This is a genomic window from Solwaraspora sp. WMMD937, from assembly GCF_029581175.1.
In the GTDB taxonomy this organism is placed as follows: domain Bacteria; phylum Actinomycetota; class Actinomycetes; order Mycobacteriales; family Micromonosporaceae; genus Micromonospora_E.
The window spans coordinates 692,060-922,745 of record NZ_CP120738.1 but is presented as its reverse complement, the minus strand read 5'-3'; the positions used below and the strand labels follow the sequence as shown (position 1 = coordinate 922,745).

Genomic DNA, 230,686 nt, shown 5'->3' with positions numbered 1-230,686 from the left:
GTCCGCCATCTACGCCCTGGTCACCATCACCGCGCGACTGACCGCCGACCGGCCGCTGGGCCAGCAGACCGCCACCATGAACGCCTCCCAGTCGGCCCGACCCTGGCTCGACCTGACGTACCAGCTGCTCGGGATCATCTTCGCCCTCGTGCCGGTCCTGCTGGCGGTCCACCTGCTCAGCCGGGACCGGGCCGACGCCCGCGCCCGGCTCGGGCTCGACGCCCGGTCACCGCTGCGCGATCTGGCCTGGGGCGCTGCCCTGGCCGCCGCGATCGGGCTGCCCGGACTCGGGCTGTTCTGGGTCGCCGCGCTGCTCGGGCTCAACGCCAGCCTGGTCCCGGCCGCGCTACCACAGCTGTGGTGGACGGTCCCGGTGCTGATCCTGGCCGCCGCGCAGAACGCCATCCTGGAAGAGGTGATCGTGGTCGGCTACCTGATGACCCGGCTGCGGCAACTCGGCTGGCGGATCGGCGCGGTCATCGCCACCAGCTGCCTGCTGCGCGGCACCTACCACCTCTACCAGGGCTTCGGAGCTTTCGTCGGCAACGTGATCATGGGTGTGGTGCTGTCGCTGTTCTTCCTGCGTACCCGCCGGGTGATGCCGTTGATCATCGCGCACACGCTGCTGGACGTCTTCGCGTTCGTCGGCTACGCGCTGCTGCCCCGTGACTGGTTCAGCTGGCTGTGACCGGCGCAGCCGGCGTGACCGGCCGGTAGTGCGCGCTGGCCCGCGCGGCCAGCCGCTCCAGCAGCAACGTGTCGCCCGACCAGGCGACCAGCGCCCGCCCGCCGGGCAGGAACCGGGCCGGCAACCGCAGCAGCGCCCACCCGCCGTCGGCCAACCGGCTCACCGCCTCGGTGAACCGCTGCGCGCCGCCGAGCAGCCGCAACGCCGGATCCTCGGCGTCGTCGGCCCTCGGCCGGCCCGCCGCGTCCAGCGCCGCGCGGGCCGCCGCGACGTCCGGCTGCATACCGGTCAGGGCCAGCAGCTCCGCCGCCCGGTCCCGGTCGGTCGGATCATGCCGGTACGCGGCCGCCACGTGCAGCGTGACAGCGGCCTGCGTCCAGCCGAGCGTCACCAGCTCCAGGGCCGGGCCGAGCAGCCCGCCGGCGGTGGCGACCGCCGCGCCGGCCCCGGCGAGCCGGGTGAACCGGCGAGCCGCCAGCCGGGCCAGGGCGTCGTCGCTGGCCGCCGGGTAGTCGTCGCGCAGCCGGGCCGCCCAGTCCCGCGCCGCCGGCCCGATCCGCTCCACCGCGGCCAGGGCGAGCAGTTCCGGCGCGTACGCCGGACGCGCCAACAGGTGTCGCAGCGTACCGCCGGGGACCGGATCCGGCGGGGGCGTGCCGGCCGGATCCGGCGCCGGCGCGGCTTTCGTCGCGGTGGTCTTCTTCGTCGGCGCGGTCTTCTTGGCGGCGGTCTTTCTTGGCGTGGTCTTCCTCGCCGCAGGCTTCTCCGCCGCCGTGGGCTCCGCTGCCGGAGTCGCCTTCTTCGCGGCGGCTTTCTTCGCGGCGGTCTTCTTCGCCGGCGTGGCCTTCTTTGCGGGGCTCTCGGCGCTGCCGGCTGCGCTCGACGGTGGCTGGAACAACACGGGAGCGATGGCGGCGGGCGGCGTGACGCCAACCTTCGGTGTCCTGGCCCGTGGGGCGCGGGACCGCCTCGGCTCAGCGTCAGGCGATTGCTCCTCCATGCTCAGGCAGCCTAGCCCGAACCCGCCCGCAACACCCGCCTCGCCGGTTCCGCAGGTCCCGGCTGACGGGGTTTGTGCCGGTAACGCCCGGGTACCCGGGCCCGGTGGCCAGATATGCCGCGGACATCACCGCGCTGGCGCGACCGTTGGTCGACGCCGACGACCTCGACCCGCTGATCGACCGGACCGCCGACGCGAGGGTCGTGATGCTCGGCGAGGCGAGCCACGGTACGCACGAGTTCTACGGTTGGCGGGCGGCCGTCACCCGCCGCCTGATCACCGAGCACGGCTTCTCCTTCGTCGCCGTCGAAGGGGACTGGCCGGACTGCGACCGGGTCGACCGCAGCGTCCGGGGTCGATTCGACGCCCCCCGCGACCCGCGCGACGCGCTGACCACCTTCGAACGCTGGCCGACCTGGATGTGGGCCAACGACGAGGTGGTCGACTTCTGCCGCTGGCTGCGCCGGCACAACGACTCGGTAAGCGAATCCGCCCGGGTCGGCTTCCACGGGCTCGACGTCTACTCGCTGTGGGAGTCGCTCCGCGAGATCCTCGTCTACCTGCGGGAACATCGACCGGACCAGGTGCCGGCGGCGCTCGACGCGTACCGCTGCTTCGAACCGTACGGCGAGGACCCGCAGGACTACGCGACCGCCCTGCGGCTGGTGCCCGCCGGCTGCGAGGCGGAGGTGATCGACCTGCTGGTCCGGCTGCGGCGCGACGCCGCCACCGACGGGGCCGGCAGCTTCGGTGCCTGGCAGAACGCCGAAGTGGTGGCCGGCGCCGAACGCTACTACCGGGCGCTGGTGTCCGGTGGCCGGCTGTCCTGGAACGTCCGGGACCGGCACATGGACGACACCCTCGCCCGGCTGCTCGACCGGGCCGGCCCGGACGCCCGCGCGGTGGTGTGGGCGCACAACACGCACGTCGGCGACGCCCGGGCCACCGACATGGCCGAACTCGGCGAGGTCAACATCGGGCAGCTGGCCCGCGAGCGGTACGGCCTGGACCAAGTGGTCCTGGTCGGCTTCGGCACCTACCGGGGAACGGTGGTGGCCGGTGACACCTGGGGAGCGCCGATGCGGCTGATGCCCGTACCGCCGGCCCGGCCGGGGTCGCTGGAAGCGATCCTTTCCGTCGCGGCCCCGACCGAGTCGTTGTTCGTCTTCCCCACCGACGGCAGACCGGATCTGCTCACCGACGAACTGGACCACCGGGCGATCGGGGTGGTCTACCAGCCGAACATGGAACGGCGCGGCAACTACGTGCCGACCGTGCTCGGCGACCGCTACGACGCGTTCCTCTGGTTCGACCACAGCCGCGGGGTGCGCCCGCTGCGGACCCCGCACGTCGAGCTGCGCGAACCGGAGACCTTCCCGTCCGGCGTCTGAGCGTCCCCCGGTCGACGCCACGCCGACGTCTGAGCATCACTCGGTACGCAGCCCGTCGGCGCGCATCAGCCGCCACAGCGCCGGCAGACCGGCGGCGGCGACCAGCAGCACGACACCGGCACCCGCCGCGCTGGCCCCGGCCACCGTCCACCAGCTGACCACGAGGTCGCGGCCGACCATGCCCAGCAGCACCGCACCGAGCCCGACCCCGGCGGCCACCGCCAGGACCAGCCCGAGCAGTACGGGCACCAGATGCTGCCAGACGACCGCCCAGCCGAGCGCCCGCCGGGGTGCACCGATCGCGTCCAACATGGCCAGCAGCCGGCGCCGCTCGCGCAGCTGCTCCAGCATGGTGACCAGCATACTGGCGGCGATCAGCAGCAGCGTGACGACGATGCCGACGGCGAGTCCACGGCGGACGCTGGCAAACTGCCAGGTCTCCGTCGTCGCAGACAAGGTGGACAGCAGGTCCATCGGCCCGGCGGTGGCGAGAATGTTGCGGACGTGCTCGACCGCATCCGGCTCGCCGGGATTGACTTGCAGGTTGGCCATGGTCGGCAGCCGGCCGAGCGCGTCGACGTCGATCGCGCCCGGCGTGGCGAAGATCCCGAACCGACCGATCCCGTACGGATCGACGCGCGACTGCGCCGGTCGGGCGTCGACGGGAATCGTCCACTCGTACCCACCAGGCGCGAGCTGCACCCGCTCGCCGGCCCGGATCGGTTCGACCGATGTCTCCACCAGCCGACCCTGCTCGTCGACGGTCACGGATCGCAGGTACTCGGGAGGCGGTGCGGCGTGTCCCGGTAGGTCACTTGACGGGAGCTATTCGCTCAGTGAATAGTTGGCCGGGTGTCCACCGTCCACGTTCTCCTCGGGCTGCTCTCCCGTGGTCCCCGGCACGGCTACGAGCTGAAGCGGGACCACGACCAGCGGCTGCCACGCGCAAAACCAATCGCTTTCGGCCAGGTCTACGCCACCCTCGGCCGGATGCACCGCGACGGCCTCGTCGAGCAGGCGCAGCGCGATCGCGCCGCCGGCCCCGACCGCACCTCGTACGCGCTCACCGACGCTGGCCGGACCGCCCTCGACGGTTGGCTCGACGCGATCGAGGCACCCGCCCCGTACATCACCAGCGCGCTGCTCGCCAAGGTCGTCGTCGCGCTGTTGATCGACGACCCCGGGCGGGCCCGGCGCTACCTGGCCGCCCAGCGTGCGGCACACGCCGCACGGATCCGGGAGCTCACCCGGACCAAGACCGCGCCGGACGTCACCCTCGGCGAGATCGTCGCCGCCGACTACGCGATCAACCACCTCGACGCCGACCTGCGCTGGCTGGACACCACCGTAGGCCGCGTCGCAGACCTGCACCGGGAGGTACGCCAGTGAACAGTCCTTTGCTCGCCGGCCGAGGAGTCGTCCGCTCGTACGGCGCCACCCCCGCGTTGCGCGGCGTCACCCTCGACGTCGCCGAAGGTGAAATCGTCGCGGTCACCGGGCCGAGCGGGTGCGGCAAGTCCACCCTGCTGCACTGCCTCGCCGGCATCCTGCGTCCGGACGCCGGTGAGATCCACTACCGCGACCAGCGCATCGACCTGCTCTCCGAGTCAGCCCGCGCGGTGCTGCGGCGTACCGAACTCGGGGTGCTGTTCCAGTTCGGTCAGCTCGTCCCCGAGTTGACCGCAACGGAGAACGCCGCGCTTCCGCTGCTACTCGCCGGCACGGGGCGGCGAGCGGCCCGGACTGCGGCGCTCACCTGGCTGGACCGGCTCGGCGTCGCCGACCAGGCCGACACCGTACCCGGCGAGATGTCCGGCGGACAGCAGCAGCGGTGTGCGCTGGCCCGCGCGATGATCACCGAGCCTCGGGTGCTGTTCGCCGACGAACCCACCGGCGCATTGGACAGCCTTACCGGCGAGCAGGTCCTCGGCCAGCTGGTCCGGGTCGCCCGCGAGCAGCGGACCTCCGTCCTGCTCGTCACCCACGACCCCCGGGTCGCCGGGTACGCCGACCGGGAGATCATGCTGCGCGACGGCGAGATCGACCCGGCCGGTCTCGGCCCGGTCGTCGCGCGGGCGGCCCGGTCATGATCCGCCCGACCACCCTGCTGCGGCTCGGCCTCGTCGGCACCCGCACCGACACGGTACGGATCGCTTTCACCGCCGCCGCCGCGCTGCTTGCCACCGTCACCTTCCTGGCCGCAGCCACGGTCATCGCCGTACCGACCGTCCCGGACGGCAGATCCGACCGGTCCCCGCAGTACGGCCCGGCGCTGATCGCCGAGGCCGGGCTGCGACCGGGGGTCGCCATTGCCCTGTTCCTACTGGCGATCCCGGTCCTCGCCCTCGCCGCGCAGTGCGCCCGACTCGGTGCGCCCGCCCGTGACCAGCGACTCGCCACCATCCGGCTGGCCGGCGGCACCCCCGGCCAGGTCCGGGCGCTGGCCGCCACCGAAACCGGGCTGGCCGGTGCGCTCGGCTCCCTCGCCGGGCTGGCCGTGTACCTGGCCGGCCGGCGACTGCTGCACCGCCCGGACGAGCACGGCCTGCTGCCACTGCCCACCGACGTGCTGCCCCCGGTCTGGTCGCTGAGCCTGATCGTGGCCGGCATCCCGCTGCTCGCAACCGCAGTCGCCGCCGTACTGCTGCGTACGGTCGTCGTGTCGCCGCTCGGCGTACAGCGCAGGCGCAGGCAAGGGCGGCCCGGGTGGTGGCCCGGCCTGCTCATCCTCGGCGGCCTGGTGGTGACCTTCCTGTTCCGGCCGCTCGTCGACTGGGCTGCCGGCCGGGAAGCCCCACTGTGGGGCGTCGCGGTCATCGCATTCACCGGGGCGCTGACCATCGCGATCGGCGTCGCCACCGGTACGGGCTGGATCTCGTACGCATGCGGGCGGATCCTGCGGCGAGTGGCCCGCCGCCCCGCGACCCTGCTCGCCGCCCGGCGGCTGACCGCCGACCCGTGGCACGGCGCACGGACCTTCGCCGGGCTGCTGGTCTGCGTCCTGTTCGGCGCCGGCACCGCCGGTTTCAGCGCCTACCTGACGGCCGAGTTCGGCAGCTGGGACCGGGTCCACCGGATCCTCGCCGAACAGAGCGGCCAGCCGTACGGCCCGAGTGACAACAGCTTCTACTTCAACGCGGTCACCCTGGTGCACATCGCGGTCCTGGTAGGCCTGGCGATCGCCGCCACCGGTCTGGCCGTCGCGGTCGTCGAAGGCATCGTGGAGCGCCGCCGCGCCAATGCGGCACTCGTCGCCACCGGCGTACCCCGCGCGGTGCTGGCCCGCTCCGTCCTGGTGCAGACCCTCGCCCCGCTGCTCCCGGCGACCCTGGTAGCGCTGACGGCCGGCGCGATGATGGCCCGGGCGCTCGGTACGGAGGTCTCCTCCGGCCCGCGTTCGACCACGTTCTGCGACCCGGTGGACGCCTGTCGCACCCCGCAAGACTGGACGGAACACGGCCGGACGATCGAGCATCCGGGCATCACCGTGCCGGTGCCGGTGCCGCTCGACGACCTGGCGCTGCTCGGCGCTGGCGCGATGCTGGCCGCCCTGGCCACGGTCGGCGTCGGACTGCTGTTCCTGCGTAGAGCCACCGACCTGACGGAACTCCGGCAGACCTGACGGATCTCTGGATCTGACCGGCTACGGCGCGGCCGGCCCGGTCAGCCTGATCAGGGTCGGCCGACCGGGCCGAGCAGCGCCGACTCCATCGACGTCGGATGCAGCATCACCCACTGCAGCCGGCCCTGACTGACCAGGCCGACCATCTCCGGATGGATCCGGGTCAACCAGCTCTGCGCCTCGGTGAATCCCAACGCCGACGCCACCAGCGCCGCCTCGGCGGCGGTCAACCGCTGCAGCACCACCAGGTCGCTGCGGACCAGCGGATCGAGATCCCAACTGCCCATGTCGTTGCGGACCACCATCGTCGTCCGCCACGGCACCCCCACCTCCGACGTACCGCCCATCGCCGGGCCGACGTCCACCGCCAGCAGCTGGGGATGCGCCGGTGACGGCGGCGGTGGCGGCTGGGCGCCGGGCGGCAGGAACGACGCCGACTCCTGACCCAGACCACACTGGTGCAGAAACCCCCGCCAGTCCGGCTCGCGGGCCGTCTGGATGAACAGGTACGCGCCGAGCGCCATCGCCCGCAGCGCCAACAGCTGCGCGCAGCGCAGCCCGCCGACCAGCAGCAACCGGGTCGGCTCCGGGCGGAACAGCCGTACCGCGACCGGCCCGCCCTGCCGGTTGCGCCCGACGACCATGCCGTCGCCGCCGGCCCGCAACCGTACGTCGCCGAGTGCCTCCGGACCCGCGGTGTGCAGGCCGGTCGGCGGGACGATCGACAACGGACCCGTCACGGCAGGAACCCCCCGAGCGGCAAGGTGGCGGCCAGCCCACGGACATGCTCACCGTCGATCCGCTCGGTGAGCCCGCCGCGTTCGCGTACCGCCTCGGTCAGGGCATGGTCGCCGACGGCCAGCGTCGTCACGTCGGCGGCGGTGAGCCGGACCGCGGCCGACACCGTCACGTCCCCGGCGGCGGTCTCGGTCGGATGCCCCGGCTCCCGGGCGACGGCGACCGACACCACCGTGTCGACCATCGGCAACTGCCGCAACACGTCGTCCAGCTGCCACGGCAGCTCCGGCCAGCGCAGCAGCCGGCGGCAGACCTGCGGCACCTCGCCGCTCCACCACGCCTGCCAGGTCTCCTCGCCGGCGACCCGGTTGCTGGCGGTGCCGTAGACGTTGCCGCCGTCCGGCCGGCTGGGCAGCTGCGCCAGATAGCCGACGGCGGTCAGCAGATCGTCGCCGCCCAGCAGCCGGGCCGGCACCCGGTCCTGCTTCAGCTGGCGCTGGACCCGCCGGACCGACGACACCAGCGCTGGTGCCAGCTCCCGATCGGTGTAACCGTCCGGTGTACGCATCACCTGGAGCACCAGCCAGGCCCGCCGGCGGGCCGGCACGTCACCGCCGGTCAGCTCCCGGTAGGAGCGCTCCACCAGCCCTCGGCCGGTGTGCGCGCGGGGGGCCGCCGCGACCTGGACGATCAGCTGCACCGAGGTCGGCGGGGCGGCCGGATCCGCCGCCGGCAGCAGCGCCGCCGGGGACGGCAGACTCAGCGCGGAGCCGACGAACAGCGAACCGTCGGCAGGGTCGAGCTCCAGGACGGCGCAGACGCCACCCCGGTGACTGATCGTCGCCATCGTCCGGCCGCTGACCGTGACATCGTCCACTATCGCGGTCGGCTCCACGAACCGCAGCAGGCCCGCCGCCCGGTTGCCGCCACCAGCCGGCAGCCGCCGGGGCCGCAGCCGGTACCGCAACCACACCGCCATCCACTGGTAGAGCCACCGCCCGCGCAGCCGGACCACCGTCGGTGCCAGCAGCAGCGCCAGCGCCGCCGCCGACACCAGCGCCACGACCGGCCCCCGCTGGTACGCGGCGAGCAAAACCGTCGCCGCCAGCTGCCAGTAGACCAGCTGCCCGATAGCGAACGGGCCGGTGCCGGGGCGGACCCGCCGGGGCCGGATCCGGCTGCCTGACGCCGCTGCCGGGGTCGACGCCGCAGCTGTCGACCCGGTGACTCCGGAGATCGTGTCCGCCGTCGGCCCACCCGACCCAGACGCGGCCGGTGGCACCGGCACGGCAGCCCGCGCCGCCGCAGCCGACCGGCCCGCGACCTGCCCGGTCGACAGTCCGGCAGCGCGGACGGTCGGCAGCTCCGAGGTGGGGGCCGAACCGGCCACGCCCACGGTCGGCGGTGCGGCTGCGGGTGGCGGTGCCGGCGCGGGCATCGGCGCGGCGTCACGTTGTCGGGGCGGTGCCCACTGCTGCCAGCCCGCCGGTGCGCCCGGCGACTGGTCGGCGGACGGGCCGGGGTCGGTCGTCATCGCTCAGCGTCCGGTCGCCGTACGGACGTCGGCCTCAGTCACCGTCCGTAGCTCGTCCAGGCTGGGCCGCTGGCCGGACTGGCGCAGCCGCTGCGCCTGCGCCTTGCGCACCCCCTCGAAGAGCTTGCGCGCCTCGCGGGCGTTGCCGAAGCTTTCGTCCTGCGGCACCGCCGAGAAGTGTCCGAGCAGGACCTCCGGCACTGCGGCGGCGAGCAGATACTCGTCGTTCGCCGCCATCCGCTCGACGATCACCACCAGCTGCTCCGGGGTGTAGTTGCCGAACTCGATCGTCCTGGCGAACCGGGACGCCAGGCCCGGGTTGGCGTCGAGGAACTGCCGCATCTCCCCGGTGTAGCCGGCGGCGATCACCGCGATCTCGTCCCGGTGATCCTCCATCAGCTTGACCAGGGTGTCGATCGCCTCCTGACCGAAGTCCCCGCCACTGCCGAACGACCGGGACAGGGTGTACGCCTCGTCGACGAAGAGCACCCCGCCTCTGGCCTGCTCGAACACGGCGGCCGTCTTCTCCGCCGTGTGGCCCAGGTACTGCCCGACCAGGTCGCGCCGGGACACCTCACGGAACGGCCCGCCGGACAGCACCCCCAGCGCGGCCAGCAGTTCACCGTAGATGCGGGCCACCGTCGTCTTACCGGTGCCCGGCGCGCCCGCGAAGATCAGATGGTGGCTGACCGCGCTGACCGGCAGGCCCGCGCCGCGCCGCCACTCGTTAACCTGGATCTCGTCGATCAGCCCACGCACCTCAGCCTTGACCGACTCCAGGCCGACCATCGCGTCGAGCTCGGCCAGCAACTCCTCGGTACGGGCGGTGTCCGGCCCGCCGGCCGACGCGGCGGCGGCCGCCCCGAACACCGCACGCCGGCTCGCCGTACCGGTGACGATGGTCGGCTCGGCACCGTCGGCGATGTCGAACGCCGGGGTCGCCGTGTTCTCGGTGCTGCACTGCTCTACACTACCCGCACAGCCACGACCGAAGGAGACCGCCGGCCCGCGGGTGTCGCGGATCCGGCAGCGCCGCAGCGTCGGCGCGCTCTGGTGGGCGACCGCGACCCCGGCCCCGCCGGTCCGGGAGATCTCACACGTCTCCAACACCGGACGGCCGTGCTGGTAGACGTAGACGCCCCGGTTACCGCAGCCGGTGATCGTCGACGCCCGGATGGTGGGCGCGGCCCCGATCCGCACGATCACGCCGTCCTCGGCGAGGTCGGTGAACTCGCAACCGTCGACGTCGCCGTCTGAATCCTCGACCACCAGGCCGTGCCGCGCCCCGGTGACCGTGCACCGGGTCAGCATGAAACTGGACCGGTTGCCGATCACGACGCCGGCCCCGAACCCGGCCCGCAGTTGGCAGCCGGTCATGGTCAGCTGGGCTCGGTCGGCCGCCACCGCTGGCGCGTCGCCGGCCAGCAGCACCAGGTCACGCAGTTCGAGGGTGCCGCCGTTGGCGGACACAGTCGGGTAATGGCCGGCTGAGGCGTCCACGGTCACCGACCCGGCACCCTGTGCGGCGACCACAGTGATCTGTCGATCGTTGATGAACAACGCCTCGTAGTAGGTGCCGGGGGCGACGGCCACCACCGACCCGTCGGACGCTGCCGCGAGCGCGTCACCGATCGACGGATAGGCGCCTGGCTGGTCCGGACTGACCGAGAGGGTGCGCGTCATCGCTCCGGGCTTCGTACACGGTGGGACAGGGGATTCCGACGATATCGCAGCACCACCAGACAGGGTGTCCGGTGAACGACCGCGTCGCCGCGCGGGCCTGTCGTTGGCAGCAGCGACCGGCACCGGTTGTCTACGCTCTACGGCGGGATCCCAGGGCCCCGACCGGCCCCGGCAGGCTTCGGACCGGACGGCGAGAAGGAGAGCGTGATGGCGGTACGCATGCTGCCGTTGACGGCAGCCGCTCTGCTGGTCGACGGCGAGGTCCACACCCACACCTCGGTGCGCGGCGACCATCTCCCACAGCTGCACCCGCTGGTCCGGCGGATCCTGGACGAACTTCCGGTCAGCCAGCGGGAACGCTCCGTCGGCCGGTGCGCCGAGCCGGTGCTGATCTCCGACCGGCTGTACGCCGTACAGCAGGGCCAGCCCGGCACCGAACTGTCGCCAGCTGCGGCCCGCGCGGCGCTGTGGGGTGCCCGGATCCGGGTCACCCTGATCCGCGAGCCGGACGATCCGGCCCACGGCGCGGCGGTAACCCCGTGCCGGTCCTGCCGCCAACTGCTCGACTGGTTCGGGATGGAGACGCTTTGATGCCCGGCGACGACCGGTTCCCGCCGGAGGTGCTCACCGCCCTGACCGTGGCCGGCTGGCAGCCGGGGCGACGTGACGAGCAGCTCGGCCGCGACTGGGCCCTGCGGGTCGCCGGGCACGTCGGCCCCGACGGGCGGCAGCACACCGTGGTCGGTCCCGCGATCGAGGCGTACGCCGAGTTCGGCGGCCTGTACGTCGAACCGGACGGCCCTGGCGAGGCGGTCGCGCCGAGCACGGTCCACCTTGATCCGTTGCGCGCCGTACACACCGTCGCCACCCTCGCCGTACTCGCCGACACGCTGGGCGTGCCGGTCAGCCCGCTCGGCGTCGAAGCGGACGGCACCGGCATCCTGGCCATCGACGCCCGGCAGCGGGTGTTCGTGCTGGACCATGGCGGCGACTGGTTCATCGGCCGGACGGTCGAGCAGGCCGTCACCGTGCTGATACTCGGTCAGCGGCCGCACCGGCTCGCCGAGGACGGCAGCTGGTGACCGCCGGCCCGGAGCCAGGGCCGCAGCCGCTGTCCGAGTTCGCCTCGGCGGGGTGGCGGCCGGCCACCGCAGCCGAGGCGGGCATGGCCGCCGCCGCCGACCTGGCGGGCTACCTGGCGGCGCTCGGCACCGGGCCGCTGCTGCTGCCGGTGTCGGCCGAGACCGCCGCCGGTCAGGCACCGTTCGCCTGGCCCACCGTCGAACACGACGGCGCTCCACACGTGCTGGCCTTCACCTCGCCGCAGGCCATCGCCGCCGGACTACCGGGCGAGTCGGTACGGTACGTGACGGTCACCCTGGCCGAGGTGGCCGCCACGATCCCCGATGACAGCTGGTGGCTGGCGGTCGACCCGGGACTGCCGATCGCCGACCGGATCACCGCCGGGCAGCTGCGGGAGCTGACTGCGGCACCCGATGCCGGCGACATCGCGCAGGCGCTGCGCGCCGCCGTCGCGGCCGAGGACCCGGACGCGGTGATGGCCGCCCTGCTACGGGTCGAGTTCACCGTACCGCTGCAGCCGGACGCCGACCCCGACGCCGCCGCGACCGACCTGGCCGACCCCCGGTTCCCCTGGTGGTGTCTGCCCGACGAGGCGGGACAACCGTCGGTGCCGGTCTTCACCTCCCCGGCGATGCTGGCTGTGGTGTTCGACGTGCCGCCGCCGTCGGTCGTCGCCTCCAGCGTGCGACTCTTTGCGAACTGGCCGGACCCGCGCTGGCAGCTCGCCGTCGACCCGGGCACAGCGTCAGCGGTGAGCCTGCCCGGGGAGGCGGTCCGGCAGGTCAGCCGGTGGCTCGACGAGCTGCGCCGGACCGTGACCGAGACGGACCAGGCCGACGTGGCCCAGACGGATCCGACCGAGGCGGACCAGGCCGAGGCTGTCGGGGCAGATCCGGACGTTCCGGTCCGGATGCAGCTGGTCGTCCCGCACCGCCACCTGCACGCGTACGTGGCGGACGGCTACGACCGGATGGCCGGCCCGGTGCACCGCTGGCACGGCCCCGGCCGGGACACCCCCGATCGGCTGTACGCCCGGTTGGGCCTGCTCGGGCCGGAGCCGCCGTTCACCGCCGCCGACGAGTGGGTTCCGGTCGTACGGTGGGAACCCGGCCCGGACACCCCGGTGACCTGGCTCGACGAGCGGCCGCGGCAGCGCGCACTGGCCGTGCCGGACGGAGCCGAGCTGCACGTGCTGCACCAGGACGGCAGGGACGAGCTGCTGGCCCGGTTCGACCGGGGCAGCCGACGTTGGCTGCCGGTGGATCCGCCACCGGCCGCGACCACCGGTTGACCGGCGACTACCGCTCGGCCAGCCAGCGCCGCGCGGGCGGGGTGGCCAGCAGGATCACCGCCAGACCGGCCAGCGCGCCGACGACCATCGGTATCAGCATCGTCGGGTGGTATTCGACCTTGCCGAACAGCAGCAGGTTGCCCAGCACGACGAGGAGCAGCCCGGCGGTGAACCCGGCCGGGGCCCGCAGCATGTTCGGTCCGCCGACCCAGACGATCCGCATGCCGGCCAGGGTCATGAAGACCAGCAGCAGGCAGAGGCCGAGGATTGCGAACGCGATGATCCACAGTAGGAACTTCGCATCACCTTCGGCCCGGTAGGTCACGACCAGGAATGCGAGACCCGCGACCAGCCAGAGGGCAGCGGTGGGGATGGTCAGCAGTACGGCGGCGACGACGACAGGTGGCCGCCGCCGGCCGGCGGCGGGGGTGGCGGTAGCCGGACCGGGCGCGTTCACCGGCTCGGCGGACGCCATACCGAATCGTCCTCGGCGGTCGGCGGCTCGCCCCCGGTCGGCTGATCGGGCCCGGCCTGGGCCACCGGTGCCGGCACCGGTGCACCGACGTCGGCCGCCGGTGGTGGGCCGTCCCGAACGCCCGCCGGACGTCTCGCCCGGCGCCGCAGCCACCGGATCAGCAGCACGACACCGGTGACCAGTGTGCCGAGGATGGTGAAGAAGATCAGCATGCCGATCAGTTCGTCGAGCCCGAACTCGTAGCCCGGCTCGGGCGGCAGGTAGGCGACCGGGTCGCTGGCGCTCGGCGACGGCCGTGGGCTGGCCCGGTCGTCCGGCTCGGTGGTGAGCGCGGCGTGGATGTCCAGGATGCCCCAGCCGAAGTCGAGGTCCTTGCCGGGCGGCCCGGCGTCGTACGCCGTACCGACCAGGCGTTGGAACAGTCTGCCCTGGTCTTCGTCCGGATACCGTGCCTTGAGCAGCGCGAACGCCCCCGACACCAACGCGGTGGCTCCACTAGAGCCACTACCAACCGAGTACTGCCCGTCTGGTCCAGCCTGCATCAGGTCGACACCCGGCGCAGCTAGATGTGTCTGCTCCGCTTGGATGGAAAAGTCGCTCGTCGAGTTGTTGGGCCCACTTCCGGTGACGGCGATGGTCCACTCACTGCGGGCCGGCTGGCCGATCAGCACGTCGAGGCGGTTGCCGATCCCGGCGACGACGATGACCCCGCGCCGGTACGCGTTCTCGACGGCCTGCTCCAGCGCCGGGTCGGAGGATCCGGCGAGCGACACGTTGATGATGTCGGCACCGCTGTTGACCGCCCAGTTGATCCCGGTCGCGAGGTTTCGGGGTGGGATGATGTCGGTGGTCGGGCTGCTGATTGCGACCGGCAGGATCTTGGCCTTCGGCGCCACCCCGAGCACCCCGTCACGGCCGCCGGGCCCGTGCCCGTGCCCGGCGATCAGCGACGCCACCCCGGTGCCGTGGTTGCGTCGGTCGACGTGGCCCTTGCTGTCGCGGTCGTACATGTCCGCGCCGGCGAGGACGTTGTCCCGCAGGTCGGGGTGGGAGGCGTCGACGCCGGTGTCGACGACCGCGACGGTCACCCCCTCGCCCTGGGTGATCCGGTGCACCTCGGCCAGCCGCATCGCCTCGACGTGCCAGGACTGGTCCCGGATCTCGTCGGCCTGCGCCGGCCCGGCGGGCAGCGGGACCGTGCCGAGCAGCCCGATCAGCCCGGCTGCCACCAGGCCGATCGACCGCCGGGAAGCACGCATGGGCGGAGCACACCTCTCCGTTGGGTAGTCGCCGGGCGACCCGGCGCTGTGCCCGGATGATACTGCGTCGGGTGCTTCGTCCGGCTCAGCTCGGCCGTCTGCCGGCCTCATCGCTGGCCCAGGCTCCGGCCCTGCTGCTGCGGCGGCTTCTCGTCGGGGGTGTCGATGGTGCCGGGAGCCGCCGGGTCGGTCTGCCACAGCTCGTCGTCACCGTCGCCGTACTCCCAGGTCTGCTGCCGGTCGTCGGTCCTGCGGCTGGTGCGACCGGTGCCACCGGCTGGGCCGGCACCCCGTTGCCCGCCCAGCACCGGACCCGGGCCCTTGGCAGCACCGCCGGGCTTCGTCGGCCCGGCCCGGCCGGACAGCCGTGGAGCAGCCGGGGCCGGCCGACCGGCGGAGCCGGGTGCGGCCGGCTGCGGTAGCCGGGCAGCGCCGGCAGTCGGGGCGGCGGGGCGGCTGCGTGGGCCCCCCAGGCTGGGCGGTGGGGCGGCCGGCCGGCCAGTGCCGCCGCCGGCCGGGCGGCCGCCAGCGCTGCCCGGCAACTGTGGCGCCGCCGGTGGGGTGGGTCGGACCGGGGGGCGGCCGGTCGGCCCCGGCGGCCGGGAGCCACCCGGCGTCGGTCCGGTGCTGCCGGGCAGCGACGGGCGCTGCGGTGCCGGACGTCGGCCGGCCGGGTTGTTCGGCGGCGGACCACCGGCCCCGGGCAGCGCCGGCCGGGGCGGACCGGGCGGCCGGAGCGGAGGATTCGGGCGGCTCGCACCTGGCGGCAGTGCTCCGGGTCGGCTGACCCCCGGTGCCCCCGGTCGTGGCCCGGGGGTGACGCCGGGTGGCACTACCGCCGGTGGCGGGCTCGGCGCCGGGCCGGCACCGGTCTGCGGGAGGTTGGGCACCGGGGGAGGCGCGGTCGGCGGGGCGACGGTGCCCCCGGCCAGGTGCAGCCCGTCCGGCACCGCCAGCGGTGGCGTGGGTGACGGCGTGCTCCGGTCCAGCCCGGGAGCGGTGGGCGGCTCGCTACGCCCCGCGAACTCCGGCCGGGGCGGTGCGCCCGGCGCACCACCCGGCGGGCCAGCAATAGGGCCAGAGGGTATACCCGTAGGCGTAACGGACTGGTAGACCACCGCTGCGTCGGTCGGGCCCCGGAAGGTGCTGCCCCGGGTGATGTGGCTCAGGTACACGTCGATGTACATGTCGGCCAACGGCTTGATGATGTCCCGGGCGCGCTCGAAGTAGTCGTTCATCACGTCTTTGCGGGTCCGGCCGGTGGTGCCCGGAATCCAGTCGTACGTGTCGGACCACTGCAGGCCGTTGTCCGGGTCGGCCGCCTCCACGGTGTACTGCTCCCAGAGGACGCGGAACTCCTGCTGGGTCGACTCGATCTTGCCGGCCAGCTGCTCCAGGCCACGGCGGTTACTGTCGGCGGCCTCCTTCCACTCGTCGAGCGAGTAGAGGGTGGCGCCCACCCGTTGCATGAAGTACTCACCGGCCGGTGACTGCCACTTGGCAGCCAGCGCCGTCGCGTACCGCTGCAGGTTGGTGCGGGTGCTGTCGAGCAGCACGCCGATCCGGTGCCACATGTCGGCGACGGCGATCACCCGCTCGTCGCTCTCATTCTGGATCCAACCCCACATCGTCTCGATGTTGGTCGTCTCCTTGTCCCAGACGGTGGGTTCGTAGCGCTGATTCGGATCCGAGTAGTCGTGGACGACGTAGTCGTTCACGGCGTTCACGTACGGGATCGACACCGGCTGCCAGCCGAAGTACTCGTCGGACATCCCCGCTCCTCGACGTCGCTATGCGCGCTGCTCAGTGCTCGGCCGACGGGCTGTCGAGCTCATCGTCGTGCATGTCCTCGTCGTCGGCGCGGATGTCGTAGGCACCGTCGCCCTCACCGATCGTCTCGGCCTCGTACAGCGACAGGTCCCGGTCGGCCGCCTCGGGGGCGTAGGAGGAAGTTTCCTCGTCCGGATCGACCACCAGACTCGGATCCTCGACGCCGCTCTCCGGATCCTGCCAGTGGCCTTCCAGGGTCTCCTGCCCGTCGAGCGCCGCGAAGGCGTTGAAGATGGTCATCTGGTCGGCCGCGACCAGGGCGTCGCCGTCGAGGTACTCGGCGGAGATCGACTTGGCGGCGGTCGCCAGTGCGGCGAGGCCCTTGGCCACCTCGCCGAGCAGCAGGGTGGCCGCCTCACGGTTCTCGTCGTGTCGGCCCTGGAAGAACCGGCCCTCGGACATCCCCGACCCGCCGAACGGTACCGGGATGGTGAGCATGTGGTTGATGCCGCTCGCCAGGCTCGGCTGGAAGTTGAGCCGCAGCTCGTCCATCACGCACTGGGCGAAGTCGTCGAGCTGCTCGATGTCGACGTCGATCGTCTCGTTGACCAGCCAGCTGTCGTCCGCCATGATCCCTCCCCCGGGGCCCTCACGCGTATATCGGTATCCACAAAACTATCGCGTCACCGCAATTGTCGTGGACCGAGAGTCACGATGTGGACGGTAGATGTAGCAACTGGACGAGCCGGGTGCCTTCCCGCCTGGTGACCAGCCAGCCCCGCCCCGGCGGCAGCGGACCGGGCCGGACGTTGCCGAGCAGCACCCCCTCGTCGCGGCTGCCGGACATCACCAGGCCCGGCGAGCTGAGCTCGCGCAGTCGCATCAGGATCGGCTCGTACAGTGCCCGGCTGGCGCCGCCACTGCGCCGGGCGATCACCAGGTGCAGCCCGATGTCGCGGGCCTGCGGCAGGAACTCCAGCAGCGGCAGCAGCGGGTTGCCGCCGCCACCGGCGATGAGGTCGTAGTCGTCGACCAGGATGTACAGGTCGGGGCCGCGCCACCAGCTGCGGGCACGTAGCTGCTCCGGGGTCACGTCCGCCGGGGGCAGCCGGTCACGCATCACGTTGACCACCTCGGTCAGCATGCCGGCGGTGACGTCCGCCGAGGTGCCGTACCCGATCTGGTGTTTCTCGCTGATGTCGCCGAGCAGGCTGCGCCGGTAGTCGACGACGATGAGCCGGGCCTGGGTCAGGTCGTTGCGGTCGGTGACGCCCCGGGCCAGCGCCCGCAGGAAGCTGCTCTTGCCGGACTCGCCGTCGCCGAACACGATGAAGTGCGGATCGGTGCTCAGGTCCAGGTGCACCGGCTGCAGGTCGACCTCGGCGATGCCGATCGGCACGCCGGGGCGTCCGGTGTCCGGCACCGAGTCGTACGGCACCACGGCCGGCAGCAGCCGCACCGGTGGCGCACCCGGGCCCTGCCAGGCGGCGGCGACGTCGGCGACGAACCGCCGGGCACCGTCGGTGAGGGTGCCGGCGTCGGCGTCGCCGTCGGTGCGTGGCAGGGCGGCGAGGAACTGCATGCCGTCCGGGTTGATGCCCCGGCCGGGCGACTTGTCCGGCACGTTCATCGCCGCCCGCCGGTCCAGGTTGGAGTCGCTGGCGTCGGCGAGGCGCAGCTCCAGCCGGGTGCCGAAGACGTCGCGGACCGCCGGTCGCAGGTCCATCCACCGGCCGGCGCTGACCACCAGGTGTACGCCGAACGACAGCCCCCGGTTGGCGATGTCGTTGATCGCCGGCTCCAGGTCCTCGAACTCGGCGCGTACCGCCGCCCAGCCGTCGATCACCAGGAACACATCGCCGAACGGGTCGTCGGTGTGCCCGCCGTGCCGCCGCTCCCGCCGGTAGGTGGCCATCGAGTCGATCCGGTTCTCGGCGAACCGGCGTTCCCGTTGGGCCATCAGCAGCCGCAGCTCGGCGATGGTCCGGCGGACCTGCCCGGCGTCCAGCCGGGTGGCGACCCCGCCGACCTGCGGCAGGTCACGCAGCGCGGTGAGCGCGCCGCTGCCCAGGTCGAGGCAGTAGATCTGCACCTCGCGGGGGGTGTGAGTGAGGGCGAGCGATGACACGACCGTACGCAGCAGGGTGCTCTTGCCGCTCTGCGGGCCGCCGACGATGACGGTGTGCCCGGCGGAGCCGCCGAGCTCCAGCCAGAGCACGTCGCGGCGCTGCTCGAACGGCTTGTCGATCAGGCCGACGGCGGCCCGCAGCTCGCCCTGCAGGGTCGGGCTGGCGGCGGTGATGCCGCGTTCGGGGTCGGCGACCAGCGGCGAGAGTAGCTGGTCGAGGGTCATCGGGTCGCCGAGCGGCGGCAGCCACACCTGGTGGGCCGGTCTACCTCGGCCGGTGAGTCGGCTGACGAGGATGTCGAGCAGGCTCTCGCCGGTAGCGGTGTCGGCCGGTCCGGGCTCGGGCTGGCGGGCGTCGGCCGGCAGCCGGGGTGCGACGTACTGGGTGGTGTATTCCTGGACCCGGTCGTCGCCGTCGCCGGCGGCGACCGCCTCGGCGGTCTTGCTGCGGTACGTGCCGGAGACGTACGCGGCCCGGAACCGTACCAGCGGTTCGGTGCCGAACCGCAGGTAGCCGTGGCCGGGGGAGCGGGGCAGTTCGTACGCGTCGGTGGCGCCGAGCACCACCCGGCTCTCCATCGCGGAGAAGGTCCGCAGGCCGATCCGGTACGACAGGTGGGTGTCCAGCCCGCGCAGCCGCCCCTCCTCCAGCCGCTGCGAGGCGAGCAGCAGATGCACACTCAACGACCGGCCGACCCGACCGATCTGGACGAACATGTCGATGAAGTCCGGTTTGGCGGTCAGCAGTTCGGAGAATTCGTCACAGATGATCAGCAGCGCCGGCATCGGCTCCAGCGGCGCCCCGGCCGCCCTGACCTTCTCGTAGTCGCGCTGCGATGCGTAGTTGCCGGCCGAGCGGAGCAGCTCCTGCCGGCGGACCAGCTCGCCGTTGATCGCGTCGGTCATCCGGTCGACCAGCGGCAGCTCGTCGGAGAGGTTGGTGATCACCGCGCTGGTGTGCGGCAGCTTGTCCAGCCGGGTGAACGTTGCCCCGCCCTTGAAGTCGATCAGCACGAAGTTGAGCGTCTCCGACGAGTGGGTGGCGGCGAGCGCCAGCACCAGGGTGCGTAGCAGCTCCGACTTGCCGGAGCCGGTGGCGCCGATCAGCAGGCCGTGCGGGCCCATGCCGTCCTGCGCGGACTCCTTGAGGTCCAGCTCGACGGGGGTGCCGTCCGGGGTCAGCCCGAGCGGCACCCGCAGCCGGTCCCGGTTCGGCCGGGGCGTCCACGCCCGGTCCACGTCGAACTCGTACGGGTCACCCAGGTCGAGCAGGTCGGCCAGGTCCTGCTCCAGGTGCAGCGGCTGCTCGCCACGGGACGCGGCGGACAGTCGCAGCGGCGCCAGCTCCATCGCCAACGCCTCCGCCTCGGCGATCGTGCAGGTGTCGGCGGTGCCGATCTGCGCCCGGCCGTCCAGGGTGACACTGGCCATCGACCCGTCGGCGGCGACATCGAGCACCAGCCGGGCCCGGTCGAGCACCCGGGGCGGTGGCTCGGACAGGTCGACGATGGTCACCCCCTCCACACCGCCGTCGGTCATCAGGTGATCGGAGCCGGCCGGGTCACCGCCGTCGAGCACCACCAGCAGGTGCGGGCCGGAGGTGGTGGCGGAGCCGCCGCCGGCCAGGTTGAACCGGGGGCGGTTGGCGAGCACGTCGTCGAGCATCGCTTCCAACCCGGTCACCGTCGACGACACCAGCCGCAGCGCGCCGGTCGCATCGGTGCGGGTCGGGTGCAGCGCGTGCGGCAGCCACTTGACCCACTCCCAGTGCTCCCGCCGGGTCGGGGCCGGGCAGATCGCCACCAGCATGTCGTCCGGCGCGTGGAACGCGGTGGCCTGGGCGATCACCGCCCTGACCAGGGCGCGGGCCGCGTCGGGGTCGCCACGCAGGTGCACCCGGGTGAAGCCGCGCAGCGCCATGTCCACCGGCAACTGGGGAACAGTGGCGTAGCTGGTCAGGAACCGGCGCAGCGCCAACGCGCACATCGGCTCCAGTTTCTCCAGCGCGGTCGGCGGCGGTGGGACCAGCGGCGTCGCCAGCTCCTGCGGCCCGAGACCCACCCGTACGGTGGCGAAGTCGGGATCGCCACGGCGACGTTCCCACAGCCGGGGACCGACCGGCACCGACCACAGCGTCTGCGGGTCCGGGTGCCGGTAGAACGCGGCCTCCCGCTGCTGGCGTACGGTCCGCAGCACCCGGCGACGCTGCCGCGACAGATGCGCCAGGTACTCGCGCCGCCGCTGCGCCATCTCCTGCCGGCTCGGCCCACCCGCCTGATTGGACAGCTGGGTGGCGAGCATGCCGAGCGCGGAGAGGCCGAACAGGCCACCGGCGACGTAGCTGAGCGTCGAACCGCCCCGGCCCGCGTACATCAACGCCATCGCGACCGAGCCGGCCAGCATCGGCAGCAGCATCATCAGCTGCCCCCAGGACCGGCCCGTCGGCGCCGGCAGCTCGGGTGGCGCGTCGAGCAGGACCTCGCCGGACGGGTACTCCGGCCCGGGCCGGCGGGCCGGGCGCTGTATCACCACCGTACCCACGGATCGATCCTCCCCGTCGTCGTCACATCCGGAAGCCGGGTCGCTACCGGCACCGGTGGCACCGGCACATGGTAGGTAGCCTTCTCGAGTCAGGACAGCCCGTGCGGCTTGATGAGGAGTCAGCAGTGGTCACCCAGGCCGGAACCGGACTCGCCCGGATCGCTGTCGTGGCACCGACCCGGCGCATCGACCTCGCCCTGCCCGAACACCTGCCGCTGGTCGGGCTGCTCCCGGCGGTGCTGCGGCAGGCCGACGAGAACCCCTCCGACGGTACGGCCGACGGCGGCTGGGCGCTGCGGCGTACCAACGGATCCACCCTGGACCTCAACCGTACGCTCGCCGCGCAGCAGGTCCGCGACGGTGAGACGCTGCATCTGCTGCCCCGCCGCACCGAGTGGCCGGAGCTGGCCTATGACGACCTGATGGAGGCGATCGCCGCCGGTGCCCGTCGGCGCGGGCTGCCCTGGACGCCGGCCGCCACCCGGCTGACCGGGCTGCTGACCGGGGCCGTTCTGCTGCTGCTCGCCCTGGTCGCGGTGGTGACCGCCGGTGGCACCGGGGTGGGCACCGGGGCGGCCCTGCTCGGCACCGCAGCCGTCCTCGTCGCGGTCGGCGTGCTGCTGTCCCGGGCGATGGCCGACTCGCTGGCCGGCGCGGCGCTCGCCGCCCTGGCCCTGCCGTACGCGTTCGTCGGCGGCGCGGTGTCGCTGGCCGGCGGCGAACCGGTCACCGAGCTGGGGGCACCGCATCTGCTGGTCGGTTCGGCGGTGCTGACCCTGACCGGGGTGCTCGGTGTGCTGGGCGTCGGGGACGCCGGCCGGGTCTTCGTGGCGGCGATCTTCGCCGGGGTCAGCGGGACGACCGGGGCGGTGCTGGCCGTCGGGCCACTGGACGGGCCGCGCGCCGCGGCGGTGCTGGTGGCTGCGGTGACCCTGCTGCTGCCGGCGCTGCCGCTGATCTCGGTACGGGCCGGCAAACTGCCGATGCCGGCGCTGCCGCGTACCGCCGAGGACCTGGTTCGCGACGACCCGCAGCCGGACCGGGCGGAGATCTACCGGGCGACGGCCCGCGCCGACGAGGTGCTGACCGGCCTGATGTTCGGTACGGCCGTGGTCGCTGCCGCCGGGTCGGCGGTGCTGACCTTGTCGGCGACGGTCGGCGCGGTACTGCTGGTCGCGGTGGTGACGGCCGGTCAGCTGCTGCGGGCCCGGCTGGTCTCGACCATCCGGCACCGGGTGCCGCTGCTGGCCGGCGGCCTGGCCGGCGTCGGTCTGCTGACCCTGATCGGTACGGGTGGGATGGCGGCCGGTACCCGGCTGGCCCTGCTGCCGGTGGTGCTGCTGGTGGTGGCGCTGGTGCTGGCGGCCGGGATGGTCTACAGCCGGCGCCCGCCGACGCCCCGGCTGGCCCGGCTCGGCGACGGGCTGGACGTGGTGCTGCAGTTGGCGGTGGTGCCGGTGGCCTGCGCCGTACTCGGCCTGTACGGCTTCATGCGGGCGATCAACGGCTGACGGTTCCGGCTGGTCAGCCGGCTGTAGTGCCAGATGTTCCGGCTGGTCAGTCGGCCGGCCCGGCGAGCTGCTCCGGGCGCAGCGGTGGGAACGGGCCGCCCCGGACCAGCCGGCTCAGCGCCGTGTCGACGTCGTCGGCGACGTACTGGTAGCCGGCCCAGTGCAGCAGCATGACCCGGCCGGCGGCGTCGACGACCAGCTCGGCGGGGCCGTCCGAGTTGCCGCCGAGCGGGAACACCGGATGGCCGTACTCGTCGGCGAAGACCCGGGCCTCCTCGGTGACCAGGCCGCTGCGTACCGGGTGGACGAAGGTCGGGAAGCCGGCGTCGGCGGTGCCGTCCGAGCCGAACTGGGCGATGGTCAGCCCGCCGAACTCGGTCAGCGCCGCGCGGGCGGCCGGCGTCATGACCAGCCCGTCGAGTTCACCCGCCCATCGGGCGGCCCACTGGTCGACCATCGCGGAGACGTTCCGGCCGGGGAACCAGCCGGCGGTCTCCAGCACCGGCCGGACGTCCGGCGGGAACCGGCGGTCGGCGGCCCGGGCGGCGGCGTACCGCTCGGCGACGACCGTCACCGGGACCGGCGGCCACTGGCTGACCTCGCCGGACTCCCGGTCGATGACGACCCGCGGCGACCCGGAGCCGGCCGGCGGCCCGGCCGTCCGACTTCCCGCGTCGTCGGTGGGGATCAGCCAGGCGACGTATCCGTGCTCGAACTCGTGCAGGCCGATCCGTTCGTCGGCGCCGGCGCCGTGCTCGGTCGCCCATTGGCGGGCCAGGTCCAGCGCCTCGTCGCGACCGAGCATCGATGCTTCCTTCCGGGCTGCAGGCGAGACCCCAAAGTACGCCGTCGTCACCGGACCCTATGGTAGGCAGCACGCCGAGTGGTGGTGCAGCCGCGCGGCGCTGACGGGTGGAAGGAAGCCAGGCATGCCGTCGCGGCGCGACCAGGTCCAGTCGTACCAGTTCTTCGTGCAGCGGATGACGTCCGCGCTGGTGGCCAGGGACCCGGATCCGGCGGTCGCACCGTTCCAGCGGCTCGGCGGCGCGGGCCTCGGTGGGATCATGTTGGCGGTGCTGTGCCTCGGCGCGGTCGGGGTGTTCGGCTTCATCATCCCCGGTGGAGCAACCAGCTGGCAGGACGGCGCCTCGGTGATCCTGGAGAAGGAAACCGGCACCAGGTACCTCTACCGCGAGGGTCACCTGCACCCGGTGGTCAACTACGCCTCGGCGCTGCTGGCGCTGGAGTCCTTCGCCCCGGTGACCGACGTGTCACGCAACTCCCTGGCCGGTACGCCGCGTGGCGCTCGGATCGGCATCCCGGACGCACCGGACGCGCTGCCCGACGCGAAGCGGATCCTGACCGGCGGGTGGACACTGTGCTCCCAGGCCGTCCGGGACGAGTCCGGTGAGCTGGTGACCACCACGGTGCTGACCGTCGGCCGGCCGCCGGTCGGTGGCCGGCCCACCGGCGACGGGGCGCTGCTGGTCCGCGACGCCGACACCGGGCACCTGCAGTTGATCTGGCGGGACCAGCGACACGAAGTGGTCGACGAGGACATCGTCCTGGAAGGTCTGGCGCTGCGGTCCGAGCCCGTTGTGCTGGTCGGCGGGGCCTGGCTGAACGCGTTGCCGGCCGGGGAGCCGATCGGCAGCCGGCCGGTGCCCGGCCGCGGCGAGCCGTCGACCGCACTGCCGGACGCGGTCACCGGCTCGATCTACGTGGTCGAGAACCAGACCGGCGACCGGCAGTACTACCTTGCCGAACGGGACCGGCTGGCACCGCTGACCGAGTTGCAGGCCGAGGTGCTGCTCGCCGATCCGGGCACCCGGGACGCGTACGATGGCGAGCCGCCGACCGCGCGGCCGGTCGCCGCCGCTACCGTGGTCGGCGCGCCCCGGGCGGCCGAGTCCGGGGAGACCGGCGCCCGGTCGCCGCAGCGCCGGCCGGACATCCTGCGGCTGACCGATGGCCGGCAGAGCGTTTGCGCCGGCTATCCGCCCGGCAGCCACCAGCCGCAGGTGCTGGTCGACGCGCAGGTCGAGCCGCCGACGCAGGCGATCGTCACCCCGGCGCGTACCGCCGACGGCGTACCGCTGGCGGACCGGGTGGTGATCGAGCCCGGTCACGGCGCGTTGGTCGAGTCGATGCCCGCCCCGGACGCCCCGGCCGGCACCCTGACCCTGGTGACCGACCTTGGCATCCGCTATCCGCTGGCGGACCGGGCGGTCGCCGCGATGCTCGGCTACCCCGAGGTGGAGCCGGTGCGGCTACCCGCCAGCCTGGTGGTACGGCTGCCGGGCGGGCCGGCGCTGGACCCGGCGGCAGCCCGACGGCCAGCTTGAACGACTACTGTGGATCAGTGAAAGTCGGCCAGGTGGCGTCGGTCGATCGGTATCGGTCTGGCGCCACTGGACACAAGGAACTACCGTTTCCGATGACAGATGGTGCGTCGGCGCACCATGCGGCACCGCCCCTCGGATTGCGGGGCATCCCACCAGAGGACGGGGTGAAGATCACCATGACCGGGATGAACACCAATACCGGGCTGATGGTTCAGACCGAGAAGGACGTCGATGACGTCGCGAACCGGCTGACCGGCAACCTGAACCAGTTGATGGACCAGCTCATGCCGCTCTACGACCAGTGGAAGGGTATCGGTGCCGGCTCGTTCCAGCAGGTGCGTCAGGCGTTCGACGAGGACATGGCGCGGCTGAACCTGGCGTTGCGGTCGATCGCCGAGGCGGTCGGTTCGGCCGGTAAGGACTACGAAGTCAGCGACGAAGAGATCAAATCCGAGATGGATTCGGCGGGGGCGACCGCCGGCCAGATCACTGCGGCGCTGAAGCTCTGACCGGAGGGATCGAGATGGACATCCGCTACGATTTCGCCGCGCTGAACAACGCCGCCGACAATTGCGGCACCGCGGCCAAGAACATGATTCAAGAGCTCGACGGCCTCAAGACCGGCATCCAGCCGCTGGTGGCAACCTGGGAGGGTGACGCGCAGACCGCGTACCTGACCCGGCAGGCGGAGTGGGAGTCTGCCGCCAACGACCTCAAGGACCTGCTCAACCGGATCGAAAAGGCGCTGCGCGAAGCGGCCGTACGGATGCAGGCACGCGAGGCAGCCAACCGGGCCAAGTTCGAGTAGACCGACTCGGTCACCGACCGGCCGGTCCGGGCACCACGAAGTACGCCTCCTGCGGATCGGTGCGCGTACCGCCTTGTGACGCCGCGCCGCTGCGGTCGACCATCCGCCGGGTCGGCTGCCAGCGGCGGCGTCGGCCACCCGGCAGCGCCGCCACGGCCACCGCGACCAGCAGGATCAGCAACGCCGTACCGGCGGCCACCGCCACGGCAATCTCGGTCAGCCGCTGCCAGCGAGCCGCCCGCTGCGCCGCTGCGGCATCCGGCACGACCGTCGGCAGCGCTGGCGCGGCGACCGGCTCGCCCGCCGTCAACCGCTCGGTCACCGCCCGGTACGGGTTCACCACCCCGTGGCCGTAGCCCGCCGACCGGCCGCCGGGTGCCGGATCCGCCGTCGCCGTCAGCCGCCGGGCCACGTCGGCCGCCGACAGCTCCGGCTCGGCGGCCCGCAGCAGCGCCGCCGTCGCGCTCACCACCGGGACGGCGTAGCTGGTGCCGGCGACCACCGCGTGTCCAGACACCCGGCTCGCCGCCACCACCGCCCCACCCGGCGCCACCAGGTCCACGTAGTCACCTACCTGGGAGTCCGCCAGCCGTACGCCGTTCTCGTCAATGGCCCCGACACCGATCACCCCGTCGAACGCCGCCGGGTACGGCGTCGGATCCGGCGACGCGCCCTGCTGGTGGCTGTTGCCGGCTGCGGCCACCAGCACCACGTCGGCCCGGACGGCGCGCTCGACCGCGGCCCGTACCGCCGGGTCCGCGCGGTACATGATCAGCGACATGTTGATCACCTTCGCACCGCTGGCCACAGCGAGGTCGATCGCCTCGGCCAACCGGTCCGCCGGTGAGGCAGAGCCGTCCTGCCGCGCCTGGATCCGCTCGGTGACCCGGATCGGCACGATCGTCACCCCCGGGGCGATGCCGTGGAAGCCGACGCCGTCCACCCTGGTGGCGGCGATCAGGCTGGCCACGGCGGTGCCGTGTGAGGCGCAGTCCACCGTGCCGTCGGCCTCGACACCGGTCAGGTCGGCGCCGGCAGCCACCTGACCGGACAGTTGCGGGTGGTCGTCGTCGACCCCGGAGTCGATCACCGCGACCCGTACCCCCGACCCGTCGGTCACCGGCCAGCTGCGCTCGGGCGCCAACCAGCGCTGATGCCAGGAGATCTGAGGGATCACCGGGCCGGGGTCGGCCGGGTTGCGGCAACTGCCCGGGGCGGCGGAGGCCGGCGCCGCCGCGACAACCGGCAGGACGATCGGCGTGACGGCCAGCAGTACGCCCAGCGTGACGGCCAGCAGCAGGGTCGGTGACCGCATCAGCTGACCTCCAGACCTCCCGTACCGTCCGGCATCTTAACGAGCGGCGGCGACCAGCGGGCTCGTGTGGCTGGCACACATTCAGTATCGTCGTCATGACGCCTCACCGTCGGTGCCCGGCAGCGCCCGGTGTGACGCGGCGACGGGGAGGGACACGATGGACGTGCACGGCCTGCGTGCCCGTGCCGACGAGTTGATGGCACAGTTCGACCGGATGCGGTCCGGCGTCGGTGACCTGCAACAGCAACTGCGGGCGGTCTCGGCCACCGTCACCTCCGACGACGGGCTCGTCACCGTTACGGTCGGGCCGAGAGGGCAGGTCACCAAGGTGGAGTTCGACCCGCGGATCTACCGCCGGCCGAACGCCGCGCAGCTGTCCACCACGGTCACCGAGACCATCCGGGCCGCCACCGCCCAGGCGATGGCCGAAGTGGAGCGGATCTGCCGGCCGCTGGTGCCCGACGAGCAGTTCCAGGCACACATGGACTTCGACCTCGAAGGCATCTTCCGCCAGCTCGACACCGACCTGCCCGGGGGTGACCGGAAATGACCGAGCCGCAGCAGACCTTCCTCAACCCGGATCTGGCCCGCCCGGCCGGCAACACGCTCGGCGCGGCGGCCGAGACACTGGCCGCCGAGTGGTCCCGCGTCACCGGCACCATCCGGGCGCTCAACGAGGCCCGACCGTGGGGCGACGACGAGGCCGGCCGGACGTTCAACGAGCACTACCTGGACGGCGGTGACGAGGCCCCGGCGAAGGTGACCCTGGACGCCGGTGACGATCTCATCGCCGCGTTCGCCGACACCGGGCTCCGGATCGTCTCCTCGGTCGACGGCACGGTCGACGACGACGGCGCGGTCGGCGACAGCTTCGGCGGCGGCAGGTAGCCCGGTCGCTGTCGGAGGGCCAACGACGTGGCGATCATCAATCCCCGGGAGTGGTTCGGCGAGTACGGGTGGGTCTGGGACGCCATCACCTGGGTGAGCGCCGGCGAGGCGTGGCCGACCGGTGACGAGGACCAGATGCGCGAGCTCGCCGCCGCCTGGCGTGAGCTCGCTGAGGTGGTACGGGTCGCACTGGCCGACGCCGACCCGGCCGCGCTGCGGGTCATCGAGAGCTGGGGGGGCGACGCGGGTGCCGAGTTCGCCAACTTCTGGCAGCAGGTCGGGGTCGGCCCCAACACCGGGCTGCCGGTCCTGCAGAAGGCCGCCGCCGCCTTCGCGAACGGCTGTGACACCGCGGCCAGCGAGATCGAGTACGCCAAGCTGACGATCCTCATCGCGGTGGCCATCACGGTGATCGCGGTGTTCGTGGCGTTGCTGATGGCCTGGCTGGGCGGCGTCTCCGCGGGTGCCATCCCCGGCATCCTCGCCGCCGGCCGGCAGGCGGTCACCGTCGCGTTCCGTCGATTGCTGGCCCAGCTCGGCCGGCAGATGCTCACCCAGGCCGGGATGCGGGCCGCGTTGCAGAGCTCGGCCCGGATCGCCACCACGCACGTCACCCGCGCCGGTGCCCAGCGGCTCGGCACCCAGTTGGGCATCGAGCTGGCTCAGGAGATCGGCGAAGAGCTAATCATCGACATCGGTGCCCAGGCGTTCCAGGTCGCCCAGGGCAACCGCGACAACTGGGACGGCCGGCGGACCCTCACCGCCGGGGTCGGCGGCGCGTTCGGCGGCATGCTCGGTTTCGGCGGCAACCGGCTGCTGCGTAACACGGTCGCACCCCGGGTGCCGGTGTCGTTCCGGCCGCCGGCAATGAACTTCCGGGGCGCTGGCGTCGTCCGCTGGGGCGGCCGGTCGGTCACCGCCGGCATGCAGAACGCGGTGATCTCCCCGGCGGCCAGCGTTGCCGCGAACCTCGCCGTCAACCAGCAGTGGACCAACCCCGGCTGGCAGGGGGCGCTCGGTGGATTCACCAGCGGTGCCGGTCGGGGCGGTGCCACCATGGCGGCGTCGTCCGCCGGCGGCGCGGCCGCCGGCTGGGCCAACCGGCTGGGTGGTGTCGCGCCGCCGACCGGCGTGCCCGGCACCGTCGACCTGGCCGGCATTGCTCAGTTGACGAGCGTGGACGCCGCCGGGCTCGACCTTGGCGCGCTCGGGTCCGACCCGGCCAGCGGTACGGGTACCGCCGTCCCGGCTCCGGTCACGGCTGACCCGACACCGCAGACCGTACCGGATTCCGGGGCCGGCTCCATCTCGCTGGCCCCGACCACGCAGGACGCCCCGACGACCCAGGCGGCCCCGACGGTCGTCGACCAACCCGGCATCCAGCCGACTGTTGGTGCCGAGCCTCCACCGGTGGTCACCTCGGGTCAGCCGTCGGTGGTCGGCGTGGGCGACACCGCCGCCCCGGCGAACGCGCCGTCGACCGACGCGCCGTCGACCGACGCGCCGTCGGGCAGCACCGCCTCGCCGGACATCACGTCGCCGGACATCACCTCGCCGGACGTCACGGCGTCGGACGGCGTAGGGCCGACTCGGGCGGACGACGGGCCGCCGGTACAGGTCGCCGCCGGTGCTCCGGCCGGGGTCGGTACGTCGGCGCAGGCGGCGGCTCCGGCCGTGACCGCCGCCGGCCCGCAGAGCTCCCCGTCCACACCGGGTTCGACGTCCACACCGGCTGCGTCTTCCATAGCGGCTGCGACGTCGACACCCGGGCCGGTCCAGACCGGAGCCCAGACGACTGCCCAGGCAACAGCGGCGTCGACCGCCGGTGGCAACACCACGGCTGCTCCCCAGAGCTCGTCAACCGGCACCACCTCGGCACCGGTCCGGCCACCGGCACCGGTTGCCGGACCTGCCGCCGGACCCTCCGCCGGGTCGGTCAGCTTCGGGCCGGCTGTCGCCGCACCGGCCGCACCGGCCGTACCGGCTCAGCCCGGCCAGGCGGTCGGCATCCCGCCCGGGACCACCACCACGGCGCCGCCGCCGGCCGCGACCACCGGCGGGCCGGACCAGCCGTCCGGCCCGGCGCCCCGGCAACCATCCTCCGGCACCAGCGTCGACCCGCAGACCCTGCAGCGGTCGGCCGGCCCTACCGGCACCGGTACGCACAGTTGGCAGCTGGACCCGGTCCAGTTCGACGGCGATCCGAACAGCACGGACGCCGACCAGGCGCTCATCGACGCGTCCCGGGCCCTGGTCGACGCCGTTACGGGTGCGGTGACCCGGCACCAGCAGCAGGCCACTCCCGGCGAACAGATCTCGATGGGTAAACGGCCGGGCCTGGTCGGCGCGTTGATGACCCGCAGCGGGCAGCTCACCACACACAGCAGCATGACCGCCGACCAGAGCACCGACCCGGCCACCCAGCCGACGCCGCACCCGCTGGTCGAGACAGTGCTCGCCGAGGTCGCTCAGCAGGTCAGCCGGGTCGGCAGCGGGCACGGTCGGTGCGCCGAGGTCGCCCTGGTGTCCGATGCGGTCCACCAGCTGGAACGGCAGTGGCGGGATGCCGGCCGGATCGGCGATTTCGACGCGTACGCCCGATCGGAGCTGGCCGGGGCGCGGATCGTCACCCACCAGTTCCGCCGCGCCCAGGACGTCGACGTGGTGTACGAACGCGGCGACTACCGACCACCCTGCCGGTCGTGCGGGCCGATGTTGGAAATACTCGGCGTCACCCCGGTGGTGGACACCGAACGGATGCCCGGCCCGGCCGTACCGCCGGATTCCGGGGCGCTGGGTGACGGCCGGGCGCTGCCGGAAACCAGACCGACCGGCGACGGGCAGGGTCTGGTGCCGCCGGACCCCGCCGACCAGCAGGCGTTGGCCGACGAGGTGCCGGTCGGGCCGGACGGCCACCCGGCCCGACACCCCGACCCGCGCGGTGGTCGCTGGCCGGAGCTGGTCAACGACGGCGGCCCGGCCAACCCCGGTCGCGGCACCAACTGCGCCGACGTCGGCCTGTCCGTGCTCGCCACCTGGTACGGCGACCCACAGGTCGCGGCGGCGACCGGTGCGTCGGTGACCGCCGAGCCGGACAGCACCCGACGTCAGGAACAGTGGCTGGGTGCGTCCTTCGCGCCTGCCGGCGGCGGGCCGGCCGGCTTGGACGCGGTCGCCGACCAGCTGCGGCGTGCCGGCCCCGGATCCGCCGCACTGATCATCACCAGCTGGACCGCCGCGGCCGGCGGCGGCGCACACACCTGGAACGCCGTCAACCACGACGGACAGATCATCTGGATCGATGCGCAGAGCCGGCAGGTCTCCGACACCGCGCCGATCTACGGCAGCGAGGTCGACGGGGTCTGGTCGATCGTCCTCGACGCCGACGGCAATCCGGTGCCGGCCGACGGCCCGCAGACGACTGCGGTGTCGACGACCGGGGCGACCAGTGAAGCGGCGTACCTGGATGCGATGACCGAACCCGACCGGGCCACGCTGCTCGCCGAGCTGGCCGCCGCCCAGGTCGACGCCGACACGATCCTTGCCGAACTGGGGGCGATCGGCGACCGGCTCAACACCGACCTTGGCCTGGCCGGCACCGACGCGCTGACCCCGCTGGGCAGCGAGTACCGGGTCAAAGGGGCCGAGTCGCTGGCCCGCAAGTTCAGCACCGACTTCGAGCCGAAGGGCTACTCCCTCCCGGAGGCGCTCGCCGAGATCAACGACGTGGTGCGGTTCTCCGTACGGGCACCGGAGACCGACGCGTACGGGCCGGCGGTCGCGGGAGTGCTCGACGCGTTGACCGCCGGCGGCCACCAGGTGACCGACGTCAAGAGCTTCTGGCACCCCGGCAACCGGTTCTTCGGGCTGAACTGCACTCTCGTGTCGCCTACCGGGCGGACGTACGAGGTGCAGTTCCCCACCGCCACCAGCTGGGCGATCGGCAAGCAGACCCACGGCCCGTACGAAGTGATGCGCGACCCGGCGCGGACCCCGGCCGACCGGATGCACGCCTTCCTCGACATCCTCGCCGTCAACAAGGCGCACGACATCGCCGGCCGGATGCCGGGTGGCATGCCAGTGCTGACCGAGCGGTACGGCCCCCCGAAGGACACCAGCTTCGCCAAGTGGATCGGCAAACAGGACCAGGCCGGCCTGCGGCAGGACTACGTCGACTGGCTGGCCGCCGACCCGAGTCGCAGCTTCCGGCAGGAGTTGGCTGCGCGAGGATTGGACCCATCCGACCTGCCCGGATTCGATCCCGATGCGATAGGAAGCACAGATGCCGACCCTGACCTTCCGCTACCACCTGCTGTATCGGACGGACGACCAGACCCAGCCGCCGGTCAACGTGATAGCGGTGGCGGCCGGCACCGGGCCGACGCAGGCGGTGATCTGGGACCGTCCGACGTCGAGGTGGGGCTTCCGACCGGACGTGGCGGCGTCGATCCTGTACGCCGACCCGGAGCGCCACAGCGTCCGGGCAGTGGACCGGGCGACGGCGGAGTCGGCGACCCATCACTTCACGACGGTCCCGTTGCCGAGCGAGCCGGAGTTGACCCGGATTTGCCAGGAGGCCAGCCGATAACTAGCGGCCCTGCTGCGGATACGACGAGCTATCTCGATCGGCTGTCCGACGCCGAGCGGCAGGAGCTGGAGCATGGCGTGGCGGCTGCGGGGGAGAGCGCGCAGGCGATCCAGGCAACGCTGGACGACGTCCTCGTCGGGCTACGAATGATGGGTGACCTGACCGGTGTGCAGGAACTCAGGCTGCTCGGGACCGAGTATCGGGTCAAGGGTCCGGAGTCGCTGGCCAGAAAATTCGTGACAGAGCACCGCCCTGTTGGCGATGACATACCAGCCGCGCTCGCCGTGATCAACGACGTCGTCCGCTTCTCCGTGCAGAGCCCCGCTGGGCCCGCCTACGGTACCGCGGTCGACCGTGTCCTCAGCGGCCTTGAGTCGGCTCATCATCAAGTGGTGACCGGCAAGGTCTTCTGGCATCTCGGCAACAGATTCTACGGCCTCAACGTCACTCTTCGATCATCTGAGGGTCAGCTGTACGAGATTCAGTTTCCGACCGAGGCGAGCTGGCGAGTCGGAAAAGCGACTCACGGATCGTATGAGGTGCTGCGGGACAGGGACTCTCATTCGACTGATCGCGTCAACGCTTTTCTCGACATTCTCGCGCTGAACAAGGCGGCCGGACTGGCCGACGGGCTACCCGGTGGCCTCGATGTTCTGGCAGACCGGTTCGGGCCGGCGCAGTTCAATGGACTTGCGGCGTGGCTAGGCAAGCTCGACTCAGGTACGGCTCCGGACAACACTGCTCGGCAGGGCTATGGCGAGTGGCTCACTACAACTCAACAGACTCTCGTCGACGTGCTTACGGCTCGGGGACTTGATTACACTGACGTGCCCGGATTCGGGCTGGACCGGAGAGGTGATGTGGGTGGCGGACTTGGAGTTCCAGTACTTCCTGCTGTACCACCCGACACGTCCGTCGGACCACCCGGCGAACGTGATCGCCCTAGCGAACCATCCGGGCCCGACGATGGCGGTGACCTGGGATCGACAGACCGCCAAGTGGAGTTGCCAGCCGGACGTCGCGATAGCAGTGCTGTTCGTGAACCAGGAGCGCAACAACTTTCGAGGAGTGGACCGGGCGACGGCGGAGTCGGTGACGCATCACTTCGCGACGGTCCCGTTGCCGAGCGAAACGGAGTTGACCCGGATCTGCCAGGAGGCCAGCGGGACCTGACGGCTTTTCTCGTCGCAAGCGACCCTTCGTCCGATTCAGTCGGGAATTTAGAGCCGATCCCCTACCTGGACAGCCTTTCGGCTAGCGACCGGGAGCTCCTGGCCACGGCTCTGCTTGCTGCTCACCAAGACGCCGATATCGTACTCGCAGACCTTGTAGAGGCGGCTGCCGAGGCCGGCGCGGAGATTGGACTCGTCGGGCCGGAGATGCTTACGCCAGTAGGTCTCGAGCATCGGGTGAAGCATGCTGAGTCATTGGCGCGGAAGTTCAAGGTAGAATTTGAGCCTATCGGGCTTGATCTGCAAGGGGCGCTCGGCAAGGTCGGTGATCTAGTTCGATTTTCGCTCCTGGCGCCAGAGCGACATTATGGCTCGGCGGTCAATGAGACGTTGGATGGCCTGGTTGGCCGGGGATACGAGGTTCAACAGGTCAAGTCCTACTGGAATCCGGGGAACAGGTTCTATGGGCTGAACAGCGTTCTTGTATCTCCCAGTGGTCGCGTATTCGAGATCCAGTTTCCGACAAAGCGAAGCTGGCTAGTTGGTAAGCAGACCCACGGTTGGTACGAGGTCGTCCGAGATCCTGTTCGGTCGTCCGAGAGCAGGGTTGAAGCGTTTCTGAATATTTTAATAATGAACAAATCGACTGGGCTGTCGTCGCAACTTCCGGTCGGCCTGAAACTGATTTATGAAACTTACGGAAATTCGATCCAAAATGGATTTGCAAAATGGATAAGTGATTCTAGGCGGCGCAACGTTGCCAGTGATTTCGCGATATGGTTGAATGAGCAAGGAATCACCTTTTCGGAGTTTGCTGGCCGTCTCGGTCTCGATCAGGTGGACTTCGTGGGACTTGCCGATCAGATAGCGCAAGGGAGGGTTTCGGCTGACTATGACATTCATCTACTATCTGATGTACCCGCCAGGGGAGCTGGATGGGACTCCGGCGAACGTGCTCGCGCTGGCTCAGGAGCGCGGACCGGTGCAGGCCGTGATCTGGGATCGCCCGACGCAGAGGTGGAACTTCCGTCCGGACGTAGCAGCGGCGTTTCTCTATTCGACGCCGGACCTGGAGCAGACCAGGCTCGTCGATCGGGTGATGGCGGAGTCGGTGACGCATCACTTCACGGCGGTGCCGTTGCCGAGCGAGGCGGAGTTGACCCGGATCTGCCGGGAGGCCAACCCGACCTGACCGGCACCCGGCCGGTGTCCGGTGAGGGCCGCGATACCGGGTCAACGAGCCTGGCGTCGGCGAATGCCGCAGGTGAGTCGATGACGTTGCCGGAGCAGGGAGGGGTGGTCGATGACCGCGGACGAGGCCAGAGCACTGATCAGCAGACTGCTGGGCAGCAGGAACCCGATCGAGATGTATCCGTTCGAGTTCGGCTGGCTGGTCCGGGAGGAGTTGTCGACCCAGGAACGGCAAGCCGGGATGCACATCGGTCAGGGGAGCTTCATCGTGGACCTGACGGGCGTGGTGACCGCCCAGCCGAGCCTGCCGGCGACGGTGGTGGTCGAGGAGTACGCGGCGGAGCGTCGGCAGGGCCCGATCTCGGGTCGGCAGGTGTGGCCGGAGCCGGGCCCGCCACCGGAGTAGCCGACCGGGCCGTACCCGTGGCGGGCGGCGATGCGCCGCTGGCCGGCTCGCGGCCGGTTGGTCCGTTGAATTTGGCGCCGTTGGAGGATGTGGGTTTTCAGGCTGATCTTGAGGCGGTGTTGTGGTCGGGTGGTGGGTTTGTGGTGGGTGCGGATCCGTCGTCGCATCCGTTTGGTGGGTTGGTGAATGATGGTGGTCCGGGGCGGTCGGGTCGTGGCAACAATTGTATGGATTGTTCGTTGGCGGGGTTGTCGACGTTTCTGGGTCGGCCGATGGTGTCGCTACCACGCTGGCCGGACATCCTGCCGGACGGCGCCGTCGACCGGCAGACCGGCGAGGCGGCCGGTGTCGACCGCGCCGAGGAGTGGTTGGGCGGGGAGTGGGTCGGTCCGCCGGCTGATCTGCCCGGTGTGCCGCAGAAGCGGGCGGTGGCGGTCGCCCGTCAGTACGCGCAGTTGCAGGATCGGGTGGCGGCGGCCGGGCCGGGCAGTGCCGCCCTGGTCGTCGCCGACTGGCTCAGTGTGGACGAGCGTACCGGGCAGGTGCAGGTCGACGCCGACGGCAACGCCCTGGCTGACGGCTCGCACGCGTTCCTGATCGTCTACCCGTACGGTGCCGACAGGCCGGTGTGGTGGGATCCGCAGGACGGCCGGACGTGGCCGGTGCCGCCGACACACATCGTCGCCGCCACCCACGCGTTGTGGTCGATGGACGCGCCGGCAGCAGGTGGAGGGACCAACAGTGACTCGGGACGACGCGCAGGAGCTGATCCAGCGGCTGGTCGGGACGCCGAACCGGATGGCTCTGCACGAGTTCGAGTTCGGCTGGCTGGCGCAGGAGATCCTGAGTCCGCAGGAACGTGGCACGGGGATGCGGGTCGGCCTGGGGAGCTACATCATCGACCGGGACGGGACGGTGACGGTGCACGGCAGTCTGCCGGTACCGGTGACGATCGGCCGGTACGCGGCGGAGCGTCGGCAGGGGCGGATCTCGGGTCGGCAGGTGTGGCCGGAGCCGGACTCGCCGGAAACGGAGTAGCTGACGGAGGCTCCGGTGTAGTCGCCGACACCGATGAATTGTCGGGTCCGCGGCCGGTTGGTCCGTTGAATTTGGCGCCGTTGGAGGATGTGGGTTTTCAGGCTGATCTTGAGGCGGTGTTGTGGTCGGGTGGTGGGTTTGTGGTGGGTGCGGATCCGTCGTCGCATCCGTTTGGTGGGTTGGTGAATGATGGTGGTCCGGGGCGGTCGGGTCGTGGCAACAATTGTATGGATTGTTCGTTGGCGGGGTTGTCGACGTTTCTGGGTCGGCCGATGGTGTCGTTGCCGCGCTGGCCGGACCGGGCAGGCGACGGGACGATCGACCGGGTCACGGGTGAGGCCGACGGGATCAGCCGGGCCGAGGAGTGGTTGGGCGGGGAGTGGGTCGGTCCGCCGGCGGACCTTCCGGGGACACCGGCGGACCGGGTGGCGGCGGTCGCCGAGCAGTACGCGCAGCTGCAGCAGCGGGTAGCGGCGGCCGGCCCAGGTAGTGCAGCCCTGGTCGTCGCCGATTGGCTGAGCTTCGACCAGGACACCGGACGGCTGCACCTGGACGCCGACGGAAACGCGCAGGCGGCGGGCTCGCACGCGTTCCTGATCGTCTACCCGCACGGTGCCGACGGGCCGGTGTGGTGGGATCCGCAGTACGGCGGAACCGCGACGCAGCCGCCCGCCGAGTACCTGGCGGCGACGCACACGTTGTGGTCGATGGACGCGCCGACGGCACGGGGAGGGACCAACAGTGACTCGGGACGACGCGCAGGAGCTGATTCAGCGGCTGGTCGGGACGCCGAACCGGATGGCTCTCCACGAGTTCGAGTTCGGCTGGGTGGCGAGGGAGATCCTCTCGGAGACGGAACGCACCCAGGGGCTGGGTCTGGGCCAGGGGAACTGGGTGATAGACCACGACGGGACGGTGACGGCCCACCGGAGCATGCCGCCTTCGATCATCATGCAGGAGTACGCGGCGGCCCGCCGGGCGGGCCGGACGACCGGCCGCCAGGTGTGGCCGCTGACGGACGAGCCGGAGCCGAACCACTAGCCACTGCCGTGCCGGACGGGTCGCTCAGCGCCGCGCCGGACGGACTGGTCAGCGCCGCCGCCGGGACGACCTTCGGCGGTGCGCTGCACGACGCCGACCCGGTCGCGGTCGCGGCGGCGGTACGCGACGCGCTCGACACTGGACTGCTGCCGGCCGGTGCGGTCGCCGACCCGGACGCCGGCACGGTCACCCTCGACACCTCGGCCGGGCCGGTGACCGTCACGCTCGCCGTGACCTCGCTGCCGCCCGACACGACGGTGGCCCCCGTCGCCACCATCGCGACGCACGCCGACGGGGCGACCGTACGGGTGTCCGACCGGGCCTCCACCGACCATGTCCGGCGGGCCGTCGCCGCCGCTCTGGCCGAAGTGGACGCCATCGCCCAGGAGCGGGCCGACGGGTTGCGTACCGATGCGACGACGGCGCTCGCCGAAGGGTCCCGGCCCGAGGGTGACGGGCAGCGGCACCTGACCGCGCGGGACATCGGGCGGCTGGCCGAGCTGCGTACCGTCGCCGACCAGTTGGCGCAGGCCGGCACCGGCCGGCACGCCGACCCGGCCCAGGTGGCCCAGTTGCATGCCGAAGCGGTCGGCCTGCTGATCAGCAGCGGGCTGCTGGAGCCGTACCCGGGGCACCGGGTGCACAGCCTGGTGCCGAACGTGCCGGTGGTCGGGACGGCCGCCACCGACGCCCGGTTCGCTGCCGTCCGTACCCAGTTGGGGCCGGCCTTCGCGGACCTCGCCGGGCTGCTCACGGTCGCCCGCGACCGACCCGGCCTGGCCGACGAGATCCGGATCGTCCAGGCCGACGTACGGGCGGCGGCCCACCAGTGGGCCGCGCAGGCGACCGCCGCCCGCGACCGGGCGGACCTGGCGTTGACCGACCGGGTCGACGCCGCACTCGACGCCGACCCGCAGCACGTCTTCGACCGGCTGGTCATCGGCGGCGGCTGGGCCGCCACGGCCGACTTCGCCACCCTCGACGCGCCGCCGGACACCGGCGACGGCCTGCCGCCGGTGCTGGCCGTGTCGCAGGGCCACGACCCGTGGGCCGACCGCCAGCAGCTGCTGATGGGGCAGGTCCCCACCGAGTTGGAGATCCCCGGTTTGCCGTTCCAGCCGGTGGACTTCGCCGACGAAGGCACCCAGTTCGCCCTCGCCAGCGACTTCGCGGCAGCGGTCGGCGCGGCCCGCGCGTACACCGGGATGCCCAGCTACCAGGGCACCGCGACCGCGATCACCCCCCGCCCGGCCGCCGCCGGTACCGACGCCGCCGCCGGTACCGACGCTGCGGGCGGTTGGCCGGATGGCGCGAACTACCGGGTGACGATCGGCGGGCGCAGTTTCTACGCCGCCACCGTGGACATCGCCGCCGGTCCGGGCCCGGCGCGGGTGCCGGCCGCGCCGGCGTCGACAACCGGCCGGTACGTCGACCCGGCGACCGGCTACCAGGTCGACCGGTCCGGTCCGGTACCGGTGTTCCGGGACCCGACCGGGGTGGCCGTCGACCCGGCGACGCTGCCCGCCCCGGTCCGTACGGTGCTCGGCGGCACCGACACCGACATCCTGACCGGCACGGGTACCAGCCAGGACGACCCGCCGCTGCTGGCTGACACCGCCGGCCGACTCACCGATCCGCTGGTGGTCGATCCGGACAGCGGGTACGCGGTCGACCGGACGTCCGGCACGCCGTACGGGCCGGACGGCTCCCCGGTCCACTCGACGGCGCTGCCGGCCGGCGTCGCGCAGCGGCTCGGCTTCGACGCCGATGGCCGGTTCACCGGCCCTCGGCCAGCTCGTCCCCGGGTCGACTTCGGTGGGCAGAACCTGGCCGACGCGTACCAGCCGGGTGACCGGGTGCTGGTGTTCGGTGCAGGTGCCTCTGGGGCCTGGGACATCGAGCAGGCCGCCGCGTCACCGGCGGCCGCCATCGACTGGTCGGCCCGCGCGGTCGGACTGCCGCCGGCGTCCCGCACCGGTGACCCGGCCCGGGACGCCGAGCTGCAATTTCAGCGCAGCTTTTCCGGCGGCTACAACCGCCGCAACACGTTGCCCGACATCGGCGCGTACGACATGGCCGCCATCGACAGCCGGATCAGCCAGTCGCTGCGCGAGATCGTCGCCGTCCGGCACACCGTGGACGGTACGTTCCTGGTCGAGTTCACTGACGGCACCCGCCAGGAGTACGACCGGGTGGTCCTCTCCATCGGCCAGGCCCCAGAGTACCCGGGCGGGGTCGCCGCCCTCGCCAGCACACTGGAGTTGCGACCGCTGCACGGGCCGGCAACCACCCGTGGCGGCAGCCACGACCTTCTCGGCCTGTCCGACGCCTCCGGCCAGCTGCGGATCCTTGGTGCCGCCGCAGTGGCCCGCCCGCTCATTCTGTCGCTCGGCGAGTTCCGGCAATCGGTGGAGTCCGAGCTGGGCAAACTGGCCGCAGCGCTGCCCGACGACTCACGTGACATTCCGCCAAGCATCCGGTTCCATGCCCAGCGGATCGCCGAGGCCAACCGGAGCTCGCCACCACCCCGGTCACACCTGCCCGAAGTCGACGTACCCACCCCGCCAGGCGATGTCGGGGTCGAGCCAGGGCAGCGGTCCGTGCTCGGCGGTGATCCGCTCGGCGATTTCCGGAACGTAGACGTCGATCGGGTCCTGCCCACCGACGGCGTCGGAGCCGGCACCGTAGGGAACGAGCTTGGCGCGGTTGCGCGCGAAGTAGACGAACCGCAGGTAGGGCAGGACCCGGGGGGCGAGTTCGGCGAACAGTTCGGCACCCACCGGGGTGATGCCGCAGTTGACCAGCCCCAACCAGCGGAGTTGGTGCAGGTACGGGGAGGCCAGCAGGGTGCGCAGTCCGTCGTCGCCGACCGGGTTGTTGTTCAGTCCGAGGCTGGTGAGTCGGGCCAGCAGCGGGCTCGCGGCGATCGGGCCGATCAGGTCCGGACCGACGTCGGTGAGCCAGACGTGGCGGACCGGAACCCGGCGGTAGATCTCCGCGCCGCGGTCGAGGAAGTCGGCCCCCGGCAGCTTGACGAACTCGGCGAATCCGCGCCGGACGAGCCAGTTGGTGACCAGGCCGGCGACGGGCGCGCCGAGTCGGGGAGTCAGCCGGTGGCTGAGTACGGCGGCCCGATCGGACAACTCGTCCCTGACCGGGGTGCCGGCGATGACGGCCAGGTCGCAGGCGATCTCGGCGCGGATCAGCTCGGCGTGGTCGGGGTCGGTGGGTTCGATGGCGTCGGCGTAGCGCAGCCGCAGGTCCATGTCGTCGGGGTCGGCGAGGATGGCGGCGTACAGGGTGTCGCTGACGGCGGGCCGGGCGTCGCTGGCGTCGGACATGACCGCAGCGTATCGACGCCACCCACGACAGCAAGTGGAGTGCCGGGCGATGACGGAGGACGACGCGCAGCAACTGATCGAGCGGCTGGTCGGGACGGCGAATCCGATCGAGCTGCATCCGTTCGAGTTCGGGTGGCTGGCGAAGGAGACACTGTCGACCGAACAGCGGGCGACGGGGGCGCACGTCGGAATGGGCTGCTACATCATCGACCAGTCGGGGACGGTGACGGTGCACAGCAGCCTGCCGATACCGGTGGTCATGAGGCAGTACGCGGCGGCGAGGCGGCAGGGCCGGATCAGCGGGCACCAGATCTGGCCGCGAGTCGCGACGGTGGACCAGCCGATCCCCGGCTGACCCGGATCCGGGCGCTGACGGCCCGCTACACCGCCGCCGACCCACCGACCCGGGTGGCGCTGCGCGCCGAGATCGGCGTACTCGTCGACCAGCTCGGCCTGACCGGCGGCACCCCGCAGGCGTACGCGCGGTGGGCGCAGCTGCCGCCGGACCTGGCGAACCTGCTGCTGCGGCTCACCTCGCCGGCGCTCGCCCCGGAGACCGTCCTGGCTGTGCTCGGCGCGGACCCGGCGACGCTGACCGAGCCGCAACGCGCCCAGCAGCGCGACTACCGGGCCCGGCTGGTCCACAACGGGTACGTTCCGTACGCGCCGCAGCTCACCGAGCAGCTGCACCGGCTCGCCGTCGACGCCGAGCAGGGCCAACGGAGCCTGCCGACGCTGCCGGCCTCCGCCGGTCAGGTGATCGGGCTGCGCGCCGATCAGCTCGCCCAACTGCAGGCCGTCGATCCGGAGCTGGCCGCGCGGATCGCCCGCGACGGGGTGTACGTCGACCTGACCGGCCAGGTCGACATCGGCCCGTACGTGTTGGCGAACGCGCCGCATGTCGACGTTGGCGGCGTACACCCGGGTTTCGACCTGGCGACCGACGCCGGCCGGCGGGCGCTGCTGGCCGAGGACGTCCGCCGGGCGTACGCGACGATCACCGCGACGTACGGGTCGAGCCCGGCGATCACCCAGCTGCTCGGCAGCCACAGCTTCCACTACCTGGCGCAGACCCGCACCATGGTGCTGGTCTCGGACGCTCTGACCCGGGCGATCCTCAACCTGGCGCCGAGCGCGCCGGTCGAGCAAGCGCCGGAAGCAGCACCGCTCGCCGATGGTCCGACCGAGATCCACGTGTACGCCGACCACCCCACCCTGCCGTCCGAGTCGACGCGCAGGTATTCGGTCGGGTACGGGCGACCAGTCGACCCCTACTCGGGTGCTTCAGTGCCACTCTGGCGTGGGATGCCCCGGCGGGAGCAGGTGCAGCAGGGCATTCTTGGTGACTGCGGCATGCTCGCCTCGATCGGCGCGGTCGCCGGGCACAGCCCGCAGACGATCGGTAATTTGTTCCGTCCCAACCCGGACGGCACGGTCGACGTCCTGCTGCACGAAAGCAGCCTCCCTGGCGACCGCACCACCCCGACCGGCCGACGGCTGCGGATCACCGTCACCCCGGATGTGCCGGTCCTCGCCGATCCGCCGCCGAGGGCCGCATACGCCTCGCAACCAGAGGTTGGGGCGGCGTGGGCGAGCATCCTGGAGAAGGCGCTGGCGGCGGTCGACCGGACCTGGACCGAGTCCCGGCAGGTCGCCTGGCAGCAGCAGTGGCAGGGCTGGCAGGGCTGGTCAGACCCGAACCAGGCCGCGCCGCGCGGCTACGCCCGGATGGATCCCGGCAGCACTCCCGATCTGTGGGCGGAGGTGCTGACCCAACTGACCGGCCTGCCGGCCCGGATGGGACGGTTCGACGTATCGCCGGGCAACGAACCCACAGTCGAGGCGATGCTCAGCCGGCTGCTGTCCGACGGCAGTCCGGTCATCGTCAGCACCAAGGGGATCGACGAGTACGGGCTGGGTCCGGACGATGAACTTCCGTTCGACTTGCGAGACGGGCATGCGTACGAGTTGGTGGGTGTGAGCAACGGGCATGTCCAGCTCCGTAATCCGTGGAACAAGTGGCATCCCCAGCCCATGCCGACCCGGGCCTTCTTGGACTGGATGAGTAGGGACTTCGCGCATCTCGACCGGGTCGCACCGACTCAGCCCGGACCGCTGTCTCTCGGGCCACCGAGCAGCATCGAGCACAAGCCGGCCGTCGGGTTGACCGAACCCGTGCCGGTGGCAGCGTCGGCTGGCGGGGTAGCTGCCTCGGTGACGTCAGGGTTCGGCCGGACCGCTGTCGACCGAGACGAGCCGATGATCGTCTACTACGCGATCCGGACGTCGAGCGGGCGATCCGGGGGGATCGTCGTGGTCGTGACCGAAGCAGCCGACCAGCGGATCCTTGTTTACGGTCCGGGTGGCGACGTCTCCGCAGCGTCAGATCTCGGCGTAGTCGCCGGGACAGGCGGCCAGTTGCGGCCTGTGGCCCGGACCGAAGCAGAGCGGATCGCCTCCGCCGAGTTGGGCTTCGTTCTGCCGGACGAAGCATCGCTGAGTGATTCAATAGTCGGCTGACGGACCCGGACAGGAGGAAGCATGGCTGCTTACCGGTCGTCGCTCGATTTGGTAACCATCCCGAACAATGCTGTCGCACCGGTAGGACCGGCAGATGTCGGGGTCCGTCGGCTGGAGCGGCGCGGAACGGTCTGGGTGAGGCTGGACGTGATGGAGCGCGGCCCCGACAGCGCAGAGCATAGCCACCGGTGCGAGTTGGGTGACACCTTCCCCGTTGGCGATGAGACCTGGTACTTCGCTGGGGCGCATTTCGAGAACGCTGGTCGGTGGCGGGTCACGGTGCGGCGGCTGGCGCCGGGTGAGGCACCGCCGGTGGTGGACGAGTCGACGGCGGTGACGGGGTGGCGGCCGGCGCAGCGGCAGCCGTTCGGCCCGCTCGGTGAGGGTCAGTTGCAGGCACTGGAGCAGGCGTTGGGGCGCCCGCTGCCCTGGGCTTACCGGGACTGGCTGTCTCAGACGAACGGTATGCAGCCGGTGGAGCCGCAGTGGGTGCCGGGTGCGCCGTTCACGCTGTTCCCGGGGCGTCCGCTGCTGGGTGTGCACCCGGAGTATCCGTCGTTCGACCTGTTGACCGCCGAGCGGGAGTGGCGGGTCGGGAAGTTGTCGACGGACTTCGTTGTCATCGCGGTCCCGATGGAGGGTCTGCTGCTGCTTCGGCTGAAGGAACCCCGCCCGGGCAGCGTCGGCTTCCTGCCGAAGGACCTGCTGGCCGGCCCGGGTACGGCGGATGCGATCGCCTGGCGGGAGCGACAGGTGATCACTACCAGCATGGGCTGGTCGTTCGGCGACTTCCTTGGCCGGCTCACCCCGCTCGACGCGCCGGGCGTAGCGTGAAGATCACTTGACGAGAATTCGGGCTGGCGTCGGCGTGTCGTCCGAATTTTCGTCAAGTGATCTTGAGGACTCCCGTCCTAGGTGGCGGTGATTGGTCGGTTTTGGGTGACTCCCAGCTTTTATCCGGCATTCACTAGTTTGGTGCTGATCGATTCCCTATCCCTGGCTGGCGATTGAGATCTGTGCATTGACTGCGTGTGGCGAGATCCGTACGATCAGCTGAATACGCCACCACTTTTCCTAGCAAGGGGATGAAGTGAAGAATTCCACTAGCGTCAGGAAAGACACGGCTGTCGCGCCCACGCTGCTCACTCCGAGCCGGGTCGAGAAGATGCTCGCGCGTCGCCAGGCGGTCCAGGTGGTCAAGTTCCGCACGACCTGCACGGACTGCCTGCCCAACTACTAGCGCACCGCCGTCGGGCGCTCGGCGTCGCCGTGCGGTGCGAACGCCGGCGTCGCCGAGCCCGCGAGGAGCACCGTGCCGTGACCTTCCAATTGTCGGCGGACGATGTCCTTAGTGCGTTGAGCGTCTGTTGCGGTGAGCCGCTCGAGGATCCGGCCGAGGCGGTCGCGGCACTGCGCCAAGGACAGCCGTCCCTGACCGCCACCCTGTACTCCGCGTGGGCTGCGGACGGCGTCACCCTCGACCCGGGGATTGCCAACGATCTCGAGTTGGCCACCTCGCGGGTCACGTTCTACCGCACCGTGGCGGCCGAGCTCGCCGCACGCGTCAGCGACCTGACCCCGATCAAAGGGCTGGAGGTAGCCGACCGCTACCCCTCTGGTCGCGGTCGCACCATGAACGATCTCGACTACGTCGCCGGCACCGAGTCCGCTCTGTGGCGAGCAGCAGGTCTGCTCATCGACGATGGCTGGGACCTGCACACCGGCACGTTCGCCTGTTTCAACGACCGTCTGCACATGATGGTGAGTCTGCGGCGCCCGCACGAATCCCGCTTCGTCCTGCCGTACGGGGTGGAGATCGCCACCTGGTGGTCGCTGGGTGACCTGGCCGGTGTGCCACCGCTGACCGCCATGCCGCAACCGTGGCGGGCACCGGCGGTGAAGAACACCCTGATGCTCCTGTTCGAGCGCTTCGAGCAACGCTTCCGGGCCCGGGATCTGATCGACGCCAGCCTGCTGGTGGCCTCGGCCTCCGAGGAAGAGCTGATCACACTCACCCGCGCGCTGACCGCACTCGGGTTGTGGCCGGAGTACGCCGAACTCGTCGCGCTCGTTGCGCGGACGAGCCTGCCACCACTGCCACCGCCGCCCCGGCGCAACCAACTGGACACCCGCGCCCGCCGGGCGATCCGCAGTGCAGCCGTGCTGCGCCGTCCCCTCACTGGCATGGCCCGCCACCTGCAGCGTCGCAACATCAAAGGTGCCTCCGCCCGGATCGAGCAGCGGTCCTGGGCGGCGGCCGCCGAGCGGCTCTCCGCCGGTGCGTCCGTCCGGGCCGGGGTGCTGGCCTTCGGCCTGCCACTGGACGACGCCCCGCGAGGTGACGCCCCCACCGCCACACTGCACGAGCGCGGTCGACTAGCCTGGGTGGACAGCCCGGTCGGCAGGTTCCTGTTGACGATCGGCGACGAGGTCGACGAAGACACCGTGGCGGAGCTGTCCGGCCCGGTGCCCAGTCCGGCGACCACCGGAGCGAACCCGTGACCGCCGCCGCCGAGATCGTCGGGCGGGCGTTGGATGACGACATCCGGGTGCTGACCCGTCACCGGCCGGGTGCCGAGATCACCACCGTGTCGGTGTGGATCCTCGCCGGCTCCCGCGACGAAACCTCACCTGGCACCGCCCACCTGTTCGAACACCTGGTCATGCAGGCGGTGCCGCCCGGCCGGAAGATGCGGGTCATCGACGAGATCGAGTCGTACGGTGGCGAGGGCAACGCGACCACCGCCCGCGACTACGTCGTCCTGTACGCGCGGGTACCGACAGTGGACGCGCTGGCCGTACTGGACCTGCTCGCCGAGGCCGCGACGGCCACCGAGTTCGACCCGGTCCTCGTCGAGGCCGAACGTCGGGTGGTCATCGAGGAGCTGCGCCTGGCTGAAGCCGACCCCACCGACATCGTCCACGACGTGTTCTTCGCCGCCGTGTACGGCGACCACCCGATGGGCCGGCCGGTCGGCGGCAGCCCCGCCGACGCGCTCCGGCTCACCGCCGCCGAGGTCACCGCCTGGTCCCGCCGCCACGTCCGGGCCGGACGAGTCGCCGTCGTGGTCACCGGCGGTGTCACCCCCGCCGCCGTGACCGCTGCGACGGCGCGAAGCGCCCTCGCCGGCCTGTCCGTTACACACCAGAGCGCCCGCGCCGACCGGCCCGCGCTCCCCATCCCGTTGCCGGCAATGGCTCCCGGCGTACGGTCCCGGCGGCTGGATCATCCGCTGCCCGGCGACACCGCGGCCGTGGTGCTCGGCGGACCCGCGTTCTCCTTGGCCGACCCGCGGCTCGCCGCCGCCGAGGTGGTGATGGAACTGTTCGCCGGGGGCAACACGTCCGTCCTCGTCGAGCAACTGCGTACCGATCTGGGGCTGTCCTACGACATCTGGGGCGACCTCAGCGGTTACCACGACACCGGCGTCTGGCGGATCGCGATCACCACCGCTGTCGAGCACCGTGACGAGGTGGCCCGGCTCGCCGTCGACCTCGCACGGTCGGCGGTGGCGGACGGCTGGAGCGACGCCCGCGTGGCGGTGGCCCGCCGACGTGCTGCCGGTCTGGTCCGGCTCGATGCCGAGACTTCCCTCGACGAGACTCTCCTGCTGGGCCGGCACGCTCTGCTGGGCGGCAGCGTCGACTGGTCGGTGGCCGAATACGCCGACCGGATCGCGGCGGCCTCCCCACAGCAGGTCCACGACGCCGCCGTGTCCATGGCGGACCAACTGGTGGTGGCCACCGCTGGCGGGTGAAAGCCCGCAGCGGCCCACCCGGCAGACCAACTACCAATGGAGGGAGGGAAGGGTGAACCGGAACATGAAGTTCGGCCGCAGGCCGCGGGTGAAGAAGAAGACGACAACGACCCGCAAGTGACCATTCCTTGCCGGCCGCGCAACCGCTCGCTGATCCACCGACCGACGGATTGTCCGCGCTCGACCCGGGAAGGAGGCCAGGATGAACCGCCACGCTGTCCACACACGGCGCCCGGTCGTGAAAAAGAAGAAGCGGTGACCTGAAACAGACGACGGGTGCGGCAGCCGGCGGGTCCGGGGCCGCACCCGGCACCATGCCCGGAGCACATCCGGACCAGGCCAGGACCACACCCGACGCCATACCGCCGCGAAGGAGCCTCCGCGTGAGTGAAGCAGTCGACTGGGAGCGTACGGTCTTCATGCTGCTCGCCCCCGATGCCCTCGCCCGCCACCTCGGCGGGCAGATCGTGGACCGGGTGGTCGACCAGGGATTCCAGCCAATGGCGTGGCGGGTGCTGTGGCACCGGCCGGCCAACCTGGACGCGTTCCACGAACGCAACATCACCCAGGTGTGGAAGGCGTACCTCTACCGTCTCGTCGACCAGCTCTTCGACTTCGGCCCGACGGTGGCGCTGCTGGTCCGCGACGTCCGGCCCGATCCGCGACACCCCAGCCACGCCCGGCTGCGCCTGGCCAAAGGGGCGAGCGATCCTGCTGACGCGAGCCCTGGCACGATCCGTGCCGACCTCGGCTCCATAAACGTCATGCTGGCCCTGATGCACAGCTCCGACACCCCTGCCGACTCCCAACGGGAGAGCGCGGTCTTCACCGACGGCCAGTTCGGCGTCGGGTCCGGCGTCGGCGGGCGCGGCGGGTACGACGGCGGCGACCCGGCCGACCTGCGTACCCTGCTCGACCTGCTCAGCCGGAGCGCTCCCGCCGAGCGCCGGGGATATCCGCAGGTCCTGGCCGGTCTGCGCGCCCGGGTCCTCGCCCTGGCCTGGCCAGGGCTGTCCGACTCCGCCCGCCGCGGCGCGGCCGACCTGCTGGCCGGCGACCTCAGCGGTCTCGCCGCCGCTGGGGCCGGCGAGAAGGCCGCCGGGCTGCTGGCCGGCGGGCATCCCCTCGCGCCGATACTGACCGCCGAGTTCACCCCCGACCAGCCCGGCCCCGACCCGGCCCGGGTGCAGGAGCTCCTCGCTGTCCACGGCGCCCGGCTCGACCCGTGGGAACGCCTGGTGCTCGCCACCTCACGCCGGTTTGCGCCGCGCCGGTGACGCCGACGCCGGGATCAGGACGTTTCGCTGTCCAGGGATGAGGACGGTCGTCGACGCGGCGGCCCGCGCCGTGGCCATCAGCTCAGGATCGGTCGAGTGCAGCCAGGCCGTCAGCGGCGTACCGACGCATCCCCGGTCCTGTTTGGCCCGCGCCGCGCCCTGTCCGTAGCCGATCCGGCGGACACCCTGCGCCGAGGCGATCGGGACCGCCCCGTAGAACGCCGTGCCGAAGTACGCGAACCTCGACCGGCGATCGGTGTAGTCGTAGCCGAGGGCCAGGCACTGCCACTCGTCACCGAACGGTGCGAACAGCGCGAACCCGACGACGGCGTCCCCGGCATCGGCGAGGACCACCTGGGCGCGGCCGCCGGCGACATCGTGCAACAGCGATTCCAGCCGGCCGCGCTCGGCCGCCTCGTCGCAGCGGCCCCGGTACTTGCTGACCAACTGGCCGCGTAGTCGGGCCAGCACCGGTACCACCGGGGTGATCGCATCGCCGTGCAGATGACGCAGCCGTACGCCGTTGGCGGTGAGCCGGGCCAGCTCGCGCCCTGCTTCCGCCGCCCGTTTGCGGGGCAGCGACGCCAGGTAGGCGTCGAGACCGCCGTCGCGCACCGGAAGCTCCCAGGTCAGTGACAGTGGCATCGCCACGAACCCGGCTGCGGACAGGGCACCGGTCAACGCCGTCGCCTCCGGTCTGGTGTAGAGGAACGCCACCGTCGAGATGCCGGCGTCCGCGGCCCAACTCAGAATGCCATCGACGGCGACAGCGAGCGCGGCCGGGCTGGTCGCCGCCGGTCCGACGGGGAGGCATTCGTAGCCGGGCAGCATCACCAGCAGGTTCGGCGTCCAGCGGGACGGCTCGGGCGCGGCCCGCCTCGACAACTCGGCCCGCGCGGCCCGTGACGCCTCGGTCAGCGGCAGCGCGGGAGCCGCACTGACCAGTACGTGGTGCAGGTCGAACACTTCACCGGGCCGGGGGACGGGCTGCACGGTGGCGTGCAGGGCCAGGCACGCCCCGTCGCCCTGTTCGACAACGAAGGTGAGCGTACGCCCGCCGAGCCGGCCCGCCATCGCCCGTAGCCAGCCCGGTGTGGTCAGCATCGGCCCGCCGGCGGCCAACCGCTCCCACTGCGGGGCGATGCCCGGATGGACGCGTAGCCGGTAGCTCACAGCCGCATCACGTGGGCGTCGAGCCGGCGGGCGGTCAGCCCGTGCCGACGTTTGAAGATGTCGTTGCTGCGCCCGCCCTCCAGGATCGGGCGGCCCAGCCGCAGCGCCAGCCGGACCGACTCGGCGAACAGCGCCGCGTACGGGCTGGCGTTGCCGTCGACACGGTATTCGACACCGCAGGTCCAGGTGTGGAAACGGCGCTGGTCGGTCAGGCACACCCCGGCCGCGACGAGCGTGCCCCGTTGACGGATGCGGAGCACGTGCGCGGCCGGGCCGAGGGCGGTGACGAACCGGGTGAACGTCTCGGTTGGGTAGAAACCGGCGTTGCCGAAGCGGGCGGCGGTCCGGTCGCACAGCTCGGCGATCTCGACCAGGTCCGCGCCGTCCGGTGTGGTCACATCGCAGACGAAACCGGCGTCCGCCGCTCGGCGTTCGTTGCGGCGCAGGTTGGCCCGGGGCCGGGGAGCCAGTCGGGCAAGGTAGTCCTCGTACGAGGTGAGGCCGGTCAGGTCGGTTGAGTAGCGGTCCACCAGGTGCCGCCCGGTCAGCCCGGCGGCGGTGAGCGCGGCCGCCGTCGGGCCTGACGAGTCCACATTGACCAACCCGTACCAGCGGGCCCCCCAGTCGTCGGCGAGCCGGCGCAGGGTGTCCAGCAGTTCGGTGACCACGTCGGTCCGGGCGACCGCGCCGAGCAGTCGGGTGTCGTAGCAGTGCCAGACGTGGCTGAGCAGCGCGCTGTCCCGCTCGATACCGGGATGCAGGCGGCGGAGCCCGCCGATCGGGTCGGCGAACCGGTGCAGCGCGACCGGTAGGACGGCCACGGGCCGCCCCGATGGCTCCCGTGCCACCAGGTATCCGAGCCGCTCCAGCGGCGCGAGCGGCGCATCGTGGTACGCCGACAGGTAACCGTCCTGATAGAAGACCGGTGTGTCACCGTTGCCGGCGACCGCATCCCACCCGGCCCGCGACGCCGCCCGTGGGTCGTCGTAGTGCTCGACGACGATGGAGCGGATCATCATCGCACTGTACCGGACACCGGCGGGCATCTATGGTTGCACAATGGCGTCAGTCTATTACCACACGAAGGTCGGCACGACCGAGGAATTGGCTGCGACGGCGGGGCAGCCTCTGGTCGACGTGCTACGCCGCAACGGCATCCCGGTCAACTCTGTGTTGAGCTGGCGCGATGGGCAGGTGGTGTCGGAGGACACCACGGTTGTCGGCGCCGACGACATCATCGAAGTCCGGCAGGTCCGGCATTACGATCTGAATGTGATGCGCCGCCCGAAACGGCAGGTCTACGGTGTACCCAACCCGGTCTACACCAAGAGCATCGTTTTCGACGACAAGGGCGCCATCGAGGTCCGGGGGGAGCAGTTCGACGCTCCCGCCTTCATCCAGTACGTCGAGGAAGCCTTCGTCGACAGTGTCCTGTCACGGGAGGTGATGCGCGACGGCGACCACGTGATCGTCGGGCTGTCCGGCGGGCGGGACAGCGTCGCCTATCTGACCCTGCTGGAGCGGACCAGGGACCGGCTGCCGCCACTGAACATGACGGCCGTGACCATCACCGGCCTGCCCGACTGGGAGGAGCCGGCGACGTTCGCCGCCGCCCGTGCCTCCGGCGAACGGCTCGGGATCGAGCAGGTCATCGTGACCGCGGCGGACGTGGAGCGGGTGTTCCGGCTACGCGGCACGTTCGTCGACTCGATGAACGAGATCGTCAGCGACGAGGGCAGCCACCTGACGATGGTCATCGGCCACCAGGTGCTGCGGCGGATGCTGGAGGAGGAGGCACACGCGCGCGGCGCCGGGGTGGTGGCGTTCGGCTTCAACGCCGACGACCTGCTGGCCAGCATGGTGACCTGGATGACCAGCGGATTCCGGATGGGTGGCATCCCGACCCGGCAGATCGGCGGCCTGCGGTACATCTTTCCGCTGTACCGGATCACCAAGAAGGAACTGACGCTCTACCTGGAGCTGGTCGCGCCGGAACTGAACCGGCAGGGCACCCCGGGGCGGTTCACCACCGGGCCCGACGAGCGGTCCCTGGCGTACGGAATGACCGACCATCTGCTCGATTTGTGGCCGGGCATCGACTACTACATGTTCTCCGCGTTCGAGAACATGCAGCGCTACATGTTCCCCTTCATGGAGGCGGCCTGCCGCGTCTGCGGCGGGGTCTACCTGCAGCAGGAAGGTGTCGCCAACGCACCGGACCTCTGCGACGTCTGCGACTTCTTCGCCCGTCGCGAGCTCACCACCGTGTCCTGACCGGCATGCCGCCGACCCCGTGGTACGAGCGCTACTTCACGGCCGACTACTGGACGTTCGCCGACGACGAGTACACGGCCGAACGCACCGCCGCCGAGGTCGCCTACCTGGCGGACGTCCTGGCCACCCACGCCCCCGGCCGGCGGGTGGTCGACCTGGGCTGCGGGGTCGGCCGGCACGCCGTCGGTCTGGCCCGCAAGGGCTTCGACGTCATCGGGGTGGACGTGTCCGGGTACGCGCTGCGGCGGGCCGCGAGCGCCGCCGACGCCGCCGGTGTCACCCTCGACCTGCGCCGGGTGGACCTGCTCGGTGCGCAGCCACCCGGATGGGGGCTGCCCGACGTCGACGCGGTCATCTGCGTGCAGGCGTTCGGCTGGGGAACCGATGCCGACCAGCTCCGACTGCTGCGCGCGGTTCGCCGCCTGCTGCCCGCCGACGGCCTGCTCGTCCTCGACCATTCCAATGTGCTCGCCATCGCCCGGCACTACCGGGACGAGGCCCGCGCGGACATCGGCGGCACCAGGTTCCACTTTCAGCGCCGCTACGACCCGGTCACCGGACGCAGCAGCGGCCGGGTCGACGTCCGCCGGCCGGACGGCACCACCGCCGTCCTGCCTGACGACGTCCGCCTCTACCACCCGACCGAGGTGGCCACCATGCTGACCCGTGCCGGGTTCGCCGTGGCCCGGACCGACGCGGACTTCACCGCAGGTGCCACGCTGACCATGGACACCCGCTACGTCCAGTTCATCGCCAGACCGGCACCGGTGGTGACCTCGGCGCTCGACGGCCACCGCGCGCCGACGCCACCAGGCCCGTCATCGGACCCGCCGCCGACCCCGTCACCTGCCGATGGCTCTACCCGATCTGCCGACGGCCCCGCTCCGGTGCCGCTCGACCTGCGCGCCGCCCCCGACGAGGCCGGGCCGGTCGAACCCGCGCTGGCCGCCGCGTGGGCGTCGCTGCCCGCCGGGCCGGCCGCGATCCAGCGGGCACGCCGCTACGACCTCGCCGACCCGTACGCCGGGCAGCGGCTCGCGCCGATCGTCGCCGCGTACCTGCGCTGGCCGCCGGGCCGGCAGCTGCCGCCGGACCGGGTCACCGCTGGCGCCGGTGCCACCGGCCTGCTGCACGCGCTGGCCCGGCTGGGCGACGGCGGCACCGTCCTGGTCGACCTGGCCGGCCATCCGGAACTGCCCGGCGCCACCGGTGGTCAGGTCCGGGCCACTTCGCTGCGCGACCCGGCGGACGCGGTGGCCGCCGTGACCCACCACCGGCCGGTGCTGACCGTCGTCGACCGGCCCGGCCTGCTCGGCCCGATGTGGACCGGGGACCAGCTGCGCCGGGTCGCGCAGGCCTGCGCAACGGTCGGCAGCGTGCTGGTCGTCGACGAGACGCTCGGTGCCTACCTGCCGCCCGACCGGAGCGCCGCCCCGCTCACCGACGAACTGCCCGGCACCGTCGTCATCCGCAGCATGTCCAAGGGGTTCTGTGCCGGCGGGCTGCGGGTCGGGTACGCCGTCGCCGCCTCGGACCTGGCCGATGTGGTCCGGCAGGTGGCGCCACCGCTGGCGGTCAGCGCACTCGCTCTGGACCTGGCGGCCGCGCTGCTCACCCAGCAAGATCCGCTGGCCGCACTGCGGGACCGGATCGCACAGGTGAAGCCGTACGTCGAGGAGCAGTTGATCGCCGCCGGTCTCACCCCGCTGCCGACCGACCCCCGGCTGCCGTGGCTGGTCCTGCCCGGCGACGATGAGGTACGCCGGATCCTGGCCGCCCGAGGAGTGCTCGCCAAGCAGGTGCCGTCGCTGGCACCCGGTGGCCCACCGGGCGCGCTGCTGCGGCTGTCGGTCCCGCTGTCCGAGGCCCGCCTGGCAGCCTTCACCACCGCGTTCGCAGCCACTTCCACCGCCGCCCCGACGGACCGCCGATGAGACTGCCCCAGCTGGTCGCGGCGGTGCACGACGGCATCGACGTCGACGCTGCCATGGTCGACGTCGCCGAGGTCGCCCGGCACGACCGCTACCAGGCCTCGGCCGGGATCCACGCCGCGGCCGGGTACGTCGCACAGCGGGCGGCGGACGCCGGCCTGCGCGACGTCACCGTGCACACCTTCCCGGCAGACGGGGCCCGGCGGTGGTGGACCTACCAGGCCCCGATGTCGTGGACCCCGGTGCGGGCCAGCCTCCGGCACGGCGGCGAGACGCTGATCGACTACCCGGCACAGCCGTACACCCTCGCGGCGTACTCGGCACCGATCCCCGCCGGCGGCGTCGCCGCACCACTGCTGCGCTGGTCGGCGATGTGCGCCGGCACCGACCCGACCGGCGCGCTCGTGCTGCTGGACGACGTCCGCGTACCGTTTCCGGAATGCGCCCGGCGGGCGGCGGCCGGCGGCGCCGTCGCGGTCGCCGCAGACCCGCTCAGCGCCCGGACCGACCGGCTCGCCGACCAGGTCGGCCGGCTGGAACTGCTGCCCGGCACGGCGTTGGCCGGCTTCAGCCTCACCGCCGCGCAGCTCGCCAGGCTCAGCGCGGCCGCCGACCGGGGCGAGGCGGTCACCGTCGAGGTGGCGGTGGCCGGGTCGACGGCCACCATGCCGGTGGTGACCGGCGTGCTGCCGGGCGACGGCAGCGGCGACGAGTTCCTGCTCTCGGCGCACCTGTGCCACCCCCGGCCCAGCGCCAACGACAACGCCTCCGGCGTCGCCGCGCTGCTCGCGACCGCCCGGCTGCTCGGTGCCCGGCCAGTCGGCGGACCGGATCTGCGTTTCCTGTGGGCACCGGAGTTCGTCGGTGTCGCCGCGTACCTGCACGATCTCGTGGGCGGCGGTGCCGTGGCGCGGCCCAGCCTGGCGGTCAACGTGGACATGGCCGGGCAGGACCCGTACCGCTGCGGCAGCTCGCTGGTGATCGAGCGGGGGCCGGACGACGTACCGTCGTTTCTGCCGGCTCTGGCCGGACGCTGCGCCGAACTGGTGCCGGCACGGGCCCGGTCCTACAGCGGCGCGGTGCCGTGCGATCCGGGGCAGGCGGTCACCGCGCCGTTCTCCGGGGGTTCCGACCACGCGCTCGTCTCGGACGCGCCGACCGGGTGCCCGACGGTGTCCTTCGGGCACTGGCCGGACCGGACCAACCACACCTCCGCCGACACACTCGACATGGTCGACCCGGCTGAGCTGCGTCGCACCGTCACGGTGGCGGCGTCGACCGTGGCGGCGGTACGCGGACGGGCGGACCCGGCGTTGGCCGCCGACGTCGCCGACGCGTGTGCCGGCTGGGCCGCTGGGCACATCCTGGCGGCGCTGCCCGGCCGGCAGCGTCCACCGGCACCGTACCCGTACCGTGACGACGGCAGCCCGGTGCTGGACCCGGCCGGCGACGCCGCGTCGGTCCGGCGGGTGGCCCACCGCAGCGAGATCGTCGGCAGATGTGTCAGCACGCTGACGTACGCCGGGGTGCCGGCCGGGGAGATCGTCCGTACGGCGCGCTGGCTGGCCGACGTGTCCGCCACCGCTGCCGACCGCGCGCTGTGCGCCGAGCCGTCGGCCGACGACGAGGCAGCGGGTACGGTGCTGGCCCGCGCCGCGCTCGGCCCGGTCAATCCCCGGGCGCTCGCCGCCACCGACGCTGACCGCGCCTGGCTCGCCGAACGCCTGGCTGAGGATCGGGGCGGCAGCCACGCCCGCGTACTCACGCTGTTGCGAGCCGTCGACGGTCGGCGTGGCCGCCGCAGCGCGGCCTGGTGGGCGGCGCTGGCCGGCGAACTCCCCATCTCGGTGGCGTTCGCCGACCGGGTCTTCGACATGCTGCACCGGGCCGGCTGGGTCGTCCCGGTGCCCGATCCTGAGGATCTCGACGCGGCTGAGGAGATCGATGCGACCCGTCATCCTGCGTGACCGCAACATGCGGCTGCTCCTTGCCGGTCAGGCGTTCAACATGTTCGGCAGCACGATGATGGTCATCGTGTTGGCGATCTGGATGAAGGACCTCACCGGATCCACCAGCGCCGCCGGCCTGGTATTCCTGCTCATGGCGATCGCCGTGCTGCTGTCGCCGTTGACCGGTCTGCTGGTGGACCGGCTGCCGCGCCGGTGGCTGATGACGGTCAACGACGGGACGATGGCGGTCCTGATCCTGGCACTGCTGACAGTGGATGGCACGGCCGACCTGTGGCTGGTGTACGTCGTCACTTTCCTGTACGGCTGCTCCGGGCAGATCTACCGGGCCTCCCGTGGCGGACTGCTGCACTCGATGCTGCCCGACGACAGCCTCGGCAACGCCAACGGCGTACTCAGCAGCCTCAGTCAGGGGATGCGGGTGATCGGGCCGGTCGTCGGCGCCGCGCTCTACACCACCAGCGGCATCGAGGCGGTCATCCTGGCGGACGCCGCGACGTTCGCTCTGTCCGTCGCGTCGCTGGTGCTGCTGCGCCGGCCCCGGGATCTGGTCCGGCCGGCCGACGCCACGGAGCGCGGCTCGCTGGCGACCGAGGTCGTCGCCGGGGCCCGGCACGTGGCCCGTCATCAGATCATCCGGCGGATCGTCATCGCCAGCGCGGTCGCGTTCGGCGGTGCCGGCATGATCAACGTGGCTCTGTTCTCGCTCGTCAGCGACGGGCTGCAGCGTCCGACCGCCATCATCGGGTTCCTCGGCGGCGTCCAGGGAGCCGGCAGCGTCGTCGCCGGTCTCCTGGTCGGTCCCGCGATGCGCCGCTACGGCGAGTACACCGTCGCCTGCGCCGGCTTCCTGCTCAACGGGGTCGGCCTGGCGGCGGCCAGCACCGCCACCCTGACCGGAGTCGCAGCCGGGGCGGTCCTGGTCGGGTTGGGGTTGCCGCTGATCCTCGTCGCCGAGGTGACCCTGGTGCAGCGGCGCACCTCCGCCGAGCTGCAGGGCCGCGCGATCGTCGCGTCTGAGGCGATCATCAATACGCCGTACGCCGTATGCATCGGCGTCGGCACCCTGGTCGTCGGCACGATCGGCTACCGGCCGATCTACTTCGCGGTCGCCGCAGTCTTCATCCTGGTGGGGGCCGCGCTGCTGCCGTTCCGGGCCCAGACACGGCCGGAGCGGCCGGCTGACGTCTCGCCCGTCGGCACCGCCTCCTAGCGGCACGGCAGTCTTAGCGGCCCCGCCAGATCGCCAGCGGCACCACCGTCTCGTCGGCCGAGTCGGCGCCGTGCTCCCAGCTCAGACTGGGGTCCGGCACGGGGAAGCGCCCGTCCGTGGCGACTGCGATCACCGGGCCTACCCGGTCCCGCAGTGCTTCGTCCGTGGCCACGATCCGGGCCGAGGAGCCGAGCGCCGCAGCGAGTCGGCCGCCAAACTCGCCTTCGTCGCCGGGGGCCGGGTACAGCCACCGGACCCGGCCCGCCCCGCCGGCCGGGAGCAGCCGCCGTGCCGGATCGTCCAGAGCGGCCCAGGCCCGCACCAGGTCCTCGTCCGGGGTGCACCGGACCTGGCCGTGGTCCGAGTGGCCGATGACCGTCCAGCCGGCCTGCGCCCACCGGGCTGCCCGGCTGCCCAGCTCGGCCATGGCCGCCACGGCTCGTTCGTCGTAGCCGTGGCGGTGCAGGTAGTCGTCCAGGTTGACGTAGGTCCACAGGAGCATCGGTTGCCGCCGCCGTACGTCGCCGGCCTGCCCGCCGATCTGCTCGTCGACTTCTTTCATCGCGGCGTCGACCAGCAACGCAGGGTCGCGGGCATGCCGGGCGAGCGTCTCCGACGGTGCAGCCGGGACGACGGTCGCGCCCCGGAGCAGCGCCTGCGCCCATGGGCCGGGCAGGTGGGCGATCTCCCGGGCCACCGCGCGGCACTGCACGCCGTCGCCTGCAGCCCGGTCGAAGATGGTCGGGTGCTCGATCACGAGTCTGGGGTCGCGGCCCGGGTCGGCCGGCCCTTGCGCCAACACCTGGCCGGTGACGGCGTACACCAGAGTGCCACGGCCGGGCACGCGATAGACCATCCCCGGTACGCCGTGCTGCGCCGGCCCGACTCCGGTCATGGCGGTCAGCCACGCAGTCGTCGACGTGCTCGGAAACGTGCTGGCCAACTTGGTCAACTCGGCGGGTTGCCAGCCTGCCGCCAGCGCCGCGTCATATGACAACCCGTCAACGGCAAGCATGATCACCCCACGGCGCGCCCGGGACAGTTCGTCGCAGACGACGTCGGGAATGTCCGCCAAGGAGGTGTACGTGGCCGACGGCACAGACCTTTTCCTCCTCCCCGGCATTGTGGATCACCGACGCCACCGCCACCGCCAGGGTCGACCGGCACTGGGGCGACGAGTTGAAGGTGAGGTACCTTTCCCGCCGGCTGAAAGGTACCTCACCTTCAACTGATCATGGTGATCCCGGCCGGGCGGGCGTGTGACCCCGGCTTGGTGGGTGTCGGGGGCGAGGGCCGGTCAGGGTGAGCCGTGCAGGACGACCCGGTAGCCGAGTTGCTGACCGTAGGTCATCAACGGGCGCAGGGTCGGGACCAGTTCGGTCGCCTCGGTAGACCAGTGGTGTCCCCGGTTGCCGTCGAGTCGGCGGTGACGGGCCGATGTCGTCTGCCGTTGTTGGTGCAGCTCGCGTCGCAGGTGGTGCAGCCGGTGGGAGGCTGTGGACCGGCCGGAGCGCCAGTCGAGCCAGCGTAGCCACCAGTCACGTAGCATTTCGGTGATCATTTCTCTCCCTTGATCAATTGGTCGATGGTCGGGTTTCTGCGCGCCGGGGCAGTCGGTAGAGTCCGTGGCGCTGGACGAATATCTCCCGCCGTTCGGCGGCGTTGCCGTGGCGGTCGATGACGTATCCGGTGAGCCAGATCCAGCCGTCGTAGGTCCATTTGCGGTCGACGGCGATGACCCGGAGTCGGATGGCGCGGTCGTCGGCGAACTGGACACTGGCTTCCCGGCCGATGATCAGCACGTCGCCGGGCTTCGGCTCCGGCGTGGCGAGTAGCCGGCTATTCACCAGGCCGATCCGCTATCGGGTAGGTCGTACGCCCGCAGTCTGGGCACCACCTGGATTTGATCTTGAATGACCACAGCCCGGCGCAGAAGCCGAGCAGTGCCGCGCTGAACAACGCTCCCACTTCCATCATCGACATCCCCCTCAGACTGGGCCGTCGCCGCAATTTTGATCATGAAAAGTCCGTCGTACGAATTCGTTCTCCACCCTGGACTTCCGGGCGCTATCGGAGCAAGATGCCGTGAGGGCCACGGAAAGCAGGCGGCAGCGGCCCGGTAGCCAGTGGACAAAGTCGAGCGAACTGGGGGATGTGAAGACCTATGTCTGCGAGCGAGTATCTGGTATTAGAGCTACGCCGGGTCCGGGAGTCGCTGGGGCTCACTCAGGAGTCGTGGGCGGAGCGCGTCCACTTCTCGGCGAAGCACGTGGGCTCCATCGAGCGCGGTGAGCGGCCGGCGCTGCCGGACTATCTGGCCTCGGTCGACAAGGCGTTCGGCACCGCGTTGATGAAGTTCTACCGGGAGTTCGTCGTCGGCGAGCACACGCCGGTCTGGTTCCGGCCGTTCAGCGACCACGAAGGCAACGCCACGCTGATTCGGGCGTTCCAGCCGCTGCTGATCCCCGGCCTGCTGCAGACCGAGGCGTACGCGGAGGCGGTGCTCTCGGCGTACCGGGTGCCCGACGACGCGGCGGCGATCGCGTTGACCACCCGGATGGGCCGGCAGGCCATCCTGCGGCGGGAGAAGCCCTGCCAGCTCGCCGCCGTCATCGACGAGAGCGTGTTGACCCGGCGGGCGGGCAGCGTCGAGATCATGCGCGAGCAGCTGACCGCCCTGATCGAAGCCTGCCAGCGGCCGAACATTCAGGTGCAGGTCGTGCCGTCGGAAGTGGGCGTCTACCCGGGGATGGAAGGTCCGCTCGTGCTGGCCAACGTCGATGGCCGCACGGTTGGCTTCCTGGACGACCATCTGGACGGCCGGGTGGTGGAGGCCCCGGACCACACGGCGGCCTTGGAGGGGACCTGGGAGACAATCCGGGGGTACGCTCTGCCGCACCACCAGAGCCTTGACCTGATCACGAGGACGGCTGAGAAATGGACCTGAGCACCGCCCCTTGTTGGCGCACCAGCACCTACTCCGAATCCGGCTCCTGCGTTGAGGTGGCCGACAACCTGCCCGGTCAGGTCCTGGTCCGGGACACCAAGGACCGCAGCGGCCCGATGCTGACCTTCGGCCCGTCCGCCTGGCGTTCCTTCGTCGAGCTCGCCAAGCAGCGCTGACGGCCTGACGCCTACCCCGGCGCGACAGCCGGAGAGCGCCGGCCCTGCCTCGGTAGGGTCGGCGCTCCCGCATCGCTCGCCGGGCGCAGCGAGGCTTCCGGGCGACAGTTTCAATTTTGAAATCGCGGTTGACGCAGCAGCTTCTCGGGGCTGTCCTACCTTGAGAGCCTTGGCCTGGCAGGTGGTCGAGAACATCCTGCGGCGCTGGCTCGGTGGGTGGGACTGCGGGGAGGCGGTTGGGTCACCACGAATTACGATGCCGTCATGAACTTCGAGCGGATCACCGTCAATCCCGCTCAGATGGGTGGGGCACCCTGTATCCGTGGGCTGCGCATCCCGGCCTCGACGGTGGTGGCTATGGTCGCGGACGGCATGAGCCCGGACGAGATCGTTTCGGAGCTGCCGGACCTGGCCGTTGATGACGTCTGGGAGGCGCTGCGCTTCGCGGCCGAGGCTGTCCGGGAGCGGGAGCTGCCGTTGCACCGCGCGGCATGAGGTTCCTGTCAGCGGTTGGCGGATTGGACGTTGGGAGCCCACTCGTCGGCGAAGGTCTCCATCTGGCGGATCACCAGGTCGACGGCGGCGCGCTCGTGGTCCGGCGGGTAGTCGTAGCGGGCCAGTAGACGGCGGATGTGGCTGCGCAGCTTGGCGCGCACCGGCTCGCGGGAGAACCAGTCGACGGTGATCGACGACTGGATCGACTTGACCAGCTCACGGGCGATTTCGGCGAGGGTGCCGATCCCCATCAGCTCGGTAGCTGCTTCGTTTTGCGCGACGGCGTCGTAGAAGGCCAGCTCGGCGTGGTTGAGCGGCGGGTCGAACCGCTGGCCGCGCCGGGCGTCCGCAGAGACTTCCTTTGCCAGCTCGACCAGCTCGACGATCAACTGTGCGCTGGTCAGCTGCTGGCGCATGTAGCGGTTCATCAGGTCTTCGAGCATGGCGGAGAAGCGCTCCTGGCGTACCACGTTGTGTTTGGTGACCTCGCGCATCTTCTGCTCGATCAGCCGGCGCAGCGCGGAGACCGCCAGGTGTGGGGTTTCGGAGTCTTGCAGGCGTTGCAGCGCGACCCCGTTGAGGTCGGTGATGTCGAGCTTGCCGAGCCCGGCTTCCTCGTAGATGTCGGTGATGTTGGCGGCGTCGACCACCTGGGCCGCGAGCTGCGCGAGGTAGCGTTCCACCTCGGCCGTGTTGGGCAGCCCTTTCGCTTCCCGGTCGGCAGCCTCCTCCTTGACGATCCAGACCCGGACGTCCCGGAAGAACTTGATGTCATCGCGCAGCCGGTGGATGTCGCCGGCCCGCTCGACAAAGTCACGGCTGGTGGCACAGAGCGTGTAGAAGCGCTCCAGCCGGCCCGCCGAGTCGCGGAACCGCTGGTGCAGCGGCTTGGTGCCGGGCTCGACTGCGTTGCCGGGGGTGCTCGGGTCACGCAGGAAGTTGGCGACCTTGCGCACCGCCCGCACCCAGCGGGTCCGGTCCTTGTCGTTATCGCGGATCTCCCGCCACTTCACCGGGGCCGGGGCCAGCATCGCTTCGATGACGGCAAGCTCGTTGTGCACCTCGCCGATGGCCCGGTCGATTTCCCGGCCGAGGGTCTGGTCTTCCTGGTCGCGCCGGCTGTACTCGGTGAGTGCCTTCCGCAGGTTCTCGGTCAGCGGGGCGTAGCCGACCAGCAGGCCGTCCTGCTTGCCCCGGAAGCGGCGGTTGACCCGGGCCAGGGCCTGCATCAGGTTGGCGCCCCGCATCGGCCGGTCCATGTAGATGGTGTGGATCGGCGGCGCGTCGTAGCCGGTGAGCAGCATCGAATGCACGATGAGCAGCTCCAGCTCATCGTCCGGGTCCTTCGCCCGAGCCTGTACGGTCTTGAGCTGCGACGGGCGCAGGTGATGGGGGCGCAGCAGCTCCTTGTCACTCGGCACCCCATGAAAGACGATCTTCATCTTGCCTTTGTCGACGGCCGGGTCGACCCAGTCGGGCCGTAGCTCCTTGATGGCGTCGAAGACCCGGACGCAGATTTCCCGGGTCGCGCAGACCAGCATCGCCTTGCCCGGCCCGCCGAGCTGCGGCCGCATCAGCTCGCGGCGCTCCTCCCAGTGGTCGACCAGGTCCTTCGCGAGGGTTTCGACCCGGTCCGGGGCGCCGTAGACGGTGTTGAGCGTCGCCACCTTGGCTTCGGCTTTGCGCCGCTCGGCGTCGTCGAGGCTGGCGGTGAGTTTCTCCACCTCTTCGTCGATGCTGTCGGGGTCGATGCCCGGTGGCAGCGACACCGGGATGATCCGCGGCTCGTGGTAGACCCGCACGGTCGCCTCGTCGTCGACGGCACGCTTCAGGTCGTACACGTCGATGTAGTCGCCGAAGATGGCGCGGGTGTTGACCTCGGCGGTGGAGATCGGGGTGCCGGTGAAGGCGATGAACGTCGCGTGCGGCAGCGCGTCGCGCAGGTGCCGGGCGTAGCCGTCGAGGGTGTCGTAGTGGCTGCGGTGCGCCTCGTCGACGATCACCAGGATGTTGCGGCGGTCGGACAGGAGCGGATGTGACCTCCCGGCCTCCCGTTCTTCCTTCGTACGCCCGAACTTCTGCAACGTCGTGAAGATGATGCCGCCGGCGTTGCGGTTGGACAGTTCGTCCCGCAGCGCGGCGCGGGTGCCGGCCTGGATCGGCTCCTGGCCGAGCAGCATCTGGCTCTCCTGGAACGTGCCGAAGAGCTGATCGTCGAGGTCGGTACGGTCGGTGAGCACCACGATCGTCGGGTTCTTCAGGGCCGGGTGCCGGGCGGTCATCGCCGCCGTGCAGACCATCTCCTCCGACTTGCCGGAGCCCTGGGTGTGCCAGACGACGCCCGCCTTCCCATCGCTCTGCGCCGCATGCACGATGCACTCGACGGCGCGGATCACCGCGAAGTGCTGATGCGCCTTGGCGATCCGCTTCGTGTCGGAGGTGAAGTTGACGAACCCGGCAGCCAGCTCCAGGAAGCGCCGCTGGTTGAACAGGCCGTGCAGGGCGACAGACAACGCCTCCGGGCCGTCGTACTCCGGAGAGCTGGTGTCGACCCGCTGGCCCTCGTCGTCGATGTTCCATGGCGCGAAGTGCTCGTAGGCCGTGAACGGTGTGCCGTACTTCGCGGTGATCCCGTCAGAGATCAGGCAGAGCACGGCGTGCCGGAACGCCAGCGGGAACTCCGCGAGGTACGTCTGAAGCTGGGCGTACGCGCCGGGCAGGGTAGCGTCCTCGTCGACGGCGTTCTTCAACTCCACCATGGCGACCGGCAGGCCGTTGACGTAGAGCACGATGTCGAAGCGCCGCCGGTGATCGCCGTCGATGACCAGGACCTGGTTGATCGCCCGGAAGATGTTGCGGCCGGGGTCATGCAGATCAACCAGCCGTACGGTCGGATTGTGCTCGGCACCGAACGAGTCGGTGTAGACGATCGACCGGATGCCGTTGACCAGCCGCTCGTGCGCCGACCGATTCTCGGCGAACGCCTCCCGGGAGGCCACGTCGGTGGCGGCCCGCACCGCGTCGGCGACCGCCCCCTGCGGCAGCGCGGGGTTGAGCAGCTCGATCGCTGCCCGCAGGTCCTCGACCAGCACCAGATCGGCCCAGGACTGCCGCTGCCCCGACCCTGGCGCGAAGTCCTTGCCCGCACCGGCTTCCCAGCCGAGCTCCCCGAGCTGCTCCAGCGCGTGCGACTCCCAGTCCGCCTCGCCCATCCGCCCGTCCCACCCCATTACGCGACCCCTCCCCAGAGTCTCGTTTTGCCTAAACCGCTTCTTCGACGACCTTTTCGGCGTCCTTGACCCGCAACCGCCCCGACATCAACTCTGGCAACAACGTGTCTCTCAACGCCAGCAGTGTTGCGTTTTCCGCTGAGACGGCAGCAGCCTTCTGATGCAGCGGGATAGCTATTTCGGCAAACTTGGCTACCTTGGCGGGACCTGGCATTCGGATGCTCATGGCCTTGAAGTTTTTCCGACTGAGTTCGAGGAACGTTGACCCGTTCGCCAAGCTGCGCATCTCGTCAACGCGGTCTCGCATCTCATGAAACAGCCACATTGCGATAGGTTTGTCGGGTGCTACTACCACAATGAATCCCTGGTTTACGGCCGCAGGGACCTGTGGGATTGCAAACGCTCCGATTGTTGCCCGTGACGTCATGAAAATAGAGCCGGCTGGATAGAGGGGCGATGCGCAGTTGTCAAGGCCCTCGGTCGTGATCTTTCGATTCGTATCAAAAAGATATGGTGACCTGAGTGCAGTCACGTCCGACGGTGTCGTCCAGGCAATGTTTCCGTCCCAGTACTCCGGCGCTTTGGTGCTTGGCGTCCCGCCCCCGCCTACCTGGGCAACAGAGTTGAAGGTTTCCGGCCCAACGGCGACTCCGGCGACTGCCTCGCTGAAGTGAGCGTCGGCGAGCGCCAACGAGCATGTGGCGATGCGGTCGTTGACCGCAATCTTGTCATCCAGTGCGCTTAGCGTATCTGCGATTGATCGCTGAACTGTGAGTGGAGGGACGGCTAAGGACAACTTCTTCGCCGAAGATACGTTGAAGTGCTGCTGAACCGCGCCAACTGTGTGAGCGTCGATGAAGCGCTGCGCTGTTGCATTTATTGCATAACAAAGAAATTGACCGTCAACGTCACTTCCTGGACGTGCGATGACGATATCGGAGCAGTTCATTTCACCAATGCCGTCGGGGATGAGTGCAGTTGCCCCCGGTTCGCCGGTGCGTACGATCGCCAAGTCGCCAGCGAGTAACGCCGACTTGGTCAGTCGTTGATGGAATTCCTTGCTGATGTACTTAACGGACGAGAGGTCTAAAGACCCTCTCCGGATGTTCTGGGAGCGAAGGAAAGGAACTCCGTTCGGTATATACTCGTGAGCCATCGAGCCAACGTGGCCCACGGTAATTCGAGTGCACAACTCTTCCAGCGTCCGTACTGGCCAGTCAGACATCGAGCCTCCCGAGTTGGGTGCGGACGACGGCTTCGAGGCGGGTGGACTCGTCGAAGTGGGCGTACAACTCTTTGGTCAGGCGTTCGATGCGGTCGGCGAGTGGTTCGGCGTCCGGGTCCTCTTCGACCTCGGCCGCCCCGACGTAACGCCCTGGGGTCAGGATGTAGTCGTGGGCGGCTACCTCGTCGACGGTTGCCGAGTAGCAGAAGCCGGGCACGTCCTCGTACTTCTGGTCCTTGGTCTTGGCCGACCTGGTGCCGCGCCAGGCGTGGTAGGTGTCGGCGATCTTGGCGATGTCGTCGTCGGTGAGGACACGCTCGGTGCGGTCGACCATGGTGCCGAGCGCGCGGGCGTCGATGAAAAGGATCTCGCCGCGCCGGTCGGCCAGCGCCTTCGCCCCCTGCGGGGTCTTGTCCTTGGTGAGGAACCACAGGCAGGCGGGGATCGCGGTGGTGCGGAACAGGTTCGGCGGCAGGGCGACCATGCAGGCCACCAGGCCAGCGTCGACCATCGCGCGGCGGATCTCGCCCTCGCCGGACTGCTTCGACGACATCGAGCCGTTCGCCAGGACGATGCCGGCGCTGCCCCGGTCGCCGAGCTTGTAGGCGATGTGCTGCAGCCAGGCGTAGTTGGCGTTGCTCTGCGGCGGCACCCCGTAACGCCACCGCGGGTCGGATTCGCGGCGGGCCCAGTCGCTCATGTTGAACGGCGGGTTGGCCATGATGAAATCGGCCCGCATGTCCGGGTGCTTGTCGTCGGCGAACGTGTCGGCCCACCGGTCACCGGTGCCGACCGGGTCCATGCCGTGGATGGCGAGGTTCATCTTCGACAGCCGCCAGGTGCGCTCGTTCGCCTCCTGGCCGTAGATGGCGATGTCGTGGGTGTGGTCGCGGCCGGCGCGGGCCTCGACGAACTTCTTCGACTGCACGAACATGCCGCCCGAGCCGCAGCACGGGTCGTAGACCCGGCCCTCATAGGGCTCCAACACCTCGACGAGGACCCGGACCACACTCGACGGGGTGTAGAACTCGCCGGCCCGCTTACCTTCGGCTCGGGCGAACCGCTCCAGGAAATACTCGTAGACCTCGCCGAGCACGTCCTGCGCCTTGCGCTCGCCGTGGCCGGTGAAGCGGGCGTCGCTGATCAGGTCGACCAGCTCCTTCAACCGCTTCTGGTCGACGTTGTCCCGGTTGAAGATCTTCGGCAGTACGCCGGTCAACGCCCGGTTCTCCCGCATGATCGCATCCATGGCGTCGTCGAGCAGCTTGCCGACCCCAGACGGCGCGTTTTCCACCAGGTAGTCCCAGCGGGCGTTCTCCGGCACCCAGAAGACGTTTGCGCTGGTGTACTCGTCACGGTCGTCGAGGAAAGCTGCGCGCCGGCTCTCCGGGATGTCGGCCAGGCTCTCCGCGATCTGGTCACGACGCTCGGCGAACGCATCCGACACGTACTTGAGGAAGACCAGGCCGAGGACGAACTCCTTGTACTGCGCGGCGTCCATCGATCCGCGCAGCTTGTCGGCTGCCTTCCACAGAATGTCCTGGATTTGCTTGGTGCTGGACATGCCGGGCAGTTCGCCCTGCCCGGTGGCACGCTTGCGTGGGGGCACTGTGTGTTCCGTTCTCTCGGTCAGAAGTTCGTACCGTACAGAGTCGTCAGGGTGCCGTCGGCGAAGCCGGTCACGGCGAGTTCGCGTACCTCGGCCAAAAGACTTGCCTGCCGCCGCAGGAGGCGTTCACGCTCGGCCAATCGGCGCAGCACGTCATCCAAGCGGGCGATCTCGTCGGCGGCCAGGTCGGGGATCGTGGCGTCGCCCAGCCGTGGGCCGCGCACCGCCCCCGGGCTGCGGGTGGTGTTGCGGGCCGTGCCCAGCAGCGCCGCCAGGACGCGCGGGGTGAGCGGATCGCCGGCGGCGACCCGCAGGCCGGCGGCCGGGTGCTCGATCACCGAGAAGCCGTCGTCGTCCACCATGACCCCGAACCGGGGGGTGGTGGTTACCACCAGATCACCCGGCTCGGTGAGCGCCACCTGCGGATACTCCGCAGCGAGGGTGAGCCGGTCCAGCCACCGGGTCGACGACCCGGCGAGCACCTCCGCCGGGCCGAGCACCCGGTGGTGGCCCCGCCGTCCGATGTGCTCCGGCGACAGCCGGTGCCCGGCGAGCTGACGGACCCGGCGAGCCCTCCGTAGCGCGTCGAGGGACAGCTCCTTCGGCCGGCTGCCGTCACGTTGGGCCGCGCCGGTGACCAGCGGGCCGTGCTCCTCCGCGTACTGGATGAAGGTCTGCTCCTCGTCGGAGAGACGGCGCTCGACCTCGCCGATCAGCGCCGGCCGGTCGGCGGCCAGCCGGGCCCGCAGGGTGACCGACGCCGGACCCGGCAGCCGCAGCGCCGCACCCCGACGCAGGTCGAGGCTCTCCAGCGCGACGATCCGGCCGGTCCGTGGGTCGTGGCCGTCGCTGCGGTAACCCTCGGTACGCCACAGGGTGATGTCCTCGGCGGCGGCGTCGACAGTGCGTTGGTCGAACGTGACACCGCTGAGGTCGGCTAGCAGCAGCCGCCCCTTGACGGTGGGGACCGGATCGCGGGTCAGCACCCACATCGCGGCCGGATAGCCGGGCCGGGCCGGGTAGACGCCGCCGGGCAGCCGTACGACCGCCTCGACCATGCCACTGCTCAACAACGCCGTGCGGCGCATCACCGCCGCCCCGGCCCGCAGCTCGTCGACGAGACTGCTGGCGGGGCCGACGACGATCGCTGTGCGGCCCGGACCGAGCAGATCGGCGATCGCCTCGACGGAGTCGAGGTCGGCGAGCGCGTCGCGGGTCTCGGCGGGCCGGTAGGGGAGCCGGGTGACGATGAGATCCGGGTCGGCGAACTCCTCGCGCAACCCGTCGGCGGTCACGTCGAACTGGAACTCGTCCAGCCGCGCCAGCAGCAACTGCCGGCGCACCAGGCGGACGAGCTCCTCGTCGGCAACGGACGCGACGAGCCGCAGGTGATCGCGGTCCTCGTCGTCGTCGCTCAGGAACGCCGTCAGCAGGTCACCGGTGCCGGCGTTGCCGTCGGCGATGGTGACGGCGCCGTTGCCGCTGCTGCGCGACCTGCCCGGCATGTCGGCGACCTGACGGATCAGCGAGATCAGCTGCGGAGTGAGCGCGTCCGTCGTCAGCTCCGGCCAGCCGAAACGGTTGGCGGAGCCGATCAGGAGCCGGCAGGCGTGCCCGGCGTCGTACGCGCCCTCGATCAGCTGCTCGACCAGCTGGGGCAACTCGGCAGGCTCGGCCGCGTCGGCCAGCTCACGCAGCAGAAACTCGTCGTCGGGGTCGAGGCGGCGGGCCAGCGGCAGCGGGTCGGCGGGCAACTCCCGGCCGGCGAGGTGGCGCAGGCACAGCGCGGCGCTGAGGACAGCAACCATGCGTCGGCCGCCGTGTTGTCGGGCGTACGCCGTCAGCGTGTGCAGCGTCTGCTCGGCGCGCAGCGTCTCCGGGTCGGCGTTGCCGAGCCCGGTGTGCAGCAGCCAGGCGAGGACCGCGTCGGCGGGGAAGAGCGGCTGCTCGTCGCTGCCGGAGACGGGTGCCGGGAAGCCCGGGTGCCGGCGGCGCCAGTTCATGATCGCGGGCTTGCTGACCCGCGCCAGCTGCGCGATTTCGCGCTGCGACATCACCGCCGTCTGCTCCATGGCTTCACCTCCTCGGCTGCGGTGCCAACTGTATGAGTCTCTCATGTTTTGACACGGTGCAATGCTTGTTATCCCGGGATAACAGCCACTTGCACATGCTAAGGCCTCCGGGTGCGGTCTCCTTGATGGACCAACGACATCAGGGGGTCTGATGAACGACACGCTCACGCTCTACCAGGAGCTCGCCGACCGGCTTCAGCAGCGCGAGGTGCCAGACAAGGTGAACGGCCTGGTCCTCGCCGCGTTCCAGGGCGACGAGCCACTCGACGCCGTCGTGCGGGGCGACGCCCTGCCCGTACAGCCCGAAGCGGGGGAGGTCGACGGCGGCCGCCCGCAGGCCTTCCTGGAAGAGATCCGGATCGCCGGCTTCCGCGGCGTCGGCCAGCCCGCCACGGTCGGGCTCGTGCCCAAGACCGGGCTGACCGTGTTCATCGGCCGCAACGGCTCCGGCAAGTCCAGCTTCGCCGAAGCAGTCGAGTTCACGCTCACCGAGGACTCCCTACGCTGGGCGCAGCGACCGCAGGCCTTCCGCGACGGCTGGCGCAACCTGCACCACCACGGCGCACCCGAGATCCGCCTCACGATGCGGCTGGACACCGGCGAACCAGTGACAATCAACCGCACCTGGCCGGCAGGCACCACCGACCTGGCCTCCGCCACCGTCACGACGACCCAGGGCGACGCCGCGATGTCCCCCGGTCAGCTGCCGGAGTGGATCAGCCAGGCCGACCGGTACCGGCCGTTCCTCTCCGCGCGGGACCTCGAACGCGTCATCACCGCCAGGCCCACCGAGCTGTACGACGCCATCGCACCGATCCTCGGCCTCGCCCCGCTGGCCGCCGCCGACGCCCGCCTGCAGCGCGAACGGAAGCTCTACGATGACCGCGCCAAAGCGCTCAAGGCCGACTTCGCCCAGCTCCGTGCCCAGCTCGCACAGGTCGACGACGAACGCGCCCGGGACGCCCTGCTCGCCCTCGGAACGCGGGCCGGGCGGGCCGACCTGACCGGGCTGGGCGCGCTGGCCAGCGACGAGGTCGCCGCCTCGGAAGCGGTAGCCGCCGCCGCAGCCCGGCGGCTCACCGAAGAGAAGCTGCCCGACGGTCGACACATCCTCGTCACCCTGGTCGAGGAGCACTGGGCCGCGAAGGAAGCAGCCGCCACCGACAGCGGCATGGCCCACCGGGCCGCCGAACTGCTGCGCGGCGCCCTGGAGATGCACCGCGACGGCGGCGACCGGCCCTGCCCGGTCTGCCGGCAAGGGACCCTCGACCACGGCTGGCGGCAGGAGGCAGAGTCGGAGGTGGCGCGGCTGGCGGCCGTCGCCGCAGCCGCCAGCGTAGCCCAGGACGAGTACGCGAAGGCTCGCCGTACGGCCGATACGCTGCTCGGCGACGTCCACAAGTGGCTCGACCCGGTCGCCGACGAGCTCGCCGCCCACCTGCCGGCACAGTGCGCCGCGATGCGCGACGCACTGGCCGGGCTCGGCCACGACCCGGCCACCTGGGACGCCCTCGACGCCGCCCATGCCAGCCTCGCGGCGGCCGCGACCGACTGGCTCACCCAGCGGCACGACGCCTGGCGTGAGCCCGGTGCCGCGATCCGCCGCTGGGTCGACGCCGCCACGCTGGTCCGGGCCGAGGCGGCAACCCTCGGGCTGCTCAACAAGGCCCGCGACGAACTCGGCGTGGCCGCCAAGGCGATCCGCGCCGAACGGCTGGGCAGCTACGCCGCGCAGTCGGACCGGGTGTGGCGGCAGCTGCGCCACGAAAGCAACGTCGAGCTGCACCAGCTGCGGATGGACGGCAACAACACCAGCCGCAAGGTCCGTTTCCCGGTCGCCGTCGACGGGGTCGAGACCGACGCGCTGGGGGTGATGAGCCAGGGCGAGTTGCACGCCCTCGGACTGGCGGTGTTTCTGCCCCGGGCCTGCGCCGACGCCAGCCCGTACCGGTTCGTGATCATCGACGACCCAGTGCAGAGCATGGACCCCGCCAAGATCGACGGTCTCGCCGAGGTGCTCCGCGAGGTCGCCCTGACCCGACAGGTCGTCGTGTTCACCCACGACGACCGGCTACCGGAAGCGCTGCGGCGGCTCGACGTCGAGGCCGACATCCGCGAAGTCACCCGCCGCGAAGGCTCCATTGTCGAGGTACGGCGGGCATGCGACCCCGCCGACCGGTACCTCGACGACGCACGCGCAATCGTCAAAGCGGACATCCCGAATGAGGTGAAGGACATCATGGTGGCTGGGTACTGCCGGTCAGCGATCGAGGCGGTCAGCATGGACCGCTACCGGCTCGCACAGCACCGGGCCGGTACGCCGTATCAGCGGATCCAGGAGCGGCTCGGCGACGCGCACGGCGTCAAGGACGTGCTCAGCCTCGGGCTCTTCGGCGGTGTCGTGCCCCGGCAGGACCTGTTCGCGCGCCTCGACCGGGAGTACGGGCGGAAGTCGACCCGGACAGTCAAAGCAGTCGCGGCCGCCGTCCACGGGGCACCGAGCGAGATGTCCATCGGGACGATGGTTGACAACACCACGGCGCTGGTGAGGCGGTTGCGATGAACCAGTCCGTCTACCTCGCCACCGCCGACCGGATGCTGACCAGCGTGATCCGCGGCGCCCGAGGTGCCTGGCCCCGGGCATGTGCCTGGCTGCTGCGGCACGAGCTTGAGGCGGCCATGGACCGTTACTGGGCCCGGGTCTGTCCGACGATCGGCCAGACCCGGGTGCAGCGGCCGAAGCTGCTCCTGCTCGCCCACTACGCCGGGCCACAGCTGGCGGGCCGGGCCAGCTACCTGTGGTGGGCCCTGTCCCGAGCCGGACACCACCACCACTACGAACTCGGCGTCACCGCCGCCGAGCTGACGCGACACCGGGCCGAGCTGCTCGAAATCGTCGCGCTCCTGGACCACTCGGAGCCATCGAAACACGGGAAGCGCAAGTAGGCCAGCGCTCCCGCGTCGGCGTCAGTCCAGCTGGGTCACGACGTTGCCGTCGGCGTCGTAGCCGACGACGGCGGTGATGTCGGAGAGGTCCATCCCGTCGCGCTCACCCCCGTTGCGAGGAAGCCAGACCGCGTAAGCGCCGATCTGGCGATTTCGAGTGGCGGGGAGTTGGTGTACGGCGGCCGTGGCGGTCTGGCCGAACATGGTCACGGATACGCTGGTCACGGCACCGCGTACAGGCCCGACCAGGATAATCTCCCGCTGCTGCGGGTCAAGTGGGGCGACGTACGGCATCGGCTTGGTGGGCAGCAGTGGTGGACCCACAGTGTCAAGAGCCTCCGGTGCCGGATCACAGAAGGCGAACTCGTTTTCCTTGCCCTCCCTGCGCTTACCGTCGACGCGGGCGACGCGCACGCAGAACGCGTCTTCGGCGAGCCAGGCGGCGGTCTCCCAACCCGGTACGCGGGCATCCAACACCACGGGCTGTCCGACGGTCGGGGCCGGCGGGGGCGTCTCAGGGGCGGGAGTAGCGTCAGCGCAGCCTTGCACAGCGAGTAGCCCGGCTACGACGGTCAGGATGATGCGGGCGCGCATGCCGACAGTATTGCGCATGTCTGAGAGATCTCCGGCTCGATGTCCCCGTGGCGGCCGATGACCGCCACGGGGACGTGGTGGGCGATCAGCAGAAGCAGGCGTATGTCCAGCCGATCCGATAGTTCATGTACACGATGGGTGTGCTCCATGGGAGTCGGACAGTGCTGGCGCCCGACGCGCTGCGGCTGTCGTTCTGGCCACCTGTGCTTGCGCCATGCCACTCCACCTTATGGAGTGTTTGGTTCCACGTCACATCCCAGCCGTCGTCGCAGAGCGGCACCTGGTATGAGAGCGAGATGATATGGGACAGGCCGATGGCGAAGCTGGCACAGTTGTTCCCGGATTGGTTGGCCGACGGGGATGCCTCGATGATCTCGGCGCCGCTACCTGACCAGGTAACCTGGCTGTACCCTTTCTGGAGTTCCTTACCACCGCCAAGCACACCGGTACCCCAGCCGTGCGCCGAACCGGAGCCTGCGCCGTACCAAGCATTGAGATCCGACGCGTCCACGTCGTACAGCTTGTAGCAGCCGGACCATTCAAAGTCGGGGTCAGGGTAGGAAGTCTCGCTGTAGACGCAACCGGAACTCACGATCGGCGGCTCGTTCATCGCGATGGAGCTGTTGCCCCGATGCGCCTGCCGCCGGGCTTCGGTCGGGCTGAAGCCGGCGGCAATCGCGTCAGCATAGACGCTGCGACCGGCAGCTGAGTAGGCGGCGGCGTCTGCAGTCGATGATCTGCCAAGGCCATGCGGGTCGATAACCTGCACGGCACGGTCATAGACGTGCCGGCCGTCGGCCGTGGTGATCGAGGCCCCAGGGCCATCGAAGATCACCTTCGCGCCAGCGGACGATACGATAGTGATGCCCTCCGTGTAGCGCAGGCGAACGGCCGAGCCGTCGTACAACGGCTCAGCGGAGATCAGGATCGGGCTCCAGACCTTCTCTCCGACGGCAGGTACAGCCTGTGCTGTTCCCGTCATCAGCATCGGAGCCGCCAAGACGACTGCAGCGACGGCGACGGCCTTGCATTGCATCCTCATCGACAGGTTCCTCCCCTGTAGTGCCTTGAGGGTGTTGCTGAGTACACGTGGCCGCAGGCGGTGCATGCTGCATGGGGCGGAGGCCGATTCTGCAGATGGTGACGCAGCGTCTCGAGGGCTCGCACCGTCTGGCTGGTGACGGTTCCCGGCGCGCACCCCAACGCTCGCGCAGTCTGTTCTACGCTGAGGTCGCGAAAGAAGCGCAGCGTCACGACGGTGCGCTGACGGGAGCCCAGGCGTCGTAACGCGGGCAGCAGTATCGAGCGGTCGTCAACTGAGGTGTGTGAATCCATAGCCTGGACGGCATCCGCCGCCACGGATAAGGGGACCTCGCGCTGCCAGCGCGACCGACGACGTTCGGTCAGGAAACTACGGACCATGGCGCGCCGGGCGTACGCCCCGAGCTCTGCGCGCCGCTCCAGTCGGTCCCAGCGTTGGTACACGTTCCAGAGCGCCACTTGGACGAGATCGTCGGCTTCGTGCCAGTCGCCGCAGATGTCGTAGGCCTCCCGGCGCAGCCAGCGCCGTATCACCCGGACGAATGCCTCAAACTCCACCACGCTCGCATCACTCGTCATCAGCAATCCCCCGTTCCCGTTGCCGTGATCATTTCGGGTGCAGCATCAGGAGGTCATCAAGGCGTGTATGCCTGTAGACCAAAATTTACCCAGGCAAGGCCAAGTGTACATCAATCAACATAAATGTGGCATCACGCGATCCCCTCGGTTCGGGTGTGCTGTTGCGGCTGGCCTGGAAAGTCGATCAAGTACGCGGACTCAAACTGGTGATCTTCCTGCCCTAGTAGGGCAGCCGTACTTCGTGACTTGATCATGTGAGTCTGGATCGGTAGTGGTACCAGCGGGCGCGGGCTTGATGGCGGCGGCGCCACCAGGACCAGCGGAGATGGTGTTCGAGGCTGTGCCAGGCTCTGGTCGCGAGGTTGTACAACCGTTTGATCTCGACCACGGTCAGCCGGGCGAGTCCGAGGTCGGCCGGTGGTGGTTCGCTGGGGTGGGTGGGTCGGGGTGGTGGCGTGGTCCCGGCCGCGGCGTCGGCGGCGGTGACCGCGCAGACGGCGAGCGCGGCCATGACCAGCACGATGTGCCGCATGATCGGGGTGTGGAGGCGGTTGGAGGAACTGGTCGAACCCGAAGTGGTCCTTGCCGAAGCCGTGGTCCTCCTCGATCGTCCACCGCCGGCCGGTCACCCTCACCAACGCGGTCAGGGTCGCCGGAAGACGCTCCGGTATCCAGCAGTAGAAGTACGCGAGGTCGTCGGGGTCAGCCAGGCTCCGGCGCACGAGCAGGTAGTGGCGGGGGCCGGCGGTGGCGATCCACGCCCACGCGTACCAGCGGTCGCCTTTGGAACCCGGCCCGCAGGACATGGTCTGCCAGGCGGTGTCGGTGGTCAGGGTCGCGGCCGCCGTGTCGGCGCGGATCTTCGTCTTCCAGCCGGGCAGGGTGATCCGGAACGGACACGGCACGCCGAGGCTGTAGCCGATTCCCCGGGTCTCGCAGGTGTCGCGTAGCCGCCGGTCCCGGCCGTAGACGGCGTCGGCGGTGCACCACCGCACGGGTACGCCGGCGTCGAGTGTCTCGGTGAGCAGGTCGGTGGCGAGTCGGGGTTTGGTCGCGAACTCGGTGTCGGCGGGGACGCCGGTGGCGGCGCGGCGGGCGTCGTCGTCGAGGTCGGCGGCGGGGATCCACAGGCGGGAGCCGACCAGGGCGTGGCCGGCGCGGGTGGCGTAGGTGGCGTTGACCAGGTTGACGGCGTTGGTGACCTTTCCCGCGCAGCCCACGTACTGGCGGGTCACGCCGCACGTGCCGGTGCCGGTCTTCTCCACCCCGCTCTCGTCGAAGATCAGCGTGTTGTCGCCGTCCGGGTCGGCCAGGCGTGCCACGGCGAAGTCACGGACCACGCCCATCGCCTTGTCGGTGTCCCAGACCGCGCGTTCGAGTAGCCGTTGCGTCCGGTCGGGGGTGGGGTCCCCGGCGTGTTCGGCGAGGGTCCAGCAGTTCTTGCGGGGCAGGTCGGCGATCAGGCCACGGACGTACTTGCCGGCCTGCCGTCGTGGTTCGACCCGGGCGAAACACGTACCGAGGTCTCCCATCAGCGTGGCGAGGTTCTCCTCGACCCGACCGGCCTCTACCATGGCCGCTGCGGCCACCTCGTGATCCTTCGTTGTCCACACAACACCGGACGATCATGCGGTGGCCGTCTCCGTCGCCGCACATCCTGTCCGTCCACACCCCACCGCACCGGTCAGGTCACGAAGTACGGCTGCCCTACTAGCCTGTGCCGACTTCGGCACAGGCCGGTCCGATGATCGACGACCTGGCGATTCGAAGACTTCGGCGTGCTGATCAGGAACTATGCGTTCCGGACTTCGGCTGCGCAGCAACCGTGCTGGCCTCGCAGGGACAGAGCCGGAGTCGGTTCCGGCCGGCCGGATCACGAGTTGAGGTGTGACGAAGAAGTGCGTAGGTCCTGTTCACGCGTTCTCGCGGCGCGCTGGACGTGGGTGGAGTGGATGTCGGGCCAGCATGCGTAGCTGTTGTAACCCACTGGCGGTCCTACCGGCCGCCACCGTGCAGTTCCTCAACAGCCTCGTTCAGCCGGCGGGCGTTGGCGGGGCTGGCCACCAGGTATGCCGTCTCGTCCAGCGACTCGTCTCTATGCCCCGATCTGGTCACGGTGGCCTCTCGATCGGGCCAGTTTACTGCGGCGGCCAGTTCCTGTTTGCCGGCCTCGACGGCCTGTTCGCCCCGGCTCGCTCGACATGGGCCGCGCGGATGTCGCACCAGCGTCGGTAATTGATCATTGCTACCCCTGGCTGGCGTCGTTTCCCGGTAGGAGGGCGGTGTAGGTGTCGCGGAGGGCGGTGAGACGGTCGCGGCGGAACCGGCCCGGTTCGCGGCGTCGCATCCGCTGCCCGACCTCGCTGGTGACGGTGTCGGGCGGCACCTCGTCGGCGTCGGCCGGGATGAACTTGAGCACCTCGTCGAGCGCGGCGACGGCCCGAGACAGGGCGGCCGCCGCACGCCGCCGCAACGGGTCGGCAGCATCCGGATCAACAGCGCCCGAATCGGCAGCGGCACCCGGGCCGGCGGCAGCAGCGTCGACCGGGGCAGGGGCGGCGGTGGCGAAGTCGGCGGGGACCAGGGCGGCGTACCGGTCGGCGACGGCAAGCCACTCGCCGGGGTCGATGAGTCGCGACGGCTCCGGGCCGCCGTACGAGAAGGTAGCGCCGGCCGGCGGGTGCACCGGCTCGGCGGGCAGCCGGAACAGGAACTCGCGTGCGGTGCCACAGCCGGCGCAGCTGCCCTGGTAGCGGGTGGCCAGGTCGCCATCGGCGAGCGCGACCACCTCGACTTGCGGCTCGAACTGCGTTTCAGCGCAGCCGCACGGATGCAGCTCGACGTAGAGGCGTGCTTCGGCGCTGCTGCGTGCCGCAGGCAGGACGGCGCTCACAACACACCACCGACCGCCGCCGGCACCCCGCCACCAGCACCAGCACCAGCGGCGACACCGACACCAGCATCGGTGGACGGCGTACCGGTCGGAGCGGTGTCGGGCCGGATGCCCGGGTGGACGTGGTACCGCAGCCAGTTGGCCATCAGCCGCCGCGAGGTCGCGACGATCTGCGCCTCACGGGCGTACAGGGTGGCGGTGAAGGCGTCGAGGTCGGCGTCGTCCGGGCCGATCCGGCCTTCGCGTACCAAAGCTCCGCGTCGGCTGCGGGCCAGCGCCGAAATGATGCTCGCGGTGATCTCGGGGTGGGCCTGGATCGTCCGTACGGTCGGGCCGATGGCCAGCGCCTCGTTGCGGTAGACCCGGCTGTACGCCAACTCGACGACCGCCCCCTCGGCGGCGCGCACCGGCACCTGCTCGACCACGTCGACGTGCGAGGTGAACAGGTCGAACTCGTCGGGCAGCCCGGCGAACAACGGGTCGCGCCGGCCGGCCGGGGTGAGCCGTACCGTGTCGATGCCGAACCGGCGGCCGTGCCCGCCGATCGCCGCCCGCCCGCCGACCGACTCGGCGCGGGCCTGATGCGACCAGCAGATGTGCAGCTCGGGTACGCCGGCCGCAGCGGCGGCGCGGAAGAACTCCTTGGTCCGGGTGATCCACGGCAGCTTCTCGTATGCGGAGTGTCCGGATCCGCCGCCGATGACCGCGTCGGCCTCGATGGTGTCGGGCAGTGGCTGACCGTCGGCGACGTCGATGGTGATGATCTGCGCCCGATCCAGTCCGGTGGCGGCGGCGATCCACTGCGGATAGCCGGTGAGGCCGAGGGCGGTCAGTGCGGCGCGTTCCTGGGTGTTGACGAAGAGCAGCCGGATCCGGTCCCGGATTTGGTGGGGCGCGCGCGTGTGGTGGGGCACCTGCCGGAGACTACCGCCCAGGTGGAGATCATCGGCCGATCGGTCGAGGGAAAGCGCTTGCTCGACCCTGTCGGGCGACAGCACATTCACTGATACTGGTCGACGTGGTGACCGAACTGTCGACCGTGGGCCGGCGTACGGTGTCGTTCGTCGCGCCGGATCCGGCGCGCACCGCCCCGATCACCTGGGGCCAGCGGGCACTGTGGATGGCACTCCGGCGGCACGGCACCAGCCAGACCATGTTCGCCCTGAAACGGCACGTCGCCGTGCCCCGCCGGGCACGCTCCGACCCGGAGCGGGTGTACGCGGCGATCGCCGCCCTGATGGTGCGGCACACCGCCTTACGTACCCGGTTGGAGCTGGCCGGCGACGAGCCTCGTCAACTGGTCGCCGACCGCGGCGAGCTGCCGGTGCTGGTGGTGCCGGCCGGATCGGCGGATCCGGTGGCGGTCGCACAGCGGGTCGCCGACGAGCTGGCGGCGGAGCCGTTCGCGCACGCCGACGACTGGCCGCAGCGCGTCGCGGTGGTGACCCGCGACGGCGTACCGCATCAGGTGGTGGTGGTGTTCAGCCACACCACGGTCGACTTCCGGTCGGCCGAGCTGGTGCTGCGCGACCTGCGGCTGCTGCTGGCCCGGGGCCGGATCGACAACGCACCCGGTCTGCAGTCGGCGGACGTCGCCGACCTGGAGCAGCGGGAGAGCCACCGGCGGCGGTCGGCGCGGGCGGCGGCGTACTGGGTGGAGGTGACCCGCCGGCTGTCGCGCGACACCCGGATGCCGCAGCGGGAGCCGGCCATCCCGCGTTTCCGGCGGGGTGTCCTGACCTCGGCGGCGGCGGACACCGCGACCAGGATGCTCGCCGTACGGCATCGGACGACCACCTCGACGGTGCTGCTCGCGGCGGCGGCGCTGGTGGTCGGCGAATGCTCCGGCAACGACCTGGTCGGCATGCACACGATGGTCAACAACCGGATGCTGGACGGCTACCCGGAGGCGATCGCCAAGCTGAACCAGTTGGCCCTGGTGCCGGTCGACCTGAGCGGTGACCGTCGGATGGCGTACCTGCTGCCCCGGGTGTGGCGGGCGGCGCTCGACGGGTACCGGCACGCCTACTACGACCCGCAGACGCTCAGCGACGCGTTCGGCGCGGCCGGCCTGCCGTACGCGACCGGGGTGAACCCGCACTGCTACCTCAACGACATCCGGCTGTCGGCGGACAGCGACCTGTTCGGCCGCGACGTCGACGAGGCGGCGGTACGCGGCGCGTCGGCCGGCACCACGTTCCGGCTCGCCGAGCGGATCGAGCGCTTCACCTGGCGTACCCGGATCGAGATCGTCGACCGCCCGGACGGGTTGGGGCTGGCACTCACCGCCGACACCACCTACTTCTCGACCGACGACATCGAGCGGTTCCTACGGGCGCTGGAGGCCCACCTCATCGACGGCGCGTTCGCGGAATAGTTGACGCAGCAACTATGTTTGGCCGGGTAGTCCGAGGGAATTCCAACCGGCCCTCGCCGCGAGGAGGAGCAGACCATGCAGTTCGGCGTCTTCAGCGTCGGTGACGTCACCGTCGACCCGACCAACGGTCGGGAGCCGACCGAGCGTGAGCGGATCAAGGCCATGGTCGCCATCGCGCTCAAGGCCGAAGAGGTCGGCCTGGACGTCTTCGCCACCGGCGAGCACCACAACCCGCCGTTCGTGCCGTCGTCGCCGACCACCATGCTCGGCTACGTCGCGGCGAAGACCGAGCGGCTGCTGCTGTCCACCGCGACCACGCTGATCACCACCAACGACCCGGTGAAGATCGCCGAGGACTACGCGATGCTGCAGCACCTCGCCGACGGCCGGGTCGACCTGATGATGGGGCGCGGCAACACCGGCCCCGTCTACCCGTGGTTCGGCCAGGACATCCGCAACGGTATCCCGCTGACCATCGAGAACTACGACCTGCTGCGCCGGCTGTGGCGCGAGGACGTCGTCAACTGGCAGGGCAAGTTCCGTACCCCGCTGCAGAGTTTCACCTCGACGCCGCGCCCGCTCGACGGCGTACCGCCGTTCGTCTGGCACGGCTCGATCCGCAGCCCGGAGGTCGCCGAGCAGGCCGCCTACTACGGCGACGGCTTCTTCGCCAACCACATCTTCTGGCCGAAGGAGCACACCCAGCGGATGGTCGGGCTCTACCGGGAGCGCTTCGCCCACTACGGCCACGGCTCCGCCGACCAGGCGATCGTCGGCCTCGGCGGGCAGGTGTTCATGCGCCGCAACTCGCAGGACGCGGTGCGCGAGTTCCGGCCGTACTTCGACAACGCCCCAGTCTACGGGCACGGTCCGTCGTTGGAGGACTTCAGCTCGCAGACGCCGCTGACCGTCGGCAGCCCGCAGCAGGTCATCGACCGTACGCTGACCTTCCGCGAGTACGTCGGCGACTACCAGCGGCAGCTGTTCCTGGTCGATCACGCCGGTCTGCCGTTGAAGACGGTGCTGGAGCAGTTGGACATGCTCGGCGAGGAGGTCGTGCCGGTGCTGCGGCGCGAGTTCGCGGTGGGCCGGCCGGTACACGTGCCGGACGCACCCACCCACGCCTCCCTGGTCGCCGCCGCGGACGGCAGCACAGCAGACAGTACGGCTGACGCGGACTCGGCCGCGCCGGCTTCGGTGTGACGGCGATGACCACGAGCACCGGCCGCCGTCGGCTGGCGGTCGTCACCGCCGGCGTACGGCAGCCGTCGACCAGCCGGCTGCTCGCCGACCAGCTCGCCGCGGCGGTCCGCGACGAGCTGGCCGGCCTCGGCGGGCAGCTGGAGACGACGGTGATCGAGGTACGCGACCACGCCCACGAGGTGGTCGACAACGCGCTGACCGGTTTCCCGGCACCGGCGTTGAAGCAGGCGTTGGACGCGGTGGCGGCCGCCGACGGACTGGTCGCGGTCAGCCCGGTGTTCAACGCCGCGTACAGCGGGCTGTTCAAGGCCTTCTTCGACGTACTGCCGGAGGGTGCGTTGCTCGACAAGCCGGTCCTGGTCGGTGCCACCGGCGGCACCGCCCGGCATTCGCTCACCTTGGAGCACGCCCTGCGGCCGATGTTCGCCTACCTGCGTGCGGTGGTGCTGCCGACCGCCGTCTTCGCCGGCCCCGAGGACTGGGCCGGGGAGAAGGTCGGCGACCAGGCCGCAGACAGCGGTGGCCAGGCCGGGGCGCTACGCGGGCGAATCTCCCGGGCCGGTCGGGAGCTGGCCGCCGAGATGCACCGCCGGGAGCCGGTACGGGTGGCCGACCCGTTCGCGTTGACCACCGACTTCGAGCAGCTGCGGAGTAGTTCGAAGCGCGGGTGAAATCTCGGACGCAATCTGGTCCCGGTGGCGGAATCGGGGTGGCAGACCTCGTGGACTGTCGATAGAGTCCGGCTCCTGTCCCGTCCACAGGAGAATCATGATGCTGAACGCAGCCGGCTGGCGCCGGTTCGGAGCCGGCACCCTGCTCGCCGGTGCCCTCGTCGTTGCCGCGGCCGCTCCGGCCGCCGCCCAGAACCCGGGGCCGGACCTGTTCGTCTCGTTCGACCGGGAGCCGGTCGCCGAGGTGGACAACTCCGGCGTCACCCTCGGCATGTACGTCTACAACTACGGCGATGCGCCGGCGAGCGACGTGACCATCGTCGTCGACGCCACCGGCGTCGACGACGCGGTGCAGCTGGCCGCGGGCTACCACCCCGGCTGCGAAATCGCCGACCGGGTCGTCAGCTGCGCGTACGGTGCCCTCGCCGCCGGATTGACCGATCACATCTACCCGGTGCGGCTGGTCAGCCGGGCCGGTGCCACGCCGGGTGACGCCGGCACCATGACCGTCACCATCAGCTCGGCCGAGCAGGACGCCAACCCGGCCAACAACACCGAGACCATCCCGGTGACCGTACTGGCCTCCGGCCCCGACCTGGTCGCCATGGTCGACGACATCAACAGCGCAGCGGATCCGGTCGGGCCGGGCGACACCGCCCCGCTGTACGCCGCAGTGCTCAACGAGGGTGACAGCACCGCCGACAGCTACACGATCGGGCTGGACCTGCCGACCGGAGTCGGCTTCGTCGACCAGTACACCGACTGTGACTACGTCTCCTACTGGCCGAACGACCCGAAGACGGAGGGGTACGCGTACGGCCCGAGTCGGGTCAGCTGCGCACTGACCATCCCGCTGGCGCCGGGGGAGACCCTGTTCCTCGTCGACGAGCAGGGCGAGTCGCTGTTCGACCTGTACTTCGGCAACAACCTGGCCGGTCCGGGTGAGACGAGTGGGTCGTTCGAGGTGCGGCTCGGCGGTGGCGGCGGGTCGCCGATGCGGGCGTCGACGGCAAGCGGGAAGTCGATCAACGAGGCGCTGGCGAAGGCCCAGTTGTCGGCCGGCCGTTCGGCGGCGGCGCTGCTCGAGGAGATTGACACTGAGGACAACGTCGACTACTTCGCCGTCCACACCAAGCCGAACACGTTCGACATCGCGGTGACGGCCGAGCCGGTGACCGGTGCGCCGGGCGAGACCGTCGACCTGACCTTCACCGTCGTCAACAACGGGCCGTCCGACGGCGGCGGTCCGGGTGTGACCGTCACCGCGCCGTCGGGCACCGTCCTGCTGCCGTCCGACTGGTGCCACACCGAGGGCGAGCCGGGCACCCGGCTGCCCGAGTCGCCGGCGCTGCGGTGCAACTTCGAGAGCCTCTTCCCGGCCACCGCGTCCGGCGGCGGGCGGATCACCCACACCCTCCAACTCAAGATCAAATCAACGCCGGGTACGGACGGGACGATCGTCGCCGAGAGCGTCGGGCCGTCGACCGAGTCCGACCCGTCGAACAACACCGTCGCCATCGTCTTCACCGGCGCGGGCGACGACCCGGACGGTGAACCGGGTGGCGGCGGGGCCGGGGACGGCGACGAACTGCCGATCACCGGCGCGTCGGTCGGAACGGTCGTCGGCGTCGGTGCGGTCGCGGTGGCGCTCGGCGTCGCGCTGCTGCTGACCGTACGGCGGCGGGCAACGGTGACCGTCTGCGCTCCAGAGTGAACACCGCCGGCTTCGGCTGGCGGGTTCCGGGTAGGACGGTCAGCCGACCGACGGCGGGCAGGAGGCCGGATCGTCCGCCAGCGGGAGCCGGCTCTCGCACCTGAGCACGATGCGTCACACCGGTTAGGCCGTCAACCTGTAAGTATGTCTAGCCTTTTCAGGACACTCCGGGTCGCCGCCACCAGCGTGACGTTGGTGGCGGCGATCGCCGTCGTGCCGGCTTCTGCCGCAGCACGACCCAGCCCGTCCGCCGGTCCGTCCGCCGGTGGATCCACGTCGGGCGGCTCGTCCGGCGGCGCTATCGACCGCGCCGAGCTGCAGTCCGTACTCGAGGACGTGCCGGAAGCCGGCGTACCCGGCGTCCTGGCCGCCGTCCGCGACGGCCGGCACGAGTGGCAGGCCGCCGCCGGCCACGCGTACGCCACCAAACCCCGCCCGATGCAGCCGTGGATGCGGCACCGGATCGGCAGCATCACCAAGACGTTCGTCGCCACCACGGTGCTCCTGCTGGTTGACGAAGGCCGGCTCGGGCTCGACGACCCGATCGGGCAGTGGCTGCCCGAGACGGTGCCCGGCGAGGTCGGCGAGCAGGTCACGGTACGGATGCTGCTCAACCACACCAGTGGCATCGGCAACTACACCAACGCCATGATCACCTCGAACGCCGCCATCAGCCAGATGCAGGTCACCACGTACCCGCCGGCGGATCTGGTTGCGACGGGCCTGGCGATGCCGCCGACCAACGCGCCCGGCGCGGCGTTCAGCTACTCCAACACCAACTACATCCTCGCCGGACTGCTGATCGAGGCGGTCACCGGCAACGATCCCGTTGCCGAGGTGCAGCGGCGTGTCCTGCGGCCGCTGCGGCTGACCGGCACCTACTTCCCCGGCGTCGACCCGACGATCCGCGGCCCGCACGGTGGCGCCTACTTCGCGTCGTACGGTGTGCGGGACCTCGGCGAGTTCAACATGAGCTGGGCGTGGACCGCCGGCGAGATGATCGCCACCACCGCCGACCTGAACACGTTCTACCGGGCGCTGCTCGGCGGTGAACTGCTCGACGCGGACACCCTCGACGAGATGCTCACCACGGTCCCGTTCGACCCGTCCGCACCGCAATTCGGCGGCTACGGGCTCGGTATCTACTCGGCGCCGCTGCCGTGCGGCGAGTTCTGGGGGCACGACGGCGCGGTGCTCGGCCACCTGACGATCTCGCTGCACAGCCGGGACGGCGCACGCCAGCTCTCCACCGGCATCAACCTCAGCCACTACGAGGTCGGGTTCCCGGACGCGCACCCGGTCGACATCGCCTGGCAGACACTGCTGCTGACCGCGCTCTGCCCGACCGACGCGTCGGCGAGCCGGTCCACCGGTGCGGCCCAGCTGCCACCCAGCGTCACCCGGCTGCCCGGCAACGCGGGGCCGGTACCGGTCGGATAGCCGTACGGCGACCGCTGGCCGTGGTCCCGGTTGCGCCGTCCGGCGCGCCGGGACCACGCGGCGGCCCTGCACCGCTTCCGCGCTCACTTGCTGACTTCAAGTCAGCGATGCGGCAGGAGGGTCAGTACCTGGGTACGGTCGAGCAACGAGTCCTCGGCAGCGCCTGCGTTCAGCTGGTGGTAGCTGACGACCGGTTCGAGCCGGTCGAAGGTGCAGTGGCCCCTGCCCGGGTCACCCACCAACACCTGCACGCCCCGGTCGGCGAGCCGGCTGAGGAACGGCAGCACCCGGGTGGCGAGTTCGGCGTTGTACAACGCGTCGCCGGCCAGCACCAGGTCCACCTCGGTCACGGTGCCGTCGAGCAGGTCGTCAACGGTGGTGGTGAGCCGGGCGTCGTTGACCACGGCGTTGAGCGCTATCGCCGTCGCGGCGTACGGATCGATGTCGTTGGCGGTGACCGTCGCGCCACCGGCCATCGCCGCCGCGATCGCGACCAGCCCGGAGCCGGAGGCGACATCGAGCACCCGCCGCCCGGCGACCAGGCCGGGGTTGTCGAGCAGGTAGCGGGCCAGTGCCTGGCCGCCGGCCCACGCCGAAGCCCAGTACGGCGGCGGTAGCCGCCGGCCGGCGGCGGCTTCCAACCGGGCCCAGAGCAGGGTCGGATCGTCGGCGAGGAACAGCTGGATCTCCGCCGCGAGCGGCACCCTGGTCAGTCGGAGCTGGTCCGCTCCGCCGCTGTCGGCGCCGGCGGCGTCGTCGAAGAGTTGCCGTTGCAGGGGATCCGGTGCCAGCCCGCCCTGGGACGACGCCGTCGACGGTCGCGTCCCGAGGGACGGGGACAACCTCAGATCACCCGGATGTTGGCCGCCTGCAGGCCCTTCTGGCCCTGCTCGACGTCGAACTCCACCCGCTGGTTCTCTTCGAGGGTACGGAAACCGCTGGACGCGATCGCGGTGAAGTGGGCAAAGACGTCAGCTTCTCCGCTGTCCTGGGTGATGAAGCCGAAACCCTTGTCAGCGTTGAACCACTTCACGGTGCCGATTGCCATGTCTGCTCCTAGCCGGTGACGGGTCCGCGACGTGCGGACCTCTGCTGCCGCACTCATCAATCTCCGTCCGGAGAGACCGGCAGAATCTGCCAATGCCCGGCTGCTGCCGGCTGCGATCAGGCAGACGGCATGAAGAAATCAACTGCAACGCGGCAAACCTAGCATGTCGAGGGGTACGAGTGGCCCGCCTCGCCGGTGCCGGCGGTACACCGCCGGCACCGGCGCCCCCGGACCACCGTCAGCCGGCGGCGGGGACCAGTCCGACGTGGGCGGCGATCCCGGAGGCGCTGGCCGGGAACCGCACCAGCAGGTCGGCCACCGCCGGATCCCCGGCGGCCGGTGGCGCGGCGACTGCGCCACCGACCGGATCGGCGGCGCAGTCCAGCAGGTCCGCCACCGCCACGGCGGCCAACGGGAACTCGGCCAGCAGCTCCGGTGCCGGCCCGGACATCGCGTACCGGGCAGCCTCCGCCGCAGGCGCCGTCCCGCCGCCGGGCATCCCGGTCTGCGTGGCGGTTGGGGCGGCCGCGGCCCAGGGCGGGGTCCAGGAGTCCAGCGCCGGCAGCGAGGCCGGGAAGGTTCGGCCGGCCTCTCGGACCAGGATCGGCACCAACTCGCCGGCCTGCTCGCGCAGCGTGGTGATCAGCATCGGCAGCCAGGGCAGCAGCACCGGGTCGGGCAGCTGACCGAACGCCGCCGACAGCACCTCCACCACGAACGGTGTCAACGTCGGCACCGGCTCCAACGCCTGCACGAACCCGCTCAGGTAGTGCGGGAACGTCCCGACGGTGAGCGGGCTGGCCAGCAGATCGGCGCACCGCTCGCGCAGCTCGGCCAGCGGCAGCTGACCGAGCTGGGACTGCGCCGCCCAGTGCAACGCGATCTTCGCCGGTGCCTCCGGATGAGACTGGCGGACCGCCAGCTCCAGCTGGGTCCGGTCGCAACCCAACGCCATGGCGACGCTCTCCATGGTCATCAGGAAGCCCAGCATCGCCGCCACCTGCCGCAGCCCGGTCTCGTCGTCGACGAACGCGGTCGGCAGCAGGGTGCAGTAATGGGCGTACCCGGTGCTGACGAAGTCCTGGCACCAGGCCGGCAGCTCCGGCTCACCGCTAGTGCGGTAGTACGCCAGCAGCTGCCGGATCCGCTGCAACACCTCCGGTGCCCCGTCGGCGGTGCGTTCGGCGGCGAGTAACTGCACGGCACGGGCGCCAAGCTCGTCGGTGAGCCGCCGGTTCTGCAGGAACAGCAGCGACTCCTCCACCGCGCCGAGGGCGTGCGCCGCCGTGGCCTGGGGATCCCAGGCCGCCCGGCGCAGCCGCTGCTCGAGCACCTGCTCGATGGTCACGCCCTCGTAGCCGAGCTCGATGATCGACCGCTGGTGGCGACCGATCGCGACGTCCCAGCTCTCCTGGACCGACTTTTCGCCGAGCCGCCGCTCGCCCATGATCGGCCGGACCACCTCCGGTGGCAGCAGCCGTCGCAGCATCCACAGCAGATCGGAGCAAGGTCGCAGCTCCGGCTGGCCGTGCAGGTCCAGCAGCGCCCGCTGGACGGTACGCCGCTTCGGGTCCAACCCGATGGGTGCCAGCCGGTCGTAGACGTCCCGGGCCAGCGGCGGCATCGCGTCGTAGCCGACCCGACCGATCCGGTCACCGCCGAACATGATCTCGCAGAGCCGGCGTACGTCGCGCCGGCCCGGCACCACGTCCTTCTCGATGCAGGTGACCGCGGCGTCGGCGAAGTCGTACGGGGTGGGCCGGCGCCGGTTGCGCATCCCGGCCAGCAGCACCGCCGTCTCGAAGATGGCGATCGCGTCGGCGGTGCTGGCCAGGTAGCCGTTGCGCCGGGCCAGCCGGACGATGTCGACCGACCAGCCGCGCAACTCGGCCTCGTCGAGCTCACCGGGCCGGCCCGGGGCGGCCAGGAAGCCGCTGAGTCGGTCGTCACCCGTAGCGTCGGCCGCCGTACCGTCGGTCGCTGGCGGCGCCGCCTTCTTCGGCTTGCGGGCCGAACTCTTGCGCCCACCCTGCTGCCCGGCCAGCCGGTACGGGGTGACCTTGCTGCCGGTCAGCGCCTTGCGCCAGGTGCTGGCGGCGATCGACACCGTGCCGCCGGCCAGCCCGAACTGTGCCTCGATCGCCGAGTGGCTGGACGGGATCAGCCCGTACCGCCACTTGGTGCCGGTCGGCGCGGTGATCTCGAACGGCGCGGTCGACCGGACGCCGAACTGCTCGACCCGGCTGGCGGCGTGGAACGCGCCGCAGACGTACAGGCAGTCGGCCGGGTCGGCACCGTAGGCGGCGAGGTGGTCGCGTATCCGGGTCCACATGTAGCGTTCCCGGTCCTCGTCGCGGTCGAGTCGCGCCGCGTCGCTCGGCCGCAGCCGCCGGAACAGGCTGCCGATCATGACCATGACCTGCCGGTACGTGTCGTGGTCGGCGCCGATCAGCGGCTGCTCGACGTACTGGTCCCACCACTCCGACCAGTGCCGCACCTTGCCGTGGTGCAGCAGGTACGCCTCCAACTCGGCGAACCCGGGGCGCAGGTCGCCGATGCCGACACCGACGGCGTCGCCGTGCAGCGCCTTCTCGTCGTCCTCGCCGGTTGCCTGGCCCTGCTGCTGACTCTGGCCCTGCTGCTGGTCCTGCCGTGCCGGTTCGTCGTCGCCGTCCGCCGGGGCGGCCGGGTCCGTCCGGTCGTCGGACTGCCACTGGAAGACGTGGTCGGTGGAGCGGTCCACCAGCAGCAGCTCCACCCCCGGCGTCTCCAGCGCGTACGCGATCGCCTGGTACTCGGCGGACGCCTCGGTGATCGGCGCGATCACGCTCAACGGACCGGCCCCGGCGGGGAAGCCGTCCAGGTCGCTGGCGAAGGCCTGCAACGCCACCGGCAGCTCGCAGTTGCGGAGCTCGATCAGCAGCGGCTGCAGGTCCTCGCACAGCTCCACATAGATCACCTTGGGCTGTTTGTCGCGCAGCCGGCGGACCATCGCCAGCGCCGACGACGGGGAGTGATGGCAGACCGGAAAGATTTCCAGCTCCTCGCCGAGCGCGTGGTCGACGTCGTCGACCAGGCCGGCGAGGATGTCGGTCAGCGCGTCGGGCGAGTCGGCGAACGCCGTCGCGGCGTCCGCCAACTGCTCCCGCAGCGCCCCGAACCGGCTGTCCGACGGCGCACCCGTGACGGGCTCGCTCATGACGGGCTCGCTCATGACAGGGTCGCGATGCTCTGCCGGCCGCCTTCGAGGAAGGCCGGCCACTCGCCACCGTCGGCCTTGCTGCGCGGCTCGATCACCCCGTGCCAGAACTTGTTCAGGATCGCCAGGTCCTCCGGGCTGCGCCGGGCCAGCGAACCGACCATGGAGCTGGCCAGGGTCTCGGCGCGCAGCGTCCGGTCACCGAAGAACTGGCTGTGCAGGATCGCGTCCTCCAGCACACCGATCTGCTCGGCGGTGGACAGCGCCGACTCCAGCTTCTCGTCGTCGCTGGTCGCCGACGCGGCGGCCTTACGCAGGTCGGCGAAGCTCTGCAGCAACACGTCCAGCAGGGTCGGTGGCACCTCCAGCTCGATCTGGTGGCGACGCAGCAGCTCGGTGGTGCGGAACCGGACGATCTCCGCTTCGCTGCGCCGGTTGGTGATCACCGGGATCCGGACGAAGTTGAACCGTCGCTTGAGCGCCGACGACAGATCGTTGACGCCCCGGTCCCGGCTGTTCGCGGTGGCGATGATGGAGAAACCGGGCTGCGCGAAGACGATGTTGTCCGAGTCCAGTTCGGGAATGGAGACGTACTTCTCGGACAGGATCGAGATCAGCGCGTCCTGCACGTCGCTGGTGGAGCGGGTCAGCTCCTCGAACCGGCCGATGACGCCCTGCTCCATCGCGGTCATGATCGGCGACGGGATCATCGACTGCCGGGACTGGCCCTTGGCGATGACCATCGACACGTTCCACGAGTACTTGATGTGGTCCTCGGTGGTGCCGGCGGTGCCCTGCACCACCAGGGTCGAGTTGCGGCAGATCGCGGCCGCGAGCAGTTCGGCCAGCCAGCTCTTGCCGGTGCCCGGGTCACCGATCAGCAGCAGCCCCCGGTCGGAGGCCAGGGTGACGATGCTGCGTTCGACGAAGCTGCGGTCACCGAACCACTTCTGCGGGACCTCCCGGTCGAGGCCGTCGGCGCGCTCGGAACCGAGGATGAACAGGCGCACCATCTTCGGGCTCAACCGCCACGAGTACGGCTTCGGGCTGTCGTCGATCGATTCGAGCCAGTCGAGCTCCTCGGCGTACTTGATCTCGGCGGGGGCGCGCAGCATCTCTGCGGTCATGGTGCGGTTTCTCCTAGTCGACGGTGCTCGTGTGGGGGAGTGGAAAAGGGGTCAGGTGAGGAAGTTCTTGAGCTCGACGACGAGCTTGCGGACGTGCCCGGACAGCACCGGGGTGCCCTGGTCCTTGAGCCGTTTCCGGAACCACGGGTTGACGCTCTGCTGGCCGCCGCTGGAGACCGAGCCGACCGGGATCAGCCTGGCTCCGCTGCGGTGCACCGCCTGCAGCCCGTCGAAGACCTCCTGCGACTTCCACTCGTAGAAGTCGGAGATCCACACCAGTACCGTGTTGCGCGGGTCGGCGATCTTCGGCCGGGCCAGCTCCAACGCGGCCGTGCCGTCGGTGCCGCCACCGAGCTGGGTGCGCAGCAGCACCTCGAACGGGTCGTGCACCCACGGCGTCAGGTCCAGCGCCCGGGTGTCGTACGCGACCAGATGCACGTCCACCTTGGGCAGCCCGGCGAAGATCGAGGCCAGGATGGTGCAGTTGACCATCGCGTCGACCATCGAGCCGGACTGGTCGACCACGACGATCATGCGGGCCGGGGTGGTCCGCTTCGCGGTCTGCTTGTAGTACAGCCGGTCGACGTAGAGCCGCTCGTCGGCCGGACTCCAGTTCGGCAGGTTCTTCCAGATGGTGCGGTTCAGGTCGAGGTTGCGGAACACCCGCTTCGGCGGGACCGACCGGTCGATGGTGCCGACGCTGGTCTGCTGCACCTGGGTCTTGAGCACCTCGGCGACCTCGTCGACGAACCGGCGGATCAGCGCCTTGGCGTTGGCCAGCGCCACCCCGGACAGGTTCGACTTGTCCCGCAGCAGCTGCTCGATCAGCGACATGCTCGGGGTGAGCTGGCGGGCCAGCGCCGGATCGGCCAGCACTTCGCGCAGCCGCATCCGGCGTACCAGGTCGGCTTCGATGGTGCCGAGCACCCCGTCGCGGCGCCCCGGCGTGGCACCGCAGGCCTGCTGGTACCAGCCGGCGTCGGCCTGCCAGCCGGCCAGCTGACCGGCCGACACGTCACCGCTGCCGGTGGCGAAGACGTTGAGCAGCAGCTTCGACGCCAGCGCCGCCCGGCGTACCTCGTCGGCCCCGACCTGCACCGACGCCTCGCCGGCGCTCTCGTCCTCAGCCGGCGGCACGAGCAGGCCGGGCAGCTCGTCGGCCAGTTCCGGGAACCGCTGCACGACGGTGTCGATGGAGACCGCCGGGTCGAGCAGCGCGGCCGGCAGCCCCAGCTCGTCGACCACCGCCATGCTGGTGCGTTCCAGCGCGGCCTGCTCCTGCCCGTCGAACAGCCGGGCCAGCAGCCGCCAGTAGAGCACCTGGCGCCGGTTCTCGTGATAGTTGATCATCGAATCGGTCATTTGCGCAGCAACCGTCCCGCCCGCTCCCGGAGCATCGCGACGCTGTCGCCGGAGCGGGCCACCGCCTTGGCGACCTTGGGGTCGGTCGGCCCCTGCGCCCAGTCGCCGGTGTGCAGGTCGACCTGCTTGCGCTTCACCGTCGCCTGCATGCCGATCGGCTGCACCGACCAGCCGGGGCCGGCCGCCGCGTCACCGTCCCAGCGCAGCAGTCCGATGCAGGCCGACGACTTGGCCAGCAGCTCGGCGGTGACCGGCCCGCAACCGGGCAGCCGGTCGACGTCGACGGTCACCCGGGTGCCGTCGACCTCGAAGCCGATCCCGGCGTCGTCGGTGACCACGGAGTAGCCCTCCAGCAGCACCGGCTCGGCGATGGCGACCGGGTGCCGGTCCAGCGGCGGTATGGCCGGGGCGAGCGCCTCACCGAGCTGCACCCGGGCGACGGCGAACGGGTCGGTCGGCTCGCCGGGTCGGGCCTGGTCGTCGCGCCAGAGCAGGTCGCCGCCGGGCAGCAGCGGCAGGTCGGTGACGTCCAGGCTGAGCCGGCCGGCCAGGGCGGCGAGCAGCACCGGATGGTCGGCGAGCAGCTGCCACACCACCGGGCCGACGATCGTGTCGACCTTGGCGGCGGACACGTTGACCCGGACCAGCCGGGACCGGTCGGCGTCGCCGGCACCGCCGGCGGCCTCCAGCACCGCGTGCACCTGCAGCTGTACGGCGGTGGCGTGCTCCTGCACGTCGGCGCCGACGATCAGCAGTCGGCCGGATACCGTCTCCGGCGCTGCCGGCCCGCCCTGCGGGCTGGTCAACAGCATGGCGCGGGTCCACAGGTCGGCCCAGCGGCGCGCCGGAATCCGCTCCATGGTGGCCACCGGGCTGGTGTAGCGCAGCTCGTTGGCGAGCCCGTCGAGCAGCACCGCGATCCGGCGTCGGGCCGGGTCGGCGAGCAGCGCGGTCAGTGCCTGCTGGCTGGCCGACACCAGATCGTGGTCGACGTTGCGCCAGCCGGCGAGGGCCAGCTCGGCCAGCCAGGAACGGGCCGCCAACAGTCGTCCGTCGGCCGGGGCGGCGGCCGTGGCCGGTGCCGACCACTGCGCCCGGTCGCGGCCGAGCGTGCCGTCGAGCCGGTCCCGCAGCGCGTCGTGCACCGCGCCCACCACCGCCGTACGGGCGGCGGCCAGCAGCAGCAACTGCTCCTCGCCGACCGAGCCGGCGGTCACCTTGTCGACGGCTTCGGCCGCCGCCGCGCCGAGCGGGGTGGCCGAGACCGCGCCGGCCAGCTCGGCCAGGGCCGCCGTACCCTTCGGGTCGAGTCGGCCGAAGCCGCCGGTCATCGCCTGGTCGAACCGGTCGACCACGGCGAGTGCCTCGGCGACCCCGGCCGGTACGCCGTCGCGCAGGTCGTCGAGCTGTGCCCCGCGCATCAGCGGGCCCCCGCCCCGGCCGGGAACCAGCTCAACTCGGGCAGCGGCTCGACCGCCCCCGGCAGGTCCAGATAGGACAGGTGGTGCAGGAACCGGCTGAACACGGCCGCCGCCGGCGACGCGCCGGCGAGGGTGGTCCGGCCGATCGCCCAGAAGATCTCGCTGCCGTTGGTCACCTCGTCGTTGGTCTCCAGCCGCAGGAAGCGGGCGACCCGGTCGCCGCCGTACTGCACGATGGCCTCGTCGGCGAGCGCGGTCAGGTGGTTGCACGCGTAGTCGCCGCCGCGCAGCCCGCCGCACGGCCGGTTGTTGTTGGTGCTGCAGCTGACCTCGTAGCTGCCGGCGGCGACCGACGACACGTACACCCGCCCGATGTCCGAGCCGCTGGACACGACGCCCTGCAGGCGTCCGTCGGCCATCTCGACGAAGGGGACCTTCGCCAGCTTGCGGGGTCGTGCGGTGGGCACCACCCGTACCATGCTTCGCCGCTGCCAGGCGGCGTCGTCCGCGTCCACTGGGTTGCCCTCCAGGGGTGTCGACCGCAGCCGTCGTCAGCCGTCATCTCAGACGGCGGGCTGCGGACCGGTGATCCGTACCCGAGAAGTTGTATCGCCCCGGTGCGACAAACCGGGGTGGCGGGCGGTGACCGGTCCGGATCGTGGTCGGTGGCCGACCGATGCGCTAAACTTCCCTGTCGTACATCAAATAGATGCTGATGGGGAAGAATGGCGAAGTCTTGGCTGTCGGTGGAGGAAGTCGCAGCGCAGCTTGACCTGCACGTGCGTACGGTGCGTAGTTACATCCGGGACGGACGGCTGCCGGCCGTACGGATCGGCAAGCAGTACCGGATCGCACCGGCCGACTTGGACGCGTTCACCGGCCGCCCGGCCGGGGCCGCCGGCTCCGCCGAGCCGGCCGACCCGGTGGTCGAGGTCTCCGCGGTGGTCGACATCGACGGCTTGACGTCCGCCGACGCCGACCGGCTGAGCACCCTGCTGGTCGCCGGGGCGCAGGGCGGCAGCCGGGCATCGGCCGCGCCGCCGCTGCGGCTGCAGACCGGGTACGACCCGGCGCGAGACCGGCTGAAGATCGTCGTCTTCGGTGGCCCGGACGCGGTCGCGGAGATCCTGTCCACGATCGACGCGGTGACGCGCGCGGGCAGCGGAATGTTCCGGACGGACAACAGAGACGGGGTACGCGGTGATGGCTGACGAGATCGTCGAACTGGCCGGCGTACCGGTGCTGGTCTGCGCCGCCGACGGGCCGACAATCGCCAGTGAGCAGGATGCGCTGGATGTGATCGGCCAGACGTTCGCCGGTGCCGAGATCGTCGCGATCCCGGTCACGCGGCTGGATGAACGCTTCTTCGCGCTGCGCAGCGGGCTGGCCGGCGGCATCATGCAGAAGTTCGTCAACTACCGGCTGCGGCTGGTCGTGGTCGGCGACATCACCGGCCACACCGCCGGCAGTACGGCACTGCGTGACCTGGTCGTCGAGTCGAACCGGGGCAACCAGGTCTGGTTCGTCGACGACCTCGACACCCTCGCCGCCCGCCTCACCTGAGCCGGGCGATCGGATGCGCCTGGTCTGACGCATCCTCAGCGTGTCAAGTCGAACAGCCGCTGTGGATCATCAGCAGGCGAGGGTGGCGACTACATGTACTGAGCGGCGGTCTCCTCGACTTCGCGGATGAACTCCTCCAGCTCAACCTCGGTCCACTGTCGGTCTTGCAGCAGTGTGCCGAGCACGGCGATCTGCATCGAGAAGGCGGTCTCCGCATCGATGTCGTCGATCAGGTCCGGCTCGCCGAGGGCTGCCCGGATCATGCCTTCCATCGCCAGGGCAGAGAACTGCTCGCCTTCCTGGTAGCGCTTCCTCGTATCAGCCACGAAGGAGGCAACCCCCCGAAGATCGTCTGACGAGCCGAACCTGCGGTTGACGGCGAGCGCGAACGCCGCTCCGATGGTCTGGCTGCCCCCGGCCCAGCCGATCCGGTTGAGCTCGGTGAGGTGTCGATCAACTGAGCCCCAGTCCTGTCTGGCCATCGCCCGGATGAGGTCACTCAGCTCTTGTCTTGCGACCATTTCTTTCGCAACCTCGCTATCTGCCTGCTGGCTATCTGGCCTGTCCTGTGGATTGCGATACCCGCTACGAGACCGACGACGACCAGATTGCCAACGGCGTCGGCGGCGTCGATGCGGGTCGGTGTGGCGGGGACGATCGATGGAGACGAGGTGCCCGCCGACTGCGTGCCGCCACTACCGGCTGGCGTACGGATCACCTGCGCGACCTTCTCCGCCATCTCGCCCATGGTCTTGGCGCTGTCCTGGACGTCGTCTGACTTGCGGGCAAGCTTACCGAGGAAGCCACCAACGTTGCGCTGTGCCTCGGAGCGCTTGGTGGTGTCGGCGAGGAGTTCATCGCCGGTCGGGCCGGTGAGCGTTGGTTCGGTGGGTGCCGAGCCGGGGGCGATACGGTTGGCGTAGGCGTTGAGGTGGCCGACGGCCTCCATGAGCAGGCGGGCGACCTTTCCGGCCTTGTCTGCGGCGGTCTCCCACTCGGTGGTCGCGTTGGTGACAGCGTGCGCCGATGCGCCAGCGCTCGCGGCGGAGAGGACCTGGTGCGCGTCGGTCATTTCCTGCTGGGCGCGCAGGGCTGTCACTGCGGCCGAGCTGAGGCCGGTGGATGCCCGAGTGAGCTGGGCGATGACCTCGGCGACCGTCCCGGACATTACAAACCCGTGCGGTACGTCTCGACCAGTTCGGTGCCGGCGTCCAGTCGGGCGATCGTCAACTTGATCTCGCGGAGCGCGGACGTGGCCTTGTTCAGGGCGTCGGTCGCCCGTTCGTGGTTGCTGCCCTGGCAGGTGTAGGTCGCCAACTCCAGGGCCTCGCCCGCTGCCGCAGCCGCCTGTTGCAAGGTGTTCCTGCTGCTGCGGGCGCTCTCCAGGCCCCTGCCCAGCTGAGCCTTGACCTCGTCGACGCTCACCGAGCCGGCCTCCCCGGTCGCGGAGCAGCCTCGCCTGAAGGTCGCTCACGTTCGTCAGGTACGTCCGACCATAGTTGACAAGCTACGGACCTGCGACCCTGAGTGACGGGTATCCGTCACCTGCGCCAACAGCCGCTGCGATTCCCGACGCTCGTTGTCAATGTACCGGCCCTGCCGAGGTGGATCCGGCCAAGCGCACCCCGCCGAGTTCGGGCCACGTCCGGCGGCGGGAGTGTCTCGCAAGTGTCAAGATCACGTATGCTCTCATGCCGCGATCCGAGCGTTACAATGCGTAACGAGTGCACAGCGACGATCGCGGGTGGTCGCGCCGATGAGCGGATACTGACCTTTCCCTGCATCGACGGGACCGGGTGGCTAACCGAGTCAGGTGGTGTACTGATCTGCCGCTCCGGTTGGACTAGCGTTCATCACCGGCGGTGACGCACGGTGACATATGGCTACTTCTCCTGTCTCCGCCTCCCGCGTGGTACCGACCGATCAACTGGCATTGCTGCCATCAGTCATATTTCGCGCGTTGGGTGGTGGCCGTCGTAGCGGGCCGGACCGAAGCGCTTCTTAGCCTTGAGGCGGCGACTTTCGAGGCGGATGTCGCGTCGTTGATCGTCGCGCGTCATCTCCAGTCCTTGGATGCTAATCCCGTCGTCGTAGTCCTCGCCGCTGTAGTAGCGAGAGGTGATCTCGTGCTCAGTCTCGCCCAATCTCTCCTCCCATACTGCCAGCCGGGCATGGTCGCTGTCGTACTCGTCGCCGTCAGGTGGGGCGGGCAACCGGGACAGGATGTAGTCGAGCACCTCGGCGTCGCTCTCGGCCTTCACGGCGAGCTGAGTGTCGGTTTCCCTCAAGTCCTTAAGCGCCTTCTCCAGCAAGTCGAGACGCTCGTAGAGTTTCGGGTCGGGCCAGAGGATGGTGCCCTCGCGCCAGTTGAGGTTGGGCATGGAACCGATGGCAGCCACGGTGACCATCAGCAGGCCGAAGACCAGCACGATCATGGGGGTACCCAAGGGCCACTCGGAGAGCAAACCGACGACGCCCACTGCGGCCACGCCGAGGCCGAGCAGGATCAGCAGGACACGGGTGCTGACTGGCAGACGCATCAGCCCAGAGTAGAGGCCATCGGCGCGCTGGTGTTGGCACCTCCATCACCTTCGGTAGCCGCCGACCTTGGCGCGGACAGCCGCGAGGACGCTCGGACGTGCCGATGTCTGGATGTTCGCTCGTCGATTTCGTGGTGTGATGACAGGGCCAGTACCGTGAGGAGGCGTCGTCAGTGTCCGACTATCCGGTTCTCATGCACACCGCCCTGGACGCCACCGACGCCCGGGCCCTCGCTGAGTTCTACCGGGAGTTCCTCGGACTGCAGTACCGCCCTGGTGACGAACCTCCGGCTGACGGGACCACCGATGACGAAGACTGGCTCGTCCTGGTCGACGGCAACGGCAACCGCAAGCTTGCCTTTCAACAGGTGCCTACATTGGCGCGGCCGACGTGGCCGTCACACGACGTTCCGAAGCAGATGCACCTGGATCTCCGCGTACCAACCGTCAACGAGTTGGAGCGACACCGTCGACGAGCCGAGCAGCTCGGAGCCAGCTTGCTTTACGACCGCACCCGGGATTCAGAGGAGCCCCTCTACGTTCTCGCCGACCCGGAGGGACATCCGTTCTGTATCCTCGTCGGCTCGGGGTAGGCCAACGTACGGATCTGCCGCAGTCCGGCTTGGGTGTTATTGAGCCTGACATTACGGAGTGTAGTTGGCGAGGGCGGTGTTCAGTGCGACATGGAGGCTCGTACGGCAGGCGTGGCTGGCATCCTTGGTATGTGACCCGCGCGGTCGGTTCAGTTACGCGACGCTCGGCCTGCTGTCGACCACTGTGGCGTTGTAGCCAGGCGTTCGGCAGCGGGCTGGTGCATCTCGACGTCGCGGAGGGATGCAGCTACCCGTGGCAGCGGGACTTCGCCAACTCGACGAACGCCGACCAGGCTGTCGGCTCGAAGGCCAGGGTCCCGCCGGCGGGGTCTTTGCTGTCGCGTACGAGGACTGTGGCGGGAACGTTGGTGGCGACCTCGACGCATGAACCTGTGCTGTCCGAACGCGTTGACTTGCGGTACTGCGCTGTGGCCAGGACCTCTGGGGAGAGCGCGTCACGTCTACTGGGCACTGGATAGCTCCTTCGCTCTCTGGCTGATCAGGTTCCTGGACGCGGTCTCGTTCAGGGCGCTGCGGTCGATGGCTGCCGCAGCGGCCTCGAATCGGGCGATGTCGGACGGTTTGTGGGTCAGGAGGTGGCCGGTGAAGTTGTCCATGTAGGCCGTCGCCGGCCCGCCTTGCTCTGGGAACGTTATGACCGCGAACGGCCCCGTGTCGATGCCGTAGTGCGCGCCGACGCTGAACGGCACGACCCGGACGGAGACGTTCGGCAGAGCGCCCCGCTCGTTGATCTGCTGCAGTTGGCGGACCATCACGGCTGGTCCACCGATGGTGCGGTGCAGCACGGCCTCGCCGAGTACGACGGTGAAGTCGACGGGATTGTCTGATCTTGTCAGGATTTCCTGTCGGCGTAGCCTGACAGCAACGCGGCGCTCGAACTCGGCATCTGCGGCTTTCGGGCTGTCAGAAGCTGAGATCCGGAGGATCTCCCGCGCGTACTCCTCAGTCTGTAGGAGTCCGTGGACGCGCTCGCCCTCGTAGGCCCAAACCGATTGCGCTGCGGCCTCCAGGCCGATGTACATGTCGAAGCCGGGTGGGAGCACGTCGCGGAACCGTGAGAACCAGCCCTTGACCCTGGTGGCTGCTGCCAGCGCCAGCATCGTTGCCGTGGTCTCATCGTCCGCGCCGAACAACTCGGCCAGGGACTTCACGTCGTGGTCCTTGACCCGCACGCCGGGCAGGCCATTGATGATCCGGTGGGCGGTGGGACGGGCGCGCTCCATGTGCTGCGCGGCCTGCTCGATCGTGATCGGGGTCCCGTCCTTGTTCCGTGCCTGTTTGCGCAGGTTCTGCAGCATCAGCGCCAGGCGCTGACGGGCCACGGCCGCGCCGGCGTCGTCTCCGTCGACTGCCACTGTGGAGCCTCCCCTCGGGTGCATGTCGCCCCCCTGCCAACCGCGTCCGGCAAAAATTTAACACTGCAATCAAACGATCTTGATCGAGCGTAGCCGCCCGCTGCGGCTACCTCTCCGGTCCACCTGGCAAAACTATGAAGTCAAAAATTGAATGTTGCGGTTTTGCGTGATCGATGGTTGACTCTGTGGCGGAACGACCTTCGTGGACGGTTTATCAACTGACCGACTACTGGTTAGCGGGGAGCGGCGAGTTCATGATCGTTTTCCCGCTGCGTATCGCTGAAATCCAAGGTGATCGGGCAGGCTGCGGTAACGGCCCGTCCGGTCGTCCCCAGCCCAATCAGAAGGGTTGATCATGGTGGCGCTTGGTGCCCTGGTTTCCGGAATCCTGCTCGGGTTCTTCGTCGGGTTGTTCAGTTTCAAGGTCAAGTCGCGGTGGTGTCCCGACTGTGGTCGGACGACGGTGCCGGCGGCTGATCGGTAGCGTGCCGGCCGACCGGTCCCCGGCCGATCCCCGGCCCGGTGACGAGTTGATCGTCGATGGTCGGGCGAGTGTGCAGTTCGCGGCCGGGCGGGGTTTCCGGTTCCGGGTGACGACAGTAGACAAGCGCTGGACGTACGACGGCTGGGTCTGGCTCACCGGCTATGTGTTGGCAGCCGACGGTGAAGCCCGTGAACGGCGGGAGATCTTCGTCGAGCGTGACGGTCTCCGCTGGGCGCCCCGCCCGCGCCGGCACCGCTGACCCCGGCGGCGGCACCGCTGCGACGCGAACCGCGCGCCCTCCATCCGTACCTCTGAAGGTTTTCGACTGTGTGAAAGGTGGTTCCTGCTGTGCGTGGATTTCTTGACTTGTTCCGCCGGCCGGTGCGGAGTCGGCGTAACCGGCGGTTGCTCGCCGAGATCGCCCGCCACGACCGGCGGCCGACCGGCGCCGCTGCCGGGCCGCGTCCTCCGGTGCGGCCCGCCCCGAACGCTGCCGGTCACTTGTACGGGCGGCCGGTGCGGCCGTCGATCAGCCCTGGCCTGGTCCGCGAACGCGCGTTCGGCGACCGGACCCGGCGTGGCTGCGACCCGGTCGAGGTGCGGGCGTTTCTGCACCTGGTGGCCGACGAGTTGACCGCGCTGCGCGCCGAGTTGCACTCGACCCGGGAGGAGAACGTGCGGGTCAAGCAGGCGTTGCGGGACTGGCAGTCGGAGCAGTTCGAGCAGTCGCACCGGTTCGGGGCGGGGGTGGCGGCGTGAACGGCGTCGACAAGGTGCCGGCCGGCTCTCTGCACGTGGTCGGGGTCGGCGTGGACCGGCGGCGGGCGCAACGGGTGTTCACCGTGGCGAACCTTGACACCGGGCAGGTGGCGTCGACCAGCCTCGTTCCGGGCTCGTTCACGCCTTTGCCGACGCCGGGTGGGACGTGGTGGTTGCCGTACGCGCCGATCGTCACCGACCTCGCCCAGCGTGCCGGGGTGGCCGCCGCGACGTTGCGTGACCCGGATTTCCCCGACGAGCCGGGTCGGCTGCCGTCGTCGGGGTTGACGCTGCCCCGGCAGTGGCAGCGCGGCATACCCGAGCGGGATCGGCTGCGGTGGGAGGCGGTAGCGCTGGCCGAGCGGCCCGCCGTGCCGTGGCTGGTGCTGATCGGTCGCAGCGTCGAGCCGCCGCCACCGGGCGACCCGGGCCGGCTGCTCGGTCGGCTGTGTGCGCTCGCCGACCAGTTGCACGTCGACCTGGTCCTCGAAGTCCGGCCCAGCTCCATCGGGCGTGGGCTGAGCTGGGACGTCCGGTTCGAGCACGCCGGCGGTGCGGTGCCCGACTACCAGCACCGGTGGATCGCCGACCTGCCGACCGCGCTCGCCGCCATCCCCGCCGAACGGGCGGTGACCGGCCTGACCGTCGCCAACCCGCTGCTGCCCGCCCACTACCTCACCGAGGCTGCCCTCACCGGGCGTGCGGTGCCGGTCGGGTTGGACGGGCACCCCGGCGGCCACGACCTCGACCAGGTCGAACGACGCATGATCGCCGACGCTGAACAGCACGGTGGGGCGCAGGCCATCTGGCGCAACCGGCACTGGTGGCACACCAGCCTGCGACCCGCCGACACCGCCGGCACGTTCGTCCGCGGCTGGGAACCGCCGGCACCGAAACACTGGGGCGAGCCGATCCCCGCCCACCCCTGCACGCGGTGCGCCGACCGGCCCGACCCGCCGTACTGCCTGGACTGCTACGGCACCCGCCAGGTGCGACGCGGCGCGGTGCTCACCGTCACCGACCTGCGTGGCCGGACCGTGCACCGCAACTGGCGACCCGACAGCGACCCGACCGGCGACCCGGAAGCCGCCGTCGGCCCGCAACCGCCCACCCTGGTGCTCACCGACCGGCCGTCCGGCACCACCGTGTGGCAGCTCGACGAGCACTACCAGATCGGCTCGCTCGCGGCGCAGTTCGGCGTGCAGCCGACCGACCTGACCGACATCGACGGCGAACACGTCACCGACCAGCACCTGCGCAACGGTGTCAGCCAGGTCCCCCACACCGGCGGCGACCCGCTCGACGCGTACCTCGGTGAAGTCGGCGCCACCCACGACGGCGCCCGCATCATGGTCCTCGCCACCGGCTGGCCCGGCCCCACCCTCGACGAACTCGCCGCCCTGGTTCGCGGCCTCGGCCTCGCCCTCGACGTCACCGTCATCGACCACCGCAACACCATCGGCCGACCCGAACTGTCCCAGGGCCACTCCTGGTCGGTCCGGGTCGTCGACCCGGCCACACCCCTGGCCGTCGACCCCGTCCCCACCAGCGCCGCCCTGCCCGAAGCCGTCGCGCTGTGCTACCGCTACCTGCACGGCGCACTGCGCGCCACCATCCCCACCGACCCGGAAACGCCGATCCCCGTGCCGCAACAGCCCGCAGCGGCCGGCACCCTCCCCGACACCACAACCTGCATCACCCAGGTACGCCGCCACGCCGCCACCCAACCCGGCCGGCCCGTCACCGTCCGCCTCCACCCCGACGGCACCCACACACGCACCACAGACCACCCGAGGAAAGGTTGATCGCAGCAATAGTTCGTCGGCGGCGTGGTCGAAGGTCGGCTCAGAGCACCGTCGCGCCGACGAACTGCCCGATGGCGAAGGTGACGGCCATGGCCAGGGCACCACCGGCAACGAGTCTGACCACCGCCCGCCCCGCGTTGGCAGAGCCCAGTCTCGCGCTCACCGCACCCGTCACCGCGAGTGTGAGCAGCACGACGGCGAACGTCACGGCCACCCGCGCGTCGGGTGGTGGCAGCAGGATCGCGATCAGCGGCAGCAGTGACCCGAGGGTGAAAGCGACCGCCGAGGCGGCGGCTGCGTGCCAGGGGTTGGTCAGCGAATCCGGGTCGATCCGCAACTCGATGTCGGCGTGCGCGGCGAAGGCGTCCTTCGCGGTCAGTTCCTCCGCTACCAGCCGGGCGGTTCCGACGGTCAGACCCTTCGCGACGTAGAGCGCGGTCAGCTCGTCCAACTCCTGCTCGGGGAACCGTTCGAGCTCGGTGCGCTCCTTCGCCAGCAGCGCCCGTTCGCTGTCACGCTGGCTGCTCACCGACACGTACTCACCCAGGGCCATGGAGACGGCGCCCGCCGCCACCCCCGCGACGCCCGCTGTCAGGACGGGGCCGGTGGCGATGGTCGCGCCGGCCACCCCCACGACGAGACCGGCCGTCGACACGATGCCGTCGTTGGCGCCGAGCACCCCGGCCCGCAGCCAGTTCAACCGGGTGGAGATCCCGTTGCCGTGCGGTTCACCCACGTGAATCGCGCTGGGCCGGCCGGCTCCCGTACCTTCGGCTTTCATTCAGATCACCTGCCTCCGCCACCGTACGGCGGGGCGCTCTGCGACGGCAACGAAGCCAAGCCTGCGCTACCCGTGGAGGCACGGTGCAGAGGATCCTGCTGTCACCACAGTGACTGGGCCGACCGCCTGGGATACCGGCACCGAGTTAGCTCGCCCGAGCATTGGGTACGCCGACGAAATGCGGCGAATCTGGAGTGGGCTGCTGGCCGGTGCCGCCGGCACCAGCGCCCTCAACATGGTCACCTACCTCGACATGGCCGGCCGGGCCCGGCCGGCGAGCAGCACCCCGCAGCGCAGCGTCGGTCGGCTCGCCGAGACACTGCACGTCGACCTCGGCGACGACGAGACCGCCAGCAACCGCCGGGACGGGCTCGGGCCGCTGCTCGGCTACGCGACCGGCCTCGGCGCCGGCGCGCTGTACGCCGTGGCCGGCCCCCGCCGGGCACCGGTCTGGGCGGCAACCGGGCTGCTCGCCATGCTGGCGATGGCCGGCTCGGACGCGCCGATGACCCTGCTCAAGGTCACCGACCCGCGGCAGTGGAGCGCTGCCGACTGGGCGTCGGACATCGTGCCGCACCTGGCGTACGGCCTGGTCGCCGCCGCCGTGCTGCACCGCCTCCGGGCCCGCGACTGACCTGCCCGGCCACCCCTGAACTTCCCGGTCAGAACGTCAGCCCGTGGCCGTACCGGAACAACGGGTCCGGGTCGTCGAACGGGGCGTCCGGCTGCCCGGTGAGTACGGCCCGCTGGCTGGCCGGCAGATCGACCGGCAGCCGGCCGGTCGGTGCCGGCTCCCCGGCGAGTACGTCGACCAGCGCGGTGTCCTCGACGCCGAAGCTGACCAGCAGCGTGCCGACCCGGTCGGCGAGCGGGGTGAGCACCGCCGGCCGGTCCAGGTAGACGTCCACGACGGTCGGCACCGCCGCCGCGACCGCCAGCACCCGGTCCAACGCGCCCGGCGGGAACTCCAGCGGCCCGGCGTGGAAGTACGCCTCCACCGGGCCGGGCCGCCGCTCGTACGGTGCGGCCAGCCGCAGCACCGCCACGTCCGCCTGACCCGGCTCCGACACCACCGTCCACCTGCCCCGCAGCGCGGCACGCAGCGGGCCCTCGGCGTACACCCGCAGGCCGGGGGCGAGCGGCAACCGGGCCGGGCTGTCCGGCGGGGCCTGACGCAGCAGCGTCACGCAGGCCCGTTGGGCGGCCAGCCCGGCGGCGCGGGCCGGCGGTCCACCGACCAGCTGCGCGGCGCGCTCCGGGTCGACGTAGCGGTGCTCGAACAGACCGAGCCGCAGCTTGTCGTGCAGGACGCGGCGGGCCGACTCGTCGATCCGGTCCTCGGTGACCTGGCCGCTGCGGACCAGGTCGACCACCAGGTCGGGGCGGGCCTCGCCGCCGAACTGGTCCACCCCGGCGTGCAGCGCGGCACGCAGCCGCTGCGCCGGTTCCAGGTGTTCGACGCCCCAGGCGCGGGCCGGTCGGCGTTCGCCCCGGAAACAGGCATCGGTCAGTACGCCCCAGTCGGCGCAGATCACCCCGTCGAAGCCGAGCTGCTGGCGCAGCAGGCCGGTCACCACCTCGTGGTTGAAGGCGAACGCCACCGGCGGCAGTTCGGTGCCGACCGGCAGCCCGTAGCCGAGCATCACCTGCGCGGCACCGGCCCGGACGGCCGCCACGAACGGCGCCAGGTGGGCGGCGAGACGACCACCCGGGTAGGCCTGCTCGGCGCCGTACCGGAAATGGGGGTCCTCGCCGGTGCGCACCGGGCCGCCGCCGGGGAAGTGCTTGACCAGCGCGGCGACGCTGTCCGGTCCGAGCGTCGGACCCTGCAACCCGGACAGGTACGCCACCGTCAGCCGGCTGACCAGCTCCGGGTCCTCGCCGAAGGTGCCCAGCACCCGTGGCCAGCGCGGGTCGGTCGCCACGTCGGCCTGCGGGTGCAGCGCGGCCCGGATGCCGACCGCCAGGTACTCCCGCCGTACCGTGTCGGCGTGGCGGCGGACCAGTTCGGGGTCGCCGATGGCGGCCAGGCCCGCCGGCTCCGGCCAGGTCGAGAAGGCACCGGCCAGGGCGGCGGTGTTGGGGTTGGCCGACCGGGCGTGCCGGGGATCGGTGGAGACCGTCACCGGTACGCCGAGCCGGGTCGACGCGGCCAGATCCTGCAGGTGGTTGTGCCAGCGGGCGAGCTCCTCGGCCGACGCGGTACCGACCAGGTTGACGTGGTTGATCCGGCGGCACAGGACGAGGTCCTCGGCGGCGAGCAGGCCGGCGTCCGGGTCGGCCGGCGCGAGGGTGCCGCCCGGACCGATGCCGATCATCGGGTGGAACAGCAGGCCGGCTTTTTCCGCCAGGGTCATCCGGCCCAACAGGTCGTCCGCCTGCTGCTGCGATGGCCGTGATCGGGTGACGGTCGGCTGCTGGGTGGTCACCGGGCCGACGGTAACCGGGTGCGCGCCGTCTGGTAGGCGGTTCGGCCGGTATCCGGGGTGGTTTGTCGGGCCGGCCGGCGGGAAAGGTGCGGGATGCCGCGACGACGGGTGCTCGTGTTCAGCATCCCCAACGAGGGACACCTCAACATTCTCAAACGGCTGATCCGCCGGCACCGGGCCGAGGACAGCTTCCGCCTGGTGCTCGTCGACCGGCAGACCACCGTGCCCCGGCTGGGTGACCTGGCCGGGTCGACCGTCGCTCTGCCGGGTTGCCGCGAGTTCCGCAACACCCCGGCGGACCGGGTGTTCGACCGGGCGTACCGGTTGTTCGGCGAGTGCCTTGCGGTGGCCCGCGCCTACCGCCCCGACCTGGTGCTGTACGACTTCTGCGCGATCGAGGGCGCACTGGTCGCCCGCCGGCTGGGCGTGCCGGCGTGGTGCTCGGTGCCGGGGCTGGTCGGACCGATGACGGACGCCGGATATCTGCGGCACTGCCTGACGGCGTCGGCGAACACGGCGGCACTGGACGCTCTGGACCGGCGGTACGGCGTCACGCTCGACCCGGCCACGGTGGAACTCGTCTCGAACTGTCTGCACCTGCCGGCCGAGCAGAACATCCTCTGGTCGTACCGTGCGGTCACGCCGCCCGACTTCCGGGACAACCGCGCGGCGGTCGGCTACCGCTTCGCCGGCTACCTCTCCGACGGCTGGCCGTCCCGGAACCGGCCGGCCAGCCAGGACGGCCGGGGCACAGGCCGGCAGCGCCGGGGCACCGGACCGGCCCGGTCGGTCGTCTACCTGTCCTTCGGCACCGAGGTGCTGGACAACCTCTGGTACGCCGAGCCGGAACTGGTCGGCGCGCTGCGTCGGTGCGTCGCGGGTCTGGCCCGGCACTGGTCCTCGCCGGAGGTGACGGTGGTGTTCCCGACCCGGGGCCGCCGGATACTCGACCGGTACCCGGCGAACTGGGCGATCCGGCACGCCGTCGACCAGCAGCGGGTGCTCAGCCGGGCCGACGTGTTCGTCACCCACGGCGGCAGCAACAGCTTCCACGAGGCGATCATCGCCGGGGTGCCGATGGTCGTCGTGCCGTTCTTCGGCGATCAACCGCTGGTCGCCCGGCAGGCGGCCCGGCTCGGCATCGGGATCAACCTCGACGCGGGTGCCCGCACCGGGCGGGACGCCGCGTACCGGCTGTTGGATGTCGGCTGCGCCGACCGGATCGCCGCCGCGGTGTGGCGGGTTCTCGACGACCGGCGGTACCGGGCGAGCCTCGCCGGCCTGGACCTGACGGCAGTTGCCGCGTTGCCGCCGACGGACGACGACCGCCCGGTCACCCGCCGGGTGGGTCCGGTGGTCGCGACGCCTCCCCGGTCTGGGACAGCGTCCACGCCGCGTTGATCAGGCCGATGTGCGACAGCCCTTGCGGAAAGTTGCCGATCAGGCCACCGTCGCGGCGGTCCACCTCCTCGGCGAGCAGACCGAGATCGTTCGCGCACGCGGTGGCCGCGTCGAAGACCTGGCGGGCCCGGTCGTGCCGGCCGGCCAGTGCGAGGGCCTCGGCCAGCCAGTAGGAGCAGATCAGAAAGGCTCCTTCGTCGCCGCCGGTCCACCGCTGGACCAGGCCGTCGTGGGTCAGGTCCGCCTCGATGGCGTCGATCGTGGCGACCACCCTGTGGTCGGTGCCGGGCAGGAAACCCATGATCGGCATGATCAGGACGCCGGCGTCGAGATGGTCGGAGCCGAACGCACCGGTGAACGCCTGGCGCCGGTCGCTCCATCCCTGGTCGAGGATCGCCCCGCGGATCTGTTCCCGGGTCCGGCGCCAACGGTCGACGTCACGCTCGGCGTGCAGCGCCGTCGCCAGCCCGACGGCCCGGTCCAGCGCCACCCAGCACATCAGCTTCGAGGTGAGGTAGTGGCGTTCGCCCTCCCGACCCTCCCAGATCCCGGAATCTGGCTGTGACCAGGTGCGGCAGGCCCGTTCGGCAAGGCCACGGAGCAGATGTACGGTGTCCGCCGTTAGTTCGCCGAGCCGGTCGCGCAGGATCCAGGCACCGTGCATCACCTCGCCGAGCACGTCGAGCTGCCGCTGCCGCCAGGCGTCGTTGCCGACCCGTGCCGGCGCCGAACCCCGGTAGCCGCGCAGGTGCTCCAGATCGTGCTCGGTCAGGTCCCGCTCGCCGCCGACCCCGAACATGATCGGCACTGGCTGGTCGGACGGTAGCTCGCCGACCGAGTCGGCGATCCAGTCAAAGAAGCGGTGTGCCTCGTCGGGGCAGGCGGCCACCCACAGTGCCTGCATGGTGAACGCCCCGTCGCGCAGCCAGGCGTACCGGTAGTCCCAGTTCGCGCCGCCGCCGACCTCCTCGGGCAGCGAGGTGGTCGGCGCGGCCACCACCGCACCGGTCGGCTGATAGGTCAGCGCCTGCAGCACCAGCGCGCTGCGCCGTACCTGTTCCTGGTAGAGCCCTTGGTAGCTGTGGTGCTCGTCGGCCCAGGACCGCCAGCCGGCGACCGTGTCGTCGACGCCGCACCGCCGGTCGTCGGCCGGTGGCGCGGTGTCGTCGGCGCGCAGGTGCCGCAGCGCGAACTGTACGGTCTGCCCGGCGGTGCGGGTGAGCCGGCCGCCGATCCGGTCCACCCCGGCGGACAACTCGGCCGGCAGCGGGTCGCCGGTCAGGATCAGCCGGTCACTGCCGCCGACCAGCTCGATCCGCCCGTCGCCGCCGGTCACCACCGGGACGACCCGGCCGTACTCGGGCCGTACCACCAGGTCGACATCGACCTGCACCGTGCCGGAGAGGACGTCGACCCGGCGCAGCAGCACGTGTGGCGAGGCGCTGCCGATGTGGTGGCCGCGTTCGCCGGGGCCGAGGGCCAGCGTGTCGGTCAGCCGCAGCTCGCCGTTGGCAGTCCGGAAGTCGGTCTGCAGCACCATGGTGTCCGCCAGGTAGCGACGGGCGGTGCGGTGCCCGTCGACCGGGGTGATCGACCAGTGCCCGGCGTCGGGGTCGAGCAGCCGGGCGAAGACGCTTGGCGCGTCGAACCGGGCCGGGCACCACCAGTCGACGGAGCCGTCCGCGGACAGCAACGCCGCTCCCTGGCAGTCACTCAGGAGCCCGTAGCTGGCAATGTCGGGCATCGTCACCGGGTACCCGCCCGCCGCAGGTTCATGCCGGCCGTCCGGGGCGGGTACCCGGTGACGGTTCAGTCGGCCGGTTCGGCGCCGAGTCGATCGACCCGGCCGGAGCGCAGGAACACCAGGTAGTGGGTGACCGTGCCGGCCGCCGCGCGGTCGTCGGCGGGTAGGGCCACCCGCTCGTAGCTGAGCAGCCGACCAGTGGCGGTGTCGATCACGGCGGTGTCCCGCACCGGTCGGCCGTCCATCTCGCCGGTCGCGCTGACCGCGACCCCGGACCGGCCGGCGCGGTCCAGCACCGGACCGTGGGTGACCAGCTCGGTGTCGGCGAGGACAGCCAGGGCGGCCGCCCGCTGGGCCGGGGACAGGTCGTGGAACCGGTAGAGGCCGATCACCGCCCGGAGCGCGGCCTGGGGGCCTTCGTGCATCGGCTGCTCCTCGGCGAGCTGGCCGGCCAGCACCGTCCGGTCGGCGGCGGGATCGGGTACGGCGACACCGAGCGCGCCGGGCGGGTACTCGACCACCTCGGCGGGCCGGTCCGGGTTCGCCGGGTCGACCCGGGTCTCCTGCCCGGACCGGTCGGCGGCCCACCACAGTCGCCGGTCGTACGCTCCGCCGTCCTGCCCGGTGGTGGGATCGTCGCGCCACCAGGCCCGTAGCTGTACGTAGGTGTAGCGGCCAGTGGTAGCCGGCTGGTCCGGCACCGGTTGACTCGACGCTGGTTGGTCGAGTGAGTAAACGTGCCGGGCGATCGCCGCCAGCTGGTGGCGGGCCGGGGCGGTGCCCGGGCCGGCGGTCAGTGGCAGTGGCTGTTGCGGGTCGACGAGGACCGGGTCGGTGGCGTCCGGCTTGACCGGGTCCGGTCCGGTCGGGCCGGACGCGTCGTACGAGCGGACTACTTCGACCCCGACGATCAGCAGCGCCACCAGAACAACCGCAGGGACCGCGGCCCGCCACAGCCTGGGCCGCCACGGCTGCTGATGCCACAGCGTGGGCCGCCACAGCCGCCACCGCCAGCGGGTCGATTCCTGCACCGACCGGCGCTGATGCGCAAGGGCTATCAGGTCGGTGACGTCGATATCGGGTGGCGGCGGAATCCGTCCCTGCCTGGGCAGCAGTGCCCGGACAGCCAGCTGCACCAGTTCGTCGCGGCGGAACCCGTCCTCGGCCGGCTCCTGATCCATGGTCAGTCCTTCCCACGTCTGGCCGGGATGCGCCAGGTACGCCGGGTACGCCGGCCCTGCACATCGTCCCGTAGCTTGTGCAACGCGCGGCGGGTCCGGTGCAGCGATCGCCGTACCGCTGCCGGGCTCATCCGCAACATGACGGCGATGTCGGCCGTGCTGACGCCGTAGCTGGTCAGCAGCAGGCACTCCCGGTCCTTGACGCTGAGCCGTCGACCGAGCCGGGCCACGTCCTGCCGCAGGATCCCGGCGCCCAGGTCACCGTCGTTGCTGACCACCAGGGTCAGCGTGGTGGTACGCCGGGTCCGCTGGCTGCGACAGTTCTTGCCCAGGCGTTTCTCGGCCAGTCGTCGGGCCACCCGGTAGAGCCATGCCCTCGGATGCCGGATCTGGTGCCCGTCCGCACGGTGCAGCCATGCCCTGACGAATGTCTCCTGCAGAAGATCTTCGGCGACTCCGGTGTCCTCGAGGCGCTGAAACAGTACCGTCCACAGCAGCGCATGATGCTGACTCAGCTGCTCCCCGAGCCAGGCATCGAGCTCTGCCGCATCTTCTGCATCCACAATGCTCCTCGGTGCTCGTTACGGTGACGTCGTCGCAATCGGAGCTGCCGGGTCCGGCATCCGTCTATAAGAGGCGTCAGCGTGTCAGATCGTGCCCAATGATTTTTGTTGATCATGGTCAATTGTTCCAGCATGTGGAACATGAGAAAGTCGCGCTTTGCGTGGTGGCATTTGCTGGCCGAAAGTTGCAGCTCACTCCGGGTCGGAGAGACGTGACTGCTGTTCATTTATCTACCGAGGTGGATATGGTGATCTCGTTGGTCGATTGGCTATCGTCGGCAGTGTCGTGTTGAGAAGTTCCTGACTGAGCACTGAGGGTGACGGAGGCGTGGTCGGTACGCCCAACCCGCTTCTGGACCGCCACCCGGACCAACTGGAGCCCGCCATGCCGCAACGCATCCGGATCCGTCAGCTAAGCCGGCGGTTGGCACCCGCTCTACTGGCCGTCGCCGTGCTGGCCACCGGACTGCAGCCCGCCGTTGCCGGCCCCACCAACCTCCAGTCACGGGTGGACGCCTACCTGGCAGCCCACCCCGGCGGCACCCGGCTCAATCAGACCGACATCGCCTACTCCGGCGGGGTGTTCATCGTCAGCGTTGCCCGCCCCGCCGAAGCCGGGCCGCTCGCCGGACCGGACTGCCCCGGTGGCTGGTTCTGCTTCTACGACGGCACCAACTACACCTACCCTCGGGGCCGGCTCAGCGACTGCGGATGGCAGGACCTCGGCCGCTGGGGGTGGCGCAACCGGACCGAGTCCGTGCACTACAACCTCAACTACGGCAGCACCACCTTCCTCGACGAGACCGGCCCGACCGACACCAAACTCTTCGTGGTCGACACGGCCCGCCGGACCATGCCCGACGTCTCACCGCACCGCAACCGGGCCGACTACGTCTACCGCACGTGCACCTGACGACACCATTCCGTCACGACCGGACAGTGAACCGGTATCGCCGTAGCGGCGTGCCGGACAGATGTAGGGAAATGTCCATGTCCGATGGTCAGCGGGCCGACCTAGCGTCGAGACGTCCAACGTCCGCTGCCCGCCGGCACCGGCACCGCCCAGCCTGCGACCCGGTCATCCGGTGCGGCCATCCGACAAGGAACCACTGTGTCCCGTACCCTCGCCTCCCGCCTGGCCACGGCGGCGCTCACGCTGGCCGTGACGGCCGGCCTCGGCCTGGCCGCCGCCGGGCCGGCCAGCGCCGTCGCCAACGGCAAGGTCGTCCCCGACGGCAGGTACCAGTTCTCGGTGAAGTTGACGATGACCGGGATCCCGACGGCCGACGGCGGCCGCCGCAACAGCGCCTGCTCCGGAGCCCTCATCGATCCGCAGTGGGTGGTCACCGCCGGGCACTGCTTCCGGACCTTCGACGGCGTACGGGTCGACCGCCCGGTCGCCGACCTGACCACCGCGACGGTCGGCCGGGCGGACCTCACCGGCGACGGCGGCCAGGTCGCCACCGTGATCGCGGTACGCCAGTCGCCCACCAACGACCTGGCGCTGGCAAAGCTGGACCAGCCGGTACGCGGCATAAAGCCGATCGCCTTGGCCCACCGGCCGCCGCGGGTCGGTGCTTTCGTCCGGCTAACCGGATACGGCGCCGACACGTCGGTCGACCCGGTGCCGTCGACCGTGCTGCGCACCGGGCTGTTCGCCGTCACCGAGGTCGCCGACTCGACCATCGGCGTGACCGGTCGGTACCCGCACCCGGACACCAGCGCCTGCGCGTACGACTCCGGTGCTCCGTACTTCGTCGAGCGGGGTCGCCGCGGTCCGGCGCTGGTGTCGGTGGAGAGCTTCGGCCCGGACTGCCCGCACTCCGACGTCGAGACGACGTCGCGGGTCGACAACATCGCCGACTGGATTCGCCAGGCGATCCGGGGCTGATCCCCGTCCCGGTGGTCGACCACCCGACCCGGTGGTCGACCACCGGGACGGCACCGGCTACCGGCCGGGCAGAGTGATGGTCACCCGGGTGCCCGCACCGGAGAGGTCGAGCACCAGCCGGCGGGCCATCCGGTTGATCAGATCGAGCCCGCGTCCCCGATCGGACCCGTCGTGCGAGTGACCCCGCCAATGTCCCCGGTCGGTGACCTCGATCCGGACCTGCTGCCGGTCGAGCAGCATCACCTGCAGTGCGACCGGGCCGCCCGGACGCCCGTGGTAGGCGTGCTCCAACGAGTTGATCAAAGCTTCGTTGCAGGTGGCCAGCAGTGCGTCGGCCTGATCCGGAGTGAGGTCGTTGCCTGCGGACCAGTCCCGCAGTGCCCGGCGCGCGGCGGACAGATCGGCGGGGGAGGTCAGGGTCAGCCGCAGCACCGGGGAGCCGTCCGTGCCGGTGGGCAGCCCGTCCAGATGCACGCAGGCCACCACCGTGTCGTCGGTGATCACCTGGCCGTCGGTCATCGCGTCCAACAGCCGGTCGCACCAGACCTGTGGCTCCGTGCCGGACAACCCCGCGGCGGCCCGGCCGAGCCGGTTCAACCCAGCGTCGATCACCTGACCGCGCCGCTCGACCAGCCCGTCGGAGTACCAGACCAGCATCGCCGAGTCGGGGACCGCGATCTGGGCCTGGGTCCGGGGCTGCGCGGTCAGCCGCAGCGGCAGCGACCGGGCGTCGGTCAGGTACCGGCCGACCCCGCCGGCCACCAGCAGCGGAGGTAGGTGGCCGGCGCAGGCGTAGGTGAGCAGCCGGTCGGTGGGGCTGTACTCGGCGTACCCGACGGTTGCGAAGTCGGCCCCGTCGATCGCCTGGCAGGCGGTGTCCAGCGCCTCCAGCACCTCGACCGGCGACGCACCGGTCTGCGCTACCGAGCGCAGCGACTGCTGCAGCCGGCCCATGGTGATCGCCGACGACAACCCGTGGCCGACGACGTCTCCGACCGCGATACCCACCCGGTTGCCAGGCAGCTCGAACACGTCGTACCAGTCGCCGCCCACGTCGCGGCCGTGCTCCGCCGGCCGGTAGCACACGGCGGCCGTGACGCCCGGCAGGTCCGGCGAGATCTGCGGCAGCAACGCCCGTTGCAACTGGTGCGCGGCGGCGTGCTCGGACTCGTACATGGCTGCCCGGTCGACGGCCTGGCCAGCGAGTTCGGCGAGGGTACGGGCGATCGAAACCACCTCCGGGGTGATCGCGTCGTCCCGACGGAACGCGAACGCCAGCGCACCGAGGCACCGGTCGCCGACCTTGACCGGCACCGCCAGCAGACTGCGGGTGCCGGTCCGAGCGTGGGCGTCGGCGAGTGCGGGGTAACGAGCGTCCAGCGCCGCCCGGGTCGGCAGTTGGACCGGCCGGCCGGTCCGGATCACGTCGACGACCGGCAACCGGTCCGACCCGTCGAGCGGGAACGTGGCGAAGCCTCCGGCGACCTGGTCCGCGAGTGCCGCCGTCGGCCAGCTTCGGACCGAGCCGCCGGCCAGATCGGTGAGCGCGACCGCGCCGTGGTCGGCGACCAGGCCGACGCCCCGGTCGACCAGCACCCGGATCACCTGGTCGGACGTCGCGGAGGTGGCCAGCCCGGCGGTGACGTCCTGCAGCGCCTGCAACCGGCGGCGGGCAGCCACCTCACGACGCGACTCGGCCTGCGCCCGGTCCCGTTGCGCCACCGCGATCGCCAGCGCCCAGGCGCCGAGCACCACCACCGCCAGGTAGATCTGCAGCGACGCCGCCTCCAGCCGGGGCTGCCCGGCCAGCACCGACCACGGCCCGTGCCCGGCGGCGCTGAGCAGGTTCGCGGCGAACGCCATCACGAATCCGGCGGCCCCGACGGTCGCCACCCGGCCCAGGAAGCCGACCGCGAGCAGCACCGGCACCGGCAGATAGGACAGCGGCACCTCCCGGGGCCAGAAACCGATGACGGTCAACGCCCCGGTGCCGGCCAACGCCGTACCGCCCCGGACCAGCTGCCAGGGTCGGACCCGGCCGCGGATCGCGTCTAGGCCGACCAGGGCGGCGCCGAGGGTGAGCACCGCGAGCCCGTCGCCGGCCCAGAACCGGCCCAACGCCGGCCACCAGGCGCCACCGGTGCCGACCGCGCTGGTCGTGGCCCCGATCACCGCGCCGACCAACGGGCCGATGCCCACCGGGTAGAGCAGGAACGCCGCCGCGTCGCGGTACCGGGTCAGGTCGATCCGGCCCGGCCGCAGCCATCGCAGCCCGGCGGCACCGACCAGCGGTTCGGCGACGTTGGTGAGGGCGAAGCCGAGTGCGACCGGCGGGCCGATCCCCTGCCACAGGTCGATGCCGAACTCGGTGAGACCGACGGCACCGAGGATCCACGGCCAGTGTCGGCGGCGGGCCAGCACCAGCGCGCCGAGGGTCACCCCGGCCGGCGGAAAGAACACCGCACCGACAGCCGAAGCGTGGAACAGCAGCCAGGCGCAGCCGGAGCCGAGTGCGTACGCGGCGGCGACGCAGAGCGCGATCAGCGCCGACCGGCCCAGCCGCCCGGTTCGGTGTCGCCAGCGTGCCGGCTCGCCGGCGACCTGTGTCAAAGCTGTCATCCTCCCCGGCCACGCACCAGGAGGACTACCTGGTTGCGCATCAGACGATAATGACAGCGTCGGGTGCCGTACGGCTCACAGGTGCCGTCGGCGCCAGTTGGTCTCCTCGCTCTCCAACGCTTGCTGCTCGGCGAGCTGGCCGCCGCGAAGCGACCGGCGGTGGCTGCCGCCGCGCAGGTTCTCCATCACACTCGCGGCGACGGTGATCAGGCTGAGCAGGGCGAGCGCGGCGAGCGGCGGCATGAACGGGGCCATCGGCAGCAGCGCGGTGATGACCAGGACGGGCAACACGCCGAGCGGGTCCACGGATCGGACCGTCCGCACCTGGAACGCGAGCAGGGCCAGCAGGTAGAGCGCGACGCCGCCGTACAACACCCACAGGTGGACCGGGTCGAGCACCGCCCGGTCCTGGTCGCCGGTGTCACTGGCCAGATGGGCGAGGACCTGCTTGATGCCCAGGGACAGCAGAATGATCCCGAGGACCATCGGGAAGTGCAGCAGGGTGTACGCGTCGCGGGCCAGTCGGAGCCGGGCGGTGCCCCGGGTGCGGTGCAGCACATGGTCGGCCGCGATCGAGCGGGAGTCGAAGTACGACCACCAGAGGGCGCAGATCAGCGCGATGCCGAGGACCACGGCGGTGACCAGGGGAAGCGTCAATGGGGTGCCGGCCAGCAGTTCGGCGCCGAGCCCGATCGAGATGACCGACTCACCGAGTGCGATCAGCACGATCTGGGCGTGTCGTTCCGCCCAGTGGCCGGCCGAGACGACAGCGAGCGCTCCGGTACGGACCACCCCTACGTAGGCGATGGCAACAGCAACGCCCCACAGTGTGACGAACAGGGCTGTCCGGGCACTGCCCGCGTACTGTCGCGGCAGGAGCGCGGCCAGCACCAACAGCCCGCAACTGAGGAACAGGGTCGGTGCGCTGCGCCACCAGATCTCACGCAGCCAGGGATGGTTCCGCGCGGCGTGCCGCAGCGCCACCATCTCCAAGGTCCAGATGATGAAGTAGCAGGCCGGGAACACGAGTTGCCCGGGGATCGACAGTGGCGCGGACGGCGGCGGCACCGCGACGTCGTCTTCGGTGCCGGGCAAGGTCGCGACGGAGACGAAGACCGCCGTCATGATCGCGAAACCGATGATCGGCATGATGCCCTGGTCGGCCCGCAGGTTGTTGCCGAGTACGGCGAACCGCGACCAGGCCAGCCAGAGCGCGGCGAGCAGCAGGATGACGCCCAACAGGATCAGGGCGTCGAGGTCCTCGACGGCCAGCGTGTTCAGGTGGATGAAGGCGAAGACGAAGACCAGGTCGAAGAAGAGCTCCAACCGGGTCACCTTGGCACCGGGCGCCGCCGGCTGGACCCGGGACCGCCCTGCGTCACTCACCCCACCATGATGCTGAGCTGACCGGATCTCATAGCATTTTTCGACCTATTTCATGACGATCGGCGTTCACCTTTCGGGCCGAGACCCCGTTCGGTGCGCAGCACGCCCTGGCGGTCGGCCTGCTCCTGCAGGATCTCGTTGGCGAGCTCGTCGGCACCCGCGTCGTTGGCCGTACCCGAGTTCTCCAGATCCTTACGCAGCCGGGCGCGCTGGTTGTCGTAGCCCTTGCTGCCTGGTCGTTTCCCGGACATCGTGCCTCCTCGTGGTGACCTGTCCGATTCGGGTGACCGGTCGATTCGTGTGACGGTCCGACCGGGCGGGTACCCGGGATCGCCACGGCTATCCGTCGGCCGGTCCCGGGTACCCGACCCGTCACGGCTCCGGGAACTCGACCAGATAGACCGGCGCGCCGACCCGGGTCGTGTCGGCCGCCTCACCGATCCCGTTGACCACGTGGTCGATGGCGCCCGCGCTCAGGTTGACGGTCATGATGTGCCGCAGCCGTACGCCGGGACGGTGCGGCACCTCGAAGCCGTTGCGGGTGCGGATCGACGGGTCGTTCTGGTTGAACACGTACACCCCGCCGCCGTCCAGCTGGTGGTGCCGCACGTGGTCGGCGACCTTGTAGCCGGCCCAGCCGGGGGTGTCGCCGTTCATCCAGTCGGCCTGGCTTGGCGGGTCGTACGGCAGCTCGTTCTGGTACAGGACCGTGGTGCCGTATTCGCCGTTCCAGACCGTGTTGTACCGCTGGAAGTGCTCGACGAACAGTCCGGTCGCGGTCACGTGGTCGCCGTTGACCACGACGCCGTACCGTCCGGTGTTGGTGTGCCAGCGGTCGGTGTCGCCGTTGACGCCTTCGGTGAACCCTTCGACTCCGTGATCGGCCCGCCACACCCAGGTGTGGTCGATCAGCACGTGGTCGCTGTTGATCTGCAGCGCGGTGTCGGTCCGGCCGATGTGCGGGCCGCCGACCCGGAAGTACACGTCCGACAGGGTGACCGGGTTGCGCGGCGTACTCAGGTTGCGGCCGTGTTCGCGGCCGACCCGCAGCAGGACCGGCGACTCGGTTTCCCCGGCGTCGATCGTCACCCCGGCGACCACGACGCCGGGTACGCCGGCGACCTCGAGCGGTACGGCGCCGTCGTGGGCGGTCAGCGTGGCGTGCCCGATGCCCAGCACGACCGTGTCCGGTCGGCGGACCTTGATGCTGCGGGCCACGTCATAGACGCCGGGGGTGAGCAGCAGGTGGCGGCCCCGGGCGAGCTGGCTGTTGATCACGTGCACCGGGTCGGCCGGGGTGGCGACGAAGAAGTCGCGGATCGGCAGCGTACGGCCCGGCGTCAGGCCGGCACCCCAGGAGATGCCGGTGCTGTCACGCTGCACGGCCGGCACCCGGACCTGGTACGCCCCGCGCCGGTCGACGAACAGGTACGGCTTCTCCCGACGCAACGGCGTCGTGTCCAGGGTGGTGTACGGCGGGTCGGGGAACGCTGCGTCGTCCGGTGCTCCGACGACACCGGCGAAGACCTGGTTCCAGACGCCGTTCGACCAGCTGCCGATCTCGCTGTTGCGGGTCAGCCACTGCTGCTGGGAGCCGTTGGTGACGTCGGGCAGCCGGGAGTCGGCGATGAACCCGCCGCTGGCGTACTGTGGCCCGGCGGTGCAGTAGTCCATCAACGACAGGCCGCCGCCGCTGACGTCCACCCGCCGCATCGACACCGCCTGGGACACCGCCCAGAAGTTCGCCGTCGACCGGCACTCGTCCTGCCCGGCCGGGTCGATACGCAGGGACAGGTTGGACAACGTCCGCCAGAAGTTGACCAGGGCGATGCAGTTGCCGGTGCCGCCGTCGGTCAGGCAGCGGTTGTACGCCTCGATCTTGCCGTTGATCACCACGTCGGTGGGGCTGGCGCCGAGGCCGGAGATCTCGGTGTAGTACCCGGCCCTGATCTGCAGCGGTTGGTCGGCGGTGCCGTAGCTGCCGGGTCGGAAGAGGAACGCGTACCGCTGCCGGCCCATCTCGTTGTCGACCTGCCGGGTGTACGCGGCGTCCAGCCGGGCCTGGATCTCGTCGACCGGCGTGCCCGGATGGAAGACCGTGACGTGTGGGCCGAGGTCGGTCCGGTCGGGCCGGTGCGGTGGGCCGGCGGCGGCCGTGGCGCTGGTCAGGCCGGCGGCGGTCGTCACGATCAGGCCGAGCGCGAGGCTGCCGGCGGCCCGTCGGAGCCGGCCGGGGTGTCGTCGGATCATCGGATTCCTTCCGGCCGCGCCGGTGGCGGCTGCCCCCGGGCGCGGCGTGGGGTGGGTCGGTCAGAGGGGCGTGAGAGCGCTCTCTCGATATTGCTCGACGGCACCGACCGGTGCCGTCGGGGAATGATCTGTTTCTACCCGCTGGATCGGTCTTTGGCTATGGGGTGCTGGCCGGTCGCCGGCCGACGACGGTGCCGGATCCGCCACCATACGCATTCCCGGTAGGGGTAAGCTCAGCGGTCGAGTCGGATCGCAACGCGTCGCGAGGGAGAGACAGATGGCGGTCAGCACCTACACCGTGCAGGGGATGACCTGCAGCCACTGCGTCGGTTCGGTTTCCACCGAGATCGGCGGGATCGCCGGGGTCACCGAGGTGGACGTCGACCTGGCCACCGGCCGGGTCACCGTCACCAGCGAACAGCCGGTCAGCGACCAGGCGGTGGCCGCCGCCGTCGAGGAGGCCGGCTACGAGCTGGTCACCGGCTGAGCACCACCGGCCGGAACCGGCGCAGCCGCAGACTGTTGGCGACCACGAACGCCGACGACATCGCCATCGCCGCACCCGCGATCATCGGGTTGAGCAGGCCCGCCGCCGCCAACGGCAGCGCCGCGACGTTGTAGGCGAACGCCCAGAACAGGTTGCCCTGGATCGTCCGTAGGGTGCGGCGGGACAGCCGGACGGCGTCGACGGCGGCGGTCAGGTCGCCCCGTACCAGGGTGAGATCGGCGGCCTCGATGGCGGCGTCGGTGCCGGTCCCCATCGCCAGGCCGAGATCGGCCTGGGCCAGGGCGGCGGCGTCGTTCACTCCGTCACCGACCATCGCGACCACCCGACCGTCAGCCTGCAGCCGCTTGACCGCGTCCACCTTCTCGGCGGGCAACACCCCGGCGATCACCTCGTCGACCCCGACCTCGGCGGCGACCGCCCGGGCGACGGTGGCGTTGTCCCCGGTGAGCAGGACCGGGGTGAGTCCGAGCCGACGCAGCGCGTCGATCGCCGGCCGGCTGGTCGGCTTGACCCGGTCAGCGACGGCCAGCACGCCCCGGGCCTGACCGTCCCAGCCGACCATGACCGCGGTCCGGCCGGCGGCCTCGGCGGCGGTCATTCTGCCGGCCAGGGCCGCGTCCACGGTCAGGCCCTCGTCGGTCAGCAGCGCCGGCCGACCGACCAGCACGGTACGCCCGCCGACGGTGCCGCGTACACCCAGTCCGTGCCGGCCGGCGAAGTCGGTCACCGGCGGTAGCGGCCCGACCCGCTCTGCGGCGGCCCCGGCGACCGCCCGGCCGATCGGGTGCTCCGATCCGGCCTCGACCGCACCGGCCAGCCGGAGCAGTTCGTCGGACTCCGGGTCGGCGCCGTCGACCAGCACGTCGACCAGCGTCATGGTGCCGGTGGTGACCGTGCCGGTCTTGTCCAGCAGCACGGTGTCCACCCGGCGGGTGGACTCCAGCACCTCCGGGCCTCTGATCAGCACGCCGAGCTGGGCGCCGCGTCCGGTGCCGACCAGCAGCGCCGTCGGGGTGGCCAGGCCGAGCGCGCACGGGCAGGCGATGATCAGTACGGCGACCGCGGCGGTGAACGCCACAGTGGCCCCGCCCCCGGTGGCGAGCCAGTAGCCGAGGGTGCCGACGGCGAGCGCGATGACGACCGGCACGAAGACGCCGGAGATTCGGTCGGCCAGCCGTTGCGCCGCCGCCTTGCCGGCCTGCGCCTGCTCCACCAGCCGGGCCATCTGGGCGAGCTGGGTCTCGGCGCCGACCCGGGTGGCCGTCACCACCAGTCGGCCGCCGGCGTTGACGGTGGCGCCGACCACCGGGTCGCCGGGAGCGACCTCGACCGGCACGGACTCGCCGGTGACCATGCTGGCGTCCACCGCCGAGGAGCCCTCGGTCACCACACCGTCGGTGGCGATCTTCTCGCCGGGCCGGACGACGAACCGGTCACCCACCGCGAGCTGGTCGACCGGAATCCGGCTCTCCACGCCGTCGCGCAGCACGGCGGCATCCCGGGCACCCAGCTCGAGCAGGGCCCGCAGCGCCGCGCCGGCCCGGCGCTTGGCCCGGCTCTCGAAGTAGCGGCCGAGCAGGATGAAAACGGTCACCCCGGCGGCGACCTCAAGATAGATGTTGGCGGCGGCCATGCCCCGGTCGACGGACAGGCTGAACGAATGGGTCATGCCGGGGGTGCCGGCGGCGCCGAAGAACAGCGCCCACAGCGACCAGCCGAGGGCGGCGAGGGTCCCCATCGAGACCAGGGTGTCCATGGTCGCCGCGCCGTGCCGCAGATTCGTCCAGGCGGCCCGGTGCAACGGCAGGCCGCCGTAGAGCACCACCGGGACGGTCAGCGCCAGGCTGGCCCACTGCCAGTAGGTGAACTGCCAGGCGGGCACCATCGCCAGGGCCACCACCGGCACGCTCAGCGCCAGTGCGACCCAGAGCCGGGTACGCAGCGAACGGAGGTCGTCGGAGACGCCCGGCCGGGCGTCTTCCGCAGAACTGTCGGAATCCGCTGCGCCGTCGGGGTCCGGCGGGGGAGCGGGCAGCTGGGCGGTGTAGCCGGTACGGCGTACGACGTCGACCAGCTCGTCGGCGGTCACGGTCGGACTCTCGACGGTGACGCTGGCCTTCTCGGTAGCGAAGTTCACCGTCGCGGTCACCCCGTCGATCCGGTTGAGCTTCTTCTCGATCCTTGCCGCACAGGACGAGCAGGTCATTCCACCGATGCTCAGCTCGATCCGGGTCGCCGTCGTGGCTCGGCCCGCTCTGGTGCTGCTCATGCCGTCCTCCTCGCCTGCGGTGATGGCGGGACCCACCATACCCCTAGGGGGTAGATCGTGACGGGTCGGGCAGCGGGTGTGACGAGGTCAACCTCGCTTCATCAGCCGACCGACCGCCGCCATCATCTCGGCAGCCATCTCGTCCGCCCGGCCCTCGGCGGAACCCTCCTGCATACAGTGCCGGGCGTGCCCGTCCAACAGGCCGAGGGCGACCTTGTCCAGAGCTGCCTGGATGGCGGAGATCTGGGTCAGCACGTCGATGCAGTACCGGTCGTCGTCGACCATCCGCTCGATGCCGCGTACCTGTCCCTCGATGCGGCGCAGCCGGGCCTGGAGCTGGTCCTTGGAGGCGGTGTAGCCGCGGGTGGTCTGGCTGGTCATCTCCGTAGGCTAGCAACCCCCAGGGGGTATCTGCGAGAAACGAGCCGGCGGGCAGGTACGGTTACCGGAACATCGTCGGACGTCGGATGTCGGGACGGAGCGGACATTATGCGGGTGCGGTCGATGATCATCAGCCTCGTCGTCGCTGGCTCGGTGGCGTTGGCCGGCTGCGGCACTTCGGCTGACGGGGACGGCACGCCGCCGTCCGGCGGGACCGGTACCAGCACGCCAGCCGGGGACACCGACTCCCAAACCGGTGCAGACACCGACAATGGTGCCGGCACCGACGGTGGCGGTGTCAGCGCCAGCTATGCCTTCACCGCAGACACCCTGGCCGGTGACACCTTCGACGGGCGCAGCCTGGCCGGCAAACCGGCGGTGTTGTGGTTCTGGGCACCGTGGTGTCCCACCTGCCTCGGCCAGGCGGCCCGAGTCAACTCGTTGGCCGCCGACTACGCCGACACCGCGAGCGTGGTCGGCGTGGCCGGGCTCGACGGGGTGCCGGCCATGCACGACTTCGTCGAGCTGGCCGAGCTGTCCGGCTTTCCGCAACTGGCCGACGAACAGGGCGCGGTGTGGCGGCACTTCGAGATCACCGCGCAGAGCACCTTCGTCGTCCTCGACGCCGATGGTGAAGTCGTCGACAAGGGGCATGTCGATGTCGACGCGCTGCCCGGCATGCTCGACCGGCTGATCGCCGGCTAGCCGACCCGCCACCCGATCCGATGACCGACGCACCCCTCGCACTCGCCCTGGCGGCAGGCACCCTCGCCGCGGTCAACCCGTGCGGGTTCGCGCTGCTGCCCGCGTACCTGTCCTTCCTGGTGAGTGGCGACGACGCGGCCGCCACCGGTCGGGGGGCCGCCGTCGGTCGGGCGCTGACCACGACGGCGGCGATGACCGCCGGGTTCGTCGTCGTCTTCGGGGTTTTCGGCCTGGTCGTGGCGCCTGCCGCTGGAGCGGTGCAGCGCCACCTGCCGTGGCTGACCATCGGCATCGGGCTGTTGCTGATCGGGCTCGGCGGGGTGCTGCTGGCCGGCCGGCAGCTGCCCGGCATCGGCATGGTGCCGTCCCGCGCCCCGGCCACCAGCCGGTCACTACTGTCCATGGTGGTGTTCGGGATGGCCTACGCCGCCGCGTCGCTGTCCTGCACGATCGCTCCGTTCCTGGCGATCGTGGCGGCCAGCTTCCGCGCCGGTTCGGTCGCGTCCGGAGTGGCCCTGTTCGTGGCGTACGCCGCCGGCATGGGGCTGACCGTCGCGGTCGCGGCCGTCACCGTCGCGCTGGCCCGCGACGGGCTGCTGCGCCGGGTCCGCCGCGCGGCCCCGCTGCTGTCCCGCGTCGGCGGCGCTTTGCTGGTGGCCGCCGGCGGCTACGTCGCCTGGTACGGCTGGTACGAGATCCGGCTGCTGCGCGGCGGGTCGGGCGGGGACCCGCTGATCGACGGTGCCGGCCTGGTCCAGCGGTGGCTGGCCGCCACGCTCGACCAGGCGGGGGCGGCCGTCCTGGCCACGGTCCTGGTCGTGCTACTGGCCGGTGCCGGCCTGCTCCGGCTGGCCCGGTCCCGTCGTCGGGGCCGCAGGTAGGAGAACACCACGGTCCGGGCGTTGGCCGGCAGCTGCCCGGTCGCTGAACGCACCGCGACCGACAGCAGGTCGACCGTGGTCGGTGCCGGCGACGACAGTTGATCGTCAGGGGCAGCGGACGACCTGGCCTCCGTAGGACAGGCCGCCGCCGAAGCCGAACAGCAGGATCGGCGCGCCGGACGGTATGTCGCCGCGCATCACCAGCTTCGACAACGCGATCGGAATGCTGCCGGCGGAGGTGTTGCCGGACTCGACGACGTCCTCGGCCACGATCGCGTTCGGCGCGCCGATCCGTTCGGCGAGCGACCTGATGATGCGCAGGTTAGCCTGGTGCGGCACGATCGCGGCAAGGTCTGCCGGGGCCACCCCGGCCCGTTCGCAGACCTGCCGGGCGATGGTCGGTAGCACTGTGGTCGCCCACCGGTAGACCGCCTGGCCAGCCTGCTGGAACGTGCCGGCACGACCCTCGATGCGTACCGCGTCGGACATCTCCGGCACCGAGCCCCAGACGACCGGACCGATCCCGGGCTCGTCGGCGCCAGTCAGCACCACGGCTCCCGCGCCGTCGCCGACCAGCACACACGTCGTACGGTCGGTCCAGTCGGCGAAGTCGGACAGCTTCTCCACCCCGACGACGATGGCGTTGCACGCCGCGCCGGCGCGTACTGCGTGGTCGGTCGCGGCCAGCGCGTAGGTGAACCCGGTGCAGGCGACGTTGACGTCGATGACCGCCGGGTGGCTGAGCCCGAGGCGGGCGGCGACCCGGGCGGCCATGTTCGGCGACCGGTCGATGGCGGTGCAGGTGGCAACCGAGACGTAGTCGATGTCGGCGGGGGACAGGCCGCTCTGGGCGAGTGCCTTGCGGGCGGCGTGCGCCGCCATCTCGTCGACGGTCTCGTCCGGCTCGGCGATGTGCCGGGTCTGGATCCCGACCCGGGACTGGATCCATTCGTCGCTGGTGTCGACCATCTTCGACAGGTCGGCGTTGGTGAGGATCCGGCTGGGCTGGTAGTGCCCAACGGAGAGAATGCGTGAGCCAGTCATCGATCTATCTCCCTTGGGCTGCCACGAGTGATGCCAGCGACTGGGCTCGACTATAGTGCCTTTTCGCAGTCCAGCCGGGGTACCGTCAAGAGCTGACTGCTCGCATTGGTTGAGGTGGCCGCTGCTGCGATCTCGATCGAGCGGGCCTGCTCGTCTGGTCCGGACGGAGCTCGGCTACCGACGCGGCGGTGCACGACGGGGTAGATTCCATTGTGGTTAAAGACGGTCGGCTGGTCGCGTAGCCGATCCACCACCCCACCACTCCCGATCGGGGAGCACCTGCGGTCCTGACCGTCCCCCGGGCGCTCCCCGACGTCGCTGCCTGGCGAGGATCTGCCGGACCTACCGTTACCTTTCAGTGTGCTCTAGTGAGCACATGGTCGGTAGTCCCGCCTTGCGGTGGGACGGTCCCGGTCTGACCGGCGGGTGCCGTGCCGGGTTCACGCTTCACGGCCACCTGCCCGCGTACGCGGGTCTTCTGGTCGGCTCCACGTGCTGCCACCGGGCCACTCCCGGCGGTCTCGTACTCAGCGGCCAGGGCGGCCAGGTTACGGGCGGCGTTGTGGTCGCGGTCGATGACCAGGCCGCATGCCGCGCAGTGGTACTCACGCTCGGAGAGGGCCAGCTTGGTTTTCACCGCGCCGCAGCCCGAGCAGGTTTTCGAGGAGGGGTACCAGCGGTCGGCCACGAGCAGCCTGCCGCCGTTCCATCCGGTCTTGTACGCCAGTTGCCGTCGTAGTTCGGCGAATCCGGCGTCGGTGATGTGCCGGGCCAGCCGGCGGTTGGCGAGCATCCCGGCCACGTTGAGGTCTTCGGCCACGACCGTGCCGTGTTCGCGGGTCAGTCGGGTGGTGAGCTTGTGCAGGCCGTCGCGGCGCAGGCGGGCGACCCGGGCGTGTGCCCGTCCGAGACGGGCGGAGGCGCGCTGCCACCGGTTCGACGGACGTCGGCCGGTGCGCCGGTCCGGGCCTTGCCGGCGCGACAGGGTCCGGCCGAGTGTCCGTAGCCGGGACCGCGCGGCGTCGAGGTGTCGGGGGTTCGGTACCAGTTCGCCGGTGGACAGCACCGCGAGATGCCGGATGCCGACGTCCACACCCACCACCGAGTCTGGTCGGGTCGGCCGCCGGACGGCGCGCTCGACTTCGACGGTGAACGCGACGTGCCAGCGTCCGCCGTCGCGGCGCACGGTGGCGGACATGATCCGGGCGGTGCCGGCTTCCACACGGCGGGCGAGTTTGCGTGTGGACTCGTGCACCTTCAGTCGACCCAGTCGGGGCAGCACCACATGTTTGCGGTCCGGCTCGACGCGGATCGCGCCGGTGGTGAACCGCACGCTGGGTGTGGTGCGGTGGCGGGATTTGAACCGGGGAAACCCCACCAGCCGTCCCGCGCGCTTCCCGCCGCGGGAGTCGGCCCAGTTGGTCAACGCGCGGGCCAGGGCGTCCAAGCCGGTGTTGAACGCCTCCTTGGACACCTCCGGCCACCACGGCGCCACATCCCGTTTGGCCGCGTTCCACGCCTTACGCAGCGCGGGCAACGACCACGACCCTGCCGGGGTGAGCCGATCCTCGGGAATGCCGTACGAACGCTCGGCGGCCCGCTGGTCCATGACCGCCTTGACCCGCGCGAGGGCCCAGTTGTGCGCCACCCGCGCCGCTCCGGCGTGCGCGAGCACGTCACGTTCCTGGATCGGGGTGAGATCGAGGGCGAAACGGTACGCCTGGATCGTCTTCACGCCGGGCCGCCCGCCGCGGTGACAGCTTCGACAGCCCGGCGGGCCCGGTCCGCCGCCGCCCGCCGCCCGAGCCGGTACGTGGGAACGGGCAGCGTCCCGGCCGCGTACTGCCGACGAGCGGTGATGTAGGCGATGCCCTGCGACGCCGCCCACTCCTTCAAGTTCACATCGAACACCATAGCAGTCTCAAGAGCACCAAAGATGCCCAGGACGGCAACAGACAACTACCCCTCCGGGTCCTTGCGGACGATCAGCATCGGGTAGCGGGCGAGCCGTGCGCTCCAGCGGGGCAGCCGGTCTTCGACCGCCGCGACTCCGGCCACCATCGCTCGGCCGATCCGCCCGCCGGGCACCACCGTACGGGTGATCTCCGGCGCGAGAACCGACCAGCTCCGAACCTCGATCCGCGCCCGATCCCGCAGCCCGGCCTGCAGCCGGCGATGGTCGACCGGGTGGTAGGGCAACGGTGGGAGGTCCGCCACCGGCCGGGAGTCCAGCCGTAGCTGGCGGGCCAGGTTCTGGAGGCGGGCGAACGTCTGGATGTACACGAGCACGGCGACGCCGCCCGGCCGCAGGACCCGGCAGATCTCTGTGAGCGCCAGCGTCTGTCGCTCCGGAGTAAGGTGGTAGAGCACGTGGGCGCACAGCACCCGGCCGAAGGTGTCCGCCGGAAAGGGCAGCTGGCAGATGTCGGCCTGCAGGTAGCTGGCGGTGTCGCCGAGGGTCTGCCGAGCGCCGCGCAACGCCGCCGCCGCGAAGTCGAGATTGACCCGTGGGCCGCCGCCGTCGACCGGCACCGGCGCTCCACCGCACCCCAGGTCCAGCAGCGGACCGTCGCCTGCCAGCAGCCGGGCGACCCGCTGGTCACGGCGTCGATGATAGCCGTCCATCACCGGCCTGAGATCGACGAACGCCTCCGCGTCCTGATACTGACCGGATGAGCCGCGCTGCCAGCCGTAGGTTTCGTAGAACTGCCGTACCGCCATGTGGTCTTCACGGGTTTGCTCCATCGATCGATGTTGGCGTACCTCCACAGCAGAATCAATCCGCTGTCGGTGTGCGACGGGCCGGGTGAGCGCCGGCGTTTTACGGTCAGGTCGCGGTGCAGGTCAGGCTCGGTGTGGCGTTGCTGCCGTTCCAGGTACCGATGAATCCGAAGGTGGTGCTGGCCCCAGCGCCGAGCAAGCCGTTGAAGGAGACGTTGGCCGCCGTCACCGCCGAGCCACTGGCGTTGATGGTCGCGTTCCAGGACTGGCTGATCGTCTGGCCGTTGGCGAAGGACCAGCTCACCCGCCAACCCCTGATCGCGGACGAGCCGGCGGTGACCCGGACGTCGCCCTGAAAACCGCCTTGCCACTGGCCGACGACCGAGTAGGTCGCCGTACAACCACCGGTGCCCGGCGGCGGGGTGGTCGGGTTCGGCGGCGGCGGCCAGCCGGGGCCGCCGGGTGGCCAGCCGACAAGACCACCGCAGTACTGCCCGGCGGTGACGGTCATCAGCCGGGTGGCGCCGGCAGCGGCTAGGGCGCCGCAGTGGCGCAGTGGCGGCTGCGGCTCGGGTGGCTGCGGCACCACGCGGAGGTGGTGACGATTGCCACCTCCGCACCATCCCTACCCGTCCGCGACGGTAGATTGCCCCCTGCCGTCCGTGCTGTTCGACCTGCACGGCGGGGGATGGTTTCCGAGGCGACGACGCCAGGAAACAACCAGGTCATCTTCTCGGGCCACCGTAATCGTGACGGATCGTGCCGCCGCGACCACCGGGATCGGTGCTGGTCCGCGAATCCCGACCCGAGACCCTGCGCGCTGCCGCGCGCCCTGATCGGAAAAGGCTGTATGTCTGCGTTCTCTCCTGCGGCGCTCCGGCCGCGTCTGTCCCGCCCGTCGTGGTCGTCCCCGAAGGTGTTCCGTACCGAGGTCCTCGCCGGCCTGGTGGTCGCGCTCGCGTTGATCCCGGAGGCGATCTCGTTCTCCATCCTCGCCGGGGTCGACCCACGGGTCGGGCTGTTCGCGTCGTTCACCATGGCGGTGACCATCGCGTTCTGCGGTGGCCGGCCGGCGATGATCTCCGCGGCGACCGGCGCGATCGCGTTGATCGTCGCCCCGTTGGCCCGCGACCACGGGCTCGGCTATCTGCTGGCGGCGGTGATCCTCGGCGGGGTGCTGCAGGTGCTGCTCGCCGTGCTCGGCGTCGCCCGACTGATGCGGTTCGTCCCGCGCAGCGTAATGGTCGGCTTCGTCAACGCCCTGGCGATCCTGATCTTCGCAGCGCAGATGCCCTACCTGATCGGGGTGCCGTGGCTGGTCTACCCGATGGTCGCCGTCGCGCTGGTGATCATTGTCGGGCTGCCCCGGCTGACGAAGGCGGTGCCGGCGCCGCTGGTCGCGATCGTCGTGCTGACCGTCGTCACGGTCGTCGCCGGCTTCGCCGTGCCGACCGTCGGTGACCAGGGCGCCCTGCCGGACAGCCTGCCGATGTTCGTCCTGCCGCAGATCCCGTACACCTGGGCGACCCTGCAGGTGATCGCCCCGTACGCGGTCGGGATCGCGCTGGTCGGGTTGATGGAGTCGTTGATGACCGCCAAGCTGGTCGACGACATCACCGACACCCACTCGAACAAGACCCGCGAATCGTGGGGTCAGGGCGTGGCCAACATCGTCACCGGCTTCTTCGGCGGCATGGGTGGCTGCGCGATGATCGGCCAGACGATGATCAACGTCAAGGTGGCCGGTGCCCGGACCCGGCTGTCGACCTTCCTGGCCGGGGTGTTCCTGCTGATCCTGGTCGTCTCCCTGGGCGACATCGTCGCCCGGATCCCGATGGCCGCCCTGGTCGCCGTAATGATCATCGTCGCGGTGTCGACGTTCGACTGGCACAGCGTCGCCCCCGCCACCCTGAAGCGGATGCCGTGGGGGGAACTCGCGGTGATGATCTCCACCGTCGCCGCAGTGCTGATCACCCACAACCTCGCGATCGGCGTGATCATCGGTGTCCTGGCCGCCATGGTGATCTTCGCCCGCCGGGTCGCACACATGGTGGAGGTCACCAGTGTGCTCGATCCCGACGGCACCACCCGGATCTACTCGGTGCACGGCGAACTCTTCTTCGCCTCCAGCAACGACCTCGTCTACCAGTTCGACTACGCCGGCGACCCGGACCGGGTGATCATTGACATGACGCACGCGCACATCTGGGACGCCTCGTCGGTGGCCGCGCTCGACGCCATCACCACCAAGTACGCCAGCCGTGGCAAGAGCGTCGAGATCATCGAGCTGAACCAGCCCAGCGCCCGGATCCACGGCACCCTCGCCGGGCAGCTCAGGGTCGGCCACTGACACCGGTCAGGCCGGCGGTGGCCCGCCGGCCGCACCGGTGGACGGCCGGCCCGTCGACCAGTCGACCGGCAGCGCGAGCGGGCCGCGCACGATGGTCCCGGCGCGCCACCGTACCCCGTCCGGGTCGGCCAGCCGCAGACCCGGCGCCGCCGCGACCAGCGCGCCGACCACCTCCTGGATCTCCATCGTCGCCAGCCAGGCCCCGAGACAGCGGTGCGGACCGTAGCCGAAGGTGACATGCCGGGCCGTCGGGCGCCGGTCCGGGTCGAAGGTGTCCGCGTCCGGGAACACCCCGTCGTCACGGTTGGCGGAGATGGTCGAGGCGAAAACCGCCTCCCCGGCCCGGACCGTCACCCCACCCAGCTCGACGTCCTCGGTCGCCACCCGGGGCAGCCCGCTGCCGCCGTTGAGCGGCACGAACCGGAGCAGCTCGTCGACCACCGCCGGCACCCGGTCCGGCTCCCGGCCCAGCAACTCCCAGAGATGCCGGTGGCGCAGCAGCAGGTACGCCGAACTGGCCAGCTGGCTGGCCGTGGTCTCGAACCCGGCGGCGAGCAGGGTCACGCCGAACGACACCAGCTCCTGCTCAGTCATCCGGTCGCCGTCGTCGGTCGCCCGGACCAGCATGCTCAGCAGGTCGTCGGTGGCCGACTCACGGCGGTGCGCGATCAGCTCCCGTAGGTAGTCCTCCAGCGCGGCGGCGACCGACCTGAACTCGTCGGCCGGCATCGGCCCGGGCATCAGCAGCGCGTGCGTCCAGGCGCGGAACCGGTCGCGGTCGGCCAGCGGTACGCCGAGCACGTGGCACAGCACGGTCAGCGGCACCGGCAACGCGACCGCCGCGTACAGGTCGCCCGGTGCCGGGCCGGCCAGCAGCGCGTCGATCCGTTCGGCGGCGACCTGCCGGACGTACGGGCGCAGTCGCTCGATGCGCCACTGGGCGAATGCGCTGGCGGCGATGCGTCTCAGCCGGCCGTGCTCGGGTCGGTCCAGGTCCAGGATGGTGGTGGCCACCGGTGGGGCCTCGGTCTGCCGGGGCACGTCGGGACCGCAGGCGGCGGCCCGGCTGAATCTGGGGTCGGCGAGCACCGTGGTCACGTCGGCGTACCGGGTGGCGAGCCAGGCGTCGCCGCCGTACGGCAGCCGGATCCGTGACACCGGGCACTCGGCGCGCAGCCGGGCCAACCGGGGGTCCAGCCCCAGCTCGTCGTAGTCACGGAACGGGTACAGCGGCGGGTCGTGCGGCTGCGGGTCGTGCGGCGCGGAGGCGGTCACGGTCGAACCGCCTCAGACCGCGACGTGCGGCACCGGCCAGTGCCGCATCCGGTAGGGCAGGATCAGCACCGCGTCGCCGGCGGCGCAGGCCAGCCCGGCTTCGACGGCGGCGGCCGCCGCGTCGACGTCGCCCGGCGCCGGCACCCCGGACGGGTCCTCGGCCAGCCGCAGGAACGCGTCGGCACCGTCGGTGATCACCATCCGGCTTGCCTCGACCCCGGGCCGGACATCCTTGACCACCACCATGGCCGGCCCGCGACGGTAGTAGCAGCTGCCGTACCGGTAGGCCAGCCCCCATTCGCCGGCGTAGGCCCGGCTGGCCTGGTCGGTGCCGGCCGACGGCGCGACCAGGTGCACGTGGGTTTCCAGCGGGAACGACGGCCGCCCGCGCAGGGTCCAGCGCAGCCGTACCGCGTGGCTGGTCACCGCGCGCAGGAAACGCAGCTGGGCCAAATCCTGTTCGGGGGAGTCGCCGAAGTCCAGTGGCTCCGGCAGGGTCACCGTCCGCAGCGACCAGGCAGCCAGATCGGTACGGTCGGTGAGCAGCGTCGCCGTACCCATCTCAAGCCACCTTGACCGGTTCGACGGTGGTCGCCAGGGTTATCCAGCGACCGTTCTCCTCGAAGACCAGCCCGGCGTCGTCGAGTTCGGCCAGCCACCGCGCCAGCCGATCGGTCTCCACCGGCAGCCCGGCGGCGGCGAGCCGCCCGGCCAGGGCCCCGACGGTACGGCCGTGTTCCAGCTCGGCGTAGGCGCGGCGCAGCCGGGGGTCGGCGATGCGGTGTTCGCGGTCCGGCCAGCCGACCCGCCGGTCGGCAATCACGATCTCCTCGGCGTCCAGGCCGGTGAGCAGCTGCAGCGCGCTGGCCGGATAGCCGTCGGTCCAGCGTTTGAGTAGCTCGTTCAACGGCTCGGCGTCCTGCTCGGACAGGCCGGCGGGTTCGGTGTCGAACAGGTAGACCAGGTCGGCCAGCTCGTTCTCGGGCAGGTTGTAGACGTGCTGGTAGAGCCGGGCGGCCCGGCGGGTCGGGAAGCCGAGCACCGGATTCTCGAAGTACGGGCTGAAGCGTTCGAGCAGGATTCGCGACGAACCGGCCGGCGGCTGCAGGTGCATCAGCCGGGGGAGCTGACGCAGCACCGAGTCGTAGTCGACGCGGCGTTCGCCGGGGAATCCGTACAGCCAGTTCCACGACACGGTGAGGCCGGCGGACTCGCAGTCGCGCAGAGTCCTTACGTTGTGGACGCCGGAGACGCCCTTGTCCATCAGCTTGAGCACCGGGCTGACCAGCGATTCGATGCCGGGCTGTACGTGGGCCACGCCGGCCGCGCGCAGCGCGTCGATCTCGGTCGGCCGTAGGTTGGACTTGACCTCGTAGTGCAGCCGCAGGTCCCAGCCGAGCGCGGCGACGCGGGGCAGGAACTCGGCGTAGTAGTGGTTGTCGATGATGTTGTCGACCATGATCACGTCGAGGGTCTGGTGCCGGCCGACCAGCTCGGTCATCTCGGCGATCATGCGTTCGGCGGGCTTGGCCCGGAACGTCATCGCGGTGCCGTTGAGCCCGCAGAAGGTGCAGTGGTGCTTCTCGCCCCACCAGCAGCCCCGGGCGCCCTCGAGGACCAGCTTGGGTTCGATGTACTCGCCGACCGGCGATGCGGCGAGCTGGTCGAACCAGTCGTCGAAGTCCGGGGTGGGGATACGTGCCGGGGGCAGCAGCGCGCCCTGCGGGTTGTGCCGTGCGGTGCCGTCGGCCCGGCGCCAGGACAGCCCGGGTACCCGGGTGAGCCGGGCGTCAAGGTTGTCACCAGCGTCGAGCGCGTCGAGCAGCATCGGGAACGCCACCTCGCCTTCCCCGCGTACCACGAAGTCGACGAACGGGAAGTTGCGGTGCAGGGCGATCCCCATCGCGCCGTCGCAGTTGCCACCTCCGAACGCGATCCGTACGCCGGGGTCGAGCTGGCGGATCCGCCGGGCGACCGCGAGGCTCGGCACGTTCTGCATGAACGTGGTGGTGAAGCCGACCAGCCGGGGATCGTTGGCGAGGATCTCGGCGGCGGCCAGCTCGACGAAGTCGGCGGCGTACTGGCGCATCGCGGTCGGGCCGGCGATGCCGGTGCCGTACTCGGCCGCGTAGCGGCGCAGCGTCTCCACGCCGAACTCGGGGTCGTCGTGCAGCACCCCGGCGAAGACCCAGTCACCGAGGCCGTCGAACAGGCCCACCTCGGCGACCTCGGTGTAGTCGGCCGGGCTCAGCTCGCCGTCGCTGCGTTCCATCAGGAACTCGGCCCAGCGCAGGCTCCCGTGGTACGCCGTCGGGGCAGGCCGCCCACTGGCGACGGTCACCGCCTTGAGCAACCCGATCGGCAGTGATGGTGATTCGATGGCCTGCCAGGGCATGGCGACCAGACATACGGACATCGGCCGGGCCTCCAGTTGGTGAGCGCGTCGTACCGAGGTGCGCCGGATGGGGCGGGACCGCCCCATCCGGCCGATCACGTCTTCGGCCCTCCACGCGGTCCTACCCGCGCTTCGCCGGCCGCGGTCACTTCTCGGCCTTCCGAGTCGGGACCAGGTACTTGCAGGTGCCGTGAGCCGGCGTCTTGATGGTGACCTTCTTGATGGTCAAGATCTTCACCTCCCTCCGTCCATGTCGACTCCACCGGCGCTCAGGCGGGCCCGGTGCCGGCGGAGAAACCAGTGCCGCAGCCGGTCGGGCTCGCGGCCGGTCAGATCGGCGAGGGACACCGAGATCTTGTCCAGGTAGGTCAGTCGCATGCCGATCTCATGCCACTGAGACCCGTACTCGCGCCACAGCTCGCGCCCCTCGCCCGTGGCGGACTCGCGGGCCAGGTAGTTCAGGCCGATCGCGACGTGCTGGATCTCGTCGCGGCGTACGTGGTGGTAGAGCAGGCCGAGCGGGTCACCAGCGAACACCTCGCGCAGCAGGATGAACTCGTCGGCGGCGAACCCCTCCAGCATGGTGTGCACCAGCGCCCGGCCCATGTACGGCAACCGGGTCAGCGCCGTGTCCAGCGGCTCCATCAGCTCGGGCGCCTCCGGCTCCGGCTCACCGCCGCCGACCAGCTTCGCGTACTGGTAGAAGGCGTCCGCGTGTCGGGCCTCGTCGGCGGTGGCCAGGGCCAGGCTGAACCGCAGCGGCGCGTCCTCGGTCTGCGCGGCCAGCGTCGCGGCGGCGACCAGCCCGGCCTGCTCGGCGTAGTAGCCGCGCGAGGACATCCGCCAGGCCAGCTCGGCCCGCTCCCAGCCGGGGTCCGCCGGCCCGTCGGCGATGATGTCCGCGGCGCGCCACGGCGTCTTGTCGCGGGTCACGCCGAAGACGCGGTACGCCAACTCGTTGCAATCAAGATCATCGGCATCGATGAGTGCCATTGGCAACTCCCCGGCAGGCTTGCCGCCCAGTGTCGGTCACGGGATTACGACAAGCAGGAGATTCTCGGTGCGCTGATTCGTATGCGGCGGCGAGGATGCGCGCCGTCTGCGGCGCACGATGTGATGAGCATAAATGACATCGCGTCGGAACGGCAAGCATTACCGGGCCGGCCGGTGGTCGGTCCGCGACCAGCGAAACGGGCGAAAGGTATTTACCTCGATCACCGTTACTTCCGATGTCGACCGCAGCTGTGGGAAGGTGACTCGACCGACCGAGCCGAGGAGTGGTGCCCATGCCCGGCCGTCTCGCCACGTCGATCGCGGTGGATCGACCGCTGCGCCCGGCCGTCGCCGCTCAGGCCGCCAGCGTCGTCGGCACCCACGTCGCCGCGCTGGCCCTGCCGACCGTCGCCGTGGTGGCGCTGCACGCCTCGCCGGTGGCAGCGGCCACCCTGTTCGCCCTCGAGTACGGCGCCCAGGCGCTCGCCGCACCGCTGCTCGGGGTGGTCGTCGACCGGGTCGTCGACCGGCGCCGGCTGCTCATGGCCGCCAGCGCCGGAACCGCCGCCGTGGTGCTGGCCGTACCGGTCGCCGCGCTGGCCGGAGTGCTCTCGCTGCCGCTGCTGTACGCCGTGGCCGGCCTGTCCGGCATCCTCGGTGGGCTGGTCACCATCGGCCTGCAGGCCACCGTGCCGCAACTGGTCGAACCGGGCCGGCTGGTGCCGGCGAACGCCGCGCTGGCCGGTGCCCAGTCGGCCGGCCAGATCGCCGGGCCGGCGCTGGCCGGCTGGCTGGTGCAGACCCTCGGCGGGGCGCTGGCGATGTCGGCGAACGCTGCGGCGCAGGCGCTGGCCGCCGCCGGTTTCGCCGCGCTGCGGCCCCGGGCGGGCGGGGCGCCGCCGGTGCCGGAACATCCACTACGGGCGTTGCGCGACGGGGTGGCGGCGCTACGCGGCCGTCCGGAGTTGGTCCGGATCGCGGTCACCGCCGCCGCGCTGAACCTCGGCGGGTCCGCGATCGGCGGTCTCTACGTGCTGTACGCCTACCGGGTCCTCGACCTGTCGCCGTGGGTGCTCGGGTTGACCTTCGCGGTCAACAGCGTCGCCGCCGTCGTCGGCGTGGCCACCGCGCGACGGGTGATCGCCCGGCTCGGCCATCCCCGGGTGGTCCCGGTGTTCGCCCCGCTCGCCGGGGCCGCTCTGATGCTGATCCCGCTGGCCGCCGTCACGCCGTCGGTGCTGACCCTGATCGTCTACGAAATGATCTTCGGGTTCTGCGCCACGGTCTGGCTGATCGCCTCGGTGTCGCTGCAACAGTCCGTGGTCCCCGGCCCGCTGCTGGGCCGGGTGCTCGCGTTGAGCCGGGCGCTTGCGGTGCTGGCGGTGCCGGTCGGATCGCTGCTCGCCGGTGTCGCGGCGCAACTCTGGGGGGTGCTGCCCACCCTGATCTGCTTCGCTGCCGTAGCTTTTCTGGGCACCGTCACCGTCGTTTCCCGGCGGGTGGCCACCCACAACCTGACCACATCCTGACCGGACCCCGACCAATTCCAGTATTGCGACCAGCGTCGATCAGTCACCTATAATTAGCGACATTCAGCAGGTGATCATGATTGCTTCCGATGCGGCCGGTGAATGGTTCTCCGCCGGCGCAGGGACGGGGAACGCCCAGACGATGGACCTGTCGGACGCGTACCGCGAGATGGTTCGGATCAGGGTCTTCGAGGAGCAGGTTCTGCGGTGCGCCGCCGCCGGCCAGGTACCCGGCTCGGTCCACCCGTACACCGGGCAGGAGGCTGTCGCGGTCGGGGTGCTGGCCGCCCGGCAGCCCGACGAGTGGGTGGTGAGCTTCTACCGGTGTCACGGGCACGCGTTGGCCGCCGGGGTGGCGGCCGCCGGGCTGGCCCGGGAGATCCTCGGCCGGGTCGGCGGGGTCTGCGGCGGCAAGGCCGGGTCGATGCACATCGCCGACCGGTCCCGCTACCTGCTCGGTGCCAGCTCCATTGTGGCCGCACAGCTGCCGATCGCGGCCGGAGCAGCGTTGGCGGAGAAGACCGCCGGCAGCGGCCGGGCGGTCGTCGCGTTCTGCGGTGACGGCGCGTTCGGCGCCGGCGCCGCCTACGAGACGCTCACCGTCGCCGCCGTGCTCGGGTTACCGCTGCTGCTGGTCTGCGAGGAGAACGGCTGGCAGGACCACACCCCGAGCGACCTGGTGCGGCACCGTACCCCCGGTGAGATCGCCCGCGGCCTGGGGCTGGACTGCGACGAGGTCGACGGCAACGACGTGGCCGCGGTGCACCGGGCTGCGGCGGCGGCCCTGGCACACTGCCGGGCCGGCCGCCCGCAGGTCCTCGTCGCCCACACCTACCTGCGGCACTTCCATGCCCAGCTCGGCCCGCAGCCGCCGGGTGAGTACCGTCCGGCCGCCGAACGGGAGCGCTGGCTGGCCCAGGATCCGCTGTCCCGCGTCGAGGCGGCCCTCGCCGGACCCTCCGCCGGGATCCATGAGCAGGCTGCTGCGATCCGCGATCAGGTCACCGAGGAGCTGGCCGAGGTTTTCGCCGACGCGCTGGCCGCCGACCGACCGGATCCGGCGAGCGCGGTCACCGCGGTCACTGCCGCGGCCTGGCCGCCCGGTGCCACCTGGCCGGAGGCCGTCACGGTGCGGGAGCCGGTGGCATGACCCGCCGGCACCCGTCCGTCGGGGCGGTCCGCGGCGCCCTGGCCGACCAGCCCACGATGAGTATGTTCTGCACGTACCAGCAGCCCGACCTCATCGAGCTGTTCGGTGCCGAGCGGATGGTACGGCTGCCGATCGCCGAGAACACCATGCTCGGCATGGCGGTCGGGATGGCGCTGCTCGGCCGCCGGGTGCTGGTCAGCATCGCCCGCGCCGCCTTCCTGTTCACCGCCTTCGACCAGCTGGTCAACGAGGCCACCAAGTGGCGGTACATGTCCGACGGGCAGTTCACCGTACCGGTGGTGGTGCGCGGGCTGACCCAGGGCAGCGAGCAGCTCGGTGCCCAGCACGAACACGCTGCGCACGGCCTGCTCAGCCAGATTCCCGGGCTGGTCGTCGCGGTTCCCGGGTCACCGAACGCCGCCGCCGGGCTGCTGCGCACCGCGCTGGTGCACCCGGATCCGGTGGTGGTGCTGGAATCGCCCCGGCTGTACGCCGCCGACTGGAGTTCGCTGCCCGAGCCGGAGCCGACCGACGCCGCACTGCCGTTCGGCGTCGCCGGCCGCGCCCGCCCCGGCCGCGACCTCACCCTCGTCGGCATCGGCAACACCGTCGCCACCTGCCTGCGAGCCGCCGCCGTCCTTGACCGGGACGGGCTGCACGCCCAGGTGGTCGACCTGCGTACCGCCGCACCGCTGGACCTCGACGGCGTCACCGCCATGGTCCGTGACGCCGGTGGTCAGGTGATCCTGGTCGACGAGGCCCCGGCCGGCGTCAGCGTGATGTCCGCGCTCGGCCTGCATCTGGTGCGGGCCGGTGCGGTCGCGCCGCACCGGCTCGATCTGCTCGCCGGTGCGCCGGTCCCGGCGCCGGTGAGCCCGCCACTGAGCGCCGCCCTGCTGCCGGACCAGGAGCACGTGGTGTCCGCCGCCCGCCGAGGAGCTGCCCGATGATCGACCGGTCCACCTACCACGCCTGGCACGGCATCACCCCGATGGGCGAGTTCCTCGCCGAGTCCGACCCGGACATGTTCCTCGTCGGCGGCGACGGCAGCTACGCCGTCGACCAGGCCGGCCGACGTTACCTCGACGCCCGCTCGTCGATGTGGAACGTCACCCTCGGTTACTCGTGCGAGCCGGTCAAGGCGGCGATGCGCCGCCAGCTCGACGAGTTGCCGTCCGGCACGGTCATGCGCTACGAGCATCCGCCCCGGGTCACCGTGCGGTACGCCGCCGCCCTCGCCGCGACGCTGCCGCCGACCCTGCGGCACATCCGGTTCGGCAACACCGGCAGCCAGATGACCGAGGCGGCCGGCATGCTGTCCCGCTTCCACCGGAGGATGACCGGCGAGACCGGCCGTGATCGGATCATCGCGGTGCACGGCAGCTACCACGGCACCGGGCCGTTGGCCACCGCGCTCACCGGTGAGCAGATCCTGCACGAGTGGTCGGCGCCGCTGGACGACCGCGTGGTGCACGTCGCCGGGGGCGACGGACTGCTCGACGCCGTCGCCGGTGTCGTCGACCGGCTCGACGCGTCGCAGGTGACCGCCGTCATCGTCGAACCGGTGATGGGCAACTATCTGCACGCCGCCAGCGTGGACCAGTTGGCGGCGCTGATCGACTACTGCCGGGCCCGGGACATCCATGTCGTCGCCGACGAGGTGACCACCGGCGCCGGCCGGGCCGCGGCGATGACGGTCAGCGAGCGGCTGCCCAGCCCGCCCGACATGATCGTGCTCGGCAAGGGTCTCAGCGCCGGCTACTTCCCGCTCGCCGCGCTCGCGGTCGCCGATCCGATCTTCGACGCACTCGCCGAGCCGCCGTTCCGGCTCGGCTTCCCGAACGGCAGCACCACCGACGGGCACCCGCTCGGTGCCGCCGCCGGACTCGCCGTCCTGGACATCCTCACCGCCGACGGGTTTCTCGACGGCGTCCGCGACCGTGGCCGGCAGCTGTGCGACATCCTGCGTGACACGCTGGCCGACGATCCACACGTCGGCGACGTACGCGGTGAGGGGCTGCTGCTCGGCCTGGAGCTGCGCTACCGCGACGACGGTACGCCGTGGACGGTGCGCGACGTCTACCGGCTCCGGCTGGCCTGCCGGGACAATAGGCTGCTGACCAGCTACTCCGACGGCGTGATGCCGCTGCTGCCGCCGTTGACCATCAGCACCGACGAGTGCGCAGAACTCGCCGGGATCCTCGGCAAGACGATCACCGCGTACGCCGCCGAGCACCTCGGCGCGCGCTAACCGGCACGGCCCACCATCGCCGCCGTCGCAGTTACCCGGACGGAGTGGCCAACCTGGCTGGGAACGACCATTCGGCCGATGTCCGGGGATCGTCCGGAGAACCGTAGCGCGGTACCGCCGACAAGGTCGCATTATTCGGGGTACGACTGGCAGACGGTGCTGTCGTGCAGTCCTCCACCAGCCTGCCACTGTCCACGTAGGTAATGGTGGCGGTGGCAGGTCCGCCAGCACAACGCCGTGATCCTGGTGGTGCGGCTGACCGTACACCTTCAGGAAAGCGCGTTCATATGACGTATTCCTACAGTGCTCTCATGCGGGGCATTCCCGTCATTGGCAACGGTGTCCCGTGGTCTCGGTAAGATTTGATCGGCATCGATGTATAGTTCACTGGCATGTAGTTGCGGGTCGCTGGTGACCTGCCGGGGCAACGCCGCCTCACCGGAACCGACGATGTCTGGGAGAACAGGACATGAACGAACACCAGGAGAGTTGGCTGCGGATGCGATGGCGGCAGGCAGCCCGAACCGCTGTCGCGATGACGGCCTCCGTCGGGATCACCGTGTTGGCCATCGGGTTCGCGGCGGGCGCAGCAACAGCAGGTGTTGGCTCCGCCGACCGGAACGCGCGGGAGGTGGCGATCGCCGCCGCGCCGGTATCCCAGGTCGCCGCCGGCAATCTGCACACCTGTGTGACCCAGACCGATGGAACCCTGTGGTGCTGGGGCAACAACTTCTACGGTCAACTCGGCGACGGGACCACCACGAACCGGACCGGTCCGGTTCAGATCGGCAGCGCCACCACGTGGGCGGGTATCGACGCCGGTAGCGGCAACACCTGCGGGGTACGCACGGATGGAACGCTCTGGTGCTGGGGCAACAACTCCAGCGGGCAGGTCGGCGACGGCTCGACCACCAAACGGACCAGCCCGGTGCAGGTGGGCACCGCCACCACCTGGGCGAGCGTCAGCATCGGCAGCAACCACACCTGCGCCGTTCGGACCGACGGCACCCTGTGGTGCTGGGGCCTGAACCGTCACGCTCAACTCGGCGTCGGCTTGTCTCCCTACAAGGCGACGACCCCGCTGCAGGTGGGTACGGCGACCACCTGGGCGAGCGTCACGACCGGCTACGCCCACACCTGCGCCGTGCGGACCGACGGGACCCTGTGGTGCTGGGGCAGTAGCTCGGACGGCCAGCTCGGTCTCGGCATCCTGAGCTACCGGGCGACACCGACGCAGGTGGGCACCGCGACGACGTGGGCCGAGGTGACGGCCGGCTACGTACACACCTGCGCGGTCCGCGTCGACGGGACGCTGTGGTGCTGGGGTGAGGACGGGTACGGCCAGCTCGGCGGGGGCGTCGGCTCCCAGACCACCCCGCTGCGGATCGGCACAGCCAGCAACTGGGCAAGCGTGGACGCGAGCCTCGACTCGTCGTGCGCGACCCGTACCGATGGCAGCCTGTGGTGCTGGGGCAAGAATTCGTCCGGGCAGCTCGGCGATGGCACCACTACCCACCGGTCGACCCCGGCACAGGTAGGCACCGCAACCACCTGGACGGACGGCTTCTCCGTCACCTACCACGCCTGCGCCGCACGCACCGACGGCAGCCTGTGGTGCTGGGGTGACAACACGTTCGGGCAGCTCGGTGACGGCACCACCACCCACCGGTCGACCCCGGCACAGGTGGCAATGCCGGGCTGAGCACCGCCGGTTCCGCGCCGAGCCGCAGTCAGAAACCGCCGTACGGGCCGCGCCGCTCAACCTGAGCAGCGCGGCCCGTACCGCCGTAACGGCCTTGCTCGGATTGCCTTACTCATTAAGATAACTGGATGAGCGTATCGACTGACTTCACGGTGGCGATCGCCGGCGCCGGGCTCGCCGGGCTCTGCCTCGCCCAGTACCTGGCGCGCGCCGGCATCGACGTGCACGTCTACGAGCAGGATTCGGGCCCCTTCGTCCGGCGGCAGGGCTACCGAATCATCCTCGACCGGTACGGACTTGAGGCACTGCGCGAGAGCCTGCCCCGCCACCTGTACCGCCTGGCGCTGGCCACCGGCGACGAGCCCGGTGGCCAGTTGCGCTTCACCGACCGCCGGCTGCGGGACGCGTTCACCATCACCTTCAAGGACGAGCCGCACGCGACCCGCCAGGTCGACCGGCTGACCCTGCGGTCAATCCTGCAATCCGGGCTGGACGGGCGCATCCACTACAGCAAGGCCGCCGTCGCGGTGGACAACGGCGACCCGGCAAGGCCAGAGCTGCGGTTCGCCGACGGCGCAACCGCTGCGGCCACCGTCGTCGTGGGCGCCGACGGCGTCGGCTCTGCGCTGCGCAAACAGCTCATCCCGTACGCGGACCCGGCGACCACCCCGATGGTGGGCATCTACGGCCGGTCGCCACTGTGGCAGGGCGACGAGAGCGTCATCCCCGACGCGCTGCGTACCAGCGGGGTTCTGGCCATCGCCGACCGGCCGGGCCGCGCGTTCTTCTTCACCTCCATGCGGTTCGGCGAACGCCCGCCGGAGGCATTCGCCCGCCTGGCACCCGGCAGTTACGCCCCCACCGGCGACGACTACGTCATGTGGGGAGTGCTGCTGCGGCAGGAGGAGGTGCCCGCCGTCGTCCGCGGGGACCTGCGGGCGCTGCGGGATCTGGCCGCCCGGACGAGTGCGGACTTCCACCCGCTCGTCCGGCGGCTGGTCGACACGTCCGAGGTGGATGCCACCGTGCTCAACGTCTTCGCCGCCGGCCGACGCCCGCGCCGGTGGGCGGTGCCCCGGGCGACGATGATGGGCGACGCCGTGCACGTCATGCCGCCGTTCGGCGCTCAGGGTGGCAACACCGCGCTGCGCGACGCCGCCCTGCTCGGCCGCAGACTCGTCCAGGCCCGGGCGAGCGGTACGCCAGTGGAGGAGGCGATCGCCGCCTACCAGGACGAGATGGTGCCGTACGCCTTCCGTGCCGTCGACACGGCCGCCGGGCTGATGCGCCGCCTCACCGGGGGCGCAGCCGCACCGCACTGGGTGCTGACCCGGGTGCTACCTCGGCTGCACCGGGTCACCGTGCCGGAGGCATGATTGCCGGCATGTCTCACGAGCCGGCCCGTGCGGCCGCGATCGCCGACCTGATGCGCGCCGGGCGGGAGACGTCGCGGCTGTCCATGGTGTTCCGGTACGCCATTGCCGAGCGGCTGGGACTTACCGTGAGCGACCTGGAGTGCCTGGACTACCTGGCGGACGTCGGATCCGCCACCGCTGGGCAGGTCGCCGAGCGTACCAACCTCACCACCGGGGCGGTGACCAGCATGCTGCGCCGGCTCCAGCAGGCCGGCTATGTCAGCGCCGAGCGCGATCCGGCCGACCGGCGGCGGGTCATCGTCGCCCTGCGGCCGGAGCGGACGGCCGACCTGGAACGACCGTACGCGCGGTTCGCCGAGCAGACGGGGCGGCTCGTCGACGGCTACAGCGTCGAGGAAATCGGGCTGCTGGTCCGGCACTACGACCGCATCCAGGCGATGTACCACGACGAGCTGGACCGCCTCCGCGACAGCGACACCACGCAGCGGCCCGTCTGAGGCACCGTCGCATCCGGGCAGCGTCGAGCCTGCTTCACACCGCGCCCCGATACCCTTGTGGGGAGGCACCGCAGCGAGGTGGTGATTTCCATGGGAAGGTCCGGTGAGAGCGGTCACCTGTTGGTGGCCACCAACAAGAGGGCGCGGCATGACTACCAGATCCTGCGTACCTACGAGGCGGGGATAGCCCTGGTCGGCACCGAGGTGAAGTCGCTGCGCGCAGGTCGGGTGTCGTTGGTGGACGCCTTCGCGCAGCAAAGGGACGGCGAGATCATGCTGCACGGGCTGCACATCGCCGAGTACGGCTTCGGGAGCTGGACGAACCACCAGCCCCGGCGTACCCGAAAGCTGCTCCTGCGTCGGGTGGAGATCGATCGGATCCTGGACCGCCTCCGGGAGGGCGGCCTGACGCTCGTACCGCTGTCGCTGTACTTCGAGAACGGTTGGGCGAAGGTCGAACTCGGCCTCGCGAAGGGCCTGCGCAGTTTCGACAAGCGGCAGGCCATCGCCGAACGGGAGGCGGACCGGGAGATCGCCCGGGAGTTCAGCCGTCGACTCAAGGGCAGGCCCCGGCACCAGGGCTGACCAACCACGCCGACCGCAGCCAGTGAACATGTCGGTAATCGCCCCGAGCCTCTCGACCTCGGCCCGCCGGCCCGCCGGCCACGTGTCATGGCTGGTGCCTGCAACGACCGCCTTCCGGTAGCGCCTCACCACCTCAGGCCCGGACTGCAGCTAGCTCGGCCCGGTCCAGCTTCCAGGCTGCGGGACTCGTCGGCTGCGGCGTCGCGGCAGCTGCCGGCGACTGAGGCTCCCCGTGCCCGGGGAAACTGGACGGCGGCCTGCTCGTCTCTTTGCGCTCCCAGGCCCACGCCGCCGCGCTCAAAGGATATCGACGTGTCCGTTAGTTATCTTTGAATTTACGTATGTTGTCGGTTATGCGGGCTTGGTCGTACCGTGGTGGACGGCGCATGGACCCCGAGCTTCGGCCCGGGCCCCGCCAGCGGGAAATCTGCAGACACCGATCAATATCGGAGTGTGACAAGGCGCTACTAGGGACATCCCTCGAAGTACATGATCTACCGAGGGGTCCTCGTAGACTGGCCAGGTACGGCGTCGACGGCAGCCGTCGGAGAGAGGTCGTCCGAGCGGAGCCGCAGCATCCTCGCCATCGTTGGAGGAGTGACCCATACGGCCGTCGATTTACGCAAAGTTCATCGATGGTTCGGTATGATCGCCTGTGTTCCACATTGTGTGCATCTAGCTTGCAGCAGGTCCACTCCGACTTACCGGTACCGCCGTCTCGGGCGGGCACGGTGAGTCGGCTTGAGGTAAGGCTGAGAAGGTTGGTGGCCAGAATGGGCATGTCGACCAGGTTCCGCAACCGGGCGTTCATCGGGTTGGCCCTGGGCATGGTCGCGATGGTCACCCTGACGGCCTCTCTGGCACCAAGCCCGGCCGATGCGCGAGAACCACTACCCGGTACGCCGATCACCGACGCGGACGTCCGGCTGCTTACCGACGCGGCAGCCTCATGCCCCACCCTGACCCCGGCTCGGCTGGCCGGTCAGGTGATGGCCGCGTCCCGGTTCTCGGCGACCCCGGTCGAGGCTGTGCAGGCCGTCGGCGGGCAGGGCACTGCTGGGCTGGTGCCGACCGTGTGGCAGAAGTGGGCACCGTGGGACGGGGCCCGGCCGGCTGATCGGCCGGCCAGCATCACCGCGCTCGCCCACCACATGTGCCAGCTGGTCGGCCAGTTGCGGGTGCTCGAACTCGACGGCGACAAGTGGCGGTTGGCGCTGGCGGCGCACCGGCTCGGTGTCGAGCCCGTCGTCGAGGCCGGCGACGTGCCGGTCGGGGCCGTGGAGTACGTCGACACCGTGGAACGGTACGCCACGTGGTACGCCTTGCAGTCGGCCTTCGGCGGAAGCGGGGAAGCAGCGCCCGTGGCGACCGAGCCGGTGGCCGCGCAGCGAGTCACCCAGGCCGCACCGCTGCCGGTGCCGGACGCGTACCTCGAGCTGATCCGGTCCGCCGGCTCCATCTGTCCACAGATGCCCCCCGCACGGGTCGCCGCGCAGCTCATGGCCACTTCCGCATTCGACCCGCAGCGACTCGGCCCGGCCGGCGAACAGGGCATCGCGCAGTTCCTTCCCGAGGTGTGGGTGACCTACGCGCGGCCATCGGCGGAGGCCTCGCCGTGGACCCCTGCCTCGGCGGTGCCGGCCCTCGGGGAGACCATGTGTGCCCTGCTGGAGGCCCTACCCGGCACCGGCCCAGACGACTACCCGCTCGCGTTGGCGTCGTTCCTGCGCGGTGACTCGACGATCCGTTCCCTGGCCGACGTGCCGGGTGGTGAACGGATCCTCGCCCTGACCGATCAGGTGGGCCGCTTCGAGACCGAGTACGCAGAGGACCCACGGCTGGCTCTGCCGGCCAATCCGGCGCCGTCCACCTCCGCGGCGACCAGCCCGACCGTCGTGCCCGAGCGGTCGTCGGAGGCGACCCCTGGCGTGACGGACACTCCGCCGACGGCCCCCCGACCCTCGCCGACGACGAAGCAGCCGAGTACCCCAGGGCTGCCCGACTCCGACCAGCCGCCGGTCATGGCCAGGGACGCTGATGGAACGAACCGCTCGTACGGGCCGTTCTTCATCCGCAACTTCGGCACCGACAAGTGCGTGGACGTTCCGGGGACCGGCCCGGGACCCCGCGACGGGCCCGTGAACCAGGACTTCTGCTACCCGCACACCCCAGACAACCAGGAGTACGCCTTCGTTCCGCGTCGAGTCGACAGCGCCGGTAACCAGCTGTACTGGATTCGTAGCGTCACCTCCCAGTACTGTCTGGACCTGCCTGGCCTGGGCTCGGTCCCGTCGGGGACGCCACTCAACGAAACCGGCTGTTTCGACGACGAGAACCAGTACTGGCGGCTGCAGCCCTCGGTGAAGTCCGGCAACGTCCAGTACTACCGGGTCATCAACACCGCCTCAAATTTGTGCCTGGACGTTCCCGGTGACGCGGTCAGTACGATCGGCCTTCGCCTCGAGGTGTCCATCTGCAGGTCGAACGACGACCATGACTGGGCGCTGATCCGGAAGGTCAACTGGTGACCGGGATCCTGGCCCGAGGCGTGCTGGCCGGGCTGGCGACGCTCGTGGCGGTGACAGCGGCTGCCACGGACGCGGTCACCGACGTCCGAGCCGGGTATGCCGCGCCTACCGATCCACAGGTGGAGCCGTACGTTCTCTACTACACGGTGCCCGCGTTGTACCGGGGCAAGCCGGAGACGCTGTGGACGATCGCTGAGCGGTTCCTCGGCGACGCCGAGCGTGCTGGCGAAATCCTGGCACTCAACGCCGGTCGGCAGCAGCCGGACGGCGGCCGGCTGAGCGATCCCGGGCAACTGAACGAGGGCTGGCACCTCGTGCTGCCCTGGGACGCGATCGGCACCGGACTGCGACACGGGGCACTGCCGACGACAGCGGCTGCGGAACCTGGCGCGACGGCGTCGCCGAAACCGGCTGATTCGCCCAAACCGGCTGATTCGCCCAGGCCGTCCGGATCGCTCAACCGCCCGGCAGGACCGGCCAGCGCTCCGGTGCGGAGCACGGCGCCCCTCGCCGGCCAACCAACGGGTTCCGGCTCCACGGTGTCCGACCACACCGGCTGCCGGCCGGCTGCGGTAGCGGACCCACCGGCCGACTCGAACTGGGGACAGCGGTTGGTCGCGCCGCAGCGGGTGTGGCGGACCGCCACCGGTGCCGGCGTTTCGGTGGCTGTCGTCGATTCGGGTGTCGCAGCGGGTCGGCCGGAACTCGGTGACCGGCTCGGCCGAGGCGTCGACATCGTGTCCGGCAGAGGTCTGGGCGACACCGACTGCGTCGGCTCAGGCACGGCGCTGGCAGGTATCGTCGCAGCCGACGACGGGAGAGCCGGCGACCTGGTCGGGATGGCGCCCAGAGCCGTCGTCATCCCGGTGCGGCTGGTGGACCGGGGCGTCGCGGCGAGCCCACCGGCAGCCGTGACCGCCATCGAGGTCGCGGTGGCCACCGGGGCGAAGGTGATCCTGCTCGGTGTGTCCGTCGATGTCGCTGACCCTTCGGTCCGTTCCGCGATCGACGAAGCGATCGGCTGGGGCGCAGTAGTGGTGGCACCGGCCACAGCCGCCGAACCGGCGATCACCTCCGGGGACGGCCTGCTCCGTGTTGGCGGCCTCGGCCCCGACCAGCGACCGATCGCCGACTACCCGGCCGGCTCGGTGGACCTGCTCGCGCCGGCGGCCGGCATCCGTAGCATCAGCGCGACCGGTACCGGGGCCTACGTCGGCACCGGTCCGGAGTACGCCGCCGCGTTCGTCGCCGGTGCGGCGGCGCTGGTGCGTTCGGCCCATCCCGGACTGTCCGGGGAACAGACTGGCCGGCAGCTTGTCGTGTCCGCCGACCGGCCCGCCGACGACGGCCCGGACAGCGTCGGGCGGCTCGATCCGTACGCGGCGGTCACCGGCCGGCTGGTCGATGAAAGGCTGCCCGTAACTGTCCTCGAGCAGGACGAACGGTCTCAACCGGTTCCCTGGTCGGTGGTGTCGGCGGTCCTCGCCGTGCTCGGGGCGCTGTTTGCCGGCGGTCGGCTCTGGGTCCGCTACCAGGCGGCGCGCAGGCGGCGTCGGCTGGCGCTGGAGCGGGCCGACGACCCGTTCGGCAGCCGTGCCGAGGACGCGGATCAACTGGTGCACGCGCACGGTGGAAAGACGTGAGTACCGGCACCGACGGTGTGCGGCTGGGGTGGAGATGGTGCGACTGAAGGGCCGCCGGGCGGGTGCCGATCCGGACGTCGTCCGGGTGGCGCCCGGCGAACGGGGGGCTGCGCAGAACATCGCGGCCGGCCTGCGGGCAGCCTCGGCTGGGCAGACCGTGCTGGTGGCACCCGGCCGGTACCACGAGGATCTGTTCGTCGACACTGCGGCACGGGTCCGTGCGGAGCAGGGGCCGGGCAGCGTGTCGTTGGCGCCGCGCACCCCGGTGCGCATCACCGCTGCGGCGACGTTGATCGATCTGACGGTGGTCGGTGCCGACCCCGGTGAACCGCTGCTGCGGATCGAGGACGGCAGCGTGGAACTCGTCGGCTGCGACCTGCGTGGCGGCAGGATCGAGGTCATCGGGAACGCCCGCTCGGTGCTGCGCGAATGCCGGCTGACCGGTGCCCGGCTGGCCGGGCTGTATGCCACCGGAAACGCCGCAGTCCTACTCGAACGGTGCGTCGTCACGGACGTCGACGGCATAGGTGTGGTGGCCGGCGAATCGGCGCAGACGACTCTGCGTGACATGTGGATCGACTCCGTCACCGGATCGGGCGTTCGGGCACGTGGCACCGCCCGGATCGAGTTGCTCCGTTGTACGGTCGTCGCGGCTGGACGCAACGGAATCCGGGCCGAAGAGTCGGCGTCGGTCACCGGGTTGGACGTCACCGTGAGTCGCAGCAGTGGAGACTCGGTGTTCACCTTCGGGTCGTCGCGGACGGAGCTGACCGGGTGTCGGTTGATTGACCCCGCCGCCGCAGGCGCGGTCGCCGCCGACCGGTCGCAACTGGTCCTGAACCGCTGCGACGTGGACCGGGCCGGCGCGACCGGAGTGGTGTGCCGGGACGATGCCGAGGTCAGCATCTCCGCCGGATCGGTGCGCGGCTGCGCCGGCAACGGGGTCTTCGTCACCGATCGCGGCACGGTGACACTCACCGACACCCTGCTGGGCGACTCGACGTACAGCGTGCTGCACGTCGGCGGCACCGGCCGACTGACCGCCACAGGTGCCCTGGTGGGGCCATCCGCAGAGCATGGGCTGCACGCCATCGGGGCAGGTAGCGTCGAGTTGACCGGCGGCTGGGTGCGTGGCTGCGGGCTCGCCGGACTGAGCACCGCCGACAGCGCCGGGGTGACGGCCACGGGCACCGTGCTGGCCGGCAACCGCAACGGGGTGGTCGTCGGCTCGGACCGGCCTGTGCGACTGACCGGCTGTGTGGTCGACACCAGCAGCCGGTCCGGCGTTCAGGTCGGCGTCGGTGCCGCCGTGGAGCTGGACGACTGCCGTATCGACCGGGCCGGCACCGCCGGGATCGTCTTCGAGCAGGACAGCGGGGGCACCGTGGAGCGGTGCGCGGTGCGTGACGCCGAAGGCTCCGGCATCGTGGTGTGGACCGGGGCCAGCCCACAGGTAACAGCCACGTCGTGCACGGCGGGCGCGAAGAACGCGTTGTTCGTCGCCGAGGGCGGCGGCGGTCGGTACGTCGACTGCGTCTTCACCGACAGCGCGTATCCGGCGATCCATATCGGGGCCGGGGCGACACCGGCCATCGTGCGCGCCCGGATCCGCGACACCGAGCTCGACGTCGATGTGGACCCACAGGCCCAGCCGGTCTTCGAGGAGATCCGGCTGACCGAAGTGGCCAAATCCTTGTTGCCGCCGACCGCACTGGCCGCCAGCGGTGATCCCGCCGTCCCGGCGGTGGCCGGGGCTCCGGCTGCCGGTGCCGTGCTGGCCGAGGCAGCTCCGACTGAGGCGGCCCGACCTACCGAGGCAGACCTGCCGGATCTGCTGGCCGAGCTGGACGCGTTGGTCGGACTGGACCGGGTCAAGCAGGATGTGCAGGCACAGATCAAACTCATGCAGACGGTACGTCGACGCCGGGAGGCCGGGCTCGCCGCGCCGCCATTGAGCCGGCACCTGGTCTTCGCCGGCAACCCCGGCACCGGCAAGACCACTGTGGCCCGACTCTACGGCCGGCTGCTTGCCGCGTTGGGCATGCTGGAGCGCGGCCACCTCGTCGAGGCCGACCGGACCACGATGGTCGGCGAGTACGTCGGGCACACCGGCCCCCGTACCCAGGCGGTCTTCCGCCGGGCACTCGGCGGAGTCCTCTTCATCGACGAGGCCTACTCGCTGGTTCCACCCGGTCACACCAACGACTTCGGGCAGGAAGCCATCGCCACGCTGGTCAAGCTGATGGAGGATTACCGCGACGACGTGGTGGTGATCGTAGCCGGCTACCCCCTCGAGATGAGCCGCTTCATTGCCTCGAACCCGGGCCTGGCCTCCCGGTTCTCCCGAACTCTGACGTTCGAGGACTACGGGTCCACCGAACTGACCGACATCGTCGAGGCCCAGTGCCGGCAGCACGAGTACCAGCTCGCCGACGACGCGCGGGCCGCCGTCCACGACCTGTTCGCTGCGATAAACCACGGCCACGGGTTCGGCAACGGCCGCGCCGCGCGCCAGATCTTCCAGCGGATGACCGAACACCAGGCGCAGCGGGTGGCCGATCTCACCGACCCGTCGACCGATGACCTGCTGCGACTCACCGCGTCCGACGTGCCGGCCGCCGGTTCGGTGGCCTGATCGGTTTCACGGCCAGAGATGAGGTATCCGATGGAGATCATCGAGGGTGAGCGGCCGACCCACGCCGACCTGGTCACCTGGTACGAGCGGGTACTGGTGCCGCAGAGCCGGCCAGCGCTGCAGCGGTACGCCCGGCGTCTGATGCCAGGCGATCCGCATCGCGCCGAGGATCTGGTCCAGGAAACGCTGCTGCGGGCCTGGCGCAACCTGGCCTCGGTGGCCAGCGCCCGGTCGCCGCAGGCCTGGCTGTCGCGGGTCGCCCACAACCTCAGCGTCGACCAGGCCCGGCGGGTGACGGCTCGCCCTGCCGAGGTCAGCGAGGACGTCACCGCCATGGCCTGGCAGCCGGCGGAGAACCTCTTCGACGCAGCTCTGGACCGGGTCGCGCTGGAGCCGGCGCTACGTAGCCTCTCGGCCGTGCACCGCGAGGCGCTGCTCCTGGTCTACTACCAGGACCGTACGCATCGCGAGGTGGCTGGGGTGCTCGGCGTACCCCCGGGCACGGTGAAGTCACGCACCCACAACGCCACCCGCGAACTGCAACGGGCGTTGAGCCAGCATGGCGTGACCGGCCGCGCCGCTGCCTGACCTGACCCGGCGCGAATGGCACCGGCGACTGGTTCAGACGGCCGATGCCTCCAGGGCCGCCTCGTCGAACTGGACCGGGACCGCTCCTCACGCCTCGGCGTCGCCGGGCAACGGCCCGATCGGCCTGCCCAGGGTGATCCGATCGACTCGGTGCCGGTGCAGCGCGGACAGGCCCTCCTCGAGATAACCGGCCAGGTCGGGGTCGACCGGTGTGTCCACCACTGGCACGAGGCGAAGGCAGGCACGGGGAAAGCGGCTCCCACCGATCCTGCCGGCCAGCAGTGTGCCGAGCTCAGCCAGCAGTGCCGGGCCGGTCGGGACCTGGACGTGCGCCGGGGAGCCGGCCGGTGGCAGCGGTAGCAGATTTGCTCCGGCCCGGTATACGACGACCAGTTCGCCGCCGCCGACGGCAGGCGGGACGACACCCCCGGCGGCACCGCCCATCGACCAGATACGTGCCGCGCGATCGATCGGCCGGAGATCACGCGGCCAGATCGACAGCCACATGTCGTCCCGTTCAACGAGAGTTTCCAGGTCGTCCCTGTCCAACCCACGGTCGTGGTTCACCTCCGCCAGTCGCTGCAACCGCGTCGGATCGACATCGCCGTACCAGTCGGAATTGACGGTCTGTAGCAGCCGTTGCAGCCCAGCTTCTCCGGTGAGGAACCGGCCATCGTCGTAGTGGTAGGCCGCCAGCACCCGGTGCGCTGCCTCCAGTCGCTGCGGTGTCAGCTCGAACACTCCGTACGCGCGGGCCGCCAGGTAACCGGCGGCGAGCAGGTTGTGCCGGGCCGCTCGCTCGCCGCCTGCCCCGGCCGTGACAGGCGCGGCCGCCGCGAGCCGCGTGGCCAGCCCGTCCAGCGCCGCGACCAGGACCGACGGATTCTGCTCGGTCGCTGCGGCGCCGGCCACGTCCAGCAGCCCGGCAACCAGATCATGGCCGGTGAAGCCGAGGCCGGGGCTGGTCGGTTCCGTTGGCGCATAGCCGACCTCGTCCAGCACCGCCTCCGAGCCGAAGGCCGCCACGACAATTCGACGCTCGACGTCGCTGACCGGATGCAGTAGGTCGTCGGTGGCCACCGGCAGTACCTCGGGTCGGGGCTGCGGCCGGTGTACCCGGACGAATCCCGATTCGGTCGTGGCTCCGACGTGGCTGGCCAAGGCGCGGCCGACCCACACCCCGAGAACCCATACCGGCCAAGGGGTCTGCCGGGACGGCAGCCCGATGACCACCGGCGGGTCGTCGTCGCGTACGGCCGGCGACACCTCGGCCGGCCCGATCCACACCCGTTGACCGACCGCCTGCACCTGCCAACCCGATGCCAACTCGTACCGGCCCCAGCCGACGTTGCGCAGCGCGACCACATCGAGATCGAGTACCGGTTGCTGCGGATCGGCGTGCACGGTGTAGTAGCGGGCGCCAGGGCCGAGTGAGGCACGGTGGTCTCGACTGTAGGCCACGAAGTGATGGGCTGCCGCCCCGGTCGGCTCCACCAGGTCGACGTCGAGGGCGAGTACCCGTTCGCCGCCCAACGTACGGGCAAGTTCCACCGCCCGTGGAGCGCTGATCGGCGCGGCCGTCAGCAGCTCCACCATGGTCCCGACGGGTACGTCGTCCCGCAGTTGGCGCAGCAGGTGACCGGCCTGGTCAACGTCGGTGATCTGAACCGCCAGGAGCATGCCCTCCCGTCGCGGTAGCCGGATCGGCGGCTCCATCGACGAGGACGATGGACGGAGGAAGACCCCTGCGGCTCCATCCGGCATGTGGGGGTACCTGTCCGGCGCGGTCAGCGGGACGCTGTCGTACCCGTGCATCGGGGGCAGTTGAGCGGCGGCAGCGCCCCACCGGTGCACCGAGCCCGCCTCCTGAATCCACAGGCTGAGCAAGATCGCCTGAGCCTCGTGCAGCAGGCTCAGATACAGGGCCCGCACGGTGTCCGAGAAGGTCCCGACCTGGCCCCCCGCACGTTGCACGCGTTCACCTAGCCGTCCTCCGGCCCCACTGACCCTCGCCGCCGCCAACCACTGGTTACACCGGGTGATCAGATCCTGATCCTGACCGAGAAGCTTGTAGATCGCCTCTCGGTCAGGGTGGGCCAGCCCGTGTCGCGACAGTAACTCCGCCACGTGTCGCTGCGCCGCGTCGAGATGGCGCGCCGGCCCGTACAGCAGCTGGCGGTGCACCTCCGGATCCTTGATCAGCTCATTCAGCACTCTCGGGTCGCCGGTCTCGGCTACGCGCCACCGGGCGTAGGTCGCCCACTGCACAGAGTGAAATTTCTCGTGCACCAGCGCATCCCGCGAACGGTCGGCATCCAGGTCGTACCGCAGCCGCAACCGCCAGCGCGAGTAATCGAAGGAGGCTCGGGCGTGATGCCCGGCGGGCATCTGCTCCGTCCGTTCAAATCCGCGCGGCCCCGGTGTGTGCAGGAGCCAACTCATCTGGCGATCGAAACGCCGCCAGGCATCCAGTACGGTGCCGAAGTCGTCGTGGACAAGCCGTGCCTGGTCCCGCTCCACCGATCTGGCCACATCAGCGATCAGCGCCGCCGCCCCCAGAGCACGGTTGGTGAAGGCCAGGTGCGTGGTGCCGAGAGAGTCGTTGGCGATTCGGTGGATGTCGTGCAGCGTCGAGTGCACCTCCCCGTCGGTGGGGTCGAGGTGGACCAGCTGGGCATCGGGGTCGACGCTCGTGCCGCGGCCGCCGGCCACCACCGTCCAGTCGGCATCGACAAGGTCCGCGACGTGGCTGTCGAGCGGCATCGGTTGTTGGGCATGTACCACCCGGACCACCCGACCCGCTGAGTCCTCTTCCACCCTGGCCCGGACCTGGATGGTCTGTCCGTGCACCTGAGCCTGGTAAAGGTGGGTGCCGTCGATCACGATGTCGGGTAGGACGCGCGAGCCGGTAGTGACGAGATGCCAGACGAACTCCCGGGCCTTGTCTTCTGCCGACCGCAGCCCGGTTTGCCGCCCCAACCTGTGCAGAGCTTGTGCGACGCGGTCGTCTCCTGCTGAGATCCAGCCGATCCGCTTCGCCTCCTCGTAGAAGTGGACGGCGTCCGAGGGGGCGAAAATCTCGCTACGCGCCCACGGTGCCCAGGTATCCGGCGCCAGGCTCATCAAAGTGGATATCGCCCCGCCTGAACCACCGCCTCGCAGCCTCGTTACCGGCTCGGGGTCTGAGTCCCGCTGGCCTTGCCGGCTCACGGCGACACCGTCGCCGGCTGACTGACGTGTCGGGTCTGTCACCTGCGCCAGCTGGGACTCGCCGGGCGGAGCGATCGGCACAACTGGATCTGAGAAGGGTATGAGATTCTGGACGTGCAGGTCGCCGTCCGTCGCCGTGGGCTGGGAAACGGTGGCGCTGCTGACCTTCCCGGCTGGTTCCTCTGCGGCCGTAGCAGGCTGTTCGAATGCTGTAGGTGGCGATACCTCCTTGCCTGCGGCCGGTGTGTCAGTGCGTACTGTTGCCAGATCGGCGAGCATCTTTTGACGGTCGGGAATTTGTCCCTTGGCGATGATTTCAGCAACGGTCGGATCGGTGCCCTCGGCCTGGATACTCTGCGCCTGAAGTTGCACCCATCGCTCGCGCAGGTCGTCTTGCGGATTGGTGGTGGTGGCGTTTTGTGGGGTGGTGGTTGGTGTTGCGGGTGACGGTGGTCGGGTGGTTGGTGGTGGTGTGGGTTGGGTGGTTTGGGCGTGTGGTGGTGTGGGGTTGGTGGTGGTCTGTGCAGGGGGTGGTGTTGTGGTGGTGGCGTTTTGTGGGGTGGTGGTTGGGGTGGTTGGTGGTGGTGTGGGTTGGGTGGTTTGGGCGTGTGGTGGTGTGGGGTTGGTGGTGGTCTGCGCAGGGGGTGGTGTTGTGGTGTCGGTGGCTGCTGCTGGCGGCAGTGGTGGTGCGGGCGGCTGTGGTGGGTTGTGGAGCGGGAGGAGTGGTCCCTCGTCCTCAGGCCACGAGCCGGGCATCTTGGTGCCGCTCGCGGTTTTTGGCGTCGAACTGGTTTCTCCGGCCAATTCCGTTACTGGTTTCGGCTCGGCCTTCGGCGGAGGGACGACGGGGACTGTGGGGTCGGGCTTCTTGTCTCGCATCAGGTAGATGTCTTCATCGACGTCGATGAGGAGGGTCCCGTGCGGCCCCTTGATAACGAGAGTGGCGTCGTAGCGGTACTGGTGGAAGTTGCGCTTTGCCTCTCTGTTGCGTTCGTTGACTTCGCTCATCTCGGCGGAACCGCCCTGGCCGGACTGGCTGTTGTAAGAGAGGACCTCGCCAATGAAGCCGGCCTTCCTGACAAGTCCGGTGCGGGCTCCGCCCTGTGGGCCGAAACCGATGTCGCCGGCTTGGGAGGTGTCCTGGCTGCTGGAGGTGCTGGACTCATTCTGTTGGTAGCGTCTGCCCTTTTGGAAGTCACTCAGCGGATCGGTGTCGGATCCGTAGTATTCACCGGCGCGGATGTCAATGCCAAGTGTAATGTTGGTGTCGGGGATCACGTACTCGTGTTTGAGGAGCTGGTTGATCCTGGTGCGCAGCATCGATTCGCTGGTGTAGTGAGTGATCAGGTGGTGCAGGGCGCTGCGGCTGTCGACGCCGGGTACCTTCCAGGCCCCGTCGACCGTCAGGTCGGTGCCGGGGCGGAGGCTGGGTCGTGCCGTGGTCAGGGCGGCCCAACGGGCGAACTCACGAGCGGCCGCCTCCATCCGCCACGGGTGCAGGGCGCGGTCCTCGAGGAGTTCGGTATTCGCTCCGGCGGGTCCAAGGCTGGTGTCCTCGGCCCAGCGCGGTGTGGGTCGCGGGGCGGGGGTTGCCGGCTTGGCTGTGGGAGGCGTGGGCTTGGGTCCGCGCCACCCGCTGTTGTCGGTGTTCCTGGGTTGCGTGAAGGATTTGGGGACGATGAGGCGGACCCGGCCACCGGCAATCAGATCATTGTTTTCCCAAGCGAAGGGGGTGTGGTCGTACCAGAATTTTTGGACGGAGTGATTCAGGCCTGGCCGCAGGCCGGCGGCGGCTGTGGTGATGGAGAACAGTATGGCACGGCCAGTGGCGACGATGAGTTCGGCGATTTTGGGTAGTTGGGTGGTGGTGGCGAGTTCGATCATGAAGTTGAGTGGGTGTTCGAACTCGTGGGATTTTTTGGGCGAGGTGCGGAAGATGTCCTTGGTGGCGGACTGGTTGCTGTGTTCGCTGGAGTAGGACTTTCCGTAGCGGCCATGGCCAAGGCCGCCGAGCTCGCCGCGGTTTGCCTCACTGACCACACCGCGGCCGTGGAAGTCGAAAGCTGCGGACCAGCCCCAGCCGGAGCTGCTGCTGCCCTGTGCGTTGTCGCTGGTCTGTCCGCGGAGGGTGAGGCTGACCTGGTCGCGGGGTCGGTCGGATGATGGTATGTGGTCGGTGGTGGCGGCGACGCGAATCCACAGGTACCGGGTGGGGTAAGGACCGGGGATGGGGAACCATCCGTACACGCCTTGCCCAGACAAGGGGAAGTACTGCGCGGTGAGGGCTCGGCTGCGGAAGTTGCTGATCACCGCGCGGCGTAGTGGGCTGGTGGCGTTCTCTCCAGCGGGAATGAGGCCCTGCCCCTCCAGCGCACGGAGGATCGATCTCAGGACGTCGTTGGCCTGTAGCTGTTCGGGGTGACCGACGGCGGGCAGCAGTTTCGGGTCGATCAGCTCAAGGGCTGGCGCGTTGACGGCGGTGCCGCCGACGAGTTCGAGATCCTCGGCGGCGCGGTCGGTGATCAACAGGTCGAGGGCGTGGTGGGCGTTGACGTAGTGGGGTCCGGCTGAGGTGTTCTGGGCGCCGTTCTTGGAGCGGATCGCGGTGATCTCGAAGACCATGCGACCGTTGTAGGAGTGGACGGTGTCGTTGTAGGTGGCGCGGGTGATGTCGGTAGCACCCTTGGTGCTGTTTGTCGACTTGCCGGTGGACACCTCCCACTCGGCGTCGATCCCGCCGCCGAGCCGGCCCTGCTCGAAGGGCTCCTCGGTGTCGACGTTGTAGTTCTGGTAGTGGCCGCCGAAGCCGATCTTGCCCTTGGTGGTGATGTCCCTGCTCCGGGCATCGCCGTGGCTTGAGGCGAACTGCCGGTAGTGTTCGAGTTCGACGCCGTCCTGGTGGCTCTTCTGGTGGTCCAGGCTGTCCTTGAACAGGCGGCCCCGGACGCGGATGAACTGGTCGTATCCGTCGCGGGCGGGTAGTTGTATCTCCCAGCCGTACTCATCGACGATGTCAGGGCTCTGACTGGCGAGCTCGCTCGGGGCGGAGAGGTCCAGGACCTGGTCGGGCCAGTTCATCGGCTCGTTGAACCACGTATCGGGGAGGCCGTTGACCTGCTGGTAGAGCTTCGCGGCGGTGGCGGACAGTTCCGGGATGTGCCGGAAGGCGGGAAAGAGCCCGGCGCTGCCGAGGGTGTCCAAGGGGAGATGGGATGCCTTGCCGCCGGGCTCCCAGGCGCCCCTGGGATCGTCACTGACCTCGGCCCTCCCGTGGTCTCTGAGTGCCTGTTCGCTATAGGTGGCGCCTTCGGGGGGGAGATGTTCGATCGGGACAGCGGTCTGGGTGGTGACTTGCAGGTTCGGGTCGTCCCCGATCAGCCAGGTCTCGCGTGGAGTCGGACGGTCGGGGTCGGTGACCTCACGGATCGCGACCTCGTAGACGGTGCGGTAGCGATGGTCGACGATCTCACCGACGGTCTCGGTGCGGGCGTACTCCTGGACGTTGCGGCTCAGTGATTGTTCGTTGCTCCACCCCGCCTTGGTGGACACCCCGACGCGTGGGGCACTGATTCCGCCCCGGTGCTGCCCGTCGAGGTCGCCGACGCGGAACGAGGGGCCGCTGCCGAGTTCGCCGGTGCCGGTGGTGTCGCCGGACTGGGCGCCAGAAGTGGCGGCCCCGGTCAGCGCACGCGCGTTGACCGTCATCGGGTACCGGGTACGATCCAGCAGGTCGAACTGGTGAGCGGTGGCCAGCACCTCGAACGTGCGTCCGTTGCTGGCGACGCTGAACTTGCGGCCGGCTTGGACCCGGCTCGGGTCGGCCTCCAGCACGGCACGACTGACCCTGATCATGACGTCCCGGCGTGCCTTGGCGCCGATGTCGTCGAGGCCGGTCCGTGCCTTGAGAACGTCGATGACGAGGTTGGCGACCTGTTCGGATCCGGGGAGGTTGCCGGTGATGCCCAGGCCCTGCCCGCGGCGCAGTGCCAGAGCCAGGGGTTCCGGGCCGGTCCCGTCCTTCGGCACGAACGCCTGCCGCGCCTGCGGCGCCCCGTCGATCATTGGCCGCAACGTCGCAGCCACCCGCTCAGCAGACGCCGGCGCCGGTTCGGCGGACCCCCGGATGGGCGGAACCTCGGCTTTGGTGCCGGATTCGGCTACGGTCTTGGTTTGCGTCTTGACGCTGGCTTCGACTTCCGTGGCTGGGGTGAGTACCACTCGGGGCCGTCCTGTGCCGGGGCCTCCGAATCTGGGGGTGAACACAGTGCCAAAGATGCTGCGTTCGAACTGTGCCGCTTCAACAGCGGGCATGGCGATTTCGGCAGTGACCTGGCGGGTGATGGGTGGGATGTTCTTGTCCCCGTGGGTAGTGAGGGTGAAGTCGACGGTGGCCTGGTACCGGGCCTGGTGGGACTTTCTGTTCAGGACGGTGTGGTTCGATGCGGTTTCTCCAACGCCCAACGCGGCGCTGTTTTCGGCAGAGAGCCCAGCGCCGAATTGCAGACCGCCGGTGGTCTGCCCGCCCGAGTCGTCGTCGTCCGGATTGGAGCCGCCCCTGCTTAGTCTGAGCAGACTGCCTCCAGCGGATATGCTGACGTCGCTACTCCCGGACGCCTGGTAATTAATAGTAGAGACCACGCCGAGATCTTCCCGGGTGGTGATGCCCTCCGTAGTTTCCAGGAACTGGATTCCGCGGATGCGGACTGCGGTGGTGATGTATCCGTTGAAGCGGTGGAGGCCGCTGCCTTCGTGAATAGTGTCTGTCTGGTCGCCGTTCGTGAGCAGGTAGCGACTGCGGTTGCGGGTGGTCCGCTCGTTCAGCAGCCGTTCGTGGGCCAGTGCGGCCACCTTTGCGGCGACGTCGGCCGGCAGAGCAGCGCTCAGGGCCTTGTGCCAGTCGGTGATGACCTGGTCAAGGCTGATCGCGTTGAGTGTCTCCCGGGCCTGAGAGACCGGATGCGTGACGGTGGTTCCGGCGGGCGGTTCTACGTCTGCGGTGGTGGTATCGCCGTCCGGGGGTGTGCGAGCGTAGGCGGTTGGTAGGGAGACCCCGAGAAGGTCCGCCTCGCCGGCGACTGGGGACTGTCCCCACTTGACGCCGTTGACGAAGATCTGGAACTCCACACCACTGTTGAAGTTCGTCGACTCGGAGACGAACATCTTCCGGCCGGAGATGGCCGTTGTCTGCTCCGAGGTCTTTCGGGCGATGTCGCTGCCGAAGGCCAGAGATGGCAGCTTCGCCAGCATCCGGGGTGCCTTTTGGGTCGGCAGTGTGAAGGTCAGCTCGGCGGCACCGTCGTGATCCAAACCACTGGAGTGGGAAGTCTCCCTGCCGGTCGCGGTCGAGCCGAACGAGACCACGTACTCGCGTTCCTTGCCTCCGTCGGCATTCGGCGCCTCCTGCGGATTGTGCGGCACCGGACGGATCCAGATCAGTCGATCGCCAGCACTGATCGTGATCCCATGGAACAACGCATTTTCCCACCGCGCGCGATTCTTGTCGATACCAGCCAGATTTTTCGGGTCGGCTTCGAGCAATTCACGAATTGTATCCTTGACTTTTTGTCGAATGCCCTGCTCCTGTCGGGCGTTGCCCAGGTTCAGTTGGTCCGCGGTTCGCATCTGACTCTGCTCACCTGGCTTCTGCGGACCCTGGCCAGGCTTCAATGCTGCAATTTCGACGTCGGCGGTGCGCGTGCGTTGGCCAGTCGGTAGCGCCGCGTCGAGCGCGTCGAGGGTATCGGCGATCTCGTCGGCCGTTCTGCTTCGGACCTGGGCGATCGCCAGTTCACCAAGCGCCCCCTCGGTGAAGTACCACGGCGTCGCGGTCGGCCGGACCTTTGCCGCCTCCTCGGCCTCCTTAGCCTTCTTTGCCGCCTCCTCGGCTGCCTTCCTGGCAGCATCTTCAGCTTCCTGAAGGGCTGTCCGAGCGTCGTGTAGCTCCTGCTCCTTGCTCTCCCACGCGGTGCGCGCCTGCACAGCCTCCTCGGTGCCCTGACCAAGCGCCGCCTCGTGGGTCTGCACAGCCGTGGCAAGCTGGTCGCGTTCCGCCTGACGTTCCACGGCCTGGATACGGTCCTGTTGCTCCTCGCGGCGGTGGGTTACCTCCAGATCGAGGGCCCGCGCGGCCTCCTGCCGCTCGGCCTGCTGGCGGTCGGCCTCCGCAACTTTAGCGAGTTGGTCGGCCTGGTCCAGCTCCCGTCTCACAGCCTCGGCATCGACGTCGGCCTGACCGCGTTCCAGCTCAGCCTGCCTTGCCGCCCGGTCGAACTCGGCCCACCGCTGCTCGGCCTGCCGGAGCCGATCGTCGTCACGTTGCTGCTCGGCGGCCTGCCGGGCTTGGTCCTGCTCGGCCTGGCGTGGAGAGACCGGCGGCGTGGCGTCAGTGCGGGTATCGACAGGAGTTCCCGAGGCGGGGCCGGTGCTGCTCGCCGCCGACTGTCTCTCAGCCCGTGCAGCCTCAGCCCGTGCAGCCTCAGCCCGTGCAGCCTCAGCCCGTGCAGCCTCGGCCCGCGCAGCTGCGCGTTGCGCAGCCCGATCGGCGACTTCGGCGCGTACCGACTCCAACACGGCATCCTCGGCCAACCGCTGCCGCGCTGCCTCCGCGCGCGCTGCCTGTCGCCGCGCCGCCTCCGCGTCCAACACCTGGCGCCGGGCGTTTCGCTGTTCGGCCTCCCGCCGCGCGGCCTCCCGCTCGCCGCGGCGACGATCTGCGGCGCTCCGCGCCTCACGCTCGGCGGCCTCGCGTTGCTCCTGCCGCTGTGCGGCCGATGCCGCAGCTGCGGCATCGGCCGCCGACAGCACCTTGCCACGCTCCTGCTGAACCTGCCGCGCTTCCTCGAGTTTCGCAGAGAGATCGTGGACGTGACTCTCCAGTTTTTGCAGTGCCTCAGCGAAAGACTGCACCTCCGCAGCGAGCTGGTCGTGCCGGGCCTTCGCCTCTGCGACCGCGGGTAGCGGATGTTCCGACTTCAGCTGCTTGCCCGCCGGCGGTACCTGCAACGGCTGCTGCTGAGGTCGAGCCTCGACAGCAGCGGTGGTCTTCCCGGTGGTGGTTCCGACGGTCGCGGTGGTTTCACCAGTTGCAGGCCAGAGAGGGACGAAGTGCTGGTGCTGATGGTGGAGGTAGAAGACCGGACCCTCGTCGCCGCGCAGCGGGTGTGCGGTGGTGCCGTGCTGGGTGGTTTCAAAGACCTGGACGCGGATGCCGAAGTTGTCGATGAGGAGTTGGTTGAGATCGGGGTCGTAGACGTCGAGCATCTGGCCGTTCAGCAGGTCGTCGCGGGCGTTGCTGGAGGCCGGCAGGTTGTCCAGTAGATGGTCATGCAGCTGGTGGGCATTGGTCTGGTGAGGGTTGTGTACGTTGATGAGCTGGGCGAGGGAGTCGAGTAGACACAGGTTGTGATCGCCGCTGGCGGTGCCGAGTACCAGACCGGGCGGTAGAGCCGGATCGGGAGATCCGGCACCCTGCCACTGATAACTGCCGTCGGCTGTGACGACCCAACCCATCGTGGCGGGGGGCGGCTCGGCGATCTGGCCCGTGGCGACGGTCGACAGCGGCGCCGGTGCGCTGCCCGCCGAGCTGGACACCGTCTTGGCCGGGGCGGGCACCGTGGCCTGCTCGGTGACCTGAGGAGGGAGGTCCACGCCGGAGGCCCAGAACTCTTCGGCGGCGTTGCTGGTAAGGGCGTCCGGTGCCGGCCGTGGGGCGGTGGAGCCCGAGAAGTGCGGCGAGAGCACACCAGCGATCTGACCGAGCGCCCTGGGGGTCAGCACGAAACCGTCGACACCGTGCGGGTGGCTGCCCATCAGGTCGCCGTGTTCGGGCTGGTGGGTGTCGCGCAGCAACGCGTTCGGCGGCGCTTTGCTGTCCTTGACGCCGAGGTTGTGCACGATCTCGTGGGCGTACTTGGCCGGCGACGCGTCGGCCGCCCAGGTCTGCTGGGACATCTGCGTGCCGGCCGGAGCGACCGTGATGGAGCCACGCGCCTTGGCCGGGTCATCGACGAAGTCGACGGTCACCCGCATCGGCACGTCCCAGCCCGGCAGGTGGTGCCGGGGTGCGTTGACGTATCGCTGCAACCCTTCGATCGTGCGCGCCTTCACCTCGGCGATCTCTGCCGCCGTGACGCCGGGCGCGGCGTCGAGGTGCAGCTTGAGCGCGAAGTGCATGTCCTGATCGGTGACGCTGAGTCGATAGCCGACACCGACCCGCTCGCCGCTTGCCGGTGGCCGGGTCACCTTCGGCGGCTGGCCGGAGGTGGCGGACGGCTCGAAGCGGAAAGCGTCCTTCAACGGCGTCCACCGCTCGGCGTCCACCTCGATCACCCGGGCCGGGCCGGCGGGTTGGCCGTCGCCGAGCAGATTGCGCGGTGGCATCGTCACCTGCTCGGTGGGCGGAGCGGCAGAGATGTCGTCGGCTGGGCGGCGCGGTGCCGGCAGCTGGAGAACGTCGTCGCCGGCCGCCGGCGTCGGTCGTGCCGGTCCGTCCTGCGGCTTGTCCACCGTCGGAGTCTCCGCTGGCTTCATCGCTGCCGGCCCGTCGACCGGTTTGGCGGCCGTCGAGGGCTCCGCAGGTTTGCCGACCGCCGGTACGTCCGCGCCGGGCGGGTCGGTGCGGGTCGGTGCGGGTACGGACGGGTCGGTCCGCCCGGGGGCGGCGCCAGCGGGACCGGTGTGAGGCGCCGGCAGGTCACGGGGCGGGCTCGGCAGCTGGCCGAGTCGGTGGCCGATCGTCGCGTCATCGGCCCGTGGCCCGGGCATCGGCAGGTCGCCTGTGGCCCCGCCGGGTGCCGGTGGGGCGTCCGCTCCGCGCAGCTGGGCCAACCGGTCACCGAGGGTGGTGTGCCGCGCTGCGGTGTCGTTCCGCAGACTCTGGGACAGACCACCGAGCGCCTCGTCCAGACGGGAGTCGAGTGGACGGAGGTGGTCGGGGGAAGTGAGCGCGGTGTTGATCTGGGTGGCGCTGTCCAGCCGGTGCTCGTCGAGCCGGGCGGCGTATCGGGACAGCACGTGGTCGATGCCGGCCTGATCGTCGCCGACCCGGGCGAGCGCGTCCTGCCAGGACCGGTACTCGTCGGCGGAGAGCGGGCCGCTGCCGCCGCGCAGCTCCGCGACGCGAACCTCGCGCTCCAGGTTTGCGATGCGCGTTTCGTACCTGGCCAGCACTGCCGCGTCGGCGGCCTCGTCTCCGGTCCGGGCGAACTCGGCATCCCATTCGGCCCGTTCGGCCGGCGGCATGCCGAGCATCTCTTCCCGGTGGGCGCGCAGGTCGGCAATCCGGTCGGTCAGGTCATCGAGAGCACCGGGCGGCAGCGTCGGTACGTCGGGCAGGTCCTCGAGCTTGCCCACATTGGTGCCCGGGTCGGTACCGCGTAGCGCGGCAAGTCGGTGGCGCAGTTCCAGTCCGGCGAGGTCCGGGTCCGGCGTGCTGTCCCCGCGCAACGCGTCCAGGCGCTTCTGCAGGTCGTCGACGCTGCCGGGTGGCAACGTGGGGGGCTGCGGAAACTGGGGGAGTGGTACGTCGGGGCCGTCGGAGCCGCGCAGATTGGCGAACCGCAGCTCCAGCTCCAGCTCGGTGCTGCGCGCGTCGGGGGTGCGGTCGCCACGCAGCGCGTCGAGGCGGGCCTGCAACTCGTCGACGTCGCCTCTCGACCCGGCCTCGTCGGGGGTACGGCCCGGCGTCGCATCGGGTCCGACCTGGTCGTGCAGCTTCTGTTCGGCCAGTTTGCCGGCGAGGCTGTTCTCGTAGTCGTTGAGCAGCCGGTGCAGTTCGTCGGTGTGTCCGGCGGCGGTCGCCCGCTCGATGTCGATGGCGTGCTGCAACCAGGTCGACTTGTCCATGTCCAGCTGTGCGGCGCGTTGATGCCCGGCGTCCACATGCGCCCGGTACGAGTCGAGCCGCTGGAACAGGGCCTGTCGGTCGATGCGGTCGTGCAGCGTGTTGAGTGCGCGGGCCCCGTCACCGTGCCGGCCCTGCTCAATCGCGGTACGGACCTCGGCGCTGAGCACCCTCAGCTCTGGCTCGGGCAGGTCGACCCCCCGCGCGTCGGAGATGAGCTCGGTCAACCGTTGGCTGAGCGCCTCCGCGCCGGGGGTGGCCGCCGGATCGGTTCGAGGCACGCTGGGCAGGTCCAGCAGGTTGTCGCCGGTACCCGTACCATCGGGCCTTTCAGCTCGGCCCGGCGTACCCATCTGGTCGAGGGTCTGCGGTCGACCCGCGCTGTCGACCTGCGGTGACGCCGCAGATCCGGCGTCGTCGAGGGATGTCGGACCGATGTTGGTGGGAGTCTCCGCGCGGGCGGCGACCAGCTGGGCTTCCAGGTCGGTGAGGCGTTCGACGGCGGTGGCGCGGGCGGTCGCCTCCACCGGGGAGATCGTGGGGACGTCCGGGAACATCGCCGGGTCGACTGGTCGGGTTTCGGCCGCTGCGCCCGGGCGGAGCTGGCTGAGGCGGTGTTCAAGCTCCAACTGGCGGGCTGCGGGGGAGGGCAGCTCGGTGCCGCGCAACGCGGCCAGCCGACTCTCCAGCTCCGCGATACTGGTGCCGGGCTGGTGAGTCGGGACCGCCGGCAGTTCGGCAAGGTCGGCCGAGGCCGCTGGGCGTAGCTGGGCGAACCGGTGCTCCAGTTCCAGCCCGGCGAGGTCGGTGCGCGGGGCGTCGGGGCCACGCAGGTTCTCCAGCCGGGCCTGCAGCGCCTGCACGGATTCATCCGCCGTCCCGGCTGGGTTGGCCGCTGCCAGGTCGGGCGCGGAGGCCGGTTTGGCCGCCGCGAGGTCTGGTGCGACCGCACCGGTCAGGTGGGCCGGTGGGGTATCGACGGTGCGGGGTACCTCAGGAGCTTCGACCTTGAGCCCGTCTGCGGTCCGGCGCACCAGCGCCTCGGTGACCCGGACGTCCTTCTCGGCGCGGGCCAGGGCCAATGCGTCCCCGGAGACGTTGGCCAGCGCGTGCTGTGCCTTTTTGAGCTGCTCCAGCGCCTGCAGGTGGCTGAGCTGCTGCGGTGACGGGCCACCGGCCTGATCCAGCCGGGGCGGTGCTGGCGTCGAGAGGTCACGACCGAGGCCGGTGGGTACGGTGACCGTTGGCGGTTCCAGTCGGTGCGGGGTGGTGAGCGCCGCCGCACCGGGCTCGTCGAGCAGGTTCAGCGCCTGGTGGACGGTGGTCAGGTCGGCGGCCTTGCCGAGCTGCACCGGGTTAGGTGTGAGCGCGGAGGTGGGCGTCGAGGTGGACATCGGGGTAGGTGTCGGGGTAGGCGCGGACGCGGGTGTGGGCGTGGCCAGGCTGACATCGCCGAACGCCTTCTCCGGCGCGCCGAGGTTGAACGCCACCCCGGTCTCCGAGACCCGGACCGCGCTGACCTCGCCCATGTGCAGGTTGCGCAGCTCGGCGCGACCGAAGTCCGTCAGGCCCTCGACGCCACCGGCAGCCCGGTTCAGCGTGGCGCTGAGGTTGCCGATCTGCATGTTCGGCAAGGTCACCGCGCTCGGCGTGGCCACCGCCGGCATGGTGACCCCGTTCATCCCAGGTACCGGGTTGACGGTCGGCGCATTCAGCCGGGAGACGAGGCCGAGGTCGACCGCGTGCGCCGCGCCGGGGAGATTGGCTGCGGGGATCGGGGTGACCGTACCGGCCGTTCCCGGCACCGGTACGTCCAGGTTCTGTACGCCGCGAAGCCCCGCGAGGTCGTGCAGGCCGAGCGCTCCACGTGCCGCGGACAGGTCGAGACCACGGGCCGAGAAGCTGAGTTGCTGCGCCGCCGGCGCCCCGATCATCGGCTTTTCGATCAGGTCGGGAAGGTGCAGCCCACTCGGACTGAAGTTGATCCCACCGGCTGGGGGCGGCGCGTCGCCGGGCTTGACGACGTGCACCGTGGTGAGGCCGTTGGCGAGCCGGACGCCGCCGCCGAGCGCGGCAAGTCCGTCGAACCGGGTCATCCCGAGCCCGCGACCCAGCACGCCGAGCTTGAACGCCCCGGACACCCCGACAGCGCGGATCTCATGACCGGCCAGGGGCAGGAAGATCCGGAGCCATTGCCAGCCGCCGAACTCACGGGCCATCAGGTTGCCGAACCTGACGGCGTTGGTGGCGATGAACCTGCCCGCGTCGGCCGTCACGCCAGCGAACCGGACCAGAGCCTGCTGCCCGATGTTCCCCATCCTGGTCACCGCTGCCGGGACGGTGACCAGGGTGAACTTTTCCAGGGCCACGAATCCTCGGGCGGCCAGACCGTCGATCGGGCCGACGATCCGGGGAATCATCAGCGCGCCGGCCCTCACCGAGTTTGCAAGGGTGACCCCGATGTCGCCGATGCCGCGCATGGCCCCGCTGAGGCTCAGCGTCGACACCGTTCGCCAGAAGTCGTTGATGCCGGCGCGCGCCATGCTGATGCTGTGCCGGCTGAACTGAGTGATGTTGCGCCAGGCGGAGGTGGCCAGCTTGGTGAGGTCGCCGAGGGCGATCAGCGGTCGGGTGCTGGGACCGAGCAGCCCGAGCAGCCCGAGCGCCAGACCCAGCGCGTTCGTCTTGCCCATGGCGAAATCCAGGGTCGCCTTCACTGCCAACGCGGCGTTCATCGCGAAGGCGATCAGGCCGAGCGGGCCGCCGACGAAGATGGCGACCACGGTGACAATGAGAGTCAGCCAGGTGAAGATCTCCCAGAACACCTCACAGGCCGACTTCGGCGTCACGGGTGACTTGATGTGGCCGGTCGCGTCGAGAATGGCCTGCCGAGCCGTACCCGCTGCGGATTCCACATCCGCGGCGGCGTTCTCCGCGGTGGCCTTGAGAGCCTTGATCCGTTCCTCGTCGTCGCCGGCGCCGGCCGCGTCACGCAGCGCCTGGTCCGCCGTGGCCTGAGCCTCGCGCAGCGCCTCGGCGTACGTGCGGATCGCCGGCCCGGCGGCGGAGAAGGCTGTCCGCACCCCGGCGATGAAGCCGCTCATCTCCTTGCTGATCTGCTCGCGCAGCCAGTCTGCGGTCTTGCCGACGAACGCCCCGTCACCGCTCTGTCGCAGTACCGCGGCGAGTCCGTCGTCGGCGGTCCTGGCGTGGTCGGCCATGATGTCCATGTAGCTGGCGACGCTGCGCAGCACATCCGGATCGCCGGGGGTGGGATCACCCGACAGCGTGAGCGGTGACCAGTCACCAGGCCGTACCCCCACCGGACCCTCCCGCTGCCCCGGACGCCGTCGTCCTGTTCGACGTGGCGCACCCGCGCGGAGGTTCACAAGTGAACCGCTGGCGGCCCCAGCCGCGTCGAATCACACAGACGGCGTACGCCGACGAGCCGGAGGAAGGGGCGCGGGGTGGCCGACCTGGTGCTCGACTACGCGCTGCTGCACAGTCTCGCGGGCAGCCTGCGTGAGTTGAAAAGCAAGATCGAGTTTGATGTGGAGACCGGGTCGCGTCGGGCGGTGGTCACCTCCGACGGGACCGTCGTCGACTCCAGCCAGGTGGGCAACTCGGCCCTGTACGGCACACTGAGCGCCTTCTTCTCTGCCTGCCATTCCCCGTTCAAGGACTCGATGGAGCTGCTTGACGAGCTGGCAAACACCTTCGACAGCATCGCCAAGGCCTACTTCGACCTGGACGCGGACGTCGCTGGCAAGGTGAACCTGGACCGTCTCAAGGCCAGCGTCAACGGCTGGCAGGCCGACACAGCCGCGTACGAGCGGTATCTCGACCTCAAGGACCGGGAGATCACCTTCCAGTACTACGACAAGGACGGGAACCTGGTCGACGGTTCGGTGCCGCTGTGGAGTGGCCCCCCGGTGCCGGAGCCGGGGGATCCGCCCACCTCGATCGACGGCACCGCAGAGGTGGGCAGCAACAAGACCTCGGCGGTGCTGGACGAAGACGGCAACGTCATCTCCGAGACGACCACGGTCACCTCCGGCGACGGACTGACCTATACCGAGACGACCGAGTTCACCTACCGTGACACCGACGGCGACGGGGAGATCGATGTCGTCGACTACACCTCCACCGTCACCCACTCCGACGGCATGGAGGAGAAGATTGTAAAAAAGACCAACGACGACGGTTCGTTCGTGGTGACCTCCACCACCAGCGAGGGCACCACAACCAGTACCGTCACCCCGAAGCCCGACGGTGGATCGCACCAGGTGACCGTCGACCACGAGGGCGAGACCACCACGACCGACATCGTGGTGACCGGACCGGACTCCGGCACCAAGACGGTCGTGGACTCGGATGGCACCAAGAAGTACACCGGCAATCCGAACACCGGGGAGTGGACACTCGTCTCCGAGGAGTCATCCGAGGACGACGACTACATCCCCTTCACCACCGTCACCATGTGACCCAGCCACCCTTGGAGCAATGCCATGCCCAACATCACCGTCGACTTCGGCAAGGTCCAGGCGGTCAACGAACAGCTCAATTCCGCCGTGACGCAGACCGTGCCCCGGCTGGAGGATCTACTCACCGCGGTGTCCCAGTTGCTCACCAGCGACGGTGGCCTGTGGTTGCAGAAGTCCAGCCCCACCCTCAGCGGGCAGTACCAGACCTTCAACACCGAGTTGACCGCGGCGATCGAGAACATCCGCTCCTTCGCGCAGCAGTTCCACAACATCACGGTTCAGCTGAGCACGATGGACGAGCAGATCGCGGCCTCGAGCAGCTCGGCCTGACCGACCGATTGGAGGCATCCGATGGCAGAGGTAAACGTCGATTACGCCCTGGTCAACACCGTCGCCGGGCGGCTGACCACCGAGGGCGCGGAGATCGCCAGCGTGCTGAAGAACCTGCAGGTTAACGTCAGTGAGCTGCTGACCAGCCAGGGCGGCCTCTGGCTGCAGCAGGCCAGCCCGGTGATGGAGTCGCAGTACACCGACTTCACCAACTCGCTGACCAAGGCCGTCAGCAATCTGGAGACCTTCGCGGGGCACTTCTCGATGATCGCAAAGAACCTGAGCGACATGGATCAGGCGCTGTCCCAGCCGCCACCCGCGAGCTGACCCACGTCGCCTCTTGCGGCCCGCGTCGGCCGCGCGGCCCGGTAGCCGTCACCAGCTACCGGGGCCGCGCGGCCCGCGTGGCCCCGGTAGCCGTGCCCAGCGTGGCCCCGGTGACCGTGTCCGAGTCGGGTCAGCGCAGCACGGTGTGCGGAATCGTGACCGTACTCAATGCGCCGGTCGCCGGATCCGGAACGTAGCCGCGACCAGGTCGCCCACCGGAGCGCAGTAGCCCCGGCGGCACCCTGGCTCCGACCAGGTCACCCTCGATGGCCGACTGCGGCGCCAACAGCACGCCCTGCCGTGAGCGACGGGCCTCGGCGATCCAGCCACCCAACGACTGGGTGAGGGTCTCTGCCGTTCCCGCGTACGCCAGACCGAGTGCCCGGTCCCGGCCGGTGCCCACCACCTGGCGCAGTACCGCTTCCACCGGATTGGCGAAACCCAACAGGTCGACGTCGTCGACCAGCACCACCAGCGGGCTGCCCAGCTCATCCAGCGCGGCGGTCACCTGCGCCGGGTCCGGTGCAGGCCCCTCGACCGCCCGCACCCGGTCATGCACCGTCAACCGGCGCAACACCGACTCGCGGGGCGTCAGGATGACCAGCGCGGTGCCCCCGGCCAGTAGCGACACCGCGAGCGTGGCCAGCGTGTTGCTGCGGCCCGAGCCGGGCGGACCGGCGACCAGAAATGTGGCCTGCCGGCCAGCGAAGTCCACATAGCAGGGTGCGGCGGCGTCGCCGCCGATCCCGAGCAGCGCCCGCAGCGGATGCCGCTGCTCAGCCGGGACCTGTGCAAACGCCTCGGCGAAGGTGACTGCGGCGGGCAGGCCGGCCACCGGGAACGGCCGTCGCTGCGCCGGCACCGCGCTGTCGCGGGCGGCGGCCCGAGCCGCGATCCGACGCATCGCCTCGACCTGCGCCGGGCCGGACGGATCCAGGTCCAGCAGGGCGACCTGAATCTCCGCCTGGTCCGCCGAGTGCCAGCCCCGTCCGGGCGGCACCACCTCCGGCACCCGACGGTGACTGACACCGATCACCGAGTAGTCGGTGCGGTCGGCCATCCGCAGCATGATCCGGTGGTCGTTGAGATTCGCCACCCGCCCGGTCAACAGAGACCGCTCCGAGGACATCACGAGATGCAGCCCAGCGGCCGGCCCCTCGCGTAGCAGGCCGAGAAACTGGTCCAGCAGCCGTCCGCCGTCGTGGTCGTTGAGGACGGCAGCCAGCGAGTCCCAGCCGTCCACCAGCAGCATCAGGTGTGCCGGACGCTGCGCTGGCGGCAGCGCCGACCGCAATTCGTCGAGGCCGGCGCAGGAGTGCTGGGCCAGCAACTCGTGTCGGCGGGCAAGCTCGCCCTGCATGCGGCCGAGCAGGCGTTCCAGACGCTCCAGGTCGGCCCGGGGCACCACCGCACCGCAGTGCGGAAACTCGGCCAGCGCCATCATCGATCCGCCGGCCGCGTCGACGGCGTACAGATGCAGGTCCGCGCAGGAAAGCGACCGGGCCAGCGACGCGGCCAGCGTGCGCAGCAACTGCGACCGTCCCGAACGGGAGGCGCCCAGCACGTACAGGTGTCCGAGTGCGGCGAGGTCACAGGCGAGCACCGGCTGGCTCTGCTGCAACGGCAGGTCGGCCAGCGCGTACGGTACCGGCGGCAGACCGGGCCCGGTGCGCGACTCCGGCAGGGTGAGGTCGTCCAGCAGCACGACCGGCGGCAGCGGCGGTAGCCATGGGCTCGGCTGCTGCTCGCAGCCCACCTCCCGGGCGGCGGCTTCGATCGCGTCGACCAGTACGTCGAGGTCGGTGGCGGCCAACTCGTCAGGTGCGGCACCGCCACGGGTCGTCACCACCGGTGGCGGCAGCGCCCGGCCCAGCCGGGACCAGGGCAACTCCGTGCCGTACACCGGAGCGGCCGGCCCGGACTCAGCGGTGTCCGGGCCGGCACCCTGGTACACCGCGCCGACGTACCCGGTCTGAAAGGGCAGGGTGGACCGGTGGGCGAGTCGGGCGAGCGCCCGGCCCGGGGTCGCCGCCGGAATCATCGCGGCGTCCGGTACATCGATGACGTCCGAACTCTCCATCGGATCGGTGACCCGCAGCGCGATGCGCAGGTTGGTGTTGGCGCGAATGTCGGTGGTCACCACACCAGCCGGGCGCTGGGTGGCCAGGATCAGATGGATGCCCAGCGAGCGACCACGCTGCGCGAGGCTGACCAGCCCGGGCACGAAGTCCGGAACCTCCCGGACGAGCGTGGCGAACTCGTCGATGACCAGGACGAGCCGGGGCACCGCCGGCAGCGACGGGTCGCGGCCACGCATCGCCCGGTACTGCACGAGGTCCTTGGCGGCTGCCCGGGCCAGGATCTCCTCGCGGCGGCGCAACTCCGCGCCGAGTGACTCCAATGCCCGGACCACCGACGCGCTGTCCAGGTCGGTGACCATGCCGAGGGTGTGCGGCAGCCGTACACAACTGTGGAACGCGCTACCGCCCTTGTAGTCGATCAGCACGAAGGTCAACTCGTCGGGGCGGTTCACCGCGGCCAGAGATACCACCATGGACTGCAACAGCTCGGACTTGCCTGCGCCGGTGGTGCCGGCGACCAGCGCGTGCGGCCCGTCGCGGACGAGGTCGAGCGCGACCGCTCCGTCGAAACCACTACCGATCACGAAGCTCGTGGAGGCGGGTTGGCGGGACCAACGTGCGGCCAGGTCGGCACCGTCCGGCGGGTCGGCGTCCAGCAGCTCCAGCAGTCGGCTGCGGTCAGGCAACCCGGCCGTCTCGTCCGGGGTGACATCCCGCAGCGGAGCCATCGCCCGGGCCACCCGCTCGCACCACTGGGCGGTGATCACGTCCGGACGTACACCGGTGGCCTCGGGCACGCCGGTCTGCCGTACCGTCAGCCCGTCCACGTCCGCGCGTAACACCGCGGTGCACTCCTCCGGCAGCAGCCGTTCCTCGGCGTCGATGCAGATCGCGAATACCTGCACTGCCGGCCCGTCGGTGAGCACCTGCACCATGCCGGACACGTCGCGCAGCCGGCGGGCGCCGTCGACGACCAGCAGTATGTCCGGCTCGCTGAACAGGACCTGGCCGAGTTGCGAGCCCCGGGCCTTGGTCCGTGCGGCGACCAGCGCCACCAGCTCGGCCACCCGGTTCGCCACGGTCTCCGGGTCGTTGCCGACCAGCGTGTAGGGCCGCCCGGTCTGGACGCCGTCCTCGGCCGGTCGGGTGTGCGGCAGCCAACGCACCCAGCCCCACCGCTCCTCCCCAGCCGGCTCGGTCAGCACGTGAATCCGCAGGTCACGTGGGCTGTGCAGGGCGGCGGCCTGGAGGACGAGCCAGCGTGCCGTCGCATACGTCAGCTCCGCCGCACCGGCCAGACCGATCACCTTCCGGTCGACCAGATCCACGGTGACCGGCGCGTCCGGCACGGTCCAGCGCAGTTGGCGGTCCGTGTCCGCGCGGGCCGGATCCTCCACCTCGATCAGCGATGGCTGATCCAGCGTGCCGACCCGTAGCACGAGATGGTCGGGGTCGCGGCGGCGACGTTCCCACAGCCGACGGCCAGGGCCGACGGCCGTGTACAGAACGGTCGCCGGGTCCGGCGACGCCTCGCACCGGGCCAACCGTTCCTCGGCGACCGCTGCCGTCAACTCCCGCATGATGCGGCTGCGCTTACGAAGGTACTCGGCGAGATCCCTGCGGTACCGCTTACGGCCGCTGCGTCGGTCGGTGTACCAGTTCGACAATGCCAGGATAGGACTGAGCGCCATGATCAGCAGGAAGAAGTACGACCGGAAGAGGAAGACGAACGCCAGCCCCATCACCATCGGGGCGAGGATCATCAACAGCGGGATCGGGCGGCTGTTCGGCTTGATCGGCGGGTTGGGCAGCCGTCGCCGTGCGAAGAGCAGCGGCGGCACGATCCGCGGCGGCCGGTTGAAATCCAGCATCGGCACGTCCACGGCCGGCGTTACCGCGGCATCCGGTGCCGGGCGCGACACCAGCCGTAGCAGGCTGCCGCCCACCGCCAGGTCCACGCCGGTCGGCCAGCGGCGGGATCCATCGCGTCCGGGTCCCGAGGCGTCGGGCTCATCCGGGTGCTCCGGACCGTGTCCGGCCCGGAGATTCGACCCTCGCTGCTCGATGTGACTAGGGTGCCCGGGTGCGGGCATCGGGTCGTTCTGGGCTGGGGGCCGTGGCATCGCCAGACGCGCCCCGGCACCACGGGTGGCCACCCAGGCGCGACCTTGCTCGTCAATCGTGAGCCGAGCGGCGTGGGCGGGCACCCCGCTGCCGCCCGGATCGATCGCGGACCCGGGTGCCGAGCCGATGTCGTGACAGCCCAGGCCGACCGGCCAGACTCGCCCGGCGCTCGGGCCACCGACGCCGTGCACCTCCAGCCAATGGGTCCGAGGGTCGCCCGGCAGGTACCGCACCCCGTTACCGGGTACCGGCGCACCGGCGCCCAGCCGGACTCCGGCGACCAGCCCTGCCTGGCTGACCGTCCAGGTCGGATTCAGCCGCGTGCCGTCGAGATACCAGTCGCTCCGGGAGCCGTCCTGCTCGATGAGTGCGCCCACCTGGGTGGCCGCCTCGACGTCCATCGCGATGTCCCGGTTGGCACCGCCGGAGACGACGGTGAGCAGCAGGCGCATTTATCAGTCTCCAGTCCGGCCGACAGATTCGATACCGGAGTACGCCGTCGGCGGCTGCCCGTCCTGCCCCTGTTCGATCAGGTCATCGTTAGCGGTGGGCGGAGCCGACGGTCTGGACGGTGGGATGGCGGCCGGCGGCCTCGCCGCCGGGACGGGTGGCCGGGGATGCTCAGGCATGGCGGGTTCCGCTGGCGTTGCGGATGCTCCGCCGGTAGGTCCGGGTGGCTCTTCCTCGGCCCAGACGGGCGCAGCTGGGGCGGGGGCCGCAGCTTGGCGGCGGGGCAACAGGCACCGGACAAGTGGCGTGGAGTCCACGTCGAGTAGCAATTCCGGTGCGGTCACCCGGCCGGCCAGGTCGGCCCGTAGCCGCCAACGCGATCCGGGTAGGTAGCCGGCGACCAGGACCAGCAGTCCGGGATCATCGGCGACCAGGTCGGCGAGCCGTGCTGCCGCCTGCGGATCGGGCCGCCGGCAGACCAGGACGGTACGTCCGTCCGGTGTCGGACGGGTCGCGATAGCTGTGAGTGCCTCGGACAGCGGCATCCGGTCGACCCCGACCGCCCCGGCGTCGTAGCCGGATTCCGCCGCGACGATCAGGCGGTGCACGCCGTGCCCGTTGGTCAGCGCGGCCAGCTGGGCGACCAACGCGGACACCAGCCGCTCCGCCGGTAACGGGGCACCGTGTACGGACAGGATTCCGGGGCAGCGCGCGAAGTCCAGCATGACCAGCGTCCTGTCCGTCACTCCTACGGCGATCGGTAGCGAGTCGCTGGCGGCCGGTGCGGAACCGGAGGGCAGCGGACCACGGGCCCGCCAGTGGCGCGGCCCAGTGACCTGCCACGGGGATTCCGCCGCCGGAGACGGCACGTCCGCTCCCGCGCCGGCGAGTCGCACGCTGAGCTGCCCATTGCCCAGCAACACCAGGTATGGCCAGAAATCGTTCCGGCCGCCCAAGGCTGACTGGGCGGATCCGATCCAGGCTCGGGCCAGCGGCACCGGACCCGACCCGGCGAAGCTCCCGGCAACCACTCGTACCCCTCGCCGGAGCCGGACGAAGCCCGCGATCGGCGCCGCCAGATCCCGTGCCGCGCCCCAGATGCCACGCCGGATTCGTTGCCCGGTGCCCCGGATGCCGTACCGGCGGTCGAACCACCGCAGCAGCACTACCAGCAGGATCAACAGCTCCAGCACGGTGAGCACGGTGAGCAACGTTTGCCGATTGGCGTCCAGGAAGCGGCCAAGGTCGCTGAAGGACGGCGTGTTCAACCGTGCTCCTCCTCCGCCAAGCTGGCTCGGGTACGCCGCAACCGAGCCCTGATGCTACCTGTGGGCGGTGGCCGGTCGTGGTGCAGCAACTCGGCGCGAGGCGGGAGAATCCGCAGGTCAAAGCCTGCTGGCAGGGCGTGACCGGCTGATCGATGCAAGCAGATGAAGTTTCTATTAAAACTAGACTGCTGGCATCCGGGCGTCGTCTCATGTGGGAACCTCGATCGTCTTCCGACGCGGTCGAGCTCGTCCCGCTCCCAGGGCTCAGGCAAGGTTGTGGGGTGCCGAAAACCTCATCCCTCCTGGTCAGAGCTTGTTGATCAGCAAGCTTTGGTGCGGTCGGTTCCGGCGCGGATCCAGGCGGCTGAATCGCGACAGTGAGCTGATCTCAGTAAAGGTTTGATTGGTGCGACACGGACGAAGCCGGTGAAGTCGGACAGTGCTGGAGGAGGGCGTGGGGCCCTCGGTAGGTAGTTCTCACCACAAGATCACCCACCGGTGAGGACCCCACGTGATCGCATACGTACCGGCGCCCGTGCCCTGACCTGCTTCCGCCAGGCGCTGATGGTGCTCGTCTGGTTCCGCAAGGGCGAGGACGTCGCGCTGCTCGGCGCCGGCTTCGACATCTCACGGGCGACCGCCTACCGGTACCTTGCCGAGGGCATCACGGTCCTCACCACACAGGCCGAGGATCTCCACACCGCCCTGCGCCGGGTCGCCGACGACGGTTGGTCCCACGTCATTCTCGACTGCGACCGGCTCACCGAGACCACTCTGTCCGTCAAAGGCGAAACGATCGACGCTTGGTACTCCGGGAAGCAGTCACGACTCTGCCGGGGCCCTGGACGCACCGCGAGTAGATGTCGATCACGACGTAACACCGGCACCAAACGCCTTCGCCGAATCCCTTCAAGGCGGTGATGTCCCAGGACCACACCTGCCCGGTCCGGTCGCGATCAGTTCCGGCCGAACTCGGGGCGGATGGGCCGCCAGGCGGCGTCGTTCCCGGCTCTGCCCGGCCGCGCGGGCAATGCGGTAGATCGTGGACACCGAGCAGTGGTAGCGGCCCGCGTCGATCCCTGGCCCAGACCGCCGACACCGACGCGGGACGTCCCGGTCCCACCACCAACCCTCGGGCCGCTCGGCCGTCGCGATCGGTAAACCGCTTGACAAACAGAGGCGCTATCAGCGGTCCGTTGACGCCACCCGACCCGGCGACAACACCTCCCGGATCATCCGAGCGACAGGGGCAGTAAGTCATGCCGGACTGGGCGACCAAGGGTCCCAGCCGGGGACGATCAAAAGGTGACAGGCCACCTGAAGATCACTAAATACCGTGTTCGTCCCAGACTCGAGAGTCGACTACGGGTATCTACCGCGCTACCGGAAATGCGAAGAAGCGCCCCGGCGCCACTCCAGTCGACGTGTTATCTCGCCTCGTGGTAACATAAGCCTTATGTCTTCTTCGTCCCAGGTCGTCGAGGGTCTCCCTGCCCGACGGCCACGACGACCCGTCACGCCGTCGGTCTTCGATCTGTCATTCGACCAGCTTGCTGAACAGCTCGGCGACGAGCAGCGAGCCGCCGACATCTTCGATAAGCTCTACGTGCGGCGTAAAGATCCGGCTGGCGTGCTGAAATCCTGCGGCGGGCAGCTCGACATGCGCGGATCATCGCTGATCGAGAGTAGCCGCACCACGGGGAGTCGTACGATCAAGTTCCTGTTCGAGCTTGTCGACGGGAACTTCATCGAGACCGTGCGCATCCGTCGTCACGACGGCTACACAGCCTGCGTGTCCTCGCAAGCGGGGTGTGCTTTCGGTTGCCAGTTCTGTGCATCGGGACGCAACGGGCTCAAGCGGCATCTGCTTCCCGGTGAGATCGTTCAGCAGATCCTCGCGCTCGGTCCGGGCGTCAACCGCGTCGTGTTCATGGGGATCGGCGAGCCCTTGCACAACTACGACAACGTCATGGCCGCCATTCGGATCCTACGGGAACGGCGGGGGCTTGGGTTCAAGACCAGTGGCATCACCATCTCCACGATCGGTATCCCCAAGTCGCTCAAGCGTCTTCGTGAAGAGCACATCAAGATCAACCTGACTATTTCTCTTCACGCGACGACGCAAGAGTCGCGAAGCATGCTGATTCCCGGTGCGCGTAACCATGACATCGACGAGGTGATCGGCAGTGCGTTGTCCTGGGCGGACCGCCACAATCGCATCGTCACCTTCGTCTACCTTCTGCTCCCCGGCGTCAACGACTCCGACGATGACGTCTCCCGCATGATCGACTACTTCGCTGGCGCGCCGGCTCGGATCAACCTGATGCGGTGGAACCCCGTCCTGGGTGGTCCGACCTTCCGCCGCGTCAGCGACCAGCGACTGAGCACCGTCCGGCACCAACTCGCCTCCGCCGGGGTCAACGTCACCGTTCGTGACACTCAAGGCCAGGACATCGAAGCAGCCTGTGGTCAGCTTCGGCTCCAGCATCTCGCGAACGACACCCCCCGGACGGTTCGGCAGAACGCACCGGGGGTGGCGTCCGCTGAGGACGACGGCGACGCACCTCGTGGTGGGCGGGGCGCCCCCGAGACCTTCATCAGGGTCACCCGGCGGCGCTGAGCGGGCAACCCGCCGTTGTGCCTGCCGAGAATGTCATCCGTGCAGGTCAGGCGGCATGCTCGTACTCGTTGAGGATGCCTGTAGGGTGCCAAGACGGGGTTCCGGTCGTTGACCTGCGGGTTCGTAGATCGGTTTATGCGGCCCGGTGGTACTCGTTGATGACGCCGCCGAGTCGTCGGCGTCGCCGGATAGCGCCCTCGATCGGCATCACGAGGCCCGGTTCACGGTTGGGCGGTACCTGCCCGCGTCCCTGGTGCGGCCGATGGTCGTTGAAGTGTCGGACGTACTCGGTCAGCACTACCCTGGCATGCCGCTGGCCGTAGACCAGGACGTGGTCGGTGCACTCCTGGCGCATGCTGCGGCCCCATCGTTCGACGAAACAGTTCGCCGTCGGGGTACGCGGCGGTGTCTTCACCACCTGCACGCTCTCATCGGCGAGTACGGCATCGAACGACGCGGCGTACTTGGTGTCGCGGTCGCGAATCATGAACCGGAAGTCGCTGGTCCGTTCGCCGAGGTCGGCAAGCAGGTTGCGGGCCTGCTGGGTCACCCACGCCTGGGTCGGGTGGTCGGTCACGCCAAGCAGATGGACCCGTCGGGTGGCGATCTCCATGACGACCAGCACGTACAGACGGCGTAGCCACACAGTGTCGACGTGGAAGAAGTCGGCGGCCAGCAGGCCGGCGGACTGGGTACGCAGGAACCTCCGCCAGGAGGTGTCGGTGTCGCGGGGTGCGGGGCCGAGGTGGCCGTGGGTCAGGATTCGGCGGATGGTCCCGAGGCCGACGCGGTGGCCCAGTCCGAGCAGTTCGCCGTGGATTCTCTTGTGGCCCCAGCGGGGGTTGTCCCGGGCCATCCGGCGGATGAGTTCGCGGATCTCATCGCTGACCGGTGGTCGGCCACCGCGGTGGGGGTAGGTCCAGCGGCGTTGGACCAGCCGCCGGTGCCAGGCCAGCAGCGTCGCCGGAGTCACGATCCGATGCACACGCAACGCGCGGGGCAGAATGCGGGACAGCGCCGACAGGATCGCCCGGTCCGGCCAGGACAACTGCGGTCGGCCGTGGACCTGACGGCGCAGCACCGCGACCTCATGGCGCAGGGCCAGCAGTTCCGCGAGCACGACCTTGTCGCTCCGAGCCGCGTACAGCAGGGCGTCGAACATGCGAACCGTGACCAGATAGATCAGTGGGAACACCATGACCACGACGGTGCCTCGAAATCGCGAATCCGCAGCTCACAGCAGGTGCGACAGGTATTGGCACCGTACAAGCTTCCGCCGCTGCCGGCGCAGGTGCCACCCGAGCTGCTGCACGGCTGATCGCAAACGATGGCCACGGGGTCAGCCCTGCCACTACACCCAGGTGGGCGCTGGTCGGTGAGCAGAAACTCGCGGCGGCACGGACCTGCCGGGGGCGATCGTCGGAGGAAAGTGATCACCGCTCGCTACGTTCCTCTATCGGCAGGTTGACATTAACGGATACCAGCGGCAGCGGGCAGCCTGCCCCCGCACACCAAATCGGGTGACACGGCCGCGCCTCCAGCACCGCGAACCCGGCCGGGGGAGAGCGGCACCTCGCCCACGGAAGCACGTCCTACTATCTCGACTTCGGGTCCGACGCGGGTAACCATGATCAAAACGCTTCGGGACAGGACGGGTCACCGCTGGACGGGCCGGGACGTGAGGGATGCTCGTCGTACGAGCACCATCCGAGCACCCAACCGACCACAAGGGATGGAAATGCGAAGGGGCCTGACTGCCGTTTCGGCAGGTCAGCCCCCTGTTGATCTCGCGCGCCCGAAGGGACTCGAACCCCTAACCTTCTGATCCGTAGTCAGATGCTCTATCCGTTGAGCTACGGGCGCAGGTGCCTGGCAAGCATACACGCCTCGCCGAAGCGCGGAGACTCCGGGATTCGAACCCGGGAGGGGCTTTAAGACCCCAACCGCATTAGCAGTGCGGCGCCATAGACCAGACTAGGCGAAGTCTCCCCGGCGGCCGCTCCAGACCACCGCCGGTCGAGGATACAGGGCACGCCGCGTCCGGGGCAAAGCACCTCCCCGGGCCGCAGCCAACGTCAGTGCGGCGCGACCGATGTCGGCGCCGTCCGGTCGGGAACGGGCAGACGGCCTGGACGTACGACGACCAGGAGCACGATCAGCGCGGCCAGCACGCCTCCGGTGATCACCGTCGCCATCGCGATGCTGCCGGTGCCCAGCAGCCCGACGACCGGCGCGGCGAGTGCGCCGACACCGAACTGCACCGCCCCGAGCATCGCGGATGCGGTTCCGGCAGCTTCCCCGTGGCCGGCCAGGGCCAGCGCGGGAGCGTTCGGTAGCGCGAATCCGGCTGCGGCGAGAACGGCCCACAGCGGGATCAGGACGCCTGGTAGCCCGCCGACGTTCGTTGCCGCGAAGCCGAGCAGGATCAGCCCGCAGACCAGCCCGGCGATCAGTGAGGTCCGCAGGATCTGCTGCGGTGAGTAGCGGCGGAGCAGCCGTACGTTGAGCTGGGTGGCGGTGATCATGCCGACCGCTCCGGCCCCGAACGCGATACCGAACTGTTGCTCGTCGAGACCGTACTGGTCCTGCAGGACGAACGACGAGCCCGCGACGTACGCGAACAGCGAGGCCATCGAGAACCCGGCGACGAGCACCAGGCCGACGAAGATCCGGTCCCGGAACAGGCCTCCGTACACCCGGAGGGTGTCCAGCACCCGGGCCGGACGGCGGCGGTGCGGCGGCAGCGTCTCGGGCAGCCCAAGGGCGGTCACCGCGATCAGGGCGAGCCCCAGTACCGCGAGCGCGGCGAACACCCCTCGCCAGTGCGTCCAGCTGAGCAGCGCGCTGCCGAGGGTCGGCGCGAGGACCGGCGCGACGCCCATGACCAGCAGCAGTCGGGACAGTACGCGGGCGAAGGCGATCCCGCTGAACATGTCCCGGACGACCGCCATCGCGATCACCGCCGCAGCGGCGGCTCCAAAGCCTTGGACGATCCGCAGCGTGCCGAGCACCGCGATGTTCGGTGCCACGGCGCACAGGACCGAGGCGAGCACGTGTAGACCGGTGCCGACCAGCAGCGGTCGGCGTCGACCCCACACGTCCGACAGCGGCCCGATGATCAACTGGCCGATGGCCAGCCCGGCGAGCGTGCCGGTCAGCGTCAATTGGACGCCGGCTGCGGTGGTCTGCAGGTCGTCGCTGATTGCCGGTAGTGCCGGCAGGTACATGTCGATGGTCAACGGGCCGACCGCGATGAGCGTGCCGAGCACCAGGATCAGCCGGATCCGCTGCCATGGGCTGAGCGACTCACCGGGAGTCGGCTCCACGACGGGGACTGGTGCGGACCCGCCGGGCCGTTGGGCGAGCGCTGTCATGGTTCCTCTTCCGCGAGGGCGCGTCGTCTGCGCGCGGTAGGGCGCGGGTCGTCGCGACCCGACTGGTACGCCAGTGCTGCCGCTGTGCAGGCGCGCAGCCAATCTCACAAGCTAGCCGTCGCGCTTGCCATTCCCGTTACGGCGAACGGTGTGGCGCGTCACAGCGGGTGCGAAGAGTGCACTCGTCGGCCCGGATGTCGGCCACTGCACGTGTGGAGGGCCGATGGCGGCGGTGCCCGCGCGGCGGGAGCCGCGCCCACCGGCCCATCCAGGCTTGCCAAGGTCTACCCAGGCTCGCCAAGGTCCACCGGCCACCCCAGGCCAACGCCGGGTGGCGAGCATCCACCCGATCATTGTACTTACTATGACGGACGACAATGCATATTGCGTACGTCATATCTTCGTGGGGCAGGTCGCTCCGTGGGACGCTATCAGAAATAATCGGTCCGAAGTCTTGTCGTGGAAACCGTCGAAGCCTAATCTCTGGCATCACCGATGCGCGACTCGCGTCGCCGGTGCGGCGCCTGCCCGGCGTCGCCGGACAGCAGGTGTCCACCGACGGAACCCCGTCGTGGGACACCGGCCCGACCGGCCCGGAATCCTCCGGGGCAACCCCTTCGGTTAAGGAGCCAGCCTTGCGTATCCGACTCACCCTGGCCATCGCCGCGACCGCGCTGGTCGGCGCGTTCGTGGCCCCGTCCGCCGCGGCTGCGGCACCGCAACAGATCATCGGCGGCGGCACGGTTTCCTCGGCACCATGGGCGGCCGCCGTCTTCCAGAACGGCTCGTTCGCCTGTTCCGGCTCGATCATCGCCTCACGGTGGGTGCTGACCGCGCGGCACTGTCTCGGCGGGTCGATGTCGGTGCGAGTGGGCAGCGTCTACCGCTCCTCGGGCGGCGCGACCAGCACGGTCAGCGCCACGTACGGCCGGTACGATCTCGGCCTGCTCTACCTGAGCTCGGCGGTCTCCACCAGCTACGTCACGTTGGCGTCCAGCAACCCACCGGTCGGCTCGACGAACACCATCTACGGCTGGGGCCGGACCTGCAGCAACTGTGACGCCTCGGCGCAGCTGAAGGCCGCCTCGGTGCGGACCACGACGAACGGCGCGTCCGACGCGTACGGCGGCCCGGCGATCCGCAGCACCGGGGTGAACGGCGTGGCCTGGCGGGGTGACTCCGGCGGTCCGCAGTTCTACAACGGGCAGCAGGTGGGTGTCTGCTCGACCGGCAACGGGTCGACGTACCAGAACTACGCCTCGGTGGCGTCCAGCCGGAGCTGGATCCGGTCGGTGACCGGGGTCTGAGGCTGTGACGACCGGAGCGGCCGACATCGGCCGTTCGGTACGTGGGTGGTCGGTGGGCCTCCCACGTACCGCCTGATCCGCCGGTTCGGCGGCCGCTGCGAGCAGCGGCCGCCGAACCGGCACTGGCCGCCACACCTGTACCGGCTGGCTCCGGCCGGTGATCGACATCGGTGGTTGTTGGTGGAACCTGAGCCTCGTGCCGGCGGCCCGGTAGGTCTCCGCGGCCACGGCGACATCGCCTGGGGCGGCATGCGCCTGCAGCCGAGCGGCTACGTTGATCAAGTCGCCGGTGAGGAATCCGACTCCGCCGTCGACTGCACCCGCGGTGTCGACGGCCGCCGCTCCGGTGGCCACTCCGACCCGGATCCGTACCCGCGCGCTGTCGGGAAAGTCGGTACGGCGGACCGCGTCGGCGAGCTCGAGAGCGGCCCGCACCGCCGGGTACGCGCCGCCATCGCCATGATCGTCGTCGTTGCCGGCGATGCCGAAGACCGCCATCACCGCGTCTCCGATGTACTTTTCCACCACTCCGTCCCACCGTCGAATCACCGTCCGCACCGCGTGGAAGTAGCGCAGCTGCACGTCGCGGACCTCCTCCGGAGTAAGCCGACTGGACAGGGCGGTGAAGCCGACCATGTCGACGAAGAGCACGCTGACCGTGCGGCGGCGGGTCCGGGCGGCTGGAACGGACCAGCCAGAAGGCGGTTTCCGTCGCGTTCCGCAGTTGGCACAGTAACGGTGGGTCGACCTTACGGATGTACGGCAGATCGGGCCGACTGCGTGGGTCGGGCCGGTGGGGCGGCGGTAGTTGCGGCGGAGCGTCCTCATGATCGCCTCCTGCGCGGTGGTGGTGGTGCTTCAGTCCGCTCCCGGGTGGACCTGATCCGGTCCGTGTGGACCGACCTACGGGACGGATGGCTGAAACGTTTGCAGCCCAGCGCAGCCCTAGGATCTGTAGAACGACGTATGTCAGATACTCCCACCCTTTATGTCGGTGATCGGATTGACACAGTCACGCGATGGCAGGTCGCTGGCCCCCAGCTCCGACGAGGTTCCCTTCGTCGGGCGGCAGGCTCAGCTGCAGGTGTTGCACGAGTCGCTACGTAGGGTCGAGCGGGGGAACACGGCCGCTGTCTTCGTCATGGGCGAGAGCGGCATCGGTAAGTCGCGGCTGCTGAGCGCGGCCAGTGACCGGCTCCGTACTGCCGGTGCCCTGGTGCTGTCCGGGGCATGTCTGGACATTGGGGACTCATCACCGCTGCACCCACTTCGGCAGGCTCTGCGGCGTTATCGGCCGGAGGCCGGCCGGGCTGGCATTCTGTCCGGCGCCGCGGCCAACGAGTTGATCTCGGTGCTGGACGGCGAGGCCCGGCACCCGGACGGAGCCGGTGACCTGCTGGAACGGCTCACCCGTGGACTCGGCGCGGTCGCCGCCGGACGGACCCTGGTGCTGGTCATGGACGATCTGCAGTGGGCCGACCTGACCACCCGGCATCTGCTGCTGTACCTCCTCGCCGGGCTGGGTGACGTCCGGCTGCTGCTGCTCGGCGCCGCGCGGACCGAGACGCTGCGGGGCGACGATCCGATCCGCCGCATGCTGCTGGAGTTACGCCGGTCCCGGTCGCGTTCCGGGGCGGTCCACGTGTTGGAGCTGGAGCCCCTGGACCGGACGGAAACCGCCCAACTCGTCGCGGAGCTGCTCGGCGGCGACCCGGAGCCGGACCTGGCCGAGTCGGTGTGGCGGCGCAGCGGTGGGGTGCCGTTCCTCGCCGAGGAGCTGGCCCGGGACGCCCGGGACGGCCGGGACGGCCTGTCGGAGACCCTGAGCGAGATCACCCTGGCCCACGTCGACGCCCTGCCGGCCGACGCCCAGCTCGTGTCACATGCGGTCGCCGCCGGCGTGGAGCCGGTCGCTCACGACCTGCTGGCCCGGGTCGCCCAGCTCGGCGAGGACCGGCTGCTGCAGGCGGTACGCGAGGCGGTCGGCCAGCGGGTGCTGTTGTCCGAGCCGGACGGGTACCGGTTCCGCTACCCGCTGATCCGGGAGGTCCTGGAGCCGCGGCTGCTGCCGGGCGAGCGGGTCCGGTGGCACCGGCGGTACGCCGAGGCGCTCGCCGCCGGCCCCACCGGTGACCTGCAGCACGCCCGGTTGGCGTACCACTGGCGGGAGGCGGGCGAGACCACCCGGGCGTTGCCGGCCGTGGTCGCCGCCGCCGAGGAGGCGGAGCGGCTGTACGGCTTCGCCGAGGCGTTCGAGCACTGGGCCAGCGCGGTCGACCTGGCCAACCAGGTCCCGCCGGCCTGGCTGGTCGAGTTCGACGCGACCATGCTGGGCCGACGCGCGGCGGAGGCAGCGCACCGTAGCGGCGAGCACGAGCGCGCGCTGGCCCTACTGGAGCAGCTGGCCACCAACCTGTTCGGTCCGCCGCCGTCCTGGCTGTACACCCTGCGGGCACGGTACCTGACGGCGGTCGGTCGGCTGGCCGAAGCGGAGCGCGAGTACGACCGGACGCTGGCTGCGGCCGACTCCACCTCCGGCGAGCGGGTCGCCGCCGCCGCGCACTCCGCCGATCTACTGCTGCAACTCTGCCGGTACGCCGACGCCGGCCAGCGGGCACAGGAGGCACTTGACCTGGCTGCCGGGGTGCCCGACTGCGCCTCTGCGATGGTGCTGGCCGGGGTCACCCTCGGCTACAGCCAGGCATACCTCAACGACCCGGCGGCGGGCAAGGAAGCGGTCCGGCAGGCGCGCCGTACCGCCGAGCTGTCCGGCGGTCCGGCGGACGTCGCCGTCGCCGACCTGCAGCTCGCCGAGCTGCTCAGTGGACACCTCAACGAGTTGGAGGAGGGGGTCGCGGTCGCCCGCCACGGTGCGGAACGGGCCGAGCGGGTCGGGTTGGCCCGCACCTACGGCACCCGGTTACTCTCCGCCGCCGCCAACGGGCTGTTCCGGCTCGGCCGGTGGAGTGAGGCCGAGGAGGTGATCACGGCTGCGCTGCGGCATCGGCCGTCCGGGGCCGACGCAGTAGAGCTGCTGCTGGCCCGTTGCCGGATTCATGTGGGGTTCGGCCACCTCGACGGGGCGGAGTCCGACCTGGAGGCGATCGAGACCCTGCTGGCCGCTGGCGGCGGGATGCGGCACATGCTGCCGTTGCTGACGTTGCGCGCCGGGCTGGCCATGTGGCGTGGCCGGCATGCCGAGGCGCGGGAGGCGGTACAGCAGGGCATCGACCTGGCCGAGCGGCACTCGGGTGACGTCTGGTTGCAGGCGCCGCTGGTCTGGCACGGGCTACGGGCCGAGGCGGAGGCCCGGTCCAGCGGGACCCCGATCGATCCGAAGGCGGTGCAGCGCCTGGTCAAGGTGGTCGGTCGGATGGAGCGCAGCAGCAACACGGAGACTGCGGCACCGGTACGCGACGCGGTGATCGGTTACCGGGAGCTCTGCGCCGCGGAGATCAGCCGGATCGACGGCCGGTCGGACCCGATGCTCTGGTCGCGGGCCGCCGAGGTCTGGGAGCGGCGGTGCCATCCGTACCCGGCGGCCTACGCCCGGTTGCGCCAGGCCGAGGCGCTGTACGCGATCCGTACCCGTAACGCGGACGCGACCCGGGCGCTGCAGGCGGCGTACCGGACCGCCCGGCGGCTCGGTGCCCGTCCGTTCACCGAGGAGATCAAGGCCCTGGCCTCCCGTGCCCGGGTGGCGTTGGGCGCGGGTGAGCCGGAACCGATGCCCGAGATGGACAGCCAGGAACGGGTCACCCTGCGGGCCGGTCTGACCAGCCCGCCGACGGTCGGCGAACGGGTGACCCGGGCGTTGGTCAACGACCGCGCGAAGCGGACCTCGATGGTCGGGCGGGCTGGTCAGGTGCTCGCCCCGGGCGGTCCGGACGAGCTCGCGGTGCTCACCGACCGGGAGCGTCAGGTGCTGGAGTTGGTCGCGGAGGGACGGACCAATCGGGCGACGGCCGAGGCGCTGTTCATCAGCGAACGTACGGTCGGTGTGCACGTGTCGAACATCCTCAACAAGCTGCAGGTCAGGACGCGAGTGGAGGCGACTCGGGTGTTCATGCGCAACCAGCCGCGTGCCTGATACCCGACTGTAAACCTGCCAGTCCGGTGCGTAGCGACCGCCGACCGGTCGGTCCACCCCGGCCGGTTGACGTCCCGGCCGGAAAACCGCACACCGGGGCGGCGGATCGGCCAGTGAGACACCCGTCGTTGCGCCGATACCTGCGGGTTGGCAGCGGCTGCCACTGTAGGGACCGACCGTTTCGGTGACGACCGCCCGCCCGGGGGCGAGGGAGCACTGCAGACTGGAGGTGTCCGATGCCAGAACTCCGCTGGGGTCACGTGCACGACCAGATCATGGAGGTCCTCGACCACCGGCCGACCGACGTCGCCGGCGTGGTCGAGGATCTGGCGGCGCTGCAGAAGCTGCTCGAGGCAGCCACGCCGAGTGACAGCGACAATCCGGTGGCCGACTTCAACCATCTCTACTGGGTGATTACCAGCACCATTGACGAGCGGCTGCAGGCCGGTGAGTTCGCCGACCCTGCCTTCCTCACCCTGCTGGACATCGAGTTCGCGGAGCGGTACTTCGCGGCGCTGCGCTGCTGGGGCAACCGGGGCGACACGCCGGCGGCCTGGGAGGTGCTGTTCAGCCGGTTGCGCGACGAGAGCGTACGGTCGTTGCCGTCGGCCGCCGCCGGGGTGAACGCGCACATCAACTACGATCTACCGTTCGCGCTGCTGAGCACCTGGGCCAAGCTCGGGTCGGGCCCGGACAACGACGAGCAGCACCGCGACTACCTCTACATCAATGAGATTTTCTTCGACCGGATCCCGCAGCTGCGGCGCAGCTACCTGAGTAACTGGCAGATCTGCCTCGACCGGCTCAACGGGCAGGTCGACGACTGGTACCAGAACCGGTTGGTGGAGTTCACCCGGGACATCGCCTGGCGGGACGCGGCCCGGATGTGGCCGATGCGGGACAACCCGACGATGTTGGAGAGTGAGCGGTTGCGGATGGACCGGCACACCGCCTTCCTGGGCTGGGCGTTGCTCTCGCCGGTGGGCAGCCTGCTGCAGTGACGCCCGGCCGGGTGCCTGCCGGTCCGCCGCCGGTGGTATCCGCTGTGGGCGGACACCCGTGGTCAGGCGGTCCGGTCGAAGCTGTCCCGGGCCGCGAGCACCGTCGGCATCTCGCGTTCGACCAGCTCGATCAGGCCGACCAGCTTGCCGGCGACGGCGCGGCCGAGCGGGGTGAGGCTGTACTCGACGCGGGGCGGGATGGTGGCCTGGACGTCCCGGACGACCATCCCGTCGCGCTCCAGCGCTTGCAGGGTCTGAGCCAGCATCTTCTCGCTGATGCCGTCGACCCGGCGGCGCAGCGCGTTGAACCGGTAGTTGCCGGCGAACAGAGCAGCCAACGCTAGCGTGCCCCATTTGCCGGTTATGTGGTCTAGGGTGGCTCGTGACGGGCAGTCGCGGGCGAAGACGTCGGTCACCAGGGCGGCCGTCGGGTCGTCGGTCGGCGGGCAGGATTCGCTGTGCGGAGCGGGCGCGGACCGGCTGGCCATGTTCCCAGGGTATCTCCCAGTGATGTGTCGAATGGGCCACAGCACCTACTGATCCGCTTGCGCTTTCGAAAAGTTAGTGCAGGCTGGTGGGTGAGGGCGATCGTGGGGCCGCCCGCAGGGACGTAGGAGTTTCAATGATCGTGTCAAGCCGCGTTTGCGGTGAGCGGTGGTGAGTCATGGAACTCGCGGCCGTCGCGCAGCAGTGCCCAGATGACATCGATCAGCCGGCGGGCCAGGGCGATCAGCGCCTGGGTGTGCAGCTTGCCCTCGGCACGTTTGCGCTGGTAGAACACCCGCGACGGGCCGTCCGGCCTGATCGCGGACAGGGCGGCCATGTAGAACACCCGGCGCAGGCCACGGTGGTAGCGCTTGGGGCGGCGCAGGTTGCCGCGTATCCGGCCGGAGTCGCGGGGTACCGGCGCCAGGCCGGCGTAGGCGGCCAATCGGCCGGCGGTCTCGAACGCGGCGGGCAGGTCGCCGCCGGTGTCGGCGAGCAGCTGGGCCCCGAGGATCGGCCCGAAGCCGGGCACGCTGGTGATCCGCGACGCGTGGGGATGCTCGGCGAACCGATCGGTCAGTTGCTTGTCGAGGTCCTTGATCTCTCGGTCCAGGTCCAGCAGCTGCTCGGCCAGCCGGGCGATCAGCGGTGCGGTGGTGGCCTCGGTGGGCAGCGCGATGGTCTGCGCGGCCGCGGCGGCCAGGGCCTTGTCCACCATGGCCGGGATGCCCTTGGGCCAGGCCCCGCCGGCCAGCAGATGCGCCGTGACACCGTCCGCTCCGGCGTCTCGGATGCTCTGCGGGGTCTGGAACCCGGTCAGCAGGACCAGCGCCGAGCGGGTGGAGTAGTCGAACGACGCCTCCAGGGCCGGGAAGATCGAGGCGAGCAGGGCCCGCAGCCGGTTGATGCCGCGTACCCAGTCGCCCATCAGGTCCTCCCGGCGTGCGGTGAGCACCCGCAGATCGGCAACGACCTGGTCGGGGCTGGTGATCGCGGTCAGGTCGCGACGCAGCCGGGCGGTCTCGGCGATGGTGAACGCGTCCTTGGCATCGCTTTTGCCTTCCCCGGCGAACGCGCCGGCCATCCGGTTGACCAGCCGGCCGGGCACGTACAGCACCCGCGCCTGACCGGCGAGCAGCACCGCCAGCAGCAACCCGGCGGTGCCCGAGGTCATATCCAGAGCCCACCGCACCTGCTCGGCGGCCTTGCCCGCCCGGCCGATCAACGCCTCGATATCGGCCTGGCTGTTGACCAGCCGTTTACTGAACACCACCTTGCCGGTCTCATCGACCGCGCAGGCGTGGTGATGGGTCTTGCCCACATCGATACCGACCCAGATCATCTCGCGGACCTTCACCGGGCCCGTCCTCCCCTCCTACACCTCGACCCCGTGGACGACCCCGCCAGCAGCTCCATAAACAGCGACCCACGCACAGATTTCAATCAGCAGCCGGGGCGTCCAGAACGGCAGGGCGGCCACTCCCACGAGGCCACCTCACGGCAAGCAGTCATCAGCCACACCCTGCGCTCCGGGGATCTGAGGTACCAACCCCAGACGATCAACAACCTTATGGAGCTGACATGATCACTGTCACCGGTGCCGCCGGCCAGCTGGGCCGGTTGGTCGTCGACGAGTTGCTGGACAGCGGACTGCCACCGGCGCAGATCGTCGCCGTCGTACGGAACCCGCAAAAGGCCGGCGACCTCGCCGCGCGCGGCGTACAGGTCCGGCACGGTGACTACGACCAGCCGCAGACCCTCGTGCCGGCCCTGGTCGGGACCCGTAAACTGCTGCTGATCAGCGGCAGCGAGGTCGGCCGGCGAATCGACCAGCACCGCAACGCCGTGGCGGCGGCGAAGGCGGCCGGAGTCGACCTGGTCGCCTACACCAGCATCCTCAACGCGGACACCAGCAGCGTCCCGTTGGCCGCCGAACACCTCGCCACCGAACAGATGATCCGGGACAGCGGCCTGCCGTTCGTGCTGCTGCGCAACGGTTGGTACCTGGAGAACTACACCGGATCGGTGCTGCCGCAGGCGCTCGCCACCGGCAGCGTGCTGGGCGCTGCCGGCTCGGGTCGGGTCGCCGCCGCGACCCGGGCCGACTTCGCCGCCGCCGCCGTCGCGGTGTTGACCGCGCCAGCACCCGCCGGCAGCGCTGACACCGCCGCAACGGCCGGCACCGTCTACGAGCTCGGTGGTGATGAACCCTTCACCCTGGCCGAGCTGGCCGCCGAGATCAGCCGGCACAGTGGACGGGAGGTCGGCTACCAGGATCTTCCGGCCGACGTGTACGCCAAGGCGCTGACCGATGCCGGCGTGCCGGAGGCGTTCGCCAGCATGCTGGCCGCCTCCGACGTCGGGATCTCCCAGGGCGATCTGACCACCGACAGCGGCGACCTCGCCCGACTGATCGGCCGGCCCACCACGTCGCTCGGCGACGCTGTCCGGGCCGCTCTGGCCGGCCTACCGGGCTGATTCGCCGTTCGGCAGTCGGTAGTTGGTGACCAGCAGATCCCAGCTGCCCCGCTTCGCCGACTGCAGGTTGATGTCCCGGCGGGTCGCCATCCGGGCGATCAGGAAATCCGCGCCGAACAGCTCCCGTACGAACGGCGTGTCGCTGTTGGTCAGGGTCAGCCGGACGCCGCGACGGCTGGCCCGTACCATCGCGTCCCGCAGCCGCACGTGATCGGCCGGCCCGAACTGCGCCGAGGTGTACCGCCGGAAGTCCGCCCACCCACCGAGCGGTACGTACGGCGGGTCCAGGTAGACCCAGTCGCCGGCGGTGGCCTCGTCGAGTTGCTCGGCGAAGTCGGCCACCCGCAGCTCGGCGCCGGCCAGCGCCTGCGCGGCGTCCAGCAGCACCCGCCGGTTGTAGTACGGCCGGTCGTAGGCGCCGTACGGTGCGTTGAACTCGCCCCGTCGGTTGACCCGCCACAGCCCACGGAACGCTGTCTTGTTCAGGTAGATCACCCGGACCGCGCGTTCCAGGTCGGAACAGCCCGTCGGCGAGCGGCGGCGGACCGCCGCGAAGTGCTCCGGCGTGTTCGGTTGCTCGTCCAGCAGCCGCATCACCGCTTCGGGGTCGCGGGCGACCTCCCGAAAACAGATGATCAACTCCGGGTTGGCGTCACTGAGCACCGCCCGCCGCGGCGCCAGCTCGAAGAAGACCGCTCCGCTGCCGAGGAACGGTTCCCGGTAGCTGCCGGTGAACGGTGGTGCGGCGGCGACGAGGGCGGCGGCGTACCGGGTCTTCCCGCCCGCCCACTTGAGGAACGACCTACCGTCCGCCCTGGTGGTGGAGCGCGTGGACCTGGCGCCGGCCCGGATCATGGAGCGGATCATACGGGGCGGTGACCCGCCAGGCGTAGTGCGGCGAGGCGAGGAACTCGGCGAGCAGGCTCGCCGAGCCGGGAGCGAACGGCCGGCCGTCGCTGATCTGGTCCGGCCGCAGGAACTCCATCGCGGCACCCTCGCCGAGCCGGACGTCGCACTGCCGGGCACGGGTGGAGCCGAAGTAGTAGTGCGCCGTACGCTGTGGGTTCAGCTGCCGGCGGCAGAACAACCGCAACCCGTGCTCGGGTCGTAACCCGGTCTCCTCCGCGAGTTCGCGCAGCGCCGCCTGCTCCGGTGTCTCCCCGGGCTCGCAGTGCCCACCCGGCACGCACCAGGCGTGCGGATGGCTCGGCGCGTTGCCGTCCCGTAGCTGCAGCAGGACGGAGCCCGCCGAATTCACCAGTAGCACCGCGGCGACGTCACCCATCGGTCCAGTGTGCGGCCGAGCCGCCGGTAACGGGGGCGAGCACTGAAAGCTGGTCGGCGTGGCGGTCGATTCCACCCGGATGTGCGAGTCGGGTGGCGATCTCGGCCGGTGCCGGCAGTCTCGACATCAGCTCGGCCGCGTGCGCCACCCCGCTGGCCGGACCGCCTTCGGCCAGCAGCTCGGCGAGCAACCGCGGGGTCACCTCCTCGGGTGCGCAGCCCAGGCCGAGCCGGTGCCGTCGGACCAGGTCGGCGTTGCCGAACTGGTCGCCGCCGTGCGGCAGGACCAGTTGCCGTACCCCGGAACAGATCGCGCCCATCATCGTCCCGGAGCCGCCGTGGTGCACCACGGCGGAGCAGCCGGCGAGCACCTGGTGCAGCGGCAGCCAGCCGGCGGGCCGGACGTTGCCGGGCAGCGGTCCGAGTGCGGCCACGTCGGCGTCCGTGCCGAGGGCCAGCACGAAGTCCGCGTCGGTCTGCCCGGCGGCGTCGATGGTGTGGCGCAGACCGGACAACCCGGCCAGCGCCGGCACCACGGTGCCGAGGGTGATCAGCACCCGGGGGCGCGCGGTGGGTAGCCGGAGCCAGTCCGGCAGCGCACCGCCGGCGTTGTACGGCACGTACCGCATCGACCATCCGTCGCCGTCGCCGATCATCAGCTCGGGCGGCGCCAGGTGCAGGACCACCCGGTCGGGCAGTTCCAGTGGTACGCCGTTGCGCTCGTACGCCGCCGCGAGGTACGGCAGGAACCGGGCGGCCAGCGCTTCTTCGCGGAACAGGTTGATCCCGTGCTCTACGGCGGGCACCCGCAGTGCGCGGGCGGCCAGCAGGCCGGCCGGATGCAGTCGGGAGTGCACCACCAGGTCCGGCCGCCACCAGCGGGCCAACGTCACCGTTCCGTCCGCCATCAGGTCGGAGACCCGTCCGAAGGTCTCCAGCAGCAGCGGGTCGGTACGGCTGCCGGCGGCGGCGATCCGCCGGCCCCGCTCGCGCATCCGGGCGGCAAGTTCAGCGGTGGTGCCGGTGCCGAACACGGCGGCGATCGGGGCGCCGGGGGCGACGTCCACCGCCGGCAGACCGGCCCGGGCCGCGCCGGCCAGTCCTTCGGCGGCGGTGCCGACCAGTACGTCGTGGCCGGCGGCCCGCAATGCCCAGGCGAGCGGCACGGTGGGGAAGAGATGCCCGACTCCGGGCGGGCTGGTGAACAGGACGCGCACCGAGAAACCTTCCGGTTGACACTTTGATCGACAATGGCTAATTTATCGTGATTGATCCGGTTTCGCGAGAGGGAGTTCATCGATGGCTGGGCCGACGGACATCCCGTTCACGCCGGAGCTGCACCTGCGACTGCTACTGAGCATCGACCGTGGGCACAACGTGCAGCGCGCGGTCCGCAGCGCGGTGCGGCCCGGTGACCGGGTGCTCGACGCTGGCACTGGCAGCGGGCTGCTGGCGCTGGTCGCCGCCGACGCGGGCGCCGCCGAGGTGGTCGCGGTGGATCGGCACCATGTCGGCATGGCCGAGCGGATCGCTCGGCACAACGGGGTCGCCGACCGGATCACCTTCGTCGAGTCCGACCTCGCCGATCTCGACCCGGAGGATCTCGGCGGTCGGTTCGACGTACTGCTCGGCATGATCCACACCAACAACCCGTTGCTGGACGAGGAGCGCTCCCGGCTGGTCGTCGAGCTGCGTCGCCGGTTCGGCACGGCCGACTGCCGGGTGCTGCCGGGCGAGGTGCGCTACCTGGCCACCGGCTGCGACCGGCTGGACTGGGACCTGCCGACCGAGCTGGCCGACCTGGCCCAGGCCAGCGAGACGCTGCAGGGGGCGTACGGCTGGGATTTCCAGCCACTGCTGGACGCGGTCCGCGACGGGGTCGCGATGCGTTCCGCCCGGCCGGCCAAGGGGGTCGCCCCGGCCTGGCGGTCGCCGACCCGGTCCGGCGCGCTGCGCTTCCCGCGAAGCGACGTGCGGCTGCTCACCGCCGCCGAGGACTGGGTGACGGTGGACTACCAGGCGTCGTCGTTCGACGGGTTCCCCGACCAGGTGCGGCTCACCACGACCGCCGCCGGGCGGCTGACCGGGGTGATCTGGACCCAGCAGCTGCGGTACGCCGGGGTGCCGCTGTGGACCAGCGAGTCGTACAGCCCGCTGGCCGGCCCGCGCCACGTCGGACCCGGGCTGGATCTGGTCTTCGGCACCGGGGCGACGTGGCGGGCGACCAACGTCCTCAGTCACCACCACCCGACGTAGTCCTCCAGGAACGCGGCCAGGTAGGCCGGTGAGTCGACCAGCCGGGTCAGCCGCGCCGCCTGCACCCGGTGCAGGAAGGCCGCGTCGGCCGTGCCGTACCCGGGGGTGTTCACCAGGTCCATCATCCAGTGCACGAACTCCTGGGCCCGCCAGATGCGGGCCAGCCGGTGCTGCGAGTAGGCGTCCGACCGGCGGTGGTCGCCGACGGTGAACCGCTCGATCAGCCCCAGCGCCAGCTCTTCCGCGTCAGCCAGGGCCAGGTTGAAGCCCTTGCCGCCGACCGGCGGCACGATGTGTGCGGCGTCCCCGGCGAGGAACAGCGACCCGTACCGCATCGGGTCGCAGACCAGGCTGCGCATCCGGACGGTGCCGGTGTCGGTGACCGGCCCGGTGTGCAGCGTCCACGGCTCGTCCAGGGCCAGCCGGATCCGGACCTCCTTCCAGATCCGCTCGTCCGGCCAGTCCGCCCGGGTTTCGTCCCGCCCGCATTGCAGGTAGAACCGGCTTACCGTCGGCGTCCGGCGGACGTGCACGCAAGCCCCGGACTCGTGCAGGGCGTTGATCACGCAGTTGCTGGACGGCGGGGCTTCGGCGAGCACCGACAGCCAGGCGTAGTCGTACTGGTAGTCGGCGCAGCGCAGCGCCCCGGCGGGGACTGCCCGCCGGGCGACGCCGTACTCGCCGTCGCAGCCGGCCACCACGTCGCAGTGCAGCTCGCGGCCGTCGGCGAGCCGGATGCGGGGCTGCCCGGTCAGGTCGTCGATCGCCTCCGCCGCAGTCTCGAACCGCAGGTCACCGCCGTCGGCGAGGTAGGTGTCGACCAGATCGCGGACCAGGAACTGCTGCGGGTAGATGTAGTGGCTGCGGCCGTTGGCCAGCGGCTCGTAGTGGACCGGGTAGCGCCGCCCGCCGAGCCGGAACTCGACCGCGTCCTCGACCGCACCGGTCCGCAGCAGTCCGCCGGCCAGGTCGTGCCGGCGGAGCAGGTCGACCACCCGATGCTCCACGGTGGCACCCCGGGCGCGGTTGGCGACGTACTCGCGGTCCCGACGCTCCAGCACCACACAGTCCACCCCGGCCCGGCGTAGCAGCACCGCCAGCAGCATCCCGGCCGGTCCGGCGCCGATGACGCCGACCTGGGTACGTTCGTTCATCACCGGTCACCGCCGGCCGGCTGGTCGACCTGCCCACCGGCGCCCGCGCCCGGCGTTCCGTCTCCGTGGCCACCCAGGCCGGTGTCCGGTGTCCCGCCGCCTTCGGGCCCACCGGGTGTCCCGCCTCTGTCGGTTCGGTCCCGGTGGCTGCCGTGGAGCGCGAACAGCCGGGCCCGCATCATCTGCCGTACCACCTGCACCCCCGGAGACGTGCTGCGCCCCGCCGACCGGGCGGCCATCCGGAGGCTGGGCAGCACGTCGCCGCCGAACCGGGCGCAGATCAGTTGGTGCGCCTCGTACGCCTCGACGGTGGCTTCGACGAACTCGTCGAAGGCGCTACCCAACCGGGCCGGGCCGATCTTGGATCGCATCGCGCGGACCTCGGTGAACAGCGCCATGAGGTGGGCGTGGTCGCGGGTCTGCAGTCCACTGAAGCCGGCCCGCACCGCTGGCGGTGCCATCGCCGGACGGATCAGTCGCTCGTAGTCGACCGGCGAGAAGTCCGAGGTGAACCGGAAGGCGGCCGCCGAGCTGCGCATGAACGCCGTGGCGACCCGCAGCGCGGCTCGTGCCTCGGCCTCGTCGCCGTCGGCGCTGGCACCGAGGAAGCAGTTCAGCCCGGTGATCGCCCCTTGCATCAGGGTGAAGAAGAACTGGTGACCGATCAGCCACCGGTCGGCGGCGGCGTCGGAGTCACCCGGGTCCGTCCCGTTCGACTGCGGGTGCGGCGGGCGTTGAACGGGCTTGTCCAGAACGCCGATCGGCTGGTTGCCGACGTCGTGGCCCGCGTACCGGTACAGGCTTTCCAGCCCGAGCCAGAGCTGGGCGACATAGCCGTCGCTGAGCTGCGAAAGCCCATTCTCGTTGACGTTCTCCCGAACCGCCAGATGCGCTATTGCCAAGGCGTGGAGAAACGCTGATTCCGGCCTGTGACGGGTACGGCGGATCTGGAAGTAGCGGTCATGCTCCTGGTAGTCGACGGAGGTCGGGTCGGCCAGGCCGCCCGACATCGCGTTGTCGAGCGGCTCCGGGGCCGAGGTTTGGTGGCCGTCGGCGATTGCCGCGCGGAGTCGGTGCCGGTTGGTCGGCAGTAACTCCGGATAGGGTAGACACAGTGCGCCATCAGACACAGGGCAGCCCTTCTGGTGGCTTCCGGGCATGGGTACGGTGTCGCAATACCGCGCCGACGGAGTGGCCCATTCACCGCGCCGCCGGTGATCAAAAATTCTTGGAAATTCTCGCGGCTGCTGTGATGGCTGTCAATCCCTGTGTAGTTTTTCGCCTACTGAGTGGTGACTTTGTGCACGTCAGCGGCGCGATATTGAGTCTGGTGACCGGCGGGGTGGTCGTCGGTCCCCTCCGGCTGGCGGGCGACCGTCAACGGTGCACCCGGTCCAGCATCGGGTCGGTCTCGGCCCGTGGCAGCACGTACGGCGCGGTGATGGTGTCCACTCCGGTGCCACGCGAGCCGGTCGGCCGGTAGGTGACGGTCGCCGCGCCGGCTGAGGCGGTCTCGACGATCCCGGCGCACCAGGTGCCGCCGCGGTAGACCCAGACCGGGTCGGACGGCTGGTAGCGGTCGGTCGGGTAGACGTCCCGGGGATCGCGTTGGTTGGGGTTGAGGATGGGAGCCGGCATGCTCATCGCCCTCCTGTCTCGCTGCGCGCGGTGTGTCTCGTGGCTGCTGCCGTCGGATGACGCCGGAGGCAGCTGACCGGCCCGCAAAGTGGTGACTCTGCGTGCATCGTTGTCTACGCCGCCCCTGGCCTTATCGGGGGTGATGTCGTCGAATGTCCGATTATTCATCACGATGGGTAAACCGCCGGATACAAGTTCACGTGCGCTATCATGCTCGCAATACCTTGCAGGCGCAAGAGCAGATGCACGTGCATTTGACCCTTCCGCGACGAGGCGCGGCCGACCCTGGAGTCCTACGTCTGTTGCGACAATGTCCGATTTGGATTGTATGTATGCATAAGCCGGATAGTGACGTTCCAAGTACCGACCTGCCGACCCTCGCCTGGCGTAAGAGCGGCCGCAGCAACCCCAGCGGCAACTGCGTCGAGCTTGCCCGGCTGCCCGGTGGCAGCGGGATCGCTCTGCGTAACTCCCGCTACCCGGACGGTCCGGCGCTGATCTACACCCGTGCGGAGATCGAGGCGTTCATCCTCGGCGCCCGGGACGGTGACTTCGACGACCTGATTCGCTAGCATCGATCCGGCCGGGGGCCTGCACCGTGTGGCCCGTCCGGACTCTGCTGGTGACGACCGTCTGCACCGCACGGCGGTGTCCACTGGTCGGACCGGTATCGACGGGGCCTTAGGGATCACCCTCAGGTCATGGCATGCTTACTCGCCAAGAGTAGCTGCCATACGACGTGACGGTGTCCGGAGGTCGGTGGGTGACGATGACGGCCCAGCCAGATGGCGGATCGGCGACCGGGCCGACCGTGCTGCGGATGCTGCTCGGCGCGCAGCTGCGGCGGCTCCGGGAGAGCCAGGGAGTGAGCCGGGAGACGGCCGGCTGGCACATCCGCGCCTCCGAATCGAAGATCAGCCGGATGGAGCTCGGCCGGGTCGGCTTCAAGGAACGCGATGTCACCGACCTGCTCACGCTCTACGGAGTGACCGACTCACGGGAACGCACAGCGCTGCTCGGGCTCGCCCGGCAGGCGAACACGCCCGGCTGGTGGCACCGGTACGGCGACATCCTGCCCAGTTGGTTCCAGTCCTACCTGGGGCTGGAAGCGGCCGCGAAGATGATCCGCAGCTACGAGGTCCAGTTCGTACCCGGCCTGCTGCAGACCCGCGACTACGCCCGCGCGGTGGTCCTACTCGGACACGGCCGGGCCCCGGCCGACGAAGTGGAACGCCGGGTCGAGCTGCGGATGGAGCGTCAGGAGCTGCTCCATCGGCCACAGCCACCGAATCTGTGGGCGGTGATCGACGAGGCGGTGCTGCGACGGCCGATCGGTGGTCCCGCCGTGATGCGCGAGCAGATCAACGCCCTGATCGAGGCGACCAAGCTACCGAACGTACGGCTGCAGGTCGTGCCGTTCGACGCCGGCGGGCACGCCGCCGCCGGCGGAGCCTTCACCATCCTGCGCTTCGCCGACCAGGACCTGCCCGACATCATCTACATCGAGCAACTGACCAGCGCGATCTACCTGGACAAGCGGGAGGACGTCGACCACTACGCCGCCGCGATGGAGCGGCTCTGCGTCGAGGCCGACCCACCCGCCTGTACCCAGGACCTGCTCCACCAGATCCTGCGCGACCTGGACTGAGCCGACAGACTGACCCGGTGGCGCGGGCGTGACCGCAGCTGGCCACGCCCGCGACCCCGGACCGGGCTAGCGTCGACCCCGACCGAACACCCGATCGGCCGAGCCGAGCCGGAGGAACACCGTCTCGCCGGTGGCGTCCTGGGCTCCGTCGTTGTCGGTGACCATGTAGACCTGCCGGTTCCCGCCGACGGCGAGCCCTTCCAGCTTCTCCTGCGTCCACCCGTTGCCGGCCTGCAGATCGGGCAGCACGTCGTACGCGAGCCGCTTCGGCAGCACCGGCAGCAGCCCCGGTGCCGGGTCGCCGGTCGGTAGGTCGACCGTGTAGATCCGCTTGACCCGGGCGGCCGGCCCGCTGAGCTTGTCCCGCTCGATCACCGCGAGCCGGCCGTCGCCGACCGAGGCGATCTCGGACAGGCCGATCCAGTCGCCGGCGACATCGGTGCTCTCCAGCCGGTATCCGAACCAGGCCCAGGTGCCGCCGCGTACGTCGTAACGACCGAGCCGGACCACCCCGGCCGGATCGCTGGCCACGCCCCGCTGCAACACCACCCACACCTGCTCCCGGCCTCGCCGGTCGGTGAGCGCGGTCACCCCCTCCAGCCCTTGGCTGCCGAGCCCGGCGGCCACCTCGTCGGGCAGCGACACGACCTGTCGGGTCACCCCCGACCGGTCCAGCCGGACCAGTTGGTTGGCGGCACCGGTCGCTCCCTCCGAGACCAGCCAGAACCCGCCCTGCGGCCGGGCGAACAGGCCTTCGGCGTCGTAGCCGGCCGGCTCCCCGGACGCGTCGCGGACCACCAGATCGTCGATGATGCGCGCCGGGCTGTGCCGGGTGTCGATGGTGTAGATCCGGGTCGGCGAGTAGAGGGCGTCGCTTGCCGCGAACAGTTGGTGTCGCTTGCCGGGGACGGCAGTGAGCGCGCCGAGCCCGCCCCAGCCGATCGGTGCCCGGTCGGGGCCCCGTCCGCTGGTCTGCGACACCAGCGTCGGGAACGACGGGGTGTCCGCACCCAGCCGGTACAGGTTCACCGCGGCGCGTACTCCGGCCTCGGCGTCGTCGACCTCGCTGGAGACCGCCAGCAGGCCGCGGGCCGGGATCGGCAGCAGCCCCTCCGGACCGTTGGTCGTCGCCAGCACCTGACGCAGCACCGGACTGGTCGGCCTGGTCAGGTCGTAGACGGCGACGAAGTTGCTCCGTTCGGAGCCGACGAAGGCGTACCGGGTGCGCCCGAACGTGGCGACCGCGATGCCCTCCGGCTCGGCGCCCTTGTTGTCGGCTCGGTTGTCGTTGTGCAGCCCGTGGCGAACCGCCAGTTGCTCAATGGAGTTGCCGGCGTCCCAGACCACCCGGCCGGTCCGGCTGTCGAAGATCGACCAGCCCCGGGTGCCGCCCTTCCAGTCCCCTTCGTTCGCGGTCGCCAGGTAGCGGTCGTCGATCCAGGCCACCGCGTCCGGTTCCCGGGGCAGGTCGGTGATCGTGCCGGTCAGGTCGATGACCCCGTCGTCGGCGGTGTCGATGCCGGTCACCGTGGCGGTCCCGGCGCCGAACGCCTTGGTGATCCGCCCGCTGCGCAGGTCGACCAGGATCACGCCGTTGTTCTCCTGCAGGGTCACCGCGACCTGGTCACGACCGTTGATCGACACGTACTCCGGCTCCGGGTCGGCCGGGGTGTCCAGCCCGGCGGTGACCAGACCGGGCAGCGCGCTGCCGTCGGCGGCGGTCAGCGACACCGTACGGGTCGACCAGGTTGCCGGGTGGCGCCCGGTCAGGTCGACGATCTGCAGGAACCCGGCCGGCGGCTGCGGCAGGTCGCCTTCGTCGCCGCCGAGCGGGGTGGCCTCCTCGTCCCGTTCGTTCTCGATCGCGATCGCCGCGTAGCGGCCGTTGTCGCTGACCTCGATGGCGTCGGGCTGCCCGCCGAGTGGGATGCTGCGCACCCTGGTACGGGTGGCCAGGTCGACCACGTCGAGTCGGCCGGACGGAGTGGTGTAGCTGGCACTGGTGTTGACGACGATCAGCACGTACCGGCCGACCACCGCGACCGAGGTCGGTTCGTCCTCGGCGTTGCCGAGCGTGGCCAGCGAGAGGGTGCCGAGACCGCGGGGGTTCCGTGGGTCGGTGATGTCGAGGAAGCCGACCCGCCGCCCGGCGGCGTCGGTGTAGATCATCGTCCGGCCGTCCGGACTGACCGTGGAGATCTCCGCGACGGTCTCGGCGCTCGGGTCCTCACCGGCTGGCCGATTGTGGAACACCGGGTACGTCGCGGTGCGGCCGAAAACGGCGGATCCGGGCCAGCCGGGCCTGTCATCGCGGTGACCGGCCGCCGCGCCGCCGGGGGCCATAACGGTCAGCGCGACGGTGGCGCAGAGGACGGCGGCGGTGGCGGCGGTGGTGACCAGCACCGCCGGACTTCTTCGGGTACGCATGTCTGGGCTCCGATATCGTCGAGAAAAGATGCCTTGGCGGGATACGACGGGAGCCGCGACCGGTCGGCGAGATCGGCCGCGGCTCCCGGAGCCCGCACGTCGGGCTCGGATGTTGAGCAGGGGTGGACCGGAGCGGTCAGGTGCCGATGACGCCGCCGTCGACCTTGCGGATGACCACGGTCGCCGACCGGGGTCGGCCGGCCGGGTCGAAGTCGGGCCAGTTGCTCACCGCCCGCGGGTCCTCCGGCGTCGGACTGCCCCAGTACGTCGTGGACTCGCCCGGATGCTGCACGTTGATGAACATGGTCCGCTGGTCCGGGGTGGTGACCACCCCGGTGATCTCCGCGCCGCGCGGGCCGACCAGGAACCGCCGGACCTCCCCGGTACGCGGGTCGGCGGCCAGCATCGCGTTGTTGCCGATGTTGTCGTGGCCCCGGTCCGCGCGGTTCTGCGTCGAGTTCGACACGTCGGTCTGGATCCACAGCCGCCCGTCGCCGTCGAACCAGATCCCGTCCGGCGAGCCGAAGATGTTCGTCTCGTCGAGCTGCACCTGCGGGTCGTACGTCGGGTCACCGGCCAGCATGAACACGTCCCACTCGAAGCTGGTCGCGGTGTTGTCGCGGCCGCGCTCGCGCCACCGGACGATGTGCCCGTACGGGTTCGGGGTACGCGGGTTGACCGCACCGGGCCAGCCGGTGCCGTTGGTCAGGGTCAGGTAGACGTCGTTGTTCTTCGGATTGACCGCCACCCACTCCGGACGGTCCAGCGGGGTGGCGCCGACCGCGTCGGCCGCCTCCCGGGTACGCAGCAGCACATCGGCCTGGTCGTGCCAACCGTTCGCCCTGGTCAACGGCCCCTTGCCGTGCTTCAGTGGCAGCCAGACGCCCTTGCCGTCGTCGTCGAACCGGGCGACGTAGAGCGTGCCGTGGTCCAGCGGGCTGCGGCCCAACGCCCGCTGCATCCGCCACGGACCGTCGCCGACGAACTTGTAGAGGTAGTCACCGTCCTGGTCGTCGCCGCTGTAGACGACGACCCGACCGCGCGACTCCCAGAAGGTGGCACCTTCGTGCTTGAACCGACCGAGGGCGGTCCGCTTCACCGGAGTGGAGCGGGGGTTCATCGGGTCGATCTCCACCAGCCACCCGAAGCGGTTCAGCTCGTTGGGGTTGCGCGCCACGTCGAAGCGCGGGTCGGCCAGGTGCCAGCGGTAGCCGAATCCGGCGGCGTTGACGCCGTACCGGGCCTGCTCCGGCGTCGGCGACCACTGCGGGTCCTCGGTGCCGAAGTAGCCGTTCCAGTTCTCCTCACAGGCCACGTAGGTGCCCCACGGGGTGGCCCCGTGCGAGCAGTTGTTCAACGTACCCATCGGTGGGTTGTTCGAGCGCAGCGCCGGGTGCCGGCCGGACACCGGGCCGGAGAAGGCGACCGGCGTGGTGCCGGTGACCCGACGGTTGAACCGCGAGTCGACGTTGCGCCACCTGCCCCGCGACAGTTCCACCTCCACGACGCTGACCCCGTGGCCGGCGAGTGCCTTGTCGACCTTCTCCTGGGTCATCTCCGCGTCGCCGTCGGGGTAGAGCAGGGTCCGGTCGACGTACTCGTGATTGAGCACCAGCAGGCCTCGGCGGCTGCCCAGCGGGCCGCGACCGAGCGGGAAGAAGTGCATGCCGTCGTGGTGGCTGCCCACCTGCTCGGCCTGTTCGGCGGCGGTGTTCGTGGCGTCTTTGCGCCAGGCCGGTCCCCGGCTGCGCAGCGGGGTGCCCCACGGGATGAGCACGTCGGCGGTGTAGCCCGGCGGGACGGTGATGGCGTCGTCGGTGTTCGGCAGTACCGGGTCGAAGCCGAGTAGTCCGCGCCGGCCGGGCCTGCCCTTGCCGTGCCCGTGGCCGCCGGCGCTGGCCGGCGCGTCGGTGCCGAGTGCGCCGCCGGCCGTGCCGAGGAAGGCCGCGGCGGCGATCACCGTACCGCCGCGGACGATGTCGCGGCGGCCGGCGCGGGCGGCGAGCACCTCACGGAACGGACGGTTGCCGGAGGTGTTCGAGCTGATGTCGTCCGGGTCGCTGTGGACGTGGCTGTCATGGTCGATTGACATGTCGATCCTCGCTCGGTCGGAAGCGGGCCGCCCGGTCCGGTGCCATGTCGTGCGCGACGTCCGGACCGGATCTGCCAGGGCGGTCCGGGCTGGACGGCATCGCTGGCACCGGGACGGTATGCAGCGGACCGGGACCGTCCGCGAACGCGTGTGCGACCTGCCGGCGACGTCGAGATGAACGATCGATGTCCTGACCTGGGGTGTCGCCGAACCGTCCCTTGTCACGAAGGGGTAACGGGACCCGAATGTTTAACGGGTCACCACCGGCCCGTCTGTGCTTCGAAACCCGCGTCTCCTAGATTTACTTGACTCACCCTCTGACCGGAGGAACGCCTACATGCGCCAGCACAGACGCATAGCCACCTGGAAACTCATCACCGCGGTCGTGGGGGCCGGCGCGCTCAGCGTGCCCGGCAGTGCCGCCGCCATGGCTGCACCGGCTGCCGGTGACCCATTCATCAGCGAGATCCACTACGACAACGCCGGCACCGACACCGGCGAGGCGATCGAGATCGAGGCCCCGGCCGAGTTCGACCTGACCGGCTGGCAGATTGTCCTCTACAACGGGAGCAACGGAACCGTATACGACACCCGTACCCTCGCGGGCACCGTCACCGCGGCCGGTGTGGTCGTCGCCGAATACCCCGCCAACGGCATCCAGAACGGGTCCCCGGACGGGGTGGCCCTGGTCGACCCGGCCGGCTCCGTGGTCGAGTTCCTCAGCTACGAAGGCACCCTGACCGCGGCCGGCGGCCCCGCCGACGGCACGACCAGTGTCGACATCGGTGTCGCTGAGGCCTCCGACACCCCGGTCGGGCACTCGTTGCAGAAGGTCGACGGCGACTGGCGGCAGCCGGCGGCGAACAGCTTCGGCGTCCGTAACGGGACCGGCGACCCGGACCCGGACCCCGACCCCGAGCTGGGCTGCGACGTCACGGTGACGAACAGCATCGCCGAGGTGCAGGGCACCGGTGACAGCACGCCGCTGGCCGGCACCGAGGTGACTGTCGAGGGCATCGTCGTCGCCGACCACCGCGTCGGCGGTTACAACGGCGTCTACCTGCAGACCGCCGGCACCGGCGGGTCCCGTACGGCTGCCGCCGGCACCGCCAGCGACGGGATCTTCGTCTACCTGACCAGCAACCCGGCCAACCACCCGGGGGTCGCCATCGGCGACCGGGTACGGGTCACCGGCAACGCCGGTGAGTACTTCGGACTGACCCAGGTGAGCATCGGCGCGCGGACCGACGTGCAGATCTGTGACCGGGACAACCCGCTGCCCACCCCGGTCGCGCTGACCCTGCCGCTGGCCGCCGCCGACCGGGAGTCCGTCGAGTCGATGCTGGTGGCACCGGTCGGCGACTTCGCCGTCGCCGAGGTCTACAACACCAACCGGTACGGCGAGGTCGTACTGACCGCCGGTGACGCCCCGGCGGTCATCCCGACCGACGTGGCGCAGCCGGGCAGCGCCCAGGCCGAGCAGATCGCCGCCGACAACCGGCTCAACCGGATCCTGGTCGACGACGGCCGTACCACCAACCTGGCCGACGCCGGCATCGCCCCGCCGTACGTTTCGCCGGACCAGCCGCTTCGGGTCGGTGACTCGGTCGAGGCGTTCGGGCCGAGCGTGCTGTCGTACGGCTTCGACGAGTGGCGGCTGCAGCCGACCCTGCCGGTCGGTGCGGACACCCCGGCCAGCGAGCGGACCACGTTCAAGGTGACGAACCCGCGTACCGATGCCCCGGCAGCCGTCGGCGGTGACATCCGGGTGGCCAGCTTCAACGTGCTGAACTACTTCGTCCACTTCGGTGGCGACGCGCGTGGTGCGGCCGACGAGGCCGCGCTGGCCAAGCAGGAGGCGAAGATCGTCTCGGCGATCACCGCGCTGGACGCGCACGTGGTCGGACTGCAGGAGATCGAGAACTCGGTGCGGTTCGCGCCGGGCGAGCCGGAGAAGGCACTGATCCGGCTGGTCGGCGCGCTGAACGCCGCCGACGGTGCCGGGACCTGGGACTACGTCCGCTCCCCGGCGGACCTGCCGGGCGCCGCCCAGCAGGACTTCATCAGCAACGCGATCATCTTCAAGCCGGCCGCGGTGACCCCGGTCGGGCCGTCCCGGTCGGTAGACGACGAGAGCGTCTGGTTCAACGCGCGGGAGCCGATCGCGCAGACGTTCACCGCCGACGAACTGACCTTCACCGTGGTGGCCAACCACTTCAAGTCCAAGAGCACCTCGACGCCGCCGACCGGCGACAACGTCGACACCGGTGACGGGCAGGGTGCGTACAACGGTGACCGGACCCGGCAGGCCGCCGCGCTGGCCGACTTCGTCGACGATCTGGTGGCCGACAGTGGCAGCGACGACGTACTGCTGCTGGGCGACTTCAACTCGTACACCCAGGAGGACCCGATGCGGGTCCTCTACGACGCCGACTACGTCAACCTGAACGACACCGGACGCAGCACCTACGTGTTCGCCGGTGAGTCGGGTTCGCTGGACCACGCGCTGGCCTCACCGTCGCTGGCCGACCGGGTCACCGGGGCCGACGTCTGGCAGATCAACGCGGTCGAGTCGTACGCCTTCCAGTACAACGGCTTCCCGACCTTCTTCGACCCGGGCCCGTTCCGGGCCAGCGACCACAACCCGATGGTCATCGGGCTGGACACCGGTGCCGACGGTCCGACCGAGCTGCAGCTGCTGGGGATCAACGACTTCCACGGCCGGCTCGAATCCGTCGGTACCCTCGACGGGCAGCCGGTCGGCGGTGCGGCCCAGGTGGCCGGGCTGGTCGACCAGTACCGGGCGACCAACCCGAACACGGTGTTCGTCTCGGCCGGCGACAACATCGGGGCGTCGACGTTCGTCTCGGCGATCGACGACGACAACCCCACCCTCGACGTGCTCAACGCCGCCGGTCTCGACGTGACGGCGGTCGGCAACCACGAGTTCGACAAGGGCATGGCGGATCTGACCGACCGGGTGATCCCGCGTTCGGACTTCCCGCAGCTGGGCGCCAACGTGTACCGCGACGACGAGCGGGCGCTGCCGGCGTACCACGTGCAGGAGATCGGCGGGATCCGGGTCGGCTACATCGGGGTGGTCACCGAGCAGACCGCGGTGATGGTCAGCCCGGACGGTATCGCCGGGATCACCTTCCGCCCGGCGGCGGCCGAGGCCGACCTGGTCGCCACCCAGCTCAAGGACGGCGACGAGAGCAACGGCGAGGCGGACGTGGTGGTGCTGCTCACCCACGAGGGCGCGGCCACTGAGAACATCGACTCGCCCGAGGCGCTGATGAGCGACCCGGTGTTCGGGCCGTACACCCGGACGGTGCCGGAGATCGACGTCATCTTCAGCGGGCACACCCACCAGCCGTACGCCTTCGAGGTGCCGGTGCCCGGCACCGACGAGACCCGGCCGGTGCTGCAGGCCGAGGACTACGGCAAGAAGCTCGGCCGGGTCGTGCTGCAGGTGGACGTCGAGGCGGGGACGGTCGAGACGGACACGGTCGAGATCGTCGACGTGGTCGGCGCGCCGGTCAACCAGGAGGTCGCCGACATCGTGGCGGCGGCGAAGGCCAACGCCGAGGTGCTCGGCCAGCAGCCGCTGGGCTCGATCACCGCCGACATCACCCGGGCGTACACCAACGGCAACGAGGACCGGGGCAAGGAGTCGGTGCTCGGCAACTTCATCGCCGACGTGCAGCTCGCCGGGACCCGGGAGCCGGGTCGGGGTGGTGCGCAGATCGCCTTCATGAACCCGGGCGGGCTGCGGGCCGACCTGCTGTACGGCGAGGACGGCGTGATCACCTTCGCGGAGGCGTTCTCGACCCAGCCGTTCGCCAACGACATGGTCACCCGGACCTACACGGGTGCTCAGGTCAAGCAGGTGCTGGAGGAGCAGTGGCAGCCGGCCGGGGCGTCGCGTCCGCTGCTGTGGCTCGGCGTGTCGGAGGGCTTCTTCTACACGTACGACCCGACGTTGCCGCAGGGCGAGCGGATCACCTCGATGACCCTCAACGGTCAGCCGGTGTCGCCGACCGGGACCTACCGGGTCACGGTCAACTCGTTCCTGGCCGCGGGTGGCGACAACTTCACCACCCTGGCCGACGGCACGGACACCTCGACCACCGGTGACAACGACCTGACCATGCTGGTGGCGTACTTCGCCGAGAACTCGCCGATCACCGCGGACACCGAGTCGCGGTCGGCGGTCGGCCAGCCCGAGCCGACCTGTGACGTGACGGTCACCGGCACGCACGACGGTGGGCTGATCGTCAAGGCGGAGATGACCTACTGCCTGGAGTCGGCGACGGTCAACGGTCCGGTCACGGTCCGTCCCGGTGCGACGCTGATCGCCACCGACGGTGCGATCAACGGTCCGCTCACCGCGAACCGTCCGACGGCGGTCAGCTTCACCGGTACGAGCGTCTCCGGGCCGCTGGCCCTGCTGCGGGCGACCGGGGCGGTGACGCTGACCGGGGTGACCATCCGGGGCCCGCTGGAGGTGACCGGTGGTGACGGCGGTCTGCGGCTGGACGGCGCTGACATCTCCGGTCCGGTCCGGCTGGTCAACAACAAGCACGACGAGCTGCCGGTGGTCGTCGCGGGGAACACGATCCGCGGCCCGCTGCACTGTCAGGGCAACAGCCCGATGCCGGTCGACGAGGACCGGGTGAACACGGTGCAGGGCCCGGTGTCCGGGCAGTGCGCCCGGCTGTGAGCCGCCCGGTTCGGCACTGAAGGCAGCACCGGGAAACGGTACGGCCCGGCGGACCTTGACTGGTCCGCCGGGCCGTACCCGTCTTTCCGGGGTCCGGCTGCCGCCGCGTGGTCAGACGGTCGCCGGCTCCGGGGCGGGAACGGCGGCCGTACGGCGTCGACTCAACATGGCGTCGAGCGAGTACCGGCCTGGCCCCAGCGCGGCCACCAGCAGGAACGCCCAGCAGAACAGCGCGGCGAGTTCGCCGCCGTTGTTCTGCGGGAGAAGTGCGTCCGGCTGATGGACCACGAAGTAGGCGTACGCCATCGATCCGGAGCAGATGACGGCGGCCACCCGGGTGCCGAGTCCGGTGAGGACCAACAGACCGCCGACGAGCTGGATCAGCGCGGCCCACCAGCCGGGCCAGACGCCGATCTCCAGTGCCTCGCCGGTGCCCCGGAAGCCGCCGAAGATCCCGAAGATCGAGGCGGCACCGCGTAGCGTGAACAGCAGACCGACCACCACGCGGAACAGCGTGGGGACGATCTCCGGCAGGCGGGTGAGTACGGGCATGGGGACTCCTCGTGAACTTGGGAACACTGGTCCCACGGCGCCCGGATCGTATCGACAGAGATGAAACTCAGTCAACGACGTCTCACTTAGTGTCATGATCGACTAGGTGATCCGCTAACCCGGATCGGCGGTCTCCCGGTCTGTCCCCAGCAGGCAGGCGACGTCGCGTAGGCTGGGCGCTTCGAGCAGCTCAACTCCGCCGCGCGGGCCCACGGGCGCCACCGCAGGTCGGAGTCGCGACCCGCCAGACGGAGACCAGCATGCACGAGATCCGGGTGTCGCCACCCGAAGCCGGGCACTGCGTCATCGAAGCCTCCGGCGAGCTGGACATGACCGCAACCGGAGAGCTCAGTGCTGCCGTGCAAGTGGTCGACCGGAGGCAGGCGACCTGGATTATCGTCGACCTGGGAGCCGTCACACTGATCGATTCGAGTGCGGTCAAGGAACTGGTCGACGCGCATCACGCGGCCGCCGGTCAGGGCCAGATCCTGATCGTCCGCAACCCGCAGCCGATCGTCGCCCGGGTGCTGCGGGTGACCGGAGTCGCGCCGCTGCTGGGCATCGCGTCGCAGGACCACGCCGGAACCGTCTACGGTGGTAGACCGGACAACGGGGACCACGGGTGAACACTCTCACCTGGCTGGTGGCGCGTGACTTCGCCAGCGGTGTCACCCGGATCCGGCTGACCGGCGCGTTGACCGACACCGAACTGGTCCGGCTCGCCCCGGTGCTGCGCCGCTGCCTGCTGGAGGAGCCGTTGGCGCTGCTCGTCGAGCTGGACGAGGTGACCGTGGCCAGCCCGATCGGGCTCCGGGTCTTCGCCATCGTGCAGGGCGGCGACGCGAGCCACCGTCCGGTGGTGCACCTGTGTGCCCGACCCGACTCACCCACCGGCCGGCTCGCCCGGCACAGCATCAGCGGTCTGGTGAGTGTGCAGGACAGCGTGATCGACGCCACCAAACTGGTCGAATCAGCACCAAGGTCCCCGTACCGGTGGCACGAATACCTGCCTGCGCACCCGCACTCACCGGGACAGGCTCGCCGGCTGATCGGCGGTGCCTGCCGCTCGTGGCAGCTGACCGCTCTGGTCGACGAGGCGATGGTAATCGGTTCCGAGCTGGTCAGTAACGCGGTCGAACACGCCGGCACCGAGTTGGACGTCACCACCACCCGGCAGGCCGGAGCGATCCGGATCAGCGTCCGCGACCGCGCTGCCGAGCTGCCCCGACCGGCCACCGGGCCCCGGCCCAGGCCGGCACCCGGCCGCGGTCGAGGGCTGGCCATCATCGAGGCGCTCGCCAGCGACTGGGGGTACGCCGGGTTCGCCGACGGCAAGACGGTCTGGGCGGCACTGCGGCTGCCCGACTGACCGGCCGGTGCCTGATTGGTGCCAACGGGTGACGGCCGGGCCGGTGTTAGTCGGGCCTGGCAGCGGGTAACCGACCTCAACGGTCACACCTGTGGAGGTCACCATGACGCAAGCAACCGAGATGCTGGAAACCTATCCGCTCGATCTGGGGCACGTCGACCAGCAGGCACTCGCCGACTGCATCGACGCCTGCTTCGACTGCGCTCAGGCCTGCACCGCCTGCGCTGACGCCTGCCTGAGCGAGGACACGGTTGCCGACCTGGTCAAGTGCATCCGCACCAATCTCGACTGCGCCGACATCTGTGCCACCACCGGCCGGGTGCTCTCCCGGCACACCGGCTACGACGCGAACACCACCCGGGTGATGCTGCAGGCATGCATTCAGGCGTGCCGCTCGTGCGGCGAGGAGTGCCAGGCACACGCCAGCGAGCACGAGCACTGCCAGGTCTGCGCCGAGGCCTGCCGTCGGTGCGAGCAGGCATGCCGGGACCTGATGGCCGCGCTCGGTTGAGCCGGCCCCAGCCCCCGGCGTGGCCCGCCGGGCGGGTGGTCAGATCCGGGCCAGCGCGGTCCGCAGCGGGTCGAGACCGAGTACGCCCAGGTTCAGTGCTGCCTGATGGAACTCCTTGAGGTTGAAGGCGGCACCCTTGCGAACCTGGGCGTCGGCTCGGGCCTGGAGCCAGATCCGCTCCCCGACCTTGTACGCCGCCGCCTGCCCCGGCCAGCCGAGATACCGGTCCAGCTCGAACCGCAGGATCTCGTCCGGCAGTTGGCAGTGCGCCCGCAGGAACTGCCACGCCAGCTCCGGAGTCCACCGCTCGCCGGGATGGAAGTTGAACGAGTTCGGCGGGATGGTCAACTGCAGGTGCAGGCCGATGTCCACGATCACCCGGGCCGCCCGCAGCGCCTGCCCGTCCAGCATGCCGAGCCGGTCACCGGGGTCGGCCAGGTAGCCCAGCTCGTCCATCAGCCGTTCCGCGTACAGCGCCCAGCCCTCGCTGTGCCCGGAACACCAGCAGAGCAGCCGCTGCCAGCGGTTGAGCAGATCGGCACGGACCTGCGTCTGACCGATCTGCAGATGATGTCCGGGCACCCCTTCGTGGTAGACCGTGGTCACCTCCCGCCAGGTCGAGAACTCGGTCAGCCCGTGCGGCACCGCCCACCACATCCGGCCCGGTCGGGAGAAGTCCTCACTCGGCCCGGTGTAGTAGATGCCACCGTCGCTGGTCGGCGCGAGGCAGCACTCGATCCGCCGGATCTGCTGTGGTATGTCGAAATGGGAGCCGTGCAGGTCCCCAATGGCCTTGTCGGCCAACGCCTGCATCCAGTCGCGGAACGCCTCACCACCGGCGATGGTCCGCGCCGGGTCGGCGTCCAGGGCGCGTACCGCGTCGTCGATGCTGGCGCCGTGCCCGGCGATCTCGGCGGCGACCCGGCGCATCTCCTGCTCGATGCGATCCAACTCGAAGAAGCCCCAGGCGTACGTCTCGTCCAGGTCGATCCGCGCGCCCAGAAAGTACTGGGAGGCGAGCTCGTATCGGTCCCGTCCGGCGGCCTCGGTGTCCCGCCCCAACGGGGCCAGCTCGGTACGCAGGAACCGGCCGAACGCGATGGTCGCTGCGGTGGCCGCCGAGGCCGCGCGGCGCAGGTCTGCGGTGAGGGTGGCCGGAGCGGACAGCCGGCCGACCAGGGCGTGGAAGAAGTCGTCCGCTTCCGGGTCGGTCCAGACGTCACACTGGTCGGCGACCTTGAGCATCTGCGCCCGGGGTGCCACGTGCCCGGCCCGGGCCGCGTCCAGCAGGGTGACCCGTACCTGGTCCAGAGCCTGTGGATAATTGTCCAGCCGGGCAGCGATGTTGGCCACCGCATCGGTGCCCTCGGTCGGCATCAGGTCGAAGACCTGGCGCAGATGGTGCAGACCGCTGGTGATGACGCTCAGCTCGCTGGTCTCCTCGCCCGCCTCGTAGCGGGCCAGCTCCAGGCCGAGCCGCTCCGCCATCGCGTCCCGGGCCACCCGCTCGGCCTCCGACTCCGGATCGGCGACATCGAGCTGCCGCAACGTGTCGCGGGTCAGGGCGGCGCGTTCGGCGTACCCGTCCGGCGACAGGTCGTCGAGCTGGTCGTCGTGCCCGTCGACGCCGATGTAGGTGGCTCCGATCGGATTCAGCCGCGCCCACCGCTCGACAAAGCTGTTGCTGATGTCATCCACACGTCCCATGCTGATGACCCTACGCGGCAGGTCTGCGGGGCCGGCGCATCCGAAAGGGGGAACGGGAATGCAGGAACCCGGTTCGGCCGGCCCACCACCCGGTCCCCGGCTCGCCAGTTGGCTGCCCGGCTTCCTGCTGCTCGCCGGCATCTGGGGCACCAGTTTCCTGCTGATCAAGATCGGGGTCGCCGAGCTGCATCCGATCCACGTGACCCTGGCCCGGGTCGCCGCCGGTGCGCTCACCCTGCTGATCGTGTTGCCACTGGTTGGCGACCGGCTGCCCCGGGATCCGTGGCTGTGGCTGCACCAGTGCGTTGTCGCGGCGGTCGGGGTCGCCCTGCCGTTCACCCTCATCGGGTACGGGGAGCAGCGGATCCCGTCGCTGCTCGCCGGCATCTGGAACGCCACCACCCCGCTGATCGCCCTGCCGTTGGCGGCGCTGGTGTTCCGCACCGAGGCGATGACGGCCCGCCGGCTGGCCGGCACCGGGTTGGGCTTCGTCGGCGTGCTGGTGGTGCTCGGGGTCTGGCAGGGCGTCGGCGGGGGACAGTTCGCCGGGCAGTTGATGTGTCTCGGCGCGGCCGCCTGCTACGGCGCGACGATCCCGTACCAGAAGCGGTTCGTCGCCGGCCGGTCGGACAGCGGCGTCGCGCTCGCCGCGACCCAGCTGATCCTGGCCACCGGCCAGTTGGCCGTCGTCGCACCGATCGTCGCCGGGGCCCCGCCGACGCCGACCCGGCTCTCTCCGGCGGTGATCGTGAGCGTGCTGATTCTTGGGGCGGTCGGCACCGGCCTGGCCTTCGTGATCCACATGCGCAACATCCGGCTGGTCGGGGCCAGTACGGCGGCCACCGTCACCTATGTCGTGCCGGTCGTCGCGGTCGCCGCAGGGGTGTCGGTCCTCGGCGAGCGGCTGGTCTGGCACCAGCCGGTCGGGGCGCTGATCGTGCTGGCCGGGGTGGCCCTTGCACAGGGCACCGGGCTGCCCCGACCGGCCCGCTCCGGCCCGCTGCCCGGCGGCACGGTCCCGGACAGCGGCCCGCTGCTGTCCGGCGACCCGCTGCCAGACAGCGGTTCAGTGATGGGCGGCGGCCCAGTCGATCAGCTCCCCGGCCGACCAGGTGTTGACCACCCGGTCGGCATCGACACCGCAGAGCGCGGCCCGCGTGCACCCGAACTGCTGCCAGTCGAGCTGACCCGGCGCGTGGGCGTCGGTGTCGATGGCGAACAGGCAGCCGGTCTCGACCGCTAGCCGGATCAGCCGCTTCGGCGGGTCCTGCCGCTCCGGCCGGGAGTTGATCTCGACGGCCTTGCCGTGTTCGGCGCAGGCGGCAAAGACCGCTTCGGCGTCGAAGTCACTCGGCGGCCGGGACCGCCGTCGGTGGCCGCGGTCGCCGGGTCCGGTCACCCCCGGCGGCCGCGACGTCACCATCCGACCGGTGCAGTGACCGAGGATGTCCAGCCGGGGGTTGGTGACCGCGGTCAGCATCCGCCGGGTCATCCGCGCCCGGTCGTCACGCAGATTGGCGTGCACCGAGCCGACCACCACGTCGAGCCGGTCGAGCAGTTCGTCGGACTGGTCGAGGGAGCCGTCCGGCAGGATGTCCACCTCGATGCCGGTCAGGATCCGGAACCCCTCAGGCAGGGCGGCGTTGAGCGCCGCGACGTGGTCGAGTTGGCGCCGCAGACGGGCGGCAGTCAACCCGCGGGCGACCGTGAGCCGGGGCGAATGATCGGTCAGCACCAGGTACTCGTGGCCCAGCTCGACCGCGGCCAACGCCATCTCCTCGATCGGCGAACCGCCGTCGGACCAGTCCGAGTGGGTGTGGCAGTCGCCGCGCAGCGCGGCGCGCAGTGCCGCCGCCGCCTCGTCCAGGTCGGTGCCCTCGGTAGCCAGCAGCCGGCGCAGATAGACCGGCTCCTCGCCGGCCAGCGACTCGGCCACACACCGGGCAGTCACCTCGCCTACCCCGGCGAGCTCGGTCAACGTGCCGGCATCAGCCCGCTGCGACAACTCGGCGGCGGGCAGTCCGGCCAGTGCCGTGGCGGCGGACCGGAACGCGCGTACCCGGTAGGTCGCCTCGTTGGCCCGCTCCAGCAGAAAAGCGATCCGACGAAGGTCGACGATCGGGTCCCGGGCATTGCTCACACCGGTCACCATAGGCCCTTCGGCGGTACTGTCGCCCGGCCGGAGCCGACTAAGGTCGTCGCATGCGGACCATCGACTGGGTCGACGACGCCATCGAGATCATCGACCAGACCGCGTTGCCCGACCGGACCACCGTACTGCGGCTGTCCACCGTCGAGACGGTGGTCGACGCGATCCGGTCCCTGGCGGTTCGCGGCGCGCCGGCGCTCGGCGTGGCCGGTGCCCTCGGGGTGGCGCTGGCCGCGCGGCTGCACCACGACGAGCCGCAACGACTGGCCGACGCCGTCGAACGGCTGCGTACCGCCCGGCCGACCGCGGTCAACCTCGCCCGGGGCGTCGACCGGGCGGCGGCCCGGCTCGCGGAGAGCCCGTCGGCCGTACTCGCCGAAGCGGTGGCCCTGCGTGACGAGGAGGAGGCGGCGTCGGTGGCGATGGCCCGGCTCGGGGCCGACCTGCTCGGGCAGCTCTGTCCGCCCCGGTGCCGGCTGCTGACCCACTGCAACACCGGTGCGCTGGCCACGGTCACCGGAGGAACCGCGCTCGGGGTCGTCGTCGAACTGCACCGGCGCGGCGGGCTGGAGTCGGTGATCGCCAGTGAGACCCGGCCGCTGCTGCAGGGTGCCCGGCTGACCGCCTGGGAACTCGACCGGGCGGGGGTCGACTTCCGGGTCGCCGTCGACGGGGCCGGGCCGTTCCTGATGGCCCGTGGCCGGGTCGACGCGGTCGTCGTGGGCGCCGACCGGATCTGCGCGAACGGCGATACGATCAACAAGATCGGTACGTACGCCCATGCGCTCGGCGCACGCCGGGCCGGACTGCCGTTCGTGGTGGTCGCTCCCGAATCGACGGTGGATCCGGCGACCGCCACCGGCGCACAGGTCGAGATCGAGGACCGGGGATCCGCCGAGGTGGTCAGCTTCGCCGCTGCCCGGACCACGCCGGCCGGGGCCGGCGCGGTCAACCCCGCCTTCGACGTGACGCCCGCCGACCTGGTGACCGCCGTTGTCACCGACCGCCGGGTGATCCGGCTGGACCGGGGCGAACAAATCTGAGGCGCCGCCGGTAGAAAGCCGGTCCACCGTCGGCCAGCCGGGCCGGGTCAGTCGACCGGCGCCGGCCGGACCGCCGTCACGGTACGTCGGTCCTCGGCCACGGCGGTGATCCAACCGCCGGCCCGCCCCAGCCGCAGCAACGCGTCCGGCCGGGCCGGCAGCTCCAGCGGCCGGCCCGGCTGTGGTGGCCAGCCGCCCCGGGCCGAACTACCCGGGGTCAGCCACGGCACCAGAGCCTGCACCGGGTCTTCCGCGTCCAGCGCCGCCCGGGCCGCAGTCAGGGTGGCGAGCACCTCGTCCAGGGCGGCCCGGACCGCCCCGGCGTTGCCACCGCACATCGCCGCCACCAGCTCCGGCCGGCTGGCTGCGACCCGGGTGCCGTCCCGAAAGGATCCGGCGGCCAACGACCAGGCGAGCGGGTCCGTCACCGCGGTGGCGGCCAGCGCGGTCGCGAGCAGATGTGGTACGTGACTGATCGCCGCGACGGCCCGGTCGTGCTCCTCGGCGGTGGCCGGTACCACCCGGGCGCCCAGCCCGGTCACCGCTGTCGCCACCGTCAGCCAGTCGTCGACCGAGGTCACCGGCGGCTCCAGGCAGAGCACCCAGGCGCAGCCGGTGAACAGTTCCGGATCGGCGGAGGTGAACCCGGAGGTCTCCCGACCGGCCATCGGATGGCCGCCGACGAACCCGGCGGTCCGGTCGTGCTGGCGGTGCAGCCGCCGGTCGACCAGCCGCCGCACCGGCTCCTTGACCGAGGTGACGTCGGTGACCAGCCCGGAGTAGCCGACCGCGGCGATCTCGTCGAGCACCGGACCCACCGCCGGCAGCGGCACCGCCAGCAGCACCAGATCGGCGTCGGCCACCGCGTCCCGTACCGTCGGGGCGACCTGCCAGCGTGCGCCGGGTGCCGCCCGCGCGGCCGCGGTACGTGCGGTGGCCCGGGTCGCGGGATCGGCGTCGTACCCGAAAACCCGGTGCCCGGCGGCGGCGAACGCGCGCAGCGCGGAACCGCCGATAAGCCCCAGCCCGATCACCGCCACTCGCACGCGGTGACTCTGCCACATCGAGCCAGGGCACGATCGGGCAGCCGTCGTCGGTACGCTGACTGGCACGGCGATGGACCGTCACGGCCGCCGCGCCGGCCGCAGGAGGGAGGGACGAGATGCGGGACCGCCCGATCGACTGGCCGTCACCCGCACCGACCAGCCCGCCCGGTTGGCCCGGTGCGCCGGCCGGCTGGCACCCGCCGGTGGCCGGCTGGGGGCCACCGCGCGGCCAGCACCCGTACCCGCCGGGGATGTTTCCGGCCGTGCCCGCGCGGCCACCGGCCCCCTCCCGGCCGACCTACCGGGAGCCGCATCCGGTACGCCGGGGAGCCGTCGCGCTCGGGGCGCTGGCCACCGCGCTGTGGCTGCTGCTGACCGGCCTGATCGGCCAGGACCTGCGCGGGTACGCCCTGTCGACGCTGCTCTGCGGCGCACTCGCCTGGGCCGTCGCGATCCTGCTCGCCCGGGTCGGCGACCGGGGCGTGGCGACCGGCATCGCGCTCGCCATGTCGGCCGGCTGGAGCATCACGACTGTGGCGCTCGCCACACACTGGGCGGCAACCGGCGACTGGCCACTGTGGTGACCGGCGGTGGGCGAATTCCGGGCTTGACGAACGCGGCGACGGTCGGCACGCTCGGCGGCATGGCCAACACCGGGCACCGGCTCGATCCCGAGCGGAATCGGCGCCGACTGCAGATCCTCGCCGAGCTTGCCGGCGCCAAGCTCGGCCGCGAACGGGTCCGGCCCCGTAAGGTCCGAGGGCAGCAGTTGCGCGAGTTGATCGCGGCCCGCCGACTGGTCAACTGACCGAACGCCTCATCTGACCGAACGCCGACGCGCTGTCACGCACCCGTCCCTGCCGGTCAGTGACTGTTCGGGGCGTTGCGGGGTCAACGACCGACCTGAGCCGATACCGTCATTCTGACGACAGAATCGGCGGTCACCGACGGCGGCGGGATGCCGCGCCGCCCGGTGACCGCAGGGACCATTGGGGGGACCGTGCCCTATTTTGCTGCCGCTGCCGTACGCGGCCCGGCCGGTTGGTCCGGCGCCGAGCTCGACCTCGGTGGGGTCGCCGACATCGACGAGGTGGTCGACCGGCTCCGTGAGGTCGACCCCGACGCCGAGGTGTCACTGCTGTTCGTCGAATCGGACGACAGTTACCTGGTGATCCTGCGCCTCGACGAGGGCGAGGATCTGCGAATTTTCAGTTCGGACGCCGCGTTCGCCGAGGAGTCCCGGCTGGGCGCGCTGCTGATCGGCGACATCCGTACCCCGGCCGTCGAGGTGGACCTCGAACCGGTCGTGGTCGGTGCCGGCGGCGGCTCGATGTCCGCCGCCGCTGCCGCGCCGGCCGGTTCCCGCGCCGGCGGGTACCTGGTCGGCGACCCGTTGGACGACTCCGACGACGTCGACGCGTTGGCCGACGAGGAGGACGACGACGATGAGCCGGCCGCCGACCCGGACGCGGAGCCGGTCGGTGACGCCGACCTGCTCGCCGATCTCGGCCTGTCGGCCCGACGGCTGCTGGCACTGTGCGCGCGGGACGGCATGCTGCCGGCCGACGTGACCGCCGAGATCTGCCAGACGGTCGGCTGCGGCGACGAGATCGAGGAGTTGCGCGAGGCATGAGATCGGGCGGGGCGACGGCGTGACCGGACGTGGCGACGGCGTGCCGACGGCCCGGCGGCACCGCGACCCGCTGCACGAGAGCTGGATGCGGCGGGCGTTGTCGGTGGCCGGCGGGCCGACCGCCGGCGCCGGCCCCGTTGGTGTGCCGCCCGGCACGGCAGGGGTACCCGTCGGTGCGGCTGACGTGCCGGGCGGTACGGCTGACGTGCCGGTCGGTGCGGTCGTCTACGACGCGGCCGGCCGCGAACTCGCGGTCGCCCACAACGAACGCGAACTGACCGGCGACCCGACGGCACACGCCGAGATCCTCGCGCTGCGCCGGGCCGCCGCCCGGCTCGGCCGGTGGCGGCTCGAAGGGTGCGCCCTGGTGGTCACTCTGGAACCGTGCACCATGTGCGCTGGCGCGTTGGTGCTGGCCCGGGTCTCGACCGTGGTCTTCGGCGCGTGGGAGCCGAAGACCGGTGCCGTCGGATCGCTGTGGGACGTCGTGCGCGACCGCCGCCTCAACCACCGGCCGATTGTGTACGCCGGGGTGCTGGCCGACGAGTGCGCCGCCGCGCTGCGGGCCTTCTTCCGCTGAGCCGCGTCGCGGGCCTTCTTCCGCTGAGCCGGTCGGCCCGCCGGTATCGCCGGCCGATCTCGGTGGCGTCAGGCGGTCGCGGTGTCCAGCGCGATGCGTACCATCTCGCTGAAGGTCTGCTCCCGGTCGTCCGCGCTCATCTTCTCGCCGGTACGGATGTGGTCGCTCACGGTGAGGATGGTCAACGCGCGGGCCCGGAACCGGGCGGCGATGGTGTACAGCGCCGCCGACTCCATCTCGACCGCCAGCACCCCGTAGTCGGCCAGCGTGTCGTACAGGTCCGGCCGGTCGGTGTAGAACGCGTCGGCGGCCAGGACCGGGCCGACCCGCAGGTCGACACCGTGCCGGTGGGCCGCGTCGACCGCCGTACGCAGCAGGCCGAAGTCCGCCACCGGCGCGTAGTCGACGAGCCCGGCGAAGCGCACCCGGTTCATGTTCGAGTCGGTCGACGAACCGTTGGCTGCGATCACGTCCCGCAGGTGCAGATCCTCGGCCAACGCGCCGCAGGAGCCGACCCGGATCAGCGTCCGCACCCCGTACTCGTTGATCAGCTCGTGGGCGTAGATCGACGCCGACGGCATGCCCATTCCCGACCCCTGCACCGACACCCGCGTCCCGGCGTACCGGCCGGTGAAGCCGAACATGCCGCGCACGTTCGAGTAGCAGGTGGCGTCCTCGAGGAAGTTCTCGGCGATCCACTTGGCGCGCAGCGGGTCTCCGGGCATGAGGACCCGCTCGGCGATGTCGCCGGGCTTGGCTCCGATGTGCGTGCTCATGGCCATGATCCTGCCAGTGCGGCCGGTGCCGCCCGCGTTCGGGCGGCACCGCCGTGACGGTCGGCCGGCGCTTCAGGTAGCCTACTCGGCGGTGGTGTGTCCGAGTGGCCTAAGGAGCACGCCTCGAAAGCGTGTGAGGGTTCACGCCCTCCGCGGGTTCAAATCCCGCCGCCACCGCCACTGAACAGGCGAGACGCCCGGCAGTCCGCAAGGACCTGCCGGGCGTCTCGGCGCACCGGTCCTCACCGGTCGGCGATCAGCTCGACGACGGCGTTGGCGATCCGGTCGATCGCCGCAGAGTCGGCCAGCAGTGCGGCGACCCGCTCGTCCGCGGCCGGTCCACCACCGGGCGGCCGGTCCATCTCCTCGGCACCCGTGCCGGTGTCGAACACCGAGCGGAGTACGGCGACCACCGCGCACCGGGGGTCGGCACCTCGACGTAGCTGTGCCTCGATCGCCGTGACCGCGACCGACGCCAGCTCGGTCAACCGTGCCTCGTCCGCCTCGTCCGGCCTCCTCGGCTGCAGGTGGTCGGTCTCGCGAGCCGGAGCGGTCCCGGTCCGGGCGGCCGGCAGCACCGGGGCGTGCTTGCGGCCGAGTGGCCGTTCGACGAAGTCCGCGTACCACTTCGGACGTCTGCGCATCGCGGCGAGCACCCGGTCGAGGTCGGCCGTCACCTCCCGCTCCCCGCCACCGCAGTGCCCGGTGACGGCGGCCCGGCGGTCTGCCCACGCGGACAGCGGCCACACCCGCACTCCGGCCGTGGCCGGGATCCCCACCCAGACCAGCACCTCGACGGCGAGGGTCAGCAGCCACGGGTCCTGGCCGAGGTCGTGCTTGAGCCATCCGGGCAGCCGGGGCCGCTGCAACGCGCCACGGTCGCCGCGTCGGCGGCGGTGCGCGTCGACGGTGGCCGGGCCGATCCGCCGGGCGATCCACCCCTCCAGGTTGACCACTGGGACCTTGGCGTTGGCCAGCAGGTCGTCGAGGACTGCCTCGACGTCGTCGTGGAACTTGTCCAGGCATTCGGCTTCCAGTCGGTGGACCGACGACGCGCAGGTGTGGTGTCCCCGGGCGAGTTCGATCCGACGGGTCAGCCGCTGGAACACCACCGGCCAGACCAGCGCGTACCCACCCGCGCGGAGCAGCCCACGCTCCGCGTCGGACGCCGCCCTCGCGCGGTCCGCCAGTATGCCCCGTCGGGCGAGGTCCCGGACGTGATCTTCTGCGGCAGTACGCCCGGACGACGCGCCGGCGGCCCGGACAGCCACGCTCGCACTGGCCATCGGTATCTGTCCTTTCCGGTAATCCACCAAATCATCAGAAAGGTGTGAGTGGGAGGGTGATCGGCGACATGCGTACGGGTCGAAAGATATCTGCGGTTCTGTTGACTCAGGAAGCGATCGGAGCCCGTTGCCGTAATAGTGCGTAGTAGCGGGGTCGAATTGTCGCCCGGTGTAGATCTGAGGTGTGTCCCGCCGGATCTATGTATGGGTACTGGTGCGACTACGTAGTTCGCCCAATGGAACGGCCGCCGGGCGCGGCGAAGCTGGCGATGTGCCGGTGCCCGACCCGCACGTCGACCGATCCCATCAGGAGTGCTGCGATGACCACCACACTTCCTTCTCTGCCGGACCACCCCACCCACCGGGCCGAGCCCGCCGACCGGCTGCTCGACCTGGTGCTTCCCGGGCCGGTCGAGCCGACCACCCGGACCCTGCTGACGGCGGCCGCCGCCGGCGACCCGGTACTGCTGCGCGCCCTGGTCCAGCTCGGGCTGGCCCTCGGCGACCTGGTCCGCCGGGACGGACACTGGCGGTGGAGCACCACCGGACCGCGTACCGCCTTGCCGACCGGGTCGTGCGGTACACGGCCGGTTCGGCGTACCGCCGGCCAGCTCGCCGCGATCCGGACCCTGGCCGAGTCGTGGAGCCGGCCGCATCCGGCCGCCGGCTGCACCGTCGCCGACCGGCCGGGGGCGGCCGTGCCGCCAGTGCGAGTGCCCCGGCTGACCGTCCGCGAACAGGAGATCCTGCGCCTGCTCGCGGACGGTCTGACCGCTCGGGCGATCGGTCACCGGCTGCTGCTGTCGCCGCGTACGGTGGCCAAGCACCAGGAGCGGATGTACCGCAAGTTCGGCACCTCCGACCGGCTGACCACCGTGCTGCGGGCGCAGCGGCTGGGCCTGCTCCCGCCGCCGGACGCGCTGGCCGTCACGGGCCGTGGCGACGGGTGAATCAGGACATCTCGCTCGGGCGGGGGTCGAGACCGAGATCCACGACCACGGTCACCGCGGTCCGGCCGTTGAGGTAGACCGTCACCGGCCGGCTGGCCCCGTCCAGCAGCTCCAGCTTGACCACCGAACCGGTTTCCATGGCGGTCTGGATGCCGGCGAGGACCGGGTCGAGGTTCGACTCGGGGATCTCCCACTCGGACCCGTCGACGATCACACGCTTGCGAGCCATGATTTCCACCTTTCAGTCTGTTGTCCGTACCGATATTTCAGCACCGCCGGGGCACCGGGCGTAATTAGATGAATTGCGTACCGGTGACCCGGCGGAGGCGTTGGTCAGTCGACCGTTTCGACCGTGTACGAGAACGAGAAGTCCTGCGCCCGCAGATTCCCCACGGCCGGGTGCCGGCCGACGCCGAATTCCTCGGTCGCCAGCAGGGAGGTGCGGTACAGGCCGATGCTGTCGCCGACCGCGTCCAGCAGCAGCCGGTACGCCAGGTTGACGACCAGGGCACCCGCCCCGATCGCGGCGGCTGCGGCTGCGGCCTGCGGGGCGGCCACGGCCAGCCCGAGCAGGTTTGCCCCGGCGGCCTGGAAGGCCGGGCCGTTGAGTTCGTCGCGCAGCAGGTCGCTCAGTGCCCGGCTGTCCCCGGTGTCCCGGGACACCCAGACCGCCAGGTCCAGGTAGTCCACCGCCGGACCGTGGTAGACGAGCATCCGGTCCAGCGGCAGCCGGTCTCCGTCGCGGACGTTGCGGAACCGCGCCGTCTCTGCCCGGTACGGCACCGCCGGGTCGTCGTCGGCGGTGCCGGTGAGCACCACCGCGTCGACCCGGATGTCGGCGCTGCGCAGCGCCCGGTTGCGGTGCACCAGCACCTCGTCCAGCCGGACCGCGACAGTGCGCGCCGCGCCGCTCCGGGCACGGAACAGCAGCCGCGACCGGTCCGGGCGTTCGTCAATCTGGAACCGCACCGACTCGGCCGGCGGCCGCGCCGTCGGGCTCAAGCTGAATTCGATGGTACGCAGCGCGTAGCGCACCTCCGGGGCGAGTTCGTTGGACATTTCCCGCACACCGCCGCTGCCCAGCTGGTCGAGGGCCCGCTCCAGCGGCGACTGGTGGCGGCGTGGGACGCGGCGGCGGAGCTCGGAACGGTCGGCGGTGCGGATGCCGTCCTGTTGGAGCAGCCCGACGTCCTGCGGCTGCGAAGTGGCGATCAGCAGGACCGTCTCCGGCCGCCCGGCCGCCGGCACGATGCCGGCCGGCCAGTTCAGTCGCACACCGCGCAGTACGCCGCTCAGGGCGTCGTACCCCACCAGGTACTCCTTGTCGGGCTCGAGCCGGAACCCGGACGGCGCGAAGTTGGTGAGATTCTCGATCCGGGCGGAGACACCGATGTCGAGCAGCGATACGAAGACCGTCTCGGAGCCGTCGTTGCGCACCCGTACGTACACCTGGTCGCCGTCGTGCACGACCTCGCCGGCGGACCGCATGGGCACCTCGACGCCGTTGACGACCCGGCCCCACTCGAGCGTCAACGGGGTGTCGAGGACGCACCGGGGGTCCTCGCCGAGGGCCCGCAGTCCGGTGGCGCGGGCAACCCGTTCCAGGTCGGTGAGCAGCCGGGCGGCGGTGCCCGGCCCGGCCGGTCGGGGGCTGTGCAGCGGACCGGTCCGGTCGTGGATCTGGTAGTTGCCGGCCCGGTCGGGCCGGACCTCCACGGTGCACGGCTCGTCCGCATCGGCCAGCCGGACCAGGGTGCTGGTCCGGATCGCGGCGACCAGGTCGGCGGCGTCCGGGTCGGTCACCCGGACCGGCAGCGCGGGTGCGGCACTGCGGGTCCGGTACGCCCGGGCCGTCGTCGGCACCTCGGACCAGCCGGTACGCAGGGTGAGCTCGGCCTGTGCCGCCAGCGCCCCGAGCCGGTCGACGACGGCGGTGCCGACGCTGGTCTCCTCGTCGACCGGCAGCTCGGCCGGCATCACGGTGAACTCGTCGTGGAGCTCGACGCCGAGCAGCGGGGCGCCGGGCAGGACCACCCGGCCGTCGGGAGTGGGGGCCACCGGCAGGCCGGCTATCGGGTCCGTCTCCTGGAGTGAGAACAGCAGTCGGCGGGACGGCCCTTCCGCCTCGGGCCGCTGGTTCGACGCCCGGCGCAGCACCTGGCGACGTACCGTCTCCATCAGCGTGAACCAGGTCACCGGAAGGTTCTCGGCGGCGGCCAGTGCCTGGATCAGCGCCTCGGTGAACATCCCGGTGCGCAGCCCGGCGCCGTTGCGGTACTCGTAGGCGGACTGCTCGGGGGCGCAGGCCACCAGCCGCACCGAGTGCGGGTTGCCGGTCACTGCCCGCCGGTCGACCGCGAGCCCGTCCCGGCGCAGCGCTGCCAGGTGCCGGCTGATCTGCTCGTACCGGGTGGTCGACTGCCGGTCCAGGCCTTTGACCCGCAGGTCGGGGTCGCGGGACTGGTGGGCGGCGTGGCAGCAGTCCAAGGCCACCACCACGTTCTGCGTCACCTCGGTCAGCCGGGCCTGCAGCACTGACAGCTCGACCGAGGTGATGCCCAGAAACTCATCCTCAGTGGATGACGAGTAGTCGGTGGGCACGATGAACTGCAGGTCGCCCGGCCGCCGGCCGGGCGTCGGCCGGCTGGCAGGGCCGTCGGCAGCCGGCTCGTCGCTGGCCGGACCCGGTGCGTGTGCGTATCCGCCGTGGCCGCTGTAGTAGAACAGGACAGCATCGTCCGCCGTGCTCTGTCCGATCAGTTCCTCGTAGCCGGCGAGGATGCCGGCACGGGTGGCATCGTCGCCGGTAAGGCAGGAAATGGTGAACCCGCGCCTGCCGAGTGCCGCCGCGATCGTTTCGACATCGTTGTGCACCCCGGTGAGGCCGTTGGTCTGAGAACCGACCAGCAATGCTCTCCGCGTCACCGCTACCCCCTGAAAGGTCGCTCAGCAGATCCGGTGTGGACTTTACGGGTAGGGCACCGGTATCGGCATCACTCAGTGCCTACGATCTTTTGCGTACGGTCACTTTCGGCACGCCCGCCGGCGATCGGATCCGACCTGACAGGACGATCCACCGGTACGTTCGGTGCGACGGCTCCGTACGGAGGTCTATCCGGATTCCCGATCGGAGCAGAGCCGGAGCCGATGAGCCATCGAGGCGGCGGCACTACGGTTGTTGGCCGCCATCTTCTTGAGCAGGTTGGAAACGTGGACACCCGCCGTGCGTTCGGTGATGAACAGTTCGGTGGCGATCTCCCGGTTGGTCCTGCCCAGGCAGAGCAGACACAGCACCTCCAACTCGCGGGCGGTGAGACCGAACGGCCGGGCCGCCGGCCCGGCGGTGTCGGCGGCTGGCTCCGGCAACTCGGGGTCGAGGGTGACCCGGGCGCGACGGGCCATCGCCTCGATCTCGGTACGCAGTGGCCCGGCCGGCAGCGGCTCGGTGGACTGCCAGGCCGACCTGGCGGCCGATCCGGCGCGGGTCAGGTCGCCGGCGGCGAGCGCGGTCTCGGCTTCCCGCCAGTAGGCGTAGCCGGCCGGGTAGGACCGACCGAGCATCGACCAGCCCCGGGCCACCACCGCCCAGGCGTCGGGGTCGGCGGTGCCTCGGGCCCGGGCGAGCTCGGCCAGGCAGAGGTCACGCCACACCCGTACCTGCGAAACCCCGGCCTGGTCGGCCTGCGGGAGATCCAGGCTGTCAACCGGCACCGCCGCCTGGCCGGCCAACCGCTCGGCGTACGCGACAACCGCCGACAACCGGACCGGGTCACGCTCGGGTTGCGTGCGCAGCAGCTCGCACTCGTCGGCGGCGGCCCGCAGTCCGACGGCGTACATCCGGGTGAGCTCCAGGAGGTTGGCCTGGCCCTCCAGCACAGCCAGGCCGGCCCGCACCGCCTCAGCCGCCCCGGTCAGGTCGCCCCGCCACAGGGCGAGCTCCGCCAGACAGGCGTACAGCGGTCCGACGAACCGGGGGTCGGTGGTCGGCCGGTCCACGAGTTGGACGCCGGCCAGCAGATCGGCGGCCGTGTCGAAGGACCCCTGGGCGAGCCGGATCTCGGCCAGGGTCAGCCGAGGGTAGAGGGTGCCCCGCAGCGGCCTGGCCCGCAGCACGTCGTCCAGCACCGCGGCCGCCTCGTCCCATCGGCCCAGCAGTACCAGCGTCGCGGCGGCGTTGTTGGCCAGCACGCCGGCGCCGCGGGCCTGCTCCAGACCGCGTGCGCGGGCCACCTTCAGCCCGTCGAGGGCGACCTGGACCGAGTCGGTGAGCCGCCCCACGTGCTCCAGCGCGACCGCGAGGTTGCCGTACGCCCGGAACAGGTCCTCGAGGTGGTCGACCTCCTCGGCGATCCGCAGTGCCTCGCGTACCTTGGCCATGCCGTCGCTCGGCTGGTCGAGCATGGTCAACGCCATGCCCAGGGTGTTGAGCGCGCGGCCCTCCTCGGCCCGGGCCGGCACCGCCCGGGCCAGCTCGACCGCGTGGGCACCTTCCCTCGCGCCCTCGGCGTACCGGCCCTCGCGTACCTCAGCCATCGCCACAGCGGCCAGTACCCGAGCGCTGACCGCGCTCGGCGGCTGCTCGGCCAGCGCCCGCGCCGCCGCCCGGTAGGTCTGTTGCGATTCGCCGTACTCACCGGCTTCCCAGAGGTAGTTGCCGAGGCGTTCGAGCAGTTCACCCGCGTCGCGGGCGGCGGCCCGGTCCACCTCGGCGATCGCGGCGCGGATCAGTTCCAGCGCCTGCTCGACCCGACCGCCCCACCGGGCGGTGTCGGCGGCGGCGGCCAGTACCCGCCAGCGCGGCTGGCCGGTGCGTCGCTGCGGATCGTCGACGCGCGACCACAGGCTGAGCACCCGCTGGTACTGCTGTTCGGCTTCGCGGAACGCGTGGACCCGTACCGCCATCTCGCCGGCGTGCACGGCGGCGGTCAGCGCCTCCGGTAGTGCTCTGGCCTCGTACCAGTGGTGGGCCAGTTCGGCCGCTGCGGTGAGATCCTCGGCGAGGCTGAACCCCGGGTCCGCGGTGAGGGCGGTGGCGAGCGCGCGGTGCAGCCCGACCCGCTCACCCGGCAGCAGTTCCTGGTAGACCGCCTCGCGCAGCAGGGCATGCCGGAAAACGTACGTGTCGTCGGCGGCGTCGATGGTGAGAACGTGCTGGGCGACGCACTGCCGCAGCGCTTTGATCAGCTGCTGATCGGGCAGGTCGCAGACGGCTGCCAGCAGCCGGTGGCTCACTCGCCGCCCGGCGACCGCTGCGACTCGCAGCACGTCGGCTGCGGCGTCGTCGAGCAGTTCGACCCGGGACAGCATGATCTCGCTCAGAGAGTTGGGCAGTCGGGTGGACGCGGGATCGGTCAACACCCCGGAGACCACCAGTTCCTCGGCGAAGAACGCGTTTCCGTCGGACAGTTCGTAGTACCGGTCCAGCAGCGACCGGTCCACCGGGTCGCCGGTCGACGCGGTCAGGAACCGTTCCAGCTCGGCGCGGGTGAACCGGGCCAGCTCCAGCCGGTGGATCCGGCGGATGAAGTCCGGCTCGGCGAGCAGCGTCCGCAGTGGGTGCCGCCGGTCCAGGTCGTTCGACCGGTAGCTGTGCACCAGCAGGATCCGCTCGTCGGTCTGCGCCCGGGCCAGATAGGAGACCAGGTCCAAGGTGGATGGATCGGCCCAGTGCAGGTCCTCGAAGATCAGCACGGTCGGCGCGTGCGCGCCGAAGTGGTCGAGCATCCGCAGGACCGCGCCGAACACCCGCAGCTGTGCGGTCGACTCGCCGAGGGGCGCGACTCCGGTGAAGTCCGACACCAGCCGGCTCAGTTCGGCGTACGACGGGCCGCCCAGTTCACGTACCCGCTGCTCACCGAGTGCCCGGACGATCCGCCGCAGGGCGTCGATCAACGGGGCGTACGGCACCGCGCCGGTGCCCAGGTTGATGCAGGCGCCGCGGAGGACGGTGCGGCCCGCCGAGCGGGCCTCGGCGGCGAACTCCTCGAGCAGCCGGCTCTTTCCGACGCCCGCCTCACCGCCGACGAAGACCGTCGCGGCGGCACTGCCCGCCGCCTCGGTCAACAGCCCGGTCAGCCGGGCGCGTTCCGCGGCGCGGCCGATGAAAGATCCACCCGCTGCCGGAAACTGCGCAGATGCGTACGCCGTCGCCATGTGTCCATGGTGGCGCGAGTAATGGGGACTGTCAGCCGTCGCCGTGTGTCACATCGTATTCGGTGGCCGATGCTGACTCAGTGGTCACCGGAAAATGCCGGTCCGGTCGGCCGGAAGCGATGGTGTGCCGTTGCGCTGCGTTGTCCAGGTTAACGACAATCGTCGCGGTCGTCCGGCTCCGGAATCGATTCCACGGTACGCCGGCGGTCGTCGACGTACTCGGCCAACCCGTCAAGGTCCGCACCGCCGGTCACAGCGGCCTGCCACGCCGCGCCGAACTCGGCGGCGAGTAATTCGATCATCCGTTGTCGGGTTTCGGCTGGTAGCCCGTCATCGGGCACCGGTCCGCCGGATCGATCGTCGATCATCGAGACCTCCGTCGCGATCGTTGGCCTCGTACTCCGGAATTGATGTGCCCCTCGGACATTGTCAATAGTTCGGATCATATCCGAACCTGACGGACAGTCGACCTTGGCCGTTCAGCGGACGGCCTGACGACAATCAAGATCACCGTAACAAGATCACCGTAGCTGGTCCGAGTCGGGCCGGGCTGCCGTCGCCCGCAGTCGGGGCCACCGTCACCCAGGGCCGGTCGGATCGAACCGCTGCACCCCGGGCGGAAGGTCCGGCCCGTCGGGCAGGACCGGTCCGGCGTCGCCGGCCGCGCGATAGCCGGACCGGACGACGCTGTCGATGAGCACCTGTGCGATCCCGGTGATCGTCCGGGCCGGATCGGAGCCGGGCACCATCAGGTACGACGCCGTCCGTCCCGATCCGGTCGCCGGATGGGCCAGCGACCTGATGATCCGGGGATCCGCCTCGTCGACGCCGCATGCGACGACGCTCGGGCGGGCGCTGGACGAGGTCAGCTCGGCGAACGCCGCCTGCCAGGCGGACCGCAAGTCGGTTGGCCGGCCATCGCTGATGAACCAGACGGTGGGCCGGTGTGTGGTCGCTCCGCTGGCCGCGAACCGCGCCATGTCCGATTCGATCTCGTCCCGTGTGGTCGCGAACGCCGACTCGTAGCAGGTGCCGCCGCGTGCGGTGAGGGGTGGTGCGACCAGCCCGGGAGCCAGCAGATCACCGAGCGGGAGTCGGACCTCCGCGTGGTCGGAGAAGTCGATCAGCCCGAACCGTACCCGGGCCGCGACGACCGGGTGCCGCGCCAGCGCGTCGACGAGCGCCGGCACGATCTCGTTCGCCGCCTCCAACTTGCCGTCCGCCGCCATCGACACCGAGACGTCGACGACCAGATAGAACGGCAGCAGGGTGTTGTCTGACCGGCGCATCGATGGGCTCCTCCGTCCGCCATGCCCCAGGTCTGACGGACGGGTGTGGGCCGAGCTGGACGAAGCTCAGCGCGGACCGTCCGCTGGCTCGTGCGGCTGGCCGTCGGCGGCGATGTCGGACACGATCTGGCAGGTGTCGACGACCGGATCGACGGCCTGTGCCTGGTCGGCCAGCTGGAACAGCAGCGACCGCAGTGCCTCGCGGTCGGTCGGCTGCAGCGGCCCCAGTAGGTGCTTTTCAGCCTGCTCCAGCCGGTCCCGGGTCGCCGACCAGACCTGGTGCCCGTGGTCGGTCGCGACGATGGTCTTGTGCCGGCGGTCGTCCGGGTTGGCCCGTCGCTCGACCAGGCCGGCGTTCTCCAGGTCGTCGATCAGGTAGGTCATCACCGTCTTGTCGATGCCCAGCCGACGGGCCAGCGAGATCTGACTCTGCGGCGTGGCCTCGACCGCCGCCGCCAGCACCTGGTGCCCGCGCGGCCCGCCGGGCAGGTCGTGCAGCACGGCGCTGCTGCTCTTGACGTACGCCCGGAAGACCACGCCCAGCGCCCAGCCGAGATCACCGCCGCCAGCGGTGCGGGCCGGACCCGGGTCCGTGCGTTGACCGGGACGAGGCATACGTCGAGCTTATCGCCGGCTCGTCTGCGTCGAACGACCATCTTCAGGGTCAGAAGAGTCACACTGCCGATCGTCTGCTCAGCAGACTATCTTGTGAGGCATACGCATGACTGCTGTCGCGGGGAGCGGACGACATGGCTGACTACGGACACGACCTGCTGTTCGGCACCTTCATCACCCCGGTCGCCGATCAGGCCGACCGGACCCTGGCGCTCGCCCAGCTGACCGAGGAAGCCGGGCTCGACCTGGTGACCGTGCAGGACCACCCGTACCAGGCCCGGTTCCTGGACACCTGGACCCTGCTGTCGGTGATCGCCGCCCGCACCACCCGGGTCCGGGTCGCGCCGAACGTCGCCAACCTGCCGCTGCGCCAGCCGGCGATGCTGGCCCGCAGCGCGGCCAGCCTCGACCTGCTCAGCGGCGGCCGGGTCGAGCTGGGCCTCGGGGCCGGTGCCTTCTGGGACGCGATCGCGGCGATGGGCGGCGGCCGGCTCACCCCGGCCGAGAGCGTCGAAGCGCTGGCGGAGGGCATCGAGATCATCCGCTCGGTCTGGGACGCCGGCGGCGGCACCGTCAAGGTCGACGGCCGGCATCACCGGGTATGGGGTGTGCATCCAGGTCCGGCGCCGGCCCACCCCATCGGCATCTGGCTGGGCGCGTACAAGAAGCGGATGCTCGGGGTCACCGGTCGACTCGCCGACGGTTGGCTGCCCAGCAGCCCGTACGCGCCGCCGGAGCAGCTACCGGCGATGAACGCGGCCATCGACGCGGCGGCACGGCAGGCGGGGCGGGATCCGGCCGTGGTCCGCCGGCTCTACAACATCAGCGGTACGTTCGGCAGCGGCGACGGATTCCTCACCGGTACGCCGGCCGACTGGGCCGAGCAGCTCGCCGGACTGACCCTGGAGCAGGGCTTCAGCGGCTACCTACTGGCCAGCGACGACCCGGACATGATCCGCCGGTTCGCCGCCGAGGTGGTGCCGGCGGTCCGCGACCTGGTCGCCGCCGGCCGCAGCGCCGCAGCAGCGGGTTCGGTTCCCGCCGCGTCGGCCCCGGCCCCGGCCCCCGCCGCCCCGGCCGCCGGCATCACCCCCACCCCCGACGACGGGGTACGGCTCAGCGCTGAACGCGTCTGGGACGAGTCGACCCGGCCGACCGCCCCGCCACCCGACCCCGGGCTGACCTACAGTCCCGCCCAGCGGGCCGCCGGGCAGCACCTGATCGACGTACACGATCATCTGCGCGAGGAGCTGCGGACCGTGCGCGACCTGATCGACCAGGTCGCAGCCGGCACCATGACCGCCGGCGGTGCCCGGGCGCACATCAACACGATGACCATGCGGCAGAACAACTGGACCCTCGGCGCCTACTGCGAGTCGTACTGCCGGGTGGTGACCACCCACCACACCATCGAGGACATCGGCATGCTGCCGCAGCTGCGCCGCGCCGACCCGGGACTCGCCCCGGTGGTCGACCGGCTGTCGGAGGAACACCACGTCATCCACGACGTGCTGGAACGAGTCGACCGGGCGCTGGTTGCCCTGGTCAGCGAGCCGGACCGGATCGGCGACGTCAAGACCGCCGTCGACCTGCTCACCGATACCCTGCTGTCCCACCTGTCCTACGAGGAACGCGAGCTGGTCGAGCCACTGGCCCGGTTCGGTGTGGGGTGACCAGCACCGGCCGGGCAGGATCTCCGTCATGCGGTTGACCATCGAGCGCGCCGACTTCGCTGACCCGGAGCTCGGCGTCTTCCTGCAGGCACATCTCGACGAACTCGCGCCAACGGCGCCTGCCGAGAGCCGACACGCGCTGGATCTTTCCGGGCTGCGGGCACCGGGCGTCCGCCTGTGGGTCGCCCGGATGAGTGGCGAGCTCGTCGGCACGGGTGCCCTGGCCGAGGTGGAGCCGGCGCACGAGGAGATCAAGAGCATGCGGACGGATCCGCGACGACGCGGCCAGGGCATCGCCGCGCGCGTCCTCGACCACCTCATCGCGGACGCGCGACGACGCGGCATCCGCCGCATCTCGCTGGAGACCGGAAGCATGGACTTCTTCGTCCCGGCGAGGACGTTGTACGCGAAGGCGGGCTTCGTCCCCTGCCCGCCCTTCGGCGCCTACGTCGACGATCCCAACAGCACGTTCATGACCCGCGAGCTGACGTGACCTGAGGCACGACTCATGTCGGCGTCGAGGGCAGTCTGCTGCTCCTACGCCCGGGCCGCGCAGCGGTGCGCCGTGCCCGATCCGCCACCCGGTGTCAGTACGGATCGCGGCCAGCGCCTGTCGCTCGCGTACCAGCCATCTCGTACGCCCGCACGCCACCACGCTACGGCCGGGCGGTGCCGGTGGAACCGGAGCCGGGTGTCTCGTCGACGGCGGAGGAGTCCCTGGCTGACCCGCCGGGCGCGTCGCCCCGCTGACCCTGGGACCGACTCCGCCCACGCTGAGACCAGAACCGAGACGAGAAGCTGCACGAACGCCGCTGCCCGTGTGTATCGGCCAGCGGCATTGTGGCTGCTCGGCGAGCAGCTGTGATCCACAGCGTCTCTTCGACTCGACACGCCGGGGTCTGATCAGCTGGAGTGCTGCAGATCATGGTGCGCGCCGCGGGCTGTCGGAGCGTCGTGAGCG

173 protein-coding genes, 3 tRNA genes and 2 pseudogenes (1 of these 178 only partly in view) are annotated in these 230,686 nt (G+C 70.7%); 88 read left to right on the top strand and 90 right to left on the bottom strand.

Features of this window, described 5'->3' with window-relative positions; translation table 11 throughout:
* Positions 1-688 carry the 3' portion of a CPBP family intramembrane glutamic endopeptidase gene (locus O7621_RS04045; protein ID WP_282232789.1) on the top strand. Its footprint begins 206 nt before the window's first position, so only the last 688 of its 894 coding nucleotides appear in the window; its start codon lies off the left edge, out of view; the stop codon is at positions 686-688.
* Here the strand turns inward: O7621_RS04045 and O7621_RS04040 are convergent.
* Positions 675-1,589, bottom strand: a complete 915-nt coding sequence (locus O7621_RS04040; RefSeq protein ID WP_282232788.1) for a hypothetical protein — start codon at positions 1,587-1,589, stop codon at positions 675-677. The two genes, O7621_RS04045 and O7621_RS04040, sit on opposite strands and share 14 nt — an antisense overlap.
* A gap of 305 nt (positions 1,590-1,894) precedes the next feature.
* Between O7621_RS04040 and O7621_RS04035 the strand changes: the two genes are divergently transcribed.
* Positions 1,895-3,079, top strand: coding sequence for an erythromycin esterase family protein (locus O7621_RS04035; protein WP_282234447.1), 1,185 nt, complete (start codon positions 1,895-1,897; stop codon positions 3,077-3,079).
* 36 nt (positions 3,080-3,115) lie between these two features.
* Here O7621_RS04035 and O7621_RS04030 read toward each other — a convergent pair whose 3' ends face one another.
* Complete coding sequence (locus O7621_RS04030) at positions 3,116-3,847, bottom strand: FtsX-like permease family protein (RefSeq protein ID WP_282232787.1); 732 nt, start codon at positions 3,845-3,847, stop codon at positions 3,116-3,118.
* An 84-nt stretch (positions 3,848-3,931) separates the two neighbouring features.
* Here O7621_RS04030 and O7621_RS04025 point away from each other — a divergent pair, with 84 nt between their 5' ends.
* Genes O7621_RS04025 through O7621_RS04015 form a run of 3 tightly spaced genes read left to right on the top strand, consistent with a single transcriptional unit; the run spans position 3,932 to position 6,701 of the window.
* Positions 3,932-4,468, top strand: a complete 537-nt coding sequence (locus tag O7621_RS04025) for a PadR family transcriptional regulator (protein WP_282232786.1) — start codon at positions 3,932-3,934, stop codon at positions 4,466-4,468.
* On the top strand, positions 4,465-5,169 hold the full coding sequence (locus tag O7621_RS04020) for an ABC transporter ATP-binding protein (RefSeq protein WP_282232785.1): 705 nt from the start codon (positions 4,465-4,467) through the stop codon (positions 5,167-5,169). Before O7621_RS04025 ends, O7621_RS04020 begins: the two co-directional genes overlap by 4 nt.
* Complete coding sequence (locus O7621_RS04015) at positions 5,166-6,701, top strand: FtsX-like permease family protein (RefSeq protein WP_282232784.1); 1,536 nt, start codon at positions 5,166-5,168, stop codon at positions 6,699-6,701. Before O7621_RS04020 ends, O7621_RS04015 begins: the two co-directional genes overlap by 4 nt.
* Positions 6,702-6,751: 50 nt before the next feature.
* On the opposite strand, the gene O7621_RS04010 is transcribed toward O7621_RS04015, so the two are convergent.
* The 3 genes from O7621_RS04010 to O7621_RS04000 are packed head-to-tail and all read right to left on the bottom strand — an operon-like array spanning position 6,752 to position 10,656.
* Complete coding sequence (locus O7621_RS04010) at positions 6,752-7,441, bottom strand: hypothetical protein (RefSeq protein WP_282232783.1); 690 nt, start codon at positions 7,439-7,441, stop codon at positions 6,752-6,754.
* A complete protein-coding gene (gene eccE, locus O7621_RS04005) occupies positions 7,438-8,973 on the bottom strand; it encodes a type VII secretion protein EccE (RefSeq protein ID WP_282232782.1) in 1,536 nt (511 codons plus the stop codon). Before eccE ends, O7621_RS04010 begins: the two co-directional genes overlap by 4 nt.
* A gap of 3 nt (positions 8,974-8,976) precedes the next feature.
* Entirely contained in the window at positions 8,977-10,656 is a 1,680-nt protein-coding gene (locus tag O7621_RS04000) for a right-handed parallel beta-helix repeat-containing protein (protein ID WP_282232781.1), read from the bottom strand.
* A gap of 207 nt (positions 10,657-10,863) precedes the next feature.
* Between O7621_RS04000 and O7621_RS03995 the strand changes: the two genes are divergently transcribed.
* The 3 genes from O7621_RS03995 to O7621_RS03985 are packed head-to-tail and all read left to right on the top strand — an operon-like array spanning position 10,864 to position 13,030.
* Positions 10,864-11,247, top strand: a complete 384-nt coding sequence (locus O7621_RS03995; protein WP_282232780.1) for a YwqJ-related putative deaminase — start codon at positions 10,864-10,866, stop codon at positions 11,245-11,247.
* Entirely contained in the window at positions 11,247-11,738 is a 492-nt protein-coding gene (locus tag O7621_RS03990) for an SUKH-3 domain-containing protein (RefSeq protein WP_282232779.1), read from the top strand. The genes O7621_RS03995 and O7621_RS03990 overlap by 1 nt, the downstream gene beginning before the upstream one ends.
* A complete protein-coding gene (locus O7621_RS03985; protein WP_282232778.1) occupies positions 11,735-13,030 on the top strand; it encodes an SseB family protein in 1,296 nt (431 codons plus the stop codon). The genes O7621_RS03990 and O7621_RS03985 overlap by 4 nt, the downstream gene beginning before the upstream one ends.
* Before the next feature lie 7 nt (positions 13,031-13,037).
* Here the strand turns inward: O7621_RS03985 and O7621_RS03980 are convergent, their stop codons facing one another.
* From O7621_RS03980 to eccCa, 5 genes are all read right to left on the bottom strand, one after another.
* Positions 13,038-13,505, bottom strand: a complete 468-nt coding sequence (locus tag O7621_RS03980; RefSeq protein ID WP_282232777.1) for a hypothetical protein — start codon at positions 13,503-13,505, stop codon at positions 13,038-13,040.
* Positions 13,484-14,764: a S8 family serine peptidase gene (locus O7621_RS03975; protein WP_282232776.1), complete on the bottom strand. Its 1,281-nt coding sequence runs from the start codon at positions 14,762-14,764 to the stop codon at positions 13,484-13,486. The genes O7621_RS03980 and O7621_RS03975 overlap by 22 nt, the downstream gene beginning before the upstream one ends.
* Before the next feature lie 107 nt (positions 14,765-14,871).
* The gene (locus tag O7621_RS03970; RefSeq protein ID WP_282232775.1) at positions 14,872-16,536 is read right to left on the bottom strand and encodes a hypothetical protein; all 1,665 of its coding nucleotides are present in this window, start codon (positions 16,534-16,536) and stop codon (positions 14,872-14,874) included.
* A gap of 31 nt (positions 16,537-16,567) precedes the next feature.
* On the bottom strand, positions 16,568-17,164 hold the full coding sequence (locus O7621_RS03965; protein WP_282232774.1) for a hypothetical protein: 597 nt from the start codon (positions 17,162-17,164) through the stop codon (positions 16,568-16,570).
* A 79-nt stretch (positions 17,165-17,243) separates the two neighbouring features.
* Complete coding sequence (gene eccCa, locus O7621_RS03960; protein WP_282232773.1) at positions 17,244-21,203, bottom strand: type VII secretion protein EccCa; 3,960 nt, start codon at positions 21,201-21,203, stop codon at positions 17,244-17,246.
* Between the two features lie 125 nt (positions 21,204-21,328).
* On the opposite strand from eccCa, the gene eccD reads away from it, so the two are divergent.
* Positions 21,329-22,714, top strand: coding sequence for a type VII secretion integral membrane protein EccD (gene eccD, locus O7621_RS03955; RefSeq protein WP_282234446.1), 1,386 nt, complete (start codon positions 21,329-21,331; stop codon positions 22,712-22,714).
* Between the two features lie 46 nt (positions 22,715-22,760).
* Here eccD and O7621_RS03950 read toward each other — a convergent pair whose 3' ends face one another.
* On the bottom strand, positions 22,761-23,519 hold the full coding sequence (locus tag O7621_RS03950; RefSeq protein WP_282232772.1) for an SUKH-3 domain-containing protein: 759 nt from the start codon (positions 23,517-23,519) through the stop codon (positions 22,761-22,763).
* Positions 23,520-23,643: 124 nt separating this feature from the next.
* On the opposite strand from O7621_RS03950, the gene eccB reads away from it, so the two are divergent.
* From eccB to O7621_RS03935, 3 genes are all read left to right on the top strand, one after another.
* Positions 23,644-25,059: a type VII secretion protein EccB gene (gene eccB / locus O7621_RS03945; protein WP_282232771.1), complete on the top strand. Its 1,416-nt coding sequence runs from the start codon at positions 23,644-23,646 to the stop codon at positions 25,057-25,059.
* 176 nt (positions 25,060-25,235) lie between these two features.
* Positions 25,236-25,568, top strand: coding sequence for a WXG100 family type VII secretion target (locus O7621_RS03940; protein ID WP_278174686.1), 333 nt, complete (start codon positions 25,236-25,238; stop codon positions 25,566-25,568).
* Positions 25,569-25,582: 14 nt separating this feature from the next.
* Positions 25,583-25,867 (top strand): WXG100 family type VII secretion target, encoded by a 285-nt coding sequence (locus O7621_RS03935; protein ID WP_282232770.1) that lies wholly within the window; start codon positions 25,583-25,585, stop codon positions 25,865-25,867.
* 10 nt (positions 25,868-25,877) lie between these two features.
* Here the strand turns inward: O7621_RS03935 and mycP are convergent, their stop codons facing one another.
* Entirely contained in the window at positions 25,878-27,185 is a 1,308-nt protein-coding gene (gene mycP, locus O7621_RS03930; protein WP_348775308.1) for a type VII secretion-associated serine protease mycosin, read from the bottom strand.
* Positions 27,186-27,339: 154 nt separating this feature from the next.
* Here mycP and O7621_RS03925 point away from each other — a divergent pair, with 154 nt between their 5' ends.
* From O7621_RS03925 to O7621_RS03895, 7 genes are all read left to right on the top strand, one after another.
* Positions 27,340-27,732, top strand: coding sequence for a YbaB/EbfC family nucleoid-associated protein (locus O7621_RS03925; protein ID WP_282232768.1), 393 nt, complete (start codon positions 27,340-27,342; stop codon positions 27,730-27,732).
* Positions 27,729-28,070 carry a hypothetical protein gene (locus O7621_RS03920; protein ID WP_282232767.1) on the top strand — a complete coding sequence of 114 codons (342 nt, stop codon included), beginning with the start codon at positions 27,729-27,731 and terminating at the stop codon, positions 28,068-28,070. Before O7621_RS03925 ends, O7621_RS03920 begins: the two co-directional genes overlap by 4 nt.
* Before the next feature lie 27 nt (positions 28,071-28,097).
* On the top strand, positions 28,098-43,367 hold the full coding sequence (locus O7621_RS03915) for a toxin glutamine deamidase domain-containing protein (RefSeq protein WP_282232766.1): 15,270 nt from the start codon (positions 28,098-28,100) through the stop codon (positions 43,365-43,367).
* A 21-nt stretch (positions 43,368-43,388) separates the two neighbouring features.
* Entirely contained in the window at positions 43,389-44,201 is an 813-nt protein-coding gene (locus tag O7621_RS03910) for a DUF6406 domain-containing protein (protein ID WP_282232765.1), read from the top strand.
* Between the two features lie 483 nt (positions 44,202-44,684).
* Entirely contained in the window at positions 44,685-45,869 is a 1,185-nt protein-coding gene (locus O7621_RS03905) for a hypothetical protein (protein WP_282232764.1), read from the top strand.
* The gene (locus tag O7621_RS03900; protein ID WP_282232763.1) at positions 45,866-47,125 is read left to right on the top strand and encodes a pitrilysin family protein; all 1,260 of its coding nucleotides are present in this window, start codon (positions 45,866-45,868) and stop codon (positions 47,123-47,125) included. Before O7621_RS03905 ends, O7621_RS03900 begins: the two co-directional genes overlap by 4 nt.
* Before the next feature lie 383 nt (positions 47,126-47,508).
* On the top strand, positions 47,509-48,402 hold the full coding sequence (locus tag O7621_RS03895) for a nucleoside-diphosphate kinase (protein WP_282232762.1): 894 nt from the start codon (positions 47,509-47,511) through the stop codon (positions 48,400-48,402).
* Here the strand turns inward: O7621_RS03895 and O7621_RS03890 are convergent.
* Positions 48,376-49,575: a peptidogalycan biosysnthesis protein gene (locus tag O7621_RS03890; protein ID WP_282232761.1), complete on the bottom strand. Its 1,200-nt coding sequence runs from the start codon at positions 49,573-49,575 to the stop codon at positions 48,376-48,378. The genes O7621_RS03895 and O7621_RS03890 overlap by 27 nt on opposite strands.
* A complete protein-coding gene (locus O7621_RS03885; RefSeq protein ID WP_282232760.1) occupies positions 49,572-50,591 on the bottom strand; it encodes a GNAT family N-acetyltransferase in 1,020 nt (339 codons plus the stop codon). Before O7621_RS03885 ends, O7621_RS03890 begins: the two co-directional genes overlap by 4 nt.
* Before the next feature lie 43 nt (positions 50,592-50,634).
* Here O7621_RS03885 and O7621_RS03880 point away from each other — a divergent pair, with 43 nt between their 5' ends.
* From O7621_RS03880 to O7621_RS03865, 4 genes are read left to right on the top strand one after another with little or no spacing between them, the layout of a single operon-like run.
* Positions 50,635-51,849: a hypothetical protein gene (locus O7621_RS03880; RefSeq protein ID WP_281552628.1), complete on the top strand. Its 1,215-nt coding sequence runs from the start codon at positions 50,635-50,637 to the stop codon at positions 51,847-51,849.
* A gap of 5 nt (positions 51,850-51,854) precedes the next feature.
* Positions 51,855-53,783 carry an aminotransferase class I/II-fold pyridoxal phosphate-dependent enzyme gene (locus O7621_RS03875; RefSeq protein WP_282232759.1) on the top strand — a complete coding sequence of 643 codons (1,929 nt, stop codon included), beginning with the start codon at positions 51,855-51,857 and terminating at the stop codon, positions 53,781-53,783.
* A complete protein-coding gene (locus O7621_RS03870; protein WP_282232758.1) occupies positions 53,780-55,747 on the top strand; it encodes a DUF4910 domain-containing protein in 1,968 nt (655 codons plus the stop codon). The genes O7621_RS03875 and O7621_RS03870 overlap by 4 nt, the downstream gene beginning before the upstream one ends.
* Entirely contained in the window at positions 55,725-56,960 is a 1,236-nt protein-coding gene (locus tag O7621_RS03865; protein WP_282232757.1) for an MFS transporter, read from the top strand. The genes O7621_RS03870 and O7621_RS03865 overlap by 23 nt, the downstream gene beginning before the upstream one ends.
* A gap of 13 nt (positions 56,961-56,973) precedes the next feature.
* On the opposite strand, the gene O7621_RS03860 is transcribed toward O7621_RS03865, so the two are convergent.
* The 3 genes from O7621_RS03860 to O7621_RS03850 all read right to left on the bottom strand — a co-directional run bounded on the left by O7621_RS03860 (position 56,974) and on the right by O7621_RS03850 (position 58,807).
* On the bottom strand, positions 56,974-58,059 hold the full coding sequence (locus O7621_RS03860) for an alkaline phosphatase family protein (RefSeq protein ID WP_282232756.1): 1,086 nt from the start codon (positions 58,057-58,059) through the stop codon (positions 56,974-56,976).
* A 198-nt stretch (positions 58,060-58,257) separates the two neighbouring features.
* Complete coding sequence (locus O7621_RS03855) at positions 58,258-58,521, bottom strand: hypothetical protein (protein ID WP_282232755.1); 264 nt, start codon at positions 58,519-58,521, stop codon at positions 58,258-58,260.
* Between the two features lie 13 nt (positions 58,522-58,534).
* The gene (locus O7621_RS03850; RefSeq protein WP_282232754.1) at positions 58,535-58,807 is read right to left on the bottom strand and encodes a hypothetical protein; all 273 of its coding nucleotides are present in this window, start codon (positions 58,805-58,807) and stop codon (positions 58,535-58,537) included.
* 317 nt (positions 58,808-59,124) lie between these two features.
* Between O7621_RS03850 and O7621_RS03845 the strand changes: the two genes are divergently transcribed.
* From O7621_RS03845 to O7621_RS03835, 3 genes are all read left to right on the top strand, one after another.
* On the top strand, positions 59,125-59,907 hold the full coding sequence (locus O7621_RS03845) for a helix-turn-helix transcriptional regulator (RefSeq protein WP_282232753.1): 783 nt from the start codon (positions 59,125-59,127) through the stop codon (positions 59,905-59,907).
* Positions 59,898-60,083, top strand: a complete 186-nt coding sequence (locus O7621_RS03840; protein ID WP_282232752.1) for a DUF397 domain-containing protein — start codon at positions 59,898-59,900, stop codon at positions 60,081-60,083. Before O7621_RS03845 ends, O7621_RS03840 begins: the two co-directional genes overlap by 10 nt.
* A gap of 264 nt (positions 60,084-60,347) precedes the next feature.
* Complete coding sequence (locus O7621_RS03835) at positions 60,348-60,578, top strand: DUF433 domain-containing protein (protein ID WP_282232751.1); 231 nt, start codon at positions 60,348-60,350, stop codon at positions 60,576-60,578.
* A gap of 8 nt (positions 60,579-60,586) precedes the next feature.
* On the opposite strand, the gene O7621_RS03830 is transcribed toward O7621_RS03835, so the two are convergent.
* From O7621_RS03830 to O7621_RS03815, 4 genes are read right to left on the bottom strand one after another with little or no spacing between them, the layout of a single operon-like run.
* A complete protein-coding gene (locus O7621_RS03830; protein ID WP_282232750.1) occupies positions 60,587-63,790 on the bottom strand; it encodes a type I restriction endonuclease subunit R in 3,204 nt (1,067 codons plus the stop codon).
* Positions 63,791-63,839: 49 nt separating this feature from the next.
* Entirely contained in the window at positions 63,840-65,033 is a 1,194-nt protein-coding gene (locus tag O7621_RS03825) for a restriction endonuclease subunit S (RefSeq protein ID WP_282232749.1), read from the bottom strand.
* Positions 65,026-66,642 carry a class I SAM-dependent DNA methyltransferase gene (locus tag O7621_RS03820; RefSeq protein WP_282232748.1) on the bottom strand — a complete coding sequence of 539 codons (1,617 nt, stop codon included), beginning with the start codon at positions 66,640-66,642 and terminating at the stop codon, positions 65,026-65,028. The genes O7621_RS03825 and O7621_RS03820 overlap by 8 nt, the downstream gene beginning before the upstream one ends.
* Positions 66,643-66,662: 20 nt before the next feature.
* The gene (locus O7621_RS03815) at positions 66,663-68,714 is read right to left on the bottom strand and encodes an SAM-dependent DNA methyltransferase (protein WP_282232747.1); all 2,052 of its coding nucleotides are present in this window, start codon (positions 68,712-68,714) and stop codon (positions 66,663-66,665) included.
* 151 nt (positions 68,715-68,865) lie between these two features.
* Between O7621_RS03815 and O7621_RS03810 the strand changes: the two genes are divergently transcribed.
* Both O7621_RS03810 and O7621_RS03805 read left to right on the top strand, forming a co-directional pair.
* A complete protein-coding gene (locus O7621_RS03810; protein ID WP_282232746.1) occupies positions 68,866-71,277 on the top strand; it encodes an AAA family ATPase in 2,412 nt (803 codons plus the stop codon).
* Entirely contained in the window at positions 71,274-71,660 is a 387-nt protein-coding gene (locus O7621_RS03805) for a hypothetical protein (RefSeq protein WP_282232745.1), read from the top strand. Before O7621_RS03810 ends, O7621_RS03805 begins: the two co-directional genes overlap by 4 nt.
* A gap of 21 nt (positions 71,661-71,681) precedes the next feature.
* On the opposite strand, the gene O7621_RS03800 is transcribed toward O7621_RS03805, so the two are convergent.
* From O7621_RS03800 to O7621_RS03775, 7 genes and pseudogenes are all read right to left on the bottom strand, one after another.
* Positions 71,682-72,254 carry a hypothetical protein gene (locus tag O7621_RS03800; RefSeq protein WP_282232744.1) on the bottom strand — a complete coding sequence of 191 codons (573 nt, stop codon included), beginning with the start codon at positions 72,252-72,254 and terminating at the stop codon, positions 71,682-71,684.
* Positions 72,255-72,339: 85 nt separating this feature from the next.
* Positions 72,340-73,296, bottom strand: coding sequence for a hypothetical protein (locus O7621_RS03795; RefSeq protein ID WP_282232743.1), 957 nt, complete (start codon positions 73,294-73,296; stop codon positions 72,340-72,342).
* A complete protein-coding gene (locus O7621_RS03790; protein WP_282232742.1) occupies positions 73,293-73,874 on the bottom strand; it encodes a SigE family RNA polymerase sigma factor in 582 nt (193 codons plus the stop codon). Before O7621_RS03790 ends, O7621_RS03795 begins: the two co-directional genes overlap by 4 nt.
* Before the next feature lie 131 nt (positions 73,875-74,005).
* Entirely contained in the window at positions 74,006-75,463 is a 1,458-nt protein-coding gene (locus O7621_RS03785) for an IS701 family transposase (protein WP_282232741.1), read from the bottom strand.
* A gap of 406 nt (positions 75,464-75,869) precedes the next feature.
* Positions 75,870-75,965, bottom strand: a pseudogene (locus tag O7621_RS29145) (type II toxin-antitoxin system prevent-host-death family antitoxin); the annotation flags it as partial.
* Positions 75,966-76,119: 154 nt separating this feature from the next.
* A complete protein-coding gene (locus tag O7621_RS03780) occupies positions 76,120-76,767 on the bottom strand; it encodes a hypothetical protein (RefSeq protein ID WP_282232740.1) in 648 nt (215 codons plus the stop codon).
* Entirely contained in the window at positions 76,764-77,681 is a 918-nt protein-coding gene (locus O7621_RS03775; RefSeq protein ID WP_282232739.1) for a type 1 glutamine amidotransferase, read from the bottom strand. The genes O7621_RS03780 and O7621_RS03775 overlap by 4 nt, the downstream gene beginning before the upstream one ends.
* A 104-nt stretch (positions 77,682-77,785) precedes the next feature.
* Between O7621_RS03775 and O7621_RS03770 the strand changes: the two genes are divergently transcribed.
* The 5 genes from O7621_RS03770 (at position 77,786) to O7621_RS03750 (ending at position 84,172) form a co-directional block, all read left to right on the top strand.
* Complete coding sequence (locus tag O7621_RS03770) at positions 77,786-79,144, top strand: condensation domain-containing protein (protein ID WP_282232738.1); 1,359 nt, start codon at positions 77,786-77,788, stop codon at positions 79,142-79,144.
* A gap of 75 nt (positions 79,145-79,219) precedes the next feature.
* On the top strand, positions 79,220-80,347 hold the full coding sequence (locus O7621_RS03765; protein ID WP_282232737.1) for an LLM class flavin-dependent oxidoreductase: 1,128 nt from the start codon (positions 79,220-79,222) through the stop codon (positions 80,345-80,347).
* A 5-nt stretch (positions 80,348-80,352) separates the two neighbouring features.
* Complete coding sequence (locus tag O7621_RS03760; RefSeq protein WP_282232736.1) at positions 80,353-81,018, top strand: FMN reductase; 666 nt, start codon at positions 80,353-80,355, stop codon at positions 81,016-81,018.
* Positions 81,019-81,115: 97 nt separating this feature from the next.
* Positions 81,116-82,732, top strand: a complete 1,617-nt coding sequence (locus tag O7621_RS03755; protein WP_282232735.1) for a peptidase — start codon at positions 81,116-81,118, stop codon at positions 82,730-82,732.
* Positions 82,733-83,047: 315 nt separating this feature from the next.
* On the top strand, positions 83,048-84,172 hold the full coding sequence (locus tag O7621_RS03750; protein ID WP_282234445.1) for a serine hydrolase domain-containing protein: 1,125 nt from the start codon (positions 83,048-83,050) through the stop codon (positions 84,170-84,172).
* Between the two features lie 101 nt (positions 84,173-84,273).
* Here O7621_RS03750 and O7621_RS03745 read toward each other — a convergent pair whose 3' ends face one another.
* The 7 genes from O7621_RS03745 to O7621_RS03715 all read right to left on the bottom strand — a co-directional run bounded on the left by O7621_RS03745 (position 84,274) and on the right by O7621_RS03715 (position 92,808).
* Positions 84,274-84,963, bottom strand: a complete 690-nt coding sequence (locus O7621_RS03745) for a 50S ribosomal protein L11 methyltransferase (protein WP_348775307.1) — start codon at positions 84,961-84,963, stop codon at positions 84,274-84,276.
* Between the two features lie 53 nt (positions 84,964-85,016).
* Positions 85,017-85,220, bottom strand: a complete 204-nt coding sequence (locus O7621_RS03740) for a cold-shock protein (RefSeq protein ID WP_123604240.1) — start codon at positions 85,218-85,220, stop codon at positions 85,017-85,019.
* 238 nt (positions 85,221-85,458) lie between these two features.
* Positions 85,459-88,419 carry a DUF5682 family protein gene (locus tag O7621_RS03735; RefSeq protein ID WP_282232733.1) on the bottom strand — a complete coding sequence of 987 codons (2,961 nt, stop codon included), beginning with the start codon at positions 88,417-88,419 and terminating at the stop codon, positions 85,459-85,461.
* 11 nt (positions 88,420-88,430) lie between these two features.
* Positions 88,431-89,546, bottom strand: a complete 1,116-nt coding sequence (locus tag O7621_RS03730; protein ID WP_281552650.1) for an AAA family ATPase — start codon at positions 89,544-89,546, stop codon at positions 88,431-88,433.
* Between the two features lie 51 nt (positions 89,547-89,597).
* Positions 89,598-90,908 (bottom strand): VWA domain-containing protein, encoded by a 1,311-nt coding sequence (locus tag O7621_RS03725; protein WP_282232732.1) that lies wholly within the window; start codon positions 90,906-90,908, stop codon positions 89,598-89,600.
* A complete protein-coding gene (locus O7621_RS03720) occupies positions 90,905-92,329 on the bottom strand; it encodes a hypothetical protein (RefSeq protein WP_282232731.1) in 1,425 nt (474 codons plus the stop codon). Before O7621_RS03720 ends, O7621_RS03725 begins: the two co-directional genes overlap by 4 nt.
* Entirely contained in the window at positions 92,329-92,808 is a 480-nt protein-coding gene (locus tag O7621_RS03715) for a hypothetical protein (RefSeq protein WP_282234444.1), read from the bottom strand. Before O7621_RS03715 ends, O7621_RS03720 begins: the two co-directional genes overlap by 1 nt.
* A 246-nt stretch (positions 92,809-93,054) precedes the next feature.
* Between O7621_RS03715 and O7621_RS03710 the strand changes: the two genes are divergently transcribed.
* Positions 93,055-93,540, top strand: a complete 486-nt coding sequence (locus O7621_RS03710; RefSeq protein WP_282232730.1) for a helix-turn-helix domain-containing protein — start codon at positions 93,055-93,057, stop codon at positions 93,538-93,540.
* Positions 93,533-93,892: a DUF4180 domain-containing protein gene (locus O7621_RS03705; protein WP_282232729.1), complete on the top strand. Its 360-nt coding sequence runs from the start codon at positions 93,533-93,535 to the stop codon at positions 93,890-93,892. The genes O7621_RS03710 and O7621_RS03705 overlap by 8 nt, the downstream gene beginning before the upstream one ends.
* An 89-nt stretch (positions 93,893-93,981) precedes the next feature.
* Here the strand turns inward: O7621_RS03705 and O7621_RS03700 are convergent, their stop codons facing one another.
* The 4 genes from O7621_RS03700 to O7621_RS03685 all read right to left on the bottom strand — a co-directional run bounded on the left by O7621_RS03700 (position 93,982) and on the right by O7621_RS03685 (position 96,432).
* Positions 93,982-94,374, bottom strand: coding sequence for a hypothetical protein (locus O7621_RS03700; RefSeq protein WP_282232728.1), 393 nt, complete (start codon positions 94,372-94,374; stop codon positions 93,982-93,984).
* A gap of 17 nt (positions 94,375-94,391) precedes the next feature.
* Positions 94,392-95,060, bottom strand: a complete 669-nt coding sequence (locus tag O7621_RS03695; RefSeq protein WP_282232727.1) for a hypothetical protein — start codon at positions 95,058-95,060, stop codon at positions 94,392-94,394.
* Positions 95,060-95,317 (bottom strand): hypothetical protein, encoded by a 258-nt coding sequence (locus tag O7621_RS03690; RefSeq protein ID WP_282232726.1) that lies wholly within the window; start codon positions 95,315-95,317, stop codon positions 95,060-95,062. Before O7621_RS03690 ends, O7621_RS03695 begins: the two co-directional genes overlap by 1 nt.
* A gap of 521 nt (positions 95,318-95,838) precedes the next feature.
* Positions 95,839-96,432, bottom strand: coding sequence for a hypothetical protein (locus O7621_RS03685; RefSeq protein WP_282232725.1), 594 nt, complete (start codon positions 96,430-96,432; stop codon positions 95,839-95,841).
* Between the two features lie 173 nt (positions 96,433-96,605).
* Here O7621_RS03685 and O7621_RS03680 point away from each other — a divergent pair, with 173 nt between their 5' ends.
* Complete coding sequence (locus O7621_RS03680) at positions 96,606-97,025, top strand: VOC family protein (protein ID WP_282232724.1); 420 nt, start codon at positions 96,606-96,608, stop codon at positions 97,023-97,025.
* Positions 97,026-97,272: 247 nt separating this feature from the next.
* Here O7621_RS03680 and O7621_RS03675 read toward each other — a convergent pair whose 3' ends face one another.
* On the bottom strand, positions 97,273-97,461 hold the full coding sequence (locus tag O7621_RS03675; RefSeq protein ID WP_282234443.1) for a DUF397 domain-containing protein: 189 nt from the start codon (positions 97,459-97,461) through the stop codon (positions 97,273-97,275).
* 25 nt (positions 97,462-97,486) lie between these two features.
* Positions 97,487-98,401, bottom strand: a complete 915-nt coding sequence (locus tag O7621_RS03670; protein ID WP_282232723.1) for a helix-turn-helix transcriptional regulator — start codon at positions 98,399-98,401, stop codon at positions 97,487-97,489.
* A 449-nt stretch (positions 98,402-98,850) separates the two neighbouring features.
* Between O7621_RS03670 and O7621_RS03665 the strand changes: the two genes are divergently transcribed.
* The 3 genes from O7621_RS03665 (at position 98,851) to O7621_RS03655 (ending at position 101,449) form a co-directional block, all read left to right on the top strand.
* On the top strand, positions 98,851-99,144 hold the full coding sequence (locus O7621_RS03665; RefSeq protein ID WP_282232722.1) for a hypothetical protein: 294 nt from the start codon (positions 98,851-98,853) through the stop codon (positions 99,142-99,144).
* 212 nt (positions 99,145-99,356) lie between these two features.
* Positions 99,357-99,644, top strand: coding sequence for a hypothetical protein (locus tag O7621_RS03660; RefSeq protein ID WP_282234442.1), 288 nt, complete (start codon positions 99,357-99,359; stop codon positions 99,642-99,644).
* The gene (locus O7621_RS03655; protein ID WP_282232721.1) at positions 99,641-101,449 is read left to right on the top strand and encodes a hypothetical protein; all 1,809 of its coding nucleotides are present in this window, start codon (positions 99,641-99,643) and stop codon (positions 101,447-101,449) included. The genes O7621_RS03660 and O7621_RS03655 overlap by 4 nt, the downstream gene beginning before the upstream one ends.
* Before the next feature lie 40 nt (positions 101,450-101,489).
* Here the strand turns inward: O7621_RS03655 and O7621_RS03650 are convergent, their stop codons facing one another.
* On the bottom strand, positions 101,490-102,230 hold the full coding sequence (locus tag O7621_RS03650) for a VIT family protein (protein ID WP_282232720.1): 741 nt from the start codon (positions 102,228-102,230) through the stop codon (positions 101,490-101,492).
* Between the two features lie 178 nt (positions 102,231-102,408).
* Between O7621_RS03650 and O7621_RS03645 the strand changes: the two genes are divergently transcribed.
* Positions 102,409-102,864, top strand: a complete 456-nt coding sequence (locus O7621_RS03645) for a hypothetical protein (protein ID WP_281552660.1) — start codon at positions 102,409-102,411, stop codon at positions 102,862-102,864.
* A gap of 28 nt (positions 102,865-102,892) precedes the next feature.
* Here O7621_RS03645 and O7621_RS03640 read toward each other — a convergent pair whose 3' ends face one another.
* The gene (locus tag O7621_RS03640; RefSeq protein ID WP_282232719.1) at positions 102,893-104,659 is read right to left on the bottom strand and encodes a glycoside hydrolase family 3 N-terminal domain-containing protein; all 1,767 of its coding nucleotides are present in this window, start codon (positions 104,657-104,659) and stop codon (positions 102,893-102,895) included.
* 93 nt (positions 104,660-104,752) lie between these two features.
* Here O7621_RS03640 and O7621_RS03635 point away from each other — a divergent pair, with 93 nt between their 5' ends.
* Complete coding sequence (locus tag O7621_RS03635; RefSeq protein ID WP_282232718.1) at positions 104,753-106,060, top strand: glycosyltransferase; 1,308 nt, start codon at positions 104,753-104,755, stop codon at positions 106,058-106,060.
* On the opposite strand, the gene O7621_RS03630 is transcribed toward O7621_RS03635, so the two are convergent.
* From O7621_RS03630 to O7621_RS03620, 3 genes are all read right to left on the bottom strand, one after another.
* Positions 105,993-107,804 (bottom strand): glycoside hydrolase family 15 protein, encoded by a 1,812-nt coding sequence (locus O7621_RS03630; protein ID WP_282232717.1) that lies wholly within the window; start codon positions 107,802-107,804, stop codon positions 105,993-105,995. The two genes, O7621_RS03635 and O7621_RS03630, sit on opposite strands and share 68 nt — an antisense overlap.
* A gap of 65 nt (positions 107,805-107,869) precedes the next feature.
* Positions 107,870-108,985, bottom strand: a complete 1,116-nt coding sequence (locus tag O7621_RS03625; protein WP_282232716.1) for a hypothetical protein — start codon at positions 108,983-108,985, stop codon at positions 107,870-107,872.
* Between the two features lie 2 nt (positions 108,986-108,987).
* Positions 108,988-109,548, bottom strand: a complete 561-nt coding sequence (locus tag O7621_RS03620) for an RNA polymerase sigma factor (RefSeq protein ID WP_282232715.1) — start codon at positions 109,546-109,548, stop codon at positions 108,988-108,990.
* A gap of 385 nt (positions 109,549-109,933) precedes the next feature.
* On the opposite strand from O7621_RS03620, the gene O7621_RS03615 reads away from it, so the two are divergent.
* Positions 109,934-110,461 carry a peptidase inhibitor family I36 protein gene (locus tag O7621_RS03615; protein ID WP_282232714.1) on the top strand — a complete coding sequence of 176 codons (528 nt, stop codon included), beginning with the start codon at positions 109,934-109,936 and terminating at the stop codon, positions 110,459-110,461.
* A 198-nt stretch (positions 110,462-110,659) separates the two neighbouring features.
* Positions 110,660-111,439 carry a trypsin-like serine protease gene (locus O7621_RS03610; protein ID WP_282232713.1) on the top strand — a complete coding sequence of 260 codons (780 nt, stop codon included), beginning with the start codon at positions 110,660-110,662 and terminating at the stop codon, positions 111,437-111,439.
* A 57-nt stretch (positions 111,440-111,496) separates the two neighbouring features.
* Here O7621_RS03610 and O7621_RS03605 read toward each other — a convergent pair whose 3' ends face one another.
* From O7621_RS03605 to O7621_RS03590, 4 genes are all read right to left on the bottom strand, one after another.
* Positions 111,497-114,049 carry a SpoIIE family protein phosphatase gene (locus tag O7621_RS03605; protein WP_282232712.1) on the bottom strand — a complete coding sequence of 851 codons (2,553 nt, stop codon included), beginning with the start codon at positions 114,047-114,049 and terminating at the stop codon, positions 111,497-111,499.
* Positions 114,050-114,133: 84 nt separating this feature from the next.
* Entirely contained in the window at positions 114,134-115,444 is a 1,311-nt protein-coding gene (locus tag O7621_RS03600) for a low temperature requirement protein A (RefSeq protein WP_282232711.1), read from the bottom strand.
* Between the two features lie 50 nt (positions 115,445-115,494).
* The gene (locus O7621_RS03595; RefSeq protein ID WP_282232710.1) at positions 115,495-115,695 is read right to left on the bottom strand and encodes a phosphatidylethanolamine-binding protein; all 201 of its coding nucleotides are present in this window, start codon (positions 115,693-115,695) and stop codon (positions 115,495-115,497) included.
* A 121-nt stretch (positions 115,696-115,816) separates the two neighbouring features.
* On the bottom strand, positions 115,817-117,694 hold the full coding sequence (locus tag O7621_RS03590; RefSeq protein ID WP_282232709.1) for an adenylyl cyclase: 1,878 nt from the start codon (positions 117,692-117,694) through the stop codon (positions 115,817-115,819).
* Between the two features lie 277 nt (positions 117,695-117,971).
* Here O7621_RS03590 and O7621_RS03585 point away from each other — a divergent pair, with 277 nt between their 5' ends.
* Complete coding sequence (locus tag O7621_RS03585; protein WP_281552671.1) at positions 117,972-118,181, top strand: cation transporter; 210 nt, start codon at positions 117,972-117,974, stop codon at positions 118,179-118,181.
* On the opposite strand, the gene O7621_RS03580 is transcribed toward O7621_RS03585, so the two are convergent.
* Positions 118,171-120,471, bottom strand: coding sequence for a heavy metal translocating P-type ATPase (locus tag O7621_RS03580; RefSeq protein ID WP_282232708.1), 2,301 nt, complete (start codon positions 120,469-120,471; stop codon positions 118,171-118,173). The two genes, O7621_RS03585 and O7621_RS03580, sit on opposite strands and share 11 nt — an antisense overlap.
* An 87-nt stretch (positions 120,472-120,558) precedes the next feature.
* Positions 120,559-120,852, bottom strand: a complete 294-nt coding sequence (locus O7621_RS03575; RefSeq protein WP_278172303.1) for a metal-sensitive transcriptional regulator — start codon at positions 120,850-120,852, stop codon at positions 120,559-120,561.
* Between the two features lie 123 nt (positions 120,853-120,975).
* Between O7621_RS03575 and O7621_RS03570 the strand changes: the two genes are divergently transcribed.
* Both O7621_RS03570 and O7621_RS03565 read left to right on the top strand, forming a co-directional pair.
* A complete protein-coding gene (locus tag O7621_RS03570) occupies positions 120,976-121,557 on the top strand; it encodes a redoxin domain-containing protein (protein ID WP_282232707.1) in 582 nt (193 codons plus the stop codon).
* A 20-nt stretch (positions 121,558-121,577) separates the two neighbouring features.
* Positions 121,578-122,438, top strand: coding sequence for a cytochrome c biogenesis protein CcdA (locus O7621_RS03565; protein WP_282232706.1), 861 nt, complete (start codon positions 121,578-121,580; stop codon positions 122,436-122,438).
* A gap of 105 nt (positions 122,439-122,543) precedes the next feature.
* Here O7621_RS03565 and O7621_RS03560 read toward each other — a convergent pair whose 3' ends face one another.
* The 5 genes from O7621_RS03560 to O7621_RS03540 form a co-directional block, all read right to left on the bottom strand.
* Positions 122,544-123,482: a beta-ketoacyl-ACP synthase III gene (locus tag O7621_RS03560; RefSeq protein ID WP_282232705.1), complete on the bottom strand. Its 939-nt coding sequence runs from the start codon at positions 123,480-123,482 to the stop codon at positions 122,544-122,546.
* A 355-nt stretch (positions 123,483-123,837) separates the two neighbouring features.
* Positions 123,838-125,217 (bottom strand): IS607 family element RNA-guided endonuclease TnpB, encoded by a 1,380-nt coding sequence (gene tnpB / locus O7621_RS03555; RefSeq protein ID WP_282232704.1) that lies wholly within the window; start codon positions 125,215-125,217, stop codon positions 123,838-123,840.
* On the bottom strand, positions 125,214-125,384 hold the full coding sequence (locus O7621_RS03550; RefSeq protein WP_282232703.1) for a hypothetical protein: 171 nt from the start codon (positions 125,382-125,384) through the stop codon (positions 125,214-125,216). Before O7621_RS03550 ends, tnpB begins: the two co-directional genes overlap by 4 nt.
* Before the next feature lie 57 nt (positions 125,385-125,441).
* Entirely contained in the window at positions 125,442-126,227 is a 786-nt protein-coding gene (locus O7621_RS03545; protein WP_282232702.1) for a class I SAM-dependent methyltransferase, read from the bottom strand.
* 82 nt (positions 126,228-126,309) lie between these two features.
* Positions 126,310-126,789, bottom strand: coding sequence for a cellulose binding domain-containing protein (locus O7621_RS03540; protein WP_348775284.1), 480 nt, complete (start codon positions 126,787-126,789; stop codon positions 126,310-126,312).
* A gap of 264 nt (positions 126,790-127,053) precedes the next feature.
* Here O7621_RS03540 and O7621_RS03535 point away from each other — a divergent pair, with 264 nt between their 5' ends.
* Positions 127,054-128,553, top strand: a complete 1,500-nt coding sequence (locus O7621_RS03535; protein ID WP_282232701.1) for a SulP family inorganic anion transporter — start codon at positions 127,054-127,056, stop codon at positions 128,551-128,553.
* A gap of 6 nt (positions 128,554-128,559) precedes the next feature.
* On the opposite strand, the gene O7621_RS03530 is transcribed toward O7621_RS03535, so the two are convergent.
* The 4 genes from O7621_RS03530 to O7621_RS03515 all read right to left on the bottom strand — a co-directional run bounded on the left by O7621_RS03530 (position 128,560) and on the right by O7621_RS03515 (position 133,216).
* The gene (locus O7621_RS03530; RefSeq protein WP_282232700.1) at positions 128,560-129,828 is read right to left on the bottom strand and encodes a cytochrome P450; all 1,269 of its coding nucleotides are present in this window, start codon (positions 129,826-129,828) and stop codon (positions 128,560-128,562) included.
* A 12-nt stretch (positions 129,829-129,840) separates the two neighbouring features.
* On the bottom strand, positions 129,841-130,389 hold the full coding sequence (locus O7621_RS03525; protein WP_282232699.1) for a DUF5825 family protein: 549 nt from the start codon (positions 130,387-130,389) through the stop codon (positions 129,841-129,843).
* Position 130,390: 1 nt separating this feature from the next.
* A complete protein-coding gene (locus O7621_RS03520) occupies positions 130,391-132,244 on the bottom strand; it encodes a RiPP maturation radical SAM C-methyltransferase (protein ID WP_282232698.1) in 1,854 nt (617 codons plus the stop codon).
* Between the two features lie 213 nt (positions 132,245-132,457).
* Positions 132,458-133,216: a ferritin-like domain-containing protein gene (locus O7621_RS03515; RefSeq protein WP_282232697.1), complete on the bottom strand. Its 759-nt coding sequence runs from the start codon at positions 133,214-133,216 to the stop codon at positions 132,458-132,460.
* Positions 133,217-133,509: 293 nt separating this feature from the next.
* Here O7621_RS03515 and O7621_RS03510 point away from each other — a divergent pair, with 293 nt between their 5' ends.
* From O7621_RS03510 to O7621_RS03455, 12 genes are all read left to right on the top strand, one after another.
* Positions 133,510-134,745 (top strand): MFS transporter, encoded by a 1,236-nt coding sequence (locus O7621_RS03510; protein WP_282232696.1) that lies wholly within the window; start codon positions 133,510-133,512, stop codon positions 134,743-134,745.
* A 76-nt stretch (positions 134,746-134,821) separates the two neighbouring features.
* Positions 134,822-135,895 carry a thiamine pyrophosphate-dependent enzyme gene (locus O7621_RS03505; protein ID WP_282232695.1) on the top strand — a complete coding sequence of 358 codons (1,074 nt, stop codon included), beginning with the start codon at positions 134,822-134,824 and terminating at the stop codon, positions 135,893-135,895.
* Entirely contained in the window at positions 135,892-136,845 is a 954-nt protein-coding gene (locus O7621_RS03500) for a transketolase C-terminal domain-containing protein (protein WP_282232694.1), read from the top strand. The genes O7621_RS03505 and O7621_RS03500 overlap by 4 nt, the downstream gene beginning before the upstream one ends.
* Positions 136,842-138,146, top strand: a complete 1,305-nt coding sequence (locus O7621_RS03495) for an aminotransferase class III-fold pyridoxal phosphate-dependent enzyme (protein ID WP_282232693.1) — start codon at positions 136,842-136,844, stop codon at positions 138,144-138,146. The genes O7621_RS03500 and O7621_RS03495 overlap by 4 nt, the downstream gene beginning before the upstream one ends.
* Positions 138,147-138,615: 469 nt before the next feature.
* Entirely contained in the window at positions 138,616-139,848 is a 1,233-nt protein-coding gene (locus O7621_RS03490; RefSeq protein ID WP_282232692.1) for a hypothetical protein, read from the top strand.
* 128 nt (positions 139,849-139,976) lie between these two features.
* Positions 139,977-141,224 (top strand): NAD(P)/FAD-dependent oxidoreductase, encoded by a 1,248-nt coding sequence (locus tag O7621_RS03485; RefSeq protein WP_282232691.1) that lies wholly within the window; start codon positions 139,977-139,979, stop codon positions 141,222-141,224.
* An 8-nt stretch (positions 141,225-141,232) separates the two neighbouring features.
* Complete coding sequence (locus tag O7621_RS03480; RefSeq protein ID WP_282232690.1) at positions 141,233-141,721, top strand: MarR family transcriptional regulator; 489 nt, start codon at positions 141,233-141,235, stop codon at positions 141,719-141,721.
* 90 nt (positions 141,722-141,811) lie between these two features.
* Positions 141,812-142,306: an SsrA-binding protein SmpB gene (gene smpB, locus O7621_RS03475; RefSeq protein WP_282232689.1), complete on the top strand. Its 495-nt coding sequence runs from the start codon at positions 141,812-141,814 to the stop codon at positions 142,304-142,306.
* 779 nt (positions 142,307-143,085) lie between these two features.
* Complete coding sequence (locus tag O7621_RS03470) at positions 143,086-144,834, top strand: RICIN domain-containing protein (protein WP_282232688.1); 1,749 nt, start codon at positions 143,086-143,088, stop codon at positions 144,832-144,834.
* Positions 144,831-146,477: a S8 family serine peptidase gene (locus O7621_RS03465; RefSeq protein ID WP_282232687.1), complete on the top strand. Its 1,647-nt coding sequence runs from the start codon at positions 144,831-144,833 to the stop codon at positions 146,475-146,477. Before O7621_RS03470 ends, O7621_RS03465 begins: the two co-directional genes overlap by 4 nt.
* A 34-nt stretch (positions 146,478-146,511) precedes the next feature.
* On the top strand, positions 146,512-149,112 hold the full coding sequence (locus O7621_RS03460) for a right-handed parallel beta-helix repeat-containing protein (RefSeq protein WP_282234441.1): 2,601 nt from the start codon (positions 146,512-146,514) through the stop codon (positions 149,110-149,112).
* A gap of 30 nt (positions 149,113-149,142) precedes the next feature.
* Positions 149,143-149,700: a sigma-70 family RNA polymerase sigma factor gene (locus tag O7621_RS03455; protein ID WP_282232686.1), complete on the top strand. Its 558-nt coding sequence runs from the start codon at positions 149,143-149,145 to the stop codon at positions 149,698-149,700.
* Between the two features lie 87 nt (positions 149,701-149,787).
* Here the strand turns inward: O7621_RS03455 and O7621_RS03450 are convergent, their stop codons facing one another.
* The gene (locus tag O7621_RS03450) at positions 149,788-163,104 is read right to left on the bottom strand and encodes a hypothetical protein (protein WP_282232685.1); all 13,317 of its coding nucleotides are present in this window, start codon (positions 163,102-163,104) and stop codon (positions 149,788-149,790) included.
* Between the two features lie 426 nt (positions 163,105-163,530).
* On the opposite strand from O7621_RS03450, the gene O7621_RS03445 reads away from it, so the two are divergent.
* The 6 genes from O7621_RS03445 to O7621_RS03420 all read left to right on the top strand — a co-directional run bounded on the left by O7621_RS03445 (position 163,531) and on the right by O7621_RS03420 (position 167,892).
* Positions 163,531-163,917 carry a hypothetical protein gene (locus O7621_RS03445; RefSeq protein ID WP_282232684.1) on the top strand — a complete coding sequence of 129 codons (387 nt, stop codon included), beginning with the start codon at positions 163,531-163,533 and terminating at the stop codon, positions 163,915-163,917.
* 363 nt (positions 163,918-164,280) lie between these two features.
* Positions 164,281-165,606 (top strand): hypothetical protein, encoded by a 1,326-nt coding sequence (locus O7621_RS03440; RefSeq protein WP_282232683.1) that lies wholly within the window; start codon positions 164,281-164,283, stop codon positions 165,604-165,606.
* A 6-nt stretch (positions 165,607-165,612) separates the two neighbouring features.
* Positions 165,613-166,050, top strand: a complete 438-nt coding sequence (locus tag O7621_RS03435) for a hypothetical protein (protein WP_282232682.1) — start codon at positions 165,613-165,615, stop codon at positions 166,048-166,050.
* A 168-nt stretch (positions 166,051-166,218) separates the two neighbouring features.
* Entirely contained in the window at positions 166,219-167,235 is a 1,017-nt protein-coding gene (locus O7621_RS03430) for a hypothetical protein (protein ID WP_281552691.1), read from the top strand.
* A gap of 24 nt (positions 167,236-167,259) precedes the next feature.
* Entirely contained in the window at positions 167,260-167,565 is a 306-nt protein-coding gene (locus O7621_RS03425) for a hypothetical protein (protein ID WP_281552692.1), read from the top strand.
* Between the two features lie 21 nt (positions 167,566-167,586).
* On the top strand, positions 167,587-167,892 hold the full coding sequence (locus O7621_RS03420) for a hypothetical protein (protein ID WP_282232681.1): 306 nt from the start codon (positions 167,587-167,589) through the stop codon (positions 167,890-167,892).
* A 130-nt stretch (positions 167,893-168,022) separates the two neighbouring features.
* Here O7621_RS03420 and O7621_RS03415 read toward each other — a convergent pair whose 3' ends face one another.
* Together O7621_RS03415 and O7621_RS03410 are read right to left on the bottom strand one after the other, a co-directional pair.
* Positions 168,023-172,549, bottom strand: a complete 4,527-nt coding sequence (locus tag O7621_RS03415; RefSeq protein WP_282232680.1) for an FtsK/SpoIIIE domain-containing protein — start codon at positions 172,547-172,549, stop codon at positions 168,023-168,025.
* Between the two features lie 3 nt (positions 172,550-172,552).
* A complete protein-coding gene (locus O7621_RS03410; RefSeq protein ID WP_282232679.1) occupies positions 172,553-173,815 on the bottom strand; it encodes a hypothetical protein in 1,263 nt (420 codons plus the stop codon).
* A gap of 498 nt (positions 173,816-174,313) precedes the next feature.
* Here O7621_RS03410 and O7621_RS03405 point away from each other — a divergent pair, with 498 nt between their 5' ends.
* Together O7621_RS03405 and rlmN are read left to right on the top strand one after the other, a co-directional pair.
* Positions 174,314-174,736, top strand: coding sequence for a transposase family protein (locus O7621_RS03405; RefSeq protein ID WP_282232678.1), 423 nt, complete (start codon positions 174,314-174,316; stop codon positions 174,734-174,736).
* 535 nt (positions 174,737-175,271) lie between these two features.
* Positions 175,272-176,435: a 23S rRNA (adenine(2503)-C(2))-methyltransferase RlmN gene (gene rlmN / locus O7621_RS03400; protein ID WP_282232677.1), complete on the top strand. Its 1,164-nt coding sequence runs from the start codon at positions 175,272-175,274 to the stop codon at positions 176,433-176,435.
* A gap of 133 nt (positions 176,436-176,568) precedes the next feature.
* Here the strand turns inward: rlmN and O7621_RS03395 are convergent, their stop codons facing one another.
* The 4 genes from O7621_RS03395 to O7621_RS03380 all read right to left on the bottom strand — a co-directional run bounded on the left by O7621_RS03395 (position 176,569) and on the right by O7621_RS03380 (position 179,809).
* On the bottom strand, positions 176,569-177,633 hold the full coding sequence (locus O7621_RS03395) for an integrase core domain-containing protein (protein ID WP_282232676.1): 1,065 nt from the start codon (positions 177,631-177,633) through the stop codon (positions 176,569-176,571).
* Between the two features lie 592 nt (positions 177,634-178,225).
* A tRNA-Arg gene (locus O7621_RS03390) sits at positions 178,226-178,298 on the bottom strand.
* Between the two features lie 35 nt (positions 178,299-178,333).
* Positions 178,334-178,424 (bottom strand) — tRNA-Ser (locus tag O7621_RS03385).
* 86 nt (positions 178,425-178,510) lie between these two features.
* Positions 178,511-179,809, bottom strand: a complete 1,299-nt coding sequence (locus O7621_RS03380; protein WP_282232675.1) for a multidrug effflux MFS transporter — start codon at positions 179,807-179,809, stop codon at positions 178,511-178,513.
* 635 nt (positions 179,810-180,444) lie between these two features.
* Here O7621_RS03380 and O7621_RS03375 point away from each other — a divergent pair.
* The 3 genes from O7621_RS03375 (at position 180,445) to O7621_RS03365 (ending at position 186,207) form a co-directional block, all read left to right on the top strand.
* Entirely contained in the window at positions 180,445-181,116 is a 672-nt protein-coding gene (locus tag O7621_RS03375) for a trypsin-like serine protease (protein WP_282232674.1), read from the top strand.
* Positions 181,117-182,110: 994 nt separating this feature from the next.
* Positions 182,111-185,206, top strand: coding sequence for a LuxR family transcriptional regulator (locus O7621_RS03370; protein ID WP_282232673.1), 3,096 nt, complete (start codon positions 182,111-182,113; stop codon positions 185,204-185,206).
* 236 nt (positions 185,207-185,442) lie between these two features.
* Entirely contained in the window at positions 185,443-186,207 is a 765-nt protein-coding gene (locus O7621_RS03365) for a DUF5995 family protein (RefSeq protein ID WP_282232672.1), read from the top strand.
* A 62-nt stretch (positions 186,208-186,269) separates the two neighbouring features.
* Here O7621_RS03365 and O7621_RS03360 read toward each other — a convergent pair whose 3' ends face one another.
* Together O7621_RS03360 and O7621_RS03355 are read right to left on the bottom strand one after the other, a co-directional pair.
* Complete coding sequence (locus tag O7621_RS03360; RefSeq protein ID WP_282232671.1) at positions 186,270-186,695, bottom strand: helix-turn-helix domain-containing protein; 426 nt, start codon at positions 186,693-186,695, stop codon at positions 186,270-186,272.
* Positions 186,696-186,838: 143 nt separating this feature from the next.
* On the bottom strand, positions 186,839-188,050 hold the full coding sequence (locus O7621_RS03355; protein ID WP_282230845.1) for an IS110 family transposase: 1,212 nt from the start codon (positions 188,048-188,050) through the stop codon (positions 186,839-186,841).
* A 224-nt stretch (positions 188,051-188,274) separates the two neighbouring features.
* On the opposite strand from O7621_RS03355, the gene O7621_RS03350 reads away from it, so the two are divergent.
* Positions 188,275-189,171: an SDR family oxidoreductase gene (locus O7621_RS03350; RefSeq protein WP_282232670.1), complete on the top strand. Its 897-nt coding sequence runs from the start codon at positions 188,275-188,277 to the stop codon at positions 189,169-189,171.
* Here the strand turns inward: O7621_RS03350 and O7621_RS03345 are convergent.
* The 3 genes from O7621_RS03345 to O7621_RS03335 are packed head-to-tail and all read right to left on the bottom strand — an operon-like array spanning position 189,160 to position 191,672.
* Positions 189,160-190,026, bottom strand: coding sequence for a Dam family site-specific DNA-(adenine-N6)-methyltransferase (locus O7621_RS03345; protein ID WP_282232669.1), 867 nt, complete (start codon positions 190,024-190,026; stop codon positions 189,160-189,162). The two genes, O7621_RS03350 and O7621_RS03345, sit on opposite strands and share 12 nt — an antisense overlap.
* Complete coding sequence (locus tag O7621_RS03340) at positions 189,974-190,456, bottom strand: NUDIX domain-containing protein (RefSeq protein ID WP_282232668.1); 483 nt, start codon at positions 190,454-190,456, stop codon at positions 189,974-189,976. The genes O7621_RS03345 and O7621_RS03340 overlap by 53 nt, the downstream gene beginning before the upstream one ends.
* The gene (locus O7621_RS03335) at positions 190,449-191,672 is read right to left on the bottom strand and encodes a nucleotide disphospho-sugar-binding domain-containing protein (protein WP_282232667.1); all 1,224 of its coding nucleotides are present in this window, start codon (positions 191,670-191,672) and stop codon (positions 190,449-190,451) included. The genes O7621_RS03340 and O7621_RS03335 overlap by 8 nt, the downstream gene beginning before the upstream one ends.
* Before the next feature lie 82 nt (positions 191,673-191,754).
* Between O7621_RS03335 and O7621_RS03330 the strand changes: the two genes are divergently transcribed.
* Positions 191,755-192,711: a 50S ribosomal protein L11 methyltransferase gene (locus O7621_RS03330; RefSeq protein ID WP_282232666.1), complete on the top strand. Its 957-nt coding sequence runs from the start codon at positions 191,755-191,757 to the stop codon at positions 192,709-192,711.
* Here O7621_RS03330 and O7621_RS03325 read toward each other — a convergent pair.
* From O7621_RS03325 to O7621_RS03315, 3 genes are all read right to left on the bottom strand, one after another.
* Entirely contained in the window at positions 192,693-193,865 is a 1,173-nt protein-coding gene (locus O7621_RS03325) for a 4-hydroxybenzoate 3-monooxygenase (protein ID WP_282232665.1), read from the bottom strand. The two genes, O7621_RS03330 and O7621_RS03325, sit on opposite strands and share 19 nt — an antisense overlap.
* On the bottom strand, positions 193,865-194,995 hold the full coding sequence (locus tag O7621_RS03320; protein WP_282232664.1) for a hypothetical protein: 1,131 nt from the start codon (positions 194,993-194,995) through the stop codon (positions 193,865-193,867). Before O7621_RS03320 ends, O7621_RS03325 begins: the two co-directional genes overlap by 1 nt.
* Positions 194,996-195,242: 247 nt before the next feature.
* Entirely contained in the window at positions 195,243-195,503 is a 261-nt protein-coding gene (locus O7621_RS03315; protein WP_281552713.1) for a hypothetical protein, read from the bottom strand.
* 332 nt (positions 195,504-195,835) lie between these two features.
* On the opposite strand from O7621_RS03315, the gene O7621_RS03310 reads away from it, so the two are divergent.
* Together O7621_RS03310 and O7621_RS03305 are read left to right on the top strand one after the other, a co-directional pair.
* Complete coding sequence (locus O7621_RS03310) at positions 195,836-196,075, top strand: DUF397 domain-containing protein (RefSeq protein ID WP_278172180.1); 240 nt, start codon at positions 195,836-195,838, stop codon at positions 196,073-196,075.
* A 248-nt stretch (positions 196,076-196,323) separates the two neighbouring features.
* Positions 196,324-197,151: a helix-turn-helix transcriptional regulator gene (locus O7621_RS03305; protein ID WP_282234440.1), complete on the top strand. Its 828-nt coding sequence runs from the start codon at positions 196,324-196,326 to the stop codon at positions 197,149-197,151.
* A 66-nt stretch (positions 197,152-197,217) separates the two neighbouring features.
* Here O7621_RS03305 and O7621_RS03300 read toward each other — a convergent pair whose 3' ends face one another.
* Entirely contained in the window at positions 197,218-199,578 is a 2,361-nt protein-coding gene (locus O7621_RS03300; protein ID WP_282232663.1) for an esterase-like activity of phytase family protein, read from the bottom strand.
* A 136-nt stretch (positions 199,579-199,714) separates the two neighbouring features.
* On the bottom strand, positions 199,715-201,670 hold the full coding sequence (locus O7621_RS03295; RefSeq protein WP_282232662.1) for a PhoX family phosphatase: 1,956 nt from the start codon (positions 201,668-201,670) through the stop codon (positions 199,715-199,717).
* Between the two features lie 337 nt (positions 201,671-202,007).
* Between O7621_RS03295 and O7621_RS03290 the strand changes: the two genes are divergently transcribed.
* Positions 202,008-206,393 (top strand): ExeM/NucH family extracellular endonuclease, encoded by a 4,386-nt coding sequence (locus O7621_RS03290; protein WP_282232661.1) that lies wholly within the window; start codon positions 202,008-202,010, stop codon positions 206,391-206,393.
* A 111-nt stretch (positions 206,394-206,504) separates the two neighbouring features.
* Here O7621_RS03290 and O7621_RS03285 read toward each other — a convergent pair whose 3' ends face one another.
* Positions 206,505-206,945, bottom strand: coding sequence for a DoxX family protein (locus O7621_RS03285; RefSeq protein ID WP_282232660.1), 441 nt, complete (start codon positions 206,943-206,945; stop codon positions 206,505-206,507).
* 260 nt (positions 206,946-207,205) lie between these two features.
* Here O7621_RS03285 and O7621_RS03280 point away from each other — a divergent pair, with 260 nt between their 5' ends.
* From O7621_RS03280 to O7621_RS03270, 3 genes are all read left to right on the top strand, one after another.
* Complete coding sequence (locus O7621_RS03280) at positions 207,206-207,571, top strand: STAS domain-containing protein (protein WP_282232659.1); 366 nt, start codon at positions 207,206-207,208, stop codon at positions 207,569-207,571.
* Positions 207,568-208,314 (top strand): ATP-binding protein, encoded by a 747-nt coding sequence (locus O7621_RS03275; RefSeq protein ID WP_282232658.1) that lies wholly within the window; start codon positions 207,568-207,570, stop codon positions 208,312-208,314. The genes O7621_RS03280 and O7621_RS03275 overlap by 4 nt, the downstream gene beginning before the upstream one ends.
* A gap of 103 nt (positions 208,315-208,417) precedes the next feature.
* Positions 208,418-208,825 carry a four-helix bundle copper-binding protein gene (locus tag O7621_RS03270; RefSeq protein WP_282232657.1) on the top strand — a complete coding sequence of 136 codons (408 nt, stop codon included), beginning with the start codon at positions 208,418-208,420 and terminating at the stop codon, positions 208,823-208,825.
* A gap of 39 nt (positions 208,826-208,864) precedes the next feature.
* Here the strand turns inward: O7621_RS03270 and O7621_RS03265 are convergent, their stop codons facing one another.
* Entirely contained in the window at positions 208,865-210,532 is a 1,668-nt protein-coding gene (locus O7621_RS03265; RefSeq protein WP_282232656.1) for a DUF885 domain-containing protein, read from the bottom strand.
* Between O7621_RS03265 and O7621_RS03260 the strand changes: the two are divergent.
* Positions 210,513-211,430, top strand: a pseudogene (locus O7621_RS03260) (DMT family transporter); the annotation flags it as partial. The gene O7621_RS03265 and the pseudogene O7621_RS03260 overlap by 20 nt on opposite strands.
* 168 nt (positions 211,431-211,598) lie before the next feature.
* Here the strand turns inward: O7621_RS03260 and O7621_RS03255 are convergent.
* A complete protein-coding gene (locus O7621_RS03255) occupies positions 211,599-212,684 on the bottom strand; it encodes a PHP domain-containing protein (RefSeq protein WP_282232655.1) in 1,086 nt (361 codons plus the stop codon).
* A 50-nt stretch (positions 212,685-212,734) separates the two neighbouring features.
* Between O7621_RS03255 and mtnA the strand changes: the two genes are divergently transcribed.
* Positions 212,735-213,724, top strand: a complete 990-nt coding sequence (gene mtnA, locus O7621_RS03250) for an S-methyl-5-thioribose-1-phosphate isomerase (RefSeq protein ID WP_282232654.1) — start codon at positions 212,735-212,737, stop codon at positions 213,722-213,724.
* Between the two features lie 47 nt (positions 213,725-213,771).
* Here the strand turns inward: mtnA and O7621_RS03245 are convergent, their stop codons facing one another.
* Complete coding sequence (locus tag O7621_RS03245; RefSeq protein ID WP_282232653.1) at positions 213,772-214,770, bottom strand: prephenate dehydrogenase/arogenate dehydrogenase family protein; 999 nt, start codon at positions 214,768-214,770, stop codon at positions 213,772-213,774.
* A 116-nt stretch (positions 214,771-214,886) separates the two neighbouring features.
* On the opposite strand from O7621_RS03245, the gene O7621_RS03240 reads away from it, so the two are divergent.
* The 4 genes from O7621_RS03240 to O7621_RS03225 all read left to right on the top strand — a co-directional run bounded on the left by O7621_RS03240 (position 214,887) and on the right by O7621_RS03225 (position 216,983).
* Positions 214,887-215,354: a hypothetical protein gene (locus O7621_RS03240; protein ID WP_282232652.1), complete on the top strand. Its 468-nt coding sequence runs from the start codon at positions 214,887-214,889 to the stop codon at positions 215,352-215,354.
* Between the two features lie 23 nt (positions 215,355-215,377).
* On the top strand, positions 215,378-215,578 hold the full coding sequence (locus tag O7621_RS03235; RefSeq protein WP_281552726.1) for a hypothetical protein: 201 nt from the start codon (positions 215,378-215,380) through the stop codon (positions 215,576-215,578).
* A 192-nt stretch (positions 215,579-215,770) separates the two neighbouring features.
* The gene (locus O7621_RS03230) at positions 215,771-216,403 is read left to right on the top strand and encodes a tRNA adenosine deaminase-associated protein (RefSeq protein ID WP_278172163.1); all 633 of its coding nucleotides are present in this window, start codon (positions 215,771-215,773) and stop codon (positions 216,401-216,403) included.
* Between the two features lie 19 nt (positions 216,404-216,422).
* Complete coding sequence (locus O7621_RS03225) at positions 216,423-216,983, top strand: nucleoside deaminase (protein ID WP_282232651.1); 561 nt, start codon at positions 216,423-216,425, stop codon at positions 216,981-216,983.
* A 68-nt stretch (positions 216,984-217,051) separates the two neighbouring features.
* Here O7621_RS03225 and deoD read toward each other — a convergent pair whose 3' ends face one another.
* Positions 217,052-217,759: a purine-nucleoside phosphorylase gene (deoD, locus tag O7621_RS03220; protein WP_282232650.1), complete on the bottom strand. Its 708-nt coding sequence runs from the start codon at positions 217,757-217,759 to the stop codon at positions 217,052-217,054.
* A gap of 90 nt (positions 217,760-217,849) precedes the next feature.
* Here deoD and O7621_RS03215 point away from each other — a divergent pair.
* Positions 217,850-217,939, top strand: a tRNA-Ser gene (locus O7621_RS03215).
* 62 nt (positions 217,940-218,001) lie between these two features.
* Here O7621_RS03215 and O7621_RS03210 read toward each other — a convergent pair.
* Entirely contained in the window at positions 218,002-219,045 is a 1,044-nt protein-coding gene (locus tag O7621_RS03210) for a hypothetical protein (RefSeq protein WP_282232649.1), read from the bottom strand.
* A gap of 320 nt (positions 219,046-219,365) precedes the next feature.
* Between O7621_RS03210 and O7621_RS03205 the strand changes: the two genes are divergently transcribed.
* Positions 219,366-219,995, top strand: coding sequence for a LuxR C-terminal-related transcriptional regulator (locus O7621_RS03205; RefSeq protein ID WP_282232648.1), 630 nt, complete (start codon positions 219,366-219,368; stop codon positions 219,993-219,995).
* A gap of 1 nt (position 219,996) precedes the next feature.
* Here the strand turns inward: O7621_RS03205 and O7621_RS03200 are convergent, their stop codons facing one another.
* The 6 genes from O7621_RS03200 to O7621_RS03175 form a co-directional block, all read right to left on the bottom strand.
* Entirely contained in the window at positions 219,997-220,224 is a 228-nt protein-coding gene (locus O7621_RS03200) for a hypothetical protein (RefSeq protein ID WP_281552732.1), read from the bottom strand.
* Positions 220,225-220,328: 104 nt separating this feature from the next.
* The gene (locus O7621_RS03195; RefSeq protein ID WP_282232647.1) at positions 220,329-222,920 is read right to left on the bottom strand and encodes a caspase family protein; all 2,592 of its coding nucleotides are present in this window, start codon (positions 222,918-222,920) and stop codon (positions 220,329-220,331) included.
* A 186-nt stretch (positions 222,921-223,106) separates the two neighbouring features.
* Positions 223,107-226,148, bottom strand: coding sequence for an AAA family ATPase (locus O7621_RS03190; protein ID WP_282232646.1), 3,042 nt, complete (start codon positions 226,146-226,148; stop codon positions 223,107-223,109).
* 149 nt (positions 226,149-226,297) lie between these two features.
* A complete protein-coding gene (locus tag O7621_RS03185; RefSeq protein WP_282232645.1) occupies positions 226,298-226,516 on the bottom strand; it encodes a hypothetical protein in 219 nt (72 codons plus the stop codon).
* Positions 226,517-226,726: 210 nt separating this feature from the next.
* Entirely contained in the window at positions 226,727-227,437 is a 711-nt protein-coding gene (locus O7621_RS03180; protein WP_281552736.1) for a VWA domain-containing protein, read from the bottom strand.
* A gap of 66 nt (positions 227,438-227,503) precedes the next feature.
* Positions 227,504-228,052 carry a MarR family winged helix-turn-helix transcriptional regulator gene (locus O7621_RS03175; protein WP_282232644.1) on the bottom strand — a complete coding sequence of 183 codons (549 nt, stop codon included), beginning with the start codon at positions 228,050-228,052 and terminating at the stop codon, positions 227,504-227,506.
* Between the two features lie 134 nt (positions 228,053-228,186).
* On the opposite strand from O7621_RS03175, the gene O7621_RS03170 reads away from it, so the two are divergent.
* A complete protein-coding gene (locus O7621_RS03170; protein ID WP_282232643.1) occupies positions 228,187-229,725 on the top strand; it encodes an LLM class flavin-dependent oxidoreductase in 1,539 nt (512 codons plus the stop codon).
* Positions 229,726-229,753: 28 nt separating this feature from the next.
* Positions 229,754-230,218, top strand: coding sequence for a GNAT family N-acetyltransferase (locus tag O7621_RS03165; RefSeq protein ID WP_282232642.1), 465 nt, complete (start codon positions 229,754-229,756; stop codon positions 230,216-230,218).
* Positions 230,219-230,686: the final 468 nt, after the last annotated feature.

Excerpts from the sequence above, each read along its gene's own strand:
- O7621_RS03580 (WP_282232708.1), bottom strand. The coding sequence starts at position 120,471 with ATGAGCAGCACCAGAGCGGGCCGAGCCACGACGGCGACCCGGATCGAG.
- O7621_RS03805 (WP_282232745.1), top strand. The coding sequence starts at position 71,274 with ATGAACCAGTCCGTCTACCTCGCCACCGCCGACCGGATGCTGACCAGC.
- O7621_RS03545 (WP_282232702.1), bottom strand. The coding sequence starts at position 126,227 with ATGGAGCAAACCCGTGAAGACCACATGGCGGTACGGCAGTTCTACGAA.
- O7621_RS03280 (WP_282232659.1), top strand. The coding sequence starts at position 207,206 with ATGCACGAGATCCGGGTGTCGCCACCCGAAGCCGGGCACTGCGTCATC.
- O7621_RS03460 (WP_282234441.1), top strand. The coding sequence starts at position 146,512 with ATGGTGCGACTGAAGGGCCGCCGGGCGGGTGCCGATCCGGACGTCGTC.
- O7621_RS03185 (WP_282232645.1), bottom strand. The coding sequence starts at position 226,516 with ATGATCGACGATCGATCCGGCGGACCGGTGCCCGATGACGGGCTACCA.
- O7621_RS03340 (WP_282232668.1), bottom strand. The coding sequence starts at position 190,456 with ATGGGTGACGTCGCCGCGGTGCTACTGGTGAATTCGGCGGGCTCCGTC.
- O7621_RS03290 (WP_282232661.1), top strand. The coding sequence starts at position 202,008 with ATGCGCCAGCACAGACGCATAGCCACCTGGAAACTCATCACCGCGGTC.
- O7621_RS03765 (WP_282232737.1), top strand. The coding sequence starts at position 79,220 with ATGCAGTTCGGCGTCTTCAGCGTCGGTGACGTCACCGTCGACCCGACC.
- O7621_RS03720 (WP_282232731.1), bottom strand. The coding sequence starts at position 92,329 with ATGCGCGGGGCACAGCTCGACGACCTGCGCGACGGCGTACCGGCCGGG.
- O7621_RS03740 (WP_123604240.1), bottom strand. The coding sequence starts at position 85,220 with ATGGCAATCGGCACCGTGAAGTGGTTCAACGCTGACAAGGGTTTCGGC.
- O7621_RS03835 (WP_282232751.1), top strand. The coding sequence starts at position 60,348 with ATGAACTTCGAGCGGATCACCGTCAATCCCGCTCAGATGGGTGGGGCA.
- O7621_RS03380 (WP_282232675.1), bottom strand. The coding sequence starts at position 179,809 with ATGACAGCGCTCGCCCAACGGCCCGGCGGGTCCGCACCAGTCCCCGTC.
- O7621_RS03970 (WP_282232775.1), bottom strand. The coding sequence starts at position 16,536 with ATGTCCGACGAGTACTTCGGCTGGCAGCCGGTGTCGATCCCGTACGTG.
- O7621_RS03875 (WP_282232759.1), top strand. The coding sequence starts at position 51,855 with ATGCCGCCGACCCCGTGGTACGAGCGCTACTTCACGGCCGACTACTGG.
- O7621_RS03730 (WP_281552650.1), bottom strand. The coding sequence starts at position 89,546 with ATGACCGCAGAGATGCTGCGCGCCCCCGCCGAGATCAAGTACGCCGAG.
- O7621_RS03525 (WP_282232699.1), bottom strand. The coding sequence starts at position 130,389 with ATGGGTACGGCGACGCTGCTCACCGACCGTACCGATCTGGCTGCCTGG.
- O7621_RS03810 (WP_282232746.1), top strand. The coding sequence starts at position 68,866 with ATGAACGACACGCTCACGCTCTACCAGGAGCTCGCCGACCGGCTTCAG.
- O7621_RS03995 (WP_282232780.1), top strand. The coding sequence starts at position 10,864 with ATGGCGGTACGCATGCTGCCGTTGACGGCAGCCGCTCTGCTGGTCGAC.
- O7621_RS03500 (WP_282232694.1), top strand. The coding sequence starts at position 135,892 with ATGACCCGCCGGCACCCGTCCGTCGGGGCGGTCCGCGGCGCCCTGGCC.
- O7621_RS03965 (WP_282232774.1), bottom strand. The coding sequence starts at position 17,164 with ATGGCGGACGACAGCTGGCTGGTCAACGAGACGATCGACGTCGACATC.
- O7621_RS03510 (WP_282232696.1), top strand. The coding sequence starts at position 133,510 with ATGCCCGGCCGTCTCGCCACGTCGATCGCGGTGGATCGACCGCTGCGC.
- O7621_RS03505 (WP_282232695.1), top strand. The coding sequence starts at position 134,822 with ATGATTGCTTCCGATGCGGCCGGTGAATGGTTCTCCGCCGGCGCAGGG.
- O7621_RS03395 (WP_282232676.1), bottom strand. The coding sequence starts at position 177,633 with ATGGTGTTCCCACTGATCTATCTGGTCACGGTTCGCATGTTCGACGCC.
- O7621_RS03925 (WP_282232768.1), top strand. The coding sequence starts at position 27,340 with ATGGACGTGCACGGCCTGCGTGCCCGTGCCGACGAGTTGATGGCACAG.
- O7621_RS03285 (WP_282232660.1), bottom strand. The coding sequence starts at position 206,945 with ATGCCCGTACTCACCCGCCTGCCGGAGATCGTCCCCACGCTGTTCCGC.
- O7621_RS03305 (WP_282234440.1), top strand. The coding sequence starts at position 196,324 with ATGCTGCTCGGCGCGCAGCTGCGGCGGCTCCGGGAGAGCCAGGGAGTG.
- O7621_RS03300 (WP_282232663.1), bottom strand. The coding sequence starts at position 199,578 with ATGCGTACCCGAAGAAGTCCGGCGGTGCTGGTCACCACCGCCGCCACC.
- O7621_RS04035 (WP_282234447.1), top strand. The coding sequence starts at position 1,895 with ATGCTCGGCGAGGCGAGCCACGGTACGCACGAGTTCTACGGTTGGCGG.
- O7621_RS03470 (WP_282232688.1), top strand. The coding sequence starts at position 143,086 with ATGTCGACCAGGTTCCGCAACCGGGCGTTCATCGGGTTGGCCCTGGGC.
- O7621_RS03855 (WP_282232755.1), bottom strand. The coding sequence starts at position 58,521 with ATGATCACCGAAATGCTACGTGACTGGTGGCTACGCTGGCTCGACTGG.
- O7621_RS03585 (WP_281552671.1), top strand. The coding sequence starts at position 117,972 with ATGGCGGTCAGCACCTACACCGTGCAGGGGATGACCTGCAGCCACTGC.
- O7621_RS03940 (WP_278174686.1), top strand. The coding sequence starts at position 25,236 with ATGACCGGGATGAACACCAATACCGGGCTGATGGTTCAGACCGAGAAG.
- O7621_RS03760 (WP_282232736.1), top strand. The coding sequence starts at position 80,353 with ATGACCACGAGCACCGGCCGCCGTCGGCTGGCGGTCGTCACCGCCGGC.
- O7621_RS03420 (WP_282232681.1), top strand. The coding sequence starts at position 167,587 with ATGGCAGAGGTAAACGTCGATTACGCCCTGGTCAACACCGTCGCCGGG.
- O7621_RS03845 (WP_282232753.1), top strand. The coding sequence starts at position 59,125 with ATGTCTGCGAGCGAGTATCTGGTATTAGAGCTACGCCGGGTCCGGGAG.
- O7621_RS03990 (WP_282232779.1), top strand. The coding sequence starts at position 11,247 with ATGCCCGGCGACGACCGGTTCCCGCCGGAGGTGCTCACCGCCCTGACC.
- O7621_RS03755 (WP_282232735.1), top strand. The coding sequence starts at position 81,116 with ATGATGCTGAACGCAGCCGGCTGGCGCCGGTTCGGAGCCGGCACCCTG.
- O7621_RS04000 (WP_282232781.1), bottom strand. The coding sequence starts at position 10,656 with ATGACGCGCACCCTCTCGGTCAGTCCGGACCAGCCAGGCGCCTATCCG.
- rlmN (WP_282232677.1), top strand. The coding sequence starts at position 175,272 with ATGTCTTCTTCGTCCCAGGTCGTCGAGGGTCTCCCTGCCCGACGGCCA.
- O7621_RS03350 (WP_282232670.1), top strand. The coding sequence starts at position 188,275 with ATGATCACTGTCACCGGTGCCGCCGGCCAGCTGGGCCGGTTGGTCGTC.
- O7621_RS03180 (WP_281552736.1), bottom strand. The coding sequence starts at position 227,437 with ATGCGCCGGTCAGACAACACCCTGCTGCCGTTCTATCTGGTCGTCGAC.
- O7621_RS03255 (WP_282232655.1), bottom strand. The coding sequence starts at position 212,684 with ATGGTGACCGGTGTGAGCAATGCCCGGGACCCGATCGTCGACCTTCGT.
- O7621_RS03325 (WP_282232665.1), bottom strand. The coding sequence starts at position 193,865 with ATGAACGAACGTACCCAGGTCGGCGTCATCGGCGCCGGACCGGCCGGG.
- O7621_RS03715 (WP_282234444.1), bottom strand. The coding sequence starts at position 92,808 with ATGGTACGGGTGGTGCCCACCGCACGACCCCGCAAGCTGGCGAAGGTC.
- O7621_RS03870 (WP_282232758.1), top strand. The coding sequence starts at position 53,780 with ATGAGACTGCCCCAGCTGGTCGCGGCGGTGCACGACGGCATCGACGTC.
- O7621_RS03790 (WP_282232742.1), bottom strand. The coding sequence starts at position 73,874 with ATGACGAGTGATGCGAGCGTGGTGGAGTTTGAGGCATTCGTCCGGGTG.
- O7621_RS03825 (WP_282232749.1), bottom strand. The coding sequence starts at position 65,033 with ATGTCTGACTGGCCAGTACGGACGCTGGAAGAGTTGTGCACTCGAATT.
- O7621_RS03295 (WP_282232662.1), bottom strand. The coding sequence starts at position 201,670 with ATGTCAATCGACCATGACAGCCACGTCCACAGCGACCCGGACGACATC.
- O7621_RS03615 (WP_282232714.1), top strand. The coding sequence starts at position 109,934 with ATGCCGCAACGCATCCGGATCCGTCAGCTAAGCCGGCGGTTGGCACCC.
- O7621_RS03570 (WP_282232707.1), top strand. The coding sequence starts at position 120,976 with ATGATCATCAGCCTCGTCGTCGCTGGCTCGGTGGCGTTGGCCGGCTGC.
- O7621_RS03950 (WP_282232772.1), bottom strand. The coding sequence starts at position 23,519 with ATGCTCGGTCGCGACGAGGCGCTGGACCTGGCCCGCCAATGGGCGACC.
- O7621_RS03910 (WP_282232765.1), top strand. The coding sequence starts at position 43,389 with ATGGCTGCTTACCGGTCGTCGCTCGATTTGGTAACCATCCCGAACAAT.
- O7621_RS03710 (WP_282232730.1), top strand. The coding sequence starts at position 93,055 with ATGGCGAAGTCTTGGCTGTCGGTGGAGGAAGTCGCAGCGCAGCTTGAC.
- O7621_RS03210 (WP_282232649.1), bottom strand. The coding sequence starts at position 219,045 with ATGGCCAGTGCGAGCGTGGCTGTCCGGGCCGCCGGCGCGTCGTCCGGG.
- O7621_RS03190 (WP_282232646.1), bottom strand. The coding sequence starts at position 226,148 with ATGGCGACGGCGTACGCATCTGCGCAGTTTCCGGCAGCGGGTGGATCT.
- O7621_RS03535 (WP_282232701.1), top strand. The coding sequence starts at position 127,054 with ATGTCTGCGTTCTCTCCTGCGGCGCTCCGGCCGCGTCTGTCCCGCCCG.
- O7621_RS03575 (WP_278172303.1), bottom strand. The coding sequence starts at position 120,852 with ATGACCAGCCAGACCACCCGCGGCTACACCGCCTCCAAGGACCAGCTC.
- O7621_RS03565 (WP_282232706.1), top strand. The coding sequence starts at position 121,578 with ATGACCGACGCACCCCTCGCACTCGCCCTGGCGGCAGGCACCCTCGCC.
- O7621_RS03840 (WP_282232752.1), top strand. The coding sequence starts at position 59,898 with ATGGACCTGAGCACCGCCCCTTGTTGGCGCACCAGCACCTACTCCGAA.
- O7621_RS03645 (WP_281552660.1), top strand. The coding sequence starts at position 102,409 with ATGCGGCGAATCTGGAGTGGGCTGCTGGCCGGTGCCGCCGGCACCAGC.
- deoD (WP_282232650.1), bottom strand. The coding sequence starts at position 217,759 with ATGAGCACGCACATCGGAGCCAAGCCCGGCGACATCGCCGAGCGGGTC.
- O7621_RS03920 (WP_282232767.1), top strand. The coding sequence starts at position 27,729 with ATGACCGAGCCGCAGCAGACCTTCCTCAACCCGGATCTGGCCCGCCCG.
- O7621_RS03685 (WP_282232725.1), bottom strand. The coding sequence starts at position 96,432 with ATGCGTCTGCCAGTCAGCACCCGTGTCCTGCTGATCCTGCTCGGCCTC.
- O7621_RS03625 (WP_282232716.1), bottom strand. The coding sequence starts at position 108,985 with ATGGATCAGGAGCCGGCCGAGGACGGGTTCCGCCGCGACGAACTGGTG.
- O7621_RS03695 (WP_282232727.1), bottom strand. The coding sequence starts at position 95,060 with ATGTCCGGGACGGTCGCCGAGGTCATCGCCCAGCTCACTCGGGCATCC.
- O7621_RS03495 (WP_282232693.1), top strand. The coding sequence starts at position 136,842 with ATGATCGACCGGTCCACCTACCACGCCTGGCACGGCATCACCCCGATG.
- O7621_RS03265 (WP_282232656.1), bottom strand. The coding sequence starts at position 210,532 with ATGGGACGTGTGGATGACATCAGCAACAGCTTTGTCGAGCGGTGGGCG.
- O7621_RS03865 (WP_282232757.1), top strand. The coding sequence starts at position 55,725 with ATGCGACCCGTCATCCTGCGTGACCGCAACATGCGGCTGCTCCTTGCC.
- O7621_RS03240 (WP_282232652.1), top strand. The coding sequence starts at position 214,887 with ATGCGGGACCGCCCGATCGACTGGCCGTCACCCGCACCGACCAGCCCG.
- O7621_RS03795 (WP_282232743.1), bottom strand. The coding sequence starts at position 73,296 with ATGAGGATGCAATGCAAGGCCGTCGCCGTCGCTGCAGTCGTCTTGGCG.
- O7621_RS03975 (WP_282232776.1), bottom strand. The coding sequence starts at position 14,764 with ATGCGTGCTTCCCGGCGGTCGATCGGCCTGGTGGCAGCCGGGCTGATC.
- O7621_RS03520 (WP_282232698.1), bottom strand. The coding sequence starts at position 132,244 with ATGTCCGTATGTCTGGTCGCCATGCCCTGGCAGGCCATCGAATCACCA.
- mtnA (WP_282232654.1), top strand. The coding sequence starts at position 212,735 with ATGCGGACCATCGACTGGGTCGACGACGCCATCGAGATCATCGACCAG.
- O7621_RS03590 (WP_282232709.1), bottom strand. The coding sequence starts at position 117,694 with ATGATCCGACGACACCCCGGCCGGCTCCGACGGGCCGCCGGCAGCCTC.
- O7621_RS03830 (WP_282232750.1), bottom strand. The coding sequence starts at position 63,790 with ATGGGCGAGGCGGACTGGGAGTCGCACGCGCTGGAGCAGCTCGGGGAG.
- O7621_RS03415 (WP_282232680.1), bottom strand. The coding sequence starts at position 172,549 with ATGCGCCTGCTGCTCACCGTCGTCTCCGGCGGTGCCAACCGGGACATC.
- O7621_RS03630 (WP_282232717.1), bottom strand. The coding sequence starts at position 107,804 with ATGCCCGACATTGCCAGCTACGGGCTCCTGAGTGACTGCCAGGGAGCG.
- O7621_RS03815 (WP_282232747.1), bottom strand. The coding sequence starts at position 68,714 with ATGGAGCAGACGGCGGTGATGTCGCAGCGCGAAATCGCGCAGCTGGCG.
- O7621_RS03800 (WP_282232744.1), bottom strand. The coding sequence starts at position 72,254 with ATGCGCGCCCGCATCATCCTGACCGTCGTAGCCGGGCTACTCGCTGTG.
- O7621_RS03425 (WP_281552692.1), top strand. The coding sequence starts at position 167,260 with ATGCCCAACATCACCGTCGACTTCGGCAAGGTCCAGGCGGTCAACGAA.
- O7621_RS03200 (WP_281552732.1), bottom strand. The coding sequence starts at position 220,224 with ATGGCTCGCAAGCGTGTGATCGTCGACGGGTCCGAGTGGGAGATCCCC.
- eccE (WP_282232782.1), bottom strand. The coding sequence starts at position 8,973 with ATGACGACCGACCCCGGCCCGTCCGCCGACCAGTCGCCGGGCGCACCG.
- O7621_RS03360 (WP_282232671.1), bottom strand. The coding sequence starts at position 186,695 with ATGGCCAGCCGGTCCGCGCCCGCTCCGCACAGCGAATCCTGCCCGCCG.
- O7621_RS03175 (WP_282232644.1), bottom strand. The coding sequence starts at position 228,052 with ATGCCTCGTCCCGGTCAACGCACGGACCCGGGTCCGGCCCGCACCGCT.
- smpB (WP_282232689.1), top strand. The coding sequence starts at position 141,812 with ATGGGAAGGTCCGGTGAGAGCGGTCACCTGTTGGTGGCCACCAACAAG.
- O7621_RS03345 (WP_282232669.1), bottom strand. The coding sequence starts at position 190,026 with ATGATCCGGGCCGGCGCCAGGTCCACGCGCTCCACCACCAGGGCGGAC.
- O7621_RS04015 (WP_282232784.1), top strand. The coding sequence starts at position 5,166 with ATGATCCGCCCGACCACCCTGCTGCGGCTCGGCCTCGTCGGCACCCGC.
- O7621_RS03880 (WP_281552628.1), top strand. The coding sequence starts at position 50,635 with ATGGCGTCAGTCTATTACCACACGAAGGTCGGCACGACCGAGGAATTG.
- O7621_RS03455 (WP_282232686.1), top strand. The coding sequence starts at position 149,143 with ATGGAGATCATCGAGGGTGAGCGGCCGACCCACGCCGACCTGGTCACC.
- O7621_RS03330 (WP_282232666.1), top strand. The coding sequence starts at position 191,755 with ATGGCTGGGCCGACGGACATCCCGTTCACGCCGGAGCTGCACCTGCGA.
- O7621_RS03705 (WP_282232729.1), top strand. The coding sequence starts at position 93,533 with ATGGCTGACGAGATCGTCGAACTGGCCGGCGTACCGGTGCTGGTCTGC.
- O7621_RS03365 (WP_282232672.1), top strand. The coding sequence starts at position 185,443 with ATGCCAGAACTCCGCTGGGGTCACGTGCACGACCAGATCATGGAGGTC.
- eccB (WP_282232771.1), top strand. The coding sequence starts at position 23,644 with ATGCCGTCGCGGCGCGACCAGGTCCAGTCGTACCAGTTCTTCGTGCAG.
- O7621_RS03650 (WP_282232720.1), bottom strand. The coding sequence starts at position 102,230 with ATGAAAGCCGAAGGTACGGGAGCCGGCCGGCCCAGCGCGATTCACGTG.
- O7621_RS03725 (WP_282232732.1), bottom strand. The coding sequence starts at position 90,908 with ATGACCGATTCGATGATCAACTATCACGAGAACCGGCGCCAGGTGCTC.
- O7621_RS03700 (WP_282232728.1), bottom strand. The coding sequence starts at position 94,374 with ATGGCCAGACAGGACTGGGGCTCAGTTGATCGACACCTCACCGAGCTC.
- O7621_RS03595 (WP_282232710.1), bottom strand. The coding sequence starts at position 115,695 with ATGTCCGGGAAACGACCAGGCAGCAAGGGCTACGACAACCAGCGCGCC.
- O7621_RS03980 (WP_282232777.1), bottom strand. The coding sequence starts at position 13,505 with ATGGCGTCCGCCGAGCCGGTGAACGCGCCCGGTCCGGCTACCGCCACC.
- O7621_RS03165 (WP_282232642.1), top strand. The coding sequence starts at position 229,754 with ATGCGGTTGACCATCGAGCGCGCCGACTTCGCTGACCCGGAGCTCGGC.
- O7621_RS03485 (WP_282232691.1), top strand. The coding sequence starts at position 139,977 with ATGAGCGTATCGACTGACTTCACGGTGGCGATCGCCGGCGCCGGGCTC.
- O7621_RS03270 (WP_282232657.1), top strand. The coding sequence starts at position 208,418 with ATGACGCAAGCAACCGAGATGCTGGAAACCTATCCGCTCGATCTGGGG.
- O7621_RS03170 (WP_282232643.1), top strand. The coding sequence starts at position 228,187 with ATGGCTGACTACGGACACGACCTGCTGTTCGGCACCTTCATCACCCCG.
- O7621_RS03480 (WP_282232690.1), top strand. The coding sequence starts at position 141,233 with ATGTCTCACGAGCCGGCCCGTGCGGCCGCGATCGCCGACCTGATGCGC.
- O7621_RS03635 (WP_282232718.1), top strand. The coding sequence starts at position 104,753 with ATGCCGCGACGACGGGTGCTCGTGTTCAGCATCCCCAACGAGGGACAC.
- O7621_RS03205 (WP_282232648.1), top strand. The coding sequence starts at position 219,366 with ATGACCACCACACTTCCTTCTCTGCCGGACCACCCCACCCACCGGGCC.
- O7621_RS03490 (WP_282232692.1), top strand. The coding sequence starts at position 138,616 with ATGAACGAACACCAGGAGAGTTGGCTGCGGATGCGATGGCGGCAGGCA.
- O7621_RS03515 (WP_282232697.1), bottom strand. The coding sequence starts at position 133,216 with ATGGCACTCATCGATGCCGATGATCTTGATTGCAACGAGTTGGCGTAC.
- O7621_RS03560 (WP_282232705.1), bottom strand. The coding sequence starts at position 123,482 with ATGACTGGCTCACGCATTCTCTCCGTTGGGCACTACCAGCCCAGCCGG.
- O7621_RS03310 (WP_278172180.1), top strand. The coding sequence starts at position 195,836 with ATGCATAAGCCGGATAGTGACGTTCCAAGTACCGACCTGCCGACCCTC.
- O7621_RS03315 (WP_281552713.1), bottom strand. The coding sequence starts at position 195,503 with ATGCCGGCTCCCATCCTCAACCCCAACCAACGCGATCCCCGGGACGTC.
- O7621_RS03935 (WP_282232770.1), top strand. The coding sequence starts at position 25,583 with ATGGACATCCGCTACGATTTCGCCGCGCTGAACAACGCCGCCGACAAT.
- O7621_RS03450 (WP_282232685.1), bottom strand. The coding sequence starts at position 163,104 with ATGGGTACGCCGGGCCGAGCTGAAAGGCCCGATGGTACGGGTACCGGC.
- O7621_RS03885 (WP_282232760.1), bottom strand. The coding sequence starts at position 50,591 with ATGATCCGCTCCATCGTCGTCGAGCACTACGACGACCCACGGGCGGCG.
- O7621_RS03735 (WP_282232733.1), bottom strand. The coding sequence starts at position 88,419 with ATGAGCGAGCCCGTCACGGGTGCGCCGTCGGACAGCCGGTTCGGGGCG.